This is a genomic window from Bacillus sp. FJAT-42376 (assembly GCF_003816055.1).
In the GTDB taxonomy this organism is placed as follows: Bacteria; Bacillota; Bacilli; order Bacillales; family Bacillaceae; genus Metabacillus_B.
Window position 1 is genome coordinate 3,836,808 of record NZ_CP033906.1, and the last position, 230,686, is coordinate 4,067,493.

Consider the following 230,686-nt stretch of genomic DNA (forward strand, 5'->3'; position numbering starts at 1 on the left):
GAAAAGCCAGTCCGGCATTAAAGATGTTATGAAGGCCAGGAATGGAAAGCTGAATAAAATGGCCTCTGTTTTCTGTTTCGCTGAAGATAGCTGCAGGAAACGTACTCGTTTTCCAATCTGAAAGCCGAAGATCACAATCGATTCCTTCACCGAAAGTAAAACACTCTTTGCCTGTGTCCCTAATGGTATTCACAAGCCTTTGTCCCCATATGCTATCGGTATTAATAAATGCCGCACCGGATGGGGACAGCTGCTGAAACAGCCTTGATTTCACGGAGAAATATTCTTCCATTGTATGGTGGTAATCCAAATGGTCCCGGTCCAAATTCGTAAAAAGAGCGTAATCAAATTCAATACCTTCTACACGGTGCTGACTGATGCCATGTGAGGAAACCTCCATGACCACATATTCATCCCTGCTGCTGAAAAGCAATTTTTGAAGCTCCAGGCTGTCAGGTGTGGTATTAGATGCGGGAATCCATTTCCCATTTATGTAATTTGCGATGGTTCCGAAAAGAGAGCAGCTGTACCCGGCAGTCTCCAGGATATGTTTGAGCATAAAGGCCGTTGTCGTTTTCCCATTTGTTCCTGTTATTCCGATCATTTTATGTTTCCTTTGAGGGTCACCGTAAAACGCTGCTGCTAACTTAGCCATTTGTTTTCGGATTTCGCCCAGTTGGATATAAGGGACTTCCAGATGAGTGATGTTTCTTTCACCTGCAACCGCTGCTGCCCCCGCTTTTATGGCTGCGTCAATATATTCATGGCCATCCGCCTCATAGCCGCTGATGGCCATAAAAAGATTTCCTGGCTTTACGCATCTTGAATCGGATGCAATCCCTGATATCTCTATTGCCCTCCACATATTTGGCGCCGGTTCGGTGCTTATGGATGATTCCAAAAGTAACTGGTGCAAATTCATAGGTGCCAATCTCCTTCGTTTATCTTTCTCACATGGTTCGAAACCTTAGCGCTTTTTCTATCCATTTTGATACGGCCTTGTTTTTTGATGTTATTATTTCCTAAAAAAAGGGATGGATATCCGTTATTAAATGGAAAAGAATCCGATAAAAAAACCCATATAAAAAAGAGGCTGGGACAAAAGGTTTCCTTCTATTAAAAAAGCACTGTTAAACTTAGCTGTTGATTGCAGCTAACAGGCTCTCGATTCAATCAACTGGGTTAAAAAAATCAACTACATGCTTTAACATAGCGAAAAAAAACCGAACTATTATTTGAAACTCTTGTATAGAGTTTCGTAATAGTTCGGTTTTATTTTTTTCATGCTTTTTTAAAAACTCTGTTAAACTTGGCTGTTGATTTCCACTGCAGGCGCTCAGCGACCAGCGGGGCGGGCGGTGAGCCTCCTCTCCGCTTTGCGGCTGCGGGGTCTCACCTGTCCCGCTTGTCCCCCAGGAGTCTCACGCCTTCCGCTTCAATCAACAGGGGTTAAAAAAACAACAGCATCCTTTAACATAGCGTTTTTAAAAGAAATATTCGGCTTAAGGACAACAATTTTAGTTATGTCCCAGCCTCTGTCATCTTTATTTTGGTTTTGTCATTTCCTCTGGTACAACATATTCATCAAACTGCTCTTCTGTCAGCAAATTTAACGCTGCTGCTGCTTCCTTAAGCGTGATTCCTTCTTTATGGGCATACTTCGCGATTTTTGCTGCTTTTTCATAGCCTATATGAGGGTTTAATGCTGTAACCAGCATAAGAGAGTCATTGAGATATTTTTTAATCACTTCATGATTTGGTTCGATTCCTTTTGCACAATGCACATTGAAAGATCGGAGTGCATCCGCAAGCAGGCGGACCGATTGGAGAAAATTGTATAAAATGACCGGTTTATATACATTTAATTCAAAATTCCCCTGACTTGCTGCGAACCCTATCGCCGCGTCGTTCCCCATCACTTGTACAGCCGTCATCGTTAACGCTTCACTTTGTGTAGGGTTGACCTTCCCAGGCATAATGGAACTCCCGGGTTCATTTTCAGGTATTGAAATTTCACCTATTCCGCATCTCGGTCCGCTCGCAAGAAATCGTACATCGTTGGCAATTTTCATTGCATCCGCAGCGAGACCCTTAATAGCACCGTGCGCATAGACGATTTCATCGTGAGAGGTTAAGGCATGAAATTTGTTCGCAGACGATATAAAGGGGATGCCTGTGTAGTCAGCCATTTCTGAAGCAGCCAGATCGCCGAATTCAGGGTGCGCATTGATCCCTGTCCCGACAGCTGTTCCTCCAACCGCAAGATTAAGAAGATGTGAGGATCCTTCTTCAATCATCGCTTTTGATCTTTCAAGCATATACGACCAGCCGCTGATTTCCTGCCCAAGGGTAATAGGCGTCGCGTCCTGAAGATGAGTACGTCCGATTTTGACCAAATCCTGAAATTGATTTGCTTTATCCGTCAGTGTTTTTTGAAGCTGTCCGACTGCGGGAATCAGCTGTTCTTTTACAGCTTTTAATGCAGCGATATGCATAGCCGTCGGAAACGTATCATTCGAACTTTGTCCCATGTTTACATCATCGTTTGCATGAATCCGGATGTCCTTGTTTTCCAGCAGTTCATTCCCTCTGTGCGCAATCACTTCATTCACATTCATATTGCTTTGCGTCCCGCTGCCGGTCTGCCATACAGCGAGAGGAAATTGATCGTCCCATTTACCTTCAAGAATTTCATCACAAGCCAGAACAATTGCGTCTTTTTTTTCAGAAGAAAGCTTTCCTAATTTTTCATTTGCAATGGCTGCACTGCGTTTCAGTACAGCAAACGCATAGATCACTTCGAGCGGCATTTTTTCGGTGCCGATTTTAAAATTCTCTTTACTGCGCTGAGTTTGCGCCCCCCAAAGCTTGTCAGCCGGAACTTCTATTTCTCCCATTGTGTCTTTTTCTATTCTCGTTTCCATCATACATCCCTCCCCTGTTTACATTCCCGCCTATGCATCCCCTATAACCGGAAATTCTTCACTTAATAAGGAAAGAAGCCTTACATCCTCATATTGTCCATTCATCAGTTCATACTTTCTTAAAAGGCCTTCATAACGAAAATGAAGTTTTTCAAGAAGAAGAAGAGAAACCGTATTTTGAGGGACCACTTTTGCCTCGATCCGGTTAGCCCCCATAGAGGTAAAGGCATAATCCAAAAGAAGAACCAAGGCTTCTTGCATATAGCCATGTCCCCAATGTTTCCGTCCCAGCTCGTAGCCGATTTCACCCCTTGCATTCTCTTCATCCCACTCATTAAAGCCGCAAGTGCCCAGAATCTCATTTGTTTTTAAACTGATGATGGACCACCGATAGGCTTTTTTCTTTCCGGCAAGCGAGCGAAGGATGTAAATCATCGACCTTACCTCTGTAATGGCCGCTGCCGCTTCCATATTCAAATAGCGGACAACCTCAGGGTCAGACCAGATCGGATACAGGCTCTCCGCATCTTTCTCCTCAAGCTCGCGAAGGCGGATTTTTGTTCCCTCTTTTCGCATACAGACTCCCCTCAGCTTTGATTCTTTAATTTCAAATCCAAGTAAATGCGCTGATCTTTGGAATACTTATATTTAGGATTTGTTCTTCCATACTCTTTTGATGTATAAGAAACGGTATAATTTTTTTCAAAAGACTGAATGATCACATCCAGTTCTTCTTTGCTTCCCATTAAACGTATTTGTGCCAATATCCATCTTCCTTTTCCCTGTGATTTCAACATCGTAACGGGAACAAGCGGGAATGTCCAGAGGTAGATTCTTTCTTCAGCGCGGAATGCTCTTTATAATGGTAAGCATGAAACTTTTATTTCCCTGCTTCGTATTAAAACTTACTGACAGGAAGAGGAGGCACAAGGATGGACTCAAAGCAAACACTGCAGCAATCCTTACATGAAGTTGAAAAATGGGAGAAAGATCAGCAGGGGCTGTGGTTCTGGGAAAAAATTACCCGACTTCCTTTTAAGCTTTTAGATAAGATCACTCCTGCTTTTATCCAGAAAAAGATTGGTGTTCTTCTTGATGAAATCGGAAATTATGTACAAACCGGAGGAAAATATCTAACCCAGGAAAAAATGATGCTGAAGAAGTTATCTGTCCAGTCCGGGGTAGAAGTCGAATCAATCGAAGGGGTTTCAGAGGTCTCTGTCGAAGACATGAAAAAGGTCTGTCTCGATATTAGAGAATCGAGAGGCAATCTGGCAACTGTACAAGGCGCGTCTACCGGATTCGGAGGAATGTTTACACTGGCAATTGATATACCGGTCCTTCTTGGTCTTTCCATTAAAACTCTTCAGGAAATAGCCATTGCGCACGGGTACGATCCGAATAAAAAAGAGGAACGGATCTTTATCGTCAAATGCCTTCAATTTGCATCAGCGGATATTGTAGGGAAACAAGCGGTTTTAAATGAGCTGTCTGGCTATCATACACGCTCCCATTCAAAAGAAGTCTTCTCCCAGCTGCAGGGCTGGAGGGAAGTGATGTATTCATATCGGGATACATACGGAATTAAAAAACTGCTGCAAATGATTCCGGTTGCCGGGATGATTTTCGGGGCTTTAACCAATCGTTCGATGATTAAAGAGCTTGCTGAAACGGGAACGATGCTGTATCAAAAACGGAGGATTCTTGCAAGACTCGATGAAATCGAACAAGCAGAGCAGGAACCTCTCCAGGTGGAAGAAGAGGGAACACCTGCCCTTCCATCTGGTGAATAAAAACAAGGACTGTCTCAAAGTCTCGTTAGCTTAAAACAGGGAAACGCACCCTAAGCGTTTCCCTGTTTTCGTTTGAAGTTTGATTCATGCTGATTGAAACGGGAGGGCGGCACTCCGGCGATATGTTTATCTTTATCTTAGCTGCATTCGTGTGCTCTCTGCTGTACACCGGAAACCTGAACATCTCTTAATCTTTAATAATGAGCATGTCGGATTCATCAAATTCCCAATCAGGGCCGTATGCCACTTCCCAGTAATACCCGTCCGGATCTCTGAAATAGCCGCTGTACCCTCCCCAGGATGTCTTCTGCGGTTTTTTGGCTATTTCAGCACCTGCTTTCTTTGCCCGCTCGAACATTTGATTCACTTCTTCTTCCGACTTCGCATTATAAGCAAGTGTAATGCCCGAAAATCCCCCCGCTGACAATTCAGGCGGATTTTCTTCATTAATGTCTTTAGCCAGCTGTTCGAGAGGAAATAATTCGAGCTTTGTTCCTTGATTTTTAAAAAACACAATCACCGGTTCTTCCTCGTTTCCAATGACCGATGCTTCAAAACCAATTTGCCGGTAAAACTTAAGCGATGCTGCTATTTCCCGAACTCCAAGCGCAATTAAATTTATTCGATTCACTAAAATCCCCTCCTCTGCTTATGATTCATTTCTACTCTCATTTCGACAAAAAGACTTCTCCTCCTTCCGCCAGTCAGTCTATCGCTTTAAAAACACATCCCTTGCTTTTGCCGGCACATTCAAGGAGGCTATTTCGTTTACACCATTTGGAGGAAGGCTATAACAATACTAATCTTTCAGGAGGTGAACCTGTTATGGCTTTTGAAAAAGATACTTCGGTGCAAGAAGAAAAGATTGAAGGGAAAATGGACCAGCTGAGCCATGAAGAAATGGACAGCATTTTAAAAGATTTTAACCATTTCAAACAATTTCTGCATGACAAGGTAAAGCAGGGTGAGAAGTTAGGATTATCCGAAAACACACTGGCTAAAGCGGCAAAAACGGCTGCTGAGTATTTAGCCAATAATACCGAACCGAAAAACCGTGAAGAACATTTATTGAAGGAACTGTGGAAAACGGGGAGTGAGGAAGAACGCAAACACTTCTCACATCTTCTTGTAAAAATGGCTCAAGACGAAGGCAGATAATCTGACAGTTAAAGAAAGGATGGGTATCTTGAAAAATAAAGTCGTCATTATATCAGGAGCAACATCAGGGATTGGAATGGCAGCCGCATTACATTTTGCTGAAAAAGGTGCCCATGTATACGCACTGGGCAGAGATGAAGAGCGGGGAAGCGAGCTGGAAGAAAAAAACGGAGAACTGACAGGCTCCATTACTTTCTCAAAAACAGACGTTGACCGGGAAGACAGTGTCCGGCAGTTTTTTGAACGTTTCAGCGGGGAACAAAGAGAATTCCATGTCCTTTTTAATAATGCAGGAATCGGCAGTGCAGCAATTGGCCCGCTCAGCAGAATTGATGAGGACGACTGGGAGAAACTTTTCAGCACCAATTTAAAATCACAGTACTTTATGATTAAACATGCAGAGAAATATTTTTCAAAAGATGAACCAGTAAGCATTATCAACAACGCGGCCATTGTGGGCAGCGAAAAGTTTCCTCCTGCCCTTCCTGCTTACAGTGCCAGCAAAGCAGGTGTCATTGCTTTAACCAAATCACTTGCCTCCCGTTTTGCCAAGCGGAATGTACGGGTAAATGCCATTTCTCCAGGGCCTGTAGATACGAGACTTGCAAGAGGTCTCTATCCAAACGAAGAAGCCTATGAGAAAGCCGCAAAAAATCATCCAAGAGGAAAATTCGGCACGCCCGAGGAAATTGCCAAAGCCGTTTATTTCCTGGCAAGCCCGGACTCAAGCTACATTAATGGCCATAATCTGATCATTGATGGAGGATACTCCCTGTAACGAATAAAAAGGCTGGGACATAACTAAAATTGTTGTCCTAAATCTTGAAAAGGATGTGGTAGAGTATTTTGTTGATACTTAACATCTGTTGATTGGAGCGGAAGGCGTGAGACTCCTGCGGGAGTAGCGGGACAGGTGAGACTCCGCAGTGGCGAAGCCAGGAGGAGGCTCACCGCCCGCCCCGCGGAAAGCGAACGACTTCAGCGGAAATCAACAGCCAAGTTTAACAGAGCTCTTGAAGAAAGCTTGAAAAACAATAAAACCGAACGATTACGAACCTCTTTACTAGAGATTCAAATAATCGTTCGGTTTTTTTATTAGCCGGAATCCTTTTGTCCCAGCCTCTCTTACCTTTGCACGTATACTCTTCTTTTCTTATAAACACTCATTCCATACCCTGCTGCTGCTCCAACTACAGCAGGCAGCAGCCAGCCAATGCCCTGTTCGGAAAGAGGGATGGCATGGATCACGCTGTCAAGGCTTCCTTTTAAAAGGGAGGTATTTAAGAATTCAGCTATACTGTATACGCCTGTAAATAAAACAGCCATATAATAGACCGGCTGATGTTCTTTAAACACACGTTCCATAAGGCCGATTACAACCAGGACAACAAGGATTGGATACACCATACTTAAGATAGGGACAGAGATGCTCAAAATCTGATTCAGGCCAAGGTTCGCAATCAGCATACTCGCCAATGTAAATACAGCCGCCCACAACCGGTAGGAAAGAGCAGGAAGCAAGTTAGAAAAATATTGGCTGCACGCAATCACAAGACCGATTGAAACGCTTAGACAAGCAAGAGTGAACAAAACACCGAGAATGACAATTCCCGCATCCCCGAAAAGCCTGCTGGTCAGCAGAGTCAAAACCTCCGCACCGTTTGCCGCTTTTCCATAACCGGCTGAAGATGCTCCCAAGTAAGCGAGAATGCTGTATACAGCAGCAAGCAAAACCCCTGCTCCGATCCCTACTGTTATCATACTTCGTGAAATCTGCTTTGGCGTTGTCATTCCTCTCGAACGAACTGTATTCGTAATGAGAACACCAAATGCCATGGCTCCCAAAGCATCCATAGTCAAATACCCGTCAAGAAACCCCTGAAAAAAGGAGTTGGTCTCATATATTTCAGCTGGCGCACCTAATGAAGCGGATGGAGTAAACAGTTTTTTCACAAACAAAATAGCTAGGATGGTGAGAGTGACTGGTGCCAATACTTTTCCAAGGCGATCGATCAGCTTGGAGGGAGAAAGGCTGAGCCACAATACAATTCCGAAAAACAGGATGGAATATAATCCCAGAGCGGCTGGCTGAGCAGCAGCCCCTTCACCCAGAAAAGGCTTCATTCCCATTTCATATGCAATGGTCGCTGCGCGCGGAATGGCAAGACCAGGCCCGATACAGAGATAAATAACAACCGGGAAAAGCACCGCAAAATGCGGATGAACCTTTTGATTCAAATTTTCTGCTGTGCCGTGAACGGCAATGGCCATGACTACCATAACAGGGAGTCCGACTGCGGTAACAATGAAACCCGCTAATGATAGAAAGGTATGAGTGCCGGCGGAATAGCCTAAAAAGGTAGGGAAAATTAAGTTCCCTGCTCCAAAGAACATCGAAAATAACATAACACTTATAAGAATCCGGTCTTTCCCGCTAAGTTTTTCCATCCTGATCTCCCCCTTCTCGAACAAAATATAATTATGAAGTATAACAACTGTAAAAAGATTTGGCTATAGCTTTCGAAAAATACTAAAATTTTAAATAAAACGTAAGGGTTTCCAAGATTTCACGCTTGTGGAGAACGGAATGATGGGAGGCGGTCCCACTTGTTTCAGGAATTTAGGACAATTGCTGACTTTACGGGGATCATTGCGGACTTTTCATGATTATTTGCTGACTTTCCGCTACTAATTGCTGACTTTTTATGATTATTTGCTGACTTTCTAGGATTTATGCTGATTGAGTAAAAGCTCCAGCATCCGTTAATCTCATACGACGTTCTAAACAGAAAAACAGCCCGCTGATTCCAGCGGGCTGTTTTTTCATTTCATTACTTGCGGATCCATACCATTCCAGCGGAGTTGTCTTTCGCTTCGCCCATAACTTGAACTTTCAAGCCGTTGCGAGGAAGGATTTTCCCTGCGTCTGGAAGAGTATAGTCAATGTAGGTTTGAGAGTCATCAAACAATGTATTGCCGAGCATTCCTTTGAATGTGTAGTCTCCGCGTGTCGGTGAAGAAACGGAGAATTCAGGTGTTTTATCCCATGAGAATGCTGCATCGGCTACTTGGTAGCGTGTGCTGTTTACCGCTGTTTTTTGTCCATTCAATGTACCCATGACGGTTTCAGGATGAGAGTCAACTACTCCGATAAACCCGTATCCCGGGTGGTAGCCAGGTCCAGTCCAGTTATCAAGGTAGCTTTCATCTCCGTACCATACAAGCATTCCTGTGTTGTATTTCGCACCGCGGGAGAAGGCAAGGGCTTTATCAGATCCTGCATAGTTTCTCCACTCTAGGTAATAGTAGTTATCCTTGTAGTAGTTTCCATCAGAAACGATGAAGCCTTTAAGTTCCATTTTCGGCGTGCCTTCTGCATCATCAGAAAGGACTACTTTTCCATCGACAGTTAGCGTTGCGTTATCAAGCCCGAAGCCGTTAAGCGCCAAGCCGCCGTCTGTTACATAGTTGAATTCCAATTTAATTTTGCTTCCTTTAAATTGGCTGAGGTCATAAGATTTGTCTACCCATTGGTCTAATGAAGTTTCGGCAGTCGCATCGCCTTTCGTATCTTCATCTCCAATTGTATCGATCAATACTTTCGTACCATCCTCTTTTACCGCATTTACATACAGGTAGTCATACTCAAACTCCACTTCAAAGAATGCTTTGTAATCAAACTTAGCTGTTGTAGCTGCTGTTAAATCAAATACCGGAGTGGTCATAGACGTATTAAGATCGTCACCTTTTGTGCTGTAGTAATATTTGTTTCCGAATGCAGGCGCAATTCCTTTTACGGCTTTCTTCGGAAGGTTGATCTTAACAATGCCAGGATTTTTAGATTTTGTTACACTTTGGTCAATGACTGAAGCGTAGCCGAATGCATCGAGATCCTTGTAATCAATCTCCGTGATATTAGCCCAGTTTCCGCCCATTCCTTTTTGGAAGAACTCTTTATTCATCGGAGAGAAACTTGTCGGCTCAGTACCGGCAATGTTTCCGTTCCAGCTTCCGCCGCTCATGATGGACCAGGAAGCAACCGGCTCTCCGGCACCTGTGTACTGTGTGTCATACTCATCCGGCAGACCAAGGTCATGTCCGAATTCATGTGCGAATACGCCGACTGCTCCGTCTTCAGGCTGGATTGTGTAATCAAATGCCGCCATTTGTCCGCCCCAGTACGGTGTAGAAGAGGTCGTTCCTGGAATTTTGTACGGCTGTGTGCCGATTGTCCATCTGTGAGACCAGATGGCATCATCCCCAAGACGTCCGCCTCCAGCTTCCTGTCCTGTTCCCGCATGAATAATCATCAAGTGGTCGACCAGTCCATCCGGTTCGTTTTGATTGCCGTCTCCATCCAAATCGTATTGGTCGAAATGATCATATTCATTCAGATCAATACCGGATGCAACAGCCGCAGTAAGAGCATCCTTCACCAGGTCACGTGCCCCTTTAGGATTTTGGTTATCATGTCCTCCGTTAGGGTTGTCATCACCGTACTCTCTCGCTTTACCAGGAACAGTAAGCCAGTCGGATACCACACCATTCACCGTATAGCTTCCGCCGGACTGCTCTTCATAATATTGCTTAAAGGTTTTAATTTTTTCACCGTTGAACATTGTGAAATCTTCATTGCCGAACATCAGCTTCTGGTAATGCTCTTTATTGAAGTCATTGGCATACATGTATCCCGGCTCCTGATCAACGTTGTTATGCCTGAAGTCAGAGAACTCTGTCAGCAAGACAAGAACCTTATCTTCACGAACTTTTCCGTTATATGTAGCACCTTTAGCAGGATCTACTTTCACTAGCCCATTCGGTTTGCCTTTCGCTGCTTTATTTTTGCCGAATTGTTTCTTAATCTTTTCTTTTTGCTTTGTCATGAATTCTTTTACCTTTGAATCCATGGCATGTCCTGAAGAATCAGGTGCGACAGCAGGCTTCTCGCCTTCTTTTTTCTGAATATAGGATTTTACTGCTTTATTAACCTCTGATTTTGTAGCCGATTTAGAAATAACTCCTTGCTGTTTAAGAGCTTCAGCAAGTCTTTCTTCAGGAATTGTGTTGTAATCGATTGGTGCTGATTCAACTGCGGATGTGTTCACAGCAGCAGAAGCTTGTCCAGTGGCTGGAAGAAGTGTTCCAAGCAGCAGTCCGCTTGCAACTGCCGTTCCAACTGCAGCTTTTTGCCAGCGCTGGCTGTTTCTTTTGACTGATCTTTTTAATTTCCTCAATCCAAGGCCCCCCGTAATCATAAAAAAATGAGTAAAATTAGACATTTTTTCATGAAAATGAAATTTTTTCATTACAAAACTATTATAAATCTAATCTGAATAGAATAAATAGTCCGAAAATTCTATTTTGTAAAATTCACTTAAAGGCCTTTTATCCTATGTTTTTCGTCACTGTTCGTTATCCGTTTTGATTTAATACCATTTTTTGAATAAATAGGAACTTAAACAGAAATCTGTCTGCTCTGCCTTTACCCTATAAAAAAAACCCGGGGATAACCCCCCGGGGACAGGAAAAATGTTATTCTGCGTTTGAACCAGCAGTATTCTGAGACGGCTGTTTTACTTTTGCTGAGGACTGCTTAGCCATTGCTGCTTGCCTTGCTTCCGCTTGTTCCTTCTCAGAAACCTTCTTCATTTCGTTGGCGATAGCAGTTTTTTCGGATGGATCCATCACTTCTGTATGCTTAAAACCAATCATCACCGCTAAAATAGCAATGACTCCCAATGTAGACCATATCCCTTTTATCATTTTCATGACCATTCCTCCCAAATGTTAGTTAGATGAACTCCATGTGCCTGTTCGTCTGGGATCTGCTGCTCCGGATACTTGGCTGCTTTTTTTATCTATACTCAAGGCCATTACGCCTCCATAATAAAATGGAGATTTCTTTACACGTACGTCATAGCCGCGCTTTTCAAGTCTCTTCCTCACATTTTTCGGATATCCAGGTTCCATCGTAATCTGATGATTCTCAATATAGAATCGTCTTTCATTAATAGCCTCCTGCCAGGATGCCCCAAAGTATTCTCTTTGCACAAGCACTTGGGCCAAAACCGTTGGAATTCTCTTTCCACCCGGGGTTCCGATGCCAACAATTTCTTTGTCGCTTTCGAGAATGGATGGAGCTGTGTAATTGTTCGGCCGTTTACCCGGTTCCATTCTGTTGGCTGATTCGGGATCTTCACTGAAATTGCTAAGCGAATTATTCATAAACACGCCATTGACTTGCTTTTTGGATCCGAAGAATTCTCCGAGTGTATTGGTTACAGATATGATCGTCCCTTCTTTGTCTTTTATAACAAAGTGAGTGGTATTATCATGATCTTCTTCATCTGCCTCTGAATTGTTTACCTTTATGTCAAAGGAAGCTTTGTCAAAATCCATTTCATCCGCCATATTCCTCAAGTGTTTCTTTGAAAGAAGCCTTTCTGTATCGACTTTTCCAAAGGAAGGATCCTGAATTTCAGTAATTCTCTCATGGTAGGCATGCTTGGTAAATTCACCTAATAAATGAGTTGAATCCGTTACTTCCCCTGATTTGAATTCACTCTTGTACAGATCGGCAAGCTTCAGGATTTGCAGGAGAGAGATGCCTCCTGCAGATGGAGGAGAGGTCATGACTTTGTACCCACCGAACTGGCCTTCCAGCGGTTTTTCTTCTTTCACTTTATAATTTTTTAAATCATCTGCGCTCACGGAATCCAGTTCTTTTGCTAGAGACTTCCCCATTTCTCCCGAGTAAAATCCCTTGCTGCCCTGCTTTTGAATCGATCTAAGGGTATCCGCAAGCTCAGGCTGTTTGATAATTTCATTCCTTTTTACCGGATTGCCATCCGGATAAAAAGATTCCGGCAGGGTACCTTCAAATTGTTTCTCAGCGCCCTTGAGCCGTTCGGACAGAAATTCATCTGCCTTGTATCCTTTCCCGGCATACTGAATAGCCGGCTCAAGCAGCTTGGACATCTTCATGTTCCCCATGTCCCTATGCGCCCGCTCCAATCCTTTAACGAATCCCGGAACGGCAATCTGGTCTTTAGACCCTTCTCCGTTCACAGGGGCTGCATCTTTATAGTCATATACTCTTTTGATGTTTTTTTTCGGATTATAGACAACCATCATTCCGCCGCCGCCAGGCCCTGAGCCAAATGGCTCCGTTACCCCGAGCGCATAAGATACAGCGACGGCTGCATCCATCGCGTTTCCTCCGCTGTTCAAAACCTTCATTCCGGCTTTCACAGCCAGAGGATGGTTGGCCGCTACAGCAGCCTCACCTTCTGATGGACGGTTTAATATTCCGGATTGTGCGACGAGCAATAAGACAATGAGAAGAATTGCCAGTGCTGTCCATAGACGTTTCTTTCTCATTTACATCCCTGCTTTAATCGAGTTTTTTGGAGAAGTCCTTTTCAAAAATGAGCTTCCCGTTCTCTTCCTTCCAATCCAAGTTTTTTGAGGTTTTGGTCAGCTGCTGAACCATTTTCTTTCTCTGCAGTTCATTCATTTCCCTGATCGGAGCAGGCTGCCCTTCTTTTATTTCAAGAGGAGTCAGCTCAAATCGTGCTTTGCCGTCGGCCATCAGCCTCATCTGAGCGAGGGCACTCTCTCTTGTTCTGCTCCAGCCCTGATCAAAAACAAAATTCCCAAGACTGTAGAAAATGACACTGTCTTTATACACTTCAACTGGCGACAGCACATGCGGGTGATGGCCAATGATCACATCTGCCCCTGCATCCGCCAGCGCTTTTGCCAAGTCCTCCTGGCGGGGATGGGGAGTTGTATCGTACTCCTGTCCCCAATGGGCATGAACAAACACGAAATCTGCATTTTTTTTCGCTTCTGCAATCATTGGAACGAAGTTTTTCGGTTCCATCGCAAGAACCCCGCTGTTGTATTCTGTTGCTTTTGTTCCCTCAGCATATACATCTGTAAAAGCAAGGGTCGCAACCTTCATTCCGTTATAATTCTGATATGATATGGAATCTTTCGCATCCTTCAGATTGCTCCCGGCTCCTACCGGATCAATTGCATGCTCTTTTAAAGTCTTTCTCGTATCATTTAACCCTTGCACGTTATAATCCATCGCATGGGTATTGGCGAGACTGACAGATGAAAAGTTGAGATTTTGAAGAGTCTTGGCTGATTGTTTATCCGTCCTCAGCTGAATGCTTTTCGATTCGTTCTTTGGCGCGTCTTCGTCCAGAGTAATCGGCTGATCAAAATTGGCTGTTATATAGTCAGAGTTTTGAAGTAGCGGTTTTACATGCTGAAATAAGTAATCCTGTCCCTTAATATCGGTTACTTTTTCAACATCCCGGCCCATCATTACGTCTCCCATGAAGGAAGCTGTAAACACTTCATTTTTATACTGGGTAACGGCTGGGGCCGGAGGTCTTTCAGCAAAGGAGAAACCGAACATAATTCCAGCTGTGGCAATTAATCCAATTACTGCGTGAGTTTTTGAATTCCGCCGGTTTCTTTTAATAAAACGCAAGAGCTTCTCTTCGAAATTAAGCTCTTTTCCATTTGGATGGCTCACGTTTTTCTCCTCCCCTTAGAAAATATAGTAAAGCGTCATCAGCAGGAAGGTAGCTCCGCTCAGCAAAAGGGTACTCCCGATCGTAAGCGCCAGCCCCTGCTTTTGCATCGTATTGGCAATCAAACCGGGAACGATGATTCCAATCCCCCTGAATTCAAAAATTTCAAATGGAAGGATGGGGTAAGCGAAATCAAATGCCAGTTTCAGCAGGATTCCTACGGTAAGCATGGCGGCAAACTTTCTTCTCCCATAAAGAATGACCAGCTTCGATATTCCGAATGTGACGATTAAGTATGTAAGCAAACTGATAAAGAAAACCACTGCCAGGAATACAGGCTGGTCAAATACCAGTGCCAAGTACCCCGGAACAATCAGCCCGGCAGGTATGACCCCGGTTTTTTCCGTAAACAGCAGGCTTAGCAAGACTCCCAGTACCAGGGCTATGTATAAATCAGATCCGAACAATGACTCTTCCTCCTAACTGACAAATTGCTTAATTTTATAGTCTTCCAGTCTTTCAATCAACGGTGTAGCAGCACCATGGATGTTGCCTACGCCATAAATGGCCCGGCCGCTCATCATTGGCTCAAGAACAGCCAATATTTCTTCGGTTGAATACCCTTCCAGATTGTGAAAATTGCCGGCAGGAATGTTTCCAGCTTCATATGAATCAACAATTGGCTGTGTTGTATCTCCTATGATCACGACATCTCCGGCAGGGATGTACGGAAGCACATCATTTGCGAATTGAATGGTCCGGTCTACCCGGTCATGACGGCAGTTCATAATCACCACCGCATTACTGGTTGGGTATCCGAGGTCCTCTACCCTTTTCCATATATTAATTGTGGAAGCAGCATCATTTGCTGCAAATCCATTTACAAAGTAGCCAGGGTTCCCTGCATCAGCGAGCGGAAGAATTTTCATGGCACCTGGATCCGGAGGAGCATTCAGCATACCGCGAAAGGCTGTCTTCTCATCGATTCCCAATGCGTCTGCAACGGCTAATGCAAGCGATGCATTATCCGGAAAGACCATGTATTCAAAGCTCTTAAGAAACTGCTCGGAAATTCTAGTATTATCACAAACAATCAAAGTTGAATTGCGTTTTTCTGCTTCTTTTCGGTAATAGTCGATATAAGGACTTTCATTGACAATCACATGGCCATTATGAGGAATTGTGGCAACAAAGGCCTCTGCCACCTCATCCAGAGTCGGACCCATTACGTCCATGTGGTCCTCTAGTACATTCACAATAATTCCAATATTCGCCTGAAGCATGTCCTCCTGAAAGATAATTTGATAATCAGGATTTACGGCCATGCATTCACTCACAAGCGCATTCGCCTTCAATTCAGCTACCTCTTGGATCACACGTCTTTGCTCACCGATATTCGGACCCTCCGGCCGTCTCACAATCGGTTTTTCTTCTTTTGTATTCCAGTACATCATCCTTGCATCCGTACCTGTTGTTTTTCCGACTGTTTTATATCCGGCTTCCTTTACCACACCATATATAAGTCTTGTAACGGTTGATTTCCCCCGGATTCCGTTAATATTAATCCGAACCGGAATGGAATCGAGCCGCTTTTGGTGGCGCCGCTTTTCAATGATGCCCAGCAGCAGCACAAAAACAGCAGCAGCGAAAATGACCCACACGTAACCTCATCTCCTCTATTCGTTTTCATCAGCGTGTATGTTAAACCCATGTCTACTTTATGGATTTACCGCGCAGAATAATAGATGATAAAAGTTCGAAGTCCTTATTTTACATATGTTACAAAGCAGTGTGTAACGGCTCATATATTTAGACTTTTCCAACATTAATATAAAAAGCCGTTCAGAAGGGTTTTGTCCTATCCTTGCTTTAACAGGATTTTGGCAGAAAATCTCTCAGCAAGACTCATTTCCATATTTTTTCCTCATTGAAAGTTAAAGGATATCCCTAGATCATTTATCACATTGTAAAGGAATGTAAAAATTGCCGAACGGTACGAAATGTGCAGTTATTAATGTAAGGGCTTCCAATAATAAATAATGAGAGAAAGACCGTTTACATCTCTTCTTCTTGGTGAATCGTATGTCCTGATGTTATCCGGCGAGAGGTGTCTTTTGTCACACATCTATAAAAATGGGACTCAAACCAATAAGAATAGGCCCTGCAATAATAAAAGCTGAATGCATTCGCATTCAGCTTTGTGTTAAAGGCTTCTCGTATTTGCAGAAACCATTTAAAGTTCCTTTATATTCATAACCGGCTGCCAGATAGAATTGATTCAGTGCTGCATTCGTTCCGATGCAATCAAGACGAATCTGTTTTTTTCCTTCAAATTCAATTCCTTTCTCCGCCCACAAAAGAATTTCCTTTCCGAGTCCGGTCCCTTTAAAACTCCTCGCTGTAATAAGTTTATGCAAATATACAGATTCAGCATCCGTATCTCCCCATAAGCTTTTATCCCAATCCCCTGCTTCAGTCAAAAGCATGACCATACCGGCGATCTCTCCATTTTCAGCAAATAAAAATACCTCACCCCGGTTTATTGAACCGGATAACCCTCTCAATTCCCCATCCGTGATGAGTTCGTTCCATTGAGACGAACCCTTTGAGTGGAGCCACTGGGCCGTTTCTTTCAGTAAATGGGCGATCACGGATTTATCTTCGTTCGAAGCCTGTTTTGCTTCAATACCATTTGGCAGTTCCTTATGCGCAATTCGAACTCTCAATTCGTTCACCTCAAAATTTCATATGATTTCGAATCTGATTGTACTACTTTTTGAGATGAACAGCGAACCATCCTCCTTCCTTTACCACCGGGCGGATGGCACATATTTTCAGACCCGCTTCCCCGGCCGAGGCCCGCAGTTCTCTCTCGGCTGGGATCGGATGAAGATTATCAAACGCTGAGAAAAAGCTGTTAAACACACTCGAAAATTGTTTCCCATACTTGGGATGGCGCATAGGAGTGATAATGGCCATTCCCCCTCCTGGCCCGAGCCAGGAGGCCGCTTTTTTCATCAGTTCTCCGCGCCTTTCCAGGGGCACATAGTGAAGGAGATTATTGATTAAAACAAGATCCGTGCTTGCCGGATGTTCCCATTCAAATGCATCCCGGCATTCAATTTTCAATTCCGGGTATTCGCGGCATCTCATCCTTGCTTCGCTCGCTACTCCTTCGTTTAATTCAATTCCTGTTAAATCAAGTTCCGGAAAGTCTTTTGCCAGTCTTTTTAAATAGCCGCCATGACCGCAGCCAATATCCAGAACACTTTTTGCCGCGGTTTTTTTTACGAGATGGTGAATGACAGGATAAGCCACTTGCTCAAGAATGGATGAGGTTTGCGCCACCACTTCTCCATGCTGCTCATGATCAAAGGTTTGCTTGTTTTCAGTTGTCATGATTGCCGGATAGCTGAGCAATGCCGGGATATGGAGCTCCATCATTTCTTTTATAATCGCGCCTGTTGAATTCGGATTTTTCTTGCTGGATGGAAGCATAAAGCTCCGGGAGGTACGAAATCTGCCTTTGGACGCTTTTTTCATATAATGAATGGAAAGTCCCACCTCTATCCATCTCTCAAGAAGGTCTTTTTTGAGGGAATGCTGAAGCGCTACCTCTGTAATGGTCTTAGGCTTTCGGAAGGTTTCATACAAATCTAGCTCATATCCTACATAAGCATGCCACGTGTAGAGAAACGGAAGGTTTTTTTTCATCCATCCTCTGGCTTTAAACACTCTGACATATTCATTCAGCACCACTTTTCCCTCCTTCCGAATTCCACGGATAATCTAAAGCTCTTGTGAACATAAATTCCCTCTGCAAATGTTTAAGGCTGGATGCTTTGCGAACCGGCAGGAAACCGATTTGAACGAGCCTGTCATATAAGGACTCTTTCCATAGGCCCAACCCCGAAACATTCAGCATCTGCTTTGTATGAAGCCAATCATCGCTAGTCGTCTGGATGATTCCCTTTTTTCGAAAAGAGGGAAAATACGCGATTGGACGGGAATAGGTTAAGGCTGAAAGATGACTCAGATTCAGAACCGAGCGCGTCCTGGGCTTTCTAACCTTTTCATACCAGCGCAGAGAATCAGGAGAGTTCTTTCCATTTGTGAACATCCAGCAAAGCAGCTCTCCCAAAATATCGCCATCTTGAATAGCAAGGTTCATTCCTTCTCCTGCCATAGGGTGCACACTGTGGGCTGCATCCCCGACAAGTGCTTTATTGCCGTCAATATACCGGCTTGCGTGATACCTGACTGGAATCATGAGCTGGATTTCCCTAAAGCTTTTGATTTCTTCGACATATCCTTCAAGCTCAGGACAAAGCTCTTTATAGCATTCATGAAAATAGGAAATCCCTTTATCCTTTATCTGTTTATAGCTGCCTGCAGGAATAAGATATACGGTTCGGACCCGATTATCCGGCAGCGGAAACAGCCCTAAAAATGTATGGGGAGCAGAAATCATTTTTCCTTCCGTCATGTGTTCAGGGCGGCCGAAAGAAACGGTTAGAAAGTGGTGATCGTATTTTTTTTCTTTAATCACAGAATTCATGGAATCTCTCGTTTTGGACTTTCTGCCTTCTGCTCCAATTATATAATCCGCTGTAATTTCCAGCTCTTCTCCATCAAAGCTGACAATTGCCTTCCCTCCCCTGAATTCTTTGAACTTTGCGGGCTGCAGATAATGAAAATCAGGGAATTCAGAAGCTTCCTTTAACAGAATGTTTTTCAGCATTTCATGCGGAATCATGAGCGAGTAGGCAAACGGGCTGTTGATCATTCTATAGTTCATACTCGCTCTTCCCACTTCATGATAGGAGCGATTTTTTTGTTTCATTTCCTGAATATCAATGCAGTGAATGCGATGTCCCTTCTCTTCCACCGCATCAAGCAATCCGATGGTGTGAAAAATCTCCAGACTTTTAGGCTGCAGCAGCTCTCCCTTATACATATGGGTACCGCTTTTTGCCTGCTCTGCAACAGTTACATGAATGCCGCATTTTGCAAGCTTTAGCGCCACGGTAAGTCCGCCTACTCCTCCTCCTATCACCAGCACGTTCGTTTTCATCTGCCCACCCCTCTCGCTCGCATCTTTTTACAGCCAAATGACAGAATTATGTAGTATGATAGAAACAGGGTTTGAATGGAAAGGTTGTGTACCATGGAAAACGAAATGAAAGTCTTTACAGATACTTCGATCATGGTTGGAGGCCTGGAATTCAACTGGGATCTTGATCAGGGAACGTTTAAATATGAAAGGGACGACGCCGTTCTTTTTTGGATAGATTCTGCTATGAAAATTTTCTTTGACACAATTGAAGAAATTTCCGGTGATAAAGCCGCAGCCGTCGTTCTTGAAACTGCGGGGTTCCGGCAAGGTTTAGTTGTAGGGGATTATTTCAAATCCCAAAACCTCACTTTAAATGAAGTAGCTGCTGTTCTTCCCAATACTTATGCCTCTGCAGGATGGGGGAAGATGGAGATATCCCAAGTGAATCATGCTAGAAAAACAGCGATTATCCAAGTGAAAGACAGCTGGGAATATAAAATTAATAAAGCTCAGAAAAAATCTCTCCGAGGCACCTTTACTCCAGGTCATTTCGCAGGCATCCTGACCGGATTATTCGGTGTGAATATTTGGTATAAAGTGCTGAAAAGCCAGATTGAAGGAGACATTTACTGCGAATTTGAATATTTCCCTTCCGAAATGACAGTCCAGCAAAATATCCATGAACTCGCTCGCCTGGAACAATCTGAACAGATCCGCAAACTTGAACATCTTGTAGAAGAACGGACCCGTGATCTTAACGGATTAATCAGGGAAATTTCTTCACCGATTATTCCGGTTCTTGAAGGGATTGTGGTCGTTCCCCTCATTGGAAAATATGATGAACAGAGATCTTTCGACCTTGTCCAGCGGACTCTTTTAAGTCTTCCACAGCAAAAAGCGCAGTATATGGTGCTGGATTTAACCGCCATGAGCGAAGACGTCACAAAAGGAACGGTAGAGTTTATTGACCGGCTTGCGACGTCAGCTTCATTGATTGGCACAAAAACCATTCTTGTTGGAATCTCGCCTGAGTTTGCGATTTCGATAGCAAATTCAGACTACAACTTATCGGCATTCAATTGTTTCAGCACACTTCAGCATGGAATTTATTTTGCCCTTTCTGAACAGGGCAGACAGATTGTATAAAAGGGAATAGTAGAAGGATTGACTCGCGTACGGCAAGTCCTGCAGAATATAGAGGTAGATGTGCGAACCTGCTGACGGTTGATCAGCAGGTTTTTTTATTCCTGAATTAATGGTTGTTCTTTAAAAATCATGGAGTTACCTGGTGACTGTCCTCCTGTTTCCGTAAGGACTTCTTTATGTGCTCACATTCAAGGTCTCCAAGTTCAAAGCGTTCCATCATTTGTTTGTATGCCTCAATTTTCCCTTCTAGTCTCGCTCTCTCATTTTCACTGAGATCTTGTGCGCCAAGCTGCCCGCATAATTCCTCTCCCGTTGTCTTCAGATACGTTGCAATCGCTGACTCGTTGAATGTATTGACCATCCTTACCGCCTCCTTTTGTATTATTTTGGGTATTACCCTTATAAAAGCGTTCTCAACCCTTCGAGTAGGCTGCCAATCAGATAATCCCTTACCCCCGTTCCTATTATGCTTTTTGCCGAATACCGGTAAAGCTCCATGTTTTAAACGATCGCATCGTGCCGGACAAAAAACCGGATGCCTGCCTGTACCACTGCTCCCCCCGAAGGAATAATGGCTTCTGTCTTCATGGGACCAGGCTCGGGTGACGTATGGGATTTACCCGGTTATTAGCCGGATAATGGCATGCTTGTCATAGCCCGACCATGAAAAAAACCGCCCCAATCGGGACGGCTTATCAACTTTATCTTTCAAAATGAATATCTGCTTTTGTATTGTTTTCAAATTGAGACTGTACTTCCACTTTCGTGATGTCCGTAACTTTTATACCAAGAGCTTTAGAGAGCTGATCCAGGTATCCGTTCCACGTCACATCTTTACCGGGAATAATTCTGTCCTTGATTTTAAGAGCTTCAAGCAAAGCATAGATGCCTTTGTATTCCTTTGTGCCTTCAGCCGTTTTCTTTTGAATGACTGCTTTGATGCTGTCACCATGAGCAAGGTACGTTACATGATAGTAGTAGCCGTTTTTATCTTCTACTTTCATATAAAGCTTGCTGATGTTGTAAGGATTGATCACTGCAGATTTTTCCCCTTTCTTGAAAGAGAAATCTACAGCAGCCAAATTGCTGAATCCTACAGAAGCATTGGCTCTCTGGACGTCACCAGGCTTAACTCCCAGTGCATCAGACAGACGTTTAATCACTTCTTCTTTGCTAAGATTCATAGAAAGGTCCAGATTTTTCACAAAATCAATGACTTTTTTACTAGCTTCTTCACCGGTTACTTCAATGGTTTTATTCCCTGATTCCTTTTGAATGGTAACTTTCACAATGCCTTTTTCTTCTTTGTAATCAACTTTGTACTTTGCATCTTTAAGCTGTACTGTCCCTTTGAAAGTATCGACTGTTTTCCACAGGGAATTCACGTCAATCTTCTTCACTTGCTCGATGGTTCCCTGCGGAAGCTTAACCTCCGCTGCAGATGCTTGACCTGCCACGTTGACTGCAAGTGCTGCCGCCAATACTGCTGAAGCGATTTTCTTCATTTTCATAGCACCCTCTCGAATTTGGTTTACATGGATGCCGACCCTAAGCTGTAAGTGTAAAATCTATGGATTAAAAGGAAGCAGCAAGAATGGATTCCTGCTCTTTTTCACCTGTAGGAAGGACTGAGTCGCGTCCGATTGAAATGTACTCAACGTGAAGCTTCTGTGCTTCCTCGGCTGAATAGCAGTTGCGGCCGTCAAATACGATTGGATTTTCCATAAACAGTCCAGACATCAGAAGAGCTTTTTCTACAATTTCTTTCCAGTCTGTCAATATAAAGACTGCATCCGCTTCTTTAATCGCATCTTCAATTTGTTCGGCGTATTGTACTTCTTCAGGAAGAATGGTTTTTGCATTTTCCGCAGCTATCGGATCATATCCGATGACTTCGGCACCCTCTTCAACCAGCTGCCGGGAAACAACGATTGAAGCGGCTTCACGCATGTCGTCCGTTTCAGGCTTGAATGCAAGACCGAGCAAAGCAATGCGCTTTCCTTCGAGAGATCCTAAGCGTTCTTTAGCCTTTTTAACCAAAAGTGTTTTTTGGCTGTCATTGATTTGGATAACGGATTTCAGAAGGTGGAAGTCATGGCCGTGATCCTGGGATATTTTCACAAGGGCATGCGTATCTTTCGGGAAGCAAGAACCCCCGTATCCGATTCCGGCATTAAGGAATTTGCTTCCGATCCGTGCATCCATTCCCATACCGTTTGCCACTTCATTTACATCCGCGCCCACTTTTTCAGAAAGGTTGGCAATTTCATTGATAAAGGAAATTTTTGTAGCCAGAAAAGCATTGGCAGCGTACTTAATCATTTCTGCACTGCTGATGCTTGTTTTTAGAATAGGAAGACCAAATGGCTTGTTGATTTCTTCAATGATATTAGCGGCTTCCGCGTCATCCGCCCCGATTACAATACGGTCGCCATTGAAAGAATCATGGATTGCCGCACCTTCTCTCAGGAATTCAGGATTCGAAACAGCTTCCACCAGGTAATTGTCCTGAAGGTTGGCCATGACCAATTCGCGCACTTTGTAGTTGGTTCCGAGCGGAACTGTACTTTTCGTTACGACCGTCACATCACGTGTAATGTTTTGGCCGATATCTCTTGCTGCTTTATAAATATAGGAAAGGTTGGCAGAACCGTCTTCGGACTGCGGGGTGCCTACAGCGATATAAACAACATCTTTGTCTTTAAGGCCAAGGATATGGCTGTCTGTAAATTTCAGACGGCCAGCCTCAATGTTTTTCAGCATTAATTCTTCAAGTCCCGGTTCATAAATAGGGGAAATTCCTTTTTGAAGCATTTCGACTTTTTCAGAGTTTATATCCAGGCACGTGACGTCATGCCCGATTTCTGAAAGACAAACTCCCGTAACAAGACCTACATAACCAGTTCCGATAATGGCAATATTCATGAATATTCCTCCTCTTAAACTTAACAGCAAGACGTGCTTTTCCCAGCTGCGGATACAGCTGGGATCCTTTGGCACGCTTACGATAGGATGATCTCTTTCTCTTTTACAAGGCTGCTTAAATATTCGTGGACATGAATTCCAAGATCTTCGCGTTCAAGAGCAAAGTCGATGGTTGCTTTGACAAAACCGAATTTGTCGCCAACATCGTATCGTTTGCCTGCAAAATTATAAGCTAGTACGGTTTGTGATTCATTCAGAATTTTGATGGCGTCTGTCAGCTGGATTTCGTTGCCGGAACCAGGAGGCAGTGTTTCCAGAATGCTGAAGATCTCAGGTGTCAGGATGTACCGGCCCATAATTGCATAGTTAGAAGGAGCTTGCTCAATTGCAGGCTTTTCCACTACAGATGCCAGAGATAGAACATCATTTTCTAGTGTTTTATTTTCAAGCGGAGCAATAATTCCGTATTTGGATACATCTTTATGCTCTACTTCCTGAACACCGAGTACAGAGGATTCATATTTGTCGTACACATCAATAAGCTGCTTTAAGCATGGAGTTTCTGATTTAACGATGTCGTCGCCAAGCAAAACGGCAAAAGGTTCATTTCCAATAAAGCTTTCCGCACAATGAATCGCATGACCCAATCCGCGCGGCTCTTTTTGGCGCACATAATGAATGTTTGCCATATTTGAGATGGACTGAATTTCCTCCAGCCTTTCAAACTTGCCTTTTTTGTAGAGCGTTTCCTCCAGCTCATAGGACTTATCGAAATGATCCTCAATCGCACGCTTGCCGCGTCCGCTGATGACGAGAATATCTTCAATCCCTGATTTAATCGCTTCCTCTACAATGTATTGAATTGTAGGCTTATCGACGATCGGCAGCATTTCCTTCGGCTGCGCTTTTGTAGCTGGAAGAAAACGGGTGCCTAAACCGGCTGCAGGAATAATCGCTTTACGTACTTTCATTAAAACCTCTCCATTCACATAAAATTCATCTCTCTAACACAGCTTCTTATCCGCGTGTACCCCAAGCAGTTGAGCGGATTGTCAAAAGCGCCCAGAAGCGAAGCGGGCAAAGCAGGATTAGGAACAGCAAACCATACAACGGTGCGAGCAGGAATGTAAACGGCCTCTTGTAGGCGTAAAACACGTTACGGGCATAAGCCGAGATAATCACGTAAGCCAGGTAATAAATGAGCATGATCCAGCCCATTGTCGTAGACGTAAAGTAGATAGCAAGAATCAGTGAAATACCAAATGCAATCCAAAGGAACATTTCAAGCATGACCCAAACGAAAACATTTGGCTTCGTAAAACCAATTTTCAGCGCAACAAGACTTTCGCGGAAGAATGACTTGTTCCAGCGTGATTGCTGCTTAAGAAGTGTGCGCAAAGAAGTTGGAGCATCTGTAATACAGCGTGCAGTCGATTGATAAAGAGTCTTTCCTTCACGGATTGCATAGTTTGTCAGACAGCGGTCATCTCCAAGCTGAACCTGCTGGCCAAGGAACATCTGGTTTCCATAATGATCAAGGTTTTTCATTACGACTTCGCGGCGGTAGGCACTAAGCGGTCCGCTGCAGACTAAAACGTTATTCGTAACCGAGTGAGCAGCACGCTCTACACGGAAGGCATTGTCATAGCGCATATCAATAAGACGGGTAAGAACATTATCAGTGCGGTTTCGGATATTTACGTGACCAGTTGTTGCCGATACTTCAGGGTTATTAAACGGTTTGAGCAATTCGCGGACAGCATTCGGGAATACCGTACAGTCTGAATCAACTGTTATGTATACATCCCCAGTTGCTCTTTCAAAAGCCCATATTTGTGCATGGCGCTTCCCTTTATTTTGAGGAAGGCGGTGAACAATCAGGTTTGGCATCTTATAATTCCCTCTGGCTAATTCAGCAGCTGTTTCACCAATGCCGGCCATCAGGTTTTCTTTTAGCTTCAATGTAGCTTCATAAGCAGAAACATCTTTACTGCCATCATCAATGACGAAGATTTCGTGAACCGGGTAGTCCTGCTTTAAAATACTTTCAATCGTACCAAGTACAGCGTCAGGCGCTTCGTTATAGGATGGTATAACAACTGATACTTTTAAGTCAGGCGGATCCATCATGACTTCCTGATATTTGAAGGAAAGAAGCATTTTCCCTAATAGGTAGGCAATCATTACAGAACCATATAGACCGATTGTTAAATTCAATTTGTCAGATGCAGTCCAGTTCACATAGAAAAGGGCAGCTACTGTGATCACAAACAAAGAAATAACGAAGGTTTTTTCCCTCGTGGATAATTTCTTTTGTGTGTTCATTTCCTGCGACTCTCTCACCGCAGACAGATCCTGTTCAACTTTAGCCATACTCGTTCTCCTCTCAAATTGATTTTGGCTCTGCTGCATCATGCCGGAATGCTTTTGCAGCCGAACTTTCATCTCGTTCAGCGTAAGGAATTTTTCAAAACCATTCAATCTGCCGTTATGCCCGTGACAAAATTCATCCTCTTTTCCGTAACAAGCGAGAAACATGGTGATTTCAAGGATGTAAGCGTTCTCTAACTGTTTTTTGAGATTTCTTCACTTTGTAATATTTATGTAACAATAAAAACCCTTGTTAAACAAAGGGTTTGAGGAAAGCTGTATTTGATATATAGGATTAAACCAATTAGAGGTCGAAATCTTTGTAACAATTTTGTAATAAAAATAGTGAAGATTTTTTTCATTTTTTTATAAAACAGAGAATATTTCAGAAATTTGCAGAAAAATGCGGAAATGTTAAGAAAAATGAGGAAACAGTTCTAAAAAAATAAACCTATTTCGACATATTTCAACAAAAATCTACAGAAGTGATGAGAAGGATTTCATATAACCGATGGCCTCTTTTACTATAAAATCCCAGAAAGGCTTTTTTTTCACGCTGTTTTCCTATGAATATTTACGCAATGATCACTTCATAGAACGTTTAAGGGGGTATGTATGAAGTTGCTAATCTTAATGACTCGTGATATTTAATGGTATGGAGGTCTGAACATTAATAAGATGAAACGCCAGAATCGCTTGAGGGGTGCAGGAATGATTGAAACCGTAGAGATTGAAAAAGTTTTCGCTAATGGGAACGAATGGCATCATGCACTAAAGAAAGTAAACATCCAGATTCAATCGAATGAATTCGCAGCCATAACCGGTAAATCCGGAAGCGGGAAGTCCACGCTGCTGAATTTGCTGTGCGGGATCGACAAGCCTTTTAAAGGAAAAATCCTTATAAACGGCACCGAGATTACCAGCCTCTCAAAAACAAAGCTGGCGAAATGGAGAAACAGGGAGATCGGAATTGTATTTCAATCATTTCACCTGCTTCCAAGTTTGACCCTTTTAGAAAATGTGATGCTCCCAATGGAGTTTTCCCCTTTTAAAAGAAATAAAAAACATCGGGCACTCGAACTTTTATATTCTGTCGGTCTTTCAGATAAAGCCAATATGTTCCCTGATTATGTATCCGGCGGGGAAAAACAGCGCGCTGCCATTGCAAGAGCCATCGCGAACGATCCTCCTGTCCTATTTGCTGATGAGCCTACAGGAAATCTTGATACAGAAAATGCCGAAATCGTTATGAACTTGTTTTCTAATCTCCTTCAGGATGGCAAAACGATTGTCATGGTGACACATGATCTGGAGCTAGCCAAACGGACGGACCGGATTATTCATGTAAAAGACGGATACGCATCAGATGAGAGATCCGATTCGGCAGACGTACATGGAGCACAGCTCATATGATGCCTTTATTCATGAAAAAGCCGCTCCGGGATCTGAAAAGGCAGAAGACAAAGACACTCTTAATTCTGTTATCAATTATAATCTCCCTGTCCATAGCGGGAATCTTAGTACATACGAAGCTTCAGTTTGAAGCAGCATTAACAGAAAGTATGAAGGAGTCAAACATTCCTGATGCTACATTCTACACCAATTCATTTCATTCATTCCCGGTCAATCTCACCAGGCTCGAAGGAGTTCGGGAAGCGGAGCCGGGAATTTCCCTCCGTGCCAGGGCAAAAACAAAGAATGGATATAAAAACATTGAAATTGTCGGATTACCGGAAAAAAAAAACGGGCAAATCGGAACGATCCAAATCCATAAAAGTCATAGCGGTCAGTCAGGCGTCTATTCCGAGGTCTCTACAAAGAAGCTTTTTGAATGGAAAGACGGGCAGGATACTGAGCTGCTGATTCCCGGAAAGAAACCAAAATCAATCAGGCTCACAGGCACAGTGGAAGACCCTTCCCGAATTCCCGCCTCGTTCAGCGGAACAGGCTATCTTTATTTATCTCCGGATGCCTTAAAAAATATCGGGGTGCCTCTCTCTTACTCTCAAATCCAGGTTGCATTTGAAGAAGGTACGAGCAAATCGGAGAAAGACAAGCTGATCAGCAAAATCGGCAAGATCTTGAAATCTTCCGGTATTACCTCTTACCGCACTGAATCTTCCGAAGAGACCTTCTATATACGGGACACACTCGTATCGGCCATCTTAACGGTTCTTATCTGCTTCGGTTTTTTTTCATTAATCCTTGGTTTTATCCTGGTTTCGCACTTATTCCACCGGGTAATTGCGGAGCATGTAAAAGAGCTGGGCATTCAGCGTACAGTCGGGGCCCCCATCTCCTTTATCTGGAAGCAATATTTTATTTATTTAGGGATCATTGGAGCGATTTCATTCGTTTGTTCTGCGGCTGCAAGCTACTATGGCAGTCTGTGGGCGGTCCGATACTTAGTGCAGGAACTGAACATAGGCGGCCACTCTGAGAGTATCCATCCTGCCGCTTTATTCATGCTGCTTATCCTGTCTTTTGCGATTCCCTATCTGGGTGCGCTTATCCCTATTCAGAAAGTCCTGAAAAAACCGCTTACCGATTCTCTGAGAAATGTGCCTCACTCCTTCCCGTCCAAAAAAGAAAAGAAAAGGGCCGGCCGCTTCTCGTTAAGCACTCTCTCCCGGAGACATGTGCTATCTAAAAAAGGACAGCTGCTCTCCAACATTGTGATGCTTTCATTTGGGGGAGCCGTCATCATCTCCTGTCTGTCTCTGAATCAAACGATGGCTCATCAGCTTCAGCAGATGAATCAGTTTTGGAATTACGATCAGGAATGGTCCATTAAAAGCACGCTGTCTAAATCTGAATTGACTGATCTTTTCAAGAACAACAGCCGTGTGAGCGAGGCTGAAGGCTGGACAGTCCGCAACACTGAAATTGCGCGGGATGAAACAAAAACCAATGCCCTGCTGACAGCTCTTCCCGAAGAGTCCACGCTGATCAGACCCAGGATGAACGATGGACAATGGCTGAAGAAGGGCGGTGTTCCGTCCATTGTCATTAATGAAGACTTGCGCACCATGCTAGGAAATCCAAAAATAGGAACACAAGCGGAGCTGCAAATAGGAAAGGACAAAAAAATCTTTACGATTGAAGGTGTAACCGGCAGTCAGCTGAAAGGCCCTGCCGCCTATATAAGCGAAACCGATTATCAAAACTGGCTCCATACAAATACGGCTAACAGAATGGCCGTTCAAACAAAAACCGGCACAAACAGCACGGCGATTTCAGCACAGCTTGAAAAACATCTAACGGAGCAAGGCGCTGCTATTGAAAGCTATGAAACCATTGAAGAGATGAAGGAGCGTCCTAAGCAAGTCATCGGCCTAATGGTTTCGGCTATTCTTGCTGCAGGAATTCTATTTACTCTTCTGGGAATCATCAATTTAATGACGGCAGCCAGCATCAATGTTTATGAAAGACAGAAGGAGATCGGTATCATAAGAGCTTTAGGGGGATCATCAGGTAAGATCATCCGCTTATTTGCCGGAGAAAGCATCCTTACGGCCATTATCAGCTGGAGTTTATCTGCTTTTCTTTCCATTCCGTTAAGCCGCTTTTTATTAGAGAAAATCGGAGTGGCTCTGCTCGGATTTCCACTGGAAGGCGGACTATACCTGAACGGAATGCTTGCCTGGCTGTTCGCTGCGATTTTGATTGGACTGGCTGCTTCAATTGTGCCTGTGTTCAAATCACTTTCCAAACCGCTGCCAAAGATGCTTCGGGATTAATCGAGGATAAATAAGGAGGCATTAAAATGAAAAGAATATTGGTCTTGCCGCTATTTAAAATGGAATCCGGACATCATAGGAGCGCTAATGCATTAGTGGAAGCCTTCCAAAAGCATGATCCAGAGATAACATGCGAAAAAGTGGATTTTCTAAGCTACGTTCATTCCGGACTTGAAAAATTTGTATCGAATGCCTACTTAACTTGGATCAGGAAGTTCCCAAAAGCATACAGTTCCTTCTATCATCTATTTTTCAGCAAAAAGTCAGATATGATTCAATCTGCTTATGAAGCTGTCTTTCTCGAAAAAATGGAACAGCTCATTGAAGTAAAACAGCCTGATTTAATTGTATGCACGCATAGCTTCCCTTCTTTTTTAGTCGATAAGCTTAAAAGATACGGAGTATGCCATGTACCTGTCTTAAATTTATATACGGATTTTTTTATTAATGGGCTTTGGGGAATGGAGCAGGTGGACCTGCATTGTGTGCCAAGTCAGGATGTTAAAAGCGAATTGCTCAGCAAGGGGATTGCCGAGAACAAAGTGATTGTTTCAGGAATTCTTGCCGATGACCGCTTTAGCAAACGGAGAATGGATCGCCGCAGCGATGATAAAATCCATGTCCTTTTATCCGGGGGAAGTCTGGGGCTCGGGGAAAACCTTTCTTCCCTGCTGAACACCTCTGCGAGCGGTCTTGTAGAATATAAAGTCCTTTGCGGTTCAAACCGCCGTCTTTTCGAAAAAGTGAAAAATTTACATTCTCCTCACGTAACTGCACTGCCTTATATATCGTCAGCTGAACAAATGAATCACCTTTACAGCTGGGCAGATGCCATTGTGACAAAACCGGGCGGTGCTACGATTAGTGAAGCAATCAGAAAAAAGCTGCTGATTTTTATTCATTCTGTTCTTCCCGGACAGGAAGAAGTGAATCTTGATTATTTGTTAAATAGAGGACTGGCTCAAACCATTGTGCCTCACCGTCCCTTTGAAGACGAACTGCTCTCCATCCTGAGTGATTCAAGCAGGCTGTTTGCCATTAACAAAGCGAGACATCTCTATATGAACGAGCTGGAAACCCGTTCTTGCATCGAACTTGTTACCTTAATTGAGAAAAAATTATTTACCGGCAAAACATCGGTTAAAGATCAATACTTAAACGAATTATTTACGAAGCTATACAAAAGTCTTTAAGCTTTGCTTTTTTTGCGATTCTTGTACACATGATAATAGATAAACGTGCAGCCCACGGCAAGCACTCCTATATGAGCCCACATAAAGGCTGCACGGAACATTTCCATAAATGACATGTTTTTCACCCTTTCTGGCTGATAATAACGAACAGAAGCTAATTCTTTATGACTATGATATCGTCAAATATGCAGATTTTTTTACTGGACACCCTAAAAATAGTTATTTATACCTACAACTTTTATCATTGTCTATGTGTTTCTATCATGTACAGGCTTATCTATCATTTTAATCACATTTAGCAGAAACAAACTTATACTGTAATGTGATTTGCAAACAGAGTTGCTGCGTTTCCCGCAAGCCCCTTATTGAGCCGATTGATACATGGCTTATTGCTGCAAGACTTCTGCAGGAAAGCTCTTTTATCGAGAGAAAGCAATCCTAGTCTTGCAGGAAAAGCTGGCAGCCGGGAAACTAAAAAATGATGGAAAGGAACATATTGCTGTGGAGATTAATCCTCAAGAAGCATTGGCATTGATAAAAAAGAGAGGTACTGAGCTTGAAAGAAGCTTAAACAACACGATTCAAATTCAGCTTAATAGGGAGGAACTTTTAAATCTCGCTGCTTTTGCTGCTCCTTTTATCAAAAGAGCATTTGAACAAAGTCAGGAAATTACAGAATTCCTGTCAGTCCCATTAAATTTTCCTACGAAGCGGGATTTTGTCAGCTTAGCGAATCTCTCCATTCAAATTGAAGAAAAACTGGATCAAATTGAAGGCTATCTATACCAGATCGCCAGCCAGAATCCGGCTCCAGTCAGCCTCCCTTCTCCTCCCGCCCCTGGACTTCCTGCCCCGTTGAAACAGCTTCAGCATTCTGCTGAAAGAGGCCGCACTCAAAAAGAATTGCTGAGAGCCACTTTAATGAAGCATGCTTTCGGCTTTGAGGAAACCGCTGTAAAGGATTCTCCCAACTCATGACTCCTTTTGAAGCCATCTATGAACAGGTAAAAAAATGCACTTTACTTTTTCAAACTCCTGAACCTCCAGTCGGATTAACGGAAAAAACAGCCGTCTGGAAAAAGAACAAGGCTACTTTATGGTATTATCCTGCCCCTGAAAAAAAGTCCTCCGTGCCATTATTTTTAATCTATTCTCTAGTAAATAAAGCATTTATATTGGATTTGGCTCCTGGATACAGCATGATAGAAGCATTTGTTAACGAAGGCTATGATGTGTATTTGCTGGATTTCGGTGTTCCAGGCTATGAGGATAAAGATTTAACGATTGAATCGTATGTTTTACACTATGTCCAGGAAGCAGCAAGAAGAACATTGAGGCATTCACAAGCCAGCGAATTAACGGTCATCGGCTACTGTCTTGGGGGAACCATTGCAGCCATTTATGCAGCAATGACCGATGATCCAATCCGAAATTTAATTCTTAATGTTGCCCCTATCGATTTTCATCAGTACAAAGTTTTTGATGAAATTACAAAAGGACTGGCAAATGGAGAAGCCGATTTAGATCCTTTATTCGACGCACTCGGTATTATTCCTGCTCCATTTATGAAAACAGGGCTCCGTGCAGTCAGCTATCCTATTTACTACAGCCCTTATCTTTCGCTTATTTACCGCATTGACAATAAAGAGTACACCGATTATTGGAGAAGGTTTAATAAGTGGACTCAAGGACACATTCCTTTTTCAGGCGGAGCTATCAAACAGCTTGTATCTGACTTTGGAAGGGAAAACAAGCTCATTCGCGGCGGATTAATAATCGGCGGCAAAAACGCCAGCCTCTCTAACATTTCATGTCCACTGCTTGTGATTTGTGCCGAAAGCGATAAGCTCGTTCCAATGGAATTAAGCACTGCCGTTATCGATCTCGTTTCAAGTCAGGATAAAACGCTGCATGTACTCAAAGGCGGCCATGCTACATTTACGGTAAACAATGGCCTCCCTGAGTATTTGGGCAGATGGCTTTCTGAACATTCTTTGTAATACAGCAACTTTAGAGAGAGGAGGAAGGTTTTGTATCTTTTAAGTTTCGGAATCAATATAAAATCCAGTTTTCCGACTGGAATCGCATCTGCAGTCTATCGGAATTTTTCCGCTAAGGAACACCACCCTGCTTTATTCCGTGATTTGGCGGAGCCCTCCTACTATAACCGGACTGCTCATTTCCCTTTGTATTTCCCTATACAAGAATAGGTAAATATTCCAGTTTACAATGACCCTTCCAAAGGGAATCGTACAGAAACTGCCTCTTGGAAAGGAGCCATTATGCTGGAATTCATCATTCACTTATTAAAGACATTTGGGATATGGGGACTGTTGGGCGGGATCGCCATTGAAGCATCCTCTGTTCCTTTTCCCGGTTCCCTTTTAACATTGGCATACGGCTTTGTACTTGACCAGCCCATGTCTTCGATGATTTGGATCGCCGTACTAGCAAGCATCGTATATACGATTTTTTCCCTTATCCCTTATTGGATCGGGGCAAAACTCGAACATAAAGTTAAGAAAAAATTTAAACGAAAGAAAAAAACCATTGAACGTACACAGCGCTGGTTCAAGAAATGCGGAATCTGGAGCATTGCACTCTCCAGACCCCTTGGAATCGGCAACTACATTTCTTACGTCTCTGGTTTATCAAAAGTTAAACTTGTACCGTTCCTTGCTCTCACATTCATAGGAGTATTTCCATTAAACATTGCTATGCTCTGGCTGGGTTCTGCGGGGAATCTCGGTTCCGTCCAGACCTTCATGTCGAATATGCAAACCATCATCCTTATTCTTGCAGGAGCTGCCCTGGCAGGATACCTTATCTACCGTTTCTATTTCAAAAAGCGAAAGTGCGGAAGCGATACACAGACGAAATCAAGTTCTGTCTAAAAGGGGCGATTTAAAAGGTTTTATTCACTTGGCTCTGTTAAAAGCCTAATGTTGATTTTTTAAACTAGTTGATTGAACTGGAAGGCGCGAGACTCCGAGCTGAGAGCAGCGGGACAGGTGAGACCCCGCAGCCGCAATGCGGCGAGGGGGCTCACCGCCCGCCCAAGGATAAACGAGTACCTGTAACGGAAATCAACATCCAAGTTTAACAGAGTTTTGAAAAAAGCATGAAAAACAATAAAACCGAACGATTCCGAAGCTCTATACCAGAGTTTCAAATAATCGTTCGGTTTTTTTATTAACCCGAAACCTTTTGTCCCAGCCTCTTTTACGTTTCCGTCATGATTTGAAGAAGAGAGCCACTCCGGCAGAAGCAGAGGACAGGTGAGACCCCTGGCATCAAGGAGGCTCACCTCCCGCCCCTGGATAAGGAAGCAAGTGGAACATCCAGAATCCTTTCCGGACAGTTCTTTACAGTTTTTTTAATTCATAGGTGAGCAGCACAATCTCATTAAATCTTTCACTTTTAGAGAGCGAAAGCTTTTGTTCAGGAAACCCCTTATCAAATAGAGAAATACCTTTCCCTAGCAAGACGGGAATCACCGCAATGATAAACTTGTCCACAAGCTGCTCCTGCATAAAATGCTTAATGAGATCTCCTCCCCCGATCAGCCAGATATCTTTTCCGGATTTCTGCTTTAGTTGCAAGAGAAGATCCGACGGGTTTCCTTTTTGAAACGATGCATATTCGTCCATTCCTTCTCTTTTATTGGAGAATACATAGCACTCTTTATCCTGATATGGAAATTCTATATCAAATCCAAGAACCTGCTCGTATGTTTTCCTTCCCATGATTACAGTATCAATCGTTTCTAGAAACTCCCCATATCCGTTATCCCCTTTCCCCTCTGCCTCCTCAAGCCAGTCAATCTCCCCATTTTCCCGTGCGATATATCCGTCAAGACTCATCGCAATATACAAAACTGTGTTCCTCATTTTTCATTCCTCCTGTCTGTATCGTTTATGAATCTTCACATATAATGATATAGGAGAACCATGACAGTTTTTGACGTATTTAAACTGATTATCCTGCAGCCGCTCAAGTCATTTCAGCCGGAGAGGAGAGGGGAATGAATAAACCGAAGAGGCTTTACGATTTGTTAAAATACATAAATGGAAAAGATCGTTTTACAGCAAAAGAATGTTCCGACGAATTCGGTGTGTCCGTTCGGACCATTCAGCGCGACCTGGAAGAATTAAGCACGTGGGGGGTTCCTTTTTATACAGAACAAGGCAGATACGGCGGCTACAGAATGCTGAACTGGAACATGCTTCCACCCATTCTTTTTTCTGCAGACGAAGCCGTATCTATTTATTTTGCCTACCAGGCATTATCTTATTACGGCTCTCTCCCATTTCAAATTAATATTGATTCAGCGCTTAAAAAATTCTATTTACATCTTCCCGACCAGAGTAAAGCAAAATTAGACCGGCTAAAAGACACCATTATGTTTGGAACTCAGGGCTATTCGCATATTCAAGCCCCTCATTTAGAAGAAATAGCAGATGCGGCTATGAAAAAAGAGGTGTCAGAGTGGCTGTATGACTCTAAAAACGGACAGAAAAAAAGACTGGTCGTTCCTCTCGGCATTTATGTTTATGCTGGCATTTGGTATGTTCCGGCCTATTTCATTGAAAAAGAAAAAATCTCCCTATTTCGGGCGGATCGTGTTCTTGAAGTAAGCAGAACCGGACAAACAATGAATGATCTCCCCACTCTGCAGGAATGGCTTCAAGAAGATAAGAAAAACGGGGCAACATCCATACTGGAAATTCGATTAACAAAAGAGGGGGTCAGGCTGTGCAAAGGTCATCCTATCTTGCATCATGGGCTGATAGAAGATGGGGACGGAGGATGGATCTATAGAGACATCGATTTATCTGAAATGGATTATACAATATCACTGCTGCTTCCTCTTGGCAAAAATGCGGAAGTCATTCAGCCTGAAGAAATGAGAAATGCAATGAGAGAGCACGTAAAGGTTCTTGTCGATATGTACAAAAATTAAAAAGGGCGGAACGTAAAATGTTCCGTCCTTTTTTTATTGGGCTGTCAGGATGAGCGGGCCGTCTGCCGTAATCGCAAGGGTATGCTCAAACTGTGCACAGCGTTTCCCGTCAACGGTTCTTGCCGTCCACCCGTTTTTATCCATCTTGGATTGCCAGCTTCCTGCATTGATCATCGGTTCGATTGTAATAACCATGCCTTCTTTTAAACGGGTACCTTTTCCAGGAAGGCCGTAGTGGAGAATCGTAGGGTCTTCATGCATTGTTTTTCCGATTCCGTGGCCGGTAAAGTCTCTGACAACAGAGAACCCTTCTCCTTCTGCATAAGACTGAATCGCATGGCCAATATCCCCTGTACGGTTTCCTGCAATCGCCTGTTCGATGCCTTTATCCAAGGAAGTTTTTGTTACATGCATGAGCCTTGATGACTCTTCATCCAATTCCCCTACTGCATAAGTCCATGCAGAATCCGCCAGCCCGCCATTTAAATTAACAACCATATCGATTGTCACGATATCCCCGTCTTTCAACTCTTTTTTCCCCGGGAAGCCATGACAGATTTCATCATTTACAGAAGCACATGTCGCATATGGGTATCCAAGGTATCCCTTTTGTTCAGGAGTCGCCCCATATTGTTTTAAAAACTTTTCCACAAATGTGTCAATCTCAAGCGTTGTGATTCCCGGCCGGATCATCATGGCAATTTCTTTATGAGTTTCAGCCAATAGCCTTCCTGCTTCATGCATTAGCTCGATTTCTCTTTTACTTTTAAGTTGAATCATATAAACGCTCCTTACCGATCTTTTTATCCTGCTTTTAAACGATACCATATTCCGGTTTGGAAGAGCGAACCTCCTGCATTTTCGCGTGCTTTTTTCTAATTGCCTTTCTACAGCCAACTTTAAGGAAAACCGGTGCAATCGTTCATGAAAAAGCGAACGATATCCGCATGAGTTTTTCTTCACATAAATCCATCCTTTTATTTATACGCCGAACAGATACTTCCGTAACAATCTTATGTAGATGGACTGTCATTGATCATGCAGAGATTCACTTTCTTGATATATAAGAAAAGTGTTTTTTTCCTGTTTTTTTCACCCAAAACCTTTCTTCTTGCTGTTGACAGGTTTTATTTATAGTATTTCAGGCTATGTATATTCTATACAAACGAAAGTTACACAAAGGAGAGATTCTTATGTCAGAAAAACGTCCGCTTGCAATGGTTACCGGAGCATCCTCCGGACTTGGTCTTGAGCTTTCCAAACAATTCGCCGAAAACGGTTATGATATCGCTATATCAGGATCAAGCGACCGGATTTACGAGGCGGCAGAAGTAATCCGCGGTCTTGGAGCTAATGCTTATCCCCATCAGGCCGATGCCTCTTCCTACGATGGTGTTGAAAGCTTTTGGACCTTTGTGAAGGAATTAGTCCGTCCTGTCGAAGCAGCCGTTCTTAACGTCGGAATCGGGCTTGGCGGGGCATTTGCCGAAACAGATCTTGAAGATGAGCTCAAGCTGATTTCCATTAATATTTCTGGAACGGTTCACATGGCAAAACGTGTCGTTCAGCATATGCTCCCAAACGGCCGCGGTAAAATTCTCGTTGTTTCATCAATTGCCGCAACACTTCCGACTCCATATGAAACCGTATATGGACCTTCCAAGACATTTGGCTTTTCATTCGCAGAATCTTTGCGTGAGGAACTGCGCGGAACAGGTGTTACGGTCACAGCCCTCCTGCCAGGTCCGACAGATACAGATTTCCACTCTAATGCTGGTATGGACTCGAGCGAAATCGGTTCTTCAGAGAAAAACGATAAAGTGCTCGTAGCTAAACAAGGGTATGAAGCACTAATGAACGATGTGGATCATGTCGTTGGCGGAGATGAGGCAACCAAACAGGAAGCAAAGGAAAATCGAAATACTCCTGAGCCGGAGAAAGCAGCCCGCCATGCCAAACGGGCACGTCTGCAAAACTAATACCACCCAGAACAAACGCCTGCTCACCTCCAAGATTTAATCTTGGAGGTGATTTATGATCTCCTGCGAAACCTTTTTATTCTTAATCCGTATGATTAGAGGAATGAATAGGAGGGACGCAATATGGAGTATGGACAGCATAAGCTCGATCAATACCATCACATCTTTTTACAGCTCAAGGATGAACTGAAATGGAAGGTCGCTGATCAGAGAATTTTAATGATGGCCGCTTCTCTTTATGCCGTATCAAACAGGGCTTTCAACCTTTCACACTATCTCCATGTATGCGACTATATGAAAGCATACAGCGGAATGTTTTCTCCATTTAAATCCTATCACCGCTTCATCACAGCAGCGATTCTCGACACAAGGTACGAGGATCCATTTGCCAAATTTGACGAAATGCACCGGATGCACGATATGCTTGTGCATGCGGGGTTCCGAAAGGGCATCTTTACGTATATTTCCGCGCTGGCTTTAATGGGTACGAACACCGCCGAAGACAAAATTCATGTAAAAGCCGCAAAGGCGCATACCATATACTCCTATATGAAGGATCAGCATTTCTTCCTGACGTCCGCAAGCGACTACCCGCTTGCTGTTCTTCTAGCTGAAAGAGAGGAACGGGCAGAAGAACTGATCGAATTAATGGAATCCTATTATGATGAGCTGAACCGCAGCGGGTTCAAACAGGGAAATGAACTCCAGTTTTTAAGTCATATCCTTTCCTTAACAGGCCAAGCAGCTTCACAGGATATCGTGAGCCGCTGTGTCCAGACAGCCCGTACACTGGAAGACTATGGATTCAGCTTAAAAAGAAAACATTATCCGGAAATCGGTCTGCTCTCTTTAATCAATAGCCAAGCTGCTGATTTTGAAACTCTTTTTAGTTTTATTAAAAAACTGAATGGGGAAAAACATTTTAAGTGGCATAAAGATATGAACTTCACAGTAGCCGTTCATCTAATCGCCAGTGACCGTCTGGAAAACTCAAGCCTCATCGGAACCGGGCTTTATACGTCTATTGAAATCATGATGCAGGCACAGCAGGCCGCCATGATCGCCGTTGTCGCAAGCTCAGCCGCTTCTTCTGACGGAGGCGGGGGCGGAGATTAAGGAGGAGACAGGATGAATCACTTTGACAATCGGCTTGAAACTTTCTATTTTAATAGAAGCGGAACGATCCCGAACCACCCTGCCTTTCCGGTCCTTCTATATAGGAGAGCGCTCATAAATCAGCCCGGCAGGATGGAAGAGATGTTCAATCGGAACAATTGGCTCAACAGCTGGGAGAATGGCATTTTTCCTTATCACCACTACCACAGTAATTGTCACGAGGTGCTCGGTGTAATCTCGGGTTACGCCGAGGTGCGAATCGGCGGAGAAATGGGAGCGGACCTTTTGATTCAGACAGGTGATGTAATCGTTCTTCCAGCTGGAACCGGTCATAAAAACCTGTCTTCCTCTTCTGATTTTAGCGTAGCCGGAGCCTATCCGGACGGGATGAGAAGCGATCAGTATTCCGAAAGCGATTCTCTTCAGCCTGAAATAATAGAACGCATACAATCCGTACCCATCCCGGACGAGGATCCGGTCACAGGGGGACAAGGTCCCTTGCACCAATATTGGCGGTAAAAAAAAGACCTGCTTCGTTTCCGCGAAGCAGGTTTATCATTTATATATAATATGGGGGAAGGGTATTGACCATCTATTCTTGAGCAGCGAGGGTAAGAGTAAATTCCTGTTTTTTGCCATCACGGTATGCTGTAACGTTTACTTTATCCCCAATGGACTTGCTTTCATACAGATATTTCCTCAGCTCACTGGAATTTTTCACTTTCTTGCCATCGAGTGCGATAATTACATCGCCTCGTTCCAGGCCTCCTTTATCTGCCGGAGATCCTGACTGGATTTTATCCAAATAAACGCCTGTAGTCACTCCTTCAGGGAGACCAAGCTCCTGGCTCGCAATTTGAGGCGGAATTTGTTCAATGTCCCCAAGAGAAACACCGAGGAACGGACGGTCTACCTGGCCTTTTTTCATCAACTGACTTGCAATCGGCATCACATCGTTGCTTGGAATGGCAAAGCCAAGGCCTTCTACTCCGTTCTGGCTGATTTTCAGGCTGTTGATTCCTATCACTTCTCCATTCATATTTATGAGCGGGCCTCCGCTGTTCCCAGGGTTGATTGCAGCATCCGTCTGCAGGACATTCAGCTCCCAAGGGCCTTTCGATGTATCAATTTGGATACTTCGATTGGTGCCGCTTATAATCCCCTCTGTTACAGTACGGGAGAACTCAATTCCAAGCGGATTTCCAATCGCGATGACTTTTTCTCCGGCACGGAGCTTAGAAGAATCTCCGATTGCCGCTACTCCCGGAGCCTGATCGGCCTTAATGCGTACAACCGCCAAGTCCGTCAGCGGATCCGCCCCGACCAGGTCCCCCTTCGCTTTTTTCCCGTTTGAAAAAGAGATATCAAGCGACTGAGCTCCTTCCACTACATGGTTGTTCGTCAAAATAAAAGCATCCTTGCCTTCCTTCTTGAAAATAACTCCGGAGCCCGTACTGCTCTCTTGAGGGGTATCACTGAAACTCTGCTGGCTTTGCTGAAGATTGGCAATTCCGACAATCGCAGGCGACAGATTCTCTGCAACATCCGCCACATTCACATTATTGCTCACCGTCTGCACATTCGCTGACGGCTTCACTGTACTTTGAGAAGCCGCTTGTTCAGCAGGTGCATTTTGAACAGCCGGATTCTCCTGCTGTTTATCCTCAATCAGCGGATACACACCGAGAACAATCATACCGCCGACCACCCCGCTCGTTATAGAAGAAAGAACGGGCTTCCAGCGGCTCGGCTTAGACGCTTTCTTCTCATTCCCGTACCGGCTTGAAACAGATTCCTGATTATGATCATCATAGTAGCCCATTTAGAAAACCTCCCATACTAGTTCAAATCGTTCCTCCTTGCTGTTGTCTTTATTTTAAAAGAAGATTCTGGCAAGAGAATGAGAGAATCATGTGAAATTATGAGAAAAGCGGAGGGCGCTTGCTCAGCGCTGAAAGACGGTGGAGCTTCTGACCGAGAGGCGCTTATTTGCCTCGACCGAAGAAGCGAAGCGGCCGAAGCGCTAGCGCCCGGAGCTGGACAATGAGAAAAGCGGAGGCGGCTTGCAAAACAAAAATCCCGCTGAATGCTCAGCGGGATTCGTTCTCATTTCCAGAAGTCCATTTTGCAAAGTGGGATTCCTGTCCGTAAATATCGACAGAAGTGACCGAATAGATGGAGCTCTGGGAATCGGGGTCCAAATAATTTTTACGGTCTAATGAAGAAACACTTCCTACTTGCTCCTTCGTTCCGTTGCTGTTTTGGCGATAAACACGGTATCCGATGATTTTTTCATCTCTCACAGCATGCCATGAAACCAGGTTTCCGTTTACCTCAACGTGGGTTGGAGCTTCCGGATTTTCTGCGCTTGTTTCAATCTGTTTAACGAAATCATCTCTAAGCTCTGTATAAACGACGAGCCGTTCTTCATGAGTTCGTTTAGAGCGGTCAAAAGTTCCTGTACACGTAATTAAATTTAAATTCCTCCGGCTGGTACTGCCAAAAATCTCATCCAGAGGAGCTTTATCACGCGGATAGCTGACCTTATTTTTTACTATAAAAACAAGCTCTTTCCCCTCTGCGTCCTTCACCTTAATTTCATCGCCTTTTTCAAGTTTTTTAAGGTTGTAAAAAACAGCAGGGCCTGTTTTATTATCTACATGTCCCGCAAATACCGCGTTTCCGGCATTGCCGACTTTTGTTCCCGGTTCAAACCAGCCAACGTTTTTGTCATCCTTCGGAACATCCATCTGGCCAGTTGAAAGAGTTCCGACCTTTTCAATACTCGCTGATACATCAATTTTAGGTATTTCCACCTTTGCCGGCTCCATCCCCTTAAAGGCAGAGGTCAATCCGTTCATGGATTTAATTTGCTCTTTGATTCTCGGAAATTCCTTATCTAAAGGAAGCTTCGTTTTAACAACAGCCGGAGTCCCTTCTTTCTTTTCCTCAGCCTTTTTCTCAGCCTGCGTAGCATTTGCTGAAGGCTGCTCATTATTTAGAAAGAAGTAGTCAGCTGCACTATAAATAAAAAGGGTGAACAGTCCTGCATAAACAATGGAAAGGAACCATTTCACGAAAACACCTCCGCTTCAAGAGAGTGGATATCATAGGAAAAAGAAGAGATGACCTTCTCTTCTTTTTCCCTATTCCCGGTTTATTGCTTATTTAATGCTCTTTTGCGAATCACTAATCCGCCAGTCAGAGCCAAAATTCCAGCAAGTGCAGCATACATCATGTATTGAGACTGATCATTTGCTGTACCGCCCATACCTGTTTTAGGCATATCGGAAGGCATGTTTTCTGCCATGAATTTTTCTGGCATTTGTTTTACGATTGCTCCGCCAAGTGCTTCGCCTACACCATACATGTAAGCATATCCTTCACGGAATGAAGCCGTGCTTGCATCGTAATCTTTCGCTACATAGCTATCAAATGTTTTGATTACTGTATCTTCATGACCTTTTACTGCTGCCTGTGCATCTGCAGTAGGAAGGTTTTCTTCAGTAGCCGCTCCAAGGAATGCACCGAAATCTTTAGAGAACATGCTTAGCGATTCTTTCGCTGCTTTTACTTTTTCTTCATCACCTTGTGCTGCCGCTGCAGCTAAATCAGCTTGTGCTGTGATGTGCTTGGATTGCCATACTTTTTCAAACTGTGCTCCGCCTTCTTCACCATAAATAGAAGCGATCGCTGCTTTGAAATCAGCTGTGTGCATATCTTCAGCCCATGTTGCGAAATCGTAATCTTTTGCTCCATCAAAGCCTTTTTGCATACCCATTGCTGCTAAAGCAAAGTGCTCAGAAGCAAGCATATTCAGGTTGGACCTTAAATCAGCTGCTGGTGTATCCGCTTTTGTGTTTTCAAATTTCTCAGGCATTTGGGAAACGATTGCCGTTGATAGTGCTTTAGAAATTACAAACATACGTGCATAGCCTTCACGGAAAGCTGTGTAAGATGCTTCATAATCACCCTTCACATGCATATCGAATGCCTTCATTACATCATCTTCATGAGCACGAAGAGCTTCTTTTGCAGCTGCTTCCGGAAGTTTGCCTTCAGTCGCTGTTCCCAGGAATTTAGAGAAGTCGTCTACGAATTTTTGAACTTCTGCTTCAGCTGCTTTTCGTGCTTCAGCATCTCCGCTTTTCGCTGCTTCTACTAAAGAGTCTGTATAAGTGTTATGACCAAGGAAAATTTCTTCGAATTGTGCTGCGCCTTCTTTTCCGTAAATGGATTCAATGGCAGGTGTCATATCTTTTGCATTTTGATTTAGAGCGGCTTGTACTTGCTCTGCATCGGCTGCTCCGTCATATTTCTTCGTCATCGACATAACCGCTAACACAAAGTGTTCGGATAACAGCTGGTCTAAGGTCGATCTAAGATCTGCTGCCGGTGTAGAAACCGTTGGCTGCGCCTTTTCTCCTGCGGCCATAGCCATGGTCGGGATAAAAAGCAGTAAAGCCATCATCATTATAAGGATTCTTTTCATATTCATGTAGCTGTTCACTCCCTTGTTTTTTGTTTTACATATAGTAAACGGGACAGTTGACCTAATGGATCACTTTTTAATAAAAAAACAGATTTCTTATCGAAATCTGTTCTCTGGCCAGGCTTTTTTCAATGTATTTTGAAAAAGAAGATTCAGTTCTGCGGTAGGATCTGTATGGATTTGCCTCAGTGATTCGGCATAATCCCTTAATTCTTCCATTTCACGTTGTATAAAACTCTGGATCTCTTTACTTAATAAAACGGGATCTGTGTGACCCGATTTTTTCAATTTTATATAGGGTGCCAAGATAGAAGAGTCTATTACGTTTGGAGGAAATGTACCATGGTTCCTGATCCAGCCTGCGCTTAAGATAGAACGGATAAGATTCAGGAGCGGCTTTATAGTAATCGACCCTCCGCTGATCTTCTTTACATTTGCTGAGGCGATGTTCAAATAGTGGAACAGCGCCGGCTTTGGCTGAAAATAAGTATGGTTTAATACCCGGAGACTATCCGCGAATGAAAAACAATCCTCATAAACCGTTTCCGCCTGCAGCCATTCAAGTAAAGAAGGATTTGATTTTCTGAAAAGCCTCAGTGCCTTCGTCATTTCCCATCCGCTGATATCCAGATTTTCGCTTATCGGCTCTTCAATGACATCCTTCCCTTGATCAATGGAGAGATACCATTCAGGGCGGTGGATATAAATAAAGCGCACATCATGATCACTATCTTCAGATGCATATCCGAATGCACGGCTGCCCGCTTCGACGGCGAAGCAGATTTTGATGTTGTGAATGGATTCGATTTTTTGGAGGCTGGCGGGGATATGCATGTATGGAGGCTCCTTTCATTGGTTGATTAAGCGGGATAAATCATAAACTGTGCTCTTTTTTTCTCCTTCTGCAGGAAAACCTTCTTTTTTCATTAAATAAGCGGCAGCGTTCCTGGAATTGAGGTTTAAAAAGCTTCTCATTTCTTTATTCGAAATTTTTGTGTCAAATAATAAAGCATAGTCAGTTAGTGCATCCATATGTCCCCTTTTTGCTAGATTTCCGCAAGTTCTGCACTTCCAATTCCCATTGATTTTATTAATCGGATATGACTCACAATGAGAACAAATAACTCCTATTATAATATCTTCAGGAAGAATGCTGTACGAGTCTAGAACATCAACCTCGCTTGCAGTATGATTTTTCAATAAGTTTTTAATGATCTTCTTTAGCTGTTTATCTGTCATAACAGGCATTTTATACTTTTTTTCAAATTCTTCTACCTTAGAAATAAGCTCTGCGCTTTGAATTACTGGTTTCATTGAATGAGAATGTGGATTAGATGATTTTATAATAGCGGAGGCATTACTGAAGATCAACAGAGTTTCAACGGGGACATCCAAATTTAGATGTTCATTTAGCCAATTCGTTAATTGCATCTTGTGCCTGACAATTTGAAAAAGCGGATTAGGAAATACCTCTTCCTTACCATCGAACGTCCGGATAAATTGATTAAAAGAATGGTCAAAGTATAAGGTCCCGGCTATGTTTTTAATTTCCATTATTAGAATAAAATTCGGTGAGAGTAGAAGAGAGTCAATCTGAAAATGATGGGTTTTGTGGAGAAGACGGAGATCATGAAGGATATGGTACTTGTCGTTTGAGAGAAAGCTGAGGTAATAATCAAGCGATTGTTCACCTCTATACCCAGCCTTTATCTTGGCTAAGTCTTCTTTTATTAAAGGATATTTCAGATGCGCTTTTGACAGCCTCCTTAAAAGAGCCTCTAATTTAAGTACCTTTATAGGGATTTTTCTTTCTTTTCTAATCAAAATGCTTTCTCCTTTCGTTTGAATCTTTATAATTTCTGCAATTCAGGATCTTTCTCCTTCCTTTCTAGTAACTTTTATTCGTTAAACTGTCTTTATGATGAATTTCAGGCACCTTATGATGAATTTTTTGGATTTATGATGAAATTTAGGAGGTTTATGATGAAATTTCAAGATTTATGCTGAAAGAGGATCACGGCCCTTGTATCCCCCGCCTCCGCAGTCTCCTCACTCCAATTCCTTTACCTACGAAACCCACCATCCGAGTGCAGTACCTTATTCCTAGCCATGTAGAAATTCCTTCAACGAAGCACAATTGCTGACTTTCTCTAGTTGATTGCTGAAAAAGGGACCACAGGCGGCTCCCCGCCACCGCAGTCTCCTCACTCCAATTCCTTTACCTACGAAACCCACCATCCGAGTGCAGTACCTTATTCCTAGCCATGTACAAATTCCTTCAACGAAGCACAATTGCTGACTTTCTCTAGTTGATTGCTGAAAAAGGGACCACAGGCAGCCCCCCGCCTCCGCAGTCGCCCTCACTCCAAGCCCCCTTACTTGCGAAACCCGCCTTCCAAGTACAGTAACTTATCCACCAGCCATGAACAAAATTCTTTATTTCACGGCAATTGCTGAAAGAGGACCACGGACCTGAAATCCCATGCCTCCGCAGCCCCCTCACTCCAAGCCATCTACCTGCGAAAACCGCCTTCCGAGTGAAGCACCTGGCCGGTGATCCACTCTGCCTCCTCACTGACTAAAAAACGGATGAGTCTGGCGGCATCGGCGGGCTGGCCGATTCGGCCGAAGGGGAACATTGGCCCCAGGTGCTCCTTTACTTCACGGTTCATCCAGCCGCTGTCGGTCGGACCCGGATTTACGGCGTTTACGGTGATGCCCATCGGCGCAAGTTCAGCAGAAATGGAAACAGTGAGGGCATCGATCGCTCCTTTGCTCGCGGCATAAGGAATTTCTCCGGGCATCGGTCCGCGTGACTGGCCGGACGTCATGTTGATGATTCTTCCCCCGCTTACTTTTGAAAAATGACGGGCGAAGGCCCCGCACATGAGGGCCGTTCCTCGCACATTGACTTGGTAATGCCGGTCCATGTCGAGGGCCGTCATCTCCAGGATGTCTTTATTTACAGAGAAAGCCGCATTATTTACAAGGATATCGGGACCTGCCCCCATTCTCTTTTTGACTTCATTAAAAATCATTTCAGGTACCGCCGGATCAGACAAGTCAGCGTCCATCATTTCGGCGCGTACTCCTGCTGTCCGCAGTTCTTCAAGCAATACCGCTGGTTCGTTTGTGTGATTTTTTCCATACACCGCCTGATCAAATGGTGACCAGGCAGTAAAGAATAGATCAATCCCGGCGGCAGCCAGCTCTCTGCAAATAGCGGCACCTATTCCATTTAAACGGGAAGCTCCCGTCACTACGGCAATTTTCGTCATAACCCTCATCCTTTCCGCTTCTCTAAATCCTTCGCAGTTTGGCTCATCTCTACCTTTTTTTCATCCTTTAATGTTCCAAACAGAACATCTCCAATTGGGTTGGAGACGCCATACCAGTAGTTTTCATTTTTAAAATGATGGAGCTGATGGGTTTTTTTCATCCATTTTCCAAATCCAAAAAGCGGCTTGATTGGCCGGTGGGCAACATAGTGCTTCCACTCGTAGGTGAGCAGCATGAAAATCAGACCCATCCCGAATGCCGCTGTACTTAGTAAGTTCGCTGTGAAAGAATAAAAAATGACCGCCAAAATGATAAAATTCGGAATACTGTACCACACTGGCAAAAACAGCAGCTTTAAATCATTCGGATATTTGTGGTGATCATAATGTAAACGCTTTAAAAACTGGAGAAACAAACGGTTTTTCGGCGGCTTAAGGTGAAAAAGAAACCGGTGCGTTACATACTCGCTGAAAATAAACACAATTAATCCGGCACAGAAGAAGCCTGCATTCAGCCAGGAAGGATGGATAATGAAGACAGAGGCTCCCAGTGAAATAAAGATCAGTCCCATTACTAAAATATCAAAATGAAGGAAAAAATCACGATACAATCCTTTGCTTTTCATGTATTCAGCTCCTCATTCTTATTTCGCCATAACTTAAGGCTATCCTGCATCATCTTCCTAGTGATGGCCTCCGCTTCCTTTGAACGTCCAGCAAGTACAGCTTCCAGCAAACCCGCGTAATACGTTCTGGATGCCATTCGATGACTCTGCTCCTCAAAATATTGCACAGCCATTGTTATATAAAAATCTGTAAAACTATTAATAATAAGTAAATACAAAGGATTGGAAGATAGTGCGGCCATTCCGCGCTGCAGCTCCCAATCAAATCTTGCAAAATCTGCTGCATCCGGTTTAAGGTCATTCGCCTGGAGCAATAATGCGGCCGCCTTTGCCCGGTTCGTTTCAACGGCATCCCGAATATAGGAAGGAGTGAGCGAAATCCGCAGCTCCAGCATATAACTGATCCATTCCCTCGGAATGTTCTCATAGGAATTGAGCAGGCTGGCAATGGTCATCAGATTCCCCTGCTGCCACACATCATTGACTGCCGGCGGCATTCCTTTTCTCAAAGATAACCATCCATCACGCACCATTCTTTGAATCGCTTCCCTGACAGCCGGTCTGCCAACCTTGTAAATGGAAGCAAGCTCCCGCTCTGGCTTCAAAGTGGTATGAGGCAAAAGCTTTTGTTCCAGAATGGATTGAACCAGTGCTTTTTCAACAAGATCCGATGCCCTTTCCACATTCCTCATCTCCTTTTTGGTATGACCAAAATATATGCCGGTAAGACCAAATTATTCCATAATTCAGATATTGTCAAGGTGCTGTTTTAGGGTAATGGAGAATAAAAAGAGGGTATAGAAGAACGGAAACATAAATGTTCTGGGAGGAATGACCATGCCTGCATTTCAATTAAATCAAAAAGCGCCTGATTTCTCGCTGCCTGCTGTATCCGGAGATACTTTTTCCTTTGAAAAGCATCAGAAGGAGCATAAGAGCCTTCATCTTGTAGTCTTTTTCAGAGGATCCTGGTGCCCGGTTTGCATCAGTGATTTGACAAGCCTGCAGGAAAGCAAATCTTATTTTGAAGACAAAAATGTCCATATGATCGCCATCTCAACCGATAAGCTTGATGCCTTAAAAAAGATGTCCGAAGAGCATGACTTTACTTTTCCGGTCTTAGCGGATGAAAAGCTGGAAGCGCTGGAAGCGTACGACGTCTTCTATCACGGCGAAGATGCGCCCTATGAAGATCACGGTGTACATGGGGAACCCGCTTATTTTCTGATTGATGAAGAAGGAAAAGTTCTTTACCAGCAAAGACAAACCAGTCCATTCGGTCGTCCTTCGGTTACGGAGCTTCGAAAAATCGTGCAGTACGTTACAAAAAATAAGAAATAAAAAAAGCGGACCCATAAAGGTCCGCTTTTTGCTTACTGATCAACGGTTAATCTTACCCGGCTGTTAAAGATCTGATTCTTATTGCGAAGGACAAAGTGGTTATTGGAGAAGTCGATTTCCAGCTCGTGATCAAAGCCTTTTTCAAAATCCTTATCGACAATAAAATCGTATCCTTCTGCAGATATTTTCTTCTCGCGCCCTTCCAGTTCCCGATCCTTCATTCCTTTGATTTCATAAACATTGTTTACAATGTCACAGCTTCCCGGATCAAAAGGAATGGAGAAAACAGTACCCTCAGGTGACTCACTAAGTTTTTGTTTTGCACGTTCGGTCAGCTTAATCATGTTAAAATCCCTCCCTATTTTATAAAGAACGGATAATGCCTCCCTCAACCCGCTGGGCAGAGCCGTTAATAGCTGAAGCTTTATCCGATGCCAGAAACAATATGGTACTTGCTACTTCTTCAACGGTTGCGAAACGCTGAATCAAGGATGTGGGCTCATTTTCTTTAAAGTAATCCTTTGTAAATGGCTCGAGATCTTTTCCCTCCGATTCGGCTGCACCTTTCATAAAGTTTTCGACTCCTTCTGTCCAGGTCGGCCCCGGAAGGACGGAATTTACCGTAACATTCGTTCCCTTTGTCAATTCCGCCAGTCCTCTTGAAAGAGAGATGAGGGCTGTTTTGGTTACAGAATACGGAATCATCTGCGGCAAAGGCTTTACTCCTGCCTCACTTGCCAGGTTAAGAAGGCGGCCGCTGTTCCGTTTCAGCATATCCGGCAAAAATTTGCGAGAGAGTCTTACAGCGCTCATGATATTTGTTTGAAAATAATCTTCCCATTCTTCATCCGTTACCTCTTCAAATGATTTCACTTCGAAAAAGGCAAGATTGTTGACCAGGATATCCACCGGTCCAATTTCATTTACTTTTGAAATGAAATCATTGCTTCCCTCAAGCTTTGAGAGATCCGCTGCCACTCCATATACCGTTCCAAATGCGGAGAGCTCGTCCGCAACTTTTTGCACTTTTTCTTCCGTTCTTCCGTTAATAATAACTTTGGCACCTTCCTGAAGAAAGCTTTTTGCCGTTTCTTTACCTATTCCCCCTGTTGAACCAGTTACAACAGCTAATTTACCTTTTAAATTTAAATCCAAACCTGCCACCTGCTTTCATCTACTTGAATTATTCATTAGATTAGCATACCCATCACTCTCAGGGCCAATGTTTGAGCTTCTGGTAAAACCCTTCTATAATGGAATTGTCCCCCATTGAGGGGGTAAAAAAATTCAGGAGGGAATCATGACGATTATTCGTGTGAAAGAGCCGCAGAAGCAGTGGAATCAAGAAACTTCAGCCCATCAGGAACAGCAGGCGATGAAAAGGTATGAGCATCGTTCCAATGAACGTGAAAAACTGGCAAAGAAGCTTGAGACAAAGAATCCTCTTGAAGTCGATACACCCGAGAGAGCCGCTTATCGGCAGGCACTCGTCAATCCGCGGGATGGCTTGGCACTCGAACGAATTGTCGGTGAGAACAACCTTTTTCCTATTTCCTATCTGGAATCCGGAATTCAAGCTTCAAAATCTGTGTGCAGGATTGAAGTGAGAGACCGGATTGGCAGAGTGCTTGGACACGGCACAGGTTTTCTTGTATCCCCTTCCCTTCTGCTTACGAATCATCACGTCTTGGCTGACGAGGATGCTGCTTTAAACAGTCTGGCTCAATTCAACTATGAGTTGGATCTTCAGCTAAGAGAAAAGCAAATCAAAAGTTTCCGCTTGATTCCTGAAAAATTGTTTATTACGAATGAAGAAATGGATTTTACCCTGACAGCTGTCGAGGAAATCTCAGCCGATGGTTCACCGTTAAGTGATTTTGGCTTCCTTCCGCTCCATGCCCAGTCCGGCAAAGGGCTGGTCGGAGAATATGTTTCCATTATTCAGCATCCTTCCGGGGCACCTAAATCATTAGCCATACGCGATAATAAGATCACAGATGTTTTTGATGATTTTATTCATTATTCGACCGATACACAGGAAGGCTCTTCCGGCTCACCCGTTTTAAATGATGAATGGGTTATAGTGGCTTTGCACCATGCAGGCGTGCCGGATCCTGAAAATCCTGAGCAATACACGGCAAATGAAGGGATTCGAATCAGCAGCATCGTTAAATTTCTTTCAGCGCACAAAGCCTCTCTTAAAGAGCATCAAAAGGAGCTGCTCTCCAAAATCCTTGGAGATCAAAAGCCGGACCAAGAGCAGCATCATCCGATAAAAGTGAAAAAACTAAAGCCTTCCCGATATGAAAAAGCCACTGGATATGACAGCAAATTCCTCGGGAGCAAGCATACCGTATCGCTGCCTCAGCTCTCGAAGGAGCAGGAAGATGATACCGCTCCAGTAAAATCCGGCGGGAACGTGCTTGATTACACGCATTTTTCCCTCGTTATGAGTAAAAAGCGAAGAATTGCCTACTATACAGTAGTCAATATAGATGGAAAACAATTAAAGGAGATTGAACGGGACAAAGATTCCTGGTACTACGATCCCCGCATTGATGAAAAATATCAGGCGGGTGAGGAATTGTACAGCAAAAATGATTTAGACCGCGGTCATCTTGTACGAAGAAGAGACCCGGTATGGGGACCAGATGCAAAGAAAGCAAACGATGATACGTTCCATTTTACAAACTGCTCTCCTCAGCATAAAAACTTGAACCAGAAAACGTGGCTTGAGCTTGAAAATTACATCCTCGATAATGCCGAAAACCATCAGTTTAAAGCCACGATTTTTACGGGGCCGGTTTTCAGAGATGATGATCTTGTGTACCGTGATATTCAAATTCCGGCGGAGTTTTGGAAAGTGGCGGTCATGGTAAAAGAAGACGGCACCCTCTCCGCGACCGCGTACCTTCAGTCACAGAAGAATTTAATCGGAGACTTAGAATTTGCATACGGAGATTACAAAACATATCAGGTTCCGTTATCGAAAATCGAATCGTTAACAGGCCTTCAGTTTAAGGATCTTAAAAAGAGCGATCCGATTGAAAAGCTTGAATCGGCTGTCGGCCGGATTATTGAAGGACCCAAGGATATTAAAATTTAATCAAAAAGACTTGCCGCCCGGGCAAGTCTTTTTATTTTTGAGCCGCGTTTTCAGGCGGATTCGCTTCTAATTCAACCATATAATTTTTGCCCCAGTCATACATCGCTTCTAGAATCGGCATCAGACTTTCACCTTGAACCGTGAGGGAATATTCTACTTTTGGCGGAACGACAGGGTACACTTCCCTGTGAACAATCCGGTCTTCCTCCAATTCACGAAGCTGGTTCACAAGCATCCTCTGTGTAATGCCAGGCATAAGCGATTTCAATTCCCCAAAACGCTTCGTTCCTTCTTTTCCCAAATGCCAAAGAATCAGCATTTTCCACTTTCCGCCGATGACAGAAAGAGTTAATTCTTTTTCACAATTAAAAAGCTTGTCTTTCATCCGGGTCATCTTCATCACCTCAAACCTTATTATAATCCACAGTATACTTTTTATCACTATGTAAGTTTAAAGTCAGTACTTACACAAACATAAATTTGGGAGTAAGATGAATTCAGGCATCTTTAGGGAATAGTAAAAAGGATTGCCCATACTAATTTACAGGAGTGATTATAGATGGAATTGCAGCTTGCATTAGACCTCGTGAACATTCCAGAGGCAATTGAATTGGTTAAAGAAGTGGAAGACCATATTGATATCGTTGAAATTGGTACTCCCGTTGTGATAAATGAAGGACTGAAAGCCGTAAAAGAAATGAAAGAAGCATTCCCTAACCTGAAGGTTTTAGCTGACCTTAAAATTATGGATGCAGCAGGCTATGAAGTCATGAAAGCTTCAGAAGCGGGTGCAGACATTATCACCATTCTTGGGGCAGCTGAAGATATGTCTATAAAAGGCGCTGTTGAAGAAGCAAAAAAACAAAACAAGAAAATTCTTGTAGATATGATTGCCGTCAAAGACATCGAAACACGCGCAAAAGAGCTGGACGCAATTGGCGTTGATTACATTTGCGTTCATACTGGATATGACCTTCAGGCAGTCGGCCAAAACTCCTTTGAAGACCTTAAGGCCATTAAACGTGTCGTCAAAAATGCGAAAACAGCCGTTGCCGGCGGAATTAAAATGGATACATTGCCAGAAGTGATCAAAGCCAACCCGGATTTAGTCATTGTAGGAGGCGGCATCACTGGTCAAGATGATAAAAAAGCAACAGCCGCTGAAATGCAGAAATTGATAAAGCAGGGATAACCCCATGCAGACCGCAGAATTCTTCCGCACCATTCTCAATGAATTGGATGCTGCAGCAGATGCACTGAACGAAAAGGAAGCATCCGTGCTTGTCGAAAAAATATTGGAATCAAATAAAATTTTTGTTGCAGGCGCGGGCCGCTCCGGGTTAATGGCCAAAGCCTTTGTCATGAGAATGATGCATATGGGACTCGATGCTTACGCCGTTGGGGAAACGACGACTCCCCAATTTGAAGAGAACGATCTGATCATCATTGCATCCGGATCAGGAGAAACAAAAAGTCTTGTTTCAATGGCGGAAAAGGCGCGTTCTATCGGAGGCAGCATAGCCTGCGTCACCATTTCCCCTCAGTCCACTCTTGGCAATATGGCGGATTTCACCGTAAAACTGCCTGGAGCACCCAAGGACCAATCCGGGGAACGAAAAGAAACAATCCAGCCAATGGGTTCACTTTTTGAACAAACCCTCCTCCTTTTTTTCGATGCCGTGATCCTGAAGTTCATGGAAAAAAAAGGACTCGATTCGAAAACGATGTATGGAAAGCATGCAAATTTGGAATAAGTGTTTGGACTGGAGAGGTTTTATGACCTCTCCATTTTTTTGTGCTAATTTGTATGGCGGGGGAGGTGGGATGTCAGGTAATGTCTTGTTTTGATCGTGCTGTCTGGCATCATCCGTTTGGGTTGCGATGTCCGGCATTCTTGTCCGGCATCACCCGTTTGGGTTGCGATGTACGGCATTCTTGTCCGGCATCACCCCGTTTGGGTTGCGATGTCCGGCATTCTTGTCCGGCATCACTTGGTTTGGGTCGCGATGTCCGGCATTCTTGTCCGGCATCACATGTTTGGGTCTCGATGTACGGTATTCTTGTGCGGCATCACATGGTTTGGGTCGCGATGTCCGGCATTCTTGTCCGGCATCACCCGTTTGGGTTGCGATGTCCGGCATTCTTGTCCGGCATCACCCGGTTTGGTGACGTGATGTCCGGCATTCTTGTCCGGCATCACATGTATGGGTTGCGATGTCCGGCATTCTTGTCCGGCATCACCCCGTTTGGATCGCGATGTCCGGCATCCTTGTCCGGCATCACCCCGTTTGGATCGCGATGTCCGGCATTCTTGTCCGGCATCACCCCGTTTTGTCGCGATGTCCGGCATTCTTGTCCGGCATCACATTTTTGGGTCGCGATGTCTGGCATTCTTGTCCGGCATCACATTTTTGGGTCGCGATGTCTGGCATTCTTGTACGGCATCATCCGTTTGGGTTGCGATGTCCGGCATTCTTGTCCGGCATCACCCCGTTTGGGTCGCGATGTACGGCATTCTTGTCCGGCATCACCCGTTTGGGTTGCGATGTCCGGCATTCTTGTCCGGCATCACCCCGTTTGTTCGCAATGTCCGGCCGCAAAAAAAAGAGGAAAGACCTCGTCAGGCCTTTCCTTTAAAAAGGATACTTCTTATAGTCCTAAATCACCATCTTCAGAGTCAGTTACTCCATTCAGCATAAGGTTAAGACCAAGGTTCAAGCCGCTGTTGAAGCTGCTTTCGCTATCGTCTCCATCTTCACTGCCAGAGAACATCGCTTCAAGATTTGTCATAAGTCCAACGTTCGCACCGAGCATGGATTCTTCACCATCCGTCAGGTTTAGACCAAGCTGATTGTTCGTTTTGGAGTTTAATCCAGCTTCGTACGAATCATCTTCTTCATTTGATTGTACCCATAGTCCAGTAACAATATCAGACATTCCATTAATCATGACAGACTCATTGTCTTCCCCTTGCAAGCCAAGTCCAAATTTTGAAGTAGAATCTGTTCCAATTGCAGCTTTTGAAGAATCATCGTTTGTTTCGAAAACATTCCAGATTTTCGTGTTTGTATCAGCGTTTGCAGCAGCAGAGCTGTCTTCACCTTCCAAAACAGTTCCTAGACCAGTTCCAAGGCTGCCTTCAGTTTTAGAAGAATAAGTGTCATTTTCTTCATCAACCACTGTTTCATTAGTGATTCCAGCGTTTCCTTTCGCTTTTACAGCGGCAGAAGCGTCTTCACCTTCAAGAACAGCACCTGTTTCACCAGCAAGGCTGCCTTCAGTTTTAGAAGAATAAGTGTCATTTTCTTCGTCTACAACAGCTTCATTGGAGATTCCAGCGTCACCCTTTGCATTCACTGCAGCAGATGTATCCTCGCCTTCGATCATTGCTCCAGTTTCACCGGATGCTTTGGCATCTGTTTTAGAAGAATATTTGTCTTCTTCAACTAAAGTTTCATTGGAGATTCCAGCGTCACCTTTCGCATTCACTGCGGCAGAAGTGTCCTCGCCTTCGATCATTGCTCCAGTTTCACCGGATGCTTTGGCATCTGTTTTAGAAGAATATTTGTCTTCTTCAACTACGGTTTCATTGGAGATTCCAGCGTCACCTTTCGCATTCACTGCGGCAGAAGTGTCTTCGCCTTCGATCATTGCTCCAGTTTCACCGGATGCTTTGGCATCTGTTTTAGAAGAATACTTATCATCTTCGACTATTGTTTCATTGGAGATTCCAGCGTCACCTTTCGCATTCACTGCGGCAGAAGTGTCTTCGCCTTCGATCATTGCTCCAGTTTCACCGGATGCTTTGGCATCTGTTTTAGAAGAATACTTATCATCTTCGACTATTGTTTCATTGGAAACTCCAGCATTGCCTTCCGCTTTTGCGGCAGCAGATGTATCTTCGCCTTTAATTGCGGCTCCTGCTTCACCTTTTGCATCGGCATCTGTTTTGGAAGAATAGGAGTCGTTTTCTTCATTAACAATGGTTTCGCTGGAGACTTTTCCGCTGCCTTCTGCTTTCGCTGCGGCGGATGTGTCTTCGCCTTCCACGGCTGCGGCGGCTCCCGCAGTTCCCTCTGCTTCTGAAACAGTTGTCTTCGTATCTTCTGTTTCTTTCACATCGGATTTAATGTTTCCATCGGTAACAGTGTCTGCTTTTACACGCTGATCGTCACTGCGATCCAGAATATTGATGTTTTCGAGCAAGCTTTGATTTTCTCCGCCTTCCAGGATATTGATTCGATCCAAGTCCAGCAAAGAATCCTTTTCCGCTGCGTAGCTTGTTTGGCCTCCAACAAATAGACTTGCTGCAAGAGCACCTGTAACGGTTAATGTTCTGAGTACGTTTTTCATAATAAAATTCTCTCCTTTTAATAAAAGTTTTTTTGTTTATATGCTTTTAGTTAAAAGAAGAGAAGATTGGGGCGGCTGTGCCGGCGGAGCATTTAACCATTGGTCATAATAGCGCTTTTCCTGGCCATTTTGGACCGGATCGGCAAAAATAAATTCTTCCTGCATGGGATTAAGCATCCCCACGGCGTTAAAGCCTGCACCAGCAGAGCTGCCGCCAGTCATCGCAGAGGATGACGGAGCACTTTGGCTTACTGTAATGGCGGTTAGTTTTTCTTTCACCATTTCAGGGGGCCCATTTGCCGGAGCTTCCGTACCCTTTCCTATTTTTACAGGGCTTTTTTCGGAAGGCTTAGCCGTGATTTTTGCACGTTCAGGCTCAGTTTGGCTATTTATTTTTTTTACTGGCGCTGGAACGGCTGCTGCAGGTTTCTTGCTTGCTTCCGGTTTAGCGGCAACAAGCACGGAATTGGATGTTTCTTTTTCTATCGTTTCTTTCATATCCATTTCTTTCGGTTCGGCTGGAGCTTGGGCAGGTTCATCCTTTACCGGAGCTTGATCTGCTTCATTTTTCGGTTGCTCCTCTTTTACCGGAATGTCTGGTTTAGCCGGATTCACCGAGACCTTGTCTTTGTTTACTTCCGCCTGAACCATCTTTGTATCAATTTTGATACTTGGCTCTTTAGATACATCGGCTTGAATGACCTTTGTATCGATTTTAAAGCTTGGTTCTTCCGAGACATCGGCTTTGATTGTGCCGGTATTCACTTTCACAGAAGATTTTTCCGAGAGGTTTGCATCAGCAATTCCAGTTTCAACCTTCACGCTTGGATTTTTGGAAAGATCTGCGTTAACAGCTCCAGCGTTTACTTTTAATGAAAGGTTTTTTGATAGATTCAAGTCTACTAAAGGCTTGCCGTCGGATAGGGAATCTGTCACCTTGTCCGCTGTAGTAGATAGAGACTCTGTTACAGAAGAAACTGTTTTATTCAATGCATTTTGGCTGGTGCTCTCCTTTTTAATCGGAGCTGCCTGCTTTTCTTCCATAGCAGAATCTTCTTTTTCTGCTGAAACACCAACGACCTCAGTTGTGACAGATTTCACTGCTCCAGTGGCTGTTTTCACAGTAGAGCTCAGCAAGCCTTCAGCAGAAGCGAATGCAGGAACCGTCAAGATTCCTAAGACTAATGCAGCCTGAATTACTTGCTTTTGCACCTTATCTTTTCACCTCCTCCTTTAATAAAGTCGGATTGTATTCCAATACGTGTAATTTTTTGTGTTCGGTAAGCTAACGGGGGAAAAAGAGAGATGGATCACTCGGATATGAAATTTTTATAATTTTTTCACGATTTGTGTCAAGAATAATTGCACAAAACCCGAAATAATAGCATAAAAAAACCGCCAACATAAGTTGGCAGCCAGGTGTCTACATCTCAGAATTCGGTTTGCGCATTAAATGCTTGATGTCCTTAAACCGGACAAAGGTTTTATTCTTCTGATCCCACAGGTGAAAACGAAGAGACTTGAGGCTGGACAGCAGAGTAATCGTTGTCGCCTTGTGCAATGGAGGCGTTAAACGGTGTGCTTTTTCCAGGTTGTAGTTCGGGACTCTCGGGCTTAAATGGTGAACATGGTGAAATCCGATATTGCCGGTCACCCATTGAAGAACTTTTGGAAGTTTGTAATAGGAACTGCCGTCGACTGCGGCTTTCACGTAATCCCATTCTTCTTCATTTTCATAATAGGAATCTTCAAATTGATGCTGTACATAAAACAGCCAGATCCCGAGTGCTCCGGATACAAATACAATCGGAAGCTGCACCAGCAGGAAGGCCTGCCAGCCAATCGCCCAGCATAATAGAGCGTAAGTTCCGGCAATCAGCATGTTAATCAAATACGTGTTGAGGCGTTCTTTTTTCCTTGCCCCTTTCCGGTTAAACCGGTTTGAAATCAAAAAAAGATAAATGGGACCGAGTCCGAACATAATAAACGGATTTCGGTAAAGCTGATAGCCTACTTTTCTCCAAAATGAGGAGGAAACGTATTCGTCGACCGTGAGAACCCAAATATCGCCTGTTCCGCGCTTATTTAAGTTGCTGCTTGTTGCATGGTGTATGGAATGGGCTCTTTTCCATTTTTCATAAGGAAAAAGGGTAATCACTCCGCTGATGATGCCGAGAATGTCGTTGCCTTTGCGCGTTTTGAGAAAAGACTGGTGGCAGCAGTCATGGAAAATAATAAAAATCCGGATAACAAAACCTGAAGCGATAATGGAGAGAGCGAGAGTCAGCCAGTAAGATAAGGAAAGAGACTGATAGGCAGCAAACCAAAGGAGAAAAAATGGCGGAAATGTATTAATCAGCTGTCGGACGCTTGATTTCACGCTGGATTTTTCAAATGGGGCCATGTTCTTTTTAAGCATTACTTGTTTTTGTTTTGTCATATCTTCCTCCTCAAGGGGTAAGTACGATCTATGGCGGCCTGAAATCATTTTCTTTTTTCACGAACTATCCCCATCTTACTATGGAAGCTTATATAAAACTAGATGCTTTATTTTTTTAAAGAGGTAAAATATTGTGAACTTTTTTCAAATTTGCTGGTTTACCAGGGTCTGCAGGCTACAAAAGTTTAACAAAAGGATAAAATTCTGTTTTTACTTCCATTGAATGAAGAATATGTAAATCAGTCCAATCCTTTCTGTTATATGGCGGGGTTAGGCTGTCCATCATAATATCGCATGTGCCCCGGCTGAAACTCCAGGGAGAATGAGTCAGGTCTCCGCGAAGCAGCTGATTTTTCCCAACCGTATAAAGACAATAGCGTTCTGTCAGCCACTGCTCGAGCGGAGAGGGTTTAATCACATGTTCACCCGGCTTGTACGTCATATCGAGCTGAGCGGAAGGTTCTCCTTTATGCGTTCTCTTTGAAACTAAATGTGTCCCGCTATGTATGGGATCTGCACTCATTTTTGCCCGGAAATAAGGTAAATGAAAGAATGTCCTTGCCATCCAGACGCCGGCCGGATGACTCGCATCCAGGCTGAAGAAATAGACGCCTGGCCTTCCCTTATATGTTACATATGTTCTTACATTGAGCTCTATAAGGCTTGAAAACATCGGTACAGATGGCAGCCCTTTAAACCGGATATCGTGCATTTCGAATGGAACGAGTCCGATCCATGCCTCTCCTTTGAAAAGATCGGCCTTTAACGGGTCAGGAAGCATTTCCTCCAGCCACTCCGCTTCCACAGGCCAATGAACAAATAAAAGATTTTTCCATGTTTGCTTCATGATCCACTTCTTCATCGTCATCCCCCCTTTTTAGTATATGCGGAGCAGCCAGACTCCTGAAAGAAGCAGTGCTCCATGAATGTTTTTCAGTTAGCGCAATCCACTCACTATAAAAAAAGCCTTCCTATTTGGAAGGCAAATACTTCATTATTACCAGACATACAAACCGACAATCATCGCACTCAGCAGGGAAACAGCCATCCCGCTGACAAGAAGCTTCCAGACGTTTTTTCCGATCATGGATGATTTTTCGTCTCCCAGCACTGAACTGAATGTCCCGTAAATCATGCCGACTGTGCTGAAGTTGGCAAATGAAGTCAAGAATGTTGTCGCGACAGCAATCGTATGAGGATTGAGTGAAGCAAGATTTTTTTTCAGATCAAGCATGGCGACAAATTCGTTTGTAGCCATTTTAATTCCCATGAGCTGGGCCACATACATCGTATCTTTCCCCGAAAGTCCGAGAAGGAACGCAAATGGACTGAAGAGAATGGAGAAGATTTTTTGAATCGTTAACCCCTCAATAAAGAATCCGAGGATTCCATTCAATACGGCAGTCAGGGCGACATACCCGATTACCATGGCAAGAATAACGATGACCATGTTCATCCCGACCATCATACTGTTTGAAATGGTTGAGAAGAAATCCTTCTTTTCACTTTTTGGTGGAACATACACAATGTCCTCTTCTTTCGGAACAGCTACAGGGTTCAGTATACTCGCCAGAAGCAAAGCATTTAAACAGTTCAATGGAATCGCACTGAACACATATTCAGCCGGAACCATCGTGAGATATGCCCCAATAATGGATCCGCTGATGCTGCTCATGCTCATGATTCCGAATGTCAAAAGCCGGTTTTCTTTTAAAACGACCAATTGCTGGCGAATCACCGCAAGCGCTTCTGTATTTCCGAGGAACATCATTTGAATGGAAAAAAAGCTCTCAAGCTTCGGCAGTCCGGAGATTTTTGAAATCACCCAGCCTACCTTGTCGATAATCCAGGTTAAAATGCCGAAATAAGATAGAATATCAAAAAAAGTGACAATCACGATAATAGGAAGGAGTGCACTAAAAAAGAAATCTACGGTTTCATTCGCCATGACAGATGGAAAAACAAACGAAATCCCTTCATTGGCGCATGCGATCAGCCACGTGAAAAACGAAGCAAACGTGCTGATTGCCTTACCGCCAATCTCGGTTCCAAGCATGAACCAAGTGATAAGCAATTCAGCAGCAAACAAAATTCCGATAGACTTCCATTTAACCTCTCTTTTTTGGGGAGAGCAGGCAAAGACAAGTCCAATCACTACAAAAATGCCGAGCAGGTTAATTAAAAAATACATGATCTCAACTCCAAGATGTATTGACCCAATGAAAAAAACCCTAATTTTCACCCTCAGCCAAATGGACCGAAAGCATGAAAATCAGAGTCTGCAGACAAGGCAATGCCAAATAAGGCACACCCCACATCTCTTATGGATTCATACTTCCTTGTAGTCCGGCATTTTGCGGCTGCCAGGTAGAGACTATCAGACCGAAACTAAACTGATATTATACAAGGATATAAAGTCAGCGGGCGTTTTCTTGACCCACTGATGAATTGGACTTTCGCGGGAATGTTCATCACCTAATCTCTCAAAGTCTTGAGATCATAAGATTTGTATCGCCCGGAAAAGCGGGATAAATTAGGTTAATTGAGTATAGCCTATTCTAAAACAGGGATAGGCAATTCGCAACCCATTCTCGAGATTTTGTAATTTTAAGATAGTTTTCTAGTTGTCCATCATGTAATTCAAAAAGCACTTTATTAAGGATTTTGATTGCTGAAAATGGTGCCTTCCTTCCGCAATTTCATCCCAGCTCTGAACATACCGGCCTTTAGCAGGCGTTTCGCTCTCGGCAACTTTTGAGACGATTTCCTCTGTGAATTCCAGATGAAACTGGAGTCCAATAACCTTGTCACCAAAAAGAAAGGCTTGGTTGCTGCATGCTTCGCTCTCGGCCAGCCACACCGCTCCTTCCGGAATGGAAAAGGAATCTCCATGCCACTGCATTGCTTGAAAACTCGCAGGCAGCCCCGGAATCCGGGAATCTCTCATTTTCACCTCGTGCCAGCCTACCTCTTCAAATTCGTTTCGGCTTACTCTTCCGCCTAAAGCGCTCGCGGTTAATTGGGATCCCATGCAGATTCCGAGCACCTTTTTCCCTGATTGGATGGCTCCTGAAATAAATTCTTTTTCCTTGAGAAGCCACGGATATTCGTCTGTTTGATCAATATTCATCGGACCGCCAAGTACGATAAGCAAATCAAACTCCTCTGTTTTAGGGAAACGCACATCTGTTTTATACATCGCCGTTTTCGTCAGCAGGCAGCGGTTTTCATCTATCCAGTCCTGTATGAATCCAAGCCCCTCATAGGGCACATGCTGCAAATAATGAATTCTCAATTTGAACTCTCCTTTTCCTGAAAAAAAGCCCGGAGAAGATACCTTTATGACATCCTCCCGGGCCCTCCGTGTACACGAATCGTGCGCTTCCTCTCGGACCAGACCGGCTAAAAGCACGCGGAACCCTAGGAAACTTTGTTATGAATGTACACGTATAGAGGGCTTCCCGTCAACGCCCTTTTCTCTATGTAAATCTCGTTTTTTTGAAATTCTGATTTTCACGGGGTTTTTAATTGCCGACTGACCCATCCGTATGTTTACTGTTTCACATACAGGGAAAATAATCTGCAGAGATTATTTTGGGAGGTTATATAAAATGGGAAGATTAGAAAACAAAACAGCTGTCATTACCGGAGCAGCAACAGGGATTGGACAGGCAACGGCGGAAATTTTTGCAAGAGAAGGCGCTAAAGTGATCTGCGCGGATATCAATAAAGACGAAATGCAGAAAACCGTTGATAAAATCAATAAAGACGGCGGACAGGCAGAGGCTGTTTATCTCGACGTTTCGAGCGAGGAAAGCGTTATTGACTTTGCCGGCAAATTGAAGGAGGCATACGGTACCATCGATATTCTATTTAATAATGCAGGAGTTGATCAGCAAGGCGGAAAAGTGCATGAGTACCCGGTCGAGCTGTTCGACAAAATCATTGCCGTCGATTTGAGGGGAACGTTTCTTACAAGCAAATACGTAATCCCGCTCATGCTTGAAAACGGAGGCTCCATTATCAACACTTCCTCCATGTCAGGCCGGGCAGCCGATCTTGACCGCTCAGGCTATAATGCAGCAAAAGGAGGCATCACCAATTTCACCCGGGCAATGGCTATTGACTATGCACGTGATGGAATCCGGGTCAACTCCCTTTCCCCCGGAACGATTGAAACACCACTCATTGACACACTAGTCGGCGGCAAAGACGAGGATATGGGCGAAAAATTCAGAGAAGCCAACAAATGGATTACCCCAATGGGCAGACTCGGGCGTCCGGAAGAAATGGCAACCGTCGCTTTGTTCCTTGCCTCCGACGACAGCTCTTATGTCACCGGAGAAGACATCACCGCAGACGGCGGAATCATGGCTTATACATGGCCGGGTAAAATGCTGATCGAACAGGATCAGTGGAAAAAAGATACGGAATGATTGAACGGGCATCTCTTTATGAGGTGCTTTTTTCTATGAAAGAAAGCTCGTAGACTCTGCCTTTGTTTTGGCCGGCGGATTTTAGGTTGAGGGATTGGAGGAGGCGGGTCGCAGCCGAAATAGAATTTATGCTTAAGAAATCTCTCATTGCTTTATTAGTTATCCGATCACCAATTAAGAGATAATAGTCATTTACAGCATCAATATAGGCGTGTTTGAAATAAGCATGACATTTGCCGCAGAACCAGGACCCATGACACTTTTCAATGATCTCTTGACACGCTGGACACATTACTCCCTTCAGCAATTCATTCCTGTGAATATTATAACGTTCCAGTATAGAGGAGTTTTCTTCTTCATGATGTTTATTTAGTAACCTTCCTATTTTTTTCATCTGCTTTTCGTCATAAAAACACTTTTTATAATTCGTATTTATCTCTTCATATTTTGAGATGAGTTTTTCCGCATGAAGAACTTTTTTGATAACTGAAGCTGAATTTTGTTCAGGAGCCTTAATAATAGTCTGTGGACTGCTGATGACAACTATGCCGGTTACAGGAAGTAATTCAAACCCTTTAATCATTAACCAGTTCCTGAAGCTTGATTCCAGTCTTTGTATTTGCAGCAAAGGATCAAGAAATCCTGTTTCCTGTCCATCCTTTGTTCGAATCAATTGATTAAAAATGGAATCAAAATAGATTGTACCTGCAAGGTTTTTCACCTCAATAATCAAGACAAACCGATTAGTAAGGATGAGAGTATCTATTTGAAAGACACCTTTCCCATTCTTTAAACGAATATCGTGCAAAATATAAGTGCTGCTGTCATCCATTTGAGATAAATGGTAATCCAATGATTTCTCTCCGCGAAAACCAGCTAGCCTTTTATAAAGTTCTTCTTTCAAAAATGGGATTTTAGGATGATTTGGAGGAATTCTCCTAAGAAGTGCTTGTAACTTGAGGATTTTCAGAGGGGTTTTTCTTTCTTTTACTATCATTCCATCACTCCTGTCACGTTTTATCTTACTTTCGTTGTTGAAATGGAAAATCCTTCATTAATATTGAAATCCGTTGAATCCGTTTATTATCGAAAATCCGCTTTTATTATTGAAAGGTTTCCATATATTATCGAAAATTTATATATATTATCGAAAATACACTTTTTATTAGCGATATTTTATATTTCGACAATATTCGCATCCCGTCCCTCCCCTCCCACTCCCCCTTCCAGCAATAAAAACTCGTAACCACCCACCCAAATACGTTATAATAAAAGGTAATGAATTATCCCTATCACAACCAAATCCTATGATAGATTTAATACCGAAAGAGAGTGAACAGTATGGGTCGTAAGTGGAATAACATTAAGGAAAAGAAGGCAGCTAAGGATAAAAACACGAGCCGGATTTATGCCAAGTTCGGCCGCGAAATTTATGTTGTGGCGAAACAAGGCGAGCCGGATCCTGAATTAAACCAAGCCTTGAAGTTCGTTCTTGAACGGGCAAAAACGTACAATGTGCCGAAGCATATTATTGACCGTGCCATCGAGAAAGCAAAAGGCGGATCTGAGGAAAACTACGATACGCTTCGCTATGAAGGATTCGGGCCAAACGGGTCAATGGTAATCGTTGATGCACTGACAAACAACGTAAACCGCACCGCTTCCGAGGTTCGCGCAGCATTCGGGAAAAATGGCGGAAACATGGGCGTCAGCGGTTCTGTGGCTTATATGTTTGACGCAACGGCTGTTATCGGAGTAGAAGGAAAAGATTCCGATGACGTACTTGAGCTTTTAATGGAAGCAGATGTAGATGCACGCGATATCCAGGAAGAAGAGGATTCCGTGATCGTTTATGCAGAGCCGGATCAATTCCACGCTATGCAGGAAGCATTCAAAGGCGCCGGCATTACGGAATTCACTGTAGCCGAGCTGTCCATGCTTGCTCAAAACGATGTAGAGCTTCCGGAAGATGCTCAGGCTCAATTCGAAAAATTGATTGATGCACTTGAAGATTTAGAGGATGTCCAGCAGGTTTATCATAACGTCGACCTGGGCGAATAACAGGGAAAAGCAGATCCGGTCAGCGGATCTGCTTTTTTCATTGGGATTTGCGGCTGTGGAATCCGCTGATTATGAAAAAGTCATCGATCAGGAATTCAAAGGCTTTGAAAAACCGGATTGGATGAAAAAACGATAACCCTGCTGATATATATGAGCCTTGTTCCTTATTTTAAGGATAAGGCTCTCTTTTCATGTTCCCTGTACCATTCCGAAAAGCTAAGATCGAGGTTTTCAATGAAGAATAGCTGCCGATTGCAGCTCCTCCATAAAAAAAACCCATGAACAGGCCTGCCCATAAATCATGTCGGTGACTGTAAAAAACAGAAATCAGCAAACCCAGGAGTGATGCGATGGTCGGGATATATTTCCGCGGGACGGGCAGAAAAATTTTAATAAGCTATGTGACGACCAAAACGACCGGAATAGCCAGAACAGCGTCCCAGAAATTTGTATGGATAACGGGGAATTCAGTCATAGACAGAGGTCCTTATTATATAAGTTTCTTTTTTCATATACGCTTCCTCCCAGCCCATCTTTCTATGTAATATTAGACAAATAAAGGCTGACTATACCAAAACAAGACCTTCATTCCCGGTCTGCTTTTCGGGCAGGCATAAAACGATGTTATTCCCCTGCTGAATTCCATCGTTTTTCGGAGCTGAAGCGAACCGATTTATCTGCCGATCTACATCAACTGCAGCAAGAATACAGGTGGAATTTCATGCTATAGTAAAAGAAAAAATGGTGAGGATTTTATGAGGGAGAAACAGAGGAAAAAAGCTGAGGTTAAAAAACAAAAAGAAATAAAAAAACGGATACGGAGACACCAGCTCAAAAAACAGGCAGATAGACAAGAAGATTCTTCCCTTAAAGAGGCTATGGTTATGGCCTTTGGTTTATTGATGCTTCTGGGAATTGGCTGGTATCTTCTTTACAGCCATATTCATGAAAGACGTACGAAATACGGCTGGGAGCCTGCCATGAAAAAACCTTATTTTGACTGGTTCAATACAGCTTCCAATCTTTATATTGCCATTGCCGCTATCGTCATCCTTCTCAATATCATACTTTTAATGAATGAAAAGAAAATCTCCTGGCGTTTTCCTAAAATTACTTCCCTGATCAAAGGATTGCCTTTTATCGCAGCAGGTACGGGAGCAGTCGGAGGGCTGCTGGCAGCTCTTATTAAAGTTGAAGTTCCTCATTTGGCTTTTTCCTATGGACTAATTTTAGCAGCCATTATTTTCACTCAGCTGATTTTGTATCAATGGAAAAAAGGATGGTTTCCGAACACCGAAGTTATCTGTTTATCGATTGCGGCCCTTGTATCACTCGTATTTTTATTCATGGGCGAATCGACAGTCGAACGCTTTTATATTATCGGGAAAGGAAGGAATCCTGATCCAATTGGAACGAAAATTTTTACATGCTTAATAGGATTGGGAGGATACCTGCTTATCGCGATCCCGCTCTACTTTATTCTTTTCTATCATAGAGATGATTCCGCCGAGGGAAGAAAAATCAATGTAAAAGGCGGAACTGACTTAAAGGGATGATGTTTTGCTGTCACTGGGAGAATATTGCTTCGGCAGCAATTTATCTTACTGAAAAAGGCCCCGTAAAGAGGCCTTTTCTTCTTATTCTATCTTTTCTTTGTATGTCTCAGGCGGTGTTTCTTCATATTTCTTCTGCAGATCCACATAAGCTTTTACTACTCGTGAAGCAATCGCTTTATTGATATCCGCCTTTGCATAAGGAACGACTACACTAAAAGCGATTTCCGGTTTTTCGGAAGGGTAGTAGCCAACAAAATTAATGTTGTACGTTTTCTCAGTCAGCTTGGAGTCCGGATAGCGATAGGTCGTTTGAGCTGTACCGGTCTTTCCTGATACATCGAGACCTGGGAATTTTCCTGCAGCGGTTCCTCCTGTTTGGGTTACCGCTTTGAATCCTCTCTGAACCTGTTTGATCTCTGCTTCCGAATTGTTAATCCGATTTAAGATTTTCGGTTCCTTATTTAAATGATATGGGCCAATGCCATTTTCAGAAATAGGGTCATGAACTGATTTTACGACCCGGGGCTGAATACGATACCCCCCGTTTGCGATTACGGATACATATTGGGCTAGCTGAAGCGGTGTATACGTATCAAGCTGGCCAATCGAGAAATCCATCAGCTGGCCGACTCGTTCCGGATCTGTTCTGTACCCATGGGATTCATTTGGCAGGTCAATTCCTGTTTCCATTCCCAGACCAAACTGATAATATCCGTTTCTTAACGTCTCAATATCTTTGAAACTTCCTTTAAACGGACCGTTTTCCACATAAGAGAATCCGGCAATGTTTTCAATAACCGCTTTGAACATGTAAATATTGGAACTCTTTTTCAATGCTTCAATATCATTCACCCAGCCAAGTGAACGGTCTCCCGCAGAAGACTTGGTTGCCGTGTTTTTAAAAGTCATTGGAGCATCATAATAGGATTTATAGGTGGACATCCCATGCTGATAGGCGGTCAAAACCGTAGCACCCTTCACGACAGATCCCATCTCATACTGTCCCGTGAACGCTCCATAGGAAAAATCGAGCGGCTTGCTGCTCTCCTTGAAATTGAATTGCTTGCCGGACATGGATAGAACGTCTCCTGAATTTGGATCCATCACCACAGCGAATGCGCTGCTTACAAGCCGGTTGCCGGATCCTCTTCTCCCTTTGATGATTTCTTCCTCAATAATTTTATCGATTTCTTTTTGGAGCTCCATGTCAAATGTGAGCTTTAGATCATAGCCGCGGCTGCCCGCAGAGATGACTTCCTCGGATACATGGCCGTCTTTATCCGTTGTATACTGTATTTTTGATTTGGCTGCATTCAGGTATTGTTCATACTGCATTTCTATATACCCTTTGCCCACCCGGTCATTCCTTGAATAGCCCCTGGTCTGGAAGTAATCCATTCTTTCTTTCGGGATACCTTCTGCTGAAGATGTGACTTTGCCAAGAAGCGGTCCCAGCAAATCGCCATACGGATAGTGCCTGTCCCAGTCCGTAATAATATTGATCCCAGGCAATTTATCCAGGTTCTCGGATACACGGGCCATTTCATCCTGTGTGAGCATCACATCCGGACCTGTTTTCCCATCCTTGGAAGGCATTTGAGCCTTGATGATTTGAGGTTCATATTGATAGCCGGAGGAGAAGCGTTTGAACAGGACAGCCATGGACAGCTGCTGTGGATCCATTTTCATCTTTTCTATTTCCGTTTGGGGAATGTTTTTAACCTGAAGCTGATATTGGGCTTTTCCATCGAGCTTCAGATCTTTCTTTGAAAGCAGCTTTTTGGCCTTTTTCGGATGGGCAGAGAGCCAGTAGTCTCTCAAATCCCGCCCGCTTTCCTGTTCCTTTATTTTCTTAATCGCTTCTGATTCCACCTGTATAAGCTTGCTTAGTTCTTTAACAGCCCGAATCTTATCTTCAGGTTTCGTTTTTTTGTCAACGGTATAGGTAATGGCAGGCACCCCAATATTATCAACGACAACCCGGCCGTAGCGGTCATACATTTTCCCTCTTGGCGCTGGATAGGCAGATACGTTCGTCTCAGATCTTGAGACTTCCTTCGTATATTCCTCTCCCCTGACAATTTGAACAATTCCTAAACGGACAATGACTAAAACAAAAACGAGAAATACAGCTAAAAAAAGAATATTCATCCGAAGATGCCTCGTTTTTTTCAATGCCCGGTTTTCTGATGTACTTGCTGCCGGTTCGGTCATGTTATTCACTCTCCCCTTTAGATCGTATCACCCGCTCTCTCATTCTACATTTTTTTACAAGTCAATAAAACCCAAATGAGGGATTAATTAAAAATGTTTCCCGGACAGTCCGTAAAATACGAAAAAAACCAATTCAGTCCGCTGAATTGGGCAATCTCCGCGTTTCATTGATCTACCGTTATTAGTCTCTGAAAATCAGCAAGAAGCCGGGGGAACTGAACCTTCGGATTACTCCATGTTTTCAACATCTGCCCGGATGATTCCCTTAGGCTTTCGAACTTCATAAAAAATTTCCGTTGGATTGTCTTTCACTTCCGAGGTTACCACACAATAAATCGTAATCATTTCCACTTCTTCTTTTATCCTGATTCTTTTAATTCCTAGTCTTTTTTCACGCAGGTCATCAAGCAGTGCGGTCAGATCGGTATCTTTTGCCGTATAGAGCTTTACCTTAAATTCTTTTTCTCTTAGCCTTCTTATCACAAATTTTTCGAGAAGGACCGGAAGAATTTTTACTCCCGTAAAAATAAATACCACGCCGGCCAGCGCTTCAAAATAAAAACCTGCTCCAATGGTAATCCCGATAGCTGCAGATGCAAAAACAAGAGCGGCCGTTGTCAGTCCTGAAATGACTTCGTTGTGTCTTCTTAGTATGACTCCGGCACCTAAAAACCCAATTCCGCTTATCACATAGGAGGGAATCCGTCCCGGATCCATGGGACGGGAATAGGCTTCTGAATACTGAAAGGCCGACTCATAGGAAACGACCGTCAGCAAGCAGGCGGTGACTGAAATAATCAGACATGTTTTTAAGCCCAGGGGTTTTCCTTTTAATTCTCTTTCCAAACCGATAATAATGCCTGCAGCGGCTGCAAAACTCAGCTTCAGCAGCACATTGAAATGGATTATTTCATCCATTTCCCTCCCCCCCTTTCCCATCACTTATCTAAGTATATAAAGGAAGGGGGGGAATTATTTGTTCTGACAAGCAGGAATAGAGAAAGTTAGCGGGGATGCTTTGCATCAAAAACGATTGCATCCTTCATACAAAATAGGTCTTTGGAATCATATGATAGCTTTATAGACTGCCGATAGTAAAAGAGAGTTTCTATATCTGAGAGGAGTTACAGCATGAAAACAAGCGTAAGAAAAGGATTACTGATTGCGGGTCTGCTTTCTGCAACAGTGTTTGGTTCCTTTTCCTCTGGAGCATTGACAGTAGCCGCGGCCTCCCAGCAAGGGGTTGTGAAAGCGGATGTTCTCAATGTACGATCGGCTGCATCCATAAATTCTTCCATTGTTATGCAAGTGAAACACAATCAGGCTGTTCACATCCTGGACCAAAAATCAGGCTGGACGAAGATTCAATCCGGAAAGAAAACAGGATGGGTAAAAAGCTCTTACCTAAACGTCAAACAAGTTACGGCAGCGGCATTAAAAACCGCCAAAGTAAATGCTTCCTCTTTGAATGTTCGTTCCACCCCAAGCACATCAGGCAAAGTGGTTATGACCCTGAAAAGGAATGCCTCCGTTACATTAATGAAGACACAAAATGGCTGGTCCCAAGTGTCAGCCAGCGGCAAAACCGGCTGGGTGAATGCTAAGTATCTGACTGCTTCCGGAACACCTGCAGCTCCTGCACCGGTTAAAACGGAGGAGAAACGGGTAACGGCAGAAACGTTAAATATAAGAGCCACAGCCGCTTCAAACGGAAAAGTGCTTGCTTCATTGAAGAAAAATGAGATTGTTACCGTATTGAAAACTCAGGGGACATGGTCAAACATTAAGACCAGCAAAGGAATTACCGGGTGGGCCGCTTCGCAGTATCTCGGGAGTGTCACTGCTCCCCCTGCTGTGGAGACTCCCGCCGGCTTTGCCTATCTGAATACAGATTCCAATATACGTTCTGGCCCCGGGACAAGCTCGCCTGTCATCCTTACGCTTAAAACAGGAACAAAGCTGCAAACATTTGAGAAACAAAAGGACTGGACGAAAGTTAAAATTCCCGATGGCCGGACAGGCTGGGTATCAAACAAACTGATTTCTGCCGGGCAAATCGAGACGCCGGTGCCTGAGAGTCCAACAGGGGTTCTTACCGGAAAAGTCATTGTCGTGGATGCCGGACATGGCGGATATGACCCCGGAACAAGAGGCAGTTTTACACTTGAAAAATCCCTGACACTCACCAGTTCTCAACTGCTTGTAAAAAAGCTTCAAAACGAAGGCGCCAATGTTAAATTCACCCGGAATTCGGATACATATCCCCTCCTTAGTGAACGGGCTGCCTTAAGCAACAAAAGCAAAGCGGACGCCTTTATCAGCATCCATTATGATTCCGGCGGTCTGAAAGCGACGGGAATTTCCACCTTCTACTACACATTTGCGAAAGACAGCCTGCTTGCCTCAAAGGTCCATCAAAATGTTTTGGCTGCTGTGAAGCTTCCGGACAGAAAGGCATCCTATAAAAATCTTCAGGTATTGAGGGAAAATAAATATCCTTCGATTTTGGTAGAGCTCGGATTTCTCTCCAACCCTGCTGAAGAACGGCTGATAACCACCTTTGACTACCAGGAAAAGGCGACAAATGGAATTGTGCAAGGACTGAAGAGTTATTTTACTAAGTAAAAAAAGCTTCTCTACCTGTTCATACACAGGCAGGGAAGCTTTTTTTTTGAACACAAAACATTCTGCCTCCTGCACCTTTTTTTGGGTTTTTTATACACTGTTCAGTAACGACTGGGCCAAAGGAGAGGAAGAAAATGAATGAAGAACTGCAAAAGCTCATCAACAGCCTCATTCAGATCGAGCATGTTTCATCTACGCTATATCTCGCCATGTCAGCCTATATGGGCAAGCTGAACTACACAGGGATGGAAGCATGGCTTCGAATTCAATCAGAAGAAGAAAGACTTCATATGCTGAAGCTGATTGACTATCTCGTCGGCAAAAATGGAACGGTCCAGCTCAAAAGCATCCCGGATCAGCCAAGTGACTTCGGAACACCGCTTGAAACCTTTCAAAAAGTGCTCGCCCATGAACAATTTGTTACAAATGCTTATCGTCAGGCTTATCAATATGCCAGCCAGGCAGACCCGCAGGCTGCAGTCATCATTCAGGAGTTTTTAAGGGAACAAATTGATGAAGAAGCACAAAGCCAAACGATTGTGGACCGCTTGAAGCTTGCCCAGAATAATCCGTCAGCGCTTTTGCTCCTGGATCAGGAATTAGGGCAGAGAAAACCGGCAGCTGCCGGGGCCCCGCCTGCTGCCGGATAAATGCTTGCTGTGTATAAGCCAAAGCATAAGCGGATGGAAGAGACCGTTTATGCTTTGCTTGTTCTAATAATCCGCGCGACAGGGTCCCGATCCAAACTTTACACTTAAATTTGTTTATTCTTCCGATTATCCCTTATAGTTAAATTATGTTTTAATCCTAAAATCACGGATAAGGGGGCAGATTGACGTGAATATCAGAAAGATGAAAGAAAGCGAAATAGAGCTTGTGCGGTCACAGCGGATAGAATGTTACAGCGAGTACCGAAACCTTGTTTCAGAATCTCACTGGAATGCTTTAGAAGGAACTCTTTCTTCAAATAAAGATGTAAGCAGCAATGCTGAAATCTTTGTAGCTGAAATAGAAGGCCGCGTTGCGGGAAGCATCGTCTTGTTCCCCGGAAAATCAGATGCGTATGAATGGACAGTCAACTCACCGGATTATCCGGAAATTCGAATGCTCGCCGTCCATCGTGAATACAGAGGCAAGAAAATTGGACAAGCATTAGTGCAGCACTGTATCGAAACTGCTGAAAAGCAAGGATATGCATATGTTGGATTACATACCGCAGATTTTATGAAAAGTGCGATGGCTTTATATACAAAGATGGGTTTTGAACGTGTTCCCGAGTTTGATTTTGAACCGGCTGATGATGGGGTAGTTGTGAAGGGTTTCAGGTATTCTCATCCTCATGTATTGGGAAAACAGCACTCTTAACAGCAGTACCCTCCACTATCATTTAGGGTACTGCTGTTTTAATTGCGGTTTATTGGCTCTTCACTTTTTTTCCATTACAGCAAAGTAATTTTCTTCAGGATCTGCAAAGTTAAATACTCTTCCTGAAGGCATATGGACGATTTCTCCAACCGTCACCTTCTTGCTGGATAAGTCGCTGTATAATTGATCCAGATTTTCAGAAAAAAACAGGAAAGAAGGAGTGCCAAGATTTAGTTCCGGCGACATTTTTGCAATGACTTCTTTATTGTGCAGAACAATCGTGGTTTCTGAATCCGTTGCCGGAGCGATTTCTATCCATCTCATTCCCTGTCCGTTATCCTCTTCAGAAATGACGTGAAACCCCGCCTTCTCCGTCCAAAACTTCACTGCCTCATCCTGATTATTCACATACAGCATAATTTGTCCAAGTTTATGGATCATTTCAGCTCACTCCTCTTATTTTTAGAAAATTCAAATACCTCAAACTCCAGTTTACAATTTTTGTTTTGAAACGAGCAATACAAAAAGGAGATTTTGAAAAAATTGTTCCTCCATTATGACGTAAGCGTATGTTCAATGTGCCATCCCGCGTTTAATAGACCGACAAAGGGGAAGAAGTTGTAAAAATACTAGAAGTGAGGGAATTATATGGATTTCATTCAGAGGACCATCGAATTGGCACGTAAAAATGTTGAAGAAGGAGGCAGACCTTTCGCTTGTATCATTACCCGGGGCGATGAAATGATTTCCGAACGCACGAATCAGGCCGCTCAAACGAATAATCCAACTGCCCATGCCGAGATTCTTGCTATCCAGGATGCTTGCCAAAAGCTGGGCACCGAACATTTAAAAGACTGCCAAATCTATATTTTGGCAAGCCCTTGTCCTATGTGTCTTGGCGCCCTATACTACTGCAGTCCGGAAAAAGTGACATACATTGTTTCAAGAGATGAATACAAAACCTATTATCGGGATGACCGGAAATACTTCGAAATCGAAAATTTTTACGATGAATTCAGCAAAACCATTGAAGACCGCCGTCTTCCAATGGAAAAAGCAGAGCGTGAAGATGGATTGGATCCTTATAAGCAATGGAATGAGATACACGGAACGGTGCATGCCACATGACCAAATTAGGAACGGATAGACATCATGCTTAAAAGGCCCGAATTATTTCGGGCTACTTTAGCTGATCTTAAGCGTGTTCAATTGATTTGAAAGTATCAGGTGTTAAATACGGATCTTCCACAATATTTTCCATACCTTTTAACAGCAGCCAGTCCAAGTACATAAGTAAGCGATCTAATTGGGCTAAGAGTTCGGATTCGGTTGTGAAAGAAAATGATTCTTCACCCCCTGGCGATATATTCAATTTGAGTTCTTTCCTCCATCGATCTAGAATCGTTGAGAGTTCGAATACTTCCCCTTTATAACGAATGAAAGCTCTGATGATTGCCAGTCCAGACATATGTTCTATTACAATAATGGAATCGCCCGATTCATATTGTATTTCTCCCCCATGTACAATATCGGGACTAAACTTCGTCCTGGAATATCCTTTTTTTTTAAGAAAAGAATCACATCTGCTTTTATATAAATTGTCTACGTTCCCAATCGTTATTTGATGATTACTAAGATATTCTTCCATTCTTTTAATAAAGAGGTAGCCTTCTCTTTCCAAGAGATGACTAAGTTCTTTTTTGTTTTTGTATTCTATGATTAAATGAAGCTTTTTTTTAATCAATTCTCTTCCCGTTTCTTCGCTTGAATTTGGAGTTCTGAATCCAATTCTCAATGTATTTTTTTCACACACATCATAAAATGCTGTATATTTAAAATTTTCTTTGTATTTATTTAAATAGACCATATAGTCATTTGACAGTTCAGGATCTAGATGAAAACCTAATTCATCTAAATTTTCTTTAAATAAACTCAAAACATGATCGTAAAAACTAGATTTCTTTTGATTGGAACTAATTATTTTTATATTTTCTTCTTCAAGCATTGTACTGCCCCATTCACTAAGTGAGGTGTAACAAATTCCATCCACTTTCTCAAAGTCAAATGCTTCTTTAAATAGATCGGCAAGGAAAAACTCTTGCCCCACCGGGTCCCCGTTCAGGATCTCCATCATTTTTTGGTATGAAGCCTGTTTATACGCTATGTTTTGAAGAGTTTCCAGCCCTTCTTGAATATCTTTTACTTCAATTTCTTCAAAAGTTAAGGTTAATTCTGACATCATTTTTCCGCTTTTATAAAGACGGAACCCCCAAAAAAAGTCTTCCGCATATTCATAACAAAAAGCATACGTATCCAGTTTCTTTGATAGCGACTTTGCCAAAACATCCAATTCTTCCAGATTAAATACTGCTCCCGTCCAATCAGAATTTATTGGAACTAAAAAACCAGAATAAATCTGTTTTCTGCTAGACAACTGAATTTCCTTTATTTTCTTATTAATAATGATTACGTTTGTCTGCTCGCTCACTGCAGTTCACTCCTTTCCCATGAATAAAGTTTACTATAAATAAGAAATGTAATTTATAGGAAATAAAAAATTTTGTCTATAATAACTAATCCTGCGGAAGTATCCAAAAACACAAAAAAGGAAGGAGCCTCTGGCCCTTCCTTTGATTATTTACACATATTTTACATAAAAACTAAAACCACCAAAGTATGTATTGGTGGAGACGGTGGGAGTCGAACCACCCTATCTTCAAAATACTATAACAGCAATATTTACAGTGGTTTTAGGCTAACATTAAAATTGCTTGACTACGTTTGAAAATAATTACGTTGCGGGGGCAATGTGTACAAACCTGTATGTTTACTCTGATCTTTATAGGTTTGAGGCCGAGGTTTTTCATCATTTTTTAAAAGTCATTCCAAAATATTTCTTTAATATTTTCGTTAGGACTTTTGCATATATGAAGAAAAAATTTTAATCGTCCTCTAATTAGAGGATAATCATTTGTTCCCATAATAAAAAGCACCCCGAAGGATGCTTTTTTATCTTATTTTATAATTACATTAGCAAAATTGATAACTCCATTATCTATTTGACCATCTTCACAAGTAATTTTTAGCTTTTGTACATTCGTAACATCTAAATCTACTGAAGTTGGCAGGTCATCTTTAGCTAAATCATATGAAGCAAGTAATTTTTCATCTCCATAAATTTTGAAGTGATGGGATCCCCAGTTACTTCCATCCGCAAATCCTAGGAGACCTGTAATATGAGTATATTGTTTGTTTAAATTAAATACCATATATTCATCAATACCTGACCAGAACATACTATAACCTTTATTATAAGTTTTACCACCCATAGTCATTTCTTTATTTAATGAGGGTTCATATGTATAATTAAAAGGACTTATTACATCTGACATATATGTTGTGCCATTAGGATCAGTTCCTAAAAATACAGTATCGCTTTTTTTGTTATAAGAAGAATGGCTATTTATTAGATTTGCCATAAGATCGATTGGAGCATATCTAACACCTTTGAAACTTAATAATGCTGGGACAGAAGTTTTTCCATATTCATATGTTCCACTATGGACAAAACCTTGATACGCTAGTTTTGAACTTAAAGGAGTACCTGCATTTGCTTTGTATTTGCTAATATCCTTATCCTTTTGAGATATTTGAGATTTTAAGCTACCAACTTGCGTTTTATAGCTATTAATTTGTTTGTCTTTAGCAGCCAAAAGCTTTTTATTTGACGCAATTGTAGCCTGCAAAGATTTAATTTGCTTCTGCAAAGCAGAAACCGATACACTTGCTTCTGTTACATTTGTGGAAAAGAGTGTACCAATTACAAAAGCAAGTGCTAATAAAAATACCAGACTTCTTTTTCTCATTTACTGATCCCCCAGATTTTGAAATTTGGAAAACAAAAATAGACATATCGATTCCCGAATGTCTTTATACAGTCCGGTAGCTGGCTGGCATAATCATCTCTGACTTTAGCCCCTAAAGCTTTGCGTCCCAACCTTTCAATTGGTTTGCCTTTTTCAATCTTTATTCTATGGTTAGATTTTCCAAGTTTTATTATACAAGGGTATATTTCCTAATGCAACATAATTTAGTATATTATTCCTAAAAAGTAGTTATTCAGACATATTTATCGAGTAGGAAGGAGTGATTAACTCCCGACCTCTCACACCACCGTACGTACGGATCCGTATACGGCGGTTCAATTTTATTCTAGGCATTTACTTTCATATAGTGTTTCATTCCAGAGACTAGCCAGAATGCGGCTAGTCTTTTGTTTGTAATGGTTGTGGTTAATATCCACGAGTAAGCCGTGCGGGCCACCCCTTTGCTTGTGTGGCTGTTTTTGTATGCCTGATTACGGCTCATCCCCAGCTTGATTAAGTTCTTGCGGCGGTTTTTAGCTGTCTTCCACTTTTTCCAGATGCACATAGAAATGCTAATTTAAATATGTACAATCTTGCTTGAATAAAGATGTACAAAGCTGATCAATCATTTCATACTGTTTTAGAGGTGATTGATGTGTATCTGGCGCTTACGGTGGACACAGAATTTGAGATTACGAGTCTAAGAGACTTACCAAAATTCAAACAACTAATGGAGCATTTAAAAATGAAAATCAATAAGAGTAAACTGGCAGAAGAACTGGGTGTAGATCGCCGGACAGTGGATAAGTATCTGAATGGATTCATTCCAAAAAGAAAAAGAGAAAAGGCTTCTAAGATCGACAAGTTCTATCAAGTAATTGCGGCTCTCTTGTCAGAGGATTCCAAACAGGTTTTTTATTATCGCCGAGTCCTATGGCAATACCTGAAAGACAACCATGAGCTGGACTGTTCCACCTCAGCCTTTCGAGCTTACATCGCACGAACTCCAGAATTCAAAGCTTACTTTGAAGAGGCGAAGCGTCTTCCCTCTCCCAAAGGAACCGTCCGTTTCGAGACGCCGCCCGGCAAGCAGGCACAGCTTGACTGGAAAGAAAACATCCGTTTTGAAACAAAAGATGGAGAACAGGTGGAAATCAATGTAGCCGTCCTCCTCCTCTCCTATTCGAGATTCCGTACCTTTTACTTAAGTATATCCAAGTCTCAAAGTGTCCTTCTTTCCTTTCTGACAGAAACATTTGAAGCATTTGGAGGGGTGCCGAAGGAACTCGTGACGGATAACATGAAAACCGTGATGGATGAAGCGTGCACGGACTTCTTTTCAGGAAAAGTAAATACAAAATTTGACCAGTACGCCAAAGACATCGGCTTCAAAGTCAGACCATGCGTGGCTGGCCGGCCAAGGACAAAAGGGAAGGTTGAGGCCAGAATGAAATTACTGGATGAGATCCATGCCTACCAAGGGCAATTAACCTTAGAAGAACTGCATCGATTTGTGCAGGATCTTGCCCGGCGCATCAATCATGAGCTGCATCAGGGGACAGGCAAAATTCCGATTTTTGAATACAAAAAAGAAAGGAACCACTTACTCCAGCTACCAACTGAAAAAGTAAGAGATTCCTATCGAATCAAACATACGCTTGTAAAAGTCAATGCATCGAACATGATTTCCTACAAATCAAACCATTACTCCGTCCCATCGGAATACCAAGGCAAGAGAGTAGGATTACAAGTGTATGATGACCAATTATGGGTTTATTATAACACGAAACTCATAGCCCAACATCCGATTGGACAAGCCAAGCTTAACTATCAAGAAGAGCATTACAAAGAAGGATTGCAAGTTTCGGCCCCCTATTACCCTGAAATTGAGGAACTGGCTAAACAAAACTTAGCTGCCATTGGAGGGGTGTATAACGGATGAATGCCAATACGAATTACAAGCAGCTTCTGCAGAATCTGGACTACTTGAACCTGAACCAAATGGGGATTCATCTGGATGAAGTCATAGATTTTGGTGTTCGCAATCAGCTGTCGTTTATTGAAACCCTCCTTAAACTAACCAATTATGAGATTGATGTGCGAGAGAAAAACATGGTTCAGTCCATGGTTAAAGTGGCGGCCTTTCCACACTTAAAAGAAATCAAGGACTATGACTTTTCCTTTCAACCTTCGGTAAACCAGCAGCAGATTCTGGACTTTCTGACCCTGCGCTTTATTGAGCGAAACGAGAACATCGTCTTCTTAGGCCCCAGTGGGGTCGGCAAGACCCATTTAGCTACATCCATTGGAATTGTCGCAGCGAAAAAGCGGACGAGCACCTATTTCATAAAGTGCCATGATTTGATGCAGAATTTAAAGCGAGCACGCTTAGAGAACCGCCTGGAAAGCCGGATCAAACATTATGCAAAATACAAATTGTTGGTTATTGATGAGATTGGGTACCTGCCCATTGATCAGGAAGATGCCAAGCTGTTTTTCCAGCTTGTTGATCGCCGGTATGAAAGGCGGAGCACGATCTTTACAACGAACGTAAATTTTAAGACTTGGGACGAAGTGTTCCAAGACCCTAAACTTGCGAATACCATCCTAGACCGGATATTACACCACTCCACGGTCGTTAATATAGTGGGCCAATCTTACCGACTGAAGGATCATTTAGCGGCAGAAAAAGAATGATTTTGTACATCCTTAAACAAGCAAAAGTGTACATATTTGTGTTGACATTTACACCTAATGCTACTCTAAAAACTGGACACGGATAATAGGGAGAATACATGTATAATAATTGGTACATGTCATCCACATTTGAGGAGTGTTCAAATTGACAAAGTGAACGTACGATAAAGAATTTAAAATCCGTGCAGTCAAAATGACAGAGGGGCGGGTGAAAGCTGAAGTGGCCAGAGAGCTGGGCCTGGCAGAACAGACCCTGCATAACTGGATTAAGAAGTACGAAGAAAGTGATGAGAAAGGCTTTGTCGGGAGTGGGAATGTGAAGCCTGAAAATGAAGAGTCGCACCGCCTGAATAAAAGGATCCGTGATCTGGAAGAAGAGAAAGCCATTTTAAAAAAGGCTATGGGCATCTTCGCGAGAAACCCGAAGTAATCTTTTATTGATGAACACCGCCACGAGTTTCGTGTAGCGAAGATGTGCCAAGTCCTAGGTGTTTCAAGAAGCGGCTACTATGAATGGAAAAGCCGTGAGCAGTCTGAACAGAAAAAGCGCAGGGCAGCGCTGACCCAGAAAGTTCGTTTCGCCTTTTTCCAGTCCGATGAAAATTATGGAAGTCCCAAGATTACGCGAATGCTTTGGGCTGGAGGTGAACGTGTATCAGAAAAGACGGTTACACGAATTATGAAAGCGCAGGGGCTCCGGTCTAAAACCGTGAAGAAACATAAAGCGACAACTAATTCAAAACATCGGCTGCCGATTTATCCGAATCTGCTCAACCAACAATTTCAGGTGGACCACCCTAAACAGGTGTGGGTAGCGGATATCACGTACATCTGGACCCGTGAGGGATGGGTGTATCTCGCAACGGTTATGGATCTTTTCTCTCGTCGGATCATTGGCTGGCACATGAGTCATCGGATGACCAAAGAGCTTGTCATCACCGCCCTGAACCGCGCTCTGGCAGCTGTGCCCCCAAATCCCGGCATCGTGCATCATTCTGATCGAGGAAGCCGGTATGCGTCAAAAGAGTATCAAGCGATTTTACGAGCGAATGGGATGTACACGAGTATGAGCCGAAAAGGAAATTGTTACGACAACGCCTGTATTGAGTCTTTTCATGGTTTGATTAAGCGTGAACTAATCTTTCAAAGATCGTATGAAACAAGGGAAGAGGCCAAGCAAGAGATTTTTGAGTATTTGGTGCATTTTTATAATGCCAAACGTATTCACTCCGCCTGTGATTATATGTCTCCGCTTGAGTTTGAAAGGCAGTACTACAGAGAACAGGGAGGGCCTTATCTGTCCATTTGATAGATTTTCAGAGTCCCCTGAAAGTCTATCAAATGCCACTAAATGTACGCACAATAGAAAAAATCATCTTTTCTTCATTTTATGTGTCTAGTTTCTTGACAGAGTATCAGCTTCCTTAAAATTAGGCTTTAACGCATACCCCATATAATCATCTTCTCTAAACACACACATCCAATAAATCCCTTCATGAGCAACCATATTACGAATACCATTAAAGAGCTATATTAATTATATTAAGTGGTTGTCCATCCATTGCGTGGATCCCCGTTTTTAGCCTATTCTGGTCTTCTGAGTTAATGTAGTTAGAAAAAAAATCCCTAATAATTTTGTATTTATCAGTAATTGCTTTTTGATTAGTTGCCTTGTAGAGCGTTTCGATGGTCATAATCCAATACTGAACTTGAATACCGTCTAGTTTCGTGGATTGATCCAGTTTAAAAACATTGTCTGCCATTGATATTCCTCGTACTAGTTGATGCATAGCTCGTTTACTAACCAAGTCATGATGTTCACATAAGTAGATAAATTCCTCAGCCTCTTTCATGGTTTTAAAAAAGGGGTTAAAGAATGAAATATATACTGAGAAATTACACTTGAATGATTCAGCACTTAATCGTTTTCTTATGTCTTCGGGAATCATTTTTATCTCCTTTCAAAAAAGAATATCCATAGGTTCCTTTTTCCACAAACAATTCAAAAATTGTCTTACTTAAAGAGGATTCGTACAAATGCTCCATCTCCTTTCCAAATTGCTCGATTTAGCTGATGAACTTGTAGCGAATTCTACTTCGGATAAGCACCTAATAAAAGGCCGGGTACTGAAGATGTGGGTGTTTATCAAAGGTTAAATTATTAATTACATATAGGAAACACTCGACTATATAAGCCACGGCCAAATTGGCGCAGGGCTGTTTTTACTTTACATATCTAAGTATTTCAACGGCTGCCTTAATACGTTTATCTGGGTCGCTGGAGTGTAAAGCTTCATCCAAAACCTCCAGGGCTTTGTTTATAATGTCTTCCGGCACCTCACGTGGTATTTGCTGAGAAGGATGTTTTAAATCTGACTGAGAATCAATTAGGGCTTCTAATTCCGCATCTTCTAACGGATATTTAAAGCGCGTCACTGTACCTCGATGCCGGAGCAGTTCTTGAAGCTTAGTATTCAATTCATCGAACTTAACAACCGTGAGCGGCTTAAATTTCCGTTGGTGACACATTCCATCCTCGTTGTTATCGAATTCCTCAACGTACTCATATGCGCCAACTTCTACAATATGAACGTTATCTAGGTGACCATGGAATAGAGCGACAGCGCCCTCTTGCATGGTATCAACAAAAGCCCAAATGTTACCCAAGTCAACGCTGATAGTTCGTGGATTATCGTAGGTGTGGCCATAAGCTTCCTGTAGACGTATCCGGATTTCTTCTTTGGATACTCCTGCTAGGTTTCCTATGCGAGGCCACCCTATAGCGATGAATTTCCCTTGAATAAACTCATTTAACCTTACTGTACCATGGGGACGGGTTTTGATTTGAAAGATGTTCAATTCTAATCCTCCTTTTGCCTCACGCAACGTGACGCTTATTTAATTTTATAATACACCACTGTTTTATCGCTGTCAATCCCTAAGGTACGCTAACGCACACACTATATACCGATTTTTAGCAAAAAATAATGTTAAAACCCGGAAATTTGGTTAAGATGCATAGCAAAAAAAGAAGCTACCCTTCTGGTCAGCCCCTATTTTACGCTTCGCTCTTATCATGGTACTCTTAGAAATTCCCGTAAGATCCTGTACCTGTTTATACGAATACTCCCCCAACTAAGATAGAGCGTGGTCTATTTGCTTCCTCGTATACTTTGTGGGTCTACCTTCGCGGAAGTCCTCACGCTGCCGAGCAATCGCCTTTCCCTCTTGAGTTCTCTCCACAATCAAGTCCCGTTCGAACTCCGCAAACCCCGACATGATTGTAAAAATAAGGCGTCCGGTAGGCGTGTTCTCAATCAGCCCCATATTTAATACATGTACCTTTACGTCGCGATGAAATAGGTCCTTGACGATCGTTAGTGCCTCAGAAGTAGACCTAGCGAAACGGTCCAGCTTTGTTACCACAAGAATATCACCTCCCTTTAACTTGGACAGCAGCTCTTGAAACTGCGGACGATTCACCTTGGTTCCCGTGAACTTCTCCGAATATATTTTCTCACAGCCTTCAGATTTTAGCGTGTTCAATTGCATCTGCAAATCTTGGCCGACTGTCGATACCCTCGCATATCCATATTTCACAAAACCGCTCCCTTTTATCACTTTTTTTGACACTAATTTATGACACCGGCATATACCTTGATATTATTTCAACAGGAAAATAGTGTAAATACTCTTAAGTTTTGACACTAAAAAACCTCTAACCATATGGCTAAAGGCTTGGCACCAAACAAGAATTTAATGAACAAATCGGTTAGTATATAAACTTCGATGCATCGATGCACATATCAGATCGATAGAGTTTTTAATTGTAAAACATAAAAGAATTTAAAACTTTGTTTCATAGGCATCACACTGCACTTGCCGGGCATAAGCTATCTATTGCTATCACGGATGGAGATATAGTGGTAGGGGTTGTGATGGCTGGCCGTCCTGTATCCCGCTATCAAGATGATGGATTTACACTTGAAGTAACCAGGTGTTGAGTAAAAGAAGCATATAAAAACGGAGTTAGTAAACTGTACTCTGCAGCCTGTACAGCTGTTAAAGGTCTTGGATATAATCGAGTGATTACTTATACCCTCGATGAAGGCTTCCAACTTTGAAATAGTCAGAACTACCAAAGGGGGCTCTTGGAATTCTAATTCCAGAATAAGAGTAGATAAGCATCCTACCGGCCCTAAGTATCTATGGGTGAGAAATATCAGCTAATTACCTATGAAAGAGGAGAATTCTAAAGTAGAGAAAACATGATACGAGAAATATATATAAAACGTCTAAACCCCTTATTTTGGGGATTAGACATTTTTTCACTTCAAGGTGCCAGCCATACACGCACATGTGTATAAATGTGGATATTCGCCGATATAAAAGATGATAAGTTTGACTGTAATGAACTGAAGTAAAGCTGGAGGAAAAGTATGAAATTTAGAGCGTATATATTGATTCTATTTAGCTTGTTTTTAATATCCTATAGTTCAACTGACGTAAGTGCTCACAGTGGTAGGACTAACTCTTCTGGATGTCATAATAATCGTTCTACCGGTGGGTATCATTGCCATGGTGGCTACGGAGATACAACTTCAAATGGAAGAAGTACAGTAGAGTCTTATAAAGATAGTGACCTTAACGGGGAAAATGATTCTTATCAGGACCTACAGGAAATTGGTATTAATATAGAGAACATGGGCCTTAAAGATGGGGAGCAAGATGCTGAACATGGTTCCTTCCAAGAAAATCCAAAACCTCCCGGAGAATTAAGCAATGCAGAATATGGATGGTACAAAGAGGGGTACAAAAAAGGGTATAAAACTAAAATAGATGGTATAGCCTATGAACAAGGATACCAAAAAGGACTTGGTTTTAAGAGTAAAATCACACCTGAGAAATTTGCCATTACATCAAAGGCGAAAGCCAAATTTAACAGTGGATATTTAAAAGGGCAGACAGAAAAATGGATATATACTGCTAAACTAGCAGCATCTGAATCAAAGCCGCTATCCTTACCAAAAGACCTGCCAAGAGATGTAACCAATTTGGCTAAAGACGCATACGAAAAAAGGCTTTCAAATATAAAGAAAGAAGAAGAAGCTTATCAAGAAGGGTTATCTTCTGCTCGAAAAGAGGAAGATTACTCAGTTCCCACCAAATACGAAGGGCTTTCAGCTCTCTATTATCAAAAAGGGTATTACACTATCTTTAATCAACTAATAAATATTAAGAATACAGCTCTAAAAGAAGGGTGGTCAGGGGAAAAATATAAAGTACCAAGTGCAGCAGAAGAATATAATTTACAATACATCTATCAAAAATATTATGAAGAGGGTAAAAGAAAAAAGATTATAGATAAAATTTACCAAGTTGGAATGATATTTTTAATTTTAGCATGCTTTCTTTTTATTGTTTTCATCACTTATAAAATTCAGGAAAAAATAAAGCAGAAAAATGCTTTAAAGTAATATATTATGCAAAACAAAAGCCATGTAGTTTACGCTACATGGCTCCCCGTACGATAGCTTCTCACACTCAACACCAAAAACTAAATAAAGAGAAGATTAACATCTTCAAAGAAATAGTATCAAATTCCCCCAAAAATTTCAATTTAGTCCTGGAAATAGAAAAACCATACATAGAACTTCTATGTATAAACTTTGATCTTATATTAGGGACTGTTTTAAAAGTGCATTTTATAGCGTACTTTTAGGCACACTTATATACCTAAACTTTATCTAAACAAAAAAGCATGATTGGTTAATTGACCAATCATGCTTTTTTTAATTATTTAAATTTAAGTATATTTTTCCCCGAAGTTTTTTGAACCATAAAAATGCCTACTCAGCAATATTATGATTCAAGTCACAGAACCGTTTCTAGAATGAAAAAAAGCTATTTAAAGCATATAAATGTCACTGTTTTTTTAAAGCATAATCATGTAAAAAGACCTTTTTACAATTTAAGGTACATACATAAAAACTAAAACCACCAAAGTATGTATTGGTGGAGACGGTGGGAGTCGAACCCACGTCCAGAAATATCGGCACTTAAGCGTCTACGAGCGTAGCTGGGATATTCGGAGTTCGCTGTGCCGTATGCCTACCAGCAGGCGTCAGGACAGCTAGTCTGCTTGTTCTCTTCCTTCTCCCTCAGACGGCGAGATCCGGCGTAGCCCACTTAGAGTGAGTCCCTTACCCTACCACATGGGCGATGGAGGGAGGAACCGCTATAGTCTGTTGTTACGCAGCTAGAGCGAAGTTGTTGTTAGTTTTGCCAGTTATTATTGGCGTTGGCGTTATTAGCGAGATCGCCGACTCGGCTCGCAACCTAAGCTCGAACTATCCCTGTCGAATCCGTAACGTCCCCATGATAAGAGTAAAAGCCTTTAGGCTTTTATCCCATAGGATTACGGGAAGTCTGTTCAGGTCCTGGTGAAAGTCTGGCCGTCACAGAACAGGTGATAAGATAAGCTGTTGCTTATTCAGTTATCATCGGTACAAGTTCTATTATAACAAATCTCACACATAAAGCAATTGTAAAATAATGTTTATCTTCTGCTTGTGCGGAAAACGAATACGGCACTGAAAATCAAAACAGCCGCTATACCAAAGTATACCCAGGACACTAGAATCACACTCTCATTAGAAGTCTTTTTGGCGGTCGCGGAATGCGCGCTCAATGTCTCGTTTTGCCTCTTTTTTCTTCAAATCTTCCCGCTTGTCATATTTCTTTTTCCCTTTTCCGAGACCAATTAAAACCTTTGCGAACCCGTTTTTCAAATAAATTTTTAATGGAACGAGCGCATAGCCTTCTTCTTTCGTCAGTCCGATCAGTTTGCTGATCTCACCTTTATGAAGAAGCAGCTTCCGTGTCCGGAGCGGATCATGGTTGTATCGGTTTCCCTGTTCATACGGACTGACGTGCATATTGTGAACAAACAGCTCGCCTGCCTGAATCCGGGCGAACGAATCCTTTAAATTGACTCTTCCGGCACGAATTGCCTTAATCTCGGTTCCTTGAAGAACAATCCCTGCTTCGTACGTATCTTCTATTGAATAATCGTGATTGGCTTTTTTATTTTGCGCCAATACTTTTCCTGTTCCTTTTGGCATGTGAAACCCCTCTCAAACATCTCTATTCTCTCTATTTTACCACGGGTGAAATGAAGCGGGAAGGGCGATGCATCGCACCGCCCTTATCCGTTACCGCTTCTTTTTCTTGCGCTTTGCTTTCGGTGCATTCTCGAATGTTTTTTTCTTTTTCTTCTTAGGGCCTCGGGTCGTCCAGCCGTCTTCCGCAGAGCCGCTTCGCTCACGGGGAGCCCCGCCTCTTGGCTTCGTCGTTTTCTTTCTTCCGCCCTGTCCCGCACTGATGGATTTAGGAGCATCCTTAACCGGACGTCTTCTTGTTCCCTTCATGCCGACAATTTCAAAATCAATGGCCCGTTCATCTTTATTGACGTTTACAACACGGACGGTAATTTCATCTCCTATCCGGTAAACGTTCGCCGTACGTTCGCCAATCATCGCATAGCTGCGCTCGTCATAGCGGTAGTAATCATCCGTCATATAACTCACATGGACAAGGCCCTCAATGGTATTCGGAAGCTCAATGAACATACCGAAATTCGTGACAGAGCTGATAATTCCATCATACTCTTCTCCGATTTTATCCATCATGTACTCCGATTTTTTGAGATCATCGGTTTCACGCTCTGCTTCAACAGCACGGCGTTCCATGTTAGAGGCCTGCTCCGCAATGTTCGGAAGTTTTTCCGCCCACTTTTGCTTTGTTCCTTCATCGGTTTTCCCGTTTATCAAATAAGTCCGGATCAGCCGGTGAACAATTAAATCCGGATAACGGCGGATTGGCGATGTAAAATGAGTATAGAACTCGGTTGCCAGTCCAAAGTGGCCAAGACTTTCCGGATCATATTTCGCCTGCTTCATAGAGCGAAGCATAACCGTTGAAACCACCATTTCCTCCGGCTGCCCCTGAACCTCTTCTAAAATCTGCTGAAGGGCGCGCGGATGAATCTCATTCCCGGTCCCTTTTACGCTGTAGCCGAAGTTTGTAATAAATTCAAGGAAGCGCTGCAGCTTGCCTTCATTTGGGTCTTCATGAATCCGGTAAATGAAAGGAACCTTCATCCAATGGAAATGCTCAGCTACCGTTTCATTGGCCAGAAGCATGAACTCTTCAATCAGTCTTTCGGCAACCCCGCGCTCACGAAGCTCAACATCATATGGCTTGCCGTCTTTATCAACCAGCACTTTCGCTTCTTTAAAATCAAAATCAATCGCACCGCGGTTCATCCGTTTCGTTCTCAGAACCTGTGCCAGCTCCCCCATTCTTTCGAACATTGGCACGAGCGGCTCATACTTTTCACGAACCTTCTCATCCTGGGCAAGGATGCTGTTCACATCGGTATAGGTCATACGCTCCGTAGTCTTAATGACACTTTGGAAGATTTCGTGATTCACGACTTCCCCGTTTTGATCGACTTCCATCTCACAGGAAAGGGTTAGCCGGTCCACTTTTGGATTCAATGAACAAAGACCATTGGATAACCGATGAGGAATCATTGGAATCACACGGTCTACCAAATAAACACTCGTTCCGCGGTCCAGCGCTTCTATATCAATCGGTGAATCTTCGGTTACATAATGGCTGACATCGGCAATATGGACGCCCAGCTTATAATGGCCGTTTTCAAGTTTAGTAACGGTTACGGCATCATCCAAATCCTTTGCGTCCGCGCCATCAATCGTTACAATCGTTTCATTTCTAAGGTCACGGCGATCCTTGTAGTCCGCTTCATCAATTTGATCAGGGACATCATTTGCCTGCTTCAAAACATCCGGTGAGAAGCCTCCTGGAAGCCCGTGCTTATGAATAACGGATAGAATATCTACTCCGGGATCATTTTTATGGCCGAGGATTTGAATGACTTCCCCTTCAGCACTCATTCTTCCTTCCGGATAGGTTGTAATTTTGACGACCACCTTATGGCCTTCCACCGCTCCATTGGAAGCATCTCTAGGGATGAAGATATCATTGGCAATTTTCTTGTCATCCGCAATCACAAAACCGAAGTTCTTGCTCTCTGTATACGTTCCGACAACCTCTTTCATGCCGCGGTCCAAGATCCGGATGATGGTCCCTTCTTTTCTTGCGCCTGATGAATTGGAGCTGACCCGGACCAGCACAATATCGCCGTGCATCGCATTTCCTAATTCGTTTGGCGGTATAAAGATATCATCATCTGCGGGATCATCTGTAACAGCAAAGGCAAATCCCTTTGCATGACCGGACAATTTCGCTTTTACTAAGTTCATTTTTTCCGGGAGACCATAGCGGTTGCTTCGCGTCCGGACAACCAGCCCCTGTTCTTCCATATGAACGAGGGCTTTAACGAAATCTCTGAACACATCCGCTTCCCCTACTCCAAAGGCATCCTCAAGCTCCTGAATTGTAAGCGGCTTGTAGGCTTCATCCCGCATAAACGAAAGCAGGCGGTCAACGTGTTTCTGTATATCCTGGTTCAATTCAATCCCTCCTTCTGTTTCGGCTTACCAGTCCAGCTTTTCTAAAAACTCATACACATCCTGGTGAACCTGATCTTTTTCTTTATCAAGGGTTATCACGTGGCCGGAATTTTCGTACCACTTTAATTGTTTAACATCCGACTCCACTTCATCATGAATAATGTTTGCACTATCTGTATTAATCATGTGGTCATGGCGTGCCTGAACAACGAAAGTCGGTGAATAAATCATATCAACATTCTTGCGGACATCGGCGATCAGTTCCTGCAAGCTTTTCAGTGTCCCCATTGGGGTCTTTTCAAACTCTTTCATTTCCTGCTCGATTTGATCAGGCTTCTTCTCTTCAAACTTTTTATAATTGCGTGCGTACTCCAGTACACCCTGATACATAATTTCTTCACTCTTTATGTACATTGGTGCACACATGGTCACGATACCCTTTACTGGTACAGTGTAACCCAGTTTAAGCGAAAATACCCCGCCAAGGGATAAACCGCCAACCGCAATTTGTTCATAGCCTTTTTCTTTGAGGAACTCATAGCCTTCCATAACGTCCTTCCACCAGTCCTCAGGTCCCGTATGAACAAGTTCTTCTGGAGGCACTCCATGCCCTTTATATTGAGGCGCATGGCAAGTGTATCCCCGCTCATTCAAATAACGTCCAAGCATACGCACATCCGCTGTATTTCCTGTGAATCCATGCAAAAGCAGCACGGCTTTTTCTCCGCCTTCAAAGAAAAAAGGCTTTGGCATCACTTTTCTCATCGCTGAATCTCCTTCTCTGCTTGTTGTCAATATCACCTGAAAAATCTTATATGTATTTTCCCTTAACTCCCTCATTTCTATTTAAACAAACGTTTGCGGAAAAGAAAAGCGGAAGGGCGCTCCCGCCGGTTGCTCTGCCGCCCTAATGGAGTTAAGGAGCGCATGTACTCTTTTTTGGGAGGCTAAAAAAGCCCAGCTGTCTGGCACAAGCGATATATCGGCGATTTTTTAAAATATCGACGAAAATCACATTATATCGGCGATTTTTTCATTATATCGGCGATATTTTGATTATATCGGCGAAAAACAACTTGAAATCGATTTTTCGGGAAATCTCGACAGCCTCTGCAGGGAACTTCAAAGAAACCAAATAAAAAAGAGGCCTGCATTCAGACCTCTACCGCATCTTATAGGTTAAAGTAGGAAATCGCAATCGTCAGGACAAAAAACAGCACAGCGAGAACAACCGTAATTCGATGCAGAATCAAGTCGAGGCCGCGGGCTTTTTGTTTTCCGAAAAGCTGCTCCGCTCCGCCTGAGATTGCTCCGGATAATCCGGTGCTTTTGCTGGATTGCAGCAATACTACTGTAATAAGTGCAAGGCATGTAATAATCAACAGAACAATAAGTAACGTATGAAGCATGTATTACACCTCCTGGAACGCGTTTGCATTGGTTTAAATGTACCATATGGGACGGGCGAAAACAATAGTGCTTGTCTGCATGAGTCAATTTTTTCTAACCCCTGATGATCATGGGGCTCAAACACATCGTTGCGGGCAATTACGGCCAATCAATTGTTTGTCAATTAAGGTTAAGTCGACTAATTTCGACAACACCCTCCCTTCCTGTTCCAGTAAAATATCAGTCATTAAGGAGATGAAGTGACATGATACGATACCCGCAATTGAAAAACGGAGCGTGCATTGGCATAACAGCCCCCTCCTCAGGTGTACCAAAAGAGCTTCATGAGTTAGTGAGACTTGCTTCAAGCAGTATGGAGAGGAAAGGCTTCAGCGTCGCAGCTGGAGAAACTGTATGGACACAGGAGAAAGCAAAATCCGCACCGGCAAAGATTAGAGCAGCTGAATTCAGCGAGATGATGCAGAACACAAGCATAGACCTGATCATCCCTCCATGGGGCGGAGAGCTCCTGATTGAAATTCTCGAACACATTGATTTTGAACAAATAGCACCTAAATGGATACTCGGGTATTCAGATTTAAGTGTACTGCTGCTGGCTATTACATTGAAGACTGGAATTGCCACTGCGCATGGAACCAATCTTATCGATTTAAGAGGAGACTATTCGGATGACACCACTGCCATGTGGGAAACTGTCTTAGCAGCAAATCAAGGAGACTCTGTCATCCAGCATTCATCAGTAAATTTTCAAAGAAAGTGGGATCATTCCAACCCATCACCGTGTGTCTTTCATCTGAATGAACCGACTGAGTGGAAAACGGTTTCCAACACTGCTGAAAAAGTACAGGGACGCCTGCTTGGAGGGTGCATTGATGTCATCCGGCACTTAGTGGGTACACCATATGGAGACTTGACTTATTTTCGGGAACAGATTAATGAGGAACCGATTTTGTGGTACTTGGAGAATTGTGAACTCAGCACACCGGATTTACGAAGATCGCTCGTTCAAATGAAACTGGCAGGGTGGTTAGATCACTGTTCCGGCATATTGTTCGGCAGAAGCGCAGCCAATGAGCCTGTCGATGGCTATACTGCCGAGGATGTCTATCAGGAGCTTTCAGCAGAACTGAAAGTACCGGTTATCTATGATATCGACTGCGGACATGTCCCTCCGCAAATTACCTTTGTAAACGGGGCTTACGCCGAGGTCGAAGCAAGCAATGGCAAAGGAACCATCATGCAGGTATTCAAACCATAAAGAAAGCCCCCTATCAACTGATAGAGGGCTTTCTATTCATTCACAAACCTTATTTTTTAAGGTTGTAGAAAGAGCTGATTCCGTCGTATACAGCAAGACCGCCAAGCTCGTCTTCGATGCGAAGAAGCTGGTTGTATTTTGCGATACGGTCCGTACGGCTCATAGAACCTGTTTTGATTTGGCCAGCGTTTGTTGCAACAGCGATGTCAGCGATTGTAGCATCTTCTGTTTCACCTGAACGGTGGGAAACAACAGCTGTGTAGCCAGCACGTTTTGCCATTTCGATTGCTTCAAATGTTTCTGTAAGCGTACCGATTTGGTTCACTTTGATTAGGATGGAGTTACCTACACCTTGCTCAATTCCTTGAGCCAGTTTTTTCGTGTTTGTTACGAATAGGTCATCTCCAACCAATTGTACTTTTCCGCCGATGCGGTCAGTAAGAAGTTTGTGTCCATCCCAGTCGTTTTCGTCAAGTCCATCTTCAATGGAAAGGATCGGGAATTCGTTCACAAGCTGCTCGTAGAAATCAACCATTTCAGCTGAAGACAATCCGTTGCGGCCTTCGCCTGCAAGATCGTATTTGCCAGTTTCTTTGTTGTAGAATTCAGAAGAAGCAACGTCCATACCAAGCATGATGTCTTTGCCAGCTTCGTAGCCAGCTTTCGTGATGGCTTCAACGATTACTTCAAGAGCTTCACGGTTAGAACCAAGGTTTGGAGCGAATCCGCCTTCGTCACCAACAGCTGTGTTAAGACCTTTTGCTTTTAGTACTGATTTAAGAGCATGGAATACTTCTGCTCCCATACGGATTGCTTCTTTGAAAGTAGGTGCTCCAACAGGAAGGATCATGAACTCCTGGAAGTCTACGTTGTTATCAGCATGAGATCCGCCGTTGATGATGTTCATCATTGGAGTTGGAAGCTGTTTCGCGTTGAATCCGCCAAGGTAACGGTAAAGCGGAAGACCAACGAAGTCTGCAGCTGCATGAGCAACAGCCATGGATACACCAAGGATTGCGTTAGCGCCCAATTTGCCTTTGTTTTCTGTTCCATCAAGCTCGATCATAATTGTGTCAATTCCAACCTGATCTGTTACGTCTAGACCGATGATTTCTTCAGCGATTACGTTGTTTACGTTCTCTACTGCTTGAAGTACGCCTTTTCCAAGGTAACGGTCTTTGTCACCGTCGCGAAGTTCTACTGCTTCGTGTTCACCAGTAGAAGCACCGCTTGGTACTAGTGCGCGTCCGAAAGCGCCTGATTCTGTGTAAACTTCTACTTCAACTGTTGGGTTTCCGCGGGAGTCAAGGACTTCACGTGCATATACATCAACAATAGCTGGCATTTAATTTCTCTCCTTTGAGTTAAAAAATTTTATTGGTTTAAAGTTGGCTGCTGATTTTCGCTTCAGGCATTTGCTTTCCGCTCCAATCAACTGGTGTTAAAAATCAACACCATGCTTTGAACAAAGCTTTTATTTAATTAAAGATTTACCTGTCATTTCTTCCGGCTGATCCACTTCAAGCAGATCAAGCATCGTTGGAGCAAGATCTCCAAGGATTCCGCCTTCGCGCAGCTCCAAACCTTGTTTCGTTACGATAACAGGAACAGGGTTGGTTGTGTGAGCTGTATGAGGCTCTCCGTTTTCTGCGATCAGGATATCCGCATTTCCGTGGTCCGCTGTAATAATAGCGGTGCCGCCTTTTTCAAGGATGGCATCGACTACTTTACCGAGGCATTCATCAACGGCTTCGATTGCTTTAATCGTAGGCTCCACTTTACCTGAATGGCCGACCATATCAGGGTTGGCAAAGTTCAGAATAATAGCATCCTGCTTATCGCCGTGAATCTCGTCAAGTAAAGCATCGGCTACTTCATACGCACTCATCTCCGGCTTCAGGTCATAGGTTGCAACCTTCGGCGAGTCAATCAAAATGCGCTTTTCTCCCTCGAACTCCTCTTCACGTCCGCCGCTCATAAAGAACGTAACGTGAGGGTATTTCTCGGTTTCTGCGATACGCAGCTGTCTTAGGTTGTTCTGGGCAAGAACTTCCCCAATTGTATTATCCAGGTTTACTGGCTTGAATGCTACAAAACCTTTGACGGTCTCACTAAAGCGAGTCAGGCTGACAAAGTGAAGATTCTTAGGCGCTTTTTCACCGCGGTCAAATTCTCTGAAATCAGCGTTCGTAAAGGTATTGGAGATTTGAATCGCACGGTCAGGACGGAAGTTGTAGAAAATCACACTGTCATTGTCCTGAATCGTTCCAACCGGTGAGCCGTCTTCCTTCGTCATGACAGAAGGGATAACGAACTCATCGTGGATTCCATTTTCGTAAGAGTCTTTTACAAGCTCCATTGGATCACGGTAGTCAGGGCCTTCACCGTAAACCATGGCACGGTACGCTTTTTCCACACGGTCCCAGCGTTTGTCGCGGTCCATGGAATAATAGCGTCCAGAGATGGTTGCAAGCTCGCCGCCGTACTCTTCAAGTTTTTCCTGAAGGGCTTTAATATACTTTTCAGCTGTTTGAGGGCCGACGTCTCGTCCGTCAAGGAAGCCGTGAACGTATACTTTTTCAACGCCTTCAGATTTAGCAAGCTTAAGAAGGGCAAACAGGTGCTCAATGTGGCTGTGAACTCCGCCATCTGACAGAAGACCTGCCAGGTGAAGAGCTGTGCCATTTTTCTTCACGCTGTCCATCGCATCAAGGAAGGTCTGGTTCTTTTCGAACTCGCCTTCACGGATTGCCACGTTTACACGCGTTAAGCTTTGGTAGACAATTCGTCCCGCTCCGATATTCAAATGTCCTACTTCAGAGTTCCCCATTTGGCCGTCCGGAAGGCCAACTGCTTCACCGCTTGCGGTAAGAGTGGAATGCGGGTATTGCTCCCAGTAACGGTCGAAATTCGGTTTCTTTGCTTGCGCAACAGCATTTCCTTCTGTCTCGCTGCGAAGTCCGAAACCGTCCAGGATAATTAGAGCTACGGGTTTCTTACTCATTCTTTCCACCCTCTAGCAATTGAAGGAAAGATTGTGCTTCAAGGCTTGCTCCGCCGACTAGCGCGCCGTCAATATCGGATTGAGCCATGTATTCTTTAATGTTGGCAGGCTTTACGCTTCCGCCGTATTGAATGCGGACTGCATCTGCTGCTTCTTGTGAAAATTGTTCTGCTACCACTTTACGGATGTACGCACATACTTCGTTTGCATCCTCTGCAGATGAAGATTTGCCTGTTCCGATTGCCCAGATTGGCTCGTAAGCGATAACGGTTTGTTTAACCTGCTCTTCAGAAAGACCTGCAAGAGCTGCTTTTACCTGGCTTCCAACAAGCTCGTTTGTTTTTCCGGATTCACGCTCTTCAAGCGTTTCTCCGCAGCAAACGATTGGAGTTAAACCATGTTTGAATGCAGCAGCTGTCTTTTTGTTCACAGTTTCGTCTGTTTCAGCGAACATTTCACGGCGCTCGGAGTGTCCGAGAACCACGTATTCTACACCAAGATCTTTAAGTGCAACCGGGCTTACTTCTCCAGTAAAAGCACCGTTTTCTTCGAAGTGCATGTTTTGCGCACCGATTTTAAGATCTGTTCCTTTTGCAATCTCAACTAGACGATCAAGGAATAGAGCCGGTGAGCATACCACTGCATCCACTTGTTCAGATGAAGGAACGAGGCTTTTTACTTCTTCAGCAAAGCTTTTCGCTTCTGCCATTGTTTTGTTCATTTTCCAGTTACCTGCAATGATCGGTTTTCTCATAGCTAAGCCGTCCTTTCATGTTAAAAGGTCATAAGGCTGCGCACACAGCCTTCTTGCTTTGTTAATTAGCTGTTGATTTCTGCTTCAGGCGTTCGCTTTCCGCGGGGCGGGCGGTGAGCCTCCTCGCGGCTTCGCCACTGCGGGGTCTCACCTGTCCCGCTGCTCCCGCAGGAGTCTCACGCCTTCCGCTCCAATCAACAGGTGTTCAAATCAAACCCATGATTTAACAAAGCCTACTTTTCAAAAGTTACAGAAGGTTTGTAGAGGCCTGCAGATACAGGTCAGTTCTGCGCTGCGGCAGGACGCCGCGCTTTTAGCAGAACTTCCTTAATCCAAGGCGCTTACGCTTTTCAACATCGGTATTTTTTTATACCGGGTATACGTTGTCTAGCTCCAGCGCCTAGGCCCTCGAGGTCATAAGCCACTCAACCTACGGAAGGAAAGAACGCCTTCCTTCGGCTGATTGTCTTATGCTTGTCGGGCCTGTGCAAGGCGCTTACGCTTTTCTTATTTATCGTTAAGTGCCACTACTCCAGGAAGTTCTTTGCCTTCCATGAATTCAAGGGAAGCACCGCCGCCTGTTGAGATGTGATCCATTTTGTCTGCAAGACCGAACTTCTCAACTGCTGCAGCGGAGTCTCCTCCTCCGATGACCGAATATGTATCGTCAGCTTCTGCAAGAGCCTCGGCCACTGCTTTCGTACCGTGGGAGAATGGTTCAAGTTCGAATACTCCAAGCGGTCCGTTCCAGATCACAAGCTTTGATTTCTTGATGACGTCAGCATAAATCTCGCGGGATTTAGGTCCGGCATCAAGGCCTTCCCAGTCTTCCGGGATGTTATCGATTGAAACGACTTGTGTGTTGGCATCTTTAGAGAAATCATCTCCAACAACGATGTCCACTGGCATGTAGAAGTTTACGCCGTTTGCTTTTGCTTTTTCCATGAAGGATTTAGCCAAATCCACTTTATCTTCTTCAAGAAGGGATTTTCCAACACCATGTCCAAGGGCTTTGATGAACGTATAAGCCAAACCGCCGCCGATGATCAGGTTGTCCACTTTGTCAAGAAGGTGATCAATGACACCAATCTTGTCTTTTACTTTTGCTCCGCCGATGATGGCCGTGAATGGGCGTTCCGGATCAGATAGCGCTTTTCCAAGTACATCCAATTCTTTTTCCATAAGGAAACCGGAAACAGCCGGAAGGTGCTCAGCGATTCCTGCTGTAGATGCGTGTGCACGGTGTGCAGCACCGAATGCGTCATTTACATAAACATCCGCAAGCTCTGCGAATGCTTTTGACAATTCTGCATCGTTTTTCTCTTCTCCAGGGTAGAAACGCACGTTTTCAAGAAGAAGCACATCGCCATTTTCAAGCTTAGCAATTTCTTCTTTCACGCTTTCGCCATAAGCTTCGTCAGTTTTAACGACACTTTTGCCAAGAAGCTCTTGAAGGCGCTCTGCAACCGCATTTAGACGAAGTTCTTCCACAACCTGGCCTTTAGGACGTCCAAGATGGCTTGCAAGCAAAACTTTCGCTCCCTGCTCAACCATGTACTGGATTGTCGGAAGAGCCGCACGGATCCTCGTATCATCTGTCACTTTGCCTTCTTCCATCGGAACGTTGAAGTCAACGCGGCAGAATACAACCTTACCTTGAATCTCGATGTCTTTTAAAGATTTTTTGTTCATTTCAAAGGCCTCCTTCTTACGGATAAAAACCATAGAAAAAGGGAGGGGGAATTGCTGTAGATCCCCTTCCCCTTTTCCGATTTCATTATATCGTTTCTTCTTCGGTTCGTCCAAACGTAACCGAATCGGGTTTATTAAAGTCCTTTAGAAGCGATGTAGCCAACTAGGTCAACTACGCGGTTAGAGTATCCGCTCTCGTTGTCGTACCAAGAGATAACTTTAACCATGCTGCCTTCCATAACCATTGTGGAAAGAGCGTCGATTGTTGAAGAGTTGATGTTTCCGTTGTAATCACCGGATACAAGAGGCTCTTCGCTGTAGCCAAGAATTCCTTTAAGATCGCCTTCAGCCGCTTCTTTAAGAGCTGCGTTCACTTCGTCAGCTGTTACATCTTTATCAAGCTCAGCAACAAGGTCAACTAGAGAAACGTTTGGAGTTGGAACGCGCATTGCTCCGCCGTTTAGTTTGCCTTTAAGTTCAGGAAGAACAAGGGAAACAGCTTTAGCAGCACCTGTTGTAGTCGGGATGATGTTTTCAGCAGCTGCACGCGCACGACGGTAGTCTTTGTGCGGAAGATCAAGGATCTGCTGATCATTTGTGTAAGAGTGAACAGTTGTCATCATACCGCGTTTGATACCGAACTTGTCGTTCAATACTTTTGCGAATGGTGCAAGGCAGTTCGTTGTGCAAGATGCATTTGAAATAACATCGTGAGAAGCAGCATCGTATTTATCATGGTTAACACCCATAACGATTGTGATGTCTTCGTCTGTTGCAGGAGCTGAAATGATGACTTTTTTAGCGCCAGCTTCGATATGTTTCGCAGCGTCAGCACGTTTTGTGAAGAAACCAGTTGATTCAACAACTACTTCTACACCCATTTCTCCCCAAGAAAGTTTAGCAGGATCGCGCTCTGCAGTAACCTGGATTGTTTTACCGTCCACGATTAGGTTGTTGCCGTCTACAGATACTTCTGCGTCAAGCTTACCGTGTACAGAGTCATATTTTAGTAGGTGAGCAAGCATGTTAGCGTCAGTTAGATCGTTTACTGCTACTACCTCTACGTTTGAATTTTTCAAAGCTGCGCGGAAAACGTTACGTCCGATACGTCCGAAACCGTTAATACCAATTTTAGTTGCCATGAATGTTTCCTCCTTTTAAAGTGAGAAATATTTTTATATTTAGGGACTGTTAATCCCTTAATAACTCTTTTGCTGCACCTTCATCCGTCACAAGAATGGAATCCAGCGACTGTTTCATGTAAGCGTGAATGGCTTTTGCCTTGGATGAACCTCCGGCAACAGCAATCACATTCTTCAGATTCGCCAGGTCATCCAGCTGTATGCCCACTGTATGAACCTTGTGAACCATCTTGCCTGTTTCATCAAAATAATAGCCGAATGCTTCTGCCACTGCTTCGCCATGTTCAATTTTCTCCATGTCAAAAGCAGCAGTTTTCCGCCGTTCTGCCATTGTCATAGCATCCCCTATTCCATGAACAACCATACTAGAAGACTTGATGATTTTCAAAAGTTCTTTAATAGAAGGTTCTTCTGTTAAAGACTGCCAGGCTTCCGCACTTAATTGGTCAGGAACATGAAGGAGCCGGTAATTTCCCATTGCGCGCTCTGCCATTTTCGCGCAAATCGTATTCGCTTGATTTTCCACATTCTCGCCGAGTCCCCCTCTTGCAGGAACGAAAAGCAAGTCGCGGTTTGTATCAGGTGTCATCATTTCTGCTACTGCAGCAAGGGTAGTACCCCCGGTAACTGCGACTGTATCGCCGCCGGAGAGATGTTCTTTTATGCAGGTGACACAAGCACGCCCCATCTCTTTTTTCACCCAGGAAGATTGATCACTGTCTCCAGAAACGACAATCACCCGTTTTAGATTTAATCTCTCTTTTAGTTTATTTTCCATAAGAGTGAGACCTAAAACATCCTTCATCATTTCTTCCAGGGTTTTCAGAAGCTTGGAACCGGCCTCCGTCAGTGTCATGCCTGAAGTTTCGATTGCAATCAGATTCTGGTCTTTAAGGAACTGAACCTCTGCCCGTAAAACACGTTCACTGATGCCAAGGCTGATCGAAAGGCTTCTGCGTCCAATAGGCTGCATAAGTCGTATGTACTGCAAGACCTGATACCTTTTTTGCATAAGCTTGAGCAGATCGGGAACTAGTTTCTTTTGTACCTCTATCATTTCTCTCATCTGTGCGATCCTTTCAAACAAGACATCGGGACTTTTTTTGTCCCTACGAGACATATTATGTCCCACTTACTGCAAAAAAAATCTCCCTGCTACACATTTATTTTAACAGGGAGGGAAAGCTTATTCAATCCTAACATCCTCATGTATCCGCTTACTTAAAAAATCTTTTTTTACTTGCCCGTATACCAGGGTTTTTCCGTCCATTTCAATGACCGGAATCATCAATCCGTACTTTTCAGTCAGACCATCATCTTTTTGAATGTCCACTATTGTATAGGACCCATCCATCTCCTCACACAGTTCCGCTATGATGTTAACTGCTTCTTCACAAAGATGGCAGCCTTCTCTTGAATAGACGGTCAAATTAATCATTCCCTGCCTCCGTATAGCGTCTTCTTAAAGAAGACGGCGGTATTTTCAGCTGATCGCGATACTTGGCAACCGTTCGCCTTGAAATCTTTAAATCATGCCTTTCCAGCATAGCAGAGGCAATCATCTGGTCTGATAGCGGCGATGTTTTATCTTCGCTCTCTACTAAGCGCAGCAGCATTTCCTTCGCGCCAGCTGCAGACTGTTCCGTTTCCTGCAGAGATCCTATTTTATTGACTAGGAAGGATTTCATTTCAAGCGTCCCATAGGGTGTTTGCACATATTTTCCTTTTATCGCTCTGCTGACAGTGGATTCATGGAATCCGGACGCTTCAGCTAAGTCGTTTAATGTCAGCGGTTTAAGCATTTCCCGTTTTCCTGAAAGAAAAAAGGCCTCTTGGAACGCAACAATTTGTTTCATGATTTGGACCATGGTTTGTTTTCGATGGTCCATCGTTTTCAGCAGCCATGTCCCCTGCTGTTCTTTAGCGGACAAATATTTCTTCAGTTCAGTCTGCCCATGCTGATTTTTCAGGCTCTCATATTTTCTGCTGATTCTGATTTGGGGTACCGCTTCATCGTTGCAGGCTGCCGCGATTCCAGTTTCCCGACGCTCTACAATTAGATCCGGAATAATGTAGGAGGCTTGCCCTCCCGCAAATGCGCTGCCCGGCTTTGGCTGGAGGCGGAGGGTAAAATCAAACACATCCTGAATGTCCTCCATGCTGAATCCTGAAATTTTCTTTAAAAGCTTCCAGGACCGTTCCGCAAAAAGCTTGAAATGATCCCTGATGACCGCCTCTGCCACTTTCGGCTTCTCTGTCATCCTCTGCATTTGCAGCAAAAGACATTCCTGCAGGCTTCTCGCCCCAATGCCTGCAGGGTCCAGGCTTTGCAAAACGTCTATACACCGGTTTGCTTCTTCCGCCGTTAATCCAGTACTGCAGAGCGCATTTTCGGCATCACCGTCCAAGTAACCGTTTTCATCAAGCATATCGATTAAGAGCCTTGTTCCCTTAGCAATAGATCCATTCGTGCCTGTCAGCCTCAGCTGCTCTTGCAAGTGATCAGATAAGCTATATGGAGCAGCGCTGGCAGTTTCCATTATGCTGAAATCTCCGCTTTTCCTTTTTGATATTTTTCTATGGTAAAATACATTCAAACCAGATTGTTCTTTTATTTCAATTAGGGGATTATCCAGAGCCAGTTCCTGTATATACCGCTCCAGTTCCATTGAGTTATATTGGAGAAGGGCAAGTGCCTGTTTCAGCTCCTGGGACATATGAAGCTTTAAGGACTGCTCCTGTGATAAGCCTTGTTTAATTTTCATAACGGTCCTACCTCCTCCCTTCATTTTACATGAAGCTAAGGGATTTTAGGAGAAAAATCAGAAAGGAGAATCCTTCATGAGCGAACTTTTTTCCATTCCTTATTTCGAACAGAATTTTCGCCAGCATATTGAAATGAATCAGGGAAAAATGGCCAAAACAGATGCGATGAACAGCTATTACCGTTCTGTAGTATCGACGCTTGTTCAGGACCAGCTGACAAAAAACGCTGAAGTGCTTAAGCGGATTCAGCATCTGGACAAAGCATACAGCACAGTTAAAGCTGAACAAAAACAACAGTAAACATTTCCTCTTTTCTTATCTAAAAATATTTGGTACAATCCATAAATCAGCAGTGATTCTGCTGCTGCACACACGTCCATTCCAGCCAGTGCCTATGCGCACTGGAGTGTACATAATTCTTATAAAATCAATTTAACCGCCTTCCGGTTCGGGATGGCGGTTTTTTATGCAATTTCAAGGATGACATTTGCATCAAAATAAAGCTTGCAGGGGCTAAATGGCCATCTTCGCCATAACGTTTTCATAAAGCCCCGCGGTTTTCCCAGCGGTCATTTAACCTGCTTGTGCTGAAAAAGGATACGGAGTATGCACCTGGCGATGCCTCTGAGATCCTGTGCAAATCAAAAAAAGCCCCTCCAGCATAGCCAGAAGGACTGTTCTTATTATGTATGGCGCGCTCGAAGGGATTCGAACCCCCGACAGACGTGGTACCGGAAACCACCGCTCTATCCAACTGAGCTACGAGCGCCTTAAGTGTCAGCAAGGAATATTATATGATACTAACCCCAATAAATCAAGCACTTTATTATTGATAATGAGAAGCTTTGCAAATTTCCAAACCGTTTAAACTATGATCCACCGGAACTGCAGGCAGTAATCGAAGAAGTTCTTTATCATTCCAATGGCATTCAGGCAATTAAACTGTACGGCAAAAAGCCGAGGGCACCCGTTATGAGGATGCTTAAGTGCGCGCCATGTGTCACTTAAGCATCCGATCCGGCAATCCGCAGGAGCCCATTTACAAAAACCCTATGAATCAAGCTTTCTTTTCCGAAGCGGCTTTTCAAGCGAATAGTATTCTTCTTCCAAATCCAGAAGCTTCTCATTCAGCAATGCCCTTGCATCTTCCACTCCCTGGTTATAAAAATAAGGCCCCAGCTCATTGCCAATGTACTCAAGAAAAATTTCAGCAGCCAGGTCGCCGATTTCCTCATCCCATTCTTTGTACAGGTAGTCCTGCAGCTTGGAAATCATATCGGCCTTCGCTTCCTTCTTCAGTTTAATCATTCGATTCCGCCCTTTCCTTTTGAGAAACCTCAATCGGCTTTCATTGAATCTTATCTTATCATTCCGAAGAACCTTTTGTCTGATTTGTTATCTTTTAAAATACGGACTTCCCGGATAATATCTTTTCTAAGCGATGGGCTATATGTGAATGGCATCTATCGTTTATGCTGTTTAAATCCTTATGAAAGGGGTATGATGAATACAGTCGGCATAGACTGTTAAAAGCCGGTTGTTTTTGTTTGACCTTTATTGACCATAATTGTATGATGATAGTACATAAGGAAATTACATATTAAAAGGGAGGCTATACTGTGAATTTAATTCCTACAGTTATTGAGCAAACGAACCGCGGAGAACGTGCATACGATATTTATTCCCGCTTGCTGAAAGACCGAATCATTATGCTTGGGAGCGGAATTGACGACAATGTAGCAAACGCTGTTGTTGCCCAGCTTTTATTCCTTGAAGCAGAAGATCCAGAAAAGGATATTTCCATTTACATCAATAGCCCTGGCGGATCCATTACAGCTGGTATGGCCATTTATGATACCATGCAGTTCATTAAACCGGATGTTAATACTATCTGTATCGGTATGGCTGCATCAATGGGTGCATTCCTTCTTGCAGCAGGCACGAAAGGCAAGCGCTATGCCCTTCCAAACAGTGAGGTTATGATCCATCAGCCTCTTGGAGGAGCTCAAGGTCAAGCAACAGAAATTGAAATTGCCGCTAAGCGCATTCTATTCCTTCGTGAAAAATTGAATCAAATTCTTTCAGACCGCACTGGACAGCCGCTTGAAGTGATCAGCCGCGACACGGACCGCGATAACTTCATGACAGCTGAAAGAGCACTGGAATACGGTTTGATCGATAAAATTATGAACCGCAACATTTTGGATAACAGCGAGAAGAAGTAACAAAAAAAACGGATTGCCCTTTTCAGGCAATCCGTTTTTTATATCTCCTGATGCACATATTCCTCAAGCGCTTCAAGCGCCTCTTGTTCATCATGCCCCTCTGCGATCAGCGTGATTGTGGAACCTGTGCCAATGGCAAGACTCATTAATCCCATAATGCTTTTGGCGTTTACCTTTTTTCCTTCTTTTTCGAGAAAAATGTCCGAGCCATATCGATTGGCTTCTTGAACAAATAAAGCTGCAGGACGTGCTTGCAGGCCATTTTTCAGGCGGACTTCCACTTGCTTCTCTACCATATGAATCCCCTCTCCCTTTTGATCTTTATGTTAAGTGCCTTTGCCATTAAGCAAAAAAACACCATATCCCCCAATTGAATTATTTCATGGAAACCGGCTTTCCGGCTCTTAACTGATCCGCAATTTGATCGAGCTTCCGCAGCCGGTGGTTGATTCCCGATTTGCTGATTGTTCCGCTGGAGACCATTTCACCAAGTTCTTTTAACGTAACATCCTGGTAATCAACTCTCAGCCGGGCAATCTCCCTAAGTTTTTCCGGAAGCATATCCAGCCCGATTTTGCTGTCAATGTATTGGATGTTCTCCACTTGTCTTAATGCTGCGCCGATGGTTTTATTCAGGTTAGCGGTCTCGCAGTTGACGAGCCGGTTAACGGAATTTCTCATGTCTCTGACAATGCGGATATCTTCAAATTTCAAAAGTGCCGTATGAGCTCCGATAATGTTTAAAAACTCCGCAATCTTTTCGGCTTCTTTCATATAGGCAATAAACCCTTTTTTTCTTTCAAGGGATTTGCTGTTTAAGTGAAATGTATTCATCAGCTCGCTTAAAGAGTCACTGTGCTCTTTGTAAAGCGAGAAAATTTCAAGATGGTATGAAGATGTCTCAGGATTGTTCACGGAACCTCCAGCAAGAAATGCGCCTCTCATGTAGGAGCGTTTGCAGCATTTCTTGTGAATCAGTTCAGGTGAGATCTCCCTTACAAACGTAAAGGATTCGCCCAGTATTTTTAAATCTTCAAGAATTTCTCTTGCCTGTTCTGTCAGCCTTACAATGTAAACATTGTTCTTTTTAAGCCGCATTTTTTTCCGGACAAGCAGCTCAACCGCCGCTTCATACTGTCTCTTTAGTAAAATGTATATTCTGCGGGCAATTGCCGCATTTTCTGTCTGAATATCCAGAACCAATTTTCTGTTTGAGAAGGAGAGGGAACCGTTCATCCTGATAAGAGCGGAAAGCTCAGCTTTCAGGCAGCAGCCCTTGATTTCAACCTGTGTCAGTTCTTTTTTGGTTTCGGATGCAAAAGACATATTCTGCACCTCCATTTTCCGTTGTGCACGCGCTTGCTCTAGATGGATTTCTGCAAAATCCCGTAAAGAAGTTTCGCAACTTTATTCGTATCGTGTCTGATTACGTCCCGGTCATCGGTAATCAAATGCTCATGTACGATAGAAAGCCCGAGTTTCTCCAGTTCATCCAGATCTGCATGCACAGGCTGTGCAAGTTCCGCAGCATAGCGCTGTTTGATCGTATCAGGAATGGTGTCTGCATTCACAAGGATGGTATCGATAAATGCACAGTTCATATGATCATAAAGAGCTTTTATATGATCACTCGCCTTATAGCCCAGTGTTTCACCCGGCTGAGTCATAACATTGCATATATAAACCTTCTTCGCTTTTGCCTTGCACACTTCCTGTCCGATTTTCGGAACAAGCAGGTTTGGCAGGATGCTTGTATATAAGCTTCCTGGTCCAAGTATAATTAAATCAGCTTCCTGAATGACATCAATTGTTTCAGGCAGCGGATCAATATTTTCCGGAGTAAGAAATACCCGCTTAATTTTCTTCGCAGAAGCAGGAATCTTGGATTCACCGGAAACGACGGATCGGTCTTCCATTTCAGCATGCAGTTCAACACTGCTGTTCGCTGCCGGAAGAACCTTTCCTCTAACATTAAGCACCTTGCTCATTTCCTTAATTGCGTGGGTAAAGTCACCTGTAATATTGGTCATGGCAGCCAGTATCAAGTTTCCAAGCGAATGGCCTGTCAGGCTGTCCCCTTTGTTAAATCGATGCTGAAACAGTTCTTCTACCAGCGGTTCTACATCAGAGAGCGCGGCCAGAACATTTCGAATATCCCCAGGAGGAGGAATCTTCAATTCATCACGGAGGCGGCCTGAGCTCCCGCCGTCATCAGCGACAGTCACGATTGCCGTAATATCAACCGGATAGACCTTGAGTCCCCGGAGCAGAACAGAGAGCCCGGTCCCTCCGCCGATTATGACGATTTTAGGCAGCACGTCTATTTCTTGCTTCTTCTTTCAATATCGCGGTGGGACACATGGGCCTTATAATCCTTTTTATAATACCCCGCGATGTGTTCGGCAAGCGTTACCGAGCGATGCTGGCCTCCTGTACAGCCAATCGCAATAACAAGCTGGCTCTTGCCTTCCCTTTTATAATAAGGGAGCATAAATGTCAGCAAATCGAGAACCTTTTCAAGAAACTTGGATGTTTCATTCCATTTCATCACATAAGAAGAGACCTCTTCTTCAAGGCCAGTTTTCAGCCTCATGTGTTCAATGTAGTGAGGGTTCGGCAGAAATCTTACATCGAAGACAAGATCGGCATCAATCGGGATACCATATTTAAAGCCAAAGGACATAATATTGACCGTAAAGGTCTGTTCTTCAGCTGCGGAAAATTGCTTCAGGATTTTCTCTCTGAGCTGGCGGGGTTTTAAGTCGGACGTATCGTAAATGATCTGGGCGCGTCCTTTTAACTCCTCCAGCAGTTCTCTTTCAATCTGAATTCCTTCAAGCGGAAGTCCCGTAGATGCGAGAGGGTGTGAGCGTCTTGTTTCCTTGTAGCGGGTAACAAGCGTTGAATCCTTGGCATCCAGGAATAGAATTTGCGGAGTAATCCAGGCAGATTCTCCGATTTCATCAAGAGCCTGGAAAAGGCTGTCAAAAAATTCGCGGCCCCTTAAATCCATTACAAGAGCCACTTTGTTCATCTTGGAACCTGATTCCTTCATCAGTTCCAAGAATTTCGGAAGAAGAGTTGGCGGGAGATTGTCTACACAAAAAAAGCCTAAATCTTCAAAGCTTTGAATGGCAACTGTCTTGCCTGCGCCGGACATTCCGGTAATAATGACCATTTGAATGTCTGAGTGAGTCTGAGTGCTCTCTTCCTGTCCAATATTTTGGCTTGTCAGTTCCATCCGGAATTTCCTCCTCCCCTTCTTATGCAGACAAAGGGTATATTTTTATTGGGGATCGAGCCTGTAGCTCAGCAGTTCAAAATCTTTTGTATACGTAAATGTGCCGTAGATGACACCTGATCCCTTTAACATAAAATCAAGAATATGATGGTCACCTGGCGCCATAGGGAGATCTGCAATAGCTGCCGGGTCATGCCAGGCAATGAGGCCTTCTTCAGATTCATCCACGTGTTCACCGCTGTAATCCTCTGCAAAAAAGGTAAACATCATCCATTCAGAGACAATTTCGTTCCCTTCCTTAATCAAAAAGGTAAAGATCCCCTTTATTTCAGGATTTTTTAAATATATGCCTGTTTCTTCCCGATATTCGCGGATAACGGAATCTTTTAAGGATTCACCCTGCTCCATTTTCCCGCCGGGAGCGACCCACCAGCCCCTTCTCGGTTTCTGAAGAAGAAGAACTTTATCGTCTTTTTTTAAGACACAATTCGTAACACGCTGCAACGTCGTTCACCTCGTTGTGGTAAGCCAGATTTCATTCACTTAATTATACTATTTATATACTTCACTCACAACGAACGAACCTTTTAAATTGCAAGGGAATGTCAAAACGTCCTGCTTGTATGGTCTGCACAAGTGCCGGGATGATAGCTAAGAAGGCAAAAAAAAGGAGCGCAGGAAAGGGTACCTGCGCTCTAAACATATTTATAAAAGGGGGTCAATTACTATTCTTATCTTACCCCATGTTTATTTCACCTGTGTTACAGGAGAGTTAAAACCTAATTACGGTTTTACTTTGACGCTTTAAGCTTTTCATGCAGCTCTTCTACATAGTTTTGTGCGCTTTGTGCCGCGATGCTTCCGTCGCCTGTTGCGGTAACGATCTGGCGAAGCGTTTTTTCGCGGATATCCCCCGCTGCAAAAATGCCGGGCACTCTTGTTTCCATTAGCTCATTTGTTTCGATATAGCCATTTTCATTTGTAATCCGAAGATTTTCAAACGGCTGTGACAGAGGGACCATGCCGATATAGATAAAGGCTCCATCTGCTTTGAACGGCTGTTCTTCGCCGGTCTGGGTGTTAACAAGCGTAACACTGCCGACTTTACCGCCTTCTTCGTGAATTTCACTGACAGTATGGTTCCAGATGAACTCAATTTTGTCATTGTCAAATGCACGCTTCTGAAGAATTTTCTGTGCTCTTAATTGATCACGGCGGTGAACAATGGTCACTTTTGAAGCAAAGCGTGTAAGATAGACGCCTTCTTCCACCGCTGAATCCCCTCCGCCGACTACAACGAGCTCTTTATTTTTAAAGAATGCTCCATCGCAGACAGCACAGTAAGATACACCCCGTCCGCCCAGTTCTTTTTCGCCGGGAACGTTCAGTTTTTTGTACTCTGCACCGGTACCGATAATGACCGCGCGTGCTTTATACTCTTTGCTGCCGGCACGGACAATTTTAAATTCCTCGCCGTCTTCAATGCCTTTAATATCCCCATATGCATACTCGGCACCGAACTTTTTAGCATGATCAAACATTTTTGTGGAAAGTTCAGGCCCGAGAATGTGATCAAATCCGGGATAGTTTTCAACGTCTTCTGTATTCGCCATTTGTCCGCCAGGTATTCCGCGCTCAATCATAAGCGTAGAAAGATTTGCACGGGATGTATAAACAGCAGCCGTCAATCCGGCCGGACCGGCTCCGGCAATAATGACGTCATAAATTTTTTCTTCTGCCATGACTTCTTTCACTCCTTACAAAAAATCCTTTTCGGATGATTAGTTCGTATTATTATTCCTTACTTCCATCGTATTAAATAATAAAAAAACACGCTATTTTTTTGCTCAGAAAAAAAGCTCAGCACCTGTCTGCTGATCTTTTCATAAGTTTAAAGACTTTGTACAAGCCGCTCATACTTTGTCAGCGTAGATACCGTCACTCCGAAAGCATGGGCAGCTTCCGTTTTGGTCACACGTTCCCCGCTTTTTTGTTTAAACAGATAATAAAAAGCAGCGGACCAGGCATGGCTGTTCTTCAGGCTAAGCTTAGCCGCATTCGCTTTAAGCATCATTTCGAAAAAGGAAAGGAACGTTTTCTCTTCAATAGAACCCAGCTGATGTTTCAGGGCTTCAGCTGCAAAAAAGAGCCTTGCACCTGTGCTACTCACATCCGCATCCCGGGTCATGGTTTGTTTTAAAAATTCCTTTTCCAGTTCTGATTGAGGCTTCAGGGCATGGTGATGCCTGATTTCTTCCAGCTGGTTGGATTTTGAAGCGATATATACCAGCGTCAGACGCTCTTGCAAGCTCATATCCTTTAAAGAAGATCGATTCTCCCATGGTTCAGAACCGGCTTTCGAAGGATTCTCGCGAATAACCCGTGCCCATGCCGACTTTGCCAGTTCTTCCTGACCGAGGTGCCAGGCTGAATAGGATAGCCAGTAAAAGAAGGTATCATCTCCTTCAAATCCCTGCCGCTGCAGAGACCGGAGCCATTTAAACGCAAGGTCATATTTTCCGATCAGGGCAAATGTGGCTCCAAGCTTATAGCGGTGCTCGACCATAATCGGATGCACAATAGACAGCCGTTCTGTTAATGCATGAACTTCAGGATCCTTGCGCTCGTAATAGTAAAACACAAGCAGATTGCAAAGCGCATGCAAATTGCCCTCGTTCAGTTCAAGAACAAGTTCAAGGTAATGCTTTGCTTTTTCCACATTGCCAGAATAAAAATAAGCAAGGGACAAATTATTATAAGCAGACCAGAATTCCGGAAATTCTTCAATAATTTCATGCAGCAATGCGATCGCTTCGTCCAGTTTGCCGTTTTCGAGAAGGGACCTTGCCGTTTCCTGCTTTATAATCAGTTCATCTGAATCTTCAAAGGAAGGATCTTCGTCTTCCCCTTCAATCATCAGCAAATCAAGTAATTCTTCATTATCTTCTATAAAATCTCCGTCAGGAGCTTCAGTTGAATAAGCTGTCGCACTTTTATAAGCCTGGTGAAAAAGCCCAAGATGCGCATAATTGTTCGCCATGAAATAATGACAATCGATCATGGTTGGATCTACTTTTTCCATTATATCAGTCAAAATTTCATTGGATTCCTGGTAATTTCCCATTTCCGTATAAATCATGGCAAGCTGGGAAAGAAAATTAGAGTTGTCAGGCTCGAGCGCTGCCGCCCGTTTTAAAAGCTTGCTCGCTTTTTCCAAATTATGCTCTACCCGATAAGCTTTTAAAGCTCTGCGGTAATAATAGGAGCCGTTCTGGAAAAAAGGAACAACCTGCGCTTTTTGCTGTCGATCAAATAGTTGTTTTCCCACGGAAATCCTCCATTTCATACATTTAACCGTACGTTAGTATACCATAGTTTAACACGTACACAACAGGGCAGACGGCCGTCCCCCCACAAAAAAGCAAAAATTCCTTTTTTTGATAAAGGAATTTTTTATCGAAAAGCTTTGCAAAAATGGGCTGTTGATTACAGCTGGCTTGTGCTGCGGACTGCCTGACCCTCCTCTTTGCTTTGTGCCTGCAGGTGTCATCTGTCCCTCTGCACCCTACCTTCCAGCAGGGTTAAAAATCAAGAGCCATATGATACTTCGCAATCCTTTTGCCCCTGTATGTGATTTATAGATCCGGGTTTACATTAATAAATAGCAGCAAAAAAAGACCAGCTGCACAGTTGGCCGCTGGTTTTTTTGAAAGTGATTATTTCCGTTCTTCCAGTGCTTTCATTACTTCGCTGAACGGAAGCTTTTGCTCCCTTAAAAGGACGAGCAGATGAAAAATCAAATCAGCCGCTTCCCATTTCAATTCATCATGGCTGCGGTTTTTCGCTGCAATAATAACCTCTGATGCCTCTTCGCCGACTTTCTTTAAAATCTTGTCGACCCCCTCCGTCAGAAGATACGTCGTGTAAGAACCCTCCGGACGCTCTGTATCGCGCTTTGCAATAACTTGTTCCAGTTCACTCAGAATCGCATACGGATTGTTCGAAGCTTTTGCCTCTCCTTTTTCAAAACAAGAATAGGACCCTGTATGACAAGCCGGCCCGTTTGGTTCAACGAGAACGAGGACTGCATCCTGATCGCAGTCGAAACGCAGTTCTTTAACGGACTGAGTGTTTCCCGAGGTTGCCCCTTTATGCCACAATTCATTCCGGGATCGGCTGAAAAACCAGGTCTCTCCGCTTTCAATGGTTTTATCCAGCGATTCTTTATTCATATAGGCAAGTGTCAAAACCTCTTTGCTTATCGCATCCTGAACTATGGCAGGAACTAAGCCTTTCTCATCAAAACGCACTTCATCTGCATTCATCTCATGTTCACTCCTCTGCTTCTCAGCTGGCTTTTAACTTCCTTAACAGACGTCTCTTTGTAATGGAATATGGACGCGGCAAGGGCAGCATCCGCCTTTCCCTCTTCAAATGCATCGTAAAAATGATCCGCGTTTCCTGCTCCGCCGGAGGCGATAACCGGCACAGGGACTGCTTCACTGATTTGACGGGTCAAATCCAGATCAAAACCGCTTTTCGCCCCGTCCTGATCCATGCTTGTAAGCAATATTTCACCTGCTCCGCGCTTTACTGCTTCCTTTGCCCAGGCAACGGCTTCCCATTTTGTCGGCTTTCGCCCGCCGTGTGTATAGACCCGATAGCTCCCAAGCTCTTCATCGTATTTGGCATCAATAGCTGCAACAATACACTGGGAGCCAAAGTAAAGAGCACCTTCGGATATAAGATGAGGGTTAAGCAAGGCGGCTGTATTGACAGAGACTTTATCTGCTCCGGCACGAAGGATCGCTTTCATATCTTCCAGACTGTTGATTCCTCCGCCAACTGTGAACGGGATCGCAAGTTCTGATGCGGTCTGCTCCACAACTTCAATCATGGTTTTCCGGCCTTCGTGAGAGGCTGAAATATCAAGAAAAACGAGCTCGTCCGCCCCTTCTTCATCGTAAAACTTCGCAAGCTCGACCGGATCTCCTGCATCTCTCAGTTCCACAAACTGTACACCTTTTACCACCCTGCCGTCCTTTACATCAAGACAGGGTATAATTCGCTTAGTAATCATCGGCCTGTCACCTCTTGAAGAGCATCCTTTAAAGCAAAACGGTTTGTATAGAGCGCTTTGCCGATAATCGCTCCTGAAATTCCATCTTCGCGGGAAAGAGCTTGAAGATCTTCTATGGAACTGACTCCCCCTGAAGCAATAACCGTTTTTCCGGTTGCTCTTGCAATCTCAGCGGTGGATTGAATATTAGGGCCGGACAGCATGCCATCCGTTGCAATATCCGTAAAAATGAACGTTTCCGCCCCATGCTCCGCAAGCTCTTTTCCAAGATCGGCCGCTTTTACACGGGATGTGTTCAGCCATCCCTCTGTTGAGACAAAGCCGTCTTTCGCATCGAGACCGATGGCAATCTTCTTTTTGTATTTGGAAAGCATATCCTTTACAAAGGCAGGATCGGATATAGCAGCGCTTCCCAGAATGACACGGTCAGCACCTTGGCCAAGGTACCATTCAATATCGCGTTCCGTCCGGATTCCGCCGCCAATCTGTACGTTTACATCCAGTTCGCGGGCGACGCTTATAACGTGTTCGCTATTTACGGGCCTTCCTTCTTTAGCCCCATCCAAATCAACCATGTGAATCCATTCTGCCCCCTGATCGGCAAAGCGTTTTGCCATGTCAAAAGGTGAATCCCCATAAATCGTCTCCTGATTGTAATCACCTTGAATAAGTCGTACACACTTGCCGTCTCTCATGTCAATGGCCGGATATAATATGAACGGCTTCATGCATTCGCCCCCTCTTTTACTTTTTCAGCAAACCGCTTCAAAATGGCCAGACCCGCTGTACTGCTCTTTTCGGGATGGAACTGGGTGCCGTATACATTTCCGCTCCCTACTACTGCAGGAACCTCAATCCCGTAATCGGCACTCGCCAGAACCGTTTTCGGCTGGTCCGCTCTCACATAAAAAGAGTGCACAAAATAAGCGTGCTGCCCTCCAAGGCCATTAATCAGAAACGATTCATTTTTTATAATCAATTCATTCCATCCCATATGAGGAACCTTCTGCTTGCCGCCTGCCGTTTTGGTCGGGAGTTTTCCTACCTTGCCTTTTAGCAATCCCAGTCCTTTTGTCCGGCCATTTTCTTCACTTTCATCAAAAAGCAGCTGCATCCCGAGGCATATTCCAAGAATCGGTTTTCCTTTTGCTGCCTCAGATTTAATAAAATCCGCCAGACTATCGGCATGAAGATTTTGCATCGCATCCTTAAACGCTCCGACTCCCGGCAGTATGTACCCGTCTGCTTCCATTAAATCTTCGCGTATCCCGGAGACAAAGTAAGGAATCTCCATTCGTTCCAGCGCTTTGCGGACACTGAAGATATTCCCCATTCCGTAATCAATAATTCCGATCATTTACAGCATTCCTTTCGTCGATGGAACCCCTTTTATGCGAGGGTCAATCGTTGACGCTTCATCCAGTGCACGGGCCAATGCTTTAAAGACAGCTTCAATGATGTGATGGGTATTCTGTCCATAATGAATGATGACATGAAGGTTGATCCTTGCTTCTAAGGCAACCTTCCATAAAAATTCATGGACAAGCTCTGTATCAAATGTGCCGACTTTCGAACTTGGCAGGCTCCCCTTCATTTCAAAGTGCGGACGATTGCTTAAATCCACTACTACCTGCGCAAGAGCTTCGTCCATTGGAACGATCGCTGAACCGTATCGCTTGATTCCTTTTTTGTCACCAAGCGCTTCACGGAACACTTGTCCAAGGCAAATGCCGATGTCCTCCGTTGTATGGTGGTCATCCACCTCAATGTCACCAGAAGCCTTAACCGTAAGATCGAACTGGCCATGCTTGGCAAACAAATCAAGCATATGAGTCATAAAAGGAACGCCTGTCTCGAGATCAGATCTTCCTTCCCCATCAATATTCAGCTCTAAGCTTATTTGCGTTTCATTTGTATTCCGTTCAATAAAAGATTTTCTGGACATGGATTATTGCCTCTCTTTCAAACGTTCTTCAATAGCACGGGCATGTGCCTCAAGTCCTTCGTACCGTGCAAACTCTGCGATTTTTGCTGCATTTTTTTCAAACGCTTCCCTGCTGTAGTAGATAACGCTTGATTTTTTCGTAAAGTCATCGACATTAAGCGGACTCGAAAATCTGGCCGTACCGCTTGTCGGAAGCACGTGGTTCGGGCCGGCAAAATAATCACCGACAGGCTCTGAGCTATACCGGCCCATAAAGATCGCCCCTGCATGGCGGATTGAACCAAGCCAGTCAAAAGGATCCTTTACTAAAAGCTCCAAATGCTCAGGTGCCAAATCGTTGACCATCCGGATTGCCTCTTCTTTTGTTTCCGCAACGAGATATTTGCCGTTTTGATCCATAGATGCTTTGGCAATGTCCTTCCGCGGCAAATCCTCCAGCTGTTTATCCACTTCACGCTTCACTTCTTCTGCAAAAGCACTGGAGGTCGTAATCAAAATACTTCTGGAAAGGGGATCATGCTCCGCCTGGGAAAGAAGATCAGCGGCTGCCTCATTCGCCCTTGCCGACTCATCCGCCACAACGGCGATTTCACTTGGTCCGGCAATCATATCAATATCAACATCCCCAAATACTTCCCGCTTTGCAGTTGCGACATATATGTTTCCGGGACCGACAATTTTATCTACACGTTTAATCGTTTCCGTTCCATAAGCAAGTGCAGCGACTGCCTGTGCTCCGCCTACTTTATAAATTTCTGTTACCCCAAGCTCATTGGCGGCAACAAGAACGCCTGCCGGAATGGTTCCCTCTTTGGAAGGGGGAGAAACCATCGCAATCCGTTCAACCCCTGCTACCTGAGCCGGGATGACATTCATAAGAACCGATGACGGATAGGCAGCCGTTCCGCCAGGAACATACACTCCGGCCGAGTCAAGCGGCGTTACTTTCTGTCCCAACACGGTTCCATCCGGATTCGTCATAAACCAGGAATCCCGCTTTTGTTTGCTGTGAAAAAGCGTAATATTCTCTATAGCCTCCCTGATAACCGCAAGCAGGGAATCTTCTATTTTACTGTAAGCATCCCGGATTTCTTCTTCTGTGACCCGAAAAGAATCCAGACGAACACCGTCAAATTTCTCTGTATACCGTCTCAGCGCTTCATCGCCCTGTTTTTTTACGTCTTCAATAATGTCTCTAACCATATGTCTTCCCTCCCTACCGGTTATTCACCGCTTTTGACAGACGCTCCGCCAGTTCATCAATCTGGACATCCTTCATCCGGTAGCTGACAGGATTGACAATCAGCCGGGACGTCACTTCCGTAATGTGCTCATATTCAATGAGCCCGTTTTCCTTAAGCGTACGGCCTGTAGAAACAATATCAACAATGCGGTCGGAGAGGCCAATCATAGGAGCAAGCTCAATAGAGCCATTCAGCTTAATAATCTCCACTTGCTCACCTTGTTCCCTGAAATAACTGGACGCAATGTTTGGATACTTCGTCGCAATCCTCGGTGCCACCTCACTCATCGGATGATCCGGCAAACCGGCAACGGCCAAATAACAGCGGCTGATTTGAAGATCCAGCACCTCATACACATCCCTTTCTTCTTCAAGCAATACATCTTTTCCTGCAATGCCTACATCTGCAACCCCGTGTTCAACATAGGTAGACACATCCATCGGCTTAGCCAGAAAGAAGCGGAGATTTTCTTCCGGAATATCCAAAATCAGCTTGCGGCTGTCGTCAAACTCCGGCGGAAGTTTGTAGCCGGCTTCCCTCAAAAGCTCAGCAGCCTCTTCAAAAATTCTTCCTTTAGGCATTGCAATCGTCAGCACATCACTCATCAGAAGCACCTCTTTTCGAACCGATAAAATAAGCCACCTCTTCAAACTGCTTTGTAAAGGAATCCACATCCTCCACACCGGAAAGATTTTGGAGCACCGTCATTTTCCCGTCTTTTCTTAAAGAACCGGCATACTCGATCGCTTCTCTTATCCGCTCCTGGGAGAAAATCACGCAATACTTCGGTTCTTCTCTTTCCGTTTCATCCAGCGCTTCAAGAAGCTGGCCAAGCTGCAGGCCAAAACCAGTCGCCGCCGCAGGGCGGTCAAATTTCTCCATCAGGCGGTTATACCTTCCGCCATTTCCAAGCGGAAAACCAACCTTATCCGTATATACTTCAAATAAAATCCCTGTGTAATAACTCATATGGCTGACAATATTTAAATCAAGCTTTACATATTCAGCTGCGCCGAATTCTTCAAGCATGCTCCAAAGCTTTTGAAGCTCATCAATGGCCTCTCTGCAATCATTGGATTCACAGATGGACAGAGCCTCAAGCATCTTACCCGCATCCCCTCTTAACGTAAGAAAATCCAAAAGGCGCTGCTTATCAATAGAAGACAATGCAAGAGATTTTACATGCTCGCGGTATCCGACGTAATTTTTCTCATAAAGAAAACGTCTTAGCTTATCAGCTCGTTCCTGGTTCCCAAGAATCTCTTTGAAAAGAGCATCCGCAAACCCAATATGGCCGATAGCTACCCTGAAATTTTGAAGACCGGAAGCACGAAGCGCAGAAATCATAAGAGAAATGGCCTCCGCATCCGCACTGATGGACGCATCCCCGATCAATTCCACTCCTATCTGCTCAAACTCCGCAGCACGTCCGCCTTCCCGCTGCTGCGCCCTGAATACATTCGCCTGATAAGAAAGCCGGAGCGGAGAATTTCCTGCCATCCTAGAAGCCGCCACCCTCGCAATCGGAGCCGTCATATCCGGCCGGAGCACGAGTGTTTTCCCCTGCTGATCCAGCAATTTAAACAGCTGCTGATCCAAAATCGCCGACTGTACACCAACCGTTTCATAATATTCAAGCGTAGGAGTTTCAATAAAATCGTATCCCCATCCGCTGATTTCCCTCATAATTTTCTTCCTGACCGCACTCTTCCTTTTATAAAGAGCAGGAAGCGTATCCCTCATGCCAAGAGGCTTTTCAAACATAAACATCAATCGGAACCCCCAATTTATACGAAATGTTCAAAATCCTTTAGTTCGCTAATATGGTACCATACTAACAAAATAAAGGCATTCATTCAAGGAAAAATTATTATCTGTTTGTATGCTTCCCTCTTTTTATCATTCTTCAACCTATTCAGAAGGAGGAGGGCAAAAAGGTGCTGGTAATCCTCTGGATCGGGATAGTGGCTCTCACTGGGGTGTTTGGGGACATCGGCTCTTTGGGGCTTCCCGGACATTGTTCCCGGACATCGCCGCTCTTTTCGGGCCTTCCCGGACATCGTTCCCGGACATCAGCTCTCAATCCAGCCTTCCCGGACATTGTTCCCGGACATTGTTCCCGGACATCACCTCTCAATCCAGCCTTCCCGGACATTGTTCCCGGACATCGCCGCTCTTTTCGGGCCTTCCCGGACATTGTTCCCGGACATCAGCTCTCAATCAGGGCTTCCCGGACATTGTTCCCGGACATCAGCTCTCAATCCGGGCTTCCCGGACATTGTTCCCGGACATCAGCTCTCAATCCAGGCTTCCCGGACATTGTTCCCGGACATCGCCGCTCTTTTCAAGTCTTCCCGGACATTGTTGCCGGACATCAGCTCTCAATCCAGCCTTCCCGGACATTGTTCGCGGACATCAGCTCTCAACCGGGGCTTCCCGGACATTGTTCCCGGACATCACATCTCTTTCCATGTCTTCCCGGACATTGTTCCCGGACATCGCCTCTCTTTCCACGTCTTCCCGGACATTGTTCCCGGACATCGCATCTCTTTCCACGTCTTCCCGGACATTGTTCCCGGACATCGCCGCTCTTTTCACGTCTTCCCGGACATTGTCCCCGGACATCGCCGCTCTTTTCACGTCTTCCCGGACATTGTTCCCGGACATCGCCGCTCTTTCCACGTCTTCCCGGCGCCCACTGTCCCTCCCGTTATGACCGTACTTCATCATCCGATCAATCACCAATCCCCTAAAAAGAAAAACCCACTGAACAGAATCAGTCTATCTGTTCAGCGGGTTCCATGATCGCTCTTTTTTCCATTTCTTCTTTTGTATAAATAATCCGCATCGGGTTGCCGCCTGCGAATGCGCCGGCAGGGACATCTTTGTGTACGAGGGTGCCGGCGGAGACGATGGCTCCGTCTCCGATGGTCACTCCAGGTAAAATCGTACTGTTGGCGCCAATCATGACTTCATCGCCGATTATCACATCTCCAAGACGATATTCTTTAATCAGGTACTCATGGGCAAGAATCGTCGTATTGTAGCCAATTACCGTATTGCGGCCTACTTTAATTTTTTCAGGAAACATGATGTCGAGCATGACCATGAGGGCAAACGATGTCTGCTTCCCCGCTTCCACTCCGAGAAAGGTGCGGTACATCCAATTTTTCATGCCGAGAAACGGGGTGTATCTGGCAAGCTGGATGACGGCAAAGTTTCTGGCTACTTTCCAGAATGGCACCGTTTTGTATATATGCCATAGAGAGTTGGCTCCGGTCACCGGATAGCGTGTCGTCCTTCGCACAATTATTCCACTCCGGCAATATGGAGCAAATCACTCATTTGCTCCAGCATATAGTCGGGGTCATAGGCTGAAAGATACTCTCTGCCTTTTATTGTCCAGGCAACGCCTGCTGTCAGTGTGCCGGCATTCTTTCCGGCTTCTATATCATGGTGGTTATCGCCAACCATAATGGCCTCATCAGGCTGTGATCCAAGCAATGTCAATGCTTTTAATACCGGTTCCGGGTGGGGTTTGGCGTGCTCGACATCATCGAGAGTGACTACCACGTCAAAAAACTGGTCAAGCTTCGTCAGCTTCAGACCCATATTGACGGTATCCCGGATTTTTGTTGTGACAATTCCAAGCTTGAACCCTTCGTGATGGAGCTTTGCCACCGTTTCGAAAACAGTGGCAAACTCCGTTACTAGCTCATCATGCTGCTTATGATTGAATGAGCGGTACATCCCAATCATTTCATCTGTTTTTTCGGGATCAATCGATTGAAAGGTCTCAGCCAGCGTTGGCCCAATGAAAGGCAGCACTTTTTCCCGGCTGTATTGGCCGGGACGGTAATGATTCAGCGTATGCAAAAACGATTCAATAATCAGTTCGTTTGTATTAATCAGTGTTCCGTCCAAATCAAACAGAATGGTATTCCTTTTCATGAACAGGTTCCTTTCTTGCTGAAGAATCAGGCTGTTTCCAGCACTTCGCTATAATGACGGTCAATACGACGGCTGTCATCACCCTTATTAGAAATAAGGGCAGAACCGGTATCCCGAGCGGGACAAAAATAAGTGTGTCTTCCACAACGGCATGGCAGGATACGAGAAAGATAAAAGCCAGGGTGAGATCCCGATAGCTGACCCCATCCTCCTTTACCGCCTGGATCATGACTCCCGCTCCATAGGCAAGGCCAATCGTTAAACCGGCAACAAGTGTCATTGACGTATTTTCTCTCATGCCGAGAAATCTTGTGACAGGTGCCATCCATCTTGAAAAGACTTTGAGCCAGCCAAAATCTTTCATAAACTGCATGATGATCATGAGCGGAATGACAATGGCTGCAAGCTGCGCAATGCCAAGCAGACCTTTTCCGACCGCTTCAAGCAGTATTTCTCCCCAGCCATCCGGCTGGCTTTGGGTTTTCGCAATGAATCCGTACCGGGCCATTTCTCCGCCGCCGTGCCAGACCGCGTTGATTACAGCAGCCGATACGAGCGCCAGGCCAATCCTCACAATAAGAATAAGCCAAAGCTTAACTCCGACCTTTGCCGCAACCGTCGATTCAATGATAAGGTTGTGGGAAAAAGAAAGCATAACCGCTAAAATAAAAACTTCTTTTACGGATAAATCCAGTGTTAAGATCCCGGCAATTCCGGCATACAAGTTTAAAAAGTTTCCAAGAACGAGAGGAATGGCTGCCTCACCTCTTAGTCCAATCAGTCCCATCAAAGGCGTGATGGCGTGAATGATCCAATCCAGTACAGGGGTATGGCGAAGGATCCCTACAAGAAGTGTGACAGGAAAAATGACTTTTCCAAGTGTCCAGGTTGTCGAAAGCCCTGCTTTCCAGCCTTTTGCTAAACTTGCCTTCAGTCTAATCACCCCTTATTCTGTATCCAGGTAACGCGCTTTTGAAAGTCCGCTCTTTCTGCGATATATGATCAAAGAGATTGCTATTAAAACCAGGACTATGGAAATGACCTGCGCAATTCTAAGGTTTGCTGTCAGCATCAAGCTGTCCGTTCTCATTCCTTCAATAAAGAACCGGCCGACAGAATACCAAATGACGTACGATAAAAACAGTTCCCCTCTTCTTAAATTCACTCTCCGCAAAAACATGAGCAAGGCGAAGCCTGCCAGATTCCAGAGTGATTCGTATAAAAATGTCGGGTGATAATACTGTCCGTCTATGTACATTTGATTAATAATGAAGTTCGGTAGATGAAGGCTTTCCAAAAATCCCCTTGTTACCGGTCCGCCAAAGGCTTCCTGGTTCATGAAATTACCCCAGCGGCCAATGGCCTGGCCAAGAATGATACTTGGAGCCGCGATGTCCGCAAGCTTCCAGAATGAAATCTTTTTGATTCTCGAGAAAACCACTCCCGTTGCAACCGCTCCAATTAAGCCGCCGTGGATGGCAAGCCCTCCCTGCCAGATCTGAGGAATCATCGCGGGGTTTTGAGAGTAGTAATCCCATTGAAAGGCAACATAATAGAGCCTTGCACAAATAATGGCAATGGGAATCGCAAACAGAACTAAATCAATAAATGTATCTTTGTGAAAACCTCTTCTGACACTTTCCCTTACTGCAATCCACAAGCCGAGCAGGGCGCCTAAGCCGATAATAATTCCGTACCAGTGCACCTTCAGTCCTAGAAGCTCAATCGCTATCGGATTGAGCGGCTGGATCGTTCCGATCATTTCCTTCCACTCCTCTTTTGACAGCTGTATCAGCGCTCTCCTTCTTCAATTACATCTGCAAGCTTTGTAGTAAATTGCTCAGCCGCATTCAGCCCCATTCTTTTCAGACGGAAATTCATCGCAGCCACTTCGATGATCACCGCTAAGTTTCGGCCCGGACGAACAGGGACAGTTAGCTTTTGAATATTCGTATCGATGATTTTCATGGTTTCTTCTTCTAACCCTAAGCGGTCATATTGCTTTTTCGCGTCCCATGTCTCCAAATCGATGACAAGTGTAATGCGCTTGTTGCTGCGGACAGCACCAGCGCCGAATAAGGTCATCACATCAATGATTCCAAGACCGCGGATTTCGAGCAAATGCTCAATCAGCTCGGGAGCATTCCCAATCAGCGTATTCTGATCTTCCTGGCGGATTTCTACACAATCGTCTGCTACCAGACGGTGTCCGCGTTTCACTAGCTCAAGAGCTGTTTCACTTTTCCCTACTCCGCTTTTTCCGATAATCAGCACACCGACCCCATAAATATCAACCAGAACTCCGTGAACGGCCGTAGTAGGGGCAAGCTTGCTTTCTAAAAAGTTTGTTAAATGACTGGAAAGACGAGTTGTTTTCATAGAAGATTTTAAAACAGGCACACCATTTTTTTCAGAAGCCTCTCTAAGCTCTTCCGGAATTTCCAGATCTCTCGACACGATAATTGCCGGAGTAATGGACGTGCATAATCCAGCCATCCGTTCTTCTTTTTCATGTCTTGGCAGCTTTTCAAAAAAAGAGAGCTCTGTCTTCCCGAGAATTTGTACCCGGTCTTTTGGGTAATAGGCAAAATACCCTGCGATTTCAAGCCCCGGTCTTGACAGGTCGCTTGTCGTAATCGGACGGTTAATTCCCTCTTCACCGCTAATGAGCTCCATTTTAAACTTTTCCATTAAATCCTTTGTACGTACTTTAGGCATAGATGTGTCCTCCCTTTAGCCAAACACCATATGTAAAATCTTCTTCCATTTTAGCACTTTTATCTCTGCGGATGTAGACTTTCGGTAACAGCGCTTTACCTATACGGGGTTCTTTTTTCCCCAATCCATCATTTATTTCAGACGAAACACGGACTTGGCAGATGCATATGAGGGCTCACCATATTCCATTTAGAAGAAAACCTCCTGACGACTGACAGGAGGCTTTGAACTAATCCAGCTTTAGTACATATGGTTTTTCCCGTTCTTTATTTAAATACGGAGAGTATGTTCTCACTTGAATGCCGGTCTGTTTCCAGGTGAGAATCTTCAGATATCCTCCGCCTCCCTCAGCAAGGCCCTGGTAGTTGGCCAGCAGCTGATACACTTTTCTGCCTTTTTGCGGAGTATCCAGCCTTGCTGATACTCCATAATAATGCCCGCTTAGGACGAGTTTTACATTTTTGTTCGGCACTACTACCTCTTGGTATATTCTTTCTCCGTTTTTGCTTCGGGTCCCTTTGTACGTTAAGTAATCATGAAAGGCAAGGACTGCATCCAAGTTTTTATGATGCTTCAGAACACGGTTCATCCATTTCACCTCGCCTTTTCCAGCCTTGCACCAGCCCATGTAAACAAAAAGCTTTCCACCCGCTATATCGTAGTGACCGCAGTTATCCAGAAAAGAAACCTTATAAAAAGGCTTGGATTTAAAGCGGTGCTCGCCGAAAAAACGGTGGTAAGGCTGGAGGCCGCCGTCAAAAGTAAAATCATGATTCCCAGGCAGAACACCATAGGCAAATCCCTGATCGTCAAGCTTGCGGAATGCCTGGTCATTTCTTTCCCATTGGCTGTATTCCCTCGGATTATGCACCAGGTCTCCTGTATGGGTCAAATAAGAAATCCTGGCAGGAACTCTGTTTTTTACGATCCAGTCCATTTGGCTGATCAGGATTTTAGGATGGGCTTTCGCATAATATTGGGTATCCGTCATCCATACAAAAGAGAAATCTTCATTTGCATGCCCCTCATAAGGCAGAGCCGTCAGAATAAATATCACGAGTGAAATCAGCAGTATTCGAAAAGTTTTCATCTTATCACCTGGTCGTTATCATTCCCATTTTCGGAAAAAGTACCAGTGATCATTTGTGTTCAGAAAATAGTCTAAGATGATAATGAGTTACCTTAACATTATGGCTGAATCCTTTTCGGTGATCCGTCGAGGAATCGGGCAGAGACGACTCCTTTGCTCTTCACGCTTTCGGGCTCACATCGTTCCGCAGCCGCGCCGGAATGACGCTCAACCCGAAATCATCTGCAAATGAAAACAGGGAAACGCTCAGCATGCGTATCCCTGTTGTGGGTGCTGTTTAGACAGCGCCTAACTTTATTTGTTCTCCCTCATCGGTTCAATAACACCTTTCTGAACAATCAGATGGAGGAGGGAAATAACAATGGAGGCCAGCAAGGATGTACCGAAACCGCTGATATTAAAAGCATCTCCCATGATTCCCTGTGTAATCATAAGCGTAATCGCATTGATGACAAACAGGAACAGACCCAAAGTCAGGACCGTGACAGGGAGGGTCAATATTATTAAGAACGGTTTAATTAAAACGTTAATAATAGATAGGACGAGGCTCGCTATGACCGCTGCCCAAATGCTGACAATTTGAAAATCATCTTTAAAAATCAGTGCACAAACCATTAATATGACTGCATTGATAAGAACACTGATGATCCATCTAATCACGGAAGGAATCTCCTTCCTTGGATAACAAGAATACTAGGAGCAGGTACACGAAAAGCAGGCCTCCGGAAGTTGGTATTAAGGCGATAAGGAAAATGATCCGCAGTAAGTTGGCATTCAATCCATATCTTTCTGCAATTCCGCCTAGAACCCCCGCCACTTTTTTGTTGCTTCTTGATCGCGTCAGTTTCTTCATTGGATTCACCTCTCTATATGCTTTAAAACAACAGAACTTGTTTTTGAATCAGCAAATACAGACAGGTCGCCCGGTGCAGATTCATTGGACCGGAACTTCAGCTCTTTAGCGATAGACTCGTGTTTTTCTCCCGTCACTTCAAGGGCATCCAGGTAGCAATGAAGTGAGCCCAGATTTGATTTCAATTCCCCACTCGCCTTTATACCCTGAGGGATGGAGATTTCGACGCTGCCCGTTGCGGCACTGCAATGAATGGTTTTGCATTCCGGGTCTGAAGTCTGCAGCAGAATTTTGCCGTTAAAGCTTTGAAGATCCAGCTTCTTTCCGGCTCCCCGGACATCAATCATTCCATGAATCGTCTCGGCTTCTACCGTCTGAAACTGGTGCTGAGCCAATTTTATCTGTCCATTAGCTGTTTCAAGTTCTGCTTTTTCTCCTGAAAGTCCCGTTAACGAAATGACTCCGTTAGCGGTTTTTGCTTTAAAATCCTTTACTGTTAGCTGTTCCCCTCTAATGGGACCGCTAAACAGTTTAACTTTTGCCGAGTCATATACTTTAGATGGCAGGTAGATCCGGACATTTGCTTTCATGGATTTTTTTTCACATTGAATTCGAAGCTTGCTGCCTTCCATTTCACTGTAGAAATTTTTCAGGAATGCTTCCTTTGCCTGAACAGCATCCTCTGTTTGGTACACTTTCGTCTCGCACTCAATCCGGACATCTTCCTCAGACCAAGGGGTAAAGGTGACATTTCCGTTTACAATCTGGACATCCCATTCTTTCAGTCCTTTTCCGCTGAACTGGAAAATGTGCTGAACATCATATGAAGTGCCTATTGCTAAATCAAGATCCATCTCCTTTACCTTTTTGACAGCAAAGTCGATCCAGTTCATTAATTTGGAAGCTGTTTTTCCGGCACCCGTTTCTTCCTGGTTCTCTGAATATGTTGTCTGCTTCTCTTTTTCATCCTTTTTAAGCAAAATAGAAGGAGAAAAGGAGGCCCATTTTTTTTCATGGCTTTCCTTTTCATGATCAAGTTTTTCGATAAGAGAAAGAGCTTCTTCTACTGTGAGCTTTCCTTCCTCTACGAGCTTTAAGATCCTTCGGCGTTCTTCCTGCACAGTGATTCCTCCTCGCGTAATGCAGCTTAATATCACCCTATTCGGCAAGGTGAAAATCAATCCCTTTAAACTGTTTTTAAAATGTTAATGCCTTTTACAATGTTCCAGACAAATACGGCAAAATTAATGAGAAGAATGACTGGAAAACCTGAAAGAAAGACGATTCCAATCAGCTGATCCTGTCCGGCAAAGGCAGTTCCAAGGAAAAGAAAGATATAGACAAGAATGGTTGCGGCAGGAATAATATGGGATATAAATGACTTTTTAGCATGATGTTTTGACCCTGGATCATCCGTTACAAAATAAACAATCAGCGGGAACAGAAACGGGGCAAACAGCACACTGAAATAACAAAGAGAAGACACCAATTTATCGGTTTTCATTCCATTTCAGCTCCTTTTTCTATTCATACGGTTCACGGCGGCATTTGGTTTCAATACAGGACACAATTGAAAAGTTAAATAGGCAGGCTTAAAGAAGAAAAGAGGCGATTTAAAAAGTATGATTAGATGTCCTACTGACTATTTAACTTTAAATGGTTAAAGCTTATTCCCGCCGCAGGGCTCTCTTATACAGCGGAGGACGGTGAGGCTCAGTTTCACCCGGCCCGCTCCTTCCGCAGGAGTGTCGCCCTTCCGCTTTAACCCGCCTGACGTAAAAACGTCACAAGAAAAAGGGAAACGCTCAGAATGCGTCTCCCTTTTTTTGTGAACAGGACTTGGTTTATTTAGCAACAGTTTCTTTTTCTTTCACAAGCTTTTTCATCCGGTCGCGTTCCCGTTCAATAATCGGTTTCAAATAACGGCCGGTGTATGAGGCTTGTTCTTCCATAATTTTTTCTGGAGTTCCTGTGGCGATGATCTGACCGCCTCCATTTCCTCCTTCAGGTCCAAGGTCTACTAAATAATCGGCAGCTTTAATCACATCAAGATTATGCTCAATCACGAGAACAGTGTCCCCATTTTCCACTAGACGCTGGAGGACTTTCAGCAGTCTTGCGATGTCATCCACATGCAGACCGGTTGTCGGTTCATCCAAAATATACAGCGAACGTCCTGTTGACCGGCGGTGCAGTTCTGAGGCAAGCTTCACACGCTGAGCTTCTCCTCCTGAAAGAGTGGTTGCCGGCTGTCCTAACGTAATATATCCAAGCCCGACATCAAAGACGGTTTGCAATTTCCGGTGAATCTTCGGGATATTTTCAAAAAAGCCAAGCGCATCTTCTACCGTCATCCCTAATATATCCGATATATTTTTCCCTTTGTATTGAACTTCAAGCGTCTCGCGGTTATAGCGTTTTCCATGGCATACTTCGCAGGGCACGTATACATCCGGCAGGAAATGCATTTCGATTTTGATAATCCCGTCGCCGCGGCATGCCTCACAGCGTCCGCCTTTTACATTGAAGCTGAAACGGCCTTTTTTGTAGCCTCTCACCTTCGCTTCGTTTGTCGATGCAAACACATCGCGGATGTCATCAAAAACTCCGGTATAGGTGGCCGGGTTTGACCGAGGTGTTCTGCCGATAGGAGACTGGTCAATATCAATGACTTTATCCAAATGTTCGATTCCAAGAATTTCTTTATGCTCACCCGGCTTCGTTTTTGCTTTATGCAGCCGCTGCGCGAGCGATTTATGAAGAATTTCATTCACCAGTGTGCTTTTCCCCGAACCTGATACTCCTGTAACGGAAATAAAGGTTCCGAGCGGGAATTTCACAGAGACATTTTTGAGATTGTTCTCCTGGGCCCCTTTGATTTCAATATACCTTCCATCCGGCTTTCTTCTTTCCGCTGGGAGCGGAATAAATTTTTTGCCTGAAAGATATTTGCCGGTCAGCGATTTCTCATCATCCATGACCTCTTGCGGCGTTCCTGCGGAAATAACATTGCCTCCGTGAACCCCGGCACCCGGACCGATATCAATCAGGTAATCAGCAGCGAGCATCGTATCTTCATCATGTTCGACGACAATCAATGTATTCCCGATATCCCGCATGTTCTGGAGCGTTTCAATAAGCCGGTCATTATCCCGCTGATGGAGACCGATGGATGGCTCATCGAGAATGTACAGAACACCGGTCAGTTTGGATCCAATTTGGGTGGCAAGTCTGATTCTCTGGGCTTCTCCCCCGGATAGGGAACCGGCTGACCGGTTCAGCGTCAGATAATCGAGACCTACATTTATAAGAAAGCTCAGCCGTTCGCAGATCTCTCTTAAAATCAAATTGGCAATCTTCATTTCTTTTTCTGACAGTTCAAGATTCCCGAAAAATTCATGCGCCTGCTGCACAGAAAGAGTCGTGGTCTCACCGACATGGCGGCCGTCTATTTTCACTGCAAGCGTCTCTTTTTTCAGTCTGTACCCTTTACACGATGGGCAGGGCTGCTGAGCCATATATTTTTCCATCTGCTCCCGGATATAATCGGAGCTTGTCTCGCGGTAGCGGCGCTCAATATTTTTCATGACGCCTTCAAATTTCATATAGCTTTCTCTTACTTGGCCAAAGTCATTTTCATAGCGGAAATAGATTTCATCTTTGCCGCTTCCCTCTAAAATTTTATCCAGAAGATTCTTCGGCAGATCTTTAACCGGGATGTTCATGTCAATTCCGTAATGGCTGCAGACAGCTTCCAGAAGCTGAGGGTAGTACTGAGAGCTTGTCGGCTCCCATGGAGCAATTGCATGCTGCTTAAGCGTTAAGTGCTCATTTGGAATAACGAGCTCCCGGTCCACTTCGAGCTTGGAACCGAGACCGTCACATGAAGGACAGGCTCCAAACGGGCTGTTAAAGGAGAACATTCTCGGTTCCAGCTCGCCGATTGAAAACCCGCAATATGGGCAGGCATGATGTTCACTGAAAAGAAGCTCCTCCTCTCCCATTACGTCGATCATGACTTTTCCTTCTCCCAAAGCCAGAGCTGCTTCCAGAGAGTCACTTAGACGGGCTTCAATCCCGTCCTTGATCACAATCCGGTCGATGACTACTTCAATGGAGTGCTTTTTGTTCTTCTCCAGCGTAATATCGTCAGAGAGTTCCATCATTTCTCCATTAATCCGGACCCTTACGTATCCTTGTTTTTTAATATCCTCAAGCGTTTTCGCATGGGTTCCCTTTCTGCCCGAGACAATCGGAGATAGAACCTGAAGCTTTGTGCGCTCTGGGAATTCCATGATCCGGTCCACCATCTGCTGAATCGTTTGCGATGTAATTTCGATGCCGTGATTCGGACAGACCGGCCGTCCTACACGTGCGTAAAGAAGCCTTAAATAATCATAGATTTCGGTAACGGTACCTACCGTTGACCGGGGATTCCGGCTTGTCGTCTTCTGATCAATTGAAATAGCCGGCGACAATCCATCAATGGAATCGACATCCGGTTTATCCATTTGCCCGAGAAACTGCCGTGCATAGGCAGAGAGGGATTCCACATATCTGCGCTGTCCTTCTGCATAGATCGTATCAAAGGCAAGTGATGATTTTCCTGATCCGGAAAGGCCTGTTAATACCACAAGCTGGTTTCGCGGAATTGCCACATCGATATTTTTCAGATTGTGCGCTCTGGCTCCCTTTACAATAATTTGCTCACTGGCCATACTTTCGTCATCCTTCCGCTTTCAGCTCTATTAACAAGTCACGAAGCTCTGCGGCCCTTTCGAAATCGAGGCCTTTTGCTGCTTCTTTCATTTCTTTTTCCATTTGGGCAATGACTTTTTCTCGCTCTTTCTTTGTCATCTTAGCCATTTTCGGTGCTGCCTTACCGGCATCATCTTCTACCGCTTCCATCGTTGCACGGATTACGTCCCGTATCTCTTTTTGAATCGTTTTCGGTTCAACTCCATGGATGCGGTTGTATTCTTCCTGTGTTTCACGGCGCCTCTTCGTTTCGTTTATGGCAACTTCCATTGAATTCGTGATTTTATCTGCATACATAATAACGTGGCCATTGGAGTTTCTGGCTGCGCGTCCGGTAATCTGAATGAGGGAACGCTCGGAGCGAAGGAATCCCTCTTTATCGGCATCAAGAATGGCAACGAGAGACACCTCAGGTATATCAAGCCCTTCCCGGAGAAGGTTAATCCCTACCAGAACATCATGCTTTCCAAGCCTTAGGTCGCGTATGACTTCAATCCGCTCCAGCGTTTTAATTTCGGAGTGGAGGTAGTTGACTTTAATTCCGATTTCACGAAGGTAATTGGTCAGATCCTCAGACATTTTTTTCGTCAGCGTCGTGACGAGGACCCTCTCATTCTTTTCTACCCTCGCATTGATTTCCCCGATCAGATCATCAATTTGGCCCTGAATCGGACGGACTTCAATGTTCGGATCAAGCAATCCGGTCGGACGGATAATCTGCTCCACCATTTCATCTGTGTGTTCGATTTCATAAGGCCCCGGTGTAGCGGAAACATAAATCATGTTCGTCATGTGTTTCTCGAACTCTTCAAAGCGAAGCGGCCTGTTGTCTTTGGCAGACGGGAGACGGAACCCATGATCGACAAGGACCTGCTTTCGCGCCTGGTCTCCATTAAACATTCCGCGCACCTGCGGGAGTGTAACGTGCGACTCATCCACGACGATCATGAAATCGTCCGGGAAGTAGTCAAGCAAAGTATAAGGTGTGGAGCCGGGGGGTCTTAACGTAAGGTGGCGGGAGTAGTTCTCAATCCCTGAACAAAACCCCATTTCCCTCATCATTTCCAAATCATATCTCGTCCTTTGCTCAAGCCTTTGAGCTTCCAGGAGCTTCCCTGCTTCCCTCATCTTAACTAATTCTTCATCCAGCTCTTTTTCAATGTTTCCTATGGCAACGTTCATTTTTTCTTCCCGGGTTACGAAGTGGGATGCAGGGAAAATCGCAACATGCTCACGCTCGCCGAGTATTTCGCCGGTTAACGCATCCACTTCCCGGATCCGGTCAATCTCGTCTCCGAAAAATTCAATCCTCATGCAATGCTCATCTCTTGAAGCCGGGAAAATTTCGACAACATCGCCGCGCACCCTGAATGTACCGCGCTTAAAATCTATATCATTCCGTTCATACTGGATATCTACAAGTCTTCTGAGGAGCTGATTGCGCTCGAGCTCCATGCCGGTCCGGAGAGAGACGACGAGCTCTTTGTATTCTTCCGGCGAACCGAGTCCGTAGATGCAGGAGACACTGGCAATAATAATGACATCTCTGCGTTCAAACAATGACGTTGTTGCTGAATGGCGGAGCTTGTCAATTTCATCATTGATGCTTGCATCCTTTTCTATAAAGGTATCGGTCTGAGGGACATAGGCTTCCGGCTGATAGTAATCATAATAACTCACAAAATACTCTACAGCATTGTTAGGGAAGAATTCCTTAAACTCGCTGTAAAGCTGTCCTGCCAATGTTTTATTATGCGCAATGACGAGAGTCGGCTTGTTTACTTCCTTAATAACATTTGAAACCGTAAAGGTTTTTCCTGTTCCGGTAGCCCCAAGCAGCGTCTGATGCTTTTTCCCGTCACGAATCCCTTCCACCAGCTTTTTAATTGCTGCAGGCTGATCCCCTTCAGGCTTATATTTTGAAACCAAATCAAACCGGTCTTCCACACAAAGGCCCCCAATTCACGCAATATCGTATTCATATTTTACCATACACTGTATGAGAAATTCCAAAGATACGAACTAACGTTTGCAATTTTTTCAACCTATTGAATAGTTTTCCCGCTTTTGCTGTCCGGCAATCTTTTTCTTTATAATTAACCGGGCGGTTCATTCGTGTTATTGCAAGGGAATCCCATTGGAGGAAGCGGTATACGCATGGAGCTGCCGGCATCCGCCCTCTCATGACCCCAAGCGCCGCCAATAGACCTTATAAACAGCAAAAAACCGCGCAGCGCACGGTTTTTTGCTATTTATTCAAATGGTTCGGCTTACGGTTCATTTTCCGTGCATACATCATGCCGGCCACAAGGGAAACCGCATCCAGCCCGACAATATAGTCAAACTCGGTATACCCTTTAAAATAAGAGGCGGCGATGAGAGCTGCCGTTAAAATCGTCCCTACTATATAGCTGTACGTAACTCTCGTAAAAAGCACGACGAGAACAAACGGAAAAATCAATGCTAAGATGGCTTTCGTCAGCATTGTGCACTCCCTCTTCTCTGTTGATATTACCGCTATTCTACCATGCAAACACTGCAATGGATAGGTCATGCTTCCGCTTGGTTCATCAAAAGATCCGGGAAATCCGTCATAACTGCCGCCACTTTCGTCCGGATAAGCTTCCGGTACATCTCCGTGTCATTAATCGTGTAAACTCTCAGGTCTCTTCCTGACTCCATATATTCCCGGCCTTGTTTTGAAAAAGCAAATTCTGCCGGACAGTGGATGCAGTCTGCCCCCATTCTGCCTGCTTTGGAAATGGCATCCGGAACCATTTTTTCAAATAGCCATGCCGCTTCAAACCGGTCACTGATTTTCTTTATTTTCCCGACACTCTTTTCATTGAAAGATGAAAGAACTATTCTGCCGGTCAGCATTTTTTCATCTGCAAGCTTCATAACTTTCTCTTCCAGCATCGGGTATTCGAATACATCATTTTTCAGTTCGATATTCAGCTTCATCCCTGTTTTGTCATCCTGAAACCAGTTAAGTACTTCTTCCAAGTGAGGGACGGCTTCCCGGTAATAATCCGGATGAAACCAGCTGCCTGCATCCGCCTTACTAATCTCACTGTACGACAGATCTTTTACATATCCGATTCCATTCGTCGTCCGGTCAATCCGCTCATCATGAATGACGACCAGTTCCCCATCCTTCGTCATTTGAACATCCAATTCAATTCCATGAGCCCCGGCTTCCTGTGCTTTCAGAAAAGCCAGCATCGTGTTTTCCGGGTAGCGGCCGCTATAGCCCCTGTGTGCGTATATATCCATTCCTGCATCTCCATTCTGAAAAAGTAAAGGACTGCCCAGTATGAACATTCGCTGGACAGTCCTTTGATGCTTACTTCGGCTTGCGGTTGGACATTTCGAGCGATCGTTCTGTTTCTTTTGCTGCCCTGTCCAGCGCTTCAGCGGGAGCTGTTCCCTGGTAAAGACTTTCCATGCCTGTCACAATCTTCTGTCTCGATTTAGGGAATACTGAAATGAGCGCTCCTTGTGTAGCTGGAGATGATTTTGTTTCTTTAAGCTGGTCTACCGTTACTTTTAGCTGAGGGTATTTTTCCCACTCTTTTTTCACGATATCTTCCTCATATGCTTTCGGATTGATGGAGAAATATCCGCTATCCACATGCCATTTGGCCTGCACTTTAGGAGTAGATAAGTACTTCATGAAATCCCATGCGCCTTGCTGCTTTTCTTCGTCAATTCCTTTTGACATCCATAGGGATGCTCCGCCGATGACAACCCCCTGGCGGTCGACACCGTCCGGTACAGGCAGATAAGCAACACCTACGTCAAACGGTGCATTGTCGACCAATTCTTTAATTCCGGCAGAGGAGTCAAGAAACATTCCGATCTTTCCTGATTGGAATGCAGCCCGCATATCATCCCAGTTTTGCCCGGTATTATAAAAAGAACCATCTTTATGCATTTGACTGATTAAATCGAAAACACGTTTCCCTTCCGGTCCGTTAAAGGTCGCCTTATCTGCATCTCCTGTTCGTCCGTTCTCTTTATTGACATACGTACCGCCCTGAACAGCGACCATTTCTTCAAAAAACCAGCCGTAATTCAGAATGGAAAACCCTTTTTGGCTGCCTGTTGTTAATGATTTTGCTGCAGTTTTAAGCTCGCTGTATGTTTGAGGAGCTTTTTCCGGATCAAGACCTGCCTTTTTAAATGCGTCCTTATTGTAGACCAGCACCGGTGTAGAAGAGTTAAAAGGCATAGAATATTGTTTGCCGTCTACTGTATAGTAGTTCGAGATGTTCTTTTCCCACTGGGACGTATCAAAGTTGTCTTCATCTATAAACTTTTGAACCGGCTGGATCTTTTTGCTGTCAATCATATATTTTGTACCGACTTCAAATGTCTGCATGATCGTTGGAGCGTCAGGTGTTCCTGCAACCGTATTAAATTTTGTAAGGGATTCTTCATAGGTCCCCTGGAAAACGGGCTTCACCACTATTTTATCCTGGGATTTATTGTATTCGCTGACGATTTCCTTCAGTGAAGTTTCAAGATCCCCGGCCATTGAGTGCCAGAAGGTCACTTCTACTTTACCGGACGCATTTTTATTTTCCGGCTGTGTCTTGTCTGTTCCAGACTGTGTCCCGCTGCAGGCAGCAAGAAACGCAAGCATGAGTGCTGATAGTAATGCCAATACTTTTTTCATTTTCATTTCACTCCTGTTTTTATATTTATACCGCATATCGCTGTTTACTTAATGGCTCCCTGGGTTAATCCTTTTTGCAGATGCTTCTGGCCCGCAAAGAGCAGGATCAGGGTTGGAAGAACTACGATCACCGCAGCCGCCATAACTGTCCCCCACTCAGATGAAACTTCTTGGGACTGCATTTGCTTTAATCCGATTTGTACGGTTCTTACTTTTTCGTTGTTCGTTACGAGAAGAGGCCACAGGTACATATTCCAAGTGGTTAAGAAGCCATAAATGGCAAGAGTGATGATGCTTGTCCTCGATACCGGCAGAACCACTCCCCAGAAAAAACGGAAACGGCTGATTCCGGCTACCTTGGATGCTTCATAAAGCTCGTGCGGAATGGTTTTAAACTGCTGCCTGAGCAAAAAAGTGCCGAATGCCAGTGCGAAAAACGGAATGGTCAGTGAACTGTACTGATTAATCCAGCCAAGCTTTTGCACCGTCATGAAGTTCGGGACCATCGTAGCCTCCCATGGGATCATCATCGTCGAGATAAAAAGAAAGAAGATAGCATCCCTTCCTTTAAACTTGATAAAGACAAAAGCAAATGCCGCCAGAGAGGATACGATAAGCTGTCCTGCTGTGACAATAACCGAGACCGCGAGACTATTCATTAAAAAGTGAAGCAGCGGTACCTTTTGAAAGGCAGCCTGATAGTTTTCAAAAGAAAAAGAAGATGGAATCAGCTTCCCCTGAAGCACTTCTCCTCCCTGCATAAAACTGATCATGACCGCGTAAACAATCGGGAACATCATAAAAAGAGCAGCTAAAACAAGGACCATGTATAATAAACTTTTTCTCATCCTGCTCATTGATAATGCACCTTCTTTTCTCCCAGCTTAAATTGCAGAATTGTGACAGCGAGGATACAGAAAAACAGCATGACTGCCTGGGCACTCGCGGATCCTGCATTGTAGTTAATGAAAGCATCCTGATAGATTGAATACACGATGACATTCGTAGATTGAACAGGGCCGCCCTTCGTCAGAATATCAATCTGTCCAAACGTTTGAAAGGCATTAATCAGAGAAACAGTCGTGATAAAAAACAGTGTGGGAGAGAGCATCGGCAAGGTAATCTTTCTGAGCTGATAAAAAGACCCAGCCCCTGAAATCCTCGCACTCTCATAAAGCTGTTCATCAATGTTCTGCAAGCCCCCCAGAAGGATGAGGAAAGCGAAGCCTGTGTTCATCCAAATAGTCGATAGGGATACAGCGAGCAGTGCCGTGTTCGGATCCAGGAGCCACTGTGAACCCTCAAACCCTAATAGATTCAAAATCTTATTAAAAACCCCAATCGAAGGATTATACATAAACATCCAAATAACGGACGAAGCCGCGACACTCATTCCCATCGTCGAAGAGAACAGCGTACGGAATATCCCAATCCCTCTCAGGCTGGAATTTGCGATCAGCGCTAAAAACAGCGCAAGTACAATTCCTGCGGGAACCGTGTACAGAACGAAAAGCCCCGTCGCTTTTGCACTGTTGAGAAAAGCTTCAGACTGAAGCAGATAAGTAAAGTTGTCCAGTCCTATAAAAGCAATCGGGTTCCCCTGGGGATCGGTGTAATACAAGCTTAAAAAAAGTGTTTTGATCATCGGGTAGAAAAGGAAGACTCCGAACAGCAGCAGCGACGGCAAAAGATAAAGGATACCTGCTGTAAAATCAGAAATGCCCCGGCCGGTTTGCGCTTTTACTTCTGCTGTTTTCTGCTGAACTTGTAAGCTTGTATTCATATCATCTTCTCCACAGCGGAATGAGACGTGACCGGGAACGATATCCTTCTTCCGTTCTCTGAGTCAAAAAACAGCAAATCCTTTTCACTGAATGATAAATTAACCGGATCGCCAGGCTGCATGACCCATTGTCCGGGCCATCTTGCAATCCATTGCTTATCCTTTGAAATGTTGAAGCTTATGAGCGTTTCTGTTCCAAGAATCTCTGCATTTGCAACCGTTCCGCGAAGAACCATGTCGCCTTCCTGTTCTTTTTTTAAGTGTTCAGGGCGAATACCCGCTTCCACTTTTCCTGATCCAAGAGCAAGCAGTGTTTCTTTAGAAAGAGGAATGGCATGATGCTCTCCGAGAACGAGACTGCCTCCATCAACTGCACCTTGTGCAAGATTCATTGGAGGAGATCCAATAAATGACGCAACAAAGGAATTGGCTGGATTGTTATAAATTTCAAGAGGTTTTCCCAGCTGCTGAATGCTGCCTTCATGCATAATCATCATGCGGTCTGCCATCGTCATCGCCTCTGTTTGATCATGCGTTACATAAATCATCGTAATGCCAAGCTTTCTTTGAATCTGACGAATTTCCGAACGCATCTTTGCCCGTAATTTAGCATCCAAATTGGATAATGGCTCATCCATGAGGCAAATGGGTGCATGGGTCACAATCGCTCTTGCGAGGGCCACGCGCTGCCTTTGTCCGCCTGAAAGCTCGCGTGGCTTCCTTTTTAATAGAGCAGACAGACCAAGCATGTCACAGGCTTCCTCACACCTTTTCTTTTGTTCCTGCTTGGAAATTTTCTTTGAATGAAGGCCAAACGTGATATTTTCTGCTACCGTCAAATGCGGATAAAGAGCATAGTTTTGAAAAACCATGGATAAATCCCGTTTGCTCGGATGCAAATGATTGGCTTCCTTTCCCCCGATCCTTAAGGTTCCTTCACTTACTTCCTCTAATCCGGCAATCATGCGGAGTATGGTGCTTTTTCCGCAGCCTGACGGACCGACGAGCACAAAAAATTCACCTTCCTGAATCACTGCGTCGATCGAATCAATGACTTTGTTTTTACCGTCATAGGTTTTGCTGAGGCTGGAAAGCTCAACACTTTTCATCCTAATCTCCACCTTTCCGCTTAACCTGGAAATTCAGGCTTTTTCCAAAGCCATGGCTTTCCTGTCGAAACTGCCATTGCGCCGCTCTCTAATGCAGCTTGAATGTGCTCTTTATTTGAAATCAATCCGCCGGTAATAATCGGCAAATCCGTTTTAGACTTCACCTTCGTTATTAATTCGGGAATAAGACCGGGCATAAGCTCCAGCGCATCCGGCTTGATTTCCGAGGATGTTTGAAGACCATGTTTCAGCGCATCTGTATCTACGAGAAACAGCCGCTGAATCGTTAAAAGCCCTTCTTTTTTGGCGAACTGGATCAGCGAACTTTTCGTCGTGACAATCCCGGTAGGCTGAACATATTTCGCAATAAATTTCAGCCCTTCTCTGTCAAAGCTGATTCCGGGGATTTTTTCCAGATGCAGAAAAACAAACCGCCCGTTTTTTTTCAGCAAATCAACGTAGCGCTTGATCACACTGATATTCCCAGTTAAAAGAAACGCTGACTGAATATCCGACTCTAAAAAAAGCTCCAGGCTCTTTGGATCCTTTATTGAGGAAATGAGACGGTCATTCTCAAGATGTTCAATAAATTCACGATTTCTATCCATCCCGTTTCCTTCCTTTCGCTTTAAATAAAAAAATCCATAAAAACATAAGAGGTTCGAATTCTTCCTCCTGTTTCTATGGTTTCTCCTATTTAACCCATTTACTATTCACTTGTCTTTCTTATCTTTATTCTAGTTCATCATTATTAAGAGACTATTTACACGGTGTATAGCAATGTAAATATTATGTGTTAAGTTTGTTAATTAAATGGAAAAAAGCCCCTCCAAAAGGAAGAGCTGGTATCCGGGATCCCAAATATGTTTTATATTTCTTCTAAAAGTTCTCTTAAATCGGAGACGATGATGGCTGGTTTAAATCCCATTCGCGAAACCGGCTCTTCTTTCCGGTTGACCCAGGCTGTTTTGAATCCAAAGCTTGATGCTCCCGCAATGTCCCATTGATTGGAGGACACGAACAGAATGTCTGTTTTATGGAGTCCCAGCTTGTCCATTGCATACTGATAAGCAGAAGGTGAAGGCTTATACTGGCGGACTTCATCCGCACTCAGTATTCCCAGCAGGTTTTCTAAACCGCTGTTCCTGACTAGCGGATCAAGCATTCCCTGTGTCCCGTTCGAATAAATAAACGTTTGTTTATCCTTAAGTTTTGTCAGTACCTCTTCTGTTTCCTCATATGGAGAAAGCTGTTCGTATGCTTTCATCAAGTCTTCCATTATCTCTCCGCTTCCATGAACTTGATGGATGTCAAGAGCCGCTACTAACGCCTTCTTCGTCAAATCATCGAATGGCTTGTACGCTTGGAGGATTTGGCTGAGGAAGCAGTATTCCAGCTGTTTTTCTCTCCACGTTCTGCTAATGGCCTCTCCTTTACCTTTAAAATATTGCTCGCATTTCTCTTTTACCGAGTACACGTCAAACAGCGTTCCATATGCATCAAACAAGATTGTCTTTACTGTCACGGAAATGACCTCCTTTTTATCCTACTGCTTATATTTCACTAAATAGCTTCCCGAAAACACGCAAATGTGATTTTATAAGCAAAATCGGGTATTGGATTCTATGAGATAAATAATTGGAGGAAAAACTGATGACAAACAATCCCGAACTTTTTTCAGAACAATTACTCGGACCCTATAAATTAAAAAACCGATTAATCGTAGCTCCTATGACACGAGTCAGTGCAGATGAGGACGGGATGGCGAATTCACGGATGGAGCGGTATTACAAGCGGTTTGCCAAAGGCGGGTTCGCTGCCATTATTACAGAGGGAATTTATACAGATGAACATTACAGCCAAGGCTATTTTAATCAGCCCGGACTGGCGAGTGCCGGCCACATTGCATCTTGGAGACCGATAACGGAATCGGTTCAGGATCACGGATCCCTCATTATTGCCCAGCTTATGCATGCAGGGGGACAGTCTCAGGGAAACCGGTATACGAAAGAGACAGCTGCACCTTCCGCCATTGCACCGAAGGGCGAAAAGCTTGAATTCTATGGAGGATCCGGTTCCTACCGCGTCCCAAAAGAAATGAGCGAGCAGGATATCGCAGAGATGAAAAGAGGGTTCGCAGCTTCCGCCATGAATGCCCGGCAGGCAGGATTTAACGGCGTAGAAATTCATGGAGCAAATGGCTATTTGCTGGATCAGTTCCTAACTCCTTATTTTAATGAAAGAGAAGATTCCTACGGAGGATCCCTGCAAAACAGACTGAGGCTCCTTATGGAAGTGATTTACGACGTACAGCAGGCAGCAGGCAGCGATATGATCATCGGAATCCGCATTTCTCAGGCAAAGGTCACGGATCCAAAACACAAGTGGCGCAATGGAGAAAAGGATGCGGAAGCGATTTTCTCTCTCCTTGGAAAAACACCGCTCGATTACATTCATGTAACAGATGAGGATGGAACGGCTTCAGCTTTTGGAGACGGGACAAAATCCCTTGCGGCTGCAGCTAAACAATTCAGCGGTTTGCCTATTATTGCTAACGGGCAGCTGCAGGATTCCAGAAAGGCCTCCTCCCTGCTGTCAGCAGGAGACGCTGATTTTATCAGCCTTGGGACTGGTGCGCTTGCGAACCCTGATGCCCCAAAGAAAATAAGAAAAGGAAAAGAGCTTGAAGACTTTCATCCTGAAGAAATTCTGATGCCTCTCGCTCACATTAAAGATTCCGAGTTATAATGATCATTAGCGAAACACCTAAGCTCTGCAGTGCATGACGTCCTGCCGCAGAACGCACCCTCTCCTGCATTTCGGGGCTGTGCCCCGGACTGCGGCAATACACTTAGTCAAACTTATCTACATTAAGTCATTTCTACGTAATGATAGAAGTCCGCCGGAAAGTCTGGCGGACTTTTTTGAATGCCCATCTGAAAAAAATGATATAATAGGAGCATGACCAAGTAAGGGAGGTGAACAAGATGCTATTGGATTTGGATTTTTTGAATGATATGAGCCATTTGATTCTTCTGATCACACTGATTGTTTCTGCCGGCGGTACGCTCGCGATGGTTTTTTCTGCAGGAAAAAGTGTAAAAGCAGATGTTTCTTTTCATCATACATGGCAAAAAGCGGTTTCAGATCCCAAACCTTACCGCTTTTTCACAGGCGGGATGGATCAGCTGCAAATTTGGATTATCCGGATTATGAAAATGGCAGCTGCCCCTGATGATGATGGCGACCGCCGCTTCTTCTCGTACGAATCACGCGCACTTAAAATACGAGGAGGGCACTTATGCCAAACCAATCATCCATGTTCACATTTCTTAAACGATCAAGTTTTCTCATTTTAATATTCTCTGTTTTTCTTTTAAGCGGCTGTTCGGCCGACCATACACCGATTAATAGTGAAACGTCCGGTTTTTTTAACCATTTTGTTGTCTTTCCTTTTTCTGCTTTGATTAAATATACAGCTTCCCTGTTTGGAGGAAGCTACGGAGTGGCCATTATACTCGTTACGTTTTTGGTCCGCCTTCTCCTGATGCCATTCATGATGAAGCAGTATAAAAATCAGCAGCAAATGAAGAAGAAAATGGCGATTATTCAGCCTGAGATGAAGAAAATTCAGGCAAAGTATAAAGATAAGAAAAAAGATCCTGAATCGCAGCGTCTTATGCAGCAGGAAACACTGCAGCTTTACCAAAAGCATGGATACAATCCCCTTGCTATGGGCTGTTTGCCAATTTTAATTCAGACACCCATTCTGTTCGGCTTTTACTTTGCGATTCAGCGTACGCCGGAAATTGCCGCCCATTCTTTTTTATGGTTTGACTTGGGCCACCCTGACACGATTATGCCGCTGATCGCTGCTGCCGTGTACTTTTTCCAGGCAAAAGTATCCCAGAGCAGTATGCCGCCTGAGCAGCAAAAGCAGATGGCGATGGTTTCCTATATCATGCCGGTCATGATGGGTGCTGCTTCATTCGGGGCCGCTGCATTCCTTCCGCTTTACTGGACGATCGGCGGAGTGTTTGTCATATTGCAGACTCTGCTTGCAAGACAGCTCTATAAAGAAAACGATCTTCCCGCATCGCCTAAAACACTGGAAAATTAAATTAAAAAGCGTCTCCTCATAAGGGAGTCGCTTTTTTCCTTTTCGCGCTTAGTTTCCGAATATAAAAAGACGCCCGGCACATTGCCGGGCGTCTTTCCCGTTTTTACTGAGCAGAATAACTCTGATAATCATTGCTTTCAAGCAAATCAATTAATTTGATGTCTTTATTGTTATCTCTGAAATAGCGATACGTAAAATTATTTTCAAAAAGAACTGCGTATTGTCCGTAGCGGTCTTTGACAAGCATACTGCGGTTATCAAACTTTTTGCGGTCCACTTTTTCATCTTCAATCCAGCGCGCAATCCGGTCGCCTAATGAGGTGAATTCAATTTCCACGCTGTATTCAGAACGCATTCTTTCTTCAAACACTTCAAACTGAAGCTGGCCGACTGCTCCAAGGATGATGTCATCTGTCAGCTCCTGGCGGAAAAGCTGGATGGCGCCTTCCTGAACAAGCTGGTCAATTCCTTTTTTGAATTGTTTGGACTTCATGACGTTCTTCGCCCGGACTTTTTTGAACATTTCAGGCGGGAACTGAGGAAGCTCTTCATATTCGAATCGGCCTTTTCCGGCTACCAATGTATCACCGATTTGATAGGCATTCGGGTCATAAATCCCGATAATGTCACCCGGATAAGCAATATCTACCGTTTCCCGATCGCCTGCCATAAAAGATTGCGACTGGGATAGTTTGATTATTTTATTCGTCCTGCTTAATGTCACGCTCATTCCGCGTTCAAATGTGCCAGAGCAGATTCGCAAGAAGGCAATTCTGTCCCTGTGCTTTGAATTCATATTTGCCTGGATTTTGAAGACGTATCCGGAAAACTCCTCTTTTTCAGGCTCAACAAAGCCTTCATTTGTCCGGCGCGGCTGAGGAGACGCAGCAAATTGAAGGAACGTGTCAAAGAAGGTCTGCACACCGAAGTTGGAAAGAGCACTTCCGAAGAATACCGGTGTCAATTCACCCTTCCGGACTCTTTCAGGATCAAAATCATTGCCGGCCTCATTTAAAAGCTCCAACTCACCAAGAGTATCCTGATACGTGGGATTTTCATAAATATCGCCTGCTTTTTCTTCCATCTCATTCACTTTATACACGGTTTCTTCTTCGTTTCCATTAAATCGGACAAACGATTCAGAGTATCTGTCATAGATGCCAAGGAACCTCTTTCCCATTCCCACCGGCCAGTTCATCGGATACGATTCGATTCCGAGAACTTCTTCGATTTCCGCAAGCAGCTCAAGCGGGTCGCGGCCTTCACGGTCCAGCTTGTTCATAAAGGTGAAAATGGGAATCCCCCGCATCCGGCATACTTTAAAGAGCTTAATCGTTTGCGGTTCGACCCCTTTCGTCGAGTCGATAATCATGACCACACTGTCTACAGCTGTCAGGGTGCGGTATGTGTCTTCACTGAAGTCTTCATGTCCGGGGGTGTCTAGAATGTTTACGTGGAAATCGTGGTAAGGAAAACTCATGACACTTGATGTGACAGAGATTCCGCGTTTTTTCTCAATTTCCATCCAGTCGGATGCTGCATATTTTCCTGACTTTTTTCCTTTTACCGTACCGGCTGAGCGGATCACGTTCCCAAATAAGAGAAGTTTTTCAGTCAGCGTGGTTTTCCCGGCATCCGGATGTGAAATAATCGCAAATGTTTTGCGCTTATCAATTTCCTGTTTTAAGTTCATGTATATACCTCGTTCTATATCAGTTTATTCAGCTCTTAAAGAAGAGTCGGGTTCAAAGATCAAGATGCACTTCAAAAAATATACCATAAATGAAGGTTAAAAAGCTATCGGGTCCGGTGCCCAATTATCTTATTCCCCCATCGGGAAATTGTCTCAATTTTTTGATTTCAAACAGGGACAGGCGTATACTTCAAATGAACATATACGGATAAGAGGAGCGGATCAAAGAATGGAAACAAGAATGCTTGGTTCTTTAGAGGTTTCAGCAATTGGTCTTGGCTGCATGGGGATGTCCGAGTTTTACGGAAAAACAGATCGCACCGAATCCATCGAAACCATTCAGCTCAGCTTTCGATTGGGACAGAACTTCTTTGATACAGCAAACATATACGGAAATGGCGCAAATGAAGAATTGGTCGGGGAAGCACTGAAACCATTCAGGAAAAATGCTGTATTGGCTACTAAATTCGGAATTGTCCGGGATGAGAACGGACGTCCCGGAGGTGTAAATGGCCGTCCTGAGCACGTAAAAAAATCAGTGGAAGAAAGCTTAAAACGGCTTCAAACCGATTATATTGATCTTTACTATCTCCATCGGGCTGATCCGGATGTGCCGATAGAAGAAACAGTCGGCGCTATGGCAGAGCTTGTTAAGGAAGGAAAAGTCCTTCATCTCGGTCTGTCAGAGGTTTCAGCAAGTACCCTGCGGCGCGCATCTTCTGTTCATCCCATCGCAGCTCTGCAATCTGAGTACTCTCTCTGGAGCCGGGATGTAGAAAAAACGGTTCCTGCCGCCCGCGAATTGGGGACAGGCATTGTTGCCTACAGTCCTCTCGGAAGAGGATTTTTAACAGGACAAATTAAACGCTTTGAAGATTTTGCAGAAGACGACTTCCGGCGCTTCCTTCCCCGGTTCCAGGGGAAGAATTTCATAAGAAATCTTGAGCTTGCAGAAGAAGTCCGTCAGCTGGCTGAAAAGAAAAACTCAAAATCCTCCCAAATTGCACTGGCATGGCTTCTTCATCAGGGAAATGATATCGTGCCGATTCCAGGAACAAAGAGAAAAACGTATGCAAAAGAAAATATTGATGCGGAAAAGATTATGCTGACACATGAAGAACTTCAATCTCTGGAGACTATTGCGGAAAGAACAGCAGGCGAACGGTACGATGAACGGGGAATGAGATCAACAAATCGATAAAGAATGTAAGAGGCTGTGATAAGCAGCCTCTATTTTTCCTTTAAATGAAGGATTTCAGCTATTCCATGTCTAAGTTTCACAGGAGAATGGAGGAATGAATATGACTGGATCCTTAATTGAACGTCTCGGAATCCATCACCCTATCATCCAGGCACCAATGGCGGGGGGAATTACAGAAGCCGGGCTCGTACTGGCCGTGTCGCGAACCGGCTGCCTTGGTTCAATCGGGGCCGGGTACATGCCGCCGGAAGAGCTCTCCGCCCTAATTTTAGAAGTAAAAAAAAGAACGGATCTTCCTTATTCTGTCAACCTGTTTATTCCCGAGCAAACAAATGCATCTCCAAGCGAAGTCCAAAATGCGTTTGAGGCACTCCGCCCCCTTAGTGAAGAACTTGATGTCCAGGAAAATCCTCCTTTATCCACTGAACAGACAAACTTTTTTGAAGAGCAGCTCGAAATCATTTTGCGGGAGAAGGTCCCTGTTTGTTCATTTACGTTCGGGATGCCTTCAAAGGAAGCGGTTCACGATTTAAAAAAGAATGGAACTTTTATCATTGGAACCGCTACTTCTGTGATGGAGGCGATTCTTCTCGAAGAACAGGGAATGGATGCAATTGTTGCTCAAGGCAGTGAAGCAGGCGGACATAGAGGGACATTTTCCGGTCCTCCCATTCATCACATGGTAGGGCTGATGTCCCTTGTTCCGCAAATTTGTGATTTTGTCCGGGTCCCGGTGATTGCAGCAGGCGGAATTATGGAAGCAAGAGGATATCGGGCTGCATTGAGCCTTGGCGCTCAAGGGGTTCAAATGGGAACAGCATTTCTGACAACATACGAAAGCAGCGCACATCCTGCATACAAAGAAGCCGTTCTAAACGCACGGGAGGATCAGGTCGTCGTCACTAAAGCATTCTCCGGAAAAGAAGCCCGCGGTATTAAAAATCAGTTCATTTACGAAATGGAAAATGAAACAAGAATCCTACCGTATCCTCTGCAAAATGAAGCAACAAAAAAAATCCGGAAAGCTGCCTTAGAACAAAACGACGCAGAATTCATGTCTTTATGGTGCGGTCAAAGCCCGCGGCTCAGCAGGAGTCAATCCGTACAAGAACTGATCCAATCCATTTTAAACGAATCCAGGGAGGTGACTACATGAACATCGTATTCATAAAAGCGGAGGAAACCGTTCCGCTCCGTCAAAAGGTTCTTAGACCGGGCCAGCCAGTCCGCGAATGCCGCTATGAGGCGGACGAAAAAGAAAACACTTTTCACCTCGGGTGCTATATCGGTGAAACACTCATCAGCATCGCTTCCTTTTACGAGGAGGCTTTCCCTCTTTTAACCGGTTCTTCCCAGTACCGATTAAGAGGAATGGCAACCCTTCCTGAATACCGGAGCATGAAAGCAGGCAGTTCACTTCTTCAAAAAGCGGAGGAAGTACTCTCCGGAAGAAATGCAGATTTATGGTGGTGCAATGCACGGACAACGGTAGAAGAGTACTATCAGAAGCAGGGACTGCAAAAAATCGGCAATGTGTTTGAATTAGAAGGAATTGGACCTCATCAAGTGATGTATAAAAGATTAAAAGGGGCTGTCTGAAAAGTCTCACTTACCAAAAAAGGGAGACGCATTCAAAGCGTGTCCCTTTTTACATTTGCCGTTTAATCCAGATTGATTGAAGCAAAAGAGCGACACTCCTGCGGGACCGGCGTAACAGGTGAGACCCCTCCACGAATGCTTTCTGGACAGCTTCTTTTTTTACTCTATTTCAAAACTCAAATGTTTTGTACAGTTATAAAGACCGCACGACCATTTTGTGTCCTCTAGAATAAGATGAGTAATGGAAGTGTTTTTTAAAGCCTCCAATTCCTCCTCTGCTGGAACAAGCGCCTGCAGCAAATGCCTGATGAAAGAACCGTGGGAAACCACTAAAATATTTTTTTCAGGATGCTTTTCCACAAGATCCTCTGCGAACTCAAGGCCTCTCTTCACTACATCTTCGGAGCGTTCTCTGCCTAAGTCAAGATCTCTCCAGCCAATCCCCCATTTTTCCAGCCGCTCTGCCTCTGTCGTTCCTTCAATCCGCCCTCCGCCTGTTTCGCGGATTCTGTCATCTGTAATAATCTCTAATCCGCCCAGTTTTTCACTGATAAACTCGGCCGTTTGTTTTGCACGCATTAAAGGACTTGAGTATAAAAGGTCCCATTTTTCTTCTTTTAGCCTGTCGGCAAGCATCTCCGCTTCTTTCAGACCTTTTGCATGAAGCGGTATATCAGAGCTTCCCTGTGCTCTTCCTTCCATGTTCCATTCCGTTATTCCATGTCTGATGATCCCAAGCTTCGTCATCGTTCCACTTCCATTCTCCGTTCATTTTTATAATTATAGCTTATTCCATATGCCCGGCATGTACAAGTCTATGTTGACACCATTTATCCGTCATGATACGATTGTAAAACCAAGTAATTTTATAGGATTAATAAATTTATCAAGAGTGAACGAGAGAACTGGCTCTATGACTTCACAGCAACCTCCGATTGGAAAGGTGCTCCCACCAGCAAAGCAAATCTGCTTTGGACGATAAGAAATGGTTTTGCAAACTTTCTTAGCCGCCCGTGCAGAGAAGGTTTTTTTATTTGTCTGTTTACTTATAAAAGGAGGAACGTGCTTATGAAAGAATTGAAACGGGTCATGTCAGGTGCTCAATCATTTTCCATCTCCGGAAGCTCTGAACAAGGTATTCTCTTATGCCACGGCTTCAATGGAACTCCGCAAAGCATGGAGTCGCTGGGAGAAAAATTTGCATCCTTTGGATATTCTGTATATGCTCCGAGACTTTCCGGCCACGGCACCTGCCCGACTGAAATGGAGAGTTGCACGGCGATGGATTGGTATCGTTCTTTGGAAACAGCTTATTCACGCATGAAAAGCCGCTTTTCTAAAGTCTTTGTCGTCGGGCAATCCATGGGAGGAAGTCTTACCTTGAAGCTTGCAGGCAAATTCAGGGAAATGGATGGAATTGCTCTTATAAATGCCGCTCTTGAAGTTCCGGCCTATCAGCATATTACGGAGCAGTCAGGCTTTATAACGGAAGGAAAACCGGATATAAAAGATCAGACAGCAGAAGAAATCACATATAACACGGTTCCGCTGAAAGCCATTTCTGAATTAAAAACGGCCATGAACGAAGCGAAAGCAAAATTAAAGGAGGTCAGCTGTCCTGCCATCGTTTTTTATTCCCCGGAAGACCATGTCGTGCCGGCTGTGTGTTCCCACCAAATCTACCAGATGATTCCCTCATACAGAAAAATGCTGGTTCCTTTGCCGAATTCCTACCATGTAGCATCCATGGATTATGACCAGGATTTAATCGTACGGGAGACCATTCGGTTTTTTTCCAAACAAAAAGAAGCCCATCCAGTTGAAAGGAAGAGCTTCGAGGCATCTTTTTAAGCGGCATGAAAATATTGTTTAAGCAGTTTTGCCTGAACAAGTCTTCTTCTGACCGAAATACCGATCCAGCTGGCAAGTGCAGCTTTAATCAAGCCGACTGCTATAAACGGCCAGACCCCGGCTGCCAGCGCTTGAGTCCAAGAAAGACCGAGGACAATTTTCAGCCAGACCGTTCCAAACCCCAGTGTTACAATCATTCCAATGACATTTGCCAAAAGAGCCCAGGGAAGTGAGAATTTTGTTTTCTCAAGCACGAATCCTGTTATAAATGCCGCGGCAATAAAGCCAATAATATACCCTCCTGTAGGACCCGCCAAAATATGCAGACCGCCTTTGGCCTCCGCAAAAACCGGAAGGCCTGCAGCACCAAGTCCTGCATAAACGATCATAGCCAGTGCACCATACCTGCTCCCTAAAATGGTCGCGGCTATTCCAACCGCTAGTGTCTGTCCGCTGATTGGAACAATTGGAAGGGGAATTTCAATCTGGGCAAATACAGCCGTAATCGCCGCAAACATCCCGCACAAAATCAGCATTCTTAGTTTATTCCTTTGATTCTCCATCACTTGGCCCCCTTTATGTTAACAAACTTTTATTAAATGTTAACATAAGGAGGTAATTTCTGTAACTATTTTTTTACAAGATATAAGTGCCGCCCATCCAGTGTTTTTCTCTCGGTTCCTTCTGATGTTTTTCACAAAAAGAAACAGCATGGATTCCTGTCCGCAGCCCGTCCTTGGCTGGTACAAAAGCGAGCGTTTGATTACCAAGAGGGATTTTAGCCCCTTTTCCTGCAAATACCGGCTCCTCCAGTCCAAGCCACTTCGCCCAATGAGCTGCCTCCCTGGAAGGATTGTCCGAAAGATAGACTACCTCTGTTATTCCTTTTACCTCATTTGGATGTGGAGCAAGAGCGCCTGTACGAATTAAATCTTCTTTTCGTTCTTCATCAGGACTTCCCCATTCAATGAAAAATGGCAGGGGAAACTCGGAGTCCGGATGTTCAGCAAAGAGCATCCTCCATGAAAGGACCGATCCGTCACTCCTTTTCCGGCTTCCCGCAAAAGGTTTTTTCACCGTAAGTCCGGAAGCCTTCAGCTTCTCTGCCACGTCATCCATTTCCTCTGTATGGATGGCAAGCTGAACAAGTCCTTCCTGTTTCATGTCCATACAAAGCCGAATGAGCGGATTATCCGAATTCCCGGCTTTTTCCTCATCTTCTATTGCTAAAAACTCAATATAATCCAAACCAAAATAGCATAGACTGTTTGCTGTTCCCCAATTTTCATGGCTGCCGCCAGCCACTGTATGAAAGCCGAGCATTTGAAAAGCAGCCCCTGCCTCCTTAGCAGGCTGTTTGACAAAATGGACAACATGATCAAGCTTCATCCCTCATCCCTCCCCTGATAGTTTCATAGTAGAGGGACTGAAAGGAAATAACAAGAAAAGCGGCTAGTCCTGATAGGGCTTTATCTCTCCCTCCTTCTCTTCTTCAGTCAGCAGGTGCCAGGCATTTTTACCCCGGAGTTCACTTCCCCATTTGTCTTTTAGGAGGCTGACTGTCATCCATATAAAAAGGATCGCAGCTATCATAACCGCTAATTGGAGCATCGGATCCCTCCTTTTTGTATCAATGTATGGGAAGAGAATACGGTTTATACCCGTTCGAACGCTCTGCCTTATGTATAAAAATTCATCAAAACCTAAGAACTTCTGTATTTACCGAATGAAGAGTTAGATCATTAGAAAGCTTCAATTAAATTATAAACTCATATCAAAATAGTTAAATTTAATTATCTGAAAATACATATTTATAAATGAAATTGTATATTTTTCTTTCTTTTTCTTTCTATTTTGTGATAATCTTTTGCTGTAAGGTTTTTTTGGAAGATTATAAGAGAGGAAGGGGAAATATGTACAAAAAAAGTGTAACCATTTTGCTGGCACTGATGCTATCCATTTCATTCGCATTAGTACCGGCGCAGGCTGTTTCGAATACCGCCGCTGTCAAAACCGGTGATTCAGGCGTTCTTACAGCTAGTCAGTCCCTTATTTCAATGACAGAGGAAAGAGAGATTGATGTTACAGCCGATCTTGGCTATTCAGCGGATCTCACCAAGCTTGAATGGACTTTCGGAGGCAAGCCCCTTGACCAATGGAAGCAATGGGACCCTAAAACAAAAACCTACTCAGGCGCTCCTTACATTACGTTTTCAAAAAAGCCCGCCTACATAGAAGGAACAACAAAGATAAAAGCGAAGCTGAAATTCAGTCTCCTTTACGGAACGGATGACGTCTCTCCACGAAGTCTTCGAACTCTATATCCTGCCTTAATCGGAAACTACAGCTTGGCCGTTAAAGATCCTGACAAAGGCCAAACAGCAAGCACTCCATTTAAATTAAATGTGTATGATGAGTATCTGAAATGGGAAGAAATCAAGCCGGCCATCGATAAAATCAGCAAGGAAGCGATTAACGGCCGCTATGTATCCTATCAAACTCTTGGAAATTCCTCTGAAGGAAGACCGATGCATTTTATGGTTCTTGCCAAAGATAAAGCATCTGTTGATCAGTACTTAAATCAAATTGCGCAGCAAAAGCTCGAAAACCCGGCGGATATAAAGAAAAAAAGCGCAAACGGGAAGCTTAAAAATTACAAAGTTCCTGTATGGATCAACAATATTCATCCCGATGAATCTCCTGGTGTGGACGCCATCGTTGAGCTGTACCGGATTTTTGCAACAGAAAAAAACAAATCCTTTAAAACATCTGATAATCAGAACCGTGAAAAGGAAGTCAATCTGAACATTGATAAAGCCCTTGATAATGTTATTTTTCTTTTCAATTTCACTCAAAATCCCGATGGACGGGTATACAACACCCGCCAGAATGCAAACGGATTCGATTTAAACCGGGATAACACCTATCAGACTCAAATTGAAACACAGAATCTGGCAAAAGGTCTCTCGAAATGGCTGCCGGTTTCCCTGCTCGATTTCCACGGGTTTTATGATGAATTTGTCATCGAACCGTGCACTCCTCCCCATAATCAAAACTATGAATATGATTTGCTGATGGATGGAATGGTGGAACAGGCTGAACAAATGGGAAAAGCAGGGGTCGCCAATACGAAATATGACAGCTACCTGATTCCGCTGAAGGACTGGCCGAATAAGTTTGATGATGCTACGCCTTCCTACACGTCCACCTACTCTATGTTCCATGGAGCGATGGGCCATACCGTGGAAATCCCTGATTTGAATGCAGAATCCTATAAAGCACTTGTCAACGCGGGATTGGGTGCAGCTAAATACGTTGCCGAACATAAACAGGAACTGTTTAACAACCAGCTTGACGTCTATGAGCGCGGAGTACTTGGAGAAGACGACCGGGCAGTAGACAAATGGTTCGTGAATCCGGCTGGAGATGAGATCGGCCGGGACCGGAAAGGGAACAGCAATTTCTTCCCTGATTATTACGTCATTCCAGTGGATAAAAAGCTTCAAAAAAATGTGTTAGAAGCACACAAAATGGCGGACTATCTCATTCGCAATGGGATTAAGGTGAGCAAATCGACCAAAACCGTACGAGCCGGCAAGCAAACGTATCCGAAAGGCTCTTATGTAGTAGATATGAAACAGGCAAAACGCGGGTTCGTTAACGCGGTCCTCTATGACGGTGAAGATTTATCCGAATGGGAAGAAATGTATGCGGAAGTCATCAACAACTTCCACGATCTAAGAGGCTTTACACGCATGGAGGTCCGGGCTGAGAATGCCTTCGCAAAGGGCTTGCAGCCGGTCAAAAAAGTGACTGCGCCTAAGACGGAAGCAAAAGGACATTCCGATTATTATGTACTTAAAAACTCGAGCAATGAAGCCGTCAAAGCTGTCAATAAACTCCTTCAAATGAAACAGCCTGTCCATCAGCTTACAGCCGGAGGGAATGGGTATGCGGCAGGCGATTATGTCATTTCCCGCAGAAACCTGGAATTCGTTAAAAACAGCTATTACCTGGATGTTGCGCCTTACAGCAAAAAAGGAAAAACAATCAAAATGAAGCAGCCCAAAGTATTCAGTACAGGATCAAGCGCTTCGAAATTCGTGCTGAAAGAATTAGGCTTTGCTTTTGCTGCAAGCGAGAGCGAGGCGGACGTAGTAATTGACGATGCCGGAACTGCAAACAAAACGCTTATCCAAACCGGCAAGCCATATATCGGAATCGGCAGCAGCTCGCTGAATTTCGCTGAAAAAGAAAACCTTCTTCCGGGATTTGACTATTCAACTACAACCGGCTCCCGCGCATCACACGAAGGACTGTTATGGACAGACGTGACAGCCGGTCAGATGATCACAAGCGGATATGGGAAGAAAGAGAAATTGTATATTGCAACAGGATCCTACATGAAGGCTGTGCCGAAGGATGCTGTCATTCTTGCCAAAGTCGCGAATCAAAAGGATTTCTTTGTTAGCGGATGGTGGCCGAAGCATGAAGCAATAAAGGGGCAAACCATTGCGTTCACGAAAGGTAATATCACTTTATTTGCAAATGATCTAACCAATAAAGCCCACCCGCAGTACAGCTATCGGCTACTGGCAAATTCAATTTTTGCAGCGGGGAAATAATAAAAAACCAAACAAACAGCTTCGGCTGTTTGGTTTTTTATTTTGGCTGTTTAATGATGGGGCGGGGTGGTCTGGCGATGCATGACCAGCCTTGCTTTAACACATCAGGGATCCCTATCAGAGGCTTTAGCAAGGCTGTCAAGGAGAAGCACCAGAGCTTTATGGCGTTAGAGAAAGACGGGACTGGCACGGTGCCAGTCCCAGTATGCTTCACCGGGGCCGGAGACCGGCAGTCACAGCGCCTTGTGCGCCAGCAGTTTAACATTTCAATGCCGGAGTAATCAAGAAAAGCTCCGGCACCGGGGTTTAGCCGTCTGGACAGGTAGAATAAAAACCCCCTTTAACAGGGGGTTTTCTAATTAAAACACTAAATTCAAAAGCAAATACATGATTCCCGCCAGCAGAGCTGATATCGGAAGTGTGATCACCCAGGTAATGATCATCGTTTTAGCCGTGCCCCACTTCACGCCTTTTACGCGGTGTGATGATCCAACCCCTAAAATAGAGGAAGAAATTACGTGGGTTGTACTGACAGGGAGATGGATGAGTGTCGCTCCAAAAATGATGGCTGCAGATGTTACGTCAGCCGCTACCCCGTTAACAGGACGGATTTTCATGATCTTTCCGCCGACGGTCTTGATGATTTTCCAGCCGCCGACTGAGGTTCCGATCCCCATGGCTGCAGCACAGGATAATTGGACCCAGAAAGGAATTTCGCTCGGATCCGTGTGAAAACCATTGGCAATCAAAGCAAGTGTAATGATTCCCATCGCTTTTTGAGCATCATTCGTTCCGTGAGAGTATGCCTGAAGGGCAGCAGTTGCAATTTGAATCTTCCGGAAACGATTGTTTGTTTTAGAAAGCTGATGATTTTTTCTGAAAACGACTTTAAAGATACTGTATATGATATATCCGATTACAAATGCAAGAATCGGAGAAAGAATAAGTCCTTCGATAATTTTAATAAAACCGGCCCAGTTCAGAGCGCTAAAGCCTGAAGCTGCAATAACCGCTCCTGCGATGGATCCGATCAGAGCATGTGAAGAACTGCTCGGAATTCCGTAGTACCAGGTAATAAGATTCCATGCAATGGCTGCAATTAATGCTGCCAGAATAACGACCGATCCATTTTGAAGGGTGAACGGGTCAACGATATCTTTTGTTATCGTTTTGGCTACCCCAGAGAAGGTCAAGGCCCCGACAAAATTCATGACCGCAGCCAGAATAATCGCGTGGCGCGGCTTTAACGCTTTTGTCGAAACGGAGGTTGCAATAGCATTTGCCGTATCGTGAAATCCGTTTATAAAATCAAACGCCAAGGCTCCAATAACAATCAGTATGGTGATAATCAGCATTGTTTCCATAATGTGCGGTCCGCCCTTACGCGTTTTTCATGATGATGGTTTCAAGTGTGTTCGCAACGCCCTGGCAGCTGTCAGCGACTTCTTCGAGTGTTTCAAAAATTTCTTTATGCTGAATGATTTTAATTGGATTTTCTTTTTCCACTGCAAATAAATTCTTTACAGACGTACGAAGCAGATTATCGCAATTGGACTCGATTTCTTTTATGCGGATTGAACGTTCGCGCACAAGATCGAGCTTGCGTTCAGATAATAAATCAATGGCAACGGAAATTTCAATGACTGCTTCATTAAGCAGGGCCACAAACTTTCTCATATGGTCTGTAGGCTGTGTGACAGAGTACATTTCAAATAGAGCGGCTGCCTGTTCCAAGCCGTCAATTACATCATCAAGGATCATCGCAAGCTGCAGAATATCTTCACGCTCAATCGGTGTGATGAATGCCTGGTTTAATTCTTTAATGATGTTATGAACCAGGGTATCCCCTTTATTTTCATATTCCTTTACCGTTTCAAAGAATTCTTTCAGATCATGGGCATTCGAAATTTTATATGTGACGAAATATTCGGAAGCCACTTTAATGTTATCCGCAATTTCAATCAGCATATCTGAAAACTTGTCCTTCTTTTTTGAGAAAACCATTCTTTATCCCTCCATGGAGCCTATTATTTTTATCTCTTTTTTTTTGCATCCTTAGGCATTATATAAAAATTTGTCGAATCACGAAACAGATGCACACTAACATTTACAAACTTGTAATATAAACCTTCTGACAGCTTTAACATTCATTGGGTATAATTAAATTTTTTATTCCGCTTTTTGAGAAAAAGTGACCAAAAACCCCGCTCCAGTATCAGGAAGCGGGGTTTTTGGACTATTCTTTTACAGATCCGGATGTTAAGCCGGAAACGATTCTGCGCTGGAACAAAAGAACAAGGATGACAAGCGGGACGGTGACCACCACTGTTGCAGCCGAAATCTCTCCCCAGGGAATGGTAAACTGGCCCTGGAAGAGCGCGATTCCAACCGGAACCGTTTTATATGCCACATCCGTATTAATGGTTAAGGCAAACAGGAATTCATTCCACGCTGCGATGAACACCAGGATGGCGGTTGTAAATAATCCTGGGGCCGCAAGCGGGAAGATGACTCTCCAGAAGGTTTGCATAATTGTAGCCCCGTCCATTCTTGCTGCTTCTTCAAGCTCAAATGGAATTTTCCTGAAGAAGGTGACTAGGAGCCAGATTGATAACGGCAGCGCAATGGTCGTATAGGGAATGATTAATCCCAAATACGAATTTGTCAGCCCAAGATTTTTCAAGATAATGTAAATAGGCGAAATGGTCGCAATCTGCGGAAACATGGTGACAGACAAAACGAGACCGAGAATGACTGTCTTTCCTTTAAACTGCAGACGTGCAATCGCGTAGGCAGCAAATGACGCGACAAACACCGTATACAGGGTGGTGCTGAGCGATACGATAAAACTATTTTTTAAATAGGTCAAGAACGGATAATCCACAAAGACCGAAACATAGTTCTTAAAGGTCGGATTGTCTGTGATCGGAGTAAAGGCCTTTTCTCCAAACAGCTCGGTCGCCGGCTTAATGGATGCGAGCAGGATCCATAAAAACGGAAACATGACGACAAAAACAAAGATAGCTAGAAATATGTAGAAAAGGATACCCGGTTTTTTATTCATCTGCTTCTCCCTCCTACTTCCCTGGTCCGTCGTTTAGTAAATCTCTTCCTAGGAAACGAATGAAAATCATTGAAATAATCGCAACACATATAAATACGATTACGGAAAGCGCGGAACCCGTTCCGAAGTTCTGCTGATTAAACATATACTTATACGCCAGCAGGGAAATGGTTTCTGTTGAGTTCGCCGGTCCGCCGCCGGTTAGAACGAAAATCAAGTCAAATACACGGAATGCATCAAGAGTCCGGAACAACAGGGCAACAAGAAGGCTCGACTTCAGGAGCGGAAGGGTAATGCTCGTAAACTGCTTCCATTTTGTCGCTCCATCGATTGATGCTGCTTCATATAAGGAGCCGGGGATCGTCTGCAGGCCGGCAAGCAAGAGAAGCGCCATATAAGGAGTCGTTTTCCATACATCTGTAAAGATGACAGAGAACATAGCGCCTGTATCCGTTGTTAGCAAATAGGCCATTTTGTTTACGATTCCCACTTCTTCAAACATTTTGGCGATGACACCATTTTGTCCGTCATAAAGGAATTTCCACATAAGGGCTGACACTGCGGTTGGAATGGCCCATGGAATCAGAATCGTAGCCCGGATAAGGCCTCTTCCAAAGAATGCTTTGTTGATCAAAAGGGCAATGGCCAGTCCAATAACGAGTTCAAACCCTACCGATACTAAGGTAAATACTAGCGTGTTGCTGAGAGCTTTCCACATTCTCGCGTCAGTCAGCTGATCAGAGTAATGTTTGAATCCAATGAAGTTCGGCTGGCGAATGACATCCTTCAATCCGTCCGCAAGGCCTGTAATTTTCTTTTCATCCTTAAGCTCCAGTTTTTTTAGCGTTGTCTCGGCTTCTGAAGCTTTGCTGCTTATTTCTTGAGCGAGCTTTTTATCTATCTTCACAACAGCTGTTCCTTCGTCTACTTTTTCGAAGTTAAGCAGTTTGTCATTGACGATGTCATAATTGGCTTTAACATCAGGATTATCCTGAAGCTGTTTGTCCAGGGATTCTAAATCTTCTTTAATAGCCGTCAGCTCGGCTTGAGGATTTTCTTTTATTTCATTATCAATCCCGCTGATCAGGAATGGGTAATTGTCCAAATATCTGGAGAGATCGATTTCATAGCCTAAATGAGTTTCCGATTTTGAAGGATCACTGAGTTTCAGGTCAAACATACTGAAATAAAATGATTGCAATACAGGCCAGATCGCAATGACTAGAATGAGAATCAAAGACGGCGCTATTAGTGAGTAGGCCATGAGCCGTTCGGGATTCTTTTTCTTTTTGGGCTTCGCATCTTTCGGTACATGGGCAGAAGTCGACGTTTTCGTTTCCATTTTCTCACTCCCTTAATTTAAATCAGGCGGCCGCATAGCCATGAAAAGGCGCCCGGCCCTTTGAAAGGGCCAGTGCGCTCTCAAATATGCAATGAACTTATTTGATTTGAGCTTTCATTTCTTTTTCCATTTCCTGAACCGCTTCTTCAACTGTCATAGAGCCGGCGATTGCTTTGGAAACATTGATTTGAATGATTTCAGAAATTTCCTGATAGTTTGCAGCAACCGGACGAGGCACGGCAGCCATCAGACCTTCCTGGAAGTTTTTATCTGCAAATGTTGGATTGGCTTCAAGGACTTCTTTGTCTTCAAATAGTTTGTTGATGGTTGGCGCATGTCCGCCATGGATCGCATCGATTTTCTGTCCTTCTTCACCTGCCATAAATTTAAGGAATTCCCATGCTTCTTTCGGATGCTCCGTATTTTTATTGATTCCAGCCTGCCAGCCTCCAAGTGTAGCTGCAGAACCTTTATCTCCGGCAGGAAGCGGAGCAATCGCTACTTTTCCTGCAACTTTTGATTTTTCCTTGTCATTGGCACTCGCGAATTCATAAGGCCAGTTGCGAAGGAAAGCCGTCTGTCCTTCAATAAATGCCTGATCTGATTCAATTTCAGTGAATGTCGTAACATTCTCCGGTACGAATCCGGATTTCGCTACCTCGACCATTTTCTTAAGACCTTTGATGGTTTCAGGGCTGTTTACCACGACTTCATTCTTCTCATTGATAAATTTACCGCCATAAGCAGCAACAAACTCGATAGCGTTGCACACAAGTCCTTCATATTGCTTTGCCTGCATAACGTAACCGAATTTCGTTCCGCCCTGGCCTTTTTTCGCATTTGCCTGTTTGATCAAGTCATCCCACGTTTTAGGGACTTCATCTTCTTTCACTAAGTCCGTACGGTAGAATAGAAGGCCGGCATCAACGAATTTCGGAAGAGCCCATTGCTTTCCGTTAAATTGGGAAGCTGCCAGTGCCCCCTCGTTGTACTCGCTCAAGTCTACCTTGTCCTGCTGAATATAGCGGTCAAGCGGAAGGACGTAATCTGCCTGTGCAAATTCAGCAGGCCATACAACGTCCATATCGAATACATCAATTTCAGTAGAGTTTGCATTGAATGCGGTTACATACGCATCATGCTGAGCTCCTGTATCGGCTGGCATTTCACGGAATTCAACATCAATGTTCGGGTATTTTTCTTCAAAGGCTTTTACCATTTCAGATGTACCCTTTGTTACATCCTTACCGCGGGCGTATGTAAGGGTTACCTTTTCACCCTTGCTGCCTTCTTTTTCCTTGGAATCTGTGTCGCCGGAAGACTGGTTAGAAGAACAACCGGCCAGCGCTAAAGATAGAGATAGAGCGGTAACAGCTGCAAAACGCGTCTTTTTCATTTTCATGATCCATTCCCCTTTGGTTTTATTGTTTTTGTAAACCCTTACATTATTGCGCATTCAAGTAGAAAATCGTTCTATGATTTCCAGTTTCAAAGGCTCCTTGGGCATGGCGGGTGCATGCTCTTCAGAGAGAACAAGGTTAAGCATAAGTTTCATTGCCCGTTCACCGATCTCATGAGCCGGCTGACGGATTGTTGTCAGCTGAGGAAGCGTCATTTCAGCGATTGGCTGGTCATCAAATCCGATGACGGCGAGATCGTCCGGTATGTTTAACCCGATATGCCTTGCTTCATAAACGATTCCGGCAGCTACCTGGTCGCTGCCTGTAAAAATAGCGGTGGGACGGTCCTTCATCGCTGCAATCCGTCTCAAAACTTCTTTTCCATCATGATAATCCGCCGCAATCCGGAATGCATACTCTTCTGTTACCCGCAGTCCCGCTTCCTTCATGGCCAGTTTATAGCCTGCCTCCCTTGCTTTTGAAATAAAGCTCCGGAAGCGCCCCTGGCAAAAAGCGATTTTTTTGTGGCCTTTGTCAATCAGGTGCCTTGTTCCTATGTACCCTCCATACACCTGATCGAGGCGGACATTCGGCGTGTTTGATGCGTGATCATACTCATTGCACATCACGACAGGCCCGTATGACATATAATCCTGCACAATCTTCGAGTCGTTCTCAATAGAAGTAAGAATGATTCCATCTACCTGTTTGGATTTTACTAAGTTAAAAAACTGTCTTTCTGTGTTTCTGTCATACCTGGTCTGGCACACGAGCAAACGGAAACCATTTTCAGTAGCGACTGTATCAATTCCCTCCAGCAAGTATGAAAAAAACGGGTTCGTAAGCATTGGAATAAATACAGCAATGGTATCTGTTTTCTGGCTTCTCAGTGTTTGAGCAGATGAGTTAGGATAGTAATTGAGCTTCTTCATCGCTTCTTCTACTAATCTCTTCTTTTCTTCAGAAACGTAGGGATAGTTATTCATCACCCTTGAAACAGTTGACCGCGACAAACCTGCCAGATTTGCAACATCTGTAATAGTCGCCAAGCAAGTTCCCCCTTATCCATTCCCCCCCTGTTTATGAAATCGATTTTTGAAATCGTTTTCAAAATGATTTTATACGATACAGGAAAAAATTACAACACCCATTAAGAGATTTTTTCTAATATTACAATAAATCGAGCTTTCCCGGCTCTTTTCTTGAAACGAAATGAAAAACGGCTGTCTGAAAAGTTCTGAAGAGAGAAAATGATTGATACGAAAACCCCCTGAGCGCTATGTTTATGAGCATCCAGGGGGTTAGTTTTTAAAACGGAGTTACTGACAGCCCTCTTTGCCTGTCAGACTGCATTGGACTGCTTGACGAGCGCAAATTTTTCCCATTTCCGGCTCTTCCAGCGGAAAAACATAATGACGGCACGTGTCCACTCATCTGCGGCGATGGCTATCCAGATTCCTGCGAGACCCATATCCAGCTGAAATACTAAGAGATAGCCGAGCGGCACACTCATGCCGACCATTGAAATCATCCCCATCCAGACAGGGAATTGTGCATCACCGGCTGCTCTGAGTGAATTGATTAACACAATGTTCATCGTTCTTCCCGTTTCCAGCAGAATACTTAGCAGCAGCACGTTTGCGCCGAGTTCAATGACTTCCCGGTTATCCGTAAACATTTCCATTAGCGGATAACGGAGCAAAATAATGACCCCGACCATAAAAAGAGTGACGGCACTCGCCCATTTTAAACTTCTCCACACCTGACTATAAGCGGTTTGCTTATGTCCTCCGCCTACGTAGCGCCCGACCATGATCGCTGTTCCCATTCCGATTGCAATGGCAAAGAGAAAAATAAACATGGATAAATTGGAAGCATATTGTCTTGCAGCAAGCGAAGCGGAACCGAGGAAGGTTGCATAAAAAAGGAAAACAATCTGGCAGGCCTGATACATCACTTGCTCGAAAGCAGATGGTATGCCGATTTTTAATATTTTCCCTGCGTACTCCTTCGAAAAATTTAAGTAGTCCCGGAACCTAATCCGTACCTCCATAATCCGATACAGGAGCCAGAAAAAGACGATTAAGGCAGCGAACCGGCTGACAATCGAGGAAATAGCCGCACCCTGAACGCCAAGCTCAGGAAATCCGAATTTCCCAAAAATCAGCAGATAGTTTCCTGCAATATGAACAATGTTCATTCCCAGGGATACAAACATCGCCTCTTTCGTAAATCCATGAACGCGAATAATGGCAGCAAGAGAATTTATAATGGCTTGAAGAAAAATCGCACCGCCCACAATGTTTAGATAACCTTGTGCATTTGACAGAACCTCGCCCTGCAGGTTTAGAGATTGAAGCATCTGGCTGCTGAAAAGCAAAAAGCTTGCACTGATCACAAGACCGGCAGCCAAGTTCAGTACAACAGCGAGCGCAGATATTCTCGCTGCCTCCTGCAGCCGTTTCGATCCGAGATATTGTGCTACAACAATAGAAGCCCCGTTCCCGATTACTTCTAAAACAAGAATCGCTATATGCAGGAACTGATTGGCTGCTCCCACGCCGGATACCGCATCATCCGAAATGGCACTCAGCATAAACGTATCGGCAATGCCCATAAGCATAAATAAAAAGACTTCCAGGAAAATCGGCCATGTGAGGAGGAACAGACTTAATTCCTTTGCCGGCTTGCTTTCGGCCGTTAATGGTTGTGGCTGAGCCATGATGCACCTTCTTTCTGTATGGCAAATTTAAACAAAGAGTATCGTATCACAGTTCCACTTTCACCGGCACTTCTTTTTTACGAATTTACAATTTTGATACAAAAGACCATTTTTCAATTGAACCGTTTGACAAGCATGAGGCCGAGTGTTAAGTCCGTATGGCGGGAATAAGAAAGAGCCATTTTGAACGAGGTCTCAATGGCAGTTTAAATATATCTGTGATTTTTTTAATCCATACACTCAGACAGAACGGAAAAAAGCGGAACCCAACTTCCACGGATTCCGCTCCAGCTTCTTATCTGAATACATCCTTAATCAGCTTGTCAATTCCAGCAAACACAGAGGATTCCTTTACACCTGTGCCGCCTTTATGCTTTTTCTTTTCACCATTCAATTGATTCACGGATACCGTTCCGCTCACTTCGTGTCCAGCAAGAACAAGCGGACGATTCGTCGGGCTTGCTTCGGCAGGTATGAAATCCAATCCTTCCGGTGATACGTCTCCAGCAATATCCTCTTCAAAGCTGCGGGTGTTCAGGTAATTTGCAAACTTGGCTTTTTTCGGTTTTGAAAGATCATACGTCATGATGCCTCCGATACGCTCAAGTCCAATGAATGCATAAACTTTGCCATCAGTTTTGCCGATTTTTACTTCCTCCGGTTCAGGACCTTTCTTTACGCTGCGTTTGTCCAATTCGATGTCATCATTCGATCCGTTAAAGTTTTCAGGGAACCGTTCCGCCGTTATTTTTTCAAATTCGCTGCCGCTGTCATACACAAGCTCCATTGTGTCAGCATTCCAGATGGAGAATGAACGGCCGCCTAGTGTATAAATCGCATCGTTCCCTCTGTCTGTCAGCACTTCCAGCTTGTCATATGCAGGATTGTTTTTCATTTCCTCAAGCTTTTCTTTTGCTTCTTTTTTGGACATCCCCTTGAACAGGCTGCTTTCTAAAGAGATATCGTTCTTCACGTCTTTAAAGTCCTTCACATTTTCGAATTCTTCCCACTCTGTCGCGTCGCCTTCATTTCCCGTGATCAAATAGCTTGTCCCGTCAATCGTTACCTGAGATATGGAATCGGGCATATAAGATCCGAGAATCGGGAGGTTTTCCATTTTAATTTTCCCGTCTTTCGCAGCATCCAGCTCATTTCCTTTTACTGAATGGTCCTTGTACCCAAGGAATTTAACAGAAAGGATCTTCCCTTTCTTTACATCAACCGTTGCGATGGCGTTGTTTTCCTGAAGCGTTACGTATGCCTTGCTGCCATCATCGGAAAGAGCCATATACTCAGGTTCAAGGTCGGCCGCTGCTCCGCCTTTTTTGTTGCGGATGTGGACGTCTTGGTCAATGACCTTTTGATCATCGAATTTCACGTGTTTCGTTTTTCCTGTTTTGAAATCCACAACCGTAACCGAGCCTTCCGGATCTGTTCCTTTTTCAAGACCTGCTCTTGGTTCACCTTCATCCGCAGTCAAAATGGATGAGCCATCCTTGCTCATTTTAATCATGTCAGGCTGTACCCCTGCATCGAACGTTTTTAAAATTCTGCCGCTGTAATCCATGACAACAATTTTGCCCGCTTTGGCATAGTCCTTTTCCTGTACGGCTGCCACTACAACCTTTTTCTCTGCATTGACGTCAACACTTGTGATATCTCCGTATGCAAATGAATCCGAGTTCACTGCTTTCCCGACATCAATGGACGCTTCCTTGGAAAGCTCCTGCGCGCCATTCGCTTTCAGTCCTTTAAGGCTGACAATATCAATTGTTTGGGTTTTTCCGTTTATTAAGTAGAACTTTTGATTATCCGGATTGTATTTGATAATTTCTGCAACTCCGCCTTCTTCACTCGTTGCTCCTGTGCTGTATCCTGCAATTTTAGAAAGGTCAATTTTCGGGTTCAATTTATGTGAACTTTCTGCCCCTGCCGTAAAAGACGGAATGAGCAAGGCTCCTGTCATAAAGGCTGCTGTAATTGGTTTGGCAAATTTCAACTCAAACTCCCCCTTCAGATTCGGTGACTCTATGTAAAATAGTGTAAGGAAGAAATATGGATGTTCATATACAGACAAGTTAAGGTTATGTAAAGGAAAGATGACATACATAAAAAAGGATGCCGTGGAAAGGCATCCCAATTCTTTGATTTACTACTTTATTAAATATGGATGCTGATTGCAGCTGGCAGGAATCAAAAGCTGTAAAAATCAATACTCGCTTTTCACAGAGCCTGATTTATATATCTTCTGGCACCGGCAAATTCCTCAGCATACCCTTTTGTCGTAACCGGGATGATTTCCACTGTTCTCTCGGAGTTCGGAGAGTGAATCATCATCCCGTTTCCTGCATACATGGACACATGATGTACTTTACCTTTTCCTTGATCATATGCGTAAAACATTAAATCCCCAGGCTGCAGCTCCTCTGCTTTCACCGGAATTCCCGACCGTGCCTGAACGGAAGAATCGCGGGGGATGGAAATTCCATGCGCCTGATGCAGAGTAAACGTAAATCCGGAGCAGTCAAATCCAAAACCGCTCATGCCAGCCCATAAATAAGGAAGCCCTAAAAACATTTTTCCCGTGTTAACGAGGTCCGCACCCGTTGGCTTGGGCATATCTTTCTCGGAAGAATAGGCGGACGCATCGTCCTTGCTGATCCATGCTTTTTTCCCATCAGGAGTCATCACCCTGTAAGCCTTTTTTGTCTCTTTTAAAAAGGGAAGCCGTGTATTATAGCTGATTTCAAGCTTTTGCTTTCCTTTTAAATAAGCAGTCGGTTTTGTGACAAGCACGAACGGCTTATCCTCGTGATATGCAAACGCACGGCTGTAAGTCAGCTGTTTAGCCGGCATCCATCCGGGATAGCCAAGTTCATTTCTTGGTGTAGACTGACCTTTAACAGCCACCTTCACCCAATCTCCTTTTCTCTCTAAAATGGTTACTTTATTCCCATACAAGGCTTGAGTTTCAAGCATTCCGTCATCAGAAAGCTGGAGTTTGTCGGCAAGCGTCATGGAACTGGTCCACTTCCTCATATCAACAGGATAAAGAGCGGATGGCAGATCCACCTCTCTCAATATGTCCGGCTCCGTCCAAAGGGTAGCAGCCGATACATTGACATACGCCGTTTCCCCCTCCGAGGCGTTTACAGGAATCTGAAAGAACGAGACTGAGAGAATGACAGTGAAAATCATCAATAAGAGACGTTTCATTATTCATATCACTCCTTTTTTTATTGTGAAAGAGAAACCGTCTGTACTCCAAGTCCGGGAGAATCAAACAGCTCTACTTTTCTTCCTTCATACCGGAGCCCTTTCGGCCGCTCGTCCAGCCAGAGCGGAGCATCCAGGTCAAAGTAGTGCACATTTGGATGAGCAGCCGCAAAATGGGCTGCTGCACTGACAGATAAAGAGGATTCCATCATACTTCCAATCATACAGGGTATGCCATTCACTTCTGCAAGACTCGCAATCTTCCATGCTTCATTAATTCCGCCGCATTTCATCAGCTTAATATTCAGCATATCTGCATATTTTCCAGCCGTGAGATGTACGGCATCCCTCGCAGAAAAGAGACTTTCATCCGCCATAATAGGCACCTGGACACGGTCTGTCACAAATTTAAGTCCATCCCAGTCACTCGCTTTTACCGGCTGCTCGATAAACTCAATGCCCCAATCCATTTCTTCCATTCTTCTGATCAAGGATACGGCCTGTTTTGGATTCCACCCCTGGTTTGCATCCAGACGAAGGCGGGTTTCTTTTGGAATGACCGAACGTATTGCTTCTATCCGTTTAAAATCCAGCTCCGGGTCATTTCCAACCTTCACCTTCAGAACTTCAAACGTTTTATCCGCAGCCTGTTTAGAGTCCAAGGCCATTTTCTCCGGATGATCGACACTGATGGTCATACATGTGTCCATCTGTTTCTTCCCGCCAAGGAGACCCCAAAGCGGCACGTCCAGCTCCTGGCTATAAGCGTCATACAGAGCAATATCGGCGGCTGCCTTTGCGCTGGAATTTCCGATACAGGCCGCTTGAATCCTGCCGAGCGCTTCTTGAAAATTCAGCAGACTGATGCCGATTAATGCATCTTTTATCGGCCCTTTTAACGCAGCTTCTATACTTTCAGCAGACTCCCCTGTAATCACATACGTTGGTGCTGCGGATCCTCTGCCGGTTACTCCGGTGTCCAGCATAATAACAACGTCCACACTTTCAATTTCCGTTACCGTCCGGAGTGCCGTTTTAAAGGGAGCGAGGAGCGGTATTCTTCTTTTTGTAACGGTTATGTTCTGAACATACATAGAAACATCCCTTTCTTTTTACAATACCGATAAAACTTTTGCGATGATCATCCCGAAATAAGTACCTAAAAATGAACCCATCAAGGCCATAATGACACCGACTGGAATAAGCGCACGGCTATAGGCTGCTGCCAGCATAGGGGCAGATGCCATTCCTCCGATGTTTGCAAGACTTGCGACTCCAAGGGTGAACAGGTCATAGCGAAACAGTTTTCCAAGCAAGATCATAACAGCGAGATGGACGGCCATAATTGCAAATCCGGATAGGAGATAGATTGGTGCCTGAGCAATATTTGAAAAGTCAGAGTGTGAAGCAATCATAGCGATGATGATGTAAAGCATGACGTTGGAAAGGTCAAGAGCTCCAGGAATTTTGGATGCAGGGGTTAAGGCAAACAGCAAGCCTGCAACAGAAGCGATCATAATCGTCCAGCTTGTAGCATTGATGACATCTCCTACCACAGGAAGGTTATTGCCTGCGAAGGTTGATAGCGATGAAACGAGAAGTCCGATTCCCAATAGATAGAGCATGTGCTCAAACTTAACGGATTTTTCTCCTTCTTCTGAGGCGGCAGCCGTTTCTTCCAGCCCCTTTTGAAGGAAACCGGCATCTGCTTTTGTCCATTTATTGAATTTGCCGGCGAAAGGGACAAGCCAGAACATGAGCATGACCCAGACCGCATAGTTGATTGTGTCCATCATTAAGGCGTAGCCGAAAATATTTTCCGGAACTTCCAAAATCCCCTGAAGGGCCACCATATTGGCAGATCCGCCTGTCCAGCTGCCTGCAAGGGCTCCGAATGCCTTCCAAGTATCTTCAACATAAAATGACTGCAAAAGAACATATACGAGAACGAAGCCTGCTGCAATACTCAGCACCGCAGCAAAGAATCCTCCCAGCATACGTGGGCCAAGCCGGATGACACTCCGAATATCACATTTTAATAACATGAGGAACAGCATAGCGGGCAAGAGTGCACCGCGCAGATGATCATAAGCAGCGCCAGTGGAGTCATTAGCAGCGAACAGACCAAATGTCTGCATTAGCGCAGCACCTATATAAATCAAAACAATTCCGGGAATAAACTTAAAAAATTTCAGATGCTTAAATTTCCTTTCAAACCCTACCATAAGAGCAGCAAAGGCTGTTAATACACTTACATACATAAATCCATCCTGTATCATTAGATCCTCCTTAAATTATGGCTTTGCTAAAGCCTTGTATTTTTTTCACATCGTGCTGATGCGGAAGCGCTGAACGAGTCCCCCGCTTTGCCTGGAAAATGATTCGTCCCCCGTTACGCAATAGATGATGAACAGGAAACCAAAAAAATCCAGCCTAATGATCGGATCATCAGGCTGGATTTCGTCTAGGTTTATGTAGACAAAGCAGCATATTGCTGTTTATATTTTCTTTGGGCATCCCGAAACGCAACGATGAGTGCTTTTTGAGAAGACCCGAAATATCTTGTCTGGATACTTGCAATTATATCTTCATCTTCAATGACCCGCCCAACCAGTAACGACCGGACAAACCTTACCGTTAAATCAATCGTAGCCGAACATTCCGCATCGACAATTCTTCCATTTGATGTATCGACCACTACACCTAGAAAAAACTGGCTGAATTTTTTAGAAATAGGATTATTTTGAGAGACTTGAGCGTCTCCTATCAAAAAAACCGTCTCTTCATGAAACAACCGGAACATTCCCTTCCAAAAGAAATCTGCATGCAGGTAAATCAGAGGATCCTTTACATTCAGGAATTCTGACTTATGAATGCGTTTTCTTTCCGTTTTTATTATACCACCTTCCAAATTGTATGAATAGTCAAAATTCACATTCTGGAAAGAGACCCCTTAAATTTGCGATCTGCTTTTTGCCGACTCGTCCCCAAGAGGCATTCCTATTGCTTCAAAGCGCTCGATTGCAGCCGGAAGATCCTGTTTGGAAATGTAATTCAAGTGGATGTTAAAGGCAGGAAATCCTGTACTTTTACTGATCTTCGCTATTCTTTTTACACGAGGGGATACTGTTTCAAGCCGCTCATCCTCATTTTTCAGCACGATTCCTATGTAACGTTGGTTTTGGAGAATGTACGGAATTACTCCATCTATTTCCCGGATCAGAATTTTAACCGGTTCCTGAGGAAAAGGGAAAATGGTGATGAACTCTCTTTCAAAAATCAGATAAGGGGTTTTACTCGTGATTCTTGACAGGCATTTGCTTAGTGCCCACGCCGTTATTCCTGCAACCGCAATGGAAAGCAGCAGCATAAATAAATCAATTGAGTTTGCATCCAGAAAATACAAAATAATAGGGATGAGAAAAGCCGCTTCTATGACCGCGAGGAATGTGAATAATAGCCATAGCTTTGTTTTGTTTTCATGAATTTCCAATCTTTCCATATGAACCTCTCCTATGCTCATCTTTGTCAAATACTCCACCTGTTCCATTCCCTTTTTTTTCAAATTTCAATCTTTATCGGTGATGATTCCGGCTCTGTATGATTTCTCCATTTGAACACATTACTAATACTGTGAAAAATTGCAGGGAATAGGAGCAGGCGCAAATGGACGTTTTCTACAGATCCATCATTATCTTTCTTGCAGGGTACTTCGTATTAAGAGTGACCGGAAAAAAAGCTGTAGCGCAGATGCACAGCTTTGATTTGCTTTACATTTTAATTTTAGGAAACATTATCAGCCAGCCATTGCAAAAAGATCACGTATGGATGGCTGTCCTTTATACCATTCTTCTTGCAGTCTTTTATAAAATCTTTATGCGGCTCTCCCTTCATAATAAGCTGCGGTGGGTTTTGTATGAAAGCCCGACAGTTCTGATCCGCAATGGAGAAATTGACAGAAAGGGTCTGAAGAAGGTGAGAATGCCAATTGACGAATTGCTGGCACAGCTTAGAATAAAGGGCTTTACTGAAACGAAAAACATCGCAATCGCTCTCATGGAAGACTCAGGAGAAATCAGCGTCATTCCAAAAGCCGACTATCGCCCAGTCAATCCGAAAGATTTAAAATTAACGGTCAGCCGTGAATTCATTCCCATTCCCCTCATTATGGACGGGCAGGTTCTCGATCATAATTTAAAGTACCTCCAGCGGGACCGGGATTGGCTTGCTAAAAAAATCAGCCATAAGGGAGGCTCGATTGACAACGTACTCTTAGCCACTTACCAAAGTGACGGAAATCTGCATATAGACACGAAGGGCGCCAAAGAACATAAGCATGATCCGTTTTATTATCAGCCGGGTGAGGATAATTAACAACAAAAGAAAAACCTGCCCGCTAACCGGACAAGTTTTCAATAAAATACGAATGGATTGATCTGTATTTAGCTTAAGCGGTTAATCATCAAGTAAGCTCCCGTAGCGCCCCCGCCCAATAAAACAGCTGCCGTTAATATTCCAAACAGTTGAACAGAAATCGTGTCACCTGCTGTCAAAGGGATAATTACTTCACTGCTAAAACTTGATACTGCAGCAGTTGGAGTAACAATGGACCCGGGAACCGGTGTAGTACCATTCAATACAAGACGAGAGGATGCAAGCAAAGCAGACGTTGTATTGATCTGATAAGAAATACGGTAACGTCCTGTTTCAGGCACCGTAAACGTATCATTAGCACCATTCGGAGCAAACCCATCCAAATCCTGATTATCCGGTAGAGGTATATTGGTACCGCCGAGCACTACCGCGATTGTTCCACCTGAAGTGTTAGAAGCGTACATGGAATTGGTTGTTACACTTTCACCCGCTGGTCCCGTGGCTCCCGTTGCACCTGGCAGACCGTCGGCTCCTGTTGCTCCCGTGGCTCCTGGCAGACCGTCGGCTCCGGTTGCTCCCGTTGCTCCTGGAAGACCATCTGCTCCGGTTGCTCCCGTTGCTCCTGGAAGACCATCGGCTCCGGTTGCTCCCGTTGCTCCTGGAAGACCATCCGCTCCGGTTGCTCCTGTCGCGCCTGGAAGACCGTCAGCTCCCGTTGCACCCGTGGCTCCTGGAAGACCATCGGCTCCTGTTGCTCCTGGGAGACCGTCCGCTCCCGTTGCCCCTGGAAGACCATCAGCCCCTGTTGCTCCTGTCGCACCTGGTAGACCGTCGGCTCCTGTTGCTCCTGGCAAACCATCGGCCCCTGTTGCTCCTGTCGCACCTGGAAGACCGTCCGCTCCTGTTGCTCCCGTTGCTCCTGGCAAACCATCAGCCCCTGTTGCTCCAGTTGCCCCTGGAAGACCATCGGCTCCGGTTGCTCCCGTTGCACCTGGCAAACCATCAGCCCCTGTTGCTCCTGTCGCACCTGGTAGACCGTCCGCTCCTGTCGCACCTGGCAGACCATCAGCCCCTGTTGCTCCGGTTGCTCCTGGGAGACCATCAGCCCCTGTTGCTCCCGGTGCTCCTGGCAGACCATCGGCTCCTGTCGCACCTGTAGCGCCTGGTAGACCATCGGCTCCTGTCGCACCTGTAGCGCCTGGTAGACCGTCGGCTCCCGTTGCACCCGTGGCTCCTGGAAGACCATCGGCTCCGGTTGCTCCTGGGAGACCGTCCGCTCCGGTTGCTCCCGTTGCTCCTGGTAGACCGTCGGCTCCTGTTGCTCCTGGAAGACCATCAGCCCCCGTTGCTCCTGTTATCCCTGGCAGACCATCGGCTCCTGTCGCACCTGGTAGACCATCAGCCCCTGTTGCACCGGTTGCTCCTGGAAGACCATCGGCTCCTGTTGCTCCCGGTGCTCCTGGTAGACCATCAGCCCCTGTTGCTCCCGTTGCTCCTGGTAGACCATCAGCCCCTGTTGCTCCCGTTGCTCCCGGTAGACCGTCCGCTCCTGTCGCACCTGGAAGACCATCAGCCCCTGTTGCTCCGGTTGCTCCTGGCAGGCCATCGGCTCCTGTCGCACCTGTCGCGCCTGGTAGACCGTCGGCTCCCGTTGCCCCTGGCAAACCATCAGCCCCTGTTGCTCCTGTTGCTCCTGGCAGACCATCGGCCCCTGTTGCTCCGGTTGCACCTGGCAGACCATCGGCTCCTGTCGCACCTGGTAGACCATCAGCCCCTGTTGCTCCCGTTGCCCCTGGAAGACCATCAGCCCCTGTTGCTCCCGGTGCTCCTGGCAAACCATCAGCCCCTGTTGCTCCCGGTGCTCCTGGCAGACCATCGGCTCCTGTTGCTCCGGTTGCTCCTGGCAGACCATCAGCCCCTGTTGCTCCCGGTGCTCCTGGCAGACCGTCCGCTCCTGTTGCTCCCGGTGCTCCTGGAAGACCGTCCGCTCCTGTTGCTCCGGTTGCCCCTGGCAGACCGTCCGCTCCTGCAGGCCCCTGTGGTCCTTCCGGGCCCTGTGGTCCTTCCGGGCCTTGTGGTCCTTCCGGGCCTTGTGGTCCTTCCGGGCCTCGTGGTCCTGCAGGGCCCGTAACACCCGCACTTCCTGTAGCTCCTCTTGGACCCGGCAGAGGATCGGATCCCATCACTTCTTCCAGTTCACTGTAAATTAAACGATGAGCTGCCACTAATTGTCCAAATTCATTTTTACCCCATACGGATACCGCTGTATCTTCTTCTGCATCTCCGCCTGTGATGAAAACGAATTCAAACAAATCCAAATTTGCGAAGTACTCCTTTGTAATGATTTGATTTGGTTCAAGCGACAGGAGTTCGCTCACATAAAGAGTTCTAGTTCCATTCAAATCATAAAACCCTTGCAGTAAAACGGTTGAAAACAGAGACTGGCTCATGTTGCTTATTTTGACTGTGACTTGCTTGCTTGGACGATCTCCATTAATTGGATTATTTTCAATGGGACCCGTTGTAAAAATAGCCACCTATATAATTCCTCCTATCTTGATTCTCCCGGAATAAACCATGCTGTATTTCAGAATTACCGCTCATCACTAGCAGAAACACCTCTAAAAAACGCCTTTAAGATTACCCTTCCACTTTCTAAAAGCCAAACAGCTGCGCAGACTATTTATGCTTCTATTAAATTTCGGCAATCTTTCAGCATCGTTCCATGTAAGATATTCCTTTTCATTTACACGGTCCGTGTGAAGTCCCAGTAAGGTGAAACCGGCAACTTTTCCATCATATCGTTGTGTACAATTACCTTGCGGGTATGAATATCTCCCGCTTATGCATGAATTTTTGGTATCTCCCTTGGCCAACCTTTTCGCACATAAAAAAATGAAGCGCTAGTAAACGCTTCATCTAAAAGAGCAACCACTGTTGATTTACCCATTAATCCTATAGTTTTCAAAGGTGCGGCGAGTTAGTTCAATGAAATCTTTTATTGGTTCTGTCATCCACTTATCCTTATGCCAGGCAAGATGGGTAAAGATAGCCGGTCCGCCATTCTCCCAATTTAAATTAACGAATCTCCCCATTTTCAAATCCCGGTTCACCGCCATTGCAGGCAAAGCCGCGATTCCCAATCCCGCAATCACACACTGTTTAATGGCTTCAATGCTTGCAAATTCAATGGTATGATTCGGATACACATTTTCTGTACGAAAGGCATTTTCCAAGAGAGTACGGTAGGAGCAGCCATTTTCAGTAAGCAGGAGGGTTTCCTTTCCAATATCGCTGAGGTATACTTTCGATTTCTCAGCTAAAGGGTGGTCTGGCGCACAGACCAGCAGCACCTCTTCTTTAATGAGCGATTCAATGTTTAACGCATCCTCCGGTTTGGGAACATCCATGATAAAAGCGAGGTCCAGCCCCCCTTCCATTAGATGTTTTCTTGCAAGCTCATCAGAATTAGCCGGTTTAAATGTAAGCCTGATGTTCGGGTGCTGCCGTTTATAGTCTTTTAATATAGGAGGCAGCCGGTATGTACATTGGCTTTCCTGTGCTCCAATTACGATGGTTCCGGACTGTCCGCTGCCTCCGCCAACAGCAAGCTTTGCTTCTTCGCTTAACATCATCATCTTCTCTGCATACCCTTTAAATTCCCGTCCTGCCCCTGTAAGAATTAGACGTTTGCCTAAGCGTTCGAACAAAGGCATTTCCAATTCTCGTTCCAGTGCCTTGATTTAAGCCGTTACACTGGATTGGGCAAAATTTAAAATAGCTGCGGTTTTAGTGAAGTTCAGTGTTTCAGCCGCTATCATAAACGTCTTAAGCAGTTTTTGATCCATATAAACACCTCTTTCAATCGAAAAATCCGATTGAATCAATCAAAATAATTCGTTTTCCTGATTTATAAAAGTAGTTTATCTTAAAATTCATAAGGAAACAAATATAGGAGTGAATAGATGATGGGCATTGCAGTAATATTTGGAGGAACAAGGCCGAATGGAAATACGGAGCTGCTGACTAAGCGCATCCTCCGGAATTTAGAGATAGACTGGATTGATTTAAATGAATACCGCATTCTGCCTATACAGGATCAGAGGCATGCACCTGAAGGCTTTCAAGAGCTGGGTGATGATTATTCCTCGATTATGAGACGGGTGATGCAGCATGATATTCTCATTTTTTCGACTCCTATTTACTGGTACAGTATGTCAGGCCTGATGAAAAACTTTATCGATCGCTGGTCCCAAACCTTGAGAGAGCCGGAATATAAAGACTTTAAAAATAGCATGTCTAAGAAAAAAGCGTTTGTAATAGCGGTTGGCGGTGACTCGCCTCACCTTAAAGGACTTCCACTCATTCAGCAGTTCCATTATATTTTTGACTTTGTCCAGCTTCCGTTTTCAGACTATATCATCGGAAACGCTAATAAACCCGGGGACATTTTCAATGATGAACAAGCCCTGTTTGCCGCTGATCGTCTGAATGAATCACTAAAAATAATGACCGAAGAGTAAAACCAATAAAAATAAGCCAAAGAGGATTAGCCATGTGCGCCCCTCTTTTTTTAGTCAACTTGATTCTTCCTGCTGGCCGCCTTGATTTTCGCCTCAATCAGCAGGTGTTGAAAAACCTAAATCAAAACAGGGAGCCGTTTAGTATGCGGCTCCCTGCTTTTTAATAAGTGCTACTTTTCGGACAGGTTCAACAATACAATGATCCTCTGCTGTGTATGTGAATCATGCCATTGAGATGGGCAAAAACCATATTATCCGTGAACCGTGCGTGCCTATCCAATGATTGTTTCCGTCAGTGACTCTTCTAACCTAGCCGGTGCAATCACCTAAAAAGACTGCTTAAACTGCCTGGCTTCCGCTTTTTTTCTGCTGCTCGACAAACAGCAAACCGAGCTCATGATGTTCGCCCTCATATGTAGCACGCTGCGCATACCGGATTTCACCATTCAGTCCAATGATTTCAAGCTTGCAGAGCGCTCTGTTTTTCTGAAGAGCTTCATAAAACTCACCAGTCGTCTTTACAAAGGAACCGTTCACTTTTGTGATGGTCTCTCCAACTTTGAGCCCGATTTTCTCGGCAGGTGATTTAGGGAGAATACCTAAAATCATTAACCCTTTATCCTTTTTGGAGAAAAAGTAAGCTGCAGACCGGTCGTTCATTTTTTGGCGGATGATTAAGAAAATCCTGCCTGCGATGGCTAAAATCATGGCTGCAAATGCAAGCGGAAGCCACCATAACGATCCGCAGGCAATCAGCAAAGTGACCATTCCGAGCCATAAAATGCGCTTTGAGGTTACTTGAATGCTTTCTTTCGGCAGGGACCCTCGAACCTCCTGATGAAATCCGATGAAGAATGGAAGGATGAACAGAGAAAAGCTTTGTCCGTTCATTTCAAATACAGGCCACCATGAAAAGACAGAAGTTAACGTACCTCCGGGAACAAACAGGATAAGGGGAAGCAGCCAATGTCGCTTCGCCGTATGATTTCCGATCGGCAATCCTCTGCTGCTTTTTAATATGGAAGGAGACGTCCGGAGGTGTCCCGTCCGGTACACCAGCCATCCTTCCGCTATCAGAAGCATTCCTGTAAGAATCGCAAAAACAGCCGGATCCATTTGAACGATGTCTTTCATGAAAGCAGGGAGACTTCCTTTTGAAAAGGTCATCAGAAAGACCGCGGAAGCAAATGCAAGCCCCATAATAAAGGCAGCAGAAAGCCATTGAGGTCTAAAAAAGAAGCTTAATAGAGCTGTAGCAGCCCCAATGAGAATAATGATTCCAGCAGGAAGCGATAGACCAGTTAAGATCACCGCTGCAGAAACCATTAATCCTGCGAATAGCCCCTTTGTATATGTAAAGATGAGTTCCTCATAAATCACTTCTACCTTAGTATAAAAAGAGTTTCGCTCTTGTTTTATACGAAAAAACCCTATAAGCAGGGTATATAACACAAAATAATAGGTGAGCGGATGCTGAAAAAAACGCAGGACTCCCCCAAGCAATTCCAATATCCAAGCCATTCCAGATTTCACCATCCCGGCCGGTAAGGGCTGAACAGCCTGTCCAGCCCATCTCCCGGCAATATTTGAATCATGTATTTATATCTCTCATACATTTTATCAAAAGATGCCAGGATTGAATATCTGCCGTAACCGGTTTTGGGTGATTATTTTAGATTTCCCCATAAAGAAGAATTCGAAAGAGAAAAATCCAGCAGCGGAGCCTCAATTTTAATATTCAATGTTTCTTCAAGCAGCTGCATGGAGCGTTTGATATCGCTGAGACCAAGTGACAACCTTTTATAATTAGATGTCAAATAGGAGAAATACTCCTGAATGATCTCTTCATCGATTTCATTCTTTTCTTTTACTTCCGTATAGTTGGCCAGATACATGCAAAATAGGTGAAGCCATTTAGATGTTTTTGCATTTGAAACAAGTGATGGCTGCAGCTGGCTCTTTAATTCCGCCATCAGCTTGCGGTATATTTGTTCTCTCATCACACTAGCCCTTTTCAATTGTAAACCCCCAATATAAAGTGTGTTGTAGAACAGTGTCTCCTTTTATAGTAAATACAAATTCCTTTAACAACAACTTCCTAAAGATTCATTTTTTATGTAAAAAAACATTGAAAATCATCGATAAGGCATATCTAACTAGGAAATTCTGGATTTTTATGCACTTTTCCTGATAAATTGTTTCGCAAGTATGACATATTTTACGTTTTTTACTTTAAATGCAGGTCTTTTGTTGCCGGCATGACCTATGGATCTGGAAGCAGTTTATTTAGTTTCCTCCTCCCCTTGCGATTGTATATAAGACTTGCCTCCCGGTCACCTGTCCCTATCCTCCCTGTTTCCCTGTAAATTGGGATGAGGTGCTTTTCGTCAATTAGCATTGCGCATTCATCCATATAAAAAAGAGCAGAACGGCGTCTGCTCTTTTTTTATTTAAGTTTAAAACAGCACTTTCATTGCAGCCTGGAGCTGGCGGTCTTCTTCTTTATTCAGTCGTTTATCGGCTGCCGTTTCATTAATTTTACTAGCAGTTGGTTCATCCAGGATTCCTGATGGCTTAATACCATTCTGCTTCTGGAAGGCTTTCACTGCTTCTTTTGTGGAATCGCTGTAGTATCCGTCATTCCGTCCCGGGTCGTACCCGAGAGCTTTAAGTAAAGCCTGTGCTGCTTTGACTTGCTCTCCATTCGTATCAGGGGCAAGCGGTTTATCCGTTTGGATCGGGGCCGCATAATAATATTCCGGCTGCCTGACTTCAACCGTTGGGGTCACACCTTTTTTATGAATCCAGTTTCCATCCGGTGTCAGCCATTTATAAAGGGTCAATTTGATGTTGCTGCCATCGCCCATTGGAACAGCCTGCTGCACGGTCCCTTTCCCGAAGGAGGTTTCCCCCACAATCGGATAACCATTTGCTTCTTTCAGTGCACCGGCTAAAATTTCTGATGCAGAAGCACTGCCCTTATCAATAATGACACTGACAGGGTACCTTTTTTTCTCCTTGAGCGTTGAGAAATATTCCGTTTTTTCCCCGGTCCGTTCAGCGATTTGAATATAAGGATGACCCTTTGTCACAAACTGCTTGAGGATTTCCTCTACACTCTGAAGATAGCCGCCCGGATTGCCCCTGACGTCGAGGACGAGTCCTTTTATATTCTGTTTTTCAAGTTCCTTTAAACTTCTCGTAAAATCTTCGGCTGTCTTTTCTGCAAATGAAGTGATTTCCATGTATCCGACCTTTTGGCCCTCAAAGCTTTTCACTTCACTAAAAACGGTTTGGACGGGAATGGTATCTCTTTTTACTGAAAAAGTAAGACTTCCTCTTGTACCCGGACGTTTCACTTCAATGATGACACTTGTCCCTTTTTTCCCTCTAATTTTCAGCACCGTTTCATTTAAATCCAGACCCGCAATGGATTCTCCGTCAATTCTTGTGATTTCATCATTGGGCTGAAGTCCGGCCTTTGCCGCAGGAGAGCCTTTGAACGGTGAAACAATAATAATCCGGTCTTCCCGCTTCCCTACTTCCGCACCAATTCCTTCAAACGAAGAATCAAGTGAATCGGAGAACTGCTTGGCCGTTTCCTGGTCCATATAAACAGAATAAGGATCTTCTAGTTTGGAGAGCATTCCCTGAATGGCTCCCTCCAGCAATTCTTCCTCATCAATCTTTTCTACGTATTTACTTGAGATTAGCTCGTACGCCTTTTTAATTTTCTCCATCCCGCGAGAGACATCTGCGGAATCTGCTGCAGCCGGCATAGCGGACACCTGTCTGGCTGCTGGCTGATCAGCAGCCTGCTTTTCTTTTTCAAGCAATTCCGTTCCAGCGTACATACTGCCTGCTCCTACCATCATGGCACCTGCAAGCATAAGGGCTGTCATCTTCTGATTCACCTAAGCTCCTCCTTTTGTCTGCCCTTAAACAAACGTTTGATTACTGTTTTCTATCAAGGCTCCTACTAGTATATGCAGGCTTGTACAAAACATGTAAAAATTGGGAGTATTGTTAAGATGATACACAAAAAGGAGCAGCCTCATCAGGCTGCTCCTCTATACTAAATGATTTATGGCAGATACATTCTTGGGTTAACCGCGCTTCCTTTGCCTGTATAACCTCCCGGATGCACTTCAAAATGAAGATGAGTTCCAGTCGATCCTCCAGTTGTTCCCATTATTCCAATCTGCTGCCCTTGTGTAACGGTTTGTCCGCTGTGAACCATGCTGGAATCAAGGTGGGCATAAATAGTTGTATAACTTTTTCCGTTAATGACGTGGGAGATGAATACAACATTTCCCCAGCTGCTGGAGTAATTCGAACGAATGACCGTTCCGGATGCTGCTGCATGAACTGGAACATTTCCGTTCGCGATATCTACGCCGCCATGAAGTTTCTTCTGCCCGGTAATTGGATGAATCCTCATACCGAATTCAGATGAGTGTCTTCCTGATGCAGGCCAGATGAAAATCGCGTTACCGGAAGGCGCAGGTGCCGGTGCCGGTGCAGTTGAAGTATCAGAGCTGCTGCTCTCAGACGAACTGCCGGACGGGCTGTTATGGCTTTGACGAGCCTGTTCTGCTTTTTCTTCTGCTGCTCTTGCAGCAGCTGCAGCTGCTGCCGCGGCTTCACGCTGGCGTCTTTCTTCCTCCGCTTTAGCGCGCTGCATTTCCTGCTGAACGGCTGCTTCCTGCTCTTTCAGGAATACGGCCTGATCTTCAAGTTCATGCATATCGCCTTCAGCATCATGGCTTTGCTGCTCAACCTGCTGCATGACCGCATTTTTCTCAAGCGATTTCTTATTCAGATTTTCTTTCATCGCTTCTAAGTCTGTCAGGGCATCTTCCAGTTTTTGAAGAGTGCTGTTTAGTTCCGCTTCTTTTTGCTCAAGTAGCTTTTTGTCCTCATCATGTGCTTTTAAAATATCGTTGTCTGCTCCAATAATAGTAGATACAGCGCCAATTCTTGAAATAAAATCACCAAAGTCCTGAGCCCCAAGAAGCACATCTAAATAGCTTCCCATTCCGCCGCTTGCCTGAAGAGCACGTGCGCGGTCCCGTACGATTTCATTGCGTTCTTTAATTCTTTGCTTCACTTCTGCAATTTGCTTTTTAAGACTATCAATCTCTTTTTTTGCGTTGTCAATATCCGCTTGCTTTTCACGGATTTTAGCATTTGCTGCTGAAATCTCTGTGTCCAGTCTTTTAATTTCATCATTAAGCTTGGCTTGTTTTTGTTTTAATTTTTCCAGCTGCTGCTGCTTGCTGGACAGATCCGATTGAACTCCGGACTGCTGTTCTCTGATGCTTCTCTGTTTTTCTTCCAGCGTTTCAGCTCCTGCATAGTTACTGCTCAGCGGAATCAGGACGCCGTTTACACTGATAATCGCTGCGACCCCAAAAGTTAAAAGCTTTCTTCTCACCTTTTTTTCCTCCCCTAACCTATCTATCTTCTATGTAAGGCTGCTGCAGACTGGCCTGTTCAGCCAGTCTGACCCTTTAGCCTTATACTTTTAAGAATTTTCTTACAGACATCAAGCTTCCCCATACACCAATCAGTGCGCCGATCAAAAGCAGAATGATGCCAACCTGCCATACAAACGGATTGAATGGGAGCAGCTGGGCAAATGAATCCGTCAATTGCGGTGCGGCCCATGTATACAGGCTGTTATAAGCAAAAATCAGGATGACGATCGGAATGATCGCTCCGAAGGTTCCAAGCATAAGCCCTTCCATAAAAAACGGCCAGCGGATGAACCAGTTGGTCGCCCCAACGAGTTTCATAATCTCAATCTCGCGCCGGCGTGCAAAAATCGTAATCTTAATCGTATTGGAAATGAGGAACATTGCGGTGAAAATCAGTCCGATGATCAGAGCAATTCCTATGTTTCTGGCTAAGTTGATTCCATTGAACAGCTTTTTCACTTCTTCTTTTCCGTAATTCACTTTGTACGCATGGTCAAACTTTTCAATTTGACTGGCTATTTTGGCTGTGTCCTGAGGTTCTTTTGCTTTGACTACGAACGCATTCCTAAGGGGGTTTCCCTGCTCTCTCAGCTCCAGAGCCTCACCTTGTTCACCGAAGTTCTTTTTCATTTTATTAAGCTCTTCTTCTTTCGAAGAAAACTCAATGCTTGCAATATCCGGGATTCGTTGAATATCTCTTTCCAGCTTCGCCTGTTCCTCTTCAGAAGCCGTCTCATCCACCAATACCTTGATGATTACATCATTTTCAATGTTGTTGGCAAAATGATTGAGATTCATCATGATTACGAGGAATGTTCCTACAAGAATCAAAGTAACCGCTACCGCACTTACGGATGCAAAAGACATCCATGCGTTTCTTCCAAGGGATTTAACACTTTCGCGGAAATGACGGCCAAGGGTCTTAATCATATAATCCGTACTCCCCTCTTGCCTCGTCACGAACAATCTTTCCATCTTCGACTGCAATGACACGTTTTTTCATGGTGTTGACGATTTCTCTGTTATGCGTAGCCATGACCACGGTTGTACCGCGGTTATTGATTTCCTCAAACACATTCATAATTTCCCATGAAGTATCAGGATCAAGATTCCCGGTCGGCTCATCCGCAATGACCACTCCGGGATTATTGACAATGGACCGGGCGAGCGAGATGCGCTGCTGCTCTCCGCCTGACAGCTCGTCCGGAAAACTACGTGCTTTATGTTTAAGCTGAACGAGATCGAGCACTTCCATTACACGCTTTTTGATGTTCTTGTTGCTTTCGCCAATCACTTCCATGGCAAATGCGACATTTTCGTACACCGTTAAGCGGGGAAGAAGTTTAAAATCCTGAAAGACGACGCCTATGCTTCTTCTTAAATAAGGAACCTTGCTCTCCTTCAGCTTCCCAAGGTTCACTCCATTAATCACAATTTTCCCTGAGCTGGGCTTTTCTTCCCTGTACATCATTTTGATGAATGTTGATTTGCCGGCTCCGCTCGGCCCTACAACATAAACGAACTCACCCTGGTTAATCTTCACATCAATTCCGTTGATGGCGACTACACCGTTTGGATAAGTTTTATAGATCTTTTCCATTTCTATCATGCAAATCACCCAAAACTAGTTTTTTAGAATCATATTTCGTATATGAAATTTTTGTCAGTAATTGTCGATTGTATAAACATAGTCCTATTGCCAAATCTTTTCTCACAACGTCCATTATAACACCAACATTCGCCAAAAATAGACCATATTATATTACATTTTCATTTCATGTCTGTAAAACAAGTAATGTTTTATTCGGATTCGGGTATATATAATTGCCTATCTGTAAAAGATGTGATGTTATTTTTTCGACATTTTCCCATACAATAAAAAAAGACCCCTTTGCAGGAATCTTATTTTTTCTCTGAAAGCCACTCGGCTACTTTTTTTGCGTCTTCGCCTTCAAGTATTCCCTGTGGCATGCCGCCTTTTCCATTTTTAATGATTTGTTCGATTTCTGCTGCATCGTACTCTTCTCCAACACGGGTTAAGTTCGGTCCGGCCCCGCCTTTAAGATCCACTCCATGACAGCTCGCGCAGTTCTGTTTGAACAGCTGCTCTCCGTCTGCAGCCGAAGCTCCCTGTTCAGTAGAGGACTCTCCTCCGCCCCCGCAGGCAGTTAAAACAATGGATGTTGTAAAAATAAGGGCAAATGCTTTTCTTTTCAACGCAGGTGCCTCCTCCTTAAAATCTATAACGTTATTATAACCCAGTCATGCTTTCTTGAAACCCTCTCCAAGAACCTCTGAAGCATCCATAACAACGACGAATGCAGATGGATCAATTGCTCTGACCAATTGTTTCAGTTTTGTGAATTCCGTTTGATCAACAACACACATTAGTATGGGTTTTTCCATATCTGTATACCCGCCGTAGGCCGACACCTTTGTCACGCCTCTGTCAATTTTCTGCAGGATGGACTGCTTTACTTCTTCTTCATGACTCGTGATGACCATCGCCATCTTCGAGCGCCCCAGTCCGATTTGGACAATATCGATGGTTTTGCTTGTGACATAAAGCCCGATTAATGCGTATAGGCCTCCTTCAATATCAAACGCAAACGTGGCAGCGAGGACAATTAATCCATCCAGCATAGCCACACAAGTACCAAGTGTAAGCCCCGTGTATTTATGAATAATTTGCGCAGCCAAATCGGTTCCGCCTGTTGACGCCTTTCCTCTAAAAACGAGCCCAAGACCCAGTCCGACTCCGATCCCCCCGAATAATGCACCGAGAAGCGGGTCCTTCGTAACTGCGTCCACATCCTTTGTTAAATAAACGATAAATGGGAGAAAAAGCGTCCCAATAAGCGTTTTAAAACCAAATTGCTTTCCGAGCAGGATGACACCGGCAATGAACAACGGGATATTAAACGCCCACTGAACGTAAGCCGGCTCGAAACCAAACGCATCATTTAAGATCGTACTGATTCCGCTCACACCTCCTGAAGCAACCCGGTTCGGAAGCAGAAAAAGATTAAATGCAAGTGCCACTATGGCAGAGCCTGCAAGAATGTACATGTATTCTAAAACTTTTGCGGCGATTGGATGCTGAGTAAATGACTGCCTTCGCTGTTTCATCGTCTATTTCCCTCCATTGGAATACTTAACCAGACAAGAGTATAGCACCGGAACCCGGCAGTGTAAACGAAGCTTAAATAACGTGGTAAAGGGGTAAAGTGCTGGTGTAGTATGTCCTGCGTAACGGGTATTTATCCGCTCTTCCACACAAAATAAAAAAGCCGGTTTCCCGGCTTGTCCATCTCTATATTTTTTTCGGTGCCTTTCCCGTTAAGCTGGCAAACAAGGTGAAAAGCCCAAGAATCAGCATACCGGCATCCAGACACAAAAATCCGATTCCCATTGCCCATTCAGCATCCCTGAAGGACCTGTAGACAATCACACTGAACACCAGCGTCCCGCTGAGGGCCAAACAGGTTATTCCCCATAGATAAATCGTTCTTTTAGCCCAAATCATAAACAGCAAGCCGCCGCACCCGAATGCAATAGCTAGTGAATAAGAGGATTGTTCCGGATTTTCAGCCATGAAGATACCTGCCGTTCCATATAAAAAGCCAAAGAATAAGAGAACCGACAAAATGGCTTTAACTGCAGATTTCATTCTTTCCACCCCCTGCTTGTCTGCCTTTTTTATTTTTATACCCATCATTCTTGCGAATAAAAACATGCTCATGATTCAGACAGCCAAACCTTTATGTATTTTGGGTGAATTTCCCCCTGATCAGCACAATGATGATGATCGCTGCAATAAGTGCAATCACTCCGATGAATATTCCGGCTGCCCATTCGTCCTGTTTAAACGCCTCTGAGGCTGCTACCGTTCCTCCGGCTGCAATACTCGCAGTAAATAATGCCCATCCCCAATCGCCTGCCTTTGAATCACTCCAAATAATCAATAGCATGCCAACGCCAAACAAAAGCAGAGCAGCTCCCATTAAAAACATCTGCCATTCATCCGCCTGAAAAATAGACGCCCCTCCAAATAAAGCAATAAACCCCATTCCAATCGAAGCAAGCGGTTTTGTTATGCAGCCCATTGTCAGCCCTCCCTTTCTTTTTAAGAAGCAAAACCTCCGGATATATTCCCTTTGTTTTCCAATCAGAAACAAAAAAACACCCCTGCAAGGGTGTTTTTTACCTGTTTAAAGTTTAGAGCGCAAATAAGAGTCAATAAACGGATCCAGCTCGCCGTCCATGACCGCATGGACATTTCCAATCTCTGTACTCGTTCTGTGGTCTTTTACCATAGAGTATGGATGGAATACATAAGAACGGATTTGGCTTCCCCAGCCAATATCCTTTTGTTCTCCGCGGATTTCAGCCAGCTGGGCTTCCTGCTCTTCAATCTTCTTCTGATAGAGCTTCGCTTTCAGCATTTTCATCGCATGCTCGCGGTTTTTGATTTGGGATCGTTCCGTTTGGCAGGAAACAACCACTCCCGTTGGAAGATGGGTAATACGGACGGCTGAATCCGTCGTATTAATATGCTGTCCCCCGGCTCCGCTGGCACGGTACGTATCAATTTTAAGATCTTCTGTACGGATCTCAATTTCAATCTCTTCATTGAATTCAGGCATGATTTCACATGACACGAATGACGTATGACGGCGTCCTGACGAATCAAATGGAGAAATACGGACAAGACGGTGTACTCCTTTTTCTGCTTTCAGGTATCCATAGGCATTGTGGCCTTTGATCAGCAGTGTAACGGATTTAATTCCGGCTTCATCACCAGGAAGGTAATCCATTGTTTCTACCTTAAAGCCTTTTTTCTCCGCCCAGCGGGTATACATGCGAAGAAGCATCGATCCCCAGTCCTGTGATTCGGTTCCGCCTGCACCTGGATGCAGTTCAAGGATGGCATTGCTTTTATCGTAAGGCTCGCTCAGCAGCAATTGAAGTTCAAAATCATTCATTTGCCCAGTAAGACCTTTCAGTTCAGATACGAGTTCATCCTGAAGTTCATCATCCGGTTCTTCTTTTAGAAGCTCCAGCGTGAGCTGCAGATTTTCGTAAGACTCACTCATCTCCTGAAACTGATTGACTACATCCTTCAAGCCTTTTGCTTCATTAATCACCACTTGTGCGGCATTTTGATCATTCCAGAAAGAAGGATGAGCCATTTCCTCATCTAATTCCTGAATGCGCGCTTCCTTTGTATCGAGGTCAAAGAGACCCCCTAAAAGCCGCTAATCTCTTAGCTGTTTTATCTAATTCCTGACGAATTTCTACTAAATCCATTTCAGTCACCTCGGGTAAGTTTTTAAGCTACTGTTAAACATAAACCACAGGGGGCAAAAAGTCCAGCCGGCATTCCATTCCATTTATAACTCCTTTAGAAAGGCAACCACTCTGTCTTCATACTCCTGCTTATTTAATCTATATGCTTCAATATGGCCGCCCATTTCAGGCTGCCACAGATCAATGTCACTGTTCATTCGCTTCATTCTTTCGCTTTCCGTACAGGAAATCGCCGGATCATTTTTTGCGTGGACAATCATGATCTTTTTTCCTTCTGCTTTTTTAACTACCTCGATGGGTTTCACTAAATGAGGTTTAAATCCGAGGAAGTTAAGCTTGGTCACATAGGAAGACACTCTCCCGATAAAACGCGGAAGCTTCGTCCAGTATTCAAAGGAGTCCAGTACATAAGAGTCAAGGCTTGCAAACGGGCTGTCCGCAATAATCCCCTTTACGTCGTCATGCCGGCAGCCTGCAAGAAGGGAAGTGCTTGCCCCCATGGACCATCCGATTAAGATGATGTGATCCATGCTTTTCTCATGCTTAACAAATTCAATCGCTCCATTTAAATCAAGCTGTTCCTTTAACGCAATCGTCGTTTCGTTTCCGTCTGATTCTCCTGCATTTCTGAAATCATACATCAGGACGCTGTAGCCCTGTGACTGAAATACTTTTACAAGATCAAAAATCGGAAACGGCATATTGTAGCGGTTAAGTCCGTATGCATGGGAAAACACGACAGCCTTGCTGCTGTTCTCAACCGGCATCCACCAGCCTCTAAGAGAAAGCCCGTCCGAACTTTTGAAATGCACTTCCTCCGTTTGAATTCCAAAATGAGCAGGATGTTTCTTCAAAGCAATTTTTGGAGGATGCATCGCTCTCCAAATAATATATGAACTCAATCCATAAAACGCGTTCGCTGCAACTAGTCCTAAACCCGATCCCACAAAGGCCGCTCTTCTCCAGCGGTTTGCCCTTTGCTTCATCGGCAGTACGGCATGCTGTTCCACTTTCACATTATCCTTTCTTCGTTCGTTTTACACATTTTTATCGCCAAAATCTATTCTTTTTCAAGCATATTCGAGAAATTTCGTAAAACATTTAGTATACAACATAATTGTAGCTTTTGCCAATTGCCGGCACACATACATCAAATCGCAGCCCTGTTCAAGAGGGGATTTCCAGTAAGCCCTTTAAGCTAAGCTCTGTGTTTTTACCATTCGCTAAGCATCCCTTTAGACACAAAAAACCCCCGGCTTAGCGGAGGTTTTCCATTTCAATATTCTCTGTAATCAGGACTTTTTAGACAGTCCATTGCTTTAAAATTTTCTCATAAAAGACGTTCATTATTTCCCGCAGCAGTTTTTATATTTCTTCCCGCTTCCGCAGTCGCACATTTCATTGCGTCCAATTTCCACGACTTTGCGTGCAGGTTTTTTCTTAGGCGCTTCGTCGCCTTCTTTAGGATGAACGGCAGTCTGGCCTTTTGCCACTTCTTCACGCTCAAGGTTGTTGCGGATTTCTGCTTTCATTATATATTTCGCTACATCTTCTTCAATCGAAGCAATCATCGCCTCAAACATCGCAAATCCTTCCATTTGATACTCGCGGAGAGGATCGTTTTGACCGTAGGCACGAAGGTGGATTCCCTGGCGGAGGTGGTCCATTGCATCGATGTGGTCCATCCACTTGGAATCTACTGCCCGAAGAACGATAACTTTCTCAAACTCGCGCATTTGCTCAGAGCCGAAGTCTTCTTCTTTTCGGTCATATTTCTCAGACGTTTTAGCAAGAATCACTTCCTCAATTTCTTCTGTATCCTTGCCGCGGACTTCATTCAGTTCAAGTACTCCTTCATCAAGGAAGTTTCCATTTACAAATTCAACAAGTCCCTCAAAGTCCCACTCTTCTTCTACTACTTCAGGAGGAGTATAAAGAGCAACCGTACGCTGAACCGTTGATTTAATCATGTCTTCAACGATTCCACGAAGGTTATCGGAATCAAGGACATCAAAACGCTGCTTGTAGATGACTTCACGCTGCTGACGCAGAACGTCATCATATTGCAGAAGCTGCTTACGGGCGTCGAAGTTGTTCCCCTCTACCCGTTTCTGAGCGGATTCAACAGCACGCGAAACCATTTTGCTCTGAATCGGCTGCGTATCATCCATTCCAAGACGATCCATCATATTCATCATATTTTCAGAACCGAAGCGGCGCATCAATTCATCTTCCATGGATAGATAGAATTGAGTGATACCCGGATCTCCCTGACGTCCGGAACGTCCGCGAAGCTGGTTATCGATCCGGCGTGATTCATGGCGCTCTGTACCCACTACAGCCAAACCGCCCAAATCCTTTACACCTTCGCCGAGTTTAATATCAGTACCGCGTCCTGCCATGTTTGTAGCAATTGTCACGGCGCCTTTTTGTCCGGCAAGTTCAATGATTTCGGCTTCACTCGCATGGTTTTTCGCATTCAGCACACTGTGAGGCACACCTTTTTTCTTTAAAAGCTGGGAGATCAGCTCAGACGTTTCAACCGCCACTGTACCAACCAGCACAGGCTGTCCGACAGCATGGCGCTGTGCTACTTCTTCTACAACAGCAAGGAATTTCCCCTGCATGGAGCGGTAAACAAGGTCCGCGCGGTCATCACGCTGGATTTCACGGTTTGTCGGAATGGCCACAACATGCATATTGTAAATGTTGCGGAATTCCTCTTCCTCGGTTTTGGCTGTACCCGTCATACCGGAAAGCTTCTTATACATACGGAAATAGTTTTGGAACGTAATCGTTGCAAGCGTCATGCTTTCATTCTGGATTTCCAGACCTTCTTTGGCTTCAATCGCCTGATGAAGGCCTTCACTGTAGCGGCGGCCTTTCATAAGACGGCCAGTGAAGGAATCAACAATGACGACTTCTCCGTCCTGAACGACATAATCGACATCGTTCTGCATGACCACATGGGCTTTAAGTGCCTGATTGATATGATGATTCAGTGTCACGTGAGAAATATCAAAAAGGTTTTCGATGCCAAATGCTTTTTCAGCCTTCGTAATTCCGTCCTCAGTCAGCTGAACGCCCTTGGTTTTTACATCAAATGTGTAGTCATCTTCTATTTTCAGCATGCGGACAAACGCATTGGCCTGCATGTAAAGTTTTGTTGATTTAGCAGCTTGTCCGGATATGATCAGCGGCGTACGCGCTTCATCGACAAGAATGGAATCCACCTCATCAATGATGGCATAGTTTAGCGGGCGCTGAACCATTTCTTCCTTATACAGCACCATGTTGTCGCGCAAGTAATCGAATCCGAGCTCATTATTGGTGGAGTATGTGATATCAGCGGCATAGGCAGCCCGCTTTTCTTCCTTCGTCAGCTGATTCAGGTTTAACCCTACAGTCAAGCCTAAGAATTCAAAGATTTTCCCCATTTCCACTGCGTCACGGCTGGCCAAATATTCATTGACTGTAACAACGTGCACGCCTTCTCCTGATAATGCATTTAAATAAACCGGCATAGTAGAAGTAAGAGTTTTCCCTTCCCCGGTTTTCATTTCAGATATATTTCCTTCATGAAGGGCAATCCCCCCCATAAGCTGCACTTTAAATGGATACATCCCGGTTACGCGTTTTGAAGCTTCGCGTACGACAGCAAAAGCTTCATTAAGAAGACGGTCAAGAGACTCTCCTTTTTCAATACGCTGCTTAAATTCGGTTGTTTTCGCCTGTAGCGCCTCATCTGATAGCTGTTCCATCTGAGACCCCAGCGCATCTATTTCGTTCGCAATTTTTTCATAGCGGTTTACTGTGCGTTTATTTGGATCAAACACTTTATTCAAGATTCCAAGCATTTAAAAACGCTCCTCTGCTGTTAAATATCAAGCCGTTTTCTTACAAAAATTGAAAACACATAGAACTATCGTTAATTCTAACACTATTCAGGGTTGTGGACAACATGATAAGGGGGAATCAGTAAAGAATTGGAAGGGAAAACGCTTCACTTTTTACTCAAGATTTATATGAGAAATTTCAGCTCCTGAACGGGCAGGAAGCTGCAGAACCTTTATAGGTTATCCCTATTCATCCAATAGGCAGGCTTTTTTGTATGCTGCCGTTATACTTTGGTGGAATAGAACGTGGAATTCGATGGAGTGTGAGTTTGAATTTGAGTTTGCACTGACCCCCGTTTCTTTACCGTACGAAACCTCCGTCCCTGTTTCTGCTTATTCTATCTGCATCAAGGCTTTCAGTACCTGCTCCTCTTTCCCCCAATCCATCACCGCAGTGAGGGTCAGTGCAATGCACTGACCCCCACTTCTCTGCCAGACTAAACCTCCGTCCCCTTCTCACGACAGCCCTTGTGCAGCCTGATTTTTCCCCTTTTCTCCTCTGCCCCCTTTTGCATGAACGTGCCGGGGGTCAGTGCACAGTCCGCAATCAAAAAAAAAAAGCTGACCCCACAGGGCCAACTTCTTCTTCCTTATAATTGATCACGCACCATCGGCATGCTCATGCAGCGCGGACCGCCTCTCCCCCTGGAGAGCTCAGAGCTTGGAATTTCGATGACATCAATGCCATACTCCCTCATAATCCGATTGGATACATAATTCCTGTTGTAGGTCACTACAACACCAGGTGCGATCGCGAGTGTATTGGAGCCGTCGTTCCACTGTTCTCTTGCCGCAACAATCGCATCTCCTCCCCCGCATGGAATGAGGGTTACATGATCGAGATCCAATACTTCCTTAAGTGTTTCAATCAAGTTTGTGCGGGTAGAGATTTGCACCCTTTTCGGATCTTCATCGTGCTTTTCAAGAATGTATATATTCATATCACCGGTTGGCCCCTGAATCGCAGGGTGAATGGTGAACTTATCATAATCGACCATTGTAAACACTGTATCAAGATGCATGAACGCCCTTGATTTCGGAATTTCGATTGCGACTACTTTTTTTACATGGTCCTGTTTTTGAAACAAATTGACCGCTAACCGTTCAATCCCCCTTGCGGATGTCCTTGCGCTGACCCCGATGGCCAGCGTATCTTTGCTGAGGACGAGCTCATCGCCGCCTTCTACCGGAAAGTCATAGTCCCGATCGAGCCAAACCGGTATTTCCTTCGATGCAAAACGGGGATGGTAGCGGATTATATACTCCATAAACAAGGATTCCCGCCTTCTTGCTCCCTCATGCATCCGGTTAATCGTCAGCCCGTTTCCGATGACAGCTGCCGGATCCCTTGTAAAATAAAGATTTGGCATTGGATCGAGATAAAAAGGATATTGGTCTGTCATGAATTCATAAAGATGGCGCTTCCGCCCTTCATCAATTTCAGACGTCCTCACTCCGGCCATGATTTTTGACACAAGCTGCCCATTCGGCAAATCAAGGAGAAATTCCTTTAGACTCTCGCTTGCACCATTTATATTTGATTTGCTTTCTTCTAGCAGCTGATCAATAAAACTCTCTTTTGCCTTGCCGAAATGGAGCGCTTCTTCAACAAGCTTCTCCAAATAAAGGACCTCCACCCCCTGATCCTTCAAAGTTTCTGCAAAGAAATCATGTTCCTCTTGAATAACAGGCAAATAAGGGATATCATCAAACAGCAATTTATGTAAGAGCTCCGGTGTCAGGTTCTCCACTTCTCTTCCGGGCCGGTGAAGCATAACCGTTCTTAATGTTCCGATTTCAGAAGTAACATTCAGCGTATCCGTACTGGCTGCGTTCAGCATTTTACTCATTCGGTTCGTGCCCCCTTTGTTATCTCCTTATCTCTACCCGGAATATCCCTTCCTGTAACGTTCACTTCTGCATTCAGTACACCCTGTTATTGAAAGGAACACCTTTTAAAAAAGGGGAAATGCCCGTTTTTTTTCGTGCAAACAACTTCTGCTTACTATTTTTTACAGAAAGGCAAATGAAGTGAATGACGATTCGGCCCTATGCGGATCAGAAGAAACAACACTCAACCAAGTTTATGAAACATTTGAGGGCATTAAAACCCTTCATGAAAAGCTCAATCATTCATTTTTCCCAGTCTCTTACGTAATCCATTTAAACCGTGAGTCTCATATTACTCCGAGAAATGAAACAGACCAGGTATTTTTTTTTGGAGTATACACAATGCTTATTTATCCAAATTAAAGAATGATGATTACCATTCTAAATTATCTTTATTTCTTTAAAGACGCAAAGCCTTTGTCATGATATCAAACAAATCATTTTCATTCTCAAAACCGCAGCTGAAAATGCAGGCAAACTAAAGTCTCAAATTCTTCCGATGATGACCCATGCCTTTTGCCAAAACAAAAAACATTACAATTGAAACAAGCCTTCACGGATAAGAAGAAATATTCCTGACAGCCAACAAAGTCTGTTTAAAGCAAATCATGCTGAATCTGCAGTCTAATGCAGTCAAATACAATCGGGATCACGGCCGCATTGATGGGTAGGTTGGGAAAGAAAACGGAGACGTTATAATCCCGGTAAAAGATACCGGGTTTGGAATTTCAATAGAAGATCAGCAGCGGATTTTTGATCCATTTTTCAGATCGGCGGGATGTCGTAGGATCTCGTGTAGGACTTTCGCTGACAAAGCAGCTCACAGATGAAATGGGGGATCTCTCGGGGTAGAAAGTGTCCTTAACGAGGGGAGTCTGTTATGGGTTAAATTCCTATAAAAAGAATAAAAAGGGGGAATACCCCCTTTACTGGTTTTCAAGTATATGATTGGCTTCGCGCAGATATCCGATATAAACTTCCTTTTCTGGAGCGTCAACGGATTTCATCGCCTCTGCAATCCGCTCAAAATTATCTATCAAGTGCTCACTCTTCATTCCGCGGGATGTCAAAACATTATTAAGCCAAACAGCGTAATCCGTGAAAATCTTTGGCATCCCCGCTTCATAGGCTGTCGCTAAATGCTTAAAGTGATGCTCATTATCCTCCCGGCACTTTTGCTTTCCTCTTTCACCATATCGGTCGAGAAGCTCCGGATACTGCTTATATATCCCGGCAACCACATGTTCAATCGCTTGATCAATCTGCTCCTCTGTCACGTGGCCACCACCTCATACTTCTTCACAATCGGCACAATGGCAGCAAGCTCCTGATCCGGATAGTTCTTTTCATGTTCATGGACTTTCTTAAACGCATCACTTTGAACCCAATTCATATAGTGGTCTTTCGTTTCCCATTCAATCTGGACGGTAAGCTCGCCTTTTTTCTTCTCATTTTGGAGAAGCTGAAAAGAACGGAAGCCTTCATATTGATCAACCATTTTTGATCTCGTTTTGTAAATGGAAATGACCTCATCTGCTTTATTCTCGGGTACATTAAATGTGGAATGAACGATATACAACGATTTCATCTCCTCTATTTTGCATCTCTACTAACCTATCATACATTTAAGGTAGAGCATACAAACTTGACGTATAAGATTTTTCCAATCTATTTTTCAGTATAAGGTATGAGATACCAATTTACTATATAAAAAAGAGGCACCGTTAAACGGCGCCCCCTGATGTCATTCTTATTCGTTCGGCTCAATCACGCCGTATTTGCCATCTTTCCGTTTGTACACGACATTTGTCCGGTTCGATTCTGCATTCGTGAAAACGAAAAAGTTATGGCCCAGCATATTCATTTGAAGGATCGCTTCCTCGCTATCCATCGGTTTTAAAGTGAAACGCTTCGTTCTCACGACTTCCATGCTGTCTTCTTCATCTTCCTGCGTTTGAACGGCGGTCGGTGTTTCAACAGGATTTCCATTCGCAAACATTAATTTTGCCGAGTCCTGCTCGCGGAATTTACGGTTCACTTTTGTTTTATGCTTTCTGATTTGGCGCTCCAGCTTGTTCGTCACAAGATCGATCGCCGCGTACATATCCTCATTATGCTCTTCGCCGCGAAGGACGAGATTCGTCATTGGGATTGTAACCTCCACTTTGGATTCCATATCGCTGTAATAGCTTAGATTCACATGGACATCTGCATCCACGGACTCCTGAAAGTACCTTTCAAGCTTCCCAATCTTCTTCTCCACGTAATCTCTTAAAGCGGGAGTTACCTCAATGTTTTCCCCTCTGACATTGTATCTCATTAAAAACTCCTCCTTTGTAAAGGATATGTAAACTTATTTCTACTTTCCCCTCTAGTATTCCTGCTCAAACGTAAAAATAGTGTGAAGGATTCGTGAAATTTGTAATAATATGCAGAATAGTCGGGAATTTTGACCTTTTTCTGCGGTATTACCGGCATTTATCATTTAATTTGGCTGGCATGGAAATTTATCGGCTATTTTTTAAATAAATCGACCGAAATTTTATGATATCGACTTTTCGACCGTTCCAGACAACTATCGCGTCTCCCCAATCAGACTCTGAAAAAACCGCCTGGACATCCAAGCGGCTACTGTAAAATATACGGCTGCAATCTTCTTTGAATGCCCTCTTTCCATAAAACAAATACGGGAGCCAGACGGTCTTTGAGATACGTTTCATACGTCAGCGGCTGAAAATACATGAACTCCAGATGATCCAATTCATTAATGACATCATCAAACCTTCTGACTTCTTCAGCAAGGAATGGATCCTCCTCTGCTACCGTTTCAATCAGGAGTATATTCGAGCTGTCAATATGATAAAAAGCCCTCATAATATCTGAAAAAACTTTTTCTGCTTCTGTCAGTTCCAGCTTTTGAAAGCTTTCCAAAACGTAATCCAGCCCCTCTTGAACGGTGTTCAGCAGATGATAATAAAAATGATACAATTCAAAGCGCTCATACGCGTTCAATTTATCCACCCTCGATATAGGTCGTTTTTACTATTTTTTATATCGGTTCGGGTATGTAATTGTTAATAGGTGGAAGCACATTGGCGATTAGATTATTTTATCCAAGAGCAAATATCCCAGTACGGCTATCTGGACAGGGATCATAATGAGCGGCATGCACCCATTGAAGCTGCAGCAGCCTTCCGAACACCCCTCCAAACAGCCATCGGAACATCCGTCTTTTTCTTTCTTGTTTTTGTCAGGCTCCTTTCCTCCTTTAAATTCATTCCGGTAGTTTTTCATTGAGTTAACATAGCTCTTATCCATTCGGTCTCCTTTTCTCTTATCAATCAGGTGCTTGATTCGATTCGGCAAAATGAAACCCTTTATTGTTTTTCAGCCACACTTCCCGGTCACTCTCATCCATGTAAGGCAAAATATAGCTGCGGACCATTTGATCAAAAACCACGGGCCCCAGCAAATTGTAGGTGGGGATTCTTATTCGTTTTCCTTTCTTGGCTGTAATGATAAGATCTTCAAAAATCAAGCCTCTAAAAGAATAGAAATGGCGGTCCAATCTTACTTCTTTAATGTCCTGAATAAGGACGGTCTTGTTTTTCTTAACGGCTGAAGAGAGAGTTTCTCCTTTTTTAATCAAAAGAATAGCTTTCCTTTTGCTGAAAAAACCCGGAGTTCCCCACAAAAAGGTGATCAAACCAAAAGGCATTGACTGCCAGATAAATGAGTGCATAGCTGGATTCAAATTTAAGCCCCTGGTAAAAGAGGAAAAGGCTGACTAAAAATGTCCCTATTGTCGCCAGTAAGCCCCAGATTATAAGAAATAATTTAGTTTTTACTTCTATGAAAGGCCCATGGTCCTGAAAATGATCACTCATATGGATTCCCCATTTCTATGTATAAACTTCAAAAGATCCATTGATCCAGTCCCATATACAGTAAAATAAATAACTGGATTGGAATCATCGTTAGCTGAGTACAGCCTTCACTGCAGCATCCATCATCCTTTTCTTCTTTCTTTTTGCTTTTTTTGTATCCTGCCATTTATAAAACTCCTTTATGATTCTAATCAAGTCAGTGCAGATTTTCCCGTTTTCACAGGATAAAAAAACCATTTAAATCCAATATAAAAGAATCAAGAAAACTTCAATAGGCACATTCGTAAAGGTGCATAAAGCCCAACAAAAAAACTCTCCCCCATATTCCGGGAGAGAGTCCTTCTTTATTTCCGCTTATCATAAAACATCCCGTCTGCCTGAACAGACTGGTAGGGGTTCACGTATTTGTCAGCACCGGCTTTCGTTTTTCTCAGCTGGTGCATATCGCGCTGAATGCCCGATTTGACAATGACCATTTTTTGAATGATTAGTTTGTTCCAGACATTTAATTCCTGGAGCTGTTTTTGCTCGTCATTTGAGAAAGGAGGCTCCATCTTGCTGATGGCTGCTTCTCTTTCATTCAGCATCTTATCCATGAGCTCGATCACGGTATCCCGCTCCTCCTGCTCGATAGGCTTGCTGAGCAATCCCAGCAGCTGCCCGGTAAGAGTGTGAACCTCGGCAACGGAACTCATTAAGCAGATCCGCCCTGTTTGAACTGTGCCTGGCGGTTCAGCTGAATAACCTGCTTCCATGTGTCGCGGAACTCTGTTACATAGCCTTCTACTTCGTCCAGGATGGCTGTGTCATTTCCAAGGTTCGCTTCCATTAAACGGCGATTCATGTATTCGTAAAGAGACATCATATTTTTAGAGACTTCCAGTTCCATATTTAACGTAACCATAAGCTCCTGGATGATTTTCTGAGCCTTCAAAAGACTTGTGTTTTTTGCTTCAATCTGCTTTTGTTCCATAGCCGTTCTTGCCTGCTTGATAAACTTCAAACAGCCGTTGTACAGCATGAGCGTCAGTTCGCCGGGAGATGCAGTGGTCACAGAATTTTGCTGATAAGCCTGGTATGGATTATTTACTGCCAAATGGTTTCACTCCTCATTAATTTCCGCCGCCGCCGAATCCGGCAAGCTGCGCTGATTGTGCATTGGCCCGCTGGATAGCCGTTTCCATAGCGGAGAACTGGCGCCAGTAGCGGTCTTCAATTTGAACGAGCCGGTCCTCAAAACGATCAATTTGTGTACTCACGCTATCAAGACTTTTCCCGATGGAAAACTTTTGCGTGGTCATCAAGCTGTTACCAGCCTTCGTTTCAACTTTCGTAATCGTATCTTTGATGGAAGCACGCAGACGCCCCGCGATCCCCATCGTTTCAGGGGCTGTTCCTTTAGCATTAAACAGTTCGTAAACAGCATTGGGATTCGCCTGAATTTTCTCGCGCAGCTTCGTTTCATCGATGATGAGTTTCCCTTTTTCCATATAGTTGGACGTCGTCTTGATCCCAATATCAGATAACTGAGCATAGTCTTTTATCGCTCCGCCGACGGGTGCATAAAAATCATTTCTCAATTTGTTCAGACCGGATGAAAGGATGGCATCATTCTTCAGCAGCCCGCTCTTGGCTTTTTCTTCCCATTGCTCTATCTGTTTGTCAGACAGGGACTCACGCTCGGTATCTGTTAAAGGCTGATAGGATCTGTAACGGTCCTCTGAGATTTCTCCGTTGATTTTTCCGATGATTTCGTTGTATTTATCGACGAATTTTACGACGGATTCCACAATAGAATCAGTATCGGTTGTGCTGGAGATGCTGACCGGAATGCCGTTTGTCTTTTGTTTCGCGTTGTACTCTACACCATTTATGGTAAAAGTGTTTGATGGCTGGACCATTTCGTAGCCGTTCACTTTTACGGTAGCATCAGTACCAGTTTGGTCTTTTTTAAGGGTGTTTGGATTAGGATTAGCAGCGTCAAATGCAAATCCCAGACTTGTCATAAATGCCTTGGCATCAGCATTATCGGCAACAATCGACCCACTGGCGCCTGTCTTGCTGCTCGTTAGAATGATTCTAGACTGTGTCTCACCTTTTAGAGTTGCCTGCATGGCTGAAACACCTAGAGTGGAAGAATTGATTTTAGATAATACCTGCTCCATCGTATCTCCGGCAGCAATAGAAATTTTGACCTCTCTAGGAGCTGCAGAGCCTGGATCCGTTACTTTAAAGACCATTTCTTTAGCTCCGGCTGGCACGGCTGGGTTCAGTGCTCCTTTCCAGGACGCAGAAGACGCCAGCTCTGTTACTTCAATTGAAGAAGAAAAATTCGCAGAAGCACTGATCGCTTTCGCACTAACCGCTGCCTCATTCGAACTGCTGACCGCCTTTTTATTGAAAGTAGATTGAAGGGTAAGCGAATTTTTGTTAATGGGACTGAGCATATCATCCAATTCTTTCAGCAGCTTATTCATGTCGCGGTAATTATCACGCTGCCACTCAAGTGTTGTTTTCTTTTGCTTGAGCTTATCAACGCCCATCCGCTCTGCTTTCATCAAATCGCTGACCATCGTATCAATATCCATCCCGCTTGCCAGACCGCCGATTCTCATTGGCATTCTTGCTCACCGCCTTGTTTAGCTTTTTTTATCAACAAACAAACCTACGAATTCTGTCATCGCTGCATACATATCCAGCACTTTTTTATTGGGAATTTCCCGAACAATTTCTCTTGTCACATCGTCCACAACCGTCACATAATACTCATTCAGCTTTTCATGAAGGACAAACTCTGTATGGGTATTGGCAGGCGCCATAAATTCATTCAGGCTCGCAACCACTTTTTCAAGCTTTTCCTTTGAAACCGGAGCTGATTCCTTCACTTGATTGGCTGACTCTATGGCTTGTACAGGATTACCTTTTACCGCTTCTGTTTCTGGCATACGAGGCATTGCTTGGGCTGAAATTGAATTCACCGGCATGGTGGACACTCCTCTATTTATTCATCTACAGGTTATATCGGAGAGTTTGGGGAGTTGTTGAGGGGAAATAGAAAAAACCTCCTATGGTAGGAGGTTTGGAAAAAGGTGTTGTACTTGAAAAACCGAAGTCTTCATAACTACTTTCTTTTTCATTTCCAGCGTTCATATAAAATACAATAGTTATTAAAAGCTTCACTGCTTCCTTAAATTTGATTGAATCTCCTCTTATATACTGTCTGAGCATCAGAGGTCATGTATGGAAGAATATATTCTTCGATTTGCTGATTGAATTGATAATCGTTCACCAAGTTATAGGTCTTCATCTGCACAACCTCGCCCTGATGTGTATAGATAACTAAATCTTCATAAAAAATGGACCTCAGAGACACTCCTCTCCGCTTGATAGCCAGATCCTTTATATCCTTTATGGCAACTGATTTTTTTCTGGTCCTGGAATGATTTCAAAAATAACCCTTTTGTTTTTAAAAACTCCGGGTGAACTATGCAGAAACACGTAAATTCCGAAAATCATGCCTGCAAGTCCTGCAGCAATACCTACAATACTGTATGTAGAATTAAACTGGAGACCATCAATAAAAACCCATAAACATATTAGAAAGACTCCTACTGACGAAAAAAAGAATAAACCTATTAGCCTTGGGAAAGCTTTCACTTCTATGGGTCCTGTAATGATCGGATGGACCAACTAGCATTTCTCCCTTCACACACTTCCACTATTAAAATTTTGCCTCTTCGCCAAGTAAGCTATTTAACTTGGCTTTATAGCTTTTTTGAGCATTTTCAGACATATATGGGAGTATGTAATCGTTAATCTGCTTTCTAACAACTACGTCGTTTACCATGTTATAGGTGGGAATTTTAATCACTTTATCTTGCTGGGTGTATATAATTAAGTCTTCAAAAAAGATGGCTCTTGGTGTGAATCCCTTTCTATCAATTGTGATATCCTTAATGTCCTTTAACAACACACACTTTTTTTTCGATTGAATTCTTCCATTTGATCCCGTTACAATTTCAAACATCACTCTGCCCTTTTTTAAAAAACCAGGGAGAGCATGCAAAAACAGGTAAAGCCCAAATATAATTCCTGCTAAACTAGCCACAATAGCTATTAGACTGTATTTTGAATTAAACTGTAGAGCATCGATCATAATCCATATACAAAACAGAAAAACTCCTAAAGATGCGATAAGCATCCAAATGACAAGCCTCCATTGGGACCTGACAGGTATAATCTGTTCGTTATAGCTATTTTCCAACTGATTGTCTCCTCTTCAATTCGTTTTCTTTCATAAACATCTCTACTAAGATTATTTGCCTTATTCACTATGATAGGACAATAAAGTTTTTTGCTAAAACCGGAACAAATTTCATATCTTCATCAGTAGCTATAGGGTTTAATTTCCTCATAAAATAACCCCATCTTATATAATCTAAATGCTGCTTTTTTATACTCAGTTTTACGATCAATTTATGAAAGGAGTTATATAATCTCTTTTATAAGGCATAAAATCCTGTTCATGAAGAACGTTATATGTTTTAATCCTAATTTTTTTATTCTGTTTGGTGAATATAACAAGGTCGTAATATAGCCACGACCGCAAACTAACCCCTTTATGCTGGATTCTGACATCTTTAATATCTTTCATCTCCACATAGTTATCTTTTGATTGAATTCTTCCATCTGGTCCCGGAACAATTTCAAATAGGGTCTTATCTTTCCGAAAAAACACCGGGGCTGAATGGATGAGAAAATAAAAACCAAAAAATGTCCCGGCTCCACCACCTAAGAATCCTAATAAACGGTAGTTTGAGCCTGAGAATAGAGAGTCATACGTAAACCATATACAAATTAGAATGACCAAAATAGTAACGATTAACCCTATTCTAGATAATCTGGGATTGGCCTTCACTTCAATAATTGTGCCTAGCCGATTCATTCAGCTCCTCCTTCCAAAAAGTTATAATTCTTTCACCGAATAATTTGGTGATAATGCTTTTAAATTTATGAAGATGGTTTTCTATTCACCAAAAAAAAGTAGGATTTTGGCTTTAAGAGGTAGTATATTTCAAGAAAAACTATAAGTAGATAAATAATTAATCTTTTTCTTTTTACCAAAATCTTAAATACTTGCAGGTCCTTCATTTAAGCTAAAATTTCACTTTATATTTTCAGTTTGCCTAGGAAAGTTTTTAACCTTTGATTGAAAATGAGTTTGCGCTTCTTGACTCATATAAGGAAGAAGATACTTTTTCAAATCGTTGTTTAAATCTTGATAGTTTAGAAGATTATATGTAGGCAACTTTACTTTCTTATTATCATAGGTAAAGATAATTAAATCTTCAAAAAAAAGTGCCCGTGGTGTAACTCCGCTTCGCGCTATTTTATAATCTTTAATATGTTTAATAAGGACAGATTGTTTGGATGACTCAATTCTTCCATCTGGTCCAGGTATGATCGTAAATATCACTCTGTTTTTGCTAAATAGACCGGGTGCTGCGTTAATAAACATATAAAACGTAAAAGCCATTCCTAACGCTCCGCCAAAAATCCCTAAAATATCATATAAAGAAGTAAATTTAATCGCGAATAAAAAGATTGTGCCAAAGACAATAAAAGCACCTGCTGTTGCCGCTAGACCAAAGATTAAATTGGTCTTATTACATTTAATTTTTATTATGTCCTTCTTGTTAGTCTCCTGCATCCCTTAGCTCCTCTCAAGCTCTTATTAAATTCACTCCGGTATCTGAGTTTAATTCTTGTTTACTAGCTATTTCAGGGGTAAGGGCATTACGTTCGCTTCCTATTAAGGACCAAGTTGTTATTAATGTTTTGCATTTATCCATATTATGAACATATAATTCGTTTCAAGGAAATCACTCTCACAATTAAAGGTCTAGTTTAAAGGTAAATTATACTGATAAAAACCAAAAAATCCCCTAATTCACTAAGGCAAAGTTGAACCTAGTTTTGCTGAAAAGAATCATAGATACAAAAGAACTCGGAAAAGGAATCCCCAATCTGGAAAGTGCAGCCCTCCATGTATAATGCAAATAAAATTGCTGCTTTTCTTCTCATTTCGTTCACCCGCGATAATAGAGTTTTATCCCATAAGACCTATACCCATTTTATCCCAGCTAAGAAACATGAAAAAGCATCCGCAAAAGCGGACGCTTACAGCTGCTGAAATCGAAAGCCCCGAATGCATCCAGCGCCTTTTTCCAGACAGCCGGCTCCATACATCCCGTATGGAAAACGGTCGTCTTCGATCTCCATCACTTTTTCATCATCAATCAAAAAAATAAAACGTGAGTCTCTGCATTCTATTTTCACGTGATATTCTTTTCCGAGCTCCCAGGAAAAAGGAACCGTTTTCAGCTTCTGATAGCCGAAGTCATTTCGAATAAACGATACGTATCCTTCTCCGTCAAACCCGGCTAAATAGTGACGTTTAATTCCTTTTGCCCGGAAAAGGAGAAGATGGCTCCCGCCTTCTTTTGGTTCGATATATGCGGAAACGTTATAGTTGGAAGCGTAGTAGTTGCCTGAATAGGAAGAGCAGTTTTCCATGGTTTCATAGTGTAGGCGATTACCGTCCAGGCGCCATTTCCCCTTATGATGCGCGAACGGAGTAACGGATTGGAATTCCTCGGATTGTTTGGAGAAATCGATCGTATAGTCCGCTTTCCCGTATATGCGGAAATCATCAATAAACAGTTTGCCGAACGCTCTGTTATAAGAAGGAGAATGGCTGCTGATTCGATAGCCAATTTCGTCAATGAGAGAACCGTTTGTATCAGGAATCTGAAACTCGACTGAATTCCACGATTGATTATCAAGCTCCACCGTTTCAAGCTCCAGTATTTCTTTGCTCCAAGTGTCCCTTACATATGGAGTAAAAAGCATTTTTTCACCGCGCCACTGATCGAGGAAAATTTTAGCTGAAACGGTTTGGCCGCTGTACGCTTTCGGCGAAAAAACAGGCTTGTATTTTTCATCGTTGAATTCCGCTCTCCGGTAAAACGGCTTCCAAAACACACGGCTGCTGTCTCCTGCGGTGAACCGGTCAAAAAGGACCTCAAGCGAGCCCGGCTTTCGAAACCCTTTTTCCTTTGCAGGCCTCAAAATGGTTTTAAACGGATGATTGGTCCGAAACCCATGGGTAGAGCCCGGCAGAGCAAAATCTAAATAGACCTCTCCGTTTTTCAGCGAGCTTTCCAGCCATTCCGGCGGTTCTTTTCTTTCCACCTGGAATTTCAGCAAAGCCAGTTCTTTGACAAACGTCGGAATGTCGAGAATGTTCAAGTATCCGGCGACGCTGGACGTTACGATGGTATCGTTAATAGGGGTGCGGTAATGAAGCGGGATGTTTTGAAGACCGCTGAACACGCCGCAGATGGTTCCGACATTCCCTGCATTGCAATCCGTGTCCCACCCGCACATAACGGCGATTTCAACCGTTCGGTCGAGCCGCCCTTTTCCGTACAGAAGCGAGAGAACGCATACTCCTGCATTCGGGATTATATGGCATTCACCCGGATATTTATGGTACCCCCATGTTTCCTCTACATAATGGTATCCAAGACGGAAATCATCAGGATTTTTATGATGAAAAGACAAGATGGAACGGACCAGTCTTGCATATTCAGAATCTGGAGGAATTTCCAGCAGTCCCGCGGATAGAATTTCGTCTATGCTTCCTGCTGAAAAGGCCTGGGCAATACAGGCTGCCATGAATCTGGCTCCATGCAGCCCGTTCCGGTCATGAGACACACTGGCCGCTTTCTCCGCATAGTCCGCTGCTTTTCCAGGATTGCCCGGAAATATCAGCCCCCATGTATCGATAAAAATCTGGCCGCCAATCTGCTCCGCAAGCACGATTCCGTTTTCTTCAGCAGAGCCGGAGCGCGGGGCATCGATTCCTTTTGTCAAATTCGAATACGCCCGGTGCTCCGTGCTGTAAGCTTCCCCGCCCCACCAAAGCATGCCGATCCCTTCCCGGCAGTAATTCAGCCACGCCCTTCCGACATCCTGCGGCTCAAGCTCGCGATTGATGGCATCATCGAGTAATGCCCTTATAAAAAACACCGGTCCATTGGCATCGTCATCCGCTGAAAACACGCTGTAGTCTTTGATATAGCCTTTAATATTCCCGTATACGTCCCGGATTCTTTCATATGTCCATTCCCTCGGCTCAACCGGCGCTCCAAGACGGATTCCGATATTCATCCCGAGAAAACCTGCGTACACTTTTTGGAGGTATTCCTCTGTCTGCAACCCTACCCCTCCCTTTTACTAGGTCAGGTACTTCTTTCTATAGGTATGCAGCTCGAGGTCTTTCGAGATTATTTTTTTTGCTGTTTCGCAAAACCTTTCGGATAAGATTGATAATTGAAGCTGATTTGCCCGCTCCAGCAAACTCCGATCTTCCCCGCGAATGACGCGGTCTCCATGCATCGCCCCGAGTATGACACCAATCATGACACCGATTGAATCCGTATCCCGGCCGGAATTAATCCCGTCATACATCGAAGGGTAAAAAGCCCCGTCATTCAGGATGATAAACGCAAGTGCCATCGGAAGCTCTTCAATCGAAAAAAGACGGCTGGGGGTGTAGTGATTGGAAGGAACCCCTAATTTGTTCTCGCTTCGGTGCACATCATCGCCCATGGGTGAAAAAGGCTTCATTGCCTGCTGGAGGCACGAAACAATTTCGTCCATCCCCGCCCCGCATTGTTTCAGCCGCTTCGCCTCCCCGGTAACCGCGGCAATCGCCTGCTTTGTCCCGTCCTTTGCGAGAAGGATCGCCGTTTCAACAACGCTCTCCACTGTAGCTCCTTCTTCAAACGCCTTCGCGACACAGGCTGCCAATACCCCCGCGGCCTCAAGCCCATAGCTGCACTGATGGCCGAGAGCAAAAAGGATCGCTTCATCATAGGCCCCTTTTGGATCGCCGGCATTGACGATTCCGACAGGGGCGATATACATCGCAGCCCCGCAGTTGACCATATTGCCGATTCCGCCCTCCCTCGGCTCGCAGTTCGCGAGCGCGTGGCGGGTAAAGAGGGTTTTTTCCGGGTAAAAGAGGCGCTCGATTAAGAGTGCCTCTCTGCCAAATTCGGGGATATACGTTTTCCGGAAAGCGATCTCACGAAGAAATCCGTCGCTTAAATCATACGCATCCAAATGTCTCTGTTCCTGCAGATAGACCCGGATCAAGGCGCACATCATCAGCGTATCATCCGTGACAATCCCGTGCCCGCGCTGTTTTCCCTGTCTTTCTTCCTCCGGCTTATACCATTCTGTCTTTAGGGATTCAACCCGCTGATACATGTCCCTGATCTGTTCGTAACTGAGCTTTTCCACCACAGCTCCAAGGGCATCCCCAAGCGCGGCGCCAAACACAACGCCTCTCACGCGTTCCTGAAATGGAATCATGTACCCGGCTCCTTACTTCAGTTTTTCGCTCACTGTTTTTGTGATTTCTTCTCCGCCTGCTTTTTTCCACTCCTCGACAAACTGGTCAAAATCACTGATTGGCCGTTTTCCGGTAATGACATCGCTTGAGAATTCTTTATACAGATTTTCCGTTGCATCCCACTTCGCTGCCGTTTCTTCATCCAGCATCACTTTGTTATCCTCGCTGTAATACTGCTGCACCATTTTCGCAGATTCTTCTGCAGGCTTGGATAAAAGCGGGGTTTTCAGCGGTTTCTCTGTTTTAAATTCAGCCGGCTCCCAGAAACGGGCATACCATTCACTGTAATATTTATCTGTCAGCTCAATCTGATTGTCCACGATCTTATAGTGTTCGTTTTCAAACCCAATCCGGTCCAGCATCTGTCCCTTCGGACTGGCAAGATAGTCGAGCACTTTGAAGGCAAGCTCCTTGTTCTTGGACTGGGAGGAAATCGCAATACCGCGGGATTCCTTCGAAATATCGGTCGCCCCATACCCCTGGAACTCGCCCTTCGCAGGAGGAAGCACGGTCAATTCCGCCTCTTTGCCGTTCACCTGTGTCATTTTCCCGTTATAAATATCAATGACTTTTCCGTTTGTTCCAACGATGACTCCGGATTCGCCGTCATAGAAAGCTTTTTCCTTCGTATCCCATTGCTTTGTCGCAAACTGCTTGTCAAGCAGCCCTTCTTTATACAGCTCGCTGTAATACGCAAGCTTTGCTTTCTCCTTCTCTGAAACCTTGGCGTATTCGTATGTTCCGTCGCCTTTTTTCAGCCACGTCTGATTGATTCCGAATGCCATATTAAAAATGGAATCGAGCTCCGTAATATCCCCTGCCACCGTAATCGCATTTTTCGGCTTTCCTCCGCCGGGTGCTTTTTCAACGAGTTCCTTGAAGAACGCTTTGTACTGTTCAGGTGATGGATCAGCCATCAGCGTTTTAGAAGAAGAAAGCTGATTGAACCAGTCGCTGCGGATGACCGGTGTCTTTAAATCAAGGGGCTTGATCCACAGCAGATAAGGATAGTTTTTCATCCTCTTTTCATTGTATGGCTCCATGATCGATTTTAGGTTCTTTGATTTTTCGAGATAAGGGGTCAGATCCTCAAGCAGGTCCTGCTCCGCAATCTGCTGGTCGCCTCCCTGGAAATAAATCATGTCGGGAATATCGCCGCTGTATAAAAGCAGGTTCAGCTTTTCCGCATAGTTCCCCTGCGGCATTTGAACAAGCTCAAATTTCACATCCAATTTCTCATCCTTTTTCAAAGCCTTTTCCAGATTGCTGAAATATTTCTTTGTTGCCGGATTGGAAGGATCTTCGTCTTTCAGGACAAGCTTGATGGTGCCTGCCTTGCTTTCGGTCGTTGAAGTCTGATCATTTGAGCACGCAGCCATTGTAAAAATGAGCGCAGCGGCTGCAAACAAACCTGCTAGTTTTTTCATCCCTATACCCCCTTGAAATGGTTTTACATGCACGGCTTAATCCTTCACACCTCCTTCAAATGCTCCTTTTGCGTAAAACTTCAAAATGAGCGGATAGAGAATCAGGATCGGCACCATGGATACGATGATCATCCCGGCCTGGAGAGAGGAGAAATCCAGGCTCGCGATTTTGTCGTAGGAGAGGACATTTTGAGCTCCAATCAGAGAGGCGTTGTCCTTTTGAACGACAAACTGCCTAAGGACCACCTGGAGCGGCCACTTATTCGGATCGGTGATATAAATCGTCGCCCGGAAATATTCATTCCAGTGGTAGACCGCGTAAAAGAGACCAAGTGTCGCAAGTCCCGGCTTCGACAGCGGCAGCATGATTCTCGTAAAAATACGAAAATGTCCGGCCCCATCGATTCTGGCTGCTTCGAGAATGCTGTCAGGCACGTCCTGAAAAAAGCGGATGAGAATGAACAGATAGTACACATTGATCGCCTTATAGAAAATAAGCGACATGTATGTATTGAGCAGGCCAAGGTCCTTTACGAGCAAATACTCAGGAATCAGGCCGGGTTCAAATACCATAATGATAATGAGCAGAACGAGGACCACTTTTTTGCCGACGAAGTAGGTTCTCGACAGAACGTATGCGGCCATGGCTGTTAAAAAGAGGTTCAGGGCGGTTCCGGCAACGGTCAGGAAAATCGTATTAAAAATACTCCGGACAATGAGCGGATTGGAAAAGAGCACCTGATAGTTAATCAAAGAAAAGCCCTTTGGCAAAATATCAAGTCCTCCGAGTGCCTGTACCTTTAAAGGGTCGGAAAAAGACATCGCAAGCAGATTCAGGATCGGGATGAGCACCGAAACCGAAAGCAAAATCAACAGGACATAAACGAGAGCGGAAAAAGGCGTTAGCTTTTTCACGGTTACCACACCCCTCTTCCCGTAAGCCGCTTCGAAATAAAATGAGTTCCAAGGATCAGCACCGTTCCGATGACCCCTTTAAATAAACTCGCAGCCGTTGCATACGAATACTGTCCATTCACAAGTCCGATCCTGTATACATACGTGTCCAATATATCAATCACGGAAATGACCGAGTTGTTCATTAAATTGAACACCTGATCGAATCCCGCGTTCATGAAGAAACCGAGATTCAGGATAAAAACGGTGATGATCGTCCCGGAAAGCTCAGGGATTGTAATGTACCGGAGCTGCTGGAGATTCGAAGCCCCATCAATCCGCGCCGCTTCATACAAAGCCGGACTGATTTTCATAATCGCAGCCAGGTAAATAATCGAATCCCAGCCGGCGCTGCGCCAGATTTCCGAAAAGACGAGCACCCAGCGGATGTGGTCCTTACTTGTCATATAATCAACCGACGGAAGCTGAAAAAAATTCCGGATCAGATTGAGTCCTCCGTCTTCCGGGTTCAGAAGGCTTATCCAAATTCCGGCGATCACGACCCATGAAAGGAAATGAGGCAGATAAATGATTGACTGAACCGAATTTCGAAATCGGCCATGCTGGACTTCATTGATTAAAATCGATAAAAGAATCGGGACCGGAAAAAAGAAAAGCATTTTCATCGCACTGATGATGACCGTGTTTTTCAAAACGGTAAAAAAAGCCGGGGAGCTGAAGAGCACGTTAAAATGCTTCAGCCCCACCCATTCGTGATTTCCGAGGATCCGGTAATCCTGGAACGCAAGCTTCATCCCAATCAGCGGAACGATATGAAAGGTAATGAAGTACACAAGCGCCGGAACAAGCATCGCGTAAAGAACCCAGTCTTGTTTGATCAATTTCCACTTTGATTGCAGCATCGCAAAGCCAGCTCCTTTTCAGGCAGAGAATAAGAGTTTGATTGGTTTTAGATTTCAATAGAAAATAGCGGAGCGTGCTGCTGGGCTCCGTACACATCCCGGTCTCCGATCGTTCCGGAGGACACCGTCCGTGCCATCGTGATTTTGATGCCGAGGGCCTGATCGAAGAAAACCAGGTGATGAATTTGATTCTCTTCTACCCCATAAAGCCGGGAGATTGACTGATGTGTGATTTTCCCTGAATGCTTGACCTTTTCATAGCTGGCAGCTGAATCGAACAGAATATCCAGCGTCAGTTCAAAAGGCCCTGAATTTTTACTGCGGATGATTTTTGCCAGTTCATAAAGAGAGGCCATCGGTTACCTCCTGATAATAGACGGTGAAGAAATCTCTTTTTGCCTCCATTAAGTGATAAATCGAAAACTCATACACAGGGCCAAATTCAATGTCACTTGGAGCGAACGGAAAGGCCAGATTGCCTGCAGTGGATTTCCGGTTTTCGTAGCCAAAGTGCAAAAACGTAGACCTTACCGTTGCACATATACTGCTTGCGAGCTCCTGGGTTTTCGCGAGCACTTCAAACATGACTCCAATCTCATGTCCGGAAAACGGGACCGTCTCCATTTCTCCGAGTACACCATTTTTGCCGTAATGGTAAAACCGGATATCATAATCGGCATCATCAATGTCCGAATAGTATTCGGCCGCCTGAAGCTTGACCTGTTCTTCTACTTCTTCAAGACGCTCAAGCAGGAGCGGATCGCGGACCCCCGCCAGCACAAAGGTCCGGTACGCAGCCTCCTTTGCCCCTTCAAGCTTGATGAAGTACGGATCCGATTCGAGGTAGCGGCTATTCTTCACCTCTACCACGCCAGGCTCCAATTCCTCAAACGAGCAATGCTCCAGATCGAGGGTAAAACCCGGACCGTGAAGAATATACGGGTGTTCTTTTTCATAAAAGGTGTGCGCGGCCACACTGACAGGCGTGCAGGCTCGTTTCTCGCTCAGTGCCTGTACGGTAAAGGAATCATGGGTCAGCGTTCCAAGAATGCAATCCTTTGTTGTTCCCGGCTCCGCGCAAAGGGCTCCGCATTCTAATATTTTTCCAAGATGATAGCTCAGTCCGGGATCTTTTCCATGAAAAAGTCCGATCGCTGCAAAGGGAGATGGATCATAGGCCCGTCCGCATACAATGATGTCACTACCATTCTCTAATGCTTCTAAAATCGGTTCGTGCCCCATTTGGGCAACAATGGAATGAGTTTGAAGAATGGTTTCTTCGTCTAAGGCAGGAATGTTTGGTGTGAGCGGTTTAATTTGATGAAGCTGGTTCGCCTTCATCACGGTTTCTTGAAGAATATCTGCTGGAATGATCGCAATTTTGGCGGATAAGAAGTGTTCGGATAAAATTTCATGAATGATCAAAAGGGTCCAGTCAAGATGCGGCTTTGCTCCCGCTCCTCCTGCAGAGCCGATGACAATCGGGATTTTCCTTGGCAGACCCTGGGTGATGAGCAGCTCCAGGTCCTTTTTGGCGGCCCGGCGGCTCACAATAGATACACCGGCGCCCAGTTTATGCGGACCCGCATCGGTTGAGCCCGCATCGACCACAATGCCATGCACGCCGTATTCAAGCCCCTTCACAAAAGAAGCAGCAGGAAATCCGTATCCAAGCATCCCGCACGGGGAAAGAATTCTGACCATATCGGCCATTGCGGACGCCTCCTCATATAGTAATAGACTGCCGTACTACTATATGATATGTAATCGCTTACAAATAATAGTAGTTGTAATTCTTTTTCCAGTCAAGGCTGAGCGGTGATTTTGTCGAAAAATAACCGAACAAATATTCTTATTGATAAGAAGGAAATAAGGCGAGTAAGAACGAATGGAAGGATGAAACCATTTTAAAGGAGTGTTTAACATGAAGCATCAAGCGACACCTTACCTTACTTTCAACGGAAATGCAAAAGAAGCATTGGATTATTACAAAGAATTGTTTGGAGGAGAAATAACAAACGTTCAAACTTATGGACAAGCAGATTTCCCCACTCCCCCTGAAGCTGACGAAATGATTCTTCATGCACGCTTTAAACAAGGCCCGCTATTTTTTATGGCCTCCGATGCCACTTCAGACCGCGCTGTAACAATTGGCTCCAACATCACCCTCGCTCTTGAACTGGAAAGCGAAGAGGAAATTCAAACCATCTACTCAAAACTAAGCGAAAAAGGAACGGTGCATATGGAGCTGCAGGACACGTTCTGGGGAGCGAAATATGCAAAGGTAACCGATCCGTTCGGAGTGACGTGGGATCTGAATTTCGAGAAGGGGAACGGCTGAACTTACTCTTCTTAAAAAACCGCTGCCTTTACATTTGGTAAGCCAAAGCCATAACCCGGAATCTGTATGAAACGATAGAAAAAGCCTCTTCCGGAGAGGAGAGGCTTTTCTGATAACCACTATTGAAACGCCCTTTCATCTGTGAACCAGCGCCCCAGCGCCAAACTCGTCTCCGCTATCCGCCATACACACTGGCACACGTTCCCGCTTTCGGTTCGTAATAACAGTGGTTCTTGTATTGACCCGCTTTCGGCTGGCCATACCACGTTGGAGGACACGGGGCATACGGGTTAAAATACCACAGGGAAAACTTGGCCGGATGATCCCGCCAATAATCCAAATTCTTTTTGGCCAGTCTTTTTTCCACCGACCTCGCCCGGTTATAAAAAACATTTCCCTTCTGAACCGCCTCAAATGAATAATTCCCGCCCTGCACCTGAAAAATAACCTGCCGGACCGTGCGCACATCTTTAAAGTCGAGGCAGGTGGCTTTTACACGGTTTACAATGACGTTCCCCACATACAGCATCCCCTGCTGCCCTTCCCCTTCCGCCTCCGCCCTCATCATCCGTGCCATCAAGGCAACATCAGCATCTGTGTATTTCACTCTGGGCATTTTGATCACCTCAAGATAGTTTATGAGGGGATGGGGGTTTGATGTCACAATGGAGGCTGGGCAGGGTGGTTTCTGTTCAAAAGGCAAGAAACCGCTTAAATCCAGAGTAGTTAGCAACGCATATGATCCTGAATTCGGAGAAAGTAAATTTACAATAGTTGAATTTTTGCTATCCACAGGAACCTTTAAGATTTTCCTATACAGATTCCCTGACATTGTAAACTTTATACTCGTCAAAAAGTAAAGAAGCCGATCTATGTATCCGATCGGCTTCTTTTTTTCAGTTTGCAGAATGGTACTCATCCAATGCTTTTTGTTTAATGTTGATGAGCTTAGACAGCCCGCTTTTCTCTAGCTGCTTCAAATAGCCATCCCATTGTTTTTCAATTCCGCCTTTTTGAATCCATTCTGCTTTCTTCCGTTCTGCTAAAGGCTTAATCGCTGTTTCCAGCTGTGTCAGCTCGTTCAAATCCTCCTGATTTAATAAAATCGGCGGATAGTTGTACGTTGCTTTCATATGAGGAACATAGGTTTCATGCAGAATTTTAAGTCTCCATGCCGCATCATCCGGTTTTGTTGAGACCGTACCATAATACTCGTCTAAAACGGCAAGCGGACCGTCGGCATTTGTCTTTTGTCTGACATCCCATGGTGACGCATCCCCGAGCGGCAAGTGCTTAAGATTGCCGTCAGCAGTCTTTTCAAAAATATTCTGCTGTTTTTTATCTCCATACGTTCCCCAGTTATTTTGCACAGACTGGCTCGGCTCATAGGCTTTGTCAACCCATTTAGCTGTCAGTTCAAGGTTCTTGTTGGCATTCGTAATAACCATTCTTCCACGGTCAAATCCATAGCCGTTGGTGCGGGCCACATTGGTTTCACCGTTTGGCCCTTTCAATGGAGGAAGCGGGACATAGTCCTCGTTGTTGCCGGAAATATTGGCGCGATCCCATGTAAAATACATTCCGTAGCGGCCGTTTTTCCCCTTTGCAACATATGTGTTCCAGTCTTGAGTATAGGCTTCCTTATCAATCAGCCCCTGTTTCTGAAGCTGATGAAGCCAGCTGATTCCCTCTTTATACCCTTCCTGTGCTGCCGTATACATGACTTTTTTATCTTCTGAAACGACATAATGGTCGTAGTTATCCCCTAATCCAAAAGCACCTAATAGCATGGCAGGGTCTTCTCCTCCATGATTAATCATAAAGGACATCGGGATAATGTCATTTCTGCCTTCCGGTTTCTTTTCTTTAAAAGCAACCAGCACATCTTCCAGCTCTTTTGTTGTGGTTGGCATCTTCAGTCCCAGCTCATCCAGCCACTTCTTATTGATCCAGGGGATATCATCGAGCGCCTGTATGGCTTCTTTTCCGCTGCCAAGCTCCTCTATCCACGGGAATGAATAAATATGGCCATCAGAAGCGGTAATCAGCTTTTTGTATTCCGGACGTGCCTCCAATACTTTTTTGAAATTCGGCATATGCTTTTCAATTAACTCATCCACCGGCACAATGACTCCCTGCTTCGCGTAGCGGAGGATATCGTTATCTCCCAAAGCGGCATGAAAAACTGCATCCGGAAGATCTCCGCTTGCCAGCTCAAGATTTCGTTTATCCCCAAACTGCTCCCAAGGATAATTTGTCCAGTCGATATGAACGTTTGTATCTTCTTCATACCTCTTCCAAATTAATTTGTCATTTGGATCCTTAGGGGCGATTGGTGAACTCTGCGTTAAAAATTTAAGGGTGGTCTTTTTCTCTAATGGAAATGAAACATCTTTCAATTCATAGCTGGGCGATGAATTCTTTCCCGCTGCATCGGTAGAGCTTTTTGAATTGGAGCATCCTGCCGCCAACAGTGAAGCGGCGAGCATCGCTGCAAAAACAGCTTTCAATTGTCTGTTTTTCTTCATTTTTTTCCCTCCAGTTATTATCCTTTAATGGATCCGACCATGACACCTTTTTCGAAGTACTTTTGGAAGAACGGATAAATTAAAATTAATGGCAGACTTGAAATGATAATGCTTGAATACTTAACCATTTCCGCTATTTGCTGAAGCTCCGCAGTGTTTTGGGCATCCTGAATCATACCGGGTCTCGGTTCCATCTGAACAAGAATGGACCTCAGGACAATCTGAAGCGGCTGCAGGTCTTCGCTCTTTAAGTAAATCATGGCGTCAAAGTAAGAATTCCACTGCCCTACAAACTGATATAAAAGAAGCACGGCAATGATCGGTTTGCTTAACGGCAGCAGAATCCGAAAGAAATACTGAATTTCAGACGTTCCATCCATTGCGGCTGCTTCCCGAAGCTCACTTGGGACCCCTTTAAAATAAGCCCTTGCAAGGATAATATTCCATACATTGACAGCCCCTGGCAGCAGAATGGCCCAAACCGTATCCAGCATGTTTAAGTTTTTAACAAGAAGATACGTAGGGATTAACCCGCCTCCAAAGAACATCGTAATGATAAATAGAGTCATGATGATCTTTCTGCCTGCAAAGTCCGGCCTGGACAGCGGATAGGCTACACCAAGTGTGACCGCTACAGACAGGATAGAGAAAGCAGTAGAATAAAATAATGAATTTCGAAACCCGGTCAGAATGGAACCGTCTTGAAATATACGCTCATACCCCTGCAGCGTCCATTTGGATGGATCCAGGGTCAGACCGCTGTTAAGCAGGGTGGCCGGATCCGTAAAGGAGGCCATCAGTACATAGAGAAGCGGCGTCACCACCAGCAGAACGATAAGAGTTAGCACAATTCCATTGGTTATAAGAATTCCTTTGTCCGTTTTCGTGTGATGCTTGAACATGGGCGATCTCCCTTCTCCGTTTACAAACCCTCTCCTTCGTTAAGCCGCTTCACAATTTTGTTTACGCTTACAAGAAGAATGACATTGATGACGGCATTGAATAGGCCAATTGCGGTTGAATAGCCGTAATCCCCCATCTGCAAGCCAATTTTATACACATACGTTGGAAGGATTTCCGATGCCGGCAGATTCATAGACGTCTGCAGCAAGTAAGCCTTCTCAAAACCAATACTCATGATGTTTCCTGCGGCAAGGATAAATTGAATGACCATGATGGGCTTAATCACAGGAAGCTCAATATGGATAATCTGCTGAATAATATTGGCGCCATCAATCTTCGCTGCATCAAGCAAATCCTGGCTTACATTGGATAATGCGGCTAAATAGACGACAGAAGCCCATCCCGCAAACTGCCAGATATCGCTAATGATATAAATGGACCGGAAGTATCCCGGTTCTGTCATAAATGAAAGACTTTCTCCGCCAAAGAAGACAATCAGCTTATTGATCGGACCGACCGGCGAGAGGAAAATAAAAACCATACCGACTACTACGACTACTGAGATAAAATTGGGTGCGTACAAAACGAGCTGAACATTTTTCTTGATGGCTGTCCTTTTAATACGCTGGATCATGATGGCCAGGATAATGGGTACCGGAAACCCGAACAGCAGACCGAACGCACTGAGCAGAAGTGTATTCGTAATCAGGTTCATAAAGTCCGGTGTGCTCATAAACTTCTGGAAATTTTCAAGACCGATCCAAGGACTCCCCATAATCCCCATTAAAGGGTTGAATTCTTTGAAGGCAATGATCGCTCCATACATTGGAATATACTTAAAAATGACTAATAAGATCAGCGCCGGCAAAACCAGCAGATAAAGCTGATAGTTGGTCTTCATATACTTTAGAGTAGAATTGATTTTCCGGGCTTTCACGGTTTCCATATGGCCCGTTTGATTCTGTTTTTTTTGATAAACCTGTTCCACCGTTTCCCCCCTCTCTTTGTAATGACCTGCTGGATTTACTTTATCAGAAAGTTCAAAAGGGATAGTTTAAGATTTTCAGATTGGATCGTTTAAAATTATCGGCAATTGAAACCGCTTACAAAAGAGGACGGGCCTGCACCACATAAAAAAGGCAGCCCAGCACCTGCCGGACGGCCTTTTTTGATTATTCTACTTAACTTCCTTCAAACCATCATTTATCTTTCTGGCTGCTTCCCTGGCTGCATCGCGTACGTTGCTGCGGCCAATGCCAACCTCCTCAAACAGCGCTTTAATGGACTGGCTGATTACAGGATAAGCGGGGGTAACCGGACGGTTTTTCGAGTGGTTTTGGGCTTGATACACAAAAATGTTCTTCGGATACGTGTTCAGATCCGGAAAGTCTTTAGCTACCGACATCCGAACCGGTATATCCCCGGTAATCTGGACATATTTTTTTACCCCTTCACGACTGGTCAAATATTTGATAAAGGTCCAGGCCTCTGCCTGATGTTTCGTTCTGGAAGAGATTCCGATCGCCCAGCCGCCGTTCGGCACCGCCTGGTACTTTGCTCTGGGCAATGGAGCAACGCCTATATTCCCCTCGTTTTTGAAGATTTCACCAACCGCCCATGAACCGAGCACTGACATCCCAAGTTTTCCTGAAAGAATGGCATCAGCCGGCAGTTCCATTGCTGCTGCATGATCCTTATGATATAAATCCTGATAAAATTGCAGTGCCTTCAGTGAATCTTCAGAATCGATATAACCGGTCGCTGTTTTCCCGTCCGGACTTAGAACGTCCCCTCCAAACTGCCAGAGAAACGGCAGCTTAAAGTATGCGGCAGATTCACCATCACTAAATCCCTGCGCAGGGTCGATCCCGATGATTCCTTTTTTACCATCAGTCAGCTGTTTGGCAATCCGGGCTGTTTCTTCCCACGTCATAGGTTTCCCTGGGTCTGCCGAAGGAAACGGGATACCTTTCGCCGCAAACAGTTTTTTATTGTAAAAGAGAGCAATACCCGATTCTGTGATCGGTACGATATAAATTTTATCCTTGTAGCTCATTCCTTCAAGAGCCGCCCGGGGATAATCAGCGAGCTCCCCTTCCGTTTTCATATGGAAATCAAGCGAAAGCAGGGAACCGGTGTTGGCGTACAGTGCCAGAGTAGGGCTGTCAATCGCCATAAGATCTGGCGGGTCTCCGGTTGCAAGTTCAGTTCTTAGCCGGATTTCATAATCACTGTAGGGAAGAAGCTTCATATCAATGGATATGTGCGGATTTGCTTTTTCAAAGTCTTTAATCAGCTTTCTGTACGCTTCATTCTCCAATTCATTTCCGTTGTTTCTCCAAAAGATGAGCTGTACTTTTTTACCGGAAAGATTTGTTTTCTTTTTATCATGCTCCTGCTTAGTGAACGGGGTAAAAACAAAGAGCACGATCATTACGGCTGCAAGCAAAAGGAATGGTGCCCATTTTTTCATCCTCTTCCTCCGTTCTTCTGCTCGATGCTTTCGCCCATTTGGGTTCTAAATTCGACTGGCGTGCATCCAAAGTGCTTCTTAAAGACAGTGCTGAAATAGCCGGAGCTTGAAAATCCGACCAGGTTGGCCACATCAATAATTTTAAGCTTCTTGTCTTTCAAAAACGAGGAGGCCTTTTCCATCCTCAGCTTTACGAGATAATCGCTGAAATTCAGTCCGGCATCCAGTTTGAATTTTTCCGAGAGGTAGGAACTGTTTATATGAAACAGATCCGCAAGCATCGTAAGCGAAATTTCACTGGAGTAGTGTTTATCTACATACTGCCTGACAGAATCAATCATAAATCGTCCATTGGACAGACGAGTAAGCTTGATCTTATTAATAATCTCCTCTGCAAGTAAGAGCAGCTGTTCCATCACCTTACGCCGGGAATTAAACTCCCAGATGCTCTGCTGGCAGTTCCAGACAGCCGAACGGATGACTGTCAGTTCCAAATCGTACTTTCCGGCAAGCGATTCCAGAAGGAACAGAACCCTGCTGGCAGAAAAAGAAAAGGAAAAAACGGATTGCCCCTCTTCTCTATCCAGTGCATCCTTTATGGAACGTTCAAAGTCCTTTAAGCTGCAGCTTTCGATCGCATTCAGAAGTTTCTTTTCCAAGTCAGCAGAAAACTCCCATGGACGTTCCGCTGATAATTCCAGGTTAACAACCTGGGAATTGGAATGAAGCTCACTCTGACTCCATGCAAGCAGACTCGATATATAGCCTTTTTTCAGATTCTCAAGTCCCCTCATTCTCTTCCCAACACCGACGACCGTTTCCACATGCAGATATTTTTTTGCATGGTCCTGGATCATAGCAGCAAGGTCCAAATCTGACTCTGCCTCCTCCGAAAGAATAAGGAAATGCATCATCATGGCATAGCTTGGGTCATAGAAGGTATAGACTCCATCAAAGGAGTCCGAGATTTCCTTGCACAGCATACGAAAAGGGAGCCACAAATCCTTCATTTGTTTTATGTCCCTTGAACCGTCCCTTATTTCTGCAGATAGCAATTGAAAACTTACCGTGTCTTTCCCCAGGTATTCCAATTTCAATTGCTGCAGCCTGGCGACTGCCAGATCAACATGGTAAATTTCCTCCTTCACAAGGTAAAGAAGATACTGTTCCTGCACTTCCTGAAGCTGAGAGTGAAAGAGCTGACGCATCATGGAGGATTCAGCCTGCCGCTTCCTCTCCTCCTTCAATTCCGCTTTTATTTTATGGAGTACACCAAGAAGTTCATCCGGTGCTACAGGCTTTAATAAATAATCCTTCACGCCTTCTTTCATGGAGCCTCTGACAAGTTCATAGTCCGAATATCCAGACAACACGACAACCTTTACATGCGGAAATTCCTCCTGGCATACCCTTGCGAGTTCCAGACCGTTCATCAGCGGCATCCTCATATCGGTAATCAATACCTCAATATCTATGCTTCTCAATACATCGAGTGCTTCTTGGCCATTGGCTGCCTCGCCGGCAACGATAAATCCTTCATCCTCCCACCGCACCTTCATGCGCAAGCCTTTTCGAACTTGGATTTCATCATCTGTAATAAGGACCTTAATCATCGCGATCACCTCTGTCTATATCGATCACAAGCATAATTTCCGTTCCTTCACCCTTTACGGACTGGATGGAGAAGGAAAAGCGATTCCCATAAAATAATTTCAGCCTTCCCAGCACATTGCGCAGGCCAATGCTTTCTCCGCTCCCTGAAAGCACATGTGCCGTATCACTTTTTGCCTCGTCACCCGTCAATGCATGGATCTCTTCTTCGGTCATCCCGATCCCTTTATCCTGTACGACAAGAAAAAGCTGATTTTCTATTACCTTTGATTGAATAAATATATCCGCAAATGTTTTCTCCTGAAAGCTGTACTTTACCGCATTTTCCACTAGCGGCTGGAGAACAAATTTGATGATCATGAGATCCTTTGACTCCTGATCCTCTTCCAGCCGTATAGAAATCGCATCCTCGTAGCGCAGTTTTAAAATATCTGTGTAGCTGCGGATATACTTTATCTCTTCCGCTAATTTCACTGTATTGCTTTGCGTGTTGAGAGAGTACCTCATCATTCTCCCTAAATAATAGCTTACATCGATGACTTCCTTTGTCTTCCCCTGTGCAGCAAGCCCGCCTATGATTTCAAGCGTATTATTTAAAAAATGAGGATTAATTTGAAGCAATAACGCTTTGTATTCCGCATCTTTCCTGCGTATATTCGTCTCATATTCCAGTTCAATCAGGGACTTCAGCTGATCCATGCTGTGGTGAACTACTTTGATTAAATAGTCCACTTCCGTGTTTCTGGACTTAATCACAGGCATCGATTTTTTAGCCCCGATGAAGTCTCCCTTTTCCAGAAAGCGCATGGAGCCCGCAAGCTTGCCAAGAGGACGTGCGATATTGGAAGACAGGACAAATGAGGCAATGATGGTGATCATGAAAACAATCGTACTTGTAACGAGGAGACTCCTCTGAAGACCGTTTATTTCCGAAAATAAATCAGACCTTGTTACTTCTGTAACGGCAATCCAGTCGTCTACCGAAAGCTTTTGATAGTAAACAAGGTAGTCTTCTCCCTGATTTTTCAGCTGAACCAGCCCTTTTTTATCGGGCCTTTTGATCATCTCTTTCATACTTCTTTCCAACACTGCCTTTGGGGTTTGAATCTCCCCGCTTAAAACGTTCTCACCGCGCTTATTGAGCAAATAGGCATGCCCGTTTTTGCCGATTTTCACTTTTTGCAAGGCATTCTCCAGCAGCGGAACTGGTACGTTTACTTTAATAATCCCGTATGAAACGAACGTATTCAGGTCGAAAAAAGGCAGAATATAACTGGTAACCGGGCCTTGATACGGCTGAAACTGGTCCTGATGCTTTTTAATAAACCGGCGGTCAGATAGAATATATTCCTGATACCACCCAAGTTCATTTAAAGCTTGATAGTTTCCTAACGTACCTGTCCCGTCATTTAAAATGGCTGCTGCTGAAAGGCCATTCGAGTTATTGATCATCATAGAGGAAAGAGAAGACTTCACCTGATTTTTTTGCAGCAGCTTTTTTTCCTCCGGTACGGATTCATCCATCTTGATCCACTTCTGACTCATCTCATTAACAAGTACCTGCTTTCCTAAATCCTGAGCCTGTGAAGTAATCGAATTAGCATAAAGCGAATATTGGTCAAGCGCTGCCACCGTTAATTCCTCTGTCTGCTTTTCTATAATCGAAGTAAACCATCCTGGAACAATGAAAGATAACGCAATAAGCGGAATCGTCAGCAAACAAGTAAATATGATAAATAATCGATTGCGCAGGGAAAAAAGCATGACTTCGCCTCCGGACATTGAAAGCACTTACATTTTGTTGTTCTATTAAAATATTTGAAAGAGGCGATTGAAATCCGCAGCAGAGATTAACTTTGCCGCTACGACAAAGAGCAAATTAGACCAAACTCTGCAAGATATGTTTTTAAGGGAATAATAGCAGTTTCTTACTAATAAGGAAAGAGGACATTCAGTTTCTATTACAAATTTAGGGAAGTTGGCAGAGTGGTAGGAGTACGGCTGTGGCAGCTAATAGATTCTGTAAGTCTCTTTGTCTGAATTTGATATTCTAACGTTACACTTCTATGCTAGCAAGATAAAAAAAGAACCCGCCCCGTAAAAACAGGCTGGTTCTTTTATCGTATTGAAGAAACTTTAAGAAGGAAATCGAATTCAGTCGTTTCCTCCTCCGTCACCTAAGTCGAAGAAATCCCAATCACTGTCTGAAGAAGAGGAATTCCCTTTTTCTTTCCCATTCAGATGATACGTGTAAAAAAACGAAGAACAGCGGTATCGATGAACCCCCAGTATGAATATCTGAACCTGCATAAAATTCCACATGCTATTTCCATGATCAATAATGGAAGGTAATCTACTAGTGATTTACTGCTAAATCATTAAAAAATTAGTCAATCATTCCGATAAATAAGGGAATACCGCTTTAATAGGGAATCATATGGGAGGAAGACATGAATAAGCTCAGCAGCAAAATTGCCGTCTTGCTTACAATCGGGATGTTTATTGTATTAGCAGGAAATATACTCATGATTTACTTCAGCACACAAAAATCGGTAGAATCATCGATTCGAAATTTCAGCATGAATCTGTCAGACAATATTTCTTCAAAAATGGATCGTGAGAGGTACTCGAAGTTTATACATAGCCCAAAAGAAAACAACGACTATTGGAAGCTAAGGGAAGAACTGAATGACTTCCGGGAAAAATCAGGCGCGTTATATGTATATACCTTAATGGCTAAATCTAATAAGCTCTATGTTATGATTGACGGTCAGCCCCGGGATGAGAAAAAGGCATCCCCCCTTATAGAGTTGTCTTCCACAACAAGCTACAAAGACATCCGCTCTGTATTAAGTGGAAATCATTCCAGCTCTCCTATCGTCAAAGATCCCAAATATGGAAATTACTTATCTGCTTTCTCGCCGATTATACATGAAGGGAAAGTCGTTGGAATTTTAGGGGTGGATATTGATGCAAAGAATGTCCATTTGATCACGAAGAACGTTTTAAAAGAACAGCTTCCTATCTTCATCACTGGAAATGCACTATTAATTGCCTTTATGATTTTTTTACTCATCATATTGATTAGGAACCGTTTAAAACCATTGGCCATTATTCAACAGGCTTCCGAACAAATCGCTGAAGGAAACCTAAAAGACGGACAGAAGATATTGGATTTGATAAAGATAAAGGGGCAGGACGAAATCGAGCAAGTCTCAAAATCTTATAAAGAAATGATTGATAAAAATATAGAAATGATCAAAGAAGTACAAGGATCTGCACAGTCACTGCTAGCTTCATCAAAAGAAATCGAAGACAAAATGACAGAAATGACCCTGTCTAATACACAAGTTATGGAGGGCATTCGTGAGGTCGCAAGCGGTTCTGACATCCAGCTTGCGCGTACTGAAGATTCTGCACAGGCAATGGAGGATTTAGCTGAAGGAATTCAGATGATTGCGGAAACTTCAAATACAGTGAGTGATCAATCGTCCGCCTTAGCCATTGAAGCAGAAAACGGAGCAATTGAGATGCAGAATATTGTCAGACAAACTGAATTCATCAAATCCTCGGTCAGACAGTCATCCGACATTATGAAAGGGCTTGGCATACAAGCAAACGAAATCAGCGGAATTGTATCTGTCATTACTGATATAGCAGAACAGACCAACCTCCTTGCTTTAAACGCTGCCATTGAATCAGCCAGGGCAGGAGAGCAGGGGAAAGGGTTTGCAGTCGTTTCTCAAGAAGTCCGTAAACTAGCAGAGAGCTCAAAAGCATCGGCTGAACAAATTCGTCAAAAACTTACCAGCTTTAAATTGACCATTGAAGAAGCTGTAAAAGAAATGGAAGAAGGGACAAACCTGGTACAGAATAATACTCAGACTGTGTTAGAAGCAGAGGAAACGTTTAATAAACTGCTGGAATCTGTTGAAACAGTTGCCAAGAACATTCAAGCTGTCTCCGGGACCACTCAGGAAATGTCCGCCAATACAGAGGAAATCAGCGGGGCATTTGAGGAAAATTCAATTCTCTCAAAAGAAACAGCCCTAATCACAGCGAAGGTTGCAGAATCCACAGATAAGCAGGAAGAAATCGCGGATCATGTATACCGTTTGACTGTATCTTTAAGTTCTTTATCCAAAAAGTTAGAAGAGTCGATTGTTAAATTTGTTATTTGAACCTGGCTGTGCTAAGGCACAGCTTTTTTCTATAGGAAAAGCCTTTTTTCCTTTTGCTTACTTAATAGTAATCTATCCCCTTTTCTTTAAATGGAAAATTTTATACAATATTATTAACAATCATAAGATATACAGAGGGGTATTTATATTAATGAAGGAGCAAATTACTGATAAAGATCAAATCCTCTATAACAACTTAATTGAATTGCATAATACCTTAAAAGATGAATATGGAATTAAATCCTCCGAAATTGGAAGCAGACTAGGAAAGACTACATATGATGCATCTGCCTACCTCTCTCCAACTCTAAAAAAACTCATCAAGAACGGTGCCGTTGAAAAAGTGTGCCGCGGGCACTATAAGCCGATTACATATTCTTGTATTAACGGGATCTTTTTTGAAATAAAAATCAGGTTATTCCCATATAATATTAGTTCATTTCCATTCTCCCTCATTAAGACAGCAAGACTTAATAAAAAATCCAGCCATCAGTCAGATAGCTGGTTGCCTTCACTTACCAATAAATACTCTCTAAAGCTTCTCCACTTCTTCATTTGGAATAGATACGTTCCAAATATTAAAAACTGATCAAACTTTTCAAGCAGCAGGCTAAAATTATAGACAACTAACAGCGCGCTGTTTAATGGCCGGCTTTTTGTTCTAAAAACCCTGTCAGATATGTAGATGACATGATATTTATTGCTATCTGCCATTAAGTTCACAGCTCCAGCCTTTTCCTAAAAGAAGAGATTGATCATTCTGTTTGAATATCAAGCTCCTTTCAGCACCTTCTAAAAAAACTCCGGCGGCGGCCGAAGTTTTTTCTATCATTCCCCGTACTCTTCTTTTATCCCTTTCTCCGCACAAAAATCAAAAAACCTGTTTAGCAGTTCATCAATTTCCTCCTTCTTCACAATCGCATCCAGCCACTCTGCAGGAATGGCATCCATATGCCGGGATAAATGGCCATCCACTTTGTGCAAAATACCGGCCATCGTTCCTGTGATGGAAGCGACCGTATCGGTGTCATCGCCTAAATTAACAGCCTTCAATACTGCCTCTTTAAAGCTTGAAGTATTGCCAAGGCACCATATCGCTGCTTCCAGCGTATGAACCACATAGCCATCGGAACGGATTTCATTTTCCGGCAGATGAAAGAAATCCGGGCTAAAAAGCCGGGAGTAGTGCTGCAGTTCGATTGTGTAGGGATGATCCGCTTGAAAATTGTCAGCAAATAGCTTTTTAATTTGCTGCAATGCTGTTTCCGGATTGTTGTTATAGTAAATCCTTATTAAAAATTCGATATAAATAATCGATCCAACAATCGATCGCGGATGGGAATGAGTTACCTCACTATATTTTTTTATCGCTTCTGCTTTCTCAGTAAAGTTGAAATTTTTATAGAGGGTAAAAACTAGAGGTGCAATTCTCATTAATGCGCCGTTTCCATTATCAAATTCAGAGCTGCCCCCACATTCACTTGGAGGTAATCCATTTTCATACCGATTAATGGATTCAATCGTCGTCCTGCCAATATCAAACATCTCACCATAAGGGGTCATATATCCTTCTGTTCTGTATCGGGTGAACTTATCAAGCAGATTCCCTGCATCTCCGTCTTCCAGTAAATTTTCAATGAGACATAAAGTCAATGACGTATCATCAGACCATGTTCCAGGAGGCTGATTATACGTTCCGTAACCGGTAACTTCTTGGATATGAAAGCTCCCTCTTTTTTTAAACTCAACAGGTACCCCTAATAAATCACCCACAATTCCTCCATAAAGAGCGGGCATCAGCCTTTTCTTTAGACCAATTTTTAAAAATGTTATGCTATCGTCTTTCCATTTATCTTCTAAGCTTCCTCTTCTCAAAATTTACACCCTCTTTAAGCAAAGTCTAATTTTATATACAGTCTATCATCATTATCTAAGAATGCTTTTCTAATGACCATTTCTTGGCGTGCCTGCAGCAATAACTCTGCCTCGTCTGGAAAGTGACTAATTTGCCCCAAATAAGCCCCATGTGCACCTTTAGGAACATTAATCTCCCATGAAACAGGCAAATTTTGAAATGATGCACTTTTTGTGATTGATGTACTGGTAAACCCGTAATCAATAAAGGTTTTTCCAACTAATTCCTCAGCTATAATTCTCCCCTCATCGTTAAGAGTGATCATTTCATCCAGCGGTCCCATATCTGTACCACGGAAAACTTTTATTTCATGAGGCACTTGTGCTTTATATAAGCTCGACGTGAGATCTTGGATAACACTTGGATCCACCCCATGCAGACTGTCACTAGTTCCTCTAAGATATCGATTAATTTTGCTGTAATCATTTCCTGTATATTGTTTTAATGCTTCAACTTCTCTATCAGACAAGTTATCAAGCCAACTCGAATAGTGTTTTTCTCCCCATTTATGTGCTTCATCTAAAGTTTGAATCGTTTCTCTTGGTAATGAATCTGTCCCTCTTCCACTATTAGAAGAGAACTTAGTCAGAATCTCACCAAGCGGTCTCTTTTCCACATCAACTAAAGGGAGTTTCACACCGTTAGTATCTGCATTCCAGACTTTAACATTAACGGGTACAGGGATGTTAGCAACCCTTTTTACTGTGTTTCTCATTGTTTCATTGGCTGTTGATATATACCTATTGGCTGTTCCAGCTGCTGAACGGAAAGCTTCACCAACCTTTGACCCTACCCGGCTGCCAATTTGCTTTAAAGTTTCATCAGCTTTAATCAGTTTGCTCTTTACCAATTCCGTACTATAAGGAAATTTGCTTCCAAGCTTCTGCAGGCCGCCTTTATCAATAAAATGGGAACCGCCACCAATTAGTCCCATGGTCAATCCATTCCACATAGCCTGTTGTCTCTGCTCTTCAGTAAGCTGGTTGCCAAACATATCCTCACCGGTGCCAAACTCCCAGGCACTGTTTGCGGTATAAAGTCCGTATATCCCTTTTTCTGTCTTATTGAGGATATCCATGGCTTTAACACCTTTATAGGAATCAAGCAGGTGAGTGGCAGTGCTCAATCCTTTAGCAGTTTTATAAAGAGCACTTCCTCCTTTAATTGCACGGCCTGCCCAGCCTACAACCGGTATAAAGCCAGCGGCTGCCATTGCACCGGCCGCCACTCGTTCAGCATCGGAAAGCTTTCGGCCGGTAACAGGATCGACACCCGTAGTGGCACGGACAGAATCATAGTATCCGCTGAATTCCCCCGCAAACGTTTTGACGCCATCTACCGCCTTCTCATACCACGGTTTATTTTTTTCAGCTTCAATTCTTGCTTTTTCTGCTTCAATCCGAGCCTTCTCTGCAGCAATTTCTTCCCGTATTTGCTTAGCTTTAGTCTCCTGGTCTTTAAACGTCTTTACTTTTTCTGATACGGATTTTCGAACATCTTGTATCGCATTTGCCTGATAGGCTTTTGCATTAAAATTAATAGGCTGTACGGTTCCGCCTTTAGATGTTGCTTCCATGATCGCGATATATGCCTGCTGAACGGCTGATTGTGCATCCATACTATCCATATAGCGGCCAATCAGTGTACCTTCATCCAGATCATTCAAAGCTTCCACCGTTTCCGTCCTTTTCTTATCCGCTTTTTGCCTATTCGTTTCAAATGATTCCTTAGAAAATGGAGTGAGTGAAATAATATCTTCTATACTGCCAAGAATCGCTTTCAACTCACTATGCTGTGAATCAACCAGTGACTGACTATTTTTTGATCCAGTTTCCAGCTGCTCTTCTAAAAAAGGAATGACTAACCTTGAGTCATCCGATAAGTTGGCATCGCCTGCATACCCTGGTACAGCCTGATAAAAAGCAAGCAAATGCTCAATCAGCTTCTTCCAGTCCCCTACCAAATCAATTTGGGCCTGATAGAAGGCTTTGATGTTATCCGCGCCTTTTCCCTGAAACTCAGCGTTATCTACCAATGCCTGAAATTTTTTCTCAAGAGAATTCAGCTTGCCATTTAACGTGTGATACTGACTGATTCTTGCATCGATGGCCGTGAACAATCTGCTTGAATCATAAACCTTCCCCATTTGCCACGCTGCCTTTCATCCTAATTTAAGAATGAGTAATCGCCTCATCCTGTTCTTTTAAAGATGTAACATTCGCTTTTGTATCCTCAATATTCTTTGAAACTGCCTCTATGTACTCTTTGGCCATCCTGTGAATGGACTCCTCCCGCTGAAGCATGATGTCAGTAAATGCAAGCTTCATATCGCCCAAAGAAGCAGCATCAAAAGGTTCAATAACAACCTCCTTCAACGCGTTTTCCATTTCTTTTAGCTGACTCATTACTGTTGTATGATCAAGTTTAATTGTCGTCATTATTCCACCTGCCTGAATTAGAATATACCATTCTCCTAATTTTAACATTTGAGTACTCCGTGTCCCAATTGGCAGAAAGTCCTGCATTTTAAGCGGCATTATTAAATAATAAGAGAAAAGAACTGGATACATCAAAACAATGCAGGACTATAGATAGGATCTGAACAGCAAAAACACTTCTTCCCAATCAAAGAGGTGTTTTTAAAGAATGCAGTTTAGTAATAATCAACCGTTAAAATAGGAGCATAAACAGTGTCTTCCCCGCCGTAGTTTTCCAGTACATCACTTGTAAAATATGCAGGAGTGGAGGCTGAGAGCCGAAGCTGAGTTTTCCCTGTTTTATTGATATTTACGAAGGCAGTTGAAGGAAGACTGATTTCTGTGAACCCCTGATTGAAAGCTGGTGACGCAAATGACGCCACAGAAGAAGCTGAAGGTGCGGCACTGTAATCCGCCTGTTCCAGCACGCTGCTTGTCCCAAATGCTCCACTTTTTATATCCACTTTAATGGAGCTGATTGTCCCTGATAGAGATTTGCGGTAGACTTTTAGTTTTACTCCGGTGATGGCGGCTGAATCAGGAATCGTGCCTGTGTCGAAGGATAAAATGGTTCGATACGTGTCTGCATTATACATTCCTTTGTCTCCAATTTTGTGAACGGAAGGACTCAATCCATCTGCCGCAAGACTTCAGCCATAGGCTTGATAATTACCCTTCCAACCAAAGAGCCATCGTCCCTGTTCATACATTTGAACAATTCCCCATAAAAATCGACTTTTACTTAATAACCAATCACCTATGTAATATACACCTCGCAAGGCCTTCATAACTTCTTCTTATATATCTATAAAATCAAATTCGAGTAAAAAGATGAATCCTGTCGATTATGCAGTTGTTCCTAATCTAAATAAAAAAATTTTTTTGGGAGAAATATTATCAGATTACTGAAATAGAGGAATCTTCTAACAAGTTATGCACCTGATAAATCACTTCCCATGCAGATTGAATGTAACTAAATAACAAATGAAAAAGATGACGTCTATATAATGACGTCACCTTTTGCTTAGTCTTTATTTCTAATTTATTACTCAGCTATAAATTCTTTAGCTACTCTTAAACTATCCACTTTACCTGGATAAATAACTGAAATATAAACTGTTCCTGCAAGTTCTCCAAGCTGTTCAATTGAAACATTTGCCGAGGTTTTCCCAGAACTTACAGTTGCTGAACCAAGCTCATTCCCGCCGGTTGCAGAATCATATACTTTTATTTCTACTCCTTCTTTAAGCCCTGTTACTCTCACTACATCAGCAATGCCATCGTTGTTCAAAATAACAATGTTGTTAACGAGCGGCGCTGGCGTTAATTCGGCGTCATATGCCTTCGCTGTTCTGGTGCTTTCCAGCTTGTCTGCATTTTTCACGGTCACATATACCGATCCTGCATTCACATTGATTTGCGTGATGTCGATTTTTACTGAGGTTCCGCCCTCGGCCACGGTGCCCGTTCCAATGGCTGTTCCCCCTGTTGCCGCGCTGTATACGTTCACGATATCGCCCGATACAAGTCCTGTCACTTCCACGGTATCTGCGATACCCGCTTTGTTGTTCGTCACCGTGATGCTTCCAGCTGCTAGAGCCGCTGATACCGGTTCTGTCACATACGTTTTCGCTACACGGGTACTTTCCACCTTGTTCGGCTTCGTCACCGTTACGTAAACTGTTCCGCCCGTTCCAGTCAGTAAATCTGTTTTCGAAATCGCAACTTCTGTTTCTCCTTCTTTCACAGTAGCGGTTTCAAGTACTGTTCCGCCCGTTGCAGCTCCATAGACATTCACTACATCGCCCGCTTTTAGGCCCGTTACTTTCACCGTGTCCTCATCACCGGATTTATTGTTCGCAATGGTGATGGCTGTTGCGAGAAGCGCTGGCGTTAATTCAGCGTCATATGCTTTTGCTGTTCTGGTGCTTTCCAGCTTGTCTGCATTTTTCACGGTCACATACACCGATCCCGCATTCACATTGATTTGCGTGATGTCAATTTTTACTGAGGTTCCGTCCTCCGCCACAGTGCCTGTTCCAATGGCTGTTCCACCTGTTGCTGCGCTGTATACGTTCACGATATCGCCGGATACAAGTCCTGTCACTTCCACGGTATCTGCGATACCCGCTTTGTTGTTCGTCACTGTGATGCTTCCAGCTGCTAGAGCCGCTGATACCGGTTCTGTCACATACGTTTTCGCTACACGGGTACTTTCCAACATGTTCGGCTTCGTCACCGTTACGTAAACTGTTCCGCCCGTTCCAGTCAGTAAATCTGTTTTCGAAATCGCAACTTCTGTTTCTCCTTCTTTCACAGTAGCGGTTTCAAGTACTGTTCCGCCCGTTGCAGCTCCATAGACATTCACTACATCGCCCGCTTTTAGGCCCGTTACTTTCACCGTGTCCTCATCACCGGATTTATTGTTCACAATGGTGATGGCTGTTGCGAGAAGCGCTGGCGTTAATTCAGCGTCATATGCTTTTGCTGTTCTGGTGCTTTCCAGCTTGTCTGCATTTTTCACCGTCACATATACCGATCCCGCATTCACATTGATTTGCGTGATGTCAATTTTTACTGAGGTTCCGTCCTCCGCCACAGTGCCTGTTCCAATGGCTGTTCCACCTGTTGCTGCGCTGTATACGTTCACGATATCGCCGGATACAAGTCCTGTCACTTCCACGGTATCTGCGATACCCGCTTTGTTGTTCGTCACTATGATGCTTCCAGCTGCTAGAGCCGCTGATACCGGTTCTGTCACATACGTTTTCGCTACACGGGTACTTTCCACCTTGTTCGGCTTCGTCACCGTTACGTAAACTGTTCCGCCCGTTCCAGTCAGTAAATCTGTTTTCGAAATCGCAACTTCTGTTTCTCCTTCTTTCACAGTAGCGGTTTCAAGTACTGTTCCGCCCGTTGCAGCTCCATAGACATTCACTTCATCGCCCGCTTTTAGGCCCGTTACTTTCACCGTGTCCTCATCACCGGATTTATTGTTCGCAATGGTGATAGCTGTAGCTGCTGGAGCTGGTGTCAGTTCCGCGTCATAGGCCTTCGCCGTTCTTACACTCTCCAGTTTGCCTTCGTTTTTCACAGTTACATATACAGATCCTGCATTTGCATTGATTTGGGCAATGCTGATTTTTACAGATGTTTCTCCTTCTTTAACTGTCGCTGTACCAAGCGCTGTTCCACCGCTTGCCGCTCCATAGACCTTCACGACATCTCCAGACGTCAGTCCTGTCACTTCCACGGTATCTTCAATACCGACCTTGTTGTTCGTGACTGTGATGGTGCTCGCTGCTACGGCTGATGATACCGGTTCGGTTACATACGTTTTCGCTACACGTGTACTCTCTACCTTGTTCGGCTTTGTAACCGTTACATAGGCTGTTCCGCCGGTGCCAACAAGCAGATCCGCTTTGGAAATCGTTGCTTCAGTTGCCCCTTCTCCTACTGTTACCGTTGCAAGGGCTGTTCCGCCCGTTGCGGCTCCATATACGTTGACAATGTCTCCCTCTTTCAGACCTGTTACTTTCACAGTGTCTTCATCACCGGATTTTTTGTTTTCAATGGTGATAGCTGTGGCTGCCGGAGCTGGTGTCAGTTCCGCGTCATAGGCCTTCGCCGTTCTTACGCTCTCCAGTTTGCCTTCGTTTTTCACAGTTACATATACAGATCCTGCATTTGCATTGATTTGGGCAATGCTGATTTTTACAGATGTTTCTCCTTCTTTAACTGTCGCTGTACCAAGCGCTGTTCCACCGCTTGCCGCTCCATAGACATTCACGACATCTCCAGACGTCAGTCCTGTCACTTCCACGGTATCTTCGATACCGACTTTGTTGTTCGTGACTGTGATGGTGGTCGCTGTTACGGCTGCTGATACCGGTTCGGTTACATACGTTTTCGCTACACGTGTGCTCTCTACCTTATTCGGCTTTGTAACCGTTACATAGGCTGTTCCGCCGGTGCCAACAAGCAGATCCGCTTTGGAAATCGTTGCTTCAGTTGCCCCTTCTCCTACTGTTACCGTTGCAAGGACTGTTCCCCCTGTTGCAGCTCCATAGACATTCACTACATCGCCCGAGTTTAGGCCTGTTACTTTCACAGTGTCTTCATCACCGGATTTTTTGTTTTCAATGGTGATAGCTATGGCTGCCGGAGTTGGTGTCAGTTCCGCGTCATAGGCCTTCGCCGTTCTTACGCTCTCCAGTTTGCCTTCGTTTTTCACAGTTACATATACAGATCCTGCATTTGCATTGATTTGGGCAATGTTGATTTTTACAGATGTTTCTCCTTCTTTAACTGTCGCTGTACCAAGCGCTGTTCCACCGCTTGCCGCTCCATAGACCTTCACGACATCTCCAGCCGTCACTCCTGTCACTTCCACGGTATCTTCAATACCGACCTTGTTGTTCGTGACTGTGATGGTGCTCGCTGCTACGGCTGATGATACCGGTTCGGTTACATACGTTTTCGCTACACGTGTACTCTCTACCTTGTTCGGCTTTGTAACCGTTACATAGGCTGTTCCGCCGGTGCCAACAAGCAGATCCGCTTTGGAAATCGTTGCTTCAGTTGCCCCTTCTCCTACTGTTACCGTTGCAAGGGCTGTTCCGCCCGTTGCGGCTCCATATACGTTGACAATGTCTCCCTCTTTCAGACCTGTTACTTTCACAGTGTCTTCATCACCGGATTTTTTGTTTTCAATGGTGATAGCTGCGGCTGCCGGAGCTGGTGTCAGTTCCGCGTCAAAGGCCTTCGCCGTTCTTACGCTCTCCAGTTTGCCTTCGTTTTTCACAGTTACATATACAGATCCTGCATTTGCATTGATTTGGGCGATGCTGATTTTTACAGATGTTTCTCCTTCTTTACCTGTCGCTGTACCAAGCGCTGTTCCACCGCTTGCCGCTCCATAGACCTTCACGACATCTCCAGCCGTCACTCCTGTCACTTCCACGGTATCTTCAATACCGACCTTGTTGTTCGTGACTGTGATGGTGCTCGCTGCTACGGCTAATGATACCGGTTCGGTTACATACGTTTTCGCTACACGTGTACTCTCTACCTTGTTCGGCTTTGTAACCGTTACATAGGCTGTTCCGCCGGTGCCAACAAGCAGATCCGCTTTGGAAATCGTTGCTTCAGTTGCCCCTTCTCCTACTGTTACCGTTGCAAGGGCTGTTCCGCCCGTTGCGGCTCCATATACGTTGACAATGTCTCCCTCTTTCAGACCTGTTACTTTCACAGTGTCTTCATCACCGGATTTTTTGTTTTCAATGGTGATAGCTGCGGCTGCCGGAGCTGGTGTCAGTTCCGCGTCATAGGCCTTCACCGTTCGTGTGCTCTCCAGTTTGTCTGTACTTTCAACACTTACATAGACATTGCCTGCATTGACGCCCACTTGATCAATTAATATTGCAGCTTCATTAGTTCCATCTGCTACAATACCCTTTGCTAACGGAGTTGAACTGGAAAGTGAACTATAGACTTTTACTACATCTCCCGAATTTAGTCCGGTAACCTTAACTGAATCTTTAATCCCCACCTTATTATTCAAGACAGTAATTGCAGAAATCTCTGGAGATTTAGCCACTTCCATAGCACTAGAAGAGACCGGACCAATAGTTGATAGGATCAATGATGAACTAATTGCTATACCAGTCAAAACCCTTACTTTATGATTCTTCACTCTATTTCCCCCAATGTATTTGTAATATGTATAAATTAACTAAAGTAATTAACATTATTTACTTTTCACTATATTTATTCAAAGCAATATTAAGTAATGTTCAATGGCGGCCGTCCATAGGAACACTACTATTTACCTATCTAATATCGGCTATTTAAGGAAGGTTTTAATAGATTTGGATGATAATTGAAAAATTTTTTATACTAAATATAAATAAAAAGAAGACTTCCGTAGAAGTCTTCTTAAGTCTCCAATTAACGAAGCAATTGAAGAACACCTTGTGGTTGTTGGTTGGCTTGCTTTGCCGCCACGCCTTTCAGCGATGGAATAGACTATATCTTCATCCTTAAGGTTGTTCTTAAGGAGCCGGGCACTTCGAATGGCTGTTGCCATCCTACGGATTTCATCGTCATGGCATGTCGCTTTAGACGGTTTATCCTAGTCGTTGAACCTTCTCCAGAGTTTCCTCACAGGAGCTTGGCTGCTGATTATCCAATCTTTCTTCTTTTCAGCCCTTCACGTTTGCCGTTTCCAGCTGCGTTGTGGGGAAGAAAGCTTCAGGAAGTTCCAGCAATTCACCCAGTTATGATCCAGCTCGTTACCAAGCGGGACGCCCTGCAATCATTATCTCAAAAGTTGTAATACACCTTGAGGCATTTGATTGGATTGAGCCAGCATTGCTTGTGCTGCTTGAGAAAGAATAGAGTTCTTTGTTTGGTTCATCATTTCTTTCGCCATATCTACGTCACGGATACGAGACTCAGCAGCTGTTAAGTTTTCAGAAGATGTTCCAAGGTTATTTATTGTGTGCTCTAAACGGTTTTGGTTTGCGCCAAGTTTGGAACGCTCAGCAGATACAGTTTCAATAGCATTATTAATAGTGGTAATTGCTGACGAAGCTGCAGCTGCATTTGTTGAAATATCAATACCAGCAGTAACTGTTGCATCTCCACCATTCGTTGCTGCTGCACCAGTTGCAACTAAAAGCGAAGCGGCATCCATTTTGCCAATTGCAAGTGTCATTGTTTGACTTTGATTAGCACCAATTTGGAATGTCAAATCGGCTGCACCTGTAACTGAACTAGCTGAATCGCGTGATCCATCAAGTAATTTCATTGTGTTAAATTCAGTTGTGTTAGAAATACGAGTAATTTCTTTTGCTAATTCATTTACTTCCTTTTGAAGTTCCCCACGGTCAGCACTTGTATTAGTATCGTTGGAAGATTGAACTGCCAATTCACGCATACGTTGAAGAATATCATGAGTTTCATTGAGTGCACCTTCAGCAGTTTGAATTAGAGAGATACCATCTTGAGAATTTCGAGATGCTTGGTCCAACCCACGAATTTGTCCACGCATTTTTTCAGAGATTGCTAGACCAGCAGCATCGTCTCCTGCACGATTAATACGAAGACCTGAAGATAATTTCTCCATTGATTTTCCTTGTGCACCATTAGCACTGTTCAACTGACGGTAAGTGTTAAGAGCAGCGATATTGTGATTAATTCTCATTTTATTATTTCCTCCCTGATTTTCGGTTCCACATCCATGTGGTTATTTTAAGCAGTGTTTAAAGTCGGCCGCCTTTAAGTACTGCTTGTTACATATCTTATATCGACATTCCTTTACAGGGTTTAATAGTTTTTCTGGAAAAAAATAAAAAACCTTGAGCTCGTGTCTCAAGGTTTAGGATTTCTTTAAGTTCTTCAGTAAATCGATCGATACGGAAGCTGCGCTGCTGTTTTCTTCCTGAATCGATAAGTAGATTTCTTTGCGGTGGATGTCAATGTTTTTTGGGGCATTGATTCCTAGTTTGACTTGTCCGTCCTGGATGCTGACGACGGTGATTTCGATGTCTTCGCCTATTTGGATGGCTTCGTTTAGTTTTCTGGTTAGTACGAGCATGTTCCTGCCTCCCTATTGCACGATGCTGTGCTTGGTTTTGTAGGATGGGTGGTTCAGGATGACTTGTTTCGCTTGTTTTGTCTGTTCGTTCACGATGATGGGCC

Annotated in this window: 208 protein-coding genes, 1 tRNA gene, 1 other RNA gene, 7 pseudogenes and 4 riboswitches (2 of these 221 only partly in view); of the genes and pseudogenes, 46 read left to right on the top strand and 171 right to left on the bottom strand. The window is 44.0% G+C overall.

What is annotated here, in order from left to right; genetic code table 11:
- From CEF21_RS19335 to CEF21_RS19350, 4 genes are all read right to left on the bottom strand, one after another.
- Positions 1 to 922 carry the 5' portion of a UDP-N-acetylmuramoyl-L-alanyl-D-glutamate--2,6-diaminopimelate ligase gene (locus CEF21_RS19335; RefSeq protein ID WP_123919210.1) on the bottom strand. Its footprint begins 557 nt before the window's first position, so the window shows 922 of its 1,479 coding nt (coding positions 1-922); the start codon lies at positions 920 to 922; the stop codon falls past the left edge of the window.
- 622 nt (positions 923 to 1,544) lie between these two features.
- Positions 1,545 to 2,924 carry a class II fumarate hydratase gene (fumC, locus tag CEF21_RS19340; RefSeq protein WP_123920427.1) on the bottom strand — a complete coding sequence of 460 codons (1,380 nt, stop codon included), beginning with the start codon at positions 2,922 to 2,924 and terminating at the stop codon, positions 1,545 to 1,547.
- 30 nt (positions 2,925 to 2,954) lie between these two features.
- Positions 2,955 to 3,500, bottom strand: coding sequence for a GNAT family N-acetyltransferase (locus CEF21_RS19345; RefSeq protein WP_123919212.1), 546 nt, complete (start codon positions 3,498 to 3,500; stop codon positions 2,955 to 2,957).
- A gap of 11 nt (positions 3,501 to 3,511) precedes the next feature.
- Positions 3,512 to 3,688 carry a YvzF family protein gene (locus CEF21_RS19350; RefSeq protein ID WP_123919214.1) on the bottom strand — a complete coding sequence of 59 codons (177 nt, stop codon included), beginning with the start codon at positions 3,686 to 3,688 and terminating at the stop codon, positions 3,512 to 3,514.
- Between the two features lie 168 nt (positions 3,689 to 3,856).
- On the opposite strand from CEF21_RS19350, the gene CEF21_RS19355 reads away from it, so the two are divergent.
- On the top strand, positions 3,857 to 4,717 hold the full coding sequence (locus CEF21_RS19355) for an EcsC family protein (RefSeq protein ID WP_123919216.1): 861 nt from the start codon (positions 3,857 to 3,859) through the stop codon (positions 4,715 to 4,717).
- A gap of 187 nt (positions 4,718 to 4,904) precedes the next feature.
- Here the strand turns inward: CEF21_RS19355 and CEF21_RS19360 are convergent, their stop codons facing one another.
- Positions 4,905 to 5,348, bottom strand: a complete 444-nt coding sequence (locus CEF21_RS19360) for a VOC family protein (protein ID WP_123919218.1) — start codon at positions 5,346 to 5,348, stop codon at positions 4,905 to 4,907.
- Between the two features lie 194 nt (positions 5,349 to 5,542).
- Here CEF21_RS19360 and CEF21_RS19365 point away from each other — a divergent pair, with 194 nt between their 5' ends.
- Together CEF21_RS19365 and CEF21_RS19370 are read left to right on the top strand one after the other, a co-directional pair.
- Complete coding sequence (locus CEF21_RS19365) at positions 5,543 to 5,875, top strand: DUF3243 family protein (protein ID WP_123919220.1); 333 nt, start codon at positions 5,543 to 5,545, stop codon at positions 5,873 to 5,875.
- A 28-nt stretch (positions 5,876 to 5,903) separates the two neighbouring features.
- Entirely contained in the window at positions 5,904 to 6,653 is a 750-nt protein-coding gene (locus tag CEF21_RS19370; RefSeq protein ID WP_164462252.1) for an SDR family NAD(P)-dependent oxidoreductase, read from the top strand.
- 347 nt (positions 6,654 to 7,000) lie between these two features.
- Here the strand turns inward: CEF21_RS19370 and brnQ are convergent, their stop codons facing one another.
- The 10 genes from brnQ to CEF21_RS19420 all read right to left on the bottom strand — a co-directional run bounded on the left by brnQ (position 7,001) and on the right by CEF21_RS19420 (position 19,498).
- Positions 7,001 to 8,323 carry a branched-chain amino acid transport system II carrier protein gene (brnQ, locus tag CEF21_RS19375; RefSeq protein ID WP_123919224.1) on the bottom strand — a complete coding sequence of 441 codons (1,323 nt, stop codon included), beginning with the start codon at positions 8,321 to 8,323 and terminating at the stop codon, positions 7,001 to 7,003.
- Between the two features lie 383 nt (positions 8,324 to 8,706).
- Positions 8,707 to 11,028, bottom strand: a complete 2,322-nt coding sequence (locus tag CEF21_RS19380) for an immune inhibitor A domain-containing protein (RefSeq protein WP_481747686.1) — start codon at positions 11,026 to 11,028, stop codon at positions 8,707 to 8,709.
- 379 nt (positions 11,029 to 11,407) lie between these two features.
- Positions 11,408 to 11,644, bottom strand: coding sequence for a hypothetical protein (locus CEF21_RS19385; RefSeq protein ID WP_123919226.1), 237 nt, complete (start codon positions 11,642 to 11,644; stop codon positions 11,408 to 11,410).
- A gap of 18 nt (positions 11,645 to 11,662) precedes the next feature.
- Positions 11,663 to 13,255, bottom strand: a complete 1,593-nt coding sequence (gene ggt / locus CEF21_RS19390) for a gamma-glutamyltransferase (RefSeq protein WP_123919228.1) — start codon at positions 13,253 to 13,255, stop codon at positions 11,663 to 11,665.
- 13 nt (positions 13,256 to 13,268) lie between these two features.
- Positions 13,269 to 14,426, bottom strand: coding sequence for a CapA family protein (locus CEF21_RS19395; RefSeq protein WP_123919230.1), 1,158 nt, complete (start codon positions 14,424 to 14,426; stop codon positions 13,269 to 13,271).
- Positions 14,427 to 14,441: 15 nt separating this feature from the next.
- Positions 14,442 to 14,891 carry a poly-gamma-glutamate biosynthesis protein PgsC gene (gene pgsC, locus CEF21_RS19400; RefSeq protein WP_123919232.1) on the bottom strand — a complete coding sequence of 150 codons (450 nt, stop codon included), beginning with the start codon at positions 14,889 to 14,891 and terminating at the stop codon, positions 14,442 to 14,444.
- 12 nt (positions 14,892 to 14,903) lie between these two features.
- Positions 14,904 to 16,085 (bottom strand): poly-gamma-glutamate synthase PgsB, encoded by a 1,182-nt coding sequence (gene pgsB / locus CEF21_RS19405; RefSeq protein WP_123919234.1) that lies wholly within the window; start codon positions 16,083 to 16,085, stop codon positions 14,904 to 14,906.
- 531 nt (positions 16,086 to 16,616) lie between these two features.
- Positions 16,617 to 17,150 carry a GNAT family N-acetyltransferase gene (locus tag CEF21_RS19410; RefSeq protein WP_164462253.1) on the bottom strand — a complete coding sequence of 178 codons (534 nt, stop codon included), beginning with the start codon at positions 17,148 to 17,150 and terminating at the stop codon, positions 16,617 to 16,619.
- Positions 17,151 to 17,193: 43 nt separating this feature from the next.
- Positions 17,194 to 18,180, bottom strand: a complete 987-nt coding sequence (locus CEF21_RS19415; protein WP_123919237.1) for a class I SAM-dependent methyltransferase — start codon at positions 18,178 to 18,180, stop codon at positions 17,194 to 17,196.
- Positions 18,170 to 19,498, bottom strand: coding sequence for an FAD-dependent oxidoreductase (locus CEF21_RS19420; protein ID WP_123919239.1), 1,329 nt, complete (start codon positions 19,496 to 19,498; stop codon positions 18,170 to 18,172). The genes CEF21_RS19415 and CEF21_RS19420 overlap by 11 nt, the downstream gene beginning before the upstream one ends.
- 93 nt (positions 19,499 to 19,591) lie before the next feature.
- Between CEF21_RS19420 and CEF21_RS19425 the strand changes: the two genes are divergently transcribed.
- A complete protein-coding gene (locus tag CEF21_RS19425) occupies positions 19,592 to 20,626 on the top strand; it encodes an STAS domain-containing protein (RefSeq protein WP_241156715.1) in 1,035 nt (344 codons plus the stop codon).
- Between the two features lie 127 nt (positions 20,627 to 20,753).
- On the opposite strand, the gene CEF21_RS19430 is transcribed toward CEF21_RS19425, so the two are convergent.
- The 5 genes from CEF21_RS19430 to CEF21_RS19450 form a co-directional block, all read right to left on the bottom strand.
- Positions 20,754 to 20,987 (bottom strand): hypothetical protein, encoded by a 234-nt coding sequence (locus tag CEF21_RS19430; protein WP_123919241.1) that lies wholly within the window; start codon positions 20,985 to 20,987, stop codon positions 20,754 to 20,756.
- Between the two features lie 340 nt (positions 20,988 to 21,327).
- Entirely contained in the window at positions 21,328 to 22,131 is an 804-nt protein-coding gene (locus CEF21_RS19435; RefSeq protein WP_164462254.1) for a YusW family protein, read from the bottom strand.
- A gap of 70 nt (positions 22,132 to 22,201) precedes the next feature.
- Entirely contained in the window at positions 22,202 to 23,551 is a 1,350-nt protein-coding gene (locus tag CEF21_RS19440) for a UDP-glucose dehydrogenase family protein (protein ID WP_123919245.1), read from the bottom strand.
- A gap of 77 nt (positions 23,552 to 23,628) precedes the next feature.
- Positions 23,629 to 24,522: a UTP--glucose-1-phosphate uridylyltransferase GalU gene (gene galU, locus CEF21_RS19445; protein WP_123919247.1), complete on the bottom strand. Its 894-nt coding sequence runs from the start codon at positions 24,520 to 24,522 to the stop codon at positions 23,629 to 23,631.
- Between the two features lie 46 nt (positions 24,523 to 24,568).
- Positions 24,569 to 25,924, bottom strand: a complete 1,356-nt coding sequence (locus CEF21_RS19450; protein ID WP_277423915.1) for a glycosyltransferase family 2 protein — start codon at positions 25,922 to 25,924, stop codon at positions 24,569 to 24,571.
- Positions 25,925 to 26,632: 708 nt separating this feature from the next.
- On the opposite strand from CEF21_RS19450, the gene CEF21_RS19455 reads away from it, so the two are divergent.
- From CEF21_RS19455 to CEF21_RS19480, 6 genes are all read left to right on the top strand, one after another.
- The gene (locus tag CEF21_RS19455) at positions 26,633 to 27,334 is read left to right on the top strand and encodes an ABC transporter ATP-binding protein (RefSeq protein WP_123919249.1); all 702 of its coding nucleotides are present in this window, start codon (positions 26,633 to 26,635) and stop codon (positions 27,332 to 27,334) included.
- Entirely contained in the window at positions 27,331 to 29,661 is a 2,331-nt protein-coding gene (locus tag CEF21_RS19460) for an ABC transporter permease (protein ID WP_123919251.1), read from the top strand. Before CEF21_RS19455 ends, CEF21_RS19460 begins: the two co-directional genes overlap by 4 nt.
- Positions 29,662 to 29,687: 26 nt before the next feature.
- On the top strand, positions 29,688 to 30,854 hold the full coding sequence (locus CEF21_RS19465) for an MGDG synthase family glycosyltransferase (protein ID WP_123919253.1): 1,167 nt from the start codon (positions 29,688 to 29,690) through the stop codon (positions 30,852 to 30,854).
- 444 nt (positions 30,855 to 31,298) lie between these two features.
- Positions 31,299 to 31,832 (top strand): hypothetical protein, encoded by a 534-nt coding sequence (locus tag CEF21_RS19470; RefSeq protein WP_206427788.1) that lies wholly within the window; start codon positions 31,299 to 31,301, stop codon positions 31,830 to 31,832.
- A complete protein-coding gene (locus CEF21_RS19475; RefSeq protein ID WP_123919257.1) occupies positions 31,829 to 32,854 on the top strand; it encodes an alpha/beta fold hydrolase in 1,026 nt (341 codons plus the stop codon). The genes CEF21_RS19470 and CEF21_RS19475 overlap by 4 nt, the downstream gene beginning before the upstream one ends.
- A gap of 282 nt (positions 32,855 to 33,136) precedes the next feature.
- Positions 33,137 to 33,748, top strand: coding sequence for a DedA family protein (locus tag CEF21_RS19480; protein ID WP_123919259.1), 612 nt, complete (start codon positions 33,137 to 33,139; stop codon positions 33,746 to 33,748).
- Positions 33,749 to 34,219: 471 nt separating this feature from the next.
- Here CEF21_RS19480 and CEF21_RS19485 read toward each other — a convergent pair whose 3' ends face one another.
- Positions 34,220 to 34,744: a dihydrofolate reductase family protein gene (locus CEF21_RS19485; RefSeq protein WP_123919261.1), complete on the bottom strand. Its 525-nt coding sequence runs from the start codon at positions 34,742 to 34,744 to the stop codon at positions 34,220 to 34,222.
- Positions 34,745 to 34,878: 134 nt separating this feature from the next.
- On the opposite strand from CEF21_RS19485, the gene CEF21_RS19490 reads away from it, so the two are divergent.
- Positions 34,879 to 35,817, top strand: a complete 939-nt coding sequence (locus tag CEF21_RS19490; RefSeq protein ID WP_123919263.1) for a helix-turn-helix transcriptional regulator — start codon at positions 34,879 to 34,881, stop codon at positions 35,815 to 35,817.
- A 33-nt stretch (positions 35,818 to 35,850) separates the two neighbouring features.
- Here the strand turns inward: CEF21_RS19490 and map are convergent, their stop codons facing one another.
- Positions 35,851 to 36,597, bottom strand: a complete 747-nt coding sequence (gene map / locus CEF21_RS19495; protein ID WP_123919265.1) for a type I methionyl aminopeptidase — start codon at positions 36,595 to 36,597, stop codon at positions 35,851 to 35,853.
- A 413-nt stretch (positions 36,598 to 37,010) separates the two neighbouring features.
- On the opposite strand from map, the gene CEF21_RS19500 reads away from it, so the two are divergent.
- The 3 genes from CEF21_RS19500 (at position 37,011) to CEF21_RS19510 (ending at position 39,431) form a co-directional block, all read left to right on the top strand.
- Positions 37,011 to 37,796, top strand: a complete 786-nt coding sequence (locus CEF21_RS19500; protein ID WP_206427789.1) for an SDR family NAD(P)-dependent oxidoreductase — start codon at positions 37,011 to 37,013, stop codon at positions 37,794 to 37,796.
- Positions 37,797 to 37,919: 123 nt separating this feature from the next.
- The gene (locus CEF21_RS19505; protein ID WP_123919267.1) at positions 37,920 to 38,912 is read left to right on the top strand and encodes a DUF4003 family protein; all 993 of its coding nucleotides are present in this window, start codon (positions 37,920 to 37,922) and stop codon (positions 38,910 to 38,912) included.
- A gap of 12 nt (positions 38,913 to 38,924) precedes the next feature.
- A complete protein-coding gene (locus CEF21_RS19510; protein WP_123919269.1) occupies positions 38,925 to 39,431 on the top strand; it encodes a cupin domain-containing protein in 507 nt (168 codons plus the stop codon).
- Between the two features lie 73 nt (positions 39,432 to 39,504).
- On the opposite strand, the gene CEF21_RS19515 is transcribed toward CEF21_RS19510, so the two are convergent.
- The 8 genes from CEF21_RS19515 to CEF21_RS19550 form a co-directional block, all read right to left on the bottom strand.
- Positions 39,505 to 40,734, bottom strand: a complete 1,230-nt coding sequence (locus CEF21_RS19515; RefSeq protein WP_123919271.1) for a S1C family serine protease — start codon at positions 40,732 to 40,734, stop codon at positions 39,505 to 39,507.
- 268 nt (positions 40,735 to 41,002) lie between these two features.
- On the bottom strand, positions 41,003 to 41,989 hold the full coding sequence (locus CEF21_RS19520; protein ID WP_123919273.1) for a class F sortase: 987 nt from the start codon (positions 41,987 to 41,989) through the stop codon (positions 41,003 to 41,005).
- A gap of 80 nt (positions 41,990 to 42,069) precedes the next feature.
- The gene (locus tag CEF21_RS19525) at positions 42,070 to 43,410 is read right to left on the bottom strand and encodes a copper amine oxidase (RefSeq protein WP_123919275.1); all 1,341 of its coding nucleotides are present in this window, start codon (positions 43,408 to 43,410) and stop codon (positions 42,070 to 42,072) included.
- 90 nt (positions 43,411 to 43,500) lie between these two features.
- A complete protein-coding gene (locus tag CEF21_RS19530) occupies positions 43,501 to 44,238 on the bottom strand; it encodes a nucleotidyltransferase domain-containing protein (RefSeq protein ID WP_123919277.1) in 738 nt (245 codons plus the stop codon).
- Between the two features lie 15 nt (positions 44,239 to 44,253).
- Positions 44,254 to 45,228, bottom strand: coding sequence for a nuclease-related domain-containing protein (locus tag CEF21_RS19535; RefSeq protein WP_164462255.1), 975 nt, complete (start codon positions 45,226 to 45,228; stop codon positions 44,254 to 44,256).
- A gap of 689 nt (positions 45,229 to 45,917) precedes the next feature.
- Positions 45,918 to 46,691 (bottom strand): SDR family oxidoreductase, encoded by a 774-nt coding sequence (locus CEF21_RS19540; protein ID WP_241156716.1) that lies wholly within the window; start codon positions 46,689 to 46,691, stop codon positions 45,918 to 45,920.
- Positions 46,688 to 47,308 carry a sterol desaturase family protein gene (locus CEF21_RS19545; protein ID WP_123919283.1) on the bottom strand — a complete coding sequence of 207 codons (621 nt, stop codon included), beginning with the start codon at positions 47,306 to 47,308 and terminating at the stop codon, positions 46,688 to 46,690. The genes CEF21_RS19540 and CEF21_RS19545 overlap by 4 nt, the downstream gene beginning before the upstream one ends.
- Positions 47,305 to 48,000, bottom strand: coding sequence for a GntR family transcriptional regulator (locus CEF21_RS19550; protein ID WP_123919285.1), 696 nt, complete (start codon positions 47,998 to 48,000; stop codon positions 47,305 to 47,307). Before CEF21_RS19550 ends, CEF21_RS19545 begins: the two co-directional genes overlap by 4 nt.
- A gap of 145 nt (positions 48,001 to 48,145) precedes the next feature.
- On the opposite strand from CEF21_RS19550, the gene CEF21_RS19555 reads away from it, so the two are divergent.
- A complete protein-coding gene (locus CEF21_RS19555; protein WP_123919287.1) occupies positions 48,146 to 48,649 on the top strand; it encodes a peroxiredoxin family protein in 504 nt (167 codons plus the stop codon).
- A 32-nt stretch (positions 48,650 to 48,681) separates the two neighbouring features.
- Here CEF21_RS19555 and CEF21_RS19560 read toward each other — a convergent pair whose 3' ends face one another.
- Together CEF21_RS19560 and CEF21_RS19565 are read right to left on the bottom strand one after the other, a co-directional pair.
- Positions 48,682 to 48,993 (bottom strand): iron-sulfur cluster biosynthesis family protein, encoded by a 312-nt coding sequence (locus CEF21_RS19560; protein ID WP_123919289.1) that lies wholly within the window; start codon positions 48,991 to 48,993, stop codon positions 48,682 to 48,684.
- Positions 48,994 to 49,012: 19 nt separating this feature from the next.
- Positions 49,013 to 49,804, bottom strand: a complete 792-nt coding sequence (locus CEF21_RS19565; RefSeq protein ID WP_123919291.1) for an SDR family NAD(P)-dependent oxidoreductase — start codon at positions 49,802 to 49,804, stop codon at positions 49,013 to 49,015.
- A 145-nt stretch (positions 49,805 to 49,949) separates the two neighbouring features.
- Here CEF21_RS19565 and CEF21_RS19570 point away from each other — a divergent pair, with 145 nt between their 5' ends.
- The gene (locus CEF21_RS19570) at positions 49,950 to 51,755 is read left to right on the top strand and encodes a DNA/RNA non-specific endonuclease (protein ID WP_123919293.1); all 1,806 of its coding nucleotides are present in this window, start codon (positions 49,950 to 49,952) and stop codon (positions 51,753 to 51,755) included.
- 31 nt (positions 51,756 to 51,786) lie between these two features.
- Here CEF21_RS19570 and hxlR read toward each other — a convergent pair whose 3' ends face one another.
- A complete protein-coding gene (hxlR, locus tag CEF21_RS19575) occupies positions 51,787 to 52,149 on the bottom strand; it encodes a transcriptional activator HxlR (RefSeq protein WP_123919295.1) in 363 nt (120 codons plus the stop codon).
- 165 nt (positions 52,150 to 52,314) lie between these two features.
- Here hxlR and hxlA point away from each other — a divergent pair, with 165 nt between their 5' ends.
- Both hxlA and hxlB read left to right on the top strand, forming a co-directional pair.
- The gene (gene hxlA / locus CEF21_RS19580; protein ID WP_123919297.1) at positions 52,315 to 52,947 is read left to right on the top strand and encodes a 3-hexulose-6-phosphate synthase; all 633 of its coding nucleotides are present in this window, start codon (positions 52,315 to 52,317) and stop codon (positions 52,945 to 52,947) included.
- Between the two features lie 4 nt (positions 52,948 to 52,951).
- Positions 52,952 to 53,509, top strand: coding sequence for a 6-phospho-3-hexuloisomerase (hxlB, locus tag CEF21_RS19585; RefSeq protein ID WP_123919299.1), 558 nt, complete (start codon positions 52,952 to 52,954; stop codon positions 53,507 to 53,509).
- Positions 53,510 to 54,404: 895 nt separating this feature from the next.
- Here hxlB and CEF21_RS19590 read toward each other — a convergent pair.
- The 6 genes from CEF21_RS19590 to CEF21_RS19615 all read right to left on the bottom strand — a co-directional run bounded on the left by CEF21_RS19590 (position 54,405) and on the right by CEF21_RS19615 (position 61,843).
- Positions 54,405 to 56,108 carry a hypothetical protein gene (locus CEF21_RS19590; RefSeq protein ID WP_123919301.1) on the bottom strand — a complete coding sequence of 568 codons (1,704 nt, stop codon included), beginning with the start codon at positions 56,106 to 56,108 and terminating at the stop codon, positions 54,405 to 54,407.
- Positions 56,109 to 56,144: 36 nt separating this feature from the next.
- Complete coding sequence (locus tag CEF21_RS19595; RefSeq protein WP_123919303.1) at positions 56,145 to 57,320, bottom strand: hypothetical protein; 1,176 nt, start codon at positions 57,318 to 57,320, stop codon at positions 56,145 to 56,147.
- Positions 57,321 to 57,531: 211 nt separating this feature from the next.
- Positions 57,532 to 58,548, bottom strand: coding sequence for a Delta(5) desaturase DesA (gene desA, locus CEF21_RS19600; RefSeq protein ID WP_123919305.1), 1,017 nt, complete (start codon positions 58,546 to 58,548; stop codon positions 57,532 to 57,534).
- 175 nt (positions 58,549 to 58,723) lie between these two features.
- Positions 58,724 to 59,410 (bottom strand): YqjF family protein, encoded by a 687-nt coding sequence (locus tag CEF21_RS19605; protein ID WP_123919307.1) that lies wholly within the window; start codon positions 59,408 to 59,410, stop codon positions 58,724 to 58,726.
- Positions 59,411 to 59,545: 135 nt separating this feature from the next.
- Positions 59,546 to 60,739 (bottom strand): nucleoside transporter C-terminal domain-containing protein, encoded by a 1,194-nt coding sequence (locus CEF21_RS19610; protein ID WP_123919310.1) that lies wholly within the window; start codon positions 60,737 to 60,739, stop codon positions 59,546 to 59,548.
- 131 nt (positions 60,740 to 60,870) lie between these two features.
- A riboswitch (purine riboswitch) is annotated at positions 60,871 to 60,975 on the bottom strand.
- 193 nt (positions 60,976 to 61,168) lie between these two features.
- Positions 61,169 to 61,843, bottom strand: coding sequence for a type 1 glutamine amidotransferase (locus CEF21_RS19615; protein ID WP_123919312.1), 675 nt, complete (start codon positions 61,841 to 61,843; stop codon positions 61,169 to 61,171).
- 52 nt (positions 61,844 to 61,895) lie between these two features.
- Positions 61,896 to 61,983: riboswitch (guanidine-I (ykkC/yxkD leader) on the bottom strand.
- A 176-nt stretch (positions 61,984 to 62,159) separates the two neighbouring features.
- Between CEF21_RS19615 and CEF21_RS19620 the strand changes: the two genes are divergently transcribed.
- Positions 62,160 to 62,984, top strand: a complete 825-nt coding sequence (locus tag CEF21_RS19620) for an SDR family oxidoreductase (RefSeq protein WP_123919314.1) — start codon at positions 62,160 to 62,162, stop codon at positions 62,982 to 62,984.
- A 16-nt stretch (positions 62,985 to 63,000) separates the two neighbouring features.
- Here the strand turns inward: CEF21_RS19620 and CEF21_RS19625 are convergent, their stop codons facing one another.
- Positions 63,001 to 63,981, bottom strand: a complete 981-nt coding sequence (locus tag CEF21_RS19625; RefSeq protein ID WP_123919316.1) for a nuclease-related domain-containing protein — start codon at positions 63,979 to 63,981, stop codon at positions 63,001 to 63,003.
- A 344-nt stretch (positions 63,982 to 64,325) separates the two neighbouring features.
- Here CEF21_RS19625 and CEF21_RS19630 point away from each other — a divergent pair, with 344 nt between their 5' ends.
- Entirely contained in the window at positions 64,326 to 65,045 is a 720-nt protein-coding gene (locus CEF21_RS19630) for a YebC/PmpR family DNA-binding transcriptional regulator (protein ID WP_123919318.1), read from the top strand.
- Between the two features lie 169 nt (positions 65,046 to 65,214).
- Here the strand turns inward: CEF21_RS19630 and CEF21_RS21640 are convergent.
- Positions 65,215 to 65,520 (bottom strand): annotated as a pseudogene (locus tag CEF21_RS21640) (hypothetical protein).
- A 280-nt stretch (positions 65,521 to 65,800) separates the two neighbouring features.
- Here CEF21_RS21640 and CEF21_RS19640 point away from each other — a divergent pair.
- On the top strand, positions 65,801 to 66,601 hold the full coding sequence (locus tag CEF21_RS19640) for a hypothetical protein (protein ID WP_123919320.1): 801 nt from the start codon (positions 65,801 to 65,803) through the stop codon (positions 66,599 to 66,601).
- An 81-nt stretch (positions 66,602 to 66,682) separates the two neighbouring features.
- Here CEF21_RS19640 and CEF21_RS19645 read toward each other — a convergent pair whose 3' ends face one another.
- Both CEF21_RS19645 and CEF21_RS19650 read right to left on the bottom strand, forming a co-directional pair.
- Positions 66,683 to 68,815 carry a peptidoglycan D,D-transpeptidase FtsI family protein gene (locus CEF21_RS19645; protein WP_123919322.1) on the bottom strand — a complete coding sequence of 711 codons (2,133 nt, stop codon included), beginning with the start codon at positions 68,813 to 68,815 and terminating at the stop codon, positions 66,683 to 66,685.
- A gap of 228 nt (positions 68,816 to 69,043) precedes the next feature.
- A complete protein-coding gene (locus CEF21_RS19650) occupies positions 69,044 to 69,733 on the bottom strand; it encodes an MgtC/SapB family protein (protein WP_123919324.1) in 690 nt (229 codons plus the stop codon).
- A gap of 213 nt (positions 69,734 to 69,946) precedes the next feature.
- Here CEF21_RS19650 and CEF21_RS19655 point away from each other — a divergent pair, with 213 nt between their 5' ends.
- The 3 genes from CEF21_RS19655 to CEF21_RS19665 all read left to right on the top strand — a co-directional run bounded on the left by CEF21_RS19655 (position 69,947) and on the right by CEF21_RS19665 (position 72,805).
- A complete protein-coding gene (locus CEF21_RS19655) occupies positions 69,947 to 71,440 on the top strand; it encodes an N-acetylmuramoyl-L-alanine amidase family protein (RefSeq protein WP_123919326.1) in 1,494 nt (497 codons plus the stop codon).
- 134 nt (positions 71,441 to 71,574) lie between these two features.
- Complete coding sequence (locus CEF21_RS19660) at positions 71,575 to 72,090, top strand: ferritin (protein WP_123919328.1); 516 nt, start codon at positions 71,575 to 71,577, stop codon at positions 72,088 to 72,090.
- A gap of 187 nt (positions 72,091 to 72,277) precedes the next feature.
- A complete protein-coding gene (locus CEF21_RS19665; RefSeq protein ID WP_241156717.1) occupies positions 72,278 to 72,805 on the top strand; it encodes a GNAT family N-acetyltransferase in 528 nt (175 codons plus the stop codon).
- Positions 72,806 to 72,865: 60 nt separating this feature from the next.
- Here CEF21_RS19665 and CEF21_RS19670 read toward each other — a convergent pair whose 3' ends face one another.
- Positions 72,866 to 73,246: a VOC family protein gene (locus CEF21_RS19670; protein WP_123919330.1), complete on the bottom strand. Its 381-nt coding sequence runs from the start codon at positions 73,244 to 73,246 to the stop codon at positions 72,866 to 72,868.
- Positions 73,247 to 73,453: 207 nt separating this feature from the next.
- Here CEF21_RS19670 and CEF21_RS19675 point away from each other — a divergent pair, with 207 nt between their 5' ends.
- On the top strand, positions 73,454 to 73,933 hold the full coding sequence (locus CEF21_RS19675) for a nucleoside deaminase (protein ID WP_123919332.1): 480 nt from the start codon (positions 73,454 to 73,456) through the stop codon (positions 73,931 to 73,933).
- Between the two features lie 67 nt (positions 73,934 to 74,000).
- On the opposite strand, the gene CEF21_RS19680 is transcribed toward CEF21_RS19675, so the two are convergent.
- The gene (locus tag CEF21_RS19680; protein ID WP_123919334.1) at positions 74,001 to 75,293 is read right to left on the bottom strand and encodes a hypothetical protein; all 1,293 of its coding nucleotides are present in this window, start codon (positions 75,291 to 75,293) and stop codon (positions 74,001 to 74,003) included.
- 526 nt (positions 75,294 to 75,819) lie between these two features.
- Positions 75,820 to 76,671: an NPCBM/NEW2 domain-containing protein gene (locus tag CEF21_RS19685; RefSeq protein ID WP_123919336.1), complete on the bottom strand. Its 852-nt coding sequence runs from the start codon at positions 76,669 to 76,671 to the stop codon at positions 75,820 to 75,822.
- Between the two features lie 72 nt (positions 76,672 to 76,743).
- A riboswitch (cyclic di-GMP riboswitch) is annotated at positions 76,744 to 76,830 on the bottom strand.
- Between the two features lie 496 nt (positions 76,831 to 77,326).
- Between CEF21_RS19685 and istA the strand changes: the two genes are divergently transcribed.
- The 3 genes and pseudogenes from istA to CEF21_RS19710 all read left to right on the top strand — a co-directional run.
- The gene (gene istA, locus CEF21_RS19695) at positions 77,327 to 78,613 is read left to right on the top strand and encodes an IS21 family transposase (protein ID WP_123920439.1); all 1,287 of its coding nucleotides are present in this window, start codon (positions 77,327 to 77,329) and stop codon (positions 78,611 to 78,613) included.
- Positions 78,610 to 79,368, top strand: coding sequence for an IS21-like element helper ATPase IstB (gene istB, locus CEF21_RS19700; protein ID WP_123919338.1), 759 nt, complete (start codon positions 78,610 to 78,612; stop codon positions 79,366 to 79,368). Before istA ends, istB begins: the two co-directional genes overlap by 4 nt.
- 160 nt (positions 79,369 to 79,528) lie before the next feature.
- Positions 79,529 to 80,677, top strand: a pseudogene (locus tag CEF21_RS19710) (IS3 family transposase); the annotation flags it as partial.
- A 211-nt stretch (positions 80,678 to 80,888) separates the two neighbouring features.
- Here CEF21_RS19710 and CEF21_RS19715 read toward each other — a convergent pair.
- From CEF21_RS19715 to CEF21_RS19725, 3 genes and pseudogenes are all read right to left on the bottom strand, one after another.
- The gene (locus CEF21_RS19715; RefSeq protein WP_123919344.1) at positions 80,889 to 81,317 is read right to left on the bottom strand and encodes a hypothetical protein; all 429 of its coding nucleotides are present in this window, start codon (positions 81,315 to 81,317) and stop codon (positions 80,889 to 80,891) included.
- A gap of 274 nt (positions 81,318 to 81,591) precedes the next feature.
- Positions 81,592 to 82,227, bottom strand: a complete 636-nt coding sequence (locus CEF21_RS19720) for a hypothetical protein (RefSeq protein ID WP_123919346.1) — start codon at positions 82,225 to 82,227, stop codon at positions 81,592 to 81,594.
- A 150-nt stretch (positions 82,228 to 82,377) separates the two neighbouring features.
- Positions 82,378 to 82,968, bottom strand: a pseudogene (locus CEF21_RS19725) (recombinase family protein).
- Positions 82,969 to 83,204: 236 nt separating this feature from the next.
- Here CEF21_RS19725 and CEF21_RS21805 point away from each other — a divergent pair.
- Complete coding sequence (locus CEF21_RS21805; RefSeq protein ID WP_346773377.1) at positions 83,205 to 83,372, top strand: XF1762 family protein; 168 nt, start codon at positions 83,205 to 83,207, stop codon at positions 83,370 to 83,372.
- 435 nt (positions 83,373 to 83,807) lie between these two features.
- On the top strand, positions 83,808 to 84,845 hold the full coding sequence (locus CEF21_RS19735; RefSeq protein WP_123919348.1) for a YHYH domain-containing protein: 1,038 nt from the start codon (positions 83,808 to 83,810) through the stop codon (positions 84,843 to 84,845).
- A gap of 536 nt (positions 84,846 to 85,381) precedes the next feature.
- On the opposite strand, the gene ssrA is transcribed toward CEF21_RS19735, so the two are convergent.
- From ssrA to secG, 5 genes are all read right to left on the bottom strand, one after another.
- Positions 85,382 to 85,746, bottom strand: a transfer-messenger RNA (tmRNA) gene (ssrA, locus tag CEF21_RS19740).
- A gap of 275 nt (positions 85,747 to 86,021) precedes the next feature.
- A complete protein-coding gene (smpB, locus tag CEF21_RS19745) occupies positions 86,022 to 86,492 on the bottom strand; it encodes an SsrA-binding protein SmpB (protein ID WP_123919350.1) in 471 nt (156 codons plus the stop codon).
- 90 nt (positions 86,493 to 86,582) lie between these two features.
- Positions 86,583 to 88,883, bottom strand: a complete 2,301-nt coding sequence (gene rnr, locus CEF21_RS19750; RefSeq protein WP_481747687.1) for a ribonuclease R — start codon at positions 88,881 to 88,883, stop codon at positions 86,583 to 86,585.
- A 69-nt stretch (positions 88,884 to 88,952) separates the two neighbouring features.
- Positions 88,953 to 89,693, bottom strand: a complete 741-nt coding sequence (locus tag CEF21_RS19755) for an alpha/beta hydrolase (protein WP_123919354.1) — start codon at positions 89,691 to 89,693, stop codon at positions 88,953 to 88,955.
- A 407-nt stretch (positions 89,694 to 90,100) separates the two neighbouring features.
- Positions 90,101 to 90,337 (bottom strand): preprotein translocase subunit SecG, encoded by a 237-nt coding sequence (secG, locus tag CEF21_RS19760; protein ID WP_123919356.1) that lies wholly within the window; start codon positions 90,335 to 90,337, stop codon positions 90,101 to 90,103.
- A gap of 245 nt (positions 90,338 to 90,582) precedes the next feature.
- Between secG and CEF21_RS19765 the strand changes: the two genes are divergently transcribed.
- A complete protein-coding gene (locus CEF21_RS19765; protein ID WP_123919358.1) occupies positions 90,583 to 91,596 on the top strand; it encodes a S66 family peptidase in 1,014 nt (337 codons plus the stop codon).
- Positions 91,597 to 91,645: 49 nt separating this feature from the next.
- Here the strand turns inward: CEF21_RS19765 and eno are convergent, their stop codons facing one another.
- The 8 genes from eno to rpoN form a co-directional block, all read right to left on the bottom strand.
- Positions 91,646 to 92,941: a phosphopyruvate hydratase gene (gene eno / locus CEF21_RS19770; RefSeq protein WP_123919360.1), complete on the bottom strand. Its 1,296-nt coding sequence runs from the start codon at positions 92,939 to 92,941 to the stop codon at positions 91,646 to 91,648.
- A 129-nt stretch (positions 92,942 to 93,070) separates the two neighbouring features.
- On the bottom strand, positions 93,071 to 94,600 hold the full coding sequence (gene gpmI / locus CEF21_RS19775; protein WP_123919362.1) for a 2,3-bisphosphoglycerate-independent phosphoglycerate mutase: 1,530 nt from the start codon (positions 94,598 to 94,600) through the stop codon (positions 93,071 to 93,073).
- Positions 94,593 to 95,354, bottom strand: a complete 762-nt coding sequence (gene tpiA, locus CEF21_RS19780) for a triose-phosphate isomerase (RefSeq protein ID WP_123919364.1) — start codon at positions 95,352 to 95,354, stop codon at positions 94,593 to 94,595. Before tpiA ends, gpmI begins: the two co-directional genes overlap by 8 nt.
- 507 nt (positions 95,355 to 95,861) lie before the next feature.
- Positions 95,862 to 97,046 carry a phosphoglycerate kinase gene (locus tag CEF21_RS19785; RefSeq protein ID WP_123919366.1) on the bottom strand — a complete coding sequence of 395 codons (1,185 nt, stop codon included), beginning with the start codon at positions 97,044 to 97,046 and terminating at the stop codon, positions 95,862 to 95,864.
- A gap of 134 nt (positions 97,047 to 97,180) precedes the next feature.
- Positions 97,181 to 98,188: a type I glyceraldehyde-3-phosphate dehydrogenase gene (gap, locus tag CEF21_RS19790; protein WP_123919368.1), complete on the bottom strand. Its 1,008-nt coding sequence runs from the start codon at positions 98,186 to 98,188 to the stop codon at positions 97,181 to 97,183.
- 49 nt (positions 98,189 to 98,237) lie between these two features.
- Positions 98,238 to 99,254, bottom strand: a complete 1,017-nt coding sequence (locus tag CEF21_RS19795; RefSeq protein ID WP_123919370.1) for a sugar-binding transcriptional regulator — start codon at positions 99,252 to 99,254, stop codon at positions 98,238 to 98,240.
- 120 nt (positions 99,255 to 99,374) lie between these two features.
- Positions 99,375 to 99,626 carry a glutaredoxin family protein gene (locus CEF21_RS19800; protein WP_241156719.1) on the bottom strand — a complete coding sequence of 84 codons (252 nt, stop codon included), beginning with the start codon at positions 99,624 to 99,626 and terminating at the stop codon, positions 99,375 to 99,377.
- Positions 99,619 to 100,953 (bottom strand): RNA polymerase factor sigma-54, encoded by a 1,335-nt coding sequence (gene rpoN / locus CEF21_RS19805; RefSeq protein ID WP_164462256.1) that lies wholly within the window; start codon positions 100,951 to 100,953, stop codon positions 99,619 to 99,621. The genes CEF21_RS19800 and rpoN overlap by 8 nt, the downstream gene beginning before the upstream one ends.
- Positions 100,954 to 101,029: 76 nt before the next feature.
- Between rpoN and yvfG the strand changes: the two genes are divergently transcribed.
- Positions 101,030 to 101,254 carry a protein YvfG gene (gene yvfG, locus CEF21_RS19810; protein WP_123919374.1) on the top strand — a complete coding sequence of 75 codons (225 nt, stop codon included), beginning with the start codon at positions 101,030 to 101,032 and terminating at the stop codon, positions 101,252 to 101,254.
- A 390-nt stretch (positions 101,255 to 101,644) separates the two neighbouring features.
- Here yvfG and CEF21_RS19815 read toward each other — a convergent pair.
- Positions 101,645 to 101,723: transfer RNA gene (locus CEF21_RS19815), tRNA-Arg, on the bottom strand.
- 281 nt (positions 101,724 to 102,004) lie between these two features.
- On the bottom strand, positions 102,005 to 102,262 hold the full coding sequence (locus tag CEF21_RS19820; protein WP_123919376.1) for a DUF2164 domain-containing protein: 258 nt from the start codon (positions 102,260 to 102,262) through the stop codon (positions 102,005 to 102,007).
- Positions 102,263 to 102,573: 311 nt separating this feature from the next.
- Between CEF21_RS19820 and clpP the strand changes: the two genes are divergently transcribed.
- On the top strand, positions 102,574 to 103,179 hold the full coding sequence (gene clpP / locus CEF21_RS19825; RefSeq protein ID WP_123919378.1) for an ATP-dependent Clp endopeptidase proteolytic subunit ClpP: 606 nt from the start codon (positions 102,574 to 102,576) through the stop codon (positions 103,177 to 103,179).
- Positions 103,180 to 103,217: 38 nt separating this feature from the next.
- Here clpP and CEF21_RS19830 read toward each other — a convergent pair whose 3' ends face one another.
- The 36 genes and pseudogenes from CEF21_RS19830 to CEF21_RS20005 all read right to left on the bottom strand — a co-directional run bounded on the left by CEF21_RS19830 (position 103,218) and on the right by CEF21_RS20005 (position 137,157).
- Positions 103,218 to 103,475, bottom strand: a complete 258-nt coding sequence (locus tag CEF21_RS19830; RefSeq protein ID WP_123919380.1) for an HPr family phosphocarrier protein — start codon at positions 103,473 to 103,475, stop codon at positions 103,218 to 103,220.
- A gap of 79 nt (positions 103,476 to 103,554) precedes the next feature.
- Positions 103,555 to 104,505 carry a DNA-binding protein WhiA gene (whiA, locus tag CEF21_RS19835; protein WP_123919382.1) on the bottom strand — a complete coding sequence of 317 codons (951 nt, stop codon included), beginning with the start codon at positions 104,503 to 104,505 and terminating at the stop codon, positions 103,555 to 103,557.
- A 38-nt stretch (positions 104,506 to 104,543) separates the two neighbouring features.
- Positions 104,544 to 105,503, bottom strand: a complete 960-nt coding sequence (locus CEF21_RS19840) for a gluconeogenesis factor YvcK family protein (protein ID WP_123919384.1) — start codon at positions 105,501 to 105,503, stop codon at positions 104,544 to 104,546.
- Positions 105,500 to 106,420, bottom strand: a complete 921-nt coding sequence (rapZ, locus tag CEF21_RS19845; protein WP_123919386.1) for an RNase adapter RapZ — start codon at positions 106,418 to 106,420, stop codon at positions 105,500 to 105,502. The genes CEF21_RS19840 and rapZ overlap by 4 nt, the downstream gene beginning before the upstream one ends.
- A 45-nt stretch (positions 106,421 to 106,465) precedes the next feature.
- Positions 106,466 to 106,924 (bottom strand): 8-oxo-dGTP diphosphatase, encoded by a 459-nt coding sequence (locus tag CEF21_RS19850; protein ID WP_123919388.1) that lies wholly within the window; start codon positions 106,922 to 106,924, stop codon positions 106,466 to 106,468.
- 287 nt (positions 106,925 to 107,211) lie between these two features.
- Positions 107,212 to 108,162 carry a thioredoxin-disulfide reductase gene (gene trxB / locus CEF21_RS19855; protein ID WP_123919390.1) on the bottom strand — a complete coding sequence of 317 codons (951 nt, stop codon included), beginning with the start codon at positions 108,160 to 108,162 and terminating at the stop codon, positions 107,212 to 107,214.
- Between the two features lie 149 nt (positions 108,163 to 108,311).
- Positions 108,312 to 109,748, bottom strand: coding sequence for a tetratricopeptide repeat protein (locus CEF21_RS19860; RefSeq protein WP_241156720.1), 1,437 nt, complete (start codon positions 109,746 to 109,748; stop codon positions 108,312 to 108,314).
- 388 nt (positions 109,749 to 110,136) lie between these two features.
- Entirely contained in the window at positions 110,137 to 110,745 is a 609-nt protein-coding gene (gene hisIE / locus CEF21_RS19865; protein WP_123919394.1) for a bifunctional phosphoribosyl-AMP cyclohydrolase/phosphoribosyl-ATP diphosphatase HisIE, read from the bottom strand.
- Entirely contained in the window at positions 110,742 to 111,500 is a 759-nt protein-coding gene (gene hisF, locus CEF21_RS19870) for an imidazole glycerol phosphate synthase subunit HisF (RefSeq protein ID WP_123919396.1), read from the bottom strand. The genes hisIE and hisF overlap by 4 nt, the downstream gene beginning before the upstream one ends.
- Complete coding sequence (gene hisA, locus CEF21_RS19875; protein ID WP_123919398.1) at positions 111,497 to 112,228, bottom strand: 1-(5-phosphoribosyl)-5-[(5-phosphoribosylamino)methylideneamino]imidazole-4-carboxamide isomerase; 732 nt, start codon at positions 112,226 to 112,228, stop codon at positions 111,497 to 111,499. Before hisA ends, hisF begins: the two co-directional genes overlap by 4 nt.
- Positions 112,225 to 112,857, bottom strand: coding sequence for an imidazole glycerol phosphate synthase subunit HisH (hisH, locus tag CEF21_RS19880; RefSeq protein ID WP_123919400.1), 633 nt, complete (start codon positions 112,855 to 112,857; stop codon positions 112,225 to 112,227). Before hisH ends, hisA begins: the two co-directional genes overlap by 4 nt.
- Positions 112,858 to 113,445, bottom strand: coding sequence for an imidazoleglycerol-phosphate dehydratase HisB (gene hisB, locus CEF21_RS19885; RefSeq protein WP_123919402.1), 588 nt, complete (start codon positions 113,443 to 113,445; stop codon positions 112,858 to 112,860).
- Between the two features lie 3 nt (positions 113,446 to 113,448).
- Positions 113,449 to 114,660: pseudogene (hisD, locus tag CEF21_RS19890) on the bottom strand (histidinol dehydrogenase); the annotation flags it as partial.
- Between the two features lies 1 nt (position 114,661).
- Positions 114,662 to 115,294 carry an ATP phosphoribosyltransferase gene (gene hisG, locus CEF21_RS19895; protein WP_123919406.1) on the bottom strand — a complete coding sequence of 211 codons (633 nt, stop codon included), beginning with the start codon at positions 115,292 to 115,294 and terminating at the stop codon, positions 114,662 to 114,664.
- Positions 115,287 to 116,459, bottom strand: a complete 1,173-nt coding sequence (locus CEF21_RS19900) for an ATP phosphoribosyltransferase regulatory subunit (RefSeq protein ID WP_123919408.1) — start codon at positions 116,457 to 116,459, stop codon at positions 115,287 to 115,289. Before CEF21_RS19900 ends, hisG begins: the two co-directional genes overlap by 8 nt.
- 645 nt (positions 116,460 to 117,104) lie before the next feature.
- A complete protein-coding gene (locus CEF21_RS19905) occupies positions 117,105 to 117,419 on the bottom strand; it encodes a hypothetical protein (protein WP_123919410.1) in 315 nt (104 codons plus the stop codon).
- A gap of 46 nt (positions 117,420 to 117,465) precedes the next feature.
- Positions 117,466 to 117,996 (bottom strand): acyltransferase, encoded by a 531-nt coding sequence (locus CEF21_RS19910; RefSeq protein ID WP_123919412.1) that lies wholly within the window; start codon positions 117,994 to 117,996, stop codon positions 117,466 to 117,468.
- 2 nt (positions 117,997 to 117,998) lie between these two features.
- Positions 117,999 to 118,640 carry a pyrophosphatase PpaX gene (gene ppaX, locus CEF21_RS19915; protein WP_123919414.1) on the bottom strand — a complete coding sequence of 214 codons (642 nt, stop codon included), beginning with the start codon at positions 118,638 to 118,640 and terminating at the stop codon, positions 117,999 to 118,001.
- Entirely contained in the window at positions 118,615 to 119,574 is a 960-nt protein-coding gene (locus CEF21_RS19920) for a nucleoside recognition domain-containing protein (protein ID WP_123920443.1), read from the bottom strand. The genes ppaX and CEF21_RS19920 overlap by 26 nt, the downstream gene beginning before the upstream one ends.
- A gap of 12 nt (positions 119,575 to 119,586) precedes the next feature.
- On the bottom strand, positions 119,587 to 120,402 hold the full coding sequence (gene lgt, locus CEF21_RS19925; protein ID WP_123919416.1) for a prolipoprotein diacylglyceryl transferase: 816 nt from the start codon (positions 120,400 to 120,402) through the stop codon (positions 119,587 to 119,589).
- Between the two features lie 29 nt (positions 120,403 to 120,431).
- A complete protein-coding gene (gene hprK, locus CEF21_RS19930) occupies positions 120,432 to 121,358 on the bottom strand; it encodes an HPr(Ser) kinase/phosphatase (protein ID WP_123919418.1) in 927 nt (308 codons plus the stop codon).
- A gap of 229 nt (positions 121,359 to 121,587) precedes the next feature.
- Positions 121,588 to 122,448 (bottom strand): metallophosphoesterase, encoded by an 861-nt coding sequence (locus CEF21_RS19935; protein WP_123919420.1) that lies wholly within the window; start codon positions 122,446 to 122,448, stop codon positions 121,588 to 121,590.
- Between the two features lie 294 nt (positions 122,449 to 122,742).
- Positions 122,743 to 123,108, bottom strand: coding sequence for a phage holin family protein (locus CEF21_RS19940; RefSeq protein WP_123919422.1), 366 nt, complete (start codon positions 123,106 to 123,108; stop codon positions 122,743 to 122,745).
- Positions 123,101 to 123,301, bottom strand: coding sequence for a PspC domain-containing protein (locus CEF21_RS19945; RefSeq protein WP_123919424.1), 201 nt, complete (start codon positions 123,299 to 123,301; stop codon positions 123,101 to 123,103). The genes CEF21_RS19940 and CEF21_RS19945 overlap by 8 nt, the downstream gene beginning before the upstream one ends.
- A 5-nt stretch (positions 123,302 to 123,306) precedes the next feature.
- On the bottom strand, positions 123,307 to 124,422 hold the full coding sequence (locus CEF21_RS19950; RefSeq protein ID WP_123919426.1) for a DUF4097 family beta strand repeat-containing protein: 1,116 nt from the start codon (positions 124,420 to 124,422) through the stop codon (positions 123,307 to 123,309).
- 65 nt (positions 124,423 to 124,487) lie between these two features.
- Complete coding sequence (locus CEF21_RS19955) at positions 124,488 to 124,805, bottom strand: magnetosome magnetite crystal formation protein family (protein ID WP_123919428.1); 318 nt, start codon at positions 124,803 to 124,805, stop codon at positions 124,488 to 124,490.
- Positions 124,806 to 125,145: 340 nt separating this feature from the next.
- Positions 125,146 to 128,019, bottom strand: a complete 2,874-nt coding sequence (uvrA, locus tag CEF21_RS19960; RefSeq protein ID WP_123919430.1) for an excinuclease ABC subunit UvrA — start codon at positions 128,017 to 128,019, stop codon at positions 125,146 to 125,148.
- Between the two features lie 7 nt (positions 128,020 to 128,026).
- Entirely contained in the window at positions 128,027 to 130,006 is a 1,980-nt protein-coding gene (uvrB, locus tag CEF21_RS19965) for an excinuclease ABC subunit UvrB (RefSeq protein ID WP_123919432.1), read from the bottom strand.
- Positions 130,007 to 130,307: 301 nt separating this feature from the next.
- Positions 130,308 to 130,544, bottom strand: a complete 237-nt coding sequence (locus tag CEF21_RS19970; RefSeq protein ID WP_123919434.1) for a CsbA family protein — start codon at positions 130,542 to 130,544, stop codon at positions 130,308 to 130,310.
- Between the two features lie 65 nt (positions 130,545 to 130,609).
- Positions 130,610 to 131,335: a glycerophosphodiester phosphodiesterase gene (locus tag CEF21_RS19975; RefSeq protein WP_123919436.1), complete on the bottom strand. Its 726-nt coding sequence runs from the start codon at positions 131,333 to 131,335 to the stop codon at positions 130,610 to 130,612.
- 70 nt (positions 131,336 to 131,405) lie between these two features.
- A complete protein-coding gene (locus tag CEF21_RS19980; protein WP_123919438.1) occupies positions 131,406 to 132,740 on the bottom strand; it encodes an ABC transporter substrate-binding protein in 1,335 nt (444 codons plus the stop codon).
- 44 nt (positions 132,741 to 132,784) lie between these two features.
- Positions 132,785 to 133,597 carry a carbohydrate ABC transporter permease gene (locus CEF21_RS19985; RefSeq protein WP_123919440.1) on the bottom strand — a complete coding sequence of 271 codons (813 nt, stop codon included), beginning with the start codon at positions 133,595 to 133,597 and terminating at the stop codon, positions 132,785 to 132,787.
- Complete coding sequence (locus CEF21_RS19990; RefSeq protein WP_123919442.1) at positions 133,594 to 134,523, bottom strand: carbohydrate ABC transporter permease; 930 nt, start codon at positions 134,521 to 134,523, stop codon at positions 133,594 to 133,596. Before CEF21_RS19990 ends, CEF21_RS19985 begins: the two co-directional genes overlap by 4 nt.
- Positions 134,520 to 135,632: an ABC transporter ATP-binding protein gene (locus CEF21_RS19995; protein ID WP_123919444.1), complete on the bottom strand. Its 1,113-nt coding sequence runs from the start codon at positions 135,630 to 135,632 to the stop codon at positions 134,520 to 134,522. Before CEF21_RS19995 ends, CEF21_RS19990 begins: the two co-directional genes overlap by 4 nt.
- Before the next feature lie 20 nt (positions 135,633 to 135,652).
- On the bottom strand, positions 135,653 to 136,240 hold the full coding sequence (locus CEF21_RS20000) for a glycerol-3-phosphate responsive antiterminator (protein WP_123919446.1): 588 nt from the start codon (positions 136,238 to 136,240) through the stop codon (positions 135,653 to 135,655).
- A 260-nt stretch (positions 136,241 to 136,500) separates the two neighbouring features.
- Positions 136,501 to 137,157 carry a haloacid dehalogenase type II gene (locus CEF21_RS20005; protein ID WP_164462257.1) on the bottom strand — a complete coding sequence of 219 codons (657 nt, stop codon included), beginning with the start codon at positions 137,155 to 137,157 and terminating at the stop codon, positions 136,501 to 136,503.
- 128 nt (positions 137,158 to 137,285) lie between these two features.
- Between CEF21_RS20005 and CEF21_RS20010 the strand changes: the two genes are divergently transcribed.
- The 3 genes from CEF21_RS20010 to yidC all read left to right on the top strand — a co-directional run bounded on the left by CEF21_RS20010 (position 137,286) and on the right by yidC (position 139,752).
- Positions 137,286 to 138,380 (top strand): oxidoreductase, encoded by a 1,095-nt coding sequence (locus CEF21_RS20010; RefSeq protein WP_123919450.1) that lies wholly within the window; start codon positions 137,286 to 137,288, stop codon positions 138,378 to 138,380.
- A 239-nt stretch (positions 138,381 to 138,619) separates the two neighbouring features.
- Positions 138,620 to 138,991 carry a hypothetical protein gene (locus CEF21_RS20015; protein WP_123919452.1) on the top strand — a complete coding sequence of 124 codons (372 nt, stop codon included), beginning with the start codon at positions 138,620 to 138,622 and terminating at the stop codon, positions 138,989 to 138,991.
- A complete protein-coding gene (gene yidC / locus CEF21_RS20020; RefSeq protein ID WP_123919454.1) occupies positions 138,934 to 139,752 on the top strand; it encodes a membrane protein insertase YidC in 819 nt (272 codons plus the stop codon). Before CEF21_RS20015 ends, yidC begins: the two co-directional genes overlap by 58 nt.
- A 103-nt stretch (positions 139,753 to 139,855) precedes the next feature.
- Here yidC and CEF21_RS20025 read toward each other — a convergent pair whose 3' ends face one another.
- Complete coding sequence (locus CEF21_RS20025; RefSeq protein WP_123919456.1) at positions 139,856 to 141,445, bottom strand: peptide chain release factor 3; 1,590 nt, start codon at positions 141,443 to 141,445, stop codon at positions 139,856 to 139,858.
- Between the two features lie 229 nt (positions 141,446 to 141,674).
- Here CEF21_RS20025 and CEF21_RS20030 point away from each other — a divergent pair, with 229 nt between their 5' ends.
- The 3 genes from CEF21_RS20030 to CEF21_RS20040 all read left to right on the top strand — a co-directional run bounded on the left by CEF21_RS20030 (position 141,675) and on the right by CEF21_RS20040 (position 144,245).
- The gene (locus CEF21_RS20030) at positions 141,675 to 142,646 is read left to right on the top strand and encodes an aldo/keto reductase (protein WP_123919458.1); all 972 of its coding nucleotides are present in this window, start codon (positions 141,675 to 141,677) and stop codon (positions 142,644 to 142,646) included.
- 94 nt (positions 142,647 to 142,740) lie between these two features.
- Positions 142,741 to 143,802, top strand: coding sequence for an NAD(P)H-dependent flavin oxidoreductase (locus CEF21_RS20035; protein WP_241156721.1), 1,062 nt, complete (start codon positions 142,741 to 142,743; stop codon positions 143,800 to 143,802).
- Positions 143,799 to 144,245 (top strand): GNAT family N-acetyltransferase, encoded by a 447-nt coding sequence (locus CEF21_RS20040; protein WP_123919460.1) that lies wholly within the window; start codon positions 143,799 to 143,801, stop codon positions 144,243 to 144,245. The genes CEF21_RS20035 and CEF21_RS20040 overlap by 4 nt, the downstream gene beginning before the upstream one ends.
- 159 nt (positions 144,246 to 144,404) lie before the next feature.
- Here the strand turns inward: CEF21_RS20040 and CEF21_RS20045 are convergent, their stop codons facing one another.
- The gene (locus tag CEF21_RS20045) at positions 144,405 to 144,992 is read right to left on the bottom strand and encodes a histidine phosphatase family protein (protein ID WP_123919462.1); all 588 of its coding nucleotides are present in this window, start codon (positions 144,990 to 144,992) and stop codon (positions 144,405 to 144,407) included.
- Positions 144,993 to 145,125: 133 nt separating this feature from the next.
- Positions 145,126 to 145,230, top strand: a riboswitch (SAM riboswitch).
- A gap of 83 nt (positions 145,231 to 145,313) precedes the next feature.
- Here CEF21_RS20045 and CEF21_RS20050 point away from each other — a divergent pair.
- On the top strand, positions 145,314 to 146,096 hold the full coding sequence (locus tag CEF21_RS20050; protein WP_123919464.1) for an alpha/beta hydrolase: 783 nt from the start codon (positions 145,314 to 145,316) through the stop codon (positions 146,094 to 146,096).
- On the opposite strand, the gene CEF21_RS20055 is transcribed toward CEF21_RS20050, so the two are convergent.
- From CEF21_RS20055 to CEF21_RS21440, 3 genes are all read right to left on the bottom strand, one after another.
- Positions 146,093 to 146,659: a biotin transporter BioY gene (locus tag CEF21_RS20055; protein WP_123919466.1), complete on the bottom strand. Its 567-nt coding sequence runs from the start codon at positions 146,657 to 146,659 to the stop codon at positions 146,093 to 146,095. The genes CEF21_RS20050 and CEF21_RS20055 overlap by 4 nt on opposite strands.
- A 73-nt stretch (positions 146,660 to 146,732) precedes the next feature.
- The gene (locus tag CEF21_RS20060; protein ID WP_123919468.1) at positions 146,733 to 147,485 is read right to left on the bottom strand and encodes a VOC family protein; all 753 of its coding nucleotides are present in this window, start codon (positions 147,483 to 147,485) and stop codon (positions 146,733 to 146,735) included.
- A gap of 63 nt (positions 147,486 to 147,548) precedes the next feature.
- A complete protein-coding gene (locus CEF21_RS21440) occupies positions 147,549 to 147,707 on the bottom strand; it encodes a hypothetical protein (RefSeq protein ID WP_164462258.1) in 159 nt (52 codons plus the stop codon).
- A gap of 302 nt (positions 147,708 to 148,009) precedes the next feature.
- Here CEF21_RS21440 and CEF21_RS20065 point away from each other — a divergent pair, with 302 nt between their 5' ends.
- Positions 148,010 to 150,721, top strand: coding sequence for a M14 family metallopeptidase (locus CEF21_RS20065; protein ID WP_164462259.1), 2,712 nt, complete (start codon positions 148,010 to 148,012; stop codon positions 150,719 to 150,721).
- Positions 150,722 to 151,080: 359 nt separating this feature from the next.
- On the opposite strand, the gene CEF21_RS20070 is transcribed toward CEF21_RS20065, so the two are convergent.
- The 13 genes from CEF21_RS20070 to CEF21_RS20130 form a co-directional block, all read right to left on the bottom strand.
- Positions 151,081 to 152,085, bottom strand: a complete 1,005-nt coding sequence (locus tag CEF21_RS20070) for an inorganic phosphate transporter (RefSeq protein ID WP_123919472.1) — start codon at positions 152,083 to 152,085, stop codon at positions 151,081 to 151,083.
- Positions 152,086 to 152,101: 16 nt separating this feature from the next.
- Positions 152,102 to 152,725, bottom strand: a complete 624-nt coding sequence (locus tag CEF21_RS20075) for a DUF47 domain-containing protein (RefSeq protein ID WP_123919474.1) — start codon at positions 152,723 to 152,725, stop codon at positions 152,102 to 152,104.
- A 232-nt stretch (positions 152,726 to 152,957) separates the two neighbouring features.
- Entirely contained in the window at positions 152,958 to 153,785 is an 828-nt protein-coding gene (locus tag CEF21_RS20080) for a carbohydrate ABC transporter permease (protein ID WP_123919476.1), read from the bottom strand.
- A gap of 13 nt (positions 153,786 to 153,798) precedes the next feature.
- Positions 153,799 to 155,127, bottom strand: coding sequence for a carbohydrate ABC transporter permease (locus CEF21_RS20085; RefSeq protein WP_123919478.1), 1,329 nt, complete (start codon positions 155,125 to 155,127; stop codon positions 153,799 to 153,801).
- 97 nt (positions 155,128 to 155,224) lie between these two features.
- Complete coding sequence (locus CEF21_RS20090; protein ID WP_123919480.1) at positions 155,225 to 156,529, bottom strand: ABC transporter substrate-binding protein; 1,305 nt, start codon at positions 156,527 to 156,529, stop codon at positions 155,225 to 155,227.
- A gap of 54 nt (positions 156,530 to 156,583) precedes the next feature.
- Entirely contained in the window at positions 156,584 to 157,576 is a 993-nt protein-coding gene (locus tag CEF21_RS20095; protein WP_123919482.1) for a LacI family DNA-binding transcriptional regulator, read from the bottom strand.
- A gap of 293 nt (positions 157,577 to 157,869) precedes the next feature.
- Complete coding sequence (locus CEF21_RS20100) at positions 157,870 to 159,249, bottom strand: MATE family efflux transporter (protein ID WP_123919484.1); 1,380 nt, start codon at positions 159,247 to 159,249, stop codon at positions 157,870 to 157,872.
- 295 nt (positions 159,250 to 159,544) lie between these two features.
- Complete coding sequence (locus CEF21_RS20105; protein ID WP_123919486.1) at positions 159,545 to 161,248, bottom strand: choice-of-anchor I family protein; 1,704 nt, start codon at positions 161,246 to 161,248, stop codon at positions 159,545 to 159,547.
- Positions 161,249 to 161,472: 224 nt separating this feature from the next.
- Complete coding sequence (locus CEF21_RS20110; RefSeq protein WP_123919488.1) at positions 161,473 to 162,465, bottom strand: C40 family peptidase; 993 nt, start codon at positions 162,463 to 162,465, stop codon at positions 161,473 to 161,475.
- 20 nt (positions 162,466 to 162,485) lie between these two features.
- Complete coding sequence (locus tag CEF21_RS20115) at positions 162,486 to 163,559, bottom strand: dipeptide epimerase (protein ID WP_123919490.1); 1,074 nt, start codon at positions 163,557 to 163,559, stop codon at positions 162,486 to 162,488.
- A gap of 18 nt (positions 163,560 to 163,577) precedes the next feature.
- Positions 163,578 to 164,744, bottom strand: a complete 1,167-nt coding sequence (locus tag CEF21_RS20120; protein WP_123919492.1) for a DUF819 family protein — start codon at positions 164,742 to 164,744, stop codon at positions 163,578 to 163,580.
- 191 nt (positions 164,745 to 164,935) lie between these two features.
- On the bottom strand, positions 164,936 to 165,259 hold the full coding sequence (locus CEF21_RS20125) for a DUF3870 domain-containing protein (protein ID WP_123919494.1): 324 nt from the start codon (positions 165,257 to 165,259) through the stop codon (positions 164,936 to 164,938).
- A 159-nt stretch (positions 165,260 to 165,418) separates the two neighbouring features.
- Positions 165,419 to 165,967, bottom strand: coding sequence for an STM3941 family protein (locus CEF21_RS20130; protein ID WP_123919496.1), 549 nt, complete (start codon positions 165,965 to 165,967; stop codon positions 165,419 to 165,421).
- A 164-nt stretch (positions 165,968 to 166,131) separates the two neighbouring features.
- Here CEF21_RS20130 and CEF21_RS20135 point away from each other — a divergent pair, with 164 nt between their 5' ends.
- Positions 166,132 to 166,839: a DUF421 domain-containing protein gene (locus CEF21_RS20135; protein WP_123919498.1), complete on the top strand. Its 708-nt coding sequence runs from the start codon at positions 166,132 to 166,134 to the stop codon at positions 166,837 to 166,839.
- A gap of 68 nt (positions 166,840 to 166,907) precedes the next feature.
- Here the strand turns inward: CEF21_RS20135 and CEF21_RS21750 are convergent, their stop codons facing one another.
- A complete protein-coding gene (locus tag CEF21_RS21750) occupies positions 166,908 to 169,376 on the bottom strand; it encodes a BclA C-terminal domain-containing protein (RefSeq protein ID WP_206427790.1) in 2,469 nt (822 codons plus the stop codon).
- A 405-nt stretch (positions 169,377 to 169,781) separates the two neighbouring features.
- Positions 169,782 to 170,687 (bottom strand): annotated as a pseudogene (locus CEF21_RS20145) (LysR family transcriptional regulator).
- A gap of 120 nt (positions 170,688 to 170,807) precedes the next feature.
- On the opposite strand from CEF21_RS20145, the gene CEF21_RS20150 reads away from it, so the two are divergent.
- On the top strand, positions 170,808 to 171,362 hold the full coding sequence (locus tag CEF21_RS20150) for a flavodoxin family protein (protein ID WP_123920449.1): 555 nt from the start codon (positions 170,808 to 170,810) through the stop codon (positions 171,360 to 171,362).
- Between the two features lie 339 nt (positions 171,363 to 171,701).
- On the opposite strand, the gene CEF21_RS20155 is transcribed toward CEF21_RS20150, so the two are convergent.
- The 36 genes and pseudogenes from CEF21_RS20155 to CEF21_RS20325 all read right to left on the bottom strand — a co-directional run bounded on the left by CEF21_RS20155 (position 171,702) and on the right by CEF21_RS20325 (position 206,266).
- Positions 171,702 to 172,883: a PDZ domain-containing protein gene (locus CEF21_RS20155; protein WP_123919500.1), complete on the bottom strand. Its 1,182-nt coding sequence runs from the start codon at positions 172,881 to 172,883 to the stop codon at positions 171,702 to 171,704.
- Positions 172,884 to 173,029: 146 nt separating this feature from the next.
- Complete coding sequence (locus tag CEF21_RS20160; protein WP_123919502.1) at positions 173,030 to 173,380, bottom strand: swarming motility protein SwrAA; 351 nt, start codon at positions 173,378 to 173,380, stop codon at positions 173,030 to 173,032.
- A 438-nt stretch (positions 173,381 to 173,818) separates the two neighbouring features.
- On the bottom strand, positions 173,819 to 175,276 hold the full coding sequence (locus CEF21_RS20165; RefSeq protein WP_123919504.1) for a S41 family peptidase: 1,458 nt from the start codon (positions 175,274 to 175,276) through the stop codon (positions 173,819 to 173,821).
- Positions 175,277 to 175,446: 170 nt separating this feature from the next.
- Entirely contained in the window at positions 175,447 to 176,799 is a 1,353-nt protein-coding gene (locus tag CEF21_RS20170) for a murein hydrolase activator EnvC family protein (RefSeq protein WP_123919506.1), read from the bottom strand.
- A gap of 82 nt (positions 176,800 to 176,881) precedes the next feature.
- Entirely contained in the window at positions 176,882 to 177,772 is an 891-nt protein-coding gene (ftsX, locus tag CEF21_RS20175; RefSeq protein WP_123919508.1) for a permease-like cell division protein FtsX, read from the bottom strand.
- On the bottom strand, positions 177,765 to 178,451 hold the full coding sequence (gene ftsE, locus CEF21_RS20180; RefSeq protein WP_123919510.1) for a cell division ATP-binding protein FtsE: 687 nt from the start codon (positions 178,449 to 178,451) through the stop codon (positions 177,765 to 177,767). The genes ftsX and ftsE overlap by 8 nt, the downstream gene beginning before the upstream one ends.
- A gap of 293 nt (positions 178,452 to 178,744) precedes the next feature.
- A complete protein-coding gene (gene cccB / locus CEF21_RS20185; protein ID WP_123919512.1) occupies positions 178,745 to 179,059 on the bottom strand; it encodes a cytochrome c551 in 315 nt (104 codons plus the stop codon).
- A gap of 45 nt (positions 179,060 to 179,104) precedes the next feature.
- Positions 179,105 to 179,971 (bottom strand): YitT family protein, encoded by an 867-nt coding sequence (locus CEF21_RS20190; protein WP_123919514.1) that lies wholly within the window; start codon positions 179,969 to 179,971, stop codon positions 179,105 to 179,107.
- A gap of 184 nt (positions 179,972 to 180,155) precedes the next feature.
- On the bottom strand, positions 180,156 to 180,512 hold the full coding sequence (locus CEF21_RS20195) for a hypothetical protein (protein WP_123919516.1): 357 nt from the start codon (positions 180,510 to 180,512) through the stop codon (positions 180,156 to 180,158).
- 91 nt (positions 180,513 to 180,603) lie between these two features.
- The gene (locus tag CEF21_RS20200; RefSeq protein WP_123919518.1) at positions 180,604 to 180,948 is read right to left on the bottom strand and encodes a hypothetical protein; all 345 of its coding nucleotides are present in this window, start codon (positions 180,946 to 180,948) and stop codon (positions 180,604 to 180,606) included.
- A gap of 105 nt (positions 180,949 to 181,053) precedes the next feature.
- Positions 181,054 to 182,152 (bottom strand): peptide chain release factor 2 gene (prfB, locus tag CEF21_RS20205; RefSeq protein WP_241156722.1). Its coding sequence is split into 2 segments (ribosomal slippage): positions 181,054 to 182,088 and positions 182,090 to 182,152, totalling 1,098 coding nucleotides; the frame shifts between segments, so codons are not numbered across the junction.
- Positions 182,153 to 182,235: 83 nt separating this feature from the next.
- Positions 182,236 to 183,162, bottom strand: a complete 927-nt coding sequence (locus CEF21_RS20210; RefSeq protein WP_123919522.1) for an alpha/beta hydrolase — start codon at positions 183,160 to 183,162, stop codon at positions 182,236 to 182,238.
- 336 nt (positions 183,163 to 183,498) lie between these two features.
- Complete coding sequence (gene secA, locus CEF21_RS20215) at positions 183,499 to 186,009, bottom strand: preprotein translocase subunit SecA (protein ID WP_123919524.1); 2,511 nt, start codon at positions 186,007 to 186,009, stop codon at positions 183,499 to 183,501.
- A gap of 629 nt (positions 186,010 to 186,638) precedes the next feature.
- The gene (gene arcA, locus CEF21_RS20220) at positions 186,639 to 187,889 is read right to left on the bottom strand and encodes an arginine deiminase (protein WP_123920451.1); all 1,251 of its coding nucleotides are present in this window, start codon (positions 187,887 to 187,889) and stop codon (positions 186,639 to 186,641) included.
- A 975-nt stretch (positions 187,890 to 188,864) separates the two neighbouring features.
- Entirely contained in the window at positions 188,865 to 189,215 is a 351-nt protein-coding gene (locus tag CEF21_RS20225) for a hypothetical protein (RefSeq protein ID WP_241156723.1), read from the bottom strand.
- Positions 189,212 to 189,517 (bottom strand): antibiotic biosynthesis monooxygenase family protein, encoded by a 306-nt coding sequence (locus CEF21_RS20230; protein ID WP_123919526.1) that lies wholly within the window; start codon positions 189,515 to 189,517, stop codon positions 189,212 to 189,214. Before CEF21_RS20230 ends, CEF21_RS20225 begins: the two co-directional genes overlap by 4 nt.
- 171 nt (positions 189,518 to 189,688) lie before the next feature.
- Complete coding sequence (hpf, locus tag CEF21_RS20235; RefSeq protein ID WP_123919528.1) at positions 189,689 to 190,258, bottom strand: ribosome hibernation-promoting factor, HPF/YfiA family; 570 nt, start codon at positions 190,256 to 190,258, stop codon at positions 189,689 to 189,691.
- Between the two features lie 308 nt (positions 190,259 to 190,566).
- Positions 190,567 to 190,950: a DUF8042 domain-containing protein gene (locus tag CEF21_RS20240; protein ID WP_123919530.1), complete on the bottom strand. Its 384-nt coding sequence runs from the start codon at positions 190,948 to 190,950 to the stop codon at positions 190,567 to 190,569.
- 87 nt (positions 190,951 to 191,037) lie between these two features.
- The gene (locus tag CEF21_RS20245) at positions 191,038 to 191,256 is read right to left on the bottom strand and encodes a hypothetical protein (RefSeq protein ID WP_123919532.1); all 219 of its coding nucleotides are present in this window, start codon (positions 191,254 to 191,256) and stop codon (positions 191,038 to 191,040) included.
- Positions 191,257 to 191,275: 19 nt separating this feature from the next.
- Positions 191,276 to 191,825: pseudogene (locus tag CEF21_RS21655) on the bottom strand (DUF5381 family protein).
- A gap of 28 nt (positions 191,826 to 191,853) precedes the next feature.
- A complete protein-coding gene (locus tag CEF21_RS21450; RefSeq protein ID WP_164462262.1) occupies positions 191,854 to 191,991 on the bottom strand; it encodes a hypothetical protein in 138 nt (45 codons plus the stop codon).
- 178 nt (positions 191,992 to 192,169) lie between these two features.
- Positions 192,170 to 192,520, bottom strand: coding sequence for a flagellar protein FliT (gene fliT / locus CEF21_RS20255; protein WP_123919536.1), 351 nt, complete (start codon positions 192,518 to 192,520; stop codon positions 192,170 to 192,172).
- Positions 192,520 to 192,921 (bottom strand): flagellar export chaperone FliS, encoded by a 402-nt coding sequence (fliS, locus tag CEF21_RS20260; protein WP_123919538.1) that lies wholly within the window; start codon positions 192,919 to 192,921, stop codon positions 192,520 to 192,522. The genes fliT and fliS overlap by 1 nt, the downstream gene beginning before the upstream one ends.
- 16 nt (positions 192,922 to 192,937) lie before the next feature.
- Entirely contained in the window at positions 192,938 to 194,446 is a 1,509-nt protein-coding gene (locus CEF21_RS20265) for a flagellar hook-associated protein 2 (RefSeq protein ID WP_346773359.1), read from the bottom strand.
- An 18-nt stretch (positions 194,447 to 194,464) separates the two neighbouring features.
- A complete protein-coding gene (gene flaG / locus CEF21_RS20270) occupies positions 194,465 to 194,809 on the bottom strand; it encodes a flagellar protein FlaG (RefSeq protein WP_123919540.1) in 345 nt (114 codons plus the stop codon).
- 203 nt (positions 194,810 to 195,012) lie between these two features.
- Positions 195,013 to 195,482: pseudogene (locus CEF21_RS21660) on the bottom strand (DUF5381 family protein).
- Positions 195,483 to 195,546: 64 nt separating this feature from the next.
- Positions 195,547 to 196,089 carry a DUF5381 family protein gene (locus CEF21_RS20280; protein ID WP_123919544.1) on the bottom strand — a complete coding sequence of 181 codons (543 nt, stop codon included), beginning with the start codon at positions 196,087 to 196,089 and terminating at the stop codon, positions 195,547 to 195,549.
- Between the two features lie 207 nt (positions 196,090 to 196,296).
- Positions 196,297 to 196,770, bottom strand: coding sequence for a DUF5381 family protein (locus CEF21_RS20285; protein WP_123919546.1), 474 nt, complete (start codon positions 196,768 to 196,770; stop codon positions 196,297 to 196,299).
- A 219-nt stretch (positions 196,771 to 196,989) separates the two neighbouring features.
- The gene (locus CEF21_RS20290; RefSeq protein ID WP_123919548.1) at positions 196,990 to 197,535 is read right to left on the bottom strand and encodes a DUF5381 family protein; all 546 of its coding nucleotides are present in this window, start codon (positions 197,533 to 197,535) and stop codon (positions 196,990 to 196,992) included.
- A 470-nt stretch (positions 197,536 to 198,005) separates the two neighbouring features.
- Positions 198,006 to 200,108 (bottom strand): ADP-ribosylglycohydrolase family protein, encoded by a 2,103-nt coding sequence (locus CEF21_RS20295; protein ID WP_123919550.1) that lies wholly within the window; start codon positions 200,106 to 200,108, stop codon positions 198,006 to 198,008.
- Positions 200,109 to 200,126: 18 nt separating this feature from the next.
- Positions 200,127 to 201,269 carry an ADP-ribosylglycohydrolase family protein gene (locus CEF21_RS20300; RefSeq protein ID WP_123919552.1) on the bottom strand — a complete coding sequence of 381 codons (1,143 nt, stop codon included), beginning with the start codon at positions 201,267 to 201,269 and terminating at the stop codon, positions 200,127 to 200,129.
- A 12-nt stretch (positions 201,270 to 201,281) separates the two neighbouring features.
- Positions 201,282 to 202,736: an extracellular solute-binding protein gene (locus CEF21_RS20305; protein WP_123919554.1), complete on the bottom strand. Its 1,455-nt coding sequence runs from the start codon at positions 202,734 to 202,736 to the stop codon at positions 201,282 to 201,284.
- Between the two features lie 36 nt (positions 202,737 to 202,772).
- Positions 202,773 to 203,651, bottom strand: a complete 879-nt coding sequence (locus CEF21_RS20310; protein ID WP_241156724.1) for a carbohydrate ABC transporter permease — start codon at positions 203,649 to 203,651, stop codon at positions 202,773 to 202,775.
- A gap of 2 nt (positions 203,652 to 203,653) precedes the next feature.
- Positions 203,654 to 204,553, bottom strand: a complete 900-nt coding sequence (locus CEF21_RS20315) for an ABC transporter permease (RefSeq protein ID WP_123919556.1) — start codon at positions 204,551 to 204,553, stop codon at positions 203,654 to 203,656.
- Positions 204,554 to 204,600: 47 nt separating this feature from the next.
- Positions 204,601 to 204,909, bottom strand: a complete 309-nt coding sequence (locus CEF21_RS20320; protein WP_123919558.1) for a DUF4387 domain-containing protein — start codon at positions 204,907 to 204,909, stop codon at positions 204,601 to 204,603.
- A complete protein-coding gene (locus CEF21_RS20325; protein ID WP_123919560.1) occupies positions 204,893 to 206,266 on the bottom strand; it encodes an acyclic terpene utilization AtuA family protein in 1,374 nt (457 codons plus the stop codon). Before CEF21_RS20325 ends, CEF21_RS20320 begins: the two co-directional genes overlap by 17 nt.
- A gap of 211 nt (positions 206,267 to 206,477) precedes the next feature.
- Here CEF21_RS20325 and CEF21_RS20330 point away from each other — a divergent pair, with 211 nt between their 5' ends.
- Positions 206,478 to 206,894 (top strand): VOC family protein, encoded by a 417-nt coding sequence (locus tag CEF21_RS20330; RefSeq protein WP_123919562.1) that lies wholly within the window; start codon positions 206,478 to 206,480, stop codon positions 206,892 to 206,894.
- A 175-nt stretch (positions 206,895 to 207,069) separates the two neighbouring features.
- On the opposite strand, the gene CEF21_RS20335 is transcribed toward CEF21_RS20330, so the two are convergent.
- The 7 genes from CEF21_RS20335 to CEF21_RS20365 all read right to left on the bottom strand — a co-directional run bounded on the left by CEF21_RS20335 (position 207,070) and on the right by CEF21_RS20365 (position 216,173).
- The gene (locus tag CEF21_RS20335; protein ID WP_123919564.1) at positions 207,070 to 207,510 is read right to left on the bottom strand and encodes a cell wall hydrolase; all 441 of its coding nucleotides are present in this window, start codon (positions 207,508 to 207,510) and stop codon (positions 207,070 to 207,072) included.
- A 280-nt stretch (positions 207,511 to 207,790) separates the two neighbouring features.
- A complete protein-coding gene (locus CEF21_RS20340) occupies positions 207,791 to 209,422 on the bottom strand; it encodes an ABC transporter substrate-binding protein (RefSeq protein ID WP_123919566.1) in 1,632 nt (543 codons plus the stop codon).
- Between the two features lie 17 nt (positions 209,423 to 209,439).
- A complete protein-coding gene (locus tag CEF21_RS20345; RefSeq protein ID WP_123919568.1) occupies positions 209,440 to 210,324 on the bottom strand; it encodes a carbohydrate ABC transporter permease in 885 nt (294 codons plus the stop codon).
- A gap of 20 nt (positions 210,325 to 210,344) precedes the next feature.
- Positions 210,345 to 211,271: an ABC transporter permease gene (locus tag CEF21_RS20350; RefSeq protein WP_123920459.1), complete on the bottom strand. Its 927-nt coding sequence runs from the start codon at positions 211,269 to 211,271 to the stop codon at positions 210,345 to 210,347.
- A 231-nt stretch (positions 211,272 to 211,502) separates the two neighbouring features.
- The gene (locus CEF21_RS20355) at positions 211,503 to 212,798 is read right to left on the bottom strand and encodes an ABC transporter substrate-binding protein (protein WP_123919570.1); all 1,296 of its coding nucleotides are present in this window, start codon (positions 212,796 to 212,798) and stop codon (positions 211,503 to 211,505) included.
- Positions 212,795 to 214,411 (bottom strand): response regulator transcription factor, encoded by a 1,617-nt coding sequence (locus tag CEF21_RS20360; RefSeq protein WP_241156725.1) that lies wholly within the window; start codon positions 214,409 to 214,411, stop codon positions 212,795 to 212,797. The genes CEF21_RS20355 and CEF21_RS20360 overlap by 4 nt, the downstream gene beginning before the upstream one ends.
- A complete protein-coding gene (locus CEF21_RS20365) occupies positions 214,404 to 216,173 on the bottom strand; it encodes a sensor histidine kinase (protein ID WP_123919572.1) in 1,770 nt (589 codons plus the stop codon). Before CEF21_RS20365 ends, CEF21_RS20360 begins: the two co-directional genes overlap by 8 nt.
- 1,766 nt (positions 216,174 to 217,939) lie before the next feature.
- Here CEF21_RS20365 and CEF21_RS21985 point away from each other — a divergent pair.
- The gene (locus CEF21_RS21985; protein ID WP_481747688.1) at positions 217,940 to 218,590 is read left to right on the top strand and encodes a methyl-accepting chemotaxis protein; all 651 of its coding nucleotides are present in this window, start codon (positions 217,940 to 217,942) and stop codon (positions 218,588 to 218,590) included.
- A 151-nt stretch (positions 218,591 to 218,741) separates the two neighbouring features.
- Positions 218,742 to 219,179: a hypothetical protein gene (locus CEF21_RS20375; protein WP_123919576.1), complete on the top strand. Its 438-nt coding sequence runs from the start codon at positions 218,742 to 218,744 to the stop codon at positions 219,177 to 219,179.
- Positions 219,180 to 219,418: 239 nt separating this feature from the next.
- Here the strand turns inward: CEF21_RS20375 and CEF21_RS20380 are convergent, their stop codons facing one another.
- The 8 genes from CEF21_RS20380 to fliW all read right to left on the bottom strand — a co-directional run.
- Complete coding sequence (locus tag CEF21_RS20380; RefSeq protein WP_241156726.1) at positions 219,419 to 220,465, bottom strand: ADP-ribosylglycohydrolase family protein; 1,047 nt, start codon at positions 220,463 to 220,465, stop codon at positions 219,419 to 219,421.
- 14 nt (positions 220,466 to 220,479) lie between these two features.
- Positions 220,480 to 222,651 (bottom strand): ADP-ribosyltransferase, encoded by a 2,172-nt coding sequence (locus CEF21_RS20385; protein WP_123919578.1) that lies wholly within the window; start codon positions 222,649 to 222,651, stop codon positions 220,480 to 220,482.
- Positions 222,652 to 222,676: 25 nt separating this feature from the next.
- Positions 222,677 to 222,943 (bottom strand): DUF5344 family protein, encoded by a 267-nt coding sequence (locus CEF21_RS20390; RefSeq protein WP_123919580.1) that lies wholly within the window; start codon positions 222,941 to 222,943, stop codon positions 222,677 to 222,679.
- Between the two features lie 215 nt (positions 222,944 to 223,158).
- The gene (locus CEF21_RS20395; RefSeq protein ID WP_123919582.1) at positions 223,159 to 223,578 is read right to left on the bottom strand and encodes a hypothetical protein; all 420 of its coding nucleotides are present in this window, start codon (positions 223,576 to 223,578) and stop codon (positions 223,159 to 223,161) included.
- A gap of 449 nt (positions 223,579 to 224,027) precedes the next feature.
- On the bottom strand, positions 224,028 to 228,677 hold the full coding sequence (locus CEF21_RS21665; protein WP_241156727.1) for a beta strand repeat-containing protein: 4,650 nt from the start codon (positions 228,675 to 228,677) through the stop codon (positions 224,028 to 224,030).
- 624 nt (positions 228,678 to 229,301) lie between these two features.
- Positions 229,302 to 230,189, bottom strand: a complete 888-nt coding sequence (hag, locus tag CEF21_RS20420) for a flagellin Hag (protein WP_123919584.1) — start codon at positions 230,187 to 230,189, stop codon at positions 229,302 to 229,304.
- A 174-nt stretch (positions 230,190 to 230,363) separates the two neighbouring features.
- Positions 230,364 to 230,582: a carbon storage regulator CsrA gene (gene csrA, locus CEF21_RS20425; RefSeq protein WP_123919586.1), complete on the bottom strand. Its 219-nt coding sequence runs from the start codon at positions 230,580 to 230,582 to the stop codon at positions 230,364 to 230,366.
- Positions 230,583 to 230,594: 12 nt separating this feature from the next.
- Positions 230,595 to 230,686: the final stretch of a flagellar assembly protein FliW gene (gene fliW / locus CEF21_RS20430; RefSeq protein WP_123919588.1), read on the bottom strand. It continues 328 nt past the right edge of the window; 92 of the gene's 420 nt are visible here — the last part of the coding sequence; its start codon lies beyond the right edge, outside the window; the stop codon is at positions 230,595 to 230,597.

Coding starts and splice junctions, on each gene's coding strand:
- CEF21_RS19485 (WP_123919261.1), bottom strand. CDS start 34,744: ATGAGGAACACAGTTTTGTATATTGCGATGAGTCTTGACGGATATATC.
- CEF21_RS20050 (WP_123919464.1), top strand. CDS start 145,314: ATGAAAGAATTGAAACGGGTCATGTCAGGTGCTCAATCATTTTCCATC.
- CEF21_RS19465 (WP_123919253.1), top strand. CDS start 29,688: ATGAAAAGAATATTGGTCTTGCCGCTATTTAAAATGGAATCCGGACAT.
- CEF21_RS20385 (WP_123919578.1), bottom strand. CDS start 222,651: ATGGGGAAGGTTTATGATTCAAGCAGATTGTTCACGGCCATCGATGCA.
- CEF21_RS20200 (WP_123919518.1), bottom strand. CDS start 180,948: ATGGGCTGCATAACAAAACCGCTTGCTTCGATTGGAATGGGGTTTATT.
- CEF21_RS20355 (WP_123919570.1), bottom strand. CDS start 212,798: ATGAAAAAATGGGCACCATTCCTTTTGCTTGCAGCCGTAATGATCGTG.
- CEF21_RS20055 (WP_123919466.1), bottom strand. CDS start 146,659: ATGGAGAATCAAAGGAATAAACTAAGAATGCTGATTTTGTGCGGGATG.
- CEF21_RS20395 (WP_123919582.1), bottom strand. CDS start 223,578: ATGTATAATGCAGACACGTATCGAACCATTTTATCCTTCGACACAGGC.
- CEF21_RS20150 (WP_123920449.1), top strand. CDS start 170,808: ATGGGCATTGCAGTAATATTTGGAGGAACAAGGCCGAATGGAAATACG.
- secG (WP_123919356.1), bottom strand. CDS start 90,337: ATGCTTCATACGTTACTTATTGTTCTGTTGATTATTACATGCCTTGCA.
- CEF21_RS19935 (WP_123919420.1), bottom strand. CDS start 122,448: ATGAAAACTTTTCGAATACTGCTGATTTCACTCGTGATATTTATTCTG.
- CEF21_RS20130 (WP_123919496.1), bottom strand. CDS start 165,967: ATGGAAAGATTGGAAATTCATGAAAACAAAACAAAGCTATGGCTATTA.
- CEF21_RS20195 (WP_123919516.1), bottom strand. CDS start 180,512: ATGAAATCTGCAGTTAAAGCCATTTTGTCGGTTCTCTTATTCTTTGGC.
- gap (WP_123919368.1), bottom strand. CDS start 98,188: ATGGCAACTAAAATTGGTATTAACGGTTTCGGACGTATCGGACGTAAC.
- CEF21_RS19630 (WP_123919318.1), top strand. CDS start 64,326: ATGGGTCGTAAGTGGAATAACATTAAGGAAAAGAAGGCAGCTAAGGAT.
- gpmI (WP_123919362.1), bottom strand. CDS start 94,600: ATGAGTAAGAAACCCGTAGCTCTAATTATCCTGGACGGTTTCGGACTT.
- eno (WP_123919360.1), bottom strand. CDS start 92,941: ATGCCAGCTATTGTTGATGTATATGCACGTGAAGTCCTTGACTCCCGC.
- CEF21_RS20350 (WP_123920459.1), bottom strand. CDS start 211,271: ATGGAAACCGTGAAAGCCCGGAAAATCAATTCTACTCTAAAGTATATG.
- lgt (WP_123919416.1), bottom strand. CDS start 120,402: ATGATCGGAACGATCCAGCCGCTCAATCCGATAGCGATTGAGCTTCTA.
- flaG (WP_123919540.1), bottom strand. CDS start 194,809: ATGCCGGTGAATTCAATTTCAGCCCAAGCAATGCCTCGTATGCCAGAA.
- hxlA (WP_123919297.1), top strand. CDS start 52,315: ATGGAATTGCAGCTTGCATTAGACCTCGTGAACATTCCAGAGGCAATT.
- CEF21_RS19685 (WP_123919336.1), bottom strand. CDS start 76,671: ATGAGAAAAAGAAGTCTGGTATTTTTATTAGCACTTGCTTTTGTAATT.
- CEF21_RS19545 (WP_123919283.1), bottom strand. CDS start 47,308: ATGAAAAGCAAAGGATTGTATCGTGATTTTTTCCTTCATTTTGATATT.
- CEF21_RS19420 (WP_123919239.1), bottom strand. CDS start 19,498: ATGAAAACGAACGTGCTGGTGATAGGAGGAGGAGTAGGCGGACTTACC.
- arcA (WP_123920451.1), bottom strand. CDS start 187,889: ATGCTGAACGCAGCCAGTACGGATACGCTGAATGTTACTTCTGAAATC.
- CEF21_RS20060 (WP_123919468.1), bottom strand. CDS start 147,485: ATGAAGCTTGATCATGTTGTCCATTTTGTCAAACAGCCTGCTAAGGAG.
- CEF21_RS20120 (WP_123919492.1), bottom strand. CDS start 164,744: ATGATACAGGATGGATTTATGTATGTAAGTGTATTAACAGCCTTTGCT.
- CEF21_RS19480 (WP_123919259.1), top strand. CDS start 33,137: ATGCTGGAATTCATCATTCACTTATTAAAGACATTTGGGATATGGGGA.
- CEF21_RS19800 (WP_241156719.1), bottom strand. CDS start 99,626: ATGATTAATTTGACCGTCTATTCAAGAGAAGGCTGCCATCTTTGTGAA.
- fliT (WP_123919536.1), bottom strand. CDS start 192,520: ATGAGTTCCGTTGCCGAGGTTCACACTCTTACCGGGCAGCTGCTGGGA.
- trxB (WP_123919390.1), bottom strand. CDS start 108,162: ATGGCAGAAGAAAAAATTTATGACGTCATTATTGCCGGAGCCGGTCCG.
- galU (WP_123919247.1), bottom strand. CDS start 24,522: ATGAAAGTACGTAAAGCGATTATTCCTGCAGCCGGTTTAGGCACCCGT.
- CEF21_RS19425 (WP_241156715.1), top strand. CDS start 19,592: ATGGAAAACGAAATGAAAGTCTTTACAGATACTTCGATCATGGTTGGA.
- map (WP_123919265.1), bottom strand. CDS start 36,597: ATGATTCAACTTAAAAGTAAAAGAGAAATCGAGCTAATGCATGAAGCA.
- CEF21_RS19640 (WP_123919320.1), top strand. CDS start 65,801: ATGAGGGAGAAACAGAGGAAAAAAGCTGAGGTTAAAAAACAAAAAGAA.
- hxlR (WP_123919295.1), bottom strand. CDS start 52,149: ATGACCCGGATGAAAGACAAGCTTTTTAATTGTGAAAAAGAATTAACT.
- CEF21_RS20335 (WP_123919564.1), bottom strand. CDS start 207,510: ATGCCCAGAGTGAAATACACAGATGCTGATGTTGCCTTGATGGCACGG.
- hisIE (WP_123919394.1), bottom strand. CDS start 110,745: ATGAATGCAGATGAAGTGCGTTTTGATGAGAAAGGCTTAGTTCCTGCC.
- CEF21_RS20320 (WP_123919558.1), bottom strand. CDS start 204,909: ATGGCCTCTCTTTATGAACTGGCAAAAATCATCCGCAGTAAAAATTCA.
- CEF21_RS20315 (WP_123919556.1), bottom strand. CDS start 204,553: ATGCTGCAATCAAAGTGGAAATTGATCAAACAAGACTGGGTTCTTTAC.
- CEF21_RS20000 (WP_123919446.1), bottom strand. CDS start 136,240: ATGGATAGAAATCGTGAATTTATTGAACATCTTGAGAATGACCGTCTC.
- CEF21_RS19345 (WP_123919212.1), bottom strand. CDS start 3,500: ATGCGAAAAGAGGGAACAAAAATCCGCCTTCGCGAGCTTGAGGAGAAA.
- CEF21_RS20285 (WP_123919546.1), bottom strand. CDS start 196,770: ATGAATCGGCTAGGCACAATTATTGAAGTGAAGGCCAATCCCAGATTA.
- yidC (WP_123919454.1), top strand. CDS start 138,934: ATGCCAAACCAATCATCCATGTTCACATTTCTTAAACGATCAAGTTTT.
- hisH (WP_123919400.1), bottom strand. CDS start 112,857: ATGATCGGAATTATTGATTACGGAATGGGGAATATCTTCAGTGTCCGC.
- yvfG (WP_123919374.1), top strand. CDS start 101,030: ATGAGCGAACTTTTTTCCATTCCTTATTTCGAACAGAATTTTCGCCAG.
- CEF21_RS19670 (WP_123919330.1), bottom strand. CDS start 73,246: ATGATCCATAAACTTGGACAAATTATGCTGTATGTGAATAATCAGGAT.
- CEF21_RS19455 (WP_123919249.1), top strand. CDS start 26,633: ATGATTGAAACCGTAGAGATTGAAAAAGTTTTCGCTAATGGGAACGAA.
- CEF21_RS19590 (WP_123919301.1), bottom strand. CDS start 56,108: ATGAAAAACGTACTCAGAACATTAACCGTTACAGGTGCTCTTGCAGCA.
- CEF21_RS19450 (WP_277423915.1), bottom strand. CDS start 25,924: ATGGCTAAAGTTGAACAGGATCTGTCTGCGGTGAGAGAGTCGCAGGAA.
- CEF21_RS19675 (WP_123919332.1), top strand. CDS start 73,454: ATGGATTTCATTCAGAGGACCATCGAATTGGCACGTAAAAATGTTGAA.
- CEF21_RS19510 (WP_123919269.1), top strand. CDS start 38,925: ATGAATCACTTTGACAATCGGCTTGAAACTTTCTATTTTAATAGAAGC.
- CEF21_RS21450 (WP_164462262.1), bottom strand. CDS start 191,991: ATGGCAGGATACAAAAAAAGCAAAAAGAAAGAAGAAAAGGATGATGGA.
- CEF21_RS19625 (WP_123919316.1), bottom strand. CDS start 63,981: ATGATAGTAAAAGAAAGAAAAACCCCTCTGAAAATCCTCAAGTTACAA.
- CEF21_RS19945 (WP_123919424.1), bottom strand. CDS start 123,301: ATGAAGAAACTGACGCGATCAAGAAGCAACAAAAAAGTGGCGGGGGTT.
- CEF21_RS20070 (WP_123919472.1), bottom strand. CDS start 152,085: ATGGAAACAATGCTGATTATCACCATACTGATTGTTATTGGAGCCTTG.
- CEF21_RS20325 (WP_123919560.1), bottom strand. CDS start 206,266: ATGGCCGATATGGTCAGAATTCTTTCCCCGTGCGGGATGCTTGGATAC.
- CEF21_RS19645 (WP_123919322.1), bottom strand. CDS start 68,815: ATGACCGAACCGGCAGCAAGTACATCAGAAAACCGGGCATTGAAAAAA.
- CEF21_RS20015 (WP_123919452.1), top strand. CDS start 138,620: ATGCTATTGGATTTGGATTTTTTGAATGATATGAGCCATTTGATTCTT.
- istB (WP_123919338.1), top strand. CDS start 78,610: ATGAATGCCAATACGAATTACAAGCAGCTTCTGCAGAATCTGGACTAC.
- CEF21_RS20390 (WP_123919580.1), bottom strand. CDS start 222,943: ATGACGACAATTAAACTTGATCATACAACAGTAATGAGTCAGCTAAAA.
- CEF21_RS19430 (WP_123919241.1), bottom strand. CDS start 20,987: ATGGTCAATACATTCAACGAGTCAGCGATTGCAACGTATCTGAAGACA.
- CEF21_RS20065 (WP_164462259.1), top strand. CDS start 148,010: ATGTACAAAAAAAGTGTAACCATTTTGCTGGCACTGATGCTATCCATT.
- CEF21_RS20115 (WP_123919490.1), bottom strand. CDS start 163,559: ATGTATGTTCAGAACATAACCGTTACAAAAAGAAGAATACCGCTCCTC.
- CEF21_RS20330 (WP_123919562.1), top strand. CDS start 206,478: ATGAAGCATCAAGCGACACCTTACCTTACTTTCAACGGAAATGCAAAA.
- CEF21_RS19460 (WP_123919251.1), top strand. CDS start 27,331: ATGATGCCTTTATTCATGAAAAAGCCGCTCCGGGATCTGAAAAGGCAG.
- CEF21_RS19605 (WP_123919307.1), bottom strand. CDS start 59,410: ATGAAGAAGTGGATCATGAAGCAAACATGGAAAAATCTTTTATTTGTT.
- CEF21_RS21985 (WP_481747688.1), top strand. CDS start 217,940: ATGCAGAATATTGTCAGACAAACTGAATTCATCAAATCCTCGGTCAGA.
- rapZ (WP_123919386.1), bottom strand. CDS start 106,420: ATGGAACTGACAAGCCAAAATATTGGACAGGAAGAGAGCACTCAGACT.
- hag (WP_123919584.1), bottom strand. CDS start 230,189: ATGAGAATTAATCACAATATCGCTGCTCTTAACACTTACCGTCAGTTG.
- CEF21_RS19650 (WP_123919324.1), bottom strand. CDS start 69,733: ATGGATGAAATAATCCATTTCAATGTGCTGCTGAAGCTGAGTTTTGCA.
- CEF21_RS19440 (WP_123919245.1), bottom strand. CDS start 23,551: ATGAATATTGCCATTATCGGAACTGGTTATGTAGGTCTTGTTACGGGA.
- CEF21_RS19560 (WP_123919289.1), bottom strand. CDS start 48,993: ATGATTAAGCTGACCGAACGTGCAAAACAAAAACTTAGTGAGTCACCT.
- CEF21_RS21440 (WP_164462258.1), bottom strand. CDS start 147,707: ATGCTCCAATTAGCGGTTATGATAGCTGCGATCCTTTTTATATGGATG.
- CEF21_RS19970 (WP_123919434.1), bottom strand. CDS start 130,544: ATGCTGACGAAAGCCATCTTAGCATTGATTTTTCCGTTTGTTCTCGTC.
- secA (WP_123919524.1), bottom strand. CDS start 186,009: ATGCTTGGAATCTTGAATAAAGTGTTTGATCCAAATAAACGCACAGTA.
- CEF21_RS19820 (WP_123919376.1), bottom strand. CDS start 102,262: ATGATTAAACTGAAGAAGGAAGCGAAGGCCGATATGATTTCCAAGCTG.
- CEF21_RS19570 (WP_123919293.1), top strand. CDS start 49,950: ATGACGATTATTCGTGTGAAAGAGCCGCAGAAGCAGTGGAATCAAGAA.
- hpf (WP_123919528.1), bottom strand. CDS start 190,258: ATGAGATACAATGTCAGAGGGGAAAACATTGAGGTAACTCCCGCTTTA.
- hisG (WP_123919406.1), bottom strand. CDS start 115,294: ATGAGTGATGTGCTGACGATTGCAATGCCTAAAGGAAGAATTTTTGAA.
- rnr (WP_481747687.1), bottom strand. CDS start 88,883: ATGCGGGATGAAGCCTACAAGCCGCTTACAATTCAGGAGCTTGAGGAT.
- CEF21_RS19995 (WP_123919444.1), bottom strand. CDS start 135,632: ATGAAAAGTGTTGAGCTTTCCAGCCTCAGCAAAACCTATGACGGTAAA.
- ftsE (WP_123919510.1), bottom strand. CDS start 178,451: ATGATAGAAATGGAAAAGATCTATAAAACTTATCCAAACGGTGTAGTC.
- hisF (WP_123919396.1), bottom strand. CDS start 111,500: ATGATTACTAAGCGAATTATACCCTGTCTTGATGTAAAGGACGGCAGG.
- CEF21_RS20110 (WP_123919488.1), bottom strand. CDS start 162,465: ATGAAACGTCTCTTATTGATGATTTTCACTGTCATTCTCTCAGTCTCG.
- CEF21_RS20090 (WP_123919480.1), bottom strand. CDS start 156,529: ATGAAAATGAAAAAGACGCGTTTTGCAGCTGTTACCGCTCTATCTCTA.
- CEF21_RS20085 (WP_123919478.1), bottom strand. CDS start 155,127: ATGGAAACGAAAACGTCGACTTCTGCCCATGTACCGAAAGATGCGAAG.
- CEF21_RS19475 (WP_123919257.1), top strand. CDS start 31,829: ATGACTCCTTTTGAAGCCATCTATGAACAGGTAAAAAAATGCACTTTA.
- CEF21_RS19610 (WP_123919310.1), bottom strand. CDS start 60,739: ATGTATTTTTTAATTAACCTGCTCGGCATTTTTGTAGTGATTGGACTT.
- CEF21_RS19525 (WP_123919275.1), bottom strand. CDS start 43,410: ATGAATATGAAAAGAATCCTTATAATGATGATGGCTTTACTGCTTTTT.
- CEF21_RS19515 (WP_123919271.1), bottom strand. CDS start 40,734: ATGGGCTACTATGATGATCATAATCAGGAATCTGTTTCAAGCCGGTAC.
- smpB (WP_123919350.1), bottom strand. CDS start 86,492: ATGCCAAAAGGAACAGGAAAAGTATTGGCGCAAAATAAAAAAGCCAAT.
- CEF21_RS19955 (WP_123919428.1), bottom strand. CDS start 124,805: ATGAAAACCGATAAATTGGTGTCTTCTCTTTGTTATTTCAGTGTGCTG.
- CEF21_RS19755 (WP_123919354.1), bottom strand. CDS start 89,693: ATGAGAAAAGTGATGCCAAAGCCTTTTTTCTTTGAAGGCGGAGAAAAA.
- CEF21_RS20025 (WP_123919456.1), bottom strand. CDS start 141,445: ATGAACTTAAAACAGGAAATTGATAAGCGCAAAACATTTGCGATTATT.
- ppaX (WP_123919414.1), bottom strand. CDS start 118,640: ATGAAAAGGAATACCATTCTGTTTGATTTGGACGGAACACTGATTAAT.
- CEF21_RS19765 (WP_123919358.1), top strand. CDS start 90,583: ATGATACGATACCCGCAATTGAAAAACGGAGCGTGCATTGGCATAACA.
- csrA (WP_123919586.1), bottom strand. CDS start 230,582: ATGCTCGTACTAACCAGAAAACTAAACGAAGCCATCCAAATAGGCGAA.
- CEF21_RS19900 (WP_123919408.1), bottom strand. CDS start 116,459: ATGTTTATGTTTGAAAAGCCTCTTGGCATGAGGGATACGCTTCCTGCT.
- CEF21_RS19540 (WP_241156716.1), bottom strand. CDS start 46,691: ATGAGGGTTATGACGAAAATTGCCGTAGTGACGGGAGCTTCCCGTTTA.
- desA (WP_123919305.1), bottom strand. CDS start 58,548: ATGACAAAACAAAAACAAGTAATGCTTAAAAAGAACATGGCCCCATTT.
- CEF21_RS19355 (WP_123919216.1), top strand. CDS start 3,857: ATGGACTCAAAGCAAACACTGCAGCAATCCTTACATGAAGTTGAAAAA.
- CEF21_RS19980 (WP_123919438.1), bottom strand. CDS start 132,740: ATGAAAAAAGTATTGGCATTACTATCAGCACTCATGCTTGCGTTTCTT.
- CEF21_RS19550 (WP_123919285.1), bottom strand. CDS start 48,000: ATGAGGAATGTGGAAAGGGCATCGGATCTTGTTGAAAAAGCACTGGTT.
- CEF21_RS20190 (WP_123919514.1), bottom strand. CDS start 179,971: ATGAAACAGCGAAGGCAGTCATTTACTCAGCATCCAATCGCCGCAAAA.
- CEF21_RS19505 (WP_123919267.1), top strand. CDS start 37,920: ATGGAGTATGGACAGCATAAGCTCGATCAATACCATCACATCTTTTTA.
- CEF21_RS20045 (WP_123919462.1), bottom strand. CDS start 144,992: ATGACGAAGCTTGGGATCATCAGACATGGAATAACGGAATGGAACATG.
- CEF21_RS20030 (WP_123919458.1), top strand. CDS start 141,675: ATGGAAACAAGAATGCTTGGTTCTTTAGAGGTTTCAGCAATTGGTCTT.
- hisA (WP_123919398.1), bottom strand. CDS start 112,228: ATGAAGCCGTTCATATTATATCCGGCCATTGACATGAGAGACGGCAAG.
- hisB (WP_123919402.1), bottom strand. CDS start 113,445: ATGTCCAGAAAATCTTTTATTGAACGGAATACAAATGAAACGCAAATA.
- CEF21_RS19435 (WP_164462254.1), bottom strand. CDS start 22,131: ATGAAGAAAATCGCTTCAGCAGTATTGGCGGCAGCACTTGCAGTCAAC.
- CEF21_RS20345 (WP_123919568.1), bottom strand. CDS start 210,324: ATGTTCAAGCATCACACGAAAACGGACAAAGGAATTCTTATAACCAAT.
- CEF21_RS20040 (WP_123919460.1), top strand. CDS start 143,799: ATGAACATCGTATTCATAAAAGCGGAGGAAACCGTTCCGCTCCGTCAA.
- ggt (WP_123919228.1), bottom strand. CDS start 13,255: ATGAGAAAGAAACGTCTATGGACAGCACTGGCAATTCTTCTCATTGTC.
- CEF21_RS19985 (WP_123919440.1), bottom strand. CDS start 133,597: ATGAGCAGGATGAGAAAAAGTTTATTATACATGGTCCTTGTTTTAGCT.
- CEF21_RS19785 (WP_123919366.1), bottom strand. CDS start 97,046: ATGAACAAAAAATCTTTAAAAGACATCGAGATTCAAGGTAAGGTTGTA.
- CEF21_RS19905 (WP_123919410.1), bottom strand. CDS start 117,419: ATGATGAAGTACGGTCATAACGGGAGGGACAGTGGGCGCCGGGAAGAC.
- CEF21_RS20290 (WP_123919548.1), bottom strand. CDS start 197,535: ATGCAGGAGACTAACAAGAAGGACATAATAAAAATTAAATGTAATAAG.
- CEF21_RS20135 (WP_123919498.1), top strand. CDS start 166,132: ATGGACGTTTTCTACAGATCCATCATTATCTTTCTTGCAGGGTACTTC.
- fumC (WP_123920427.1), bottom strand. CDS start 2,924: ATGGAAACGAGAATAGAAAAAGACACAATGGGAGAAATAGAAGTTCCG.
- CEF21_RS19500 (WP_206427789.1), top strand. CDS start 37,011: ATGTCAGAAAAACGTCCGCTTGCAATGGTTACCGGAGCATCCTCCGGA.
- CEF21_RS20365 (WP_123919572.1), bottom strand. CDS start 216,173: ATGCTTTTTTCCCTGCGCAATCGATTATTTATCATATTTACTTGTTTG.
- brnQ (WP_123919224.1), bottom strand. CDS start 8,323: ATGGAAAAACTTAGCGGGAAAGACCGGATTCTTATAAGTGTTATGTTA.
- CEF21_RS19530 (WP_123919277.1), bottom strand. CDS start 44,238: ATGCATATCCCCGCCAGCCTCCAAAAAATCGAATCCATTCACAACATC.
- CEF21_RS19365 (WP_123919220.1), top strand. CDS start 5,543: ATGGCTTTTGAAAAAGATACTTCGGTGCAAGAAGAAAAGATTGAAGGG.
- CEF21_RS20010 (WP_123919450.1), top strand. CDS start 137,286: ATGACAAACAATCCCGAACTTTTTTCAGAACAATTACTCGGACCCTAT.
- hxlB (WP_123919299.1), top strand. CDS start 52,952: ATGCAGACCGCAGAATTCTTCCGCACCATTCTCAATGAATTGGATGCT.
- CEF21_RS19715 (WP_123919344.1), bottom strand. CDS start 81,317: ATGATTCCCGAAGACATAAGAAAACGATTAAGTGCTGAATCATTCAAG.
- CEF21_RS19735 (WP_123919348.1), top strand. CDS start 83,808: ATGAAATTTAGAGCGTATATATTGATTCTATTTAGCTTGTTTTTAATA.
- CEF21_RS19660 (WP_123919328.1), top strand. CDS start 71,575: ATGAATGAAGAACTGCAAAAGCTCATCAACAGCCTCATTCAGATCGAG.
- CEF21_RS20360 (WP_241156725.1), bottom strand. CDS start 214,411: ATGATTAAGGTCCTTATTACAGATGATGAAATCCAAGTTCGAAAAGGC.
- CEF21_RS19975 (WP_123919436.1), bottom strand. CDS start 131,335: ATGGATATATACGCACACAGGGGCTATAGCGGCCGCTACCCGGAAAAC.
- CEF21_RS20080 (WP_123919476.1), bottom strand. CDS start 153,785: ATGAATAAAAAACCGGGTATCCTTTTCTACATATTTCTAGCTATCTTT.
- CEF21_RS20340 (WP_123919566.1), bottom strand. CDS start 209,422: ATGAAGAAAAACAGACAATTGAAAGCTGTTTTTGCAGCGATGCTCGCC.
- CEF21_RS20075 (WP_123919474.1), bottom strand. CDS start 152,725: ATGGTTTTCTCAAAAAAGAAGGACAAGTTTTCAGATATGCTGATTGAA.
- CEF21_RS19620 (WP_123919314.1), top strand. CDS start 62,160: ATGGGAAGATTAGAAAACAAAACAGCTGTCATTACCGGAGCAGCAACA.
- rpoN (WP_164462256.1), bottom strand. CDS start 100,953: ATGAAAATTAAACAAGGCTTATCACAGGAGCAGTCCTTAAAGCTTCAT.
- CEF21_RS20155 (WP_123919500.1), bottom strand. CDS start 172,883: ATGGCTTGGATATTGGAATTGCTTGGGGGAGTCCTGCGTTTTTTTCAG.
- CEF21_RS19490 (WP_123919263.1), top strand. CDS start 34,879: ATGAATAAACCGAAGAGGCTTTACGATTTGTTAAAATACATAAATGGA.
- CEF21_RS19795 (WP_123919370.1), bottom strand. CDS start 99,254: ATGAGAGAAATGATAGAGGTACAAAAGAAACTAGTTCCCGATCTGCTC.
- CEF21_RS20100 (WP_123919484.1), bottom strand. CDS start 159,249: ATGGCTCAGCCACAACCATTAACGGCCGAAAGCAAGCCGGCAAAGGAA.
- uvrA (WP_123919430.1), bottom strand. CDS start 128,019: ATGGCCAGTGAGCAAATTATTGTAAAGGGAGCCAGAGCGCACAATCTG.
- CEF21_RS19655 (WP_123919326.1), top strand. CDS start 69,947: ATGAAAACAAGCGTAAGAAAAGGATTACTGATTGCGGGTCTGCTTTCT.
- hprK (WP_123919418.1), bottom strand. CDS start 121,358: ATGCCTAAAGTACGTACAAAGGATTTAATGGAAAAGTTTAAAATGGAG.
- CEF21_RS20035 (WP_241156721.1), top strand. CDS start 142,741: ATGAATATGACTGGATCCTTAATTGAACGTCTCGGAATCCATCACCCT.
- CEF21_RS20245 (WP_123919532.1), bottom strand. CDS start 191,256: ATGGATAAGAGCTATGTTAACTCAATGAAAAACTACCGGAATGAATTT.
- CEF21_RS19830 (WP_123919380.1), bottom strand. CDS start 103,475: ATGGTAGAGAAGCAAGTGGAAGTCCGCCTGAAAAATGGCCTGCAAGCA.
- CEF21_RS20375 (WP_123919576.1), top strand. CDS start 218,742: ATGAAGGAGCAAATTACTGATAAAGATCAAATCCTCTATAACAACTTA.
- CEF21_RS19385 (WP_123919226.1), bottom strand. CDS start 11,644: ATGAAAATGATAAAAGGGATATGGTCTACATTGGGAGTCATTGCTATT.
- CEF21_RS20305 (WP_123919554.1), bottom strand. CDS start 202,736: ATGAAAAAACTAGCAGGTTTGTTTGCAGCCGCTGCGCTCATTTTTACA.
- ftsX (WP_123919508.1), bottom strand. CDS start 177,772: ATGATTAAGACCCTTGGCCGTCATTTCCGCGAAAGTGTTAAATCCCTT.
- whiA (WP_123919382.1), bottom strand. CDS start 104,505: ATGTCTTTTGCATCCGAAACCAAAAAAGAACTGACACAGGTTGAAATC.
- CEF21_RS20300 (WP_123919552.1), bottom strand. CDS start 201,269: ATGATTCCATTTCAGGAACGCGTGAGAGGCGTTGTGTTTGGCGCCGCG.
- CEF21_RS20265 (WP_346773359.1), bottom strand. CDS start 194,446: ATGCCAATGAGAATCGGCGGTCTGGCAAGCGGGATGGATATTGATACG.
- tpiA (WP_123919364.1), bottom strand. CDS start 95,354: ATGAGAAAACCGATCATTGCAGGTAACTGGAAAATGAACAAAACAATG.
- CEF21_RS19555 (WP_123919287.1), top strand. CDS start 48,146: ATGCCTGCATTTCAATTAAATCAAAAAGCGCCTGATTTCTCGCTGCCT.
- CEF21_RS19990 (WP_123919442.1), bottom strand. CDS start 134,523: ATGAATACAAGCTTACAAGTTCAGCAGAAAACAGCAGAAGTAAAAGCG.